199 protein-coding genes and 2 pseudogenes (1 of these 201 cut by a window edge) are annotated in these 230,686 nt (G+C 32.9%); 109 read left to right on the forward strand and 92 right to left on the reverse strand.

The window, feature by feature from the left end:
- Positions 1 to 306: 306 nt before the first annotated feature.
- Complete coding sequence (locus tag GSY47_RS12365; protein WP_179003979.1) at positions 307 to 1,035, reverse strand: biotin--[acetyl-CoA-carboxylase] ligase; 729 nt, start codon at positions 1,033 to 1,035, stop codon at positions 307 to 309.
- A 95-nt stretch (positions 1,036 to 1,130) separates the two neighbouring features.
- Here GSY47_RS12365 and rsfS point away from each other — a divergent pair, with 95 nt between their 5' ends.
- From rsfS to GSY47_RS12405, 8 genes are all read left to right on the forward strand, one after another.
- Positions 1,131 to 1,502 (forward strand): ribosome silencing factor, encoded by a 372-nt coding sequence (gene rsfS, locus GSY47_RS12370; RefSeq protein ID WP_007809313.1) that lies wholly within the window; start codon positions 1,131 to 1,133, stop codon positions 1,500 to 1,502.
- A gap of 15 nt (positions 1,503 to 1,517) precedes the next feature.
- Positions 1,518 to 3,443: an ATP-dependent zinc metalloprotease FtsH gene (gene ftsH, locus GSY47_RS12375; RefSeq protein ID WP_179003980.1), complete on the forward strand. Its 1,926-nt coding sequence runs from the start codon at positions 1,518 to 1,520 to the stop codon at positions 3,441 to 3,443.
- A 116-nt stretch (positions 3,444 to 3,559) separates the two neighbouring features.
- Positions 3,560 to 4,165, forward strand: coding sequence for a lactate utilization protein B/C (locus GSY47_RS12380; protein ID WP_091491085.1), 606 nt, complete (start codon positions 3,560 to 3,562; stop codon positions 4,163 to 4,165).
- A 1-nt stretch (position 4,166) separates the two neighbouring features.
- Complete coding sequence (locus GSY47_RS12385; RefSeq protein WP_179003981.1) at positions 4,167 to 5,057, forward strand: phosphatidate cytidylyltransferase; 891 nt, start codon at positions 4,167 to 4,169, stop codon at positions 5,055 to 5,057.
- Positions 5,047 to 5,700, forward strand: coding sequence for a phosphatidylserine decarboxylase family protein (locus GSY47_RS12390; protein WP_179003982.1), 654 nt, complete (start codon positions 5,047 to 5,049; stop codon positions 5,698 to 5,700). The genes GSY47_RS12385 and GSY47_RS12390 overlap by 11 nt, the downstream gene beginning before the upstream one ends.
- The gene (locus GSY47_RS12395) at positions 5,701 to 5,970 is read left to right on the forward strand and encodes an acyl-CoA-binding protein (protein WP_179003983.1); all 270 of its coding nucleotides are present in this window, start codon (positions 5,701 to 5,703) and stop codon (positions 5,968 to 5,970) included.
- Between the two features lie 7 nt (positions 5,971 to 5,977).
- The gene (locus tag GSY47_RS12400) at positions 5,978 to 6,757 is read left to right on the forward strand and encodes a superoxide dismutase (RefSeq protein WP_179003984.1); all 780 of its coding nucleotides are present in this window, start codon (positions 5,978 to 5,980) and stop codon (positions 6,755 to 6,757) included.
- Positions 6,758 to 6,829: 72 nt separating this feature from the next.
- Entirely contained in the window at positions 6,830 to 7,888 is a 1,059-nt protein-coding gene (locus GSY47_RS12405) for a glycoside hydrolase family 130 protein (protein WP_179003985.1), read from the forward strand.
- 68 nt (positions 7,889 to 7,956) lie between these two features.
- On the opposite strand, the gene GSY47_RS12410 is transcribed toward GSY47_RS12405, so the two are convergent.
- Positions 7,957 to 9,825: an alpha-amylase family protein gene (locus GSY47_RS12410; protein ID WP_179003986.1), complete on the reverse strand. Its 1,869-nt coding sequence runs from the start codon at positions 9,823 to 9,825 to the stop codon at positions 7,957 to 7,959.
- Positions 9,826 to 10,113: 288 nt separating this feature from the next.
- On the opposite strand from GSY47_RS12410, the gene GSY47_RS12415 reads away from it, so the two are divergent.
- From GSY47_RS12415 to GSY47_RS12445, 7 genes are all read left to right on the forward strand, one after another.
- Complete coding sequence (locus GSY47_RS12415; RefSeq protein ID WP_179003987.1) at positions 10,114 to 11,796, forward strand: OstA-like protein; 1,683 nt, start codon at positions 10,114 to 10,116, stop codon at positions 11,794 to 11,796.
- Between the two features lie 111 nt (positions 11,797 to 11,907).
- Positions 11,908 to 13,101, forward strand: coding sequence for an aspartate aminotransferase family protein (locus GSY47_RS12420; protein ID WP_179003988.1), 1,194 nt, complete (start codon positions 11,908 to 11,910; stop codon positions 13,099 to 13,101).
- Positions 13,102 to 13,352: 251 nt separating this feature from the next.
- Positions 13,353 to 14,747: a tetratricopeptide repeat protein gene (locus GSY47_RS12425; RefSeq protein ID WP_091491100.1), complete on the forward strand. Its 1,395-nt coding sequence runs from the start codon at positions 13,353 to 13,355 to the stop codon at positions 14,745 to 14,747.
- Positions 14,748 to 14,749: 2 nt separating this feature from the next.
- The gene (locus GSY47_RS12430; RefSeq protein WP_179003989.1) at positions 14,750 to 15,502 is read left to right on the forward strand and encodes a shikimate dehydrogenase family protein; all 753 of its coding nucleotides are present in this window, start codon (positions 14,750 to 14,752) and stop codon (positions 15,500 to 15,502) included.
- Positions 15,503 to 15,568: 66 nt separating this feature from the next.
- Positions 15,569 to 16,315 (forward strand): lipid A phosphoethanolamine transferase, encoded by a 747-nt coding sequence (locus GSY47_RS12435; RefSeq protein ID WP_179003990.1) that lies wholly within the window; start codon positions 15,569 to 15,571, stop codon positions 16,313 to 16,315.
- A gap of 250 nt (positions 16,316 to 16,565) precedes the next feature.
- Complete coding sequence (locus tag GSY47_RS12440) at positions 16,566 to 18,545, forward strand: DUF349 domain-containing protein (RefSeq protein WP_179003991.1); 1,980 nt, start codon at positions 16,566 to 16,568, stop codon at positions 18,543 to 18,545.
- Positions 18,546 to 18,929: 384 nt separating this feature from the next.
- Positions 18,930 to 19,349: an OsmC family protein gene (locus GSY47_RS12445; RefSeq protein WP_179003992.1), complete on the forward strand. Its 420-nt coding sequence runs from the start codon at positions 18,930 to 18,932 to the stop codon at positions 19,347 to 19,349.
- Between the two features lie 69 nt (positions 19,350 to 19,418).
- On the opposite strand, the gene GSY47_RS12450 is transcribed toward GSY47_RS12445, so the two are convergent.
- Together GSY47_RS12450 and gyrA are read right to left on the reverse strand one after the other, a co-directional pair.
- Positions 19,419 to 20,687, reverse strand: coding sequence for a tetratricopeptide repeat protein (locus GSY47_RS12450; RefSeq protein ID WP_179003993.1), 1,269 nt, complete (start codon positions 20,685 to 20,687; stop codon positions 19,419 to 19,421).
- Between the two features lie 38 nt (positions 20,688 to 20,725).
- The gene (gene gyrA, locus GSY47_RS12455) at positions 20,726 to 23,374 is read right to left on the reverse strand and encodes a DNA gyrase subunit A (RefSeq protein ID WP_179003994.1); all 2,649 of its coding nucleotides are present in this window, start codon (positions 23,372 to 23,374) and stop codon (positions 20,726 to 20,728) included.
- Between the two features lie 257 nt (positions 23,375 to 23,631).
- Here gyrA and GSY47_RS12460 point away from each other — a divergent pair, with 257 nt between their 5' ends.
- From GSY47_RS12460 to GSY47_RS12470, 3 genes are all read left to right on the forward strand, one after another.
- On the forward strand, positions 23,632 to 26,178 hold the full coding sequence (locus tag GSY47_RS12460; protein WP_179003995.1) for an ATP-dependent Clp protease ATP-binding subunit: 2,547 nt from the start codon (positions 23,632 to 23,634) through the stop codon (positions 26,176 to 26,178).
- Between the two features lie 349 nt (positions 26,179 to 26,527).
- On the forward strand, positions 26,528 to 27,895 hold the full coding sequence (gene rimK, locus GSY47_RS12465) for a 30S ribosomal protein S6--L-glutamate ligase (protein WP_179003996.1): 1,368 nt from the start codon (positions 26,528 to 26,530) through the stop codon (positions 27,893 to 27,895).
- A 106-nt stretch (positions 27,896 to 28,001) separates the two neighbouring features.
- On the forward strand, positions 28,002 to 28,523 hold the full coding sequence (locus GSY47_RS12470; protein ID WP_179003997.1) for a DUF421 domain-containing protein: 522 nt from the start codon (positions 28,002 to 28,004) through the stop codon (positions 28,521 to 28,523).
- Between the two features lie 98 nt (positions 28,524 to 28,621).
- On the opposite strand, the gene GSY47_RS12475 is transcribed toward GSY47_RS12470, so the two are convergent.
- Genes GSY47_RS12475 through hutH form a run of 3 tightly spaced genes read right to left on the reverse strand, consistent with a single transcriptional unit; the run spans position 28,622 to position 32,200 of the window.
- Positions 28,622 to 29,962 carry an inorganic phosphate transporter gene (locus GSY47_RS12475; protein WP_179003998.1) on the reverse strand — a complete coding sequence of 447 codons (1,341 nt, stop codon included), beginning with the start codon at positions 29,960 to 29,962 and terminating at the stop codon, positions 28,622 to 28,624.
- Positions 29,963 to 29,992: 30 nt separating this feature from the next.
- Entirely contained in the window at positions 29,993 to 30,637 is a 645-nt protein-coding gene (locus GSY47_RS12480) for a DUF47 domain-containing protein (protein ID WP_008462731.1), read from the reverse strand.
- Between the two features lie 48 nt (positions 30,638 to 30,685).
- Positions 30,686 to 32,200 carry a histidine ammonia-lyase gene (gene hutH / locus GSY47_RS12485; RefSeq protein ID WP_179003999.1) on the reverse strand — a complete coding sequence of 505 codons (1,515 nt, stop codon included), beginning with the start codon at positions 32,198 to 32,200 and terminating at the stop codon, positions 30,686 to 30,688.
- A gap of 562 nt (positions 32,201 to 32,762) precedes the next feature.
- Here hutH and thrA point away from each other — a divergent pair.
- The 5 genes from thrA (at position 32,763) to GSY47_RS12510 (ending at position 39,836) form a co-directional block, all read left to right on the forward strand.
- Positions 32,763 to 35,210, forward strand: a complete 2,448-nt coding sequence (thrA, locus tag GSY47_RS12490; RefSeq protein ID WP_219071400.1) for a bifunctional aspartate kinase/homoserine dehydrogenase I — start codon at positions 32,763 to 32,765, stop codon at positions 35,208 to 35,210.
- 127 nt (positions 35,211 to 35,337) lie between these two features.
- On the forward strand, positions 35,338 to 36,261 hold the full coding sequence (locus tag GSY47_RS12495) for a homoserine kinase (RefSeq protein ID WP_179004001.1): 924 nt from the start codon (positions 35,338 to 35,340) through the stop codon (positions 36,259 to 36,261).
- Between the two features lie 95 nt (positions 36,262 to 36,356).
- Complete coding sequence (gene thrC / locus GSY47_RS12500) at positions 36,357 to 37,646, forward strand: threonine synthase (protein WP_179004002.1); 1,290 nt, start codon at positions 36,357 to 36,359, stop codon at positions 37,644 to 37,646.
- Positions 37,647 to 37,822: 176 nt separating this feature from the next.
- On the forward strand, positions 37,823 to 39,028 hold the full coding sequence (locus GSY47_RS12505; protein ID WP_179004003.1) for a hypothetical protein: 1,206 nt from the start codon (positions 37,823 to 37,825) through the stop codon (positions 39,026 to 39,028).
- Positions 39,018 to 39,836 carry a hypothetical protein gene (locus tag GSY47_RS12510; RefSeq protein WP_179004004.1) on the forward strand — a complete coding sequence of 273 codons (819 nt, stop codon included), beginning with the start codon at positions 39,018 to 39,020 and terminating at the stop codon, positions 39,834 to 39,836. The genes GSY47_RS12505 and GSY47_RS12510 overlap by 11 nt, the downstream gene beginning before the upstream one ends.
- A gap of 50 nt (positions 39,837 to 39,886) precedes the next feature.
- Here GSY47_RS12510 and GSY47_RS12515 read toward each other — a convergent pair whose 3' ends face one another.
- Positions 39,887 to 40,279, reverse strand: coding sequence for a helix-turn-helix domain-containing protein (locus GSY47_RS12515; RefSeq protein WP_179004005.1), 393 nt, complete (start codon positions 40,277 to 40,279; stop codon positions 39,887 to 39,889).
- 425 nt (positions 40,280 to 40,704) lie between these two features.
- Between GSY47_RS12515 and GSY47_RS12520 the strand changes: the two genes are divergently transcribed.
- Positions 40,705 to 41,184 carry a hypothetical protein gene (locus GSY47_RS12520; RefSeq protein WP_179004006.1) on the forward strand — a complete coding sequence of 160 codons (480 nt, stop codon included), beginning with the start codon at positions 40,705 to 40,707 and terminating at the stop codon, positions 41,182 to 41,184.
- A gap of 590 nt (positions 41,185 to 41,774) precedes the next feature.
- The gene (locus GSY47_RS12525) at positions 41,775 to 42,281 is read left to right on the forward strand and encodes a GNAT family N-acetyltransferase (RefSeq protein WP_179004007.1); all 507 of its coding nucleotides are present in this window, start codon (positions 41,775 to 41,777) and stop codon (positions 42,279 to 42,281) included.
- A 154-nt stretch (positions 42,282 to 42,435) separates the two neighbouring features.
- On the opposite strand, the gene GSY47_RS12530 is transcribed toward GSY47_RS12525, so the two are convergent.
- Positions 42,436 to 43,005, reverse strand: coding sequence for a Crp/Fnr family transcriptional regulator (locus GSY47_RS12530; RefSeq protein WP_179004008.1), 570 nt, complete (start codon positions 43,003 to 43,005; stop codon positions 42,436 to 42,438).
- Between the two features lie 236 nt (positions 43,006 to 43,241).
- On the opposite strand from GSY47_RS12530, the gene GSY47_RS12535 reads away from it, so the two are divergent.
- A complete protein-coding gene (locus tag GSY47_RS12535; RefSeq protein WP_179004009.1) occupies positions 43,242 to 44,360 on the forward strand; it encodes a pectate lyase family protein in 1,119 nt (372 codons plus the stop codon).
- A 361-nt stretch (positions 44,361 to 44,721) separates the two neighbouring features.
- Here the strand turns inward: GSY47_RS12535 and GSY47_RS12540 are convergent, their stop codons facing one another.
- The 3 genes from GSY47_RS12540 to GSY47_RS12550 all read right to left on the reverse strand — a co-directional run bounded on the left by GSY47_RS12540 (position 44,722) and on the right by GSY47_RS12550 (position 47,091).
- Entirely contained in the window at positions 44,722 to 45,105 is a 384-nt protein-coding gene (locus tag GSY47_RS12540; RefSeq protein WP_179004010.1) for a DUF3037 domain-containing protein, read from the reverse strand.
- Complete coding sequence (locus tag GSY47_RS12545; protein WP_179004011.1) at positions 45,095 to 45,877, reverse strand: HipA family kinase; 783 nt, start codon at positions 45,875 to 45,877, stop codon at positions 45,095 to 45,097. Before GSY47_RS12545 ends, GSY47_RS12540 begins: the two co-directional genes overlap by 11 nt.
- Positions 45,878 to 46,233: 356 nt before the next feature.
- Entirely contained in the window at positions 46,234 to 47,091 is an 858-nt protein-coding gene (locus GSY47_RS12550) for an NAD(P)H-hydrate dehydratase (protein WP_179004012.1), read from the reverse strand.
- A 455-nt stretch (positions 47,092 to 47,546) separates the two neighbouring features.
- Here GSY47_RS12550 and gcvT point away from each other — a divergent pair, with 455 nt between their 5' ends.
- The 16 genes from gcvT (at position 47,547) to GSY47_RS12630 (ending at position 82,557) form a co-directional block, all read left to right on the forward strand.
- Positions 47,547 to 48,629 (forward strand): glycine cleavage system aminomethyltransferase GcvT, encoded by a 1,083-nt coding sequence (gcvT, locus tag GSY47_RS12555; protein ID WP_179004013.1) that lies wholly within the window; start codon positions 47,547 to 47,549, stop codon positions 48,627 to 48,629.
- Between the two features lie 195 nt (positions 48,630 to 48,824).
- On the forward strand, positions 48,825 to 50,861 hold the full coding sequence (locus tag GSY47_RS12560; RefSeq protein WP_179004014.1) for a S41 family peptidase: 2,037 nt from the start codon (positions 48,825 to 48,827) through the stop codon (positions 50,859 to 50,861).
- 271 nt (positions 50,862 to 51,132) lie between these two features.
- Complete coding sequence (locus GSY47_RS12565) at positions 51,133 to 51,846, forward strand: YebC/PmpR family DNA-binding transcriptional regulator (RefSeq protein WP_026729302.1); 714 nt, start codon at positions 51,133 to 51,135, stop codon at positions 51,844 to 51,846.
- A 304-nt stretch (positions 51,847 to 52,150) separates the two neighbouring features.
- On the forward strand, positions 52,151 to 56,974 hold the full coding sequence (locus tag GSY47_RS12570) for a hypothetical protein (RefSeq protein ID WP_179004015.1): 4,824 nt from the start codon (positions 52,151 to 52,153) through the stop codon (positions 56,972 to 56,974).
- 1 nt (position 56,975) lies between these two features.
- Positions 56,976 to 59,054, forward strand: a complete 2,079-nt coding sequence (locus GSY47_RS12575) for a fibronectin type III domain-containing protein (RefSeq protein ID WP_179004016.1) — start codon at positions 56,976 to 56,978, stop codon at positions 59,052 to 59,054.
- A 267-nt stretch (positions 59,055 to 59,321) separates the two neighbouring features.
- Positions 59,322 to 60,260, forward strand: a complete 939-nt coding sequence (locus GSY47_RS12580; RefSeq protein ID WP_219071401.1) for a hypothetical protein — start codon at positions 59,322 to 59,324, stop codon at positions 60,258 to 60,260.
- Between the two features lie 5 nt (positions 60,261 to 60,265).
- Complete coding sequence (locus GSY47_RS12585) at positions 60,266 to 61,513, forward strand: hypothetical protein (RefSeq protein ID WP_179004018.1); 1,248 nt, start codon at positions 60,266 to 60,268, stop codon at positions 61,511 to 61,513.
- Between the two features lie 77 nt (positions 61,514 to 61,590).
- The gene (locus GSY47_RS12590; protein ID WP_179004019.1) at positions 61,591 to 62,766 is read left to right on the forward strand and encodes a hypothetical protein; all 1,176 of its coding nucleotides are present in this window, start codon (positions 61,591 to 61,593) and stop codon (positions 62,764 to 62,766) included.
- Positions 62,767 to 62,772: 6 nt separating this feature from the next.
- Positions 62,773 to 63,951 carry a hypothetical protein gene (locus tag GSY47_RS12595; protein ID WP_179004020.1) on the forward strand — a complete coding sequence of 393 codons (1,179 nt, stop codon included), beginning with the start codon at positions 62,773 to 62,775 and terminating at the stop codon, positions 63,949 to 63,951.
- Positions 63,948 to 65,153 (forward strand): SprB repeat-containing protein, encoded by a 1,206-nt coding sequence (locus GSY47_RS12600; RefSeq protein ID WP_179004021.1) that lies wholly within the window; start codon positions 63,948 to 63,950, stop codon positions 65,151 to 65,153. Before GSY47_RS12595 ends, GSY47_RS12600 begins: the two co-directional genes overlap by 4 nt.
- A 26-nt stretch (positions 65,154 to 65,179) precedes the next feature.
- The gene (locus GSY47_RS12605) at positions 65,180 to 71,668 is read left to right on the forward strand and encodes a T9SS type A sorting domain-containing protein (protein WP_179004022.1); all 6,489 of its coding nucleotides are present in this window, start codon (positions 65,180 to 65,182) and stop codon (positions 71,666 to 71,668) included.
- Positions 71,669 to 71,761: 93 nt separating this feature from the next.
- Complete coding sequence (locus tag GSY47_RS12610; RefSeq protein WP_219071402.1) at positions 71,762 to 74,206, forward strand: hypothetical protein; 2,445 nt, start codon at positions 71,762 to 71,764, stop codon at positions 74,204 to 74,206.
- A 42-nt stretch (positions 74,207 to 74,248) separates the two neighbouring features.
- Positions 74,249 to 80,347 carry a fibronectin type III domain-containing protein gene (locus GSY47_RS12615; RefSeq protein WP_179004024.1) on the forward strand — a complete coding sequence of 2,033 codons (6,099 nt, stop codon included), beginning with the start codon at positions 74,249 to 74,251 and terminating at the stop codon, positions 80,345 to 80,347.
- Between the two features lies 1 nt (position 80,348).
- Entirely contained in the window at positions 80,349 to 81,281 is a 933-nt protein-coding gene (locus GSY47_RS12620; RefSeq protein ID WP_179004025.1) for a hypothetical protein, read from the forward strand.
- 165 nt (positions 81,282 to 81,446) lie between these two features.
- On the forward strand, positions 81,447 to 82,139 hold the full coding sequence (locus tag GSY47_RS12625; protein ID WP_179004026.1) for a hypothetical protein: 693 nt from the start codon (positions 81,447 to 81,449) through the stop codon (positions 82,137 to 82,139).
- A 175-nt stretch (positions 82,140 to 82,314) separates the two neighbouring features.
- Entirely contained in the window at positions 82,315 to 82,557 is a 243-nt protein-coding gene (locus tag GSY47_RS12630) for a hypothetical protein (RefSeq protein WP_179004027.1), read from the forward strand.
- A 112-nt stretch (positions 82,558 to 82,669) separates the two neighbouring features.
- Here GSY47_RS12630 and GSY47_RS12635 read toward each other — a convergent pair whose 3' ends face one another.
- Positions 82,670 to 83,578, reverse strand: coding sequence for a LamG domain-containing protein (locus tag GSY47_RS12635; protein ID WP_179004028.1), 909 nt, complete (start codon positions 83,576 to 83,578; stop codon positions 82,670 to 82,672).
- 282 nt (positions 83,579 to 83,860) lie between these two features.
- On the opposite strand from GSY47_RS12635, the gene GSY47_RS12640 reads away from it, so the two are divergent.
- A complete protein-coding gene (locus GSY47_RS12640) occupies positions 83,861 to 84,064 on the forward strand; it encodes a hypothetical protein (RefSeq protein ID WP_179004029.1) in 204 nt (67 codons plus the stop codon).
- A gap of 108 nt (positions 84,065 to 84,172) precedes the next feature.
- Here the strand turns inward: GSY47_RS12640 and GSY47_RS12645 are convergent, their stop codons facing one another.
- From GSY47_RS12645 to GSY47_RS12655, 3 genes are all read right to left on the reverse strand, one after another.
- A complete protein-coding gene (locus GSY47_RS12645; protein WP_179004030.1) occupies positions 84,173 to 85,090 on the reverse strand; it encodes a LamG-like jellyroll fold domain-containing protein in 918 nt (305 codons plus the stop codon).
- Between the two features lie 329 nt (positions 85,091 to 85,419).
- Complete coding sequence (locus GSY47_RS12650) at positions 85,420 to 86,460, reverse strand: PLP-dependent cysteine synthase family protein (protein ID WP_179004031.1); 1,041 nt, start codon at positions 86,458 to 86,460, stop codon at positions 85,420 to 85,422.
- 70 nt (positions 86,461 to 86,530) lie between these two features.
- Positions 86,531 to 88,591 carry a S9 family peptidase gene (locus GSY47_RS12655; RefSeq protein ID WP_179004032.1) on the reverse strand — a complete coding sequence of 687 codons (2,061 nt, stop codon included), beginning with the start codon at positions 88,589 to 88,591 and terminating at the stop codon, positions 86,531 to 86,533.
- Positions 88,592 to 88,708: 117 nt separating this feature from the next.
- On the opposite strand from GSY47_RS12655, the gene GSY47_RS12660 reads away from it, so the two are divergent.
- Entirely contained in the window at positions 88,709 to 89,056 is a 348-nt protein-coding gene (locus tag GSY47_RS12660; protein WP_256871116.1) for a YbaB/EbfC family nucleoid-associated protein, read from the forward strand.
- A 122-nt stretch (positions 89,057 to 89,178) separates the two neighbouring features.
- On the opposite strand, the gene GSY47_RS12665 is transcribed toward GSY47_RS12660, so the two are convergent.
- Entirely contained in the window at positions 89,179 to 90,198 is a 1,020-nt protein-coding gene (locus GSY47_RS12665; RefSeq protein WP_179004034.1) for a threonine aldolase family protein, read from the reverse strand.
- Between the two features lie 151 nt (positions 90,199 to 90,349).
- On the opposite strand from GSY47_RS12665, the gene prfB reads away from it, so the two are divergent.
- The 4 genes from prfB (at position 90,350) to lpxD (ending at position 94,107) form a co-directional block, all read left to right on the forward strand.
- A protein-coding gene (gene prfB, locus GSY47_RS12670) for a peptide chain release factor 2 (RefSeq protein ID WP_179004035.1) occupies positions 90,350 to 91,448 on the forward strand; the annotation gives its coding sequence in 2 pieces (ribosomal slippage) (positions 90,350 to 90,412 and positions 90,414 to 91,448; 1,098 coding nt in all).
- Positions 91,449 to 92,303, forward strand: coding sequence for a hypothetical protein (locus tag GSY47_RS12675; protein ID WP_179004036.1), 855 nt, complete (start codon positions 91,449 to 91,451; stop codon positions 92,301 to 92,303).
- A 29-nt stretch (positions 92,304 to 92,332) separates the two neighbouring features.
- Positions 92,333 to 92,779, forward strand: coding sequence for a peptide-methionine (R)-S-oxide reductase MsrB (msrB, locus tag GSY47_RS12680; RefSeq protein WP_109192736.1), 447 nt, complete (start codon positions 92,333 to 92,335; stop codon positions 92,777 to 92,779).
- Between the two features lie 329 nt (positions 92,780 to 93,108).
- On the forward strand, positions 93,109 to 94,107 hold the full coding sequence (gene lpxD / locus GSY47_RS12685) for a UDP-3-O-(3-hydroxymyristoyl)glucosamine N-acyltransferase (protein ID WP_179004037.1): 999 nt from the start codon (positions 93,109 to 93,111) through the stop codon (positions 94,105 to 94,107).
- A gap of 53 nt (positions 94,108 to 94,160) precedes the next feature.
- Here lpxD and GSY47_RS12690 read toward each other — a convergent pair whose 3' ends face one another.
- The 4 genes from GSY47_RS12690 to GSY47_RS12705 form a co-directional block, all read right to left on the reverse strand.
- On the reverse strand, positions 94,161 to 94,367 hold the full coding sequence (locus tag GSY47_RS12690) for a hypothetical protein (RefSeq protein ID WP_179004038.1): 207 nt from the start codon (positions 94,365 to 94,367) through the stop codon (positions 94,161 to 94,163).
- 7 nt (positions 94,368 to 94,374) lie between these two features.
- Positions 94,375 to 94,683 carry a DUF3817 domain-containing protein gene (locus GSY47_RS12695; protein WP_179004039.1) on the reverse strand — a complete coding sequence of 103 codons (309 nt, stop codon included), beginning with the start codon at positions 94,681 to 94,683 and terminating at the stop codon, positions 94,375 to 94,377.
- 2 nt (positions 94,684 to 94,685) lie between these two features.
- Complete coding sequence (locus GSY47_RS12700) at positions 94,686 to 95,144, reverse strand: hypothetical protein (RefSeq protein ID WP_179004040.1); 459 nt, start codon at positions 95,142 to 95,144, stop codon at positions 94,686 to 94,688.
- 71 nt (positions 95,145 to 95,215) lie between these two features.
- The gene (locus GSY47_RS12705) at positions 95,216 to 95,806 is read right to left on the reverse strand and encodes a TetR/AcrR family transcriptional regulator (RefSeq protein ID WP_179004041.1); all 591 of its coding nucleotides are present in this window, start codon (positions 95,804 to 95,806) and stop codon (positions 95,216 to 95,218) included.
- 186 nt (positions 95,807 to 95,992) lie between these two features.
- On the opposite strand from GSY47_RS12705, the gene GSY47_RS12710 reads away from it, so the two are divergent.
- From GSY47_RS12710 to hemN, 5 genes are all read left to right on the forward strand, one after another.
- Complete coding sequence (locus tag GSY47_RS12710) at positions 95,993 to 97,621, forward strand: acyl-CoA carboxylase subunit beta (RefSeq protein ID WP_179004042.1); 1,629 nt, start codon at positions 95,993 to 95,995, stop codon at positions 97,619 to 97,621.
- A gap of 122 nt (positions 97,622 to 97,743) precedes the next feature.
- Entirely contained in the window at positions 97,744 to 98,166 is a 423-nt protein-coding gene (locus tag GSY47_RS12715) for a DoxX family protein (protein WP_179004043.1), read from the forward strand.
- A 108-nt stretch (positions 98,167 to 98,274) separates the two neighbouring features.
- Entirely contained in the window at positions 98,275 to 98,622 is a 348-nt protein-coding gene (locus tag GSY47_RS12720; RefSeq protein WP_179004044.1) for a hypothetical protein, read from the forward strand.
- A gap of 100 nt (positions 98,623 to 98,722) precedes the next feature.
- A complete protein-coding gene (locus tag GSY47_RS12725) occupies positions 98,723 to 99,199 on the forward strand; it encodes a hypothetical protein (protein WP_179004045.1) in 477 nt (158 codons plus the stop codon).
- Positions 99,200 to 99,319: 120 nt separating this feature from the next.
- Positions 99,320 to 100,684 (forward strand): oxygen-independent coproporphyrinogen III oxidase, encoded by a 1,365-nt coding sequence (gene hemN, locus GSY47_RS12730; RefSeq protein ID WP_179004046.1) that lies wholly within the window; start codon positions 99,320 to 99,322, stop codon positions 100,682 to 100,684.
- A gap of 187 nt (positions 100,685 to 100,871) precedes the next feature.
- Here hemN and GSY47_RS12735 read toward each other — a convergent pair whose 3' ends face one another.
- The 8 genes from GSY47_RS12735 to GSY47_RS12770 all read right to left on the reverse strand — a co-directional run bounded on the left by GSY47_RS12735 (position 100,872) and on the right by GSY47_RS12770 (position 109,506).
- Positions 100,872 to 101,573, reverse strand: coding sequence for a sulfite exporter TauE/SafE family protein (locus GSY47_RS12735; RefSeq protein ID WP_179004047.1), 702 nt, complete (start codon positions 101,571 to 101,573; stop codon positions 100,872 to 100,874).
- A 7-nt stretch (positions 101,574 to 101,580) separates the two neighbouring features.
- Positions 101,581 to 102,030 carry a FixH family protein gene (locus GSY47_RS12740; RefSeq protein ID WP_179004048.1) on the reverse strand — a complete coding sequence of 150 codons (450 nt, stop codon included), beginning with the start codon at positions 102,028 to 102,030 and terminating at the stop codon, positions 101,581 to 101,583.
- A gap of 13 nt (positions 102,031 to 102,043) precedes the next feature.
- The gene (gene ccoG, locus GSY47_RS12745; RefSeq protein ID WP_179004049.1) at positions 102,044 to 103,462 is read right to left on the reverse strand and encodes a cytochrome c oxidase accessory protein CcoG; all 1,419 of its coding nucleotides are present in this window, start codon (positions 103,460 to 103,462) and stop codon (positions 102,044 to 102,046) included.
- Positions 103,463 to 103,477: 15 nt separating this feature from the next.
- A complete protein-coding gene (locus GSY47_RS12750) occupies positions 103,478 to 104,419 on the reverse strand; it encodes a cbb3-type cytochrome c oxidase N-terminal domain-containing protein (protein ID WP_179004050.1) in 942 nt (313 codons plus the stop codon).
- Between the two features lie 2 nt (positions 104,420 to 104,421).
- Complete coding sequence (locus GSY47_RS12755; RefSeq protein WP_091491191.1) at positions 104,422 to 104,616, reverse strand: CcoQ/FixQ family Cbb3-type cytochrome c oxidase assembly chaperone; 195 nt, start codon at positions 104,614 to 104,616, stop codon at positions 104,422 to 104,424.
- A gap of 7 nt (positions 104,617 to 104,623) precedes the next feature.
- A complete protein-coding gene (ccoN, locus tag GSY47_RS12760) occupies positions 104,624 to 106,810 on the reverse strand; it encodes a cytochrome-c oxidase, cbb3-type subunit I (RefSeq protein ID WP_179004051.1) in 2,187 nt (728 codons plus the stop codon).
- Positions 106,811 to 106,812: 2 nt separating this feature from the next.
- Positions 106,813 to 107,004, reverse strand: coding sequence for a cbb3-type cytochrome oxidase assembly protein CcoS (gene ccoS, locus GSY47_RS12765; protein WP_091491194.1), 192 nt, complete (start codon positions 107,002 to 107,004; stop codon positions 106,813 to 106,815).
- Positions 107,005 to 107,118: 114 nt separating this feature from the next.
- A complete protein-coding gene (locus GSY47_RS12770; RefSeq protein ID WP_219071403.1) occupies positions 107,119 to 109,506 on the reverse strand; it encodes a heavy metal translocating P-type ATPase in 2,388 nt (795 codons plus the stop codon).
- A gap of 203 nt (positions 109,507 to 109,709) precedes the next feature.
- Between GSY47_RS12770 and GSY47_RS12775 the strand changes: the two genes are divergently transcribed.
- Positions 109,710 to 110,393: a Crp/Fnr family transcriptional regulator gene (locus GSY47_RS12775; protein ID WP_091491198.1), complete on the forward strand. Its 684-nt coding sequence runs from the start codon at positions 109,710 to 109,712 to the stop codon at positions 110,391 to 110,393.
- Here GSY47_RS12775 and mazG read toward each other — a convergent pair.
- The 3 genes from mazG to def form a co-directional block, all read right to left on the reverse strand.
- Complete coding sequence (gene mazG, locus GSY47_RS12780; RefSeq protein ID WP_179004053.1) at positions 110,390 to 111,160, reverse strand: nucleoside triphosphate pyrophosphohydrolase; 771 nt, start codon at positions 111,158 to 111,160, stop codon at positions 110,390 to 110,392. The two genes, GSY47_RS12775 and mazG, sit on opposite strands and share 4 nt — an antisense overlap.
- Positions 111,161 to 111,256: 96 nt before the next feature.
- Positions 111,257 to 111,742, reverse strand: a complete 486-nt coding sequence (locus tag GSY47_RS12785) for a DUF5606 family protein (protein WP_179004054.1) — start codon at positions 111,740 to 111,742, stop codon at positions 111,257 to 111,259.
- 59 nt (positions 111,743 to 111,801) lie between these two features.
- Positions 111,802 to 112,392, reverse strand: a complete 591-nt coding sequence (def, locus tag GSY47_RS12790) for a peptide deformylase (RefSeq protein WP_109192716.1) — start codon at positions 112,390 to 112,392, stop codon at positions 111,802 to 111,804.
- Positions 112,393 to 112,593: 201 nt separating this feature from the next.
- On the opposite strand from def, the gene GSY47_RS12795 reads away from it, so the two are divergent.
- Positions 112,594 to 114,816 carry an FUSC family protein gene (locus GSY47_RS12795; RefSeq protein ID WP_179004055.1) on the forward strand — a complete coding sequence of 741 codons (2,223 nt, stop codon included), beginning with the start codon at positions 112,594 to 112,596 and terminating at the stop codon, positions 114,814 to 114,816.
- Between the two features lie 37 nt (positions 114,817 to 114,853).
- Here GSY47_RS12795 and GSY47_RS12800 read toward each other — a convergent pair whose 3' ends face one another.
- From GSY47_RS12800 to GSY47_RS12820, 5 genes are all read right to left on the reverse strand, one after another.
- On the reverse strand, positions 114,854 to 116,347 hold the full coding sequence (locus GSY47_RS12800; RefSeq protein ID WP_179004056.1) for a malate:quinone oxidoreductase: 1,494 nt from the start codon (positions 116,345 to 116,347) through the stop codon (positions 114,854 to 114,856).
- Between the two features lie 126 nt (positions 116,348 to 116,473).
- Positions 116,474 to 116,887, reverse strand: a complete 414-nt coding sequence (ruvX, locus tag GSY47_RS12805; RefSeq protein ID WP_179004057.1) for a Holliday junction resolvase RuvX — start codon at positions 116,885 to 116,887, stop codon at positions 116,474 to 116,476.
- A 44-nt stretch (positions 116,888 to 116,931) separates the two neighbouring features.
- Entirely contained in the window at positions 116,932 to 117,213 is a 282-nt protein-coding gene (locus tag GSY47_RS12810) for a type II toxin-antitoxin system RelE/ParE family toxin (RefSeq protein ID WP_179004058.1), read from the reverse strand.
- Positions 117,203 to 117,436, reverse strand: a complete 234-nt coding sequence (locus tag GSY47_RS12815) for a hypothetical protein (RefSeq protein ID WP_179004059.1) — start codon at positions 117,434 to 117,436, stop codon at positions 117,203 to 117,205. Before GSY47_RS12815 ends, GSY47_RS12810 begins: the two co-directional genes overlap by 11 nt.
- 138 nt (positions 117,437 to 117,574) lie before the next feature.
- The gene (locus tag GSY47_RS12820) at positions 117,575 to 118,204 is read right to left on the reverse strand and encodes a PAS domain-containing protein (protein WP_091491209.1); all 630 of its coding nucleotides are present in this window, start codon (positions 118,202 to 118,204) and stop codon (positions 117,575 to 117,577) included.
- Between the two features lie 282 nt (positions 118,205 to 118,486).
- On the opposite strand from GSY47_RS12820, the gene GSY47_RS12825 reads away from it, so the two are divergent.
- The 3 genes from GSY47_RS12825 (at position 118,487) to GSY47_RS12835 (ending at position 122,243) form a co-directional block, all read left to right on the forward strand.
- Positions 118,487 to 119,302, forward strand: a complete 816-nt coding sequence (locus tag GSY47_RS12825) for a 2,3,4,5-tetrahydropyridine-2,6-dicarboxylate N-succinyltransferase (RefSeq protein ID WP_091491210.1) — start codon at positions 118,487 to 118,489, stop codon at positions 119,300 to 119,302.
- Between the two features lie 171 nt (positions 119,303 to 119,473).
- Entirely contained in the window at positions 119,474 to 121,342 is a 1,869-nt protein-coding gene (locus tag GSY47_RS12830) for an LTA synthase family protein (protein WP_179004060.1), read from the forward strand.
- Positions 121,343 to 121,484: 142 nt separating this feature from the next.
- On the forward strand, positions 121,485 to 122,243 hold the full coding sequence (locus GSY47_RS12835) for a glycosyltransferase family 32 protein (RefSeq protein WP_179004061.1): 759 nt from the start codon (positions 121,485 to 121,487) through the stop codon (positions 122,241 to 122,243).
- A 131-nt stretch (positions 122,244 to 122,374) separates the two neighbouring features.
- Here the strand turns inward: GSY47_RS12835 and GSY47_RS12840 are convergent, their stop codons facing one another.
- Entirely contained in the window at positions 122,375 to 123,124 is a 750-nt protein-coding gene (locus tag GSY47_RS12840; RefSeq protein ID WP_179004062.1) for a glycosyltransferase family 2 protein, read from the reverse strand.
- A 131-nt stretch (positions 123,125 to 123,255) separates the two neighbouring features.
- Between GSY47_RS12840 and GSY47_RS12845 the strand changes: the two genes are divergently transcribed.
- Entirely contained in the window at positions 123,256 to 124,320 is a 1,065-nt protein-coding gene (locus GSY47_RS12845) for a glycosyltransferase family 9 protein (protein WP_179004063.1), read from the forward strand.
- Positions 124,321 to 124,338: 18 nt separating this feature from the next.
- Positions 124,339 to 125,112, forward strand: a complete 774-nt coding sequence (locus GSY47_RS12850) for a glycosyltransferase family 2 protein (protein WP_179004064.1) — start codon at positions 124,339 to 124,341, stop codon at positions 125,110 to 125,112.
- Here GSY47_RS12850 and GSY47_RS12855 read toward each other — a convergent pair.
- A complete protein-coding gene (locus GSY47_RS12855) occupies positions 125,093 to 125,857 on the reverse strand; it encodes a lipopolysaccharide kinase InaA family protein (protein WP_179004065.1) in 765 nt (254 codons plus the stop codon). The two genes, GSY47_RS12850 and GSY47_RS12855, sit on opposite strands and share 20 nt — an antisense overlap.
- Positions 125,858 to 125,917: 60 nt before the next feature.
- Between GSY47_RS12855 and GSY47_RS12860 the strand changes: the two genes are divergently transcribed.
- The gene (locus GSY47_RS12860; protein WP_179004066.1) at positions 125,918 to 126,871 is read left to right on the forward strand and encodes a CgeB family protein; all 954 of its coding nucleotides are present in this window, start codon (positions 125,918 to 125,920) and stop codon (positions 126,869 to 126,871) included.
- Between the two features lie 24 nt (positions 126,872 to 126,895).
- Here GSY47_RS12860 and GSY47_RS12865 read toward each other — a convergent pair whose 3' ends face one another.
- Positions 126,896 to 127,540 (reverse strand): class I SAM-dependent methyltransferase, encoded by a 645-nt coding sequence (locus tag GSY47_RS12865; protein ID WP_179004067.1) that lies wholly within the window; start codon positions 127,538 to 127,540, stop codon positions 126,896 to 126,898.
- Between the two features lie 724 nt (positions 127,541 to 128,264).
- Between GSY47_RS12865 and GSY47_RS12870 the strand changes: the two genes are divergently transcribed.
- The gene (locus GSY47_RS12870; protein ID WP_179004068.1) at positions 128,265 to 128,825 is read left to right on the forward strand and encodes an L-threonylcarbamoyladenylate synthase; all 561 of its coding nucleotides are present in this window, start codon (positions 128,265 to 128,267) and stop codon (positions 128,823 to 128,825) included.
- Positions 128,826 to 128,879: 54 nt separating this feature from the next.
- Here the strand turns inward: GSY47_RS12870 and GSY47_RS12875 are convergent, their stop codons facing one another.
- A complete protein-coding gene (locus GSY47_RS12875; protein ID WP_179004069.1) occupies positions 128,880 to 130,004 on the reverse strand; it encodes a cysteine desulfurase family protein in 1,125 nt (374 codons plus the stop codon).
- An 87-nt stretch (positions 130,005 to 130,091) separates the two neighbouring features.
- Here GSY47_RS12875 and GSY47_RS12880 point away from each other — a divergent pair, with 87 nt between their 5' ends.
- On the forward strand, positions 130,092 to 131,084 hold the full coding sequence (locus tag GSY47_RS12880; protein ID WP_179004070.1) for a hypothetical protein: 993 nt from the start codon (positions 130,092 to 130,094) through the stop codon (positions 131,082 to 131,084).
- 146 nt (positions 131,085 to 131,230) lie between these two features.
- On the opposite strand, the gene GSY47_RS12885 is transcribed toward GSY47_RS12880, so the two are convergent.
- Positions 131,231 to 131,782, reverse strand: coding sequence for a Smr/MutS family protein (locus tag GSY47_RS12885; protein ID WP_179004071.1), 552 nt, complete (start codon positions 131,780 to 131,782; stop codon positions 131,231 to 131,233).
- A 1-nt stretch (position 131,783) separates the two neighbouring features.
- Positions 131,784 to 131,933: a hypothetical protein gene (locus tag GSY47_RS12890; RefSeq protein WP_167365378.1), complete on the reverse strand. Its 150-nt coding sequence runs from the start codon at positions 131,931 to 131,933 to the stop codon at positions 131,784 to 131,786.
- A gap of 130 nt (positions 131,934 to 132,063) precedes the next feature.
- Here GSY47_RS12890 and GSY47_RS12895 point away from each other — a divergent pair, with 130 nt between their 5' ends.
- Positions 132,064 to 132,342, forward strand: coding sequence for a DUF2752 domain-containing protein (locus GSY47_RS12895; RefSeq protein ID WP_179004072.1), 279 nt, complete (start codon positions 132,064 to 132,066; stop codon positions 132,340 to 132,342).
- A 191-nt stretch (positions 132,343 to 132,533) separates the two neighbouring features.
- Here GSY47_RS12895 and GSY47_RS12900 read toward each other — a convergent pair whose 3' ends face one another.
- Positions 132,534 to 133,235 carry a DUF1003 domain-containing protein gene (locus tag GSY47_RS12900; RefSeq protein WP_179007707.1) on the reverse strand — a complete coding sequence of 234 codons (702 nt, stop codon included), beginning with the start codon at positions 133,233 to 133,235 and terminating at the stop codon, positions 132,534 to 132,536.
- A 190-nt stretch (positions 133,236 to 133,425) separates the two neighbouring features.
- Here GSY47_RS12900 and epsC point away from each other — a divergent pair, with 190 nt between their 5' ends.
- From epsC to GSY47_RS12920, 4 genes are all read left to right on the forward strand, one after another.
- A complete protein-coding gene (epsC, locus tag GSY47_RS12905; RefSeq protein ID WP_179007705.1) occupies positions 133,426 to 134,217 on the forward strand; it encodes a serine O-acetyltransferase EpsC in 792 nt (263 codons plus the stop codon).
- Between the two features lies 1 nt (position 134,218).
- Complete coding sequence (cysM, locus tag GSY47_RS12910) at positions 134,219 to 135,106, forward strand: cysteine synthase CysM (RefSeq protein ID WP_179007703.1); 888 nt, start codon at positions 134,219 to 134,221, stop codon at positions 135,104 to 135,106.
- Between the two features lie 125 nt (positions 135,107 to 135,231).
- Positions 135,232 to 136,218, forward strand: coding sequence for an aldo/keto reductase (locus GSY47_RS12915; protein ID WP_179007701.1), 987 nt, complete (start codon positions 135,232 to 135,234; stop codon positions 136,216 to 136,218).
- A gap of 87 nt (positions 136,219 to 136,305) precedes the next feature.
- Complete coding sequence (locus tag GSY47_RS12920) at positions 136,306 to 136,707, forward strand: hypothetical protein (RefSeq protein ID WP_179007699.1); 402 nt, start codon at positions 136,306 to 136,308, stop codon at positions 136,705 to 136,707.
- Positions 136,708 to 136,749: 42 nt separating this feature from the next.
- Here the strand turns inward: GSY47_RS12920 and GSY47_RS12925 are convergent, their stop codons facing one another.
- Positions 136,750 to 137,625 carry a sensor histidine kinase gene (locus GSY47_RS12925; RefSeq protein ID WP_246611328.1) on the reverse strand — a complete coding sequence of 292 codons (876 nt, stop codon included), beginning with the start codon at positions 137,623 to 137,625 and terminating at the stop codon, positions 136,750 to 136,752.
- A 334-nt stretch (positions 137,626 to 137,959) separates the two neighbouring features.
- Between GSY47_RS12925 and rlmD the strand changes: the two genes are divergently transcribed.
- From rlmD to GSY47_RS12940, 3 genes are read left to right on the forward strand one after another with little or no spacing between them, the layout of a single operon-like run.
- Positions 137,960 to 139,372: a 23S rRNA (uracil(1939)-C(5))-methyltransferase RlmD gene (gene rlmD / locus GSY47_RS12930; RefSeq protein ID WP_179007695.1), complete on the forward strand. Its 1,413-nt coding sequence runs from the start codon at positions 137,960 to 137,962 to the stop codon at positions 139,370 to 139,372.
- A gap of 9 nt (positions 139,373 to 139,381) precedes the next feature.
- Positions 139,382 to 139,906, forward strand: coding sequence for a DUF6452 family protein (locus GSY47_RS12935; RefSeq protein ID WP_179007693.1), 525 nt, complete (start codon positions 139,382 to 139,384; stop codon positions 139,904 to 139,906).
- Entirely contained in the window at positions 139,878 to 140,666 is a 789-nt protein-coding gene (locus GSY47_RS12940) for a DUF6048 family protein (protein ID WP_179007691.1), read from the forward strand. The genes GSY47_RS12935 and GSY47_RS12940 overlap by 29 nt, the downstream gene beginning before the upstream one ends.
- A gap of 164 nt (positions 140,667 to 140,830) precedes the next feature.
- On the opposite strand, the gene GSY47_RS12945 is transcribed toward GSY47_RS12940, so the two are convergent.
- From GSY47_RS12945 to GSY47_RS12955, 3 genes are all read right to left on the reverse strand, one after another.
- Positions 140,831 to 141,523, reverse strand: coding sequence for an aspartate/glutamate racemase family protein (locus tag GSY47_RS12945; protein WP_179007689.1), 693 nt, complete (start codon positions 141,521 to 141,523; stop codon positions 140,831 to 140,833).
- 19 nt (positions 141,524 to 141,542) lie between these two features.
- On the reverse strand, positions 141,543 to 141,779 hold the full coding sequence (locus GSY47_RS12950; RefSeq protein WP_091491243.1) for a hypothetical protein: 237 nt from the start codon (positions 141,777 to 141,779) through the stop codon (positions 141,543 to 141,545).
- Between the two features lie 171 nt (positions 141,780 to 141,950).
- Positions 141,951 to 143,108, reverse strand: a complete 1,158-nt coding sequence (locus GSY47_RS12955; protein WP_179007687.1) for a THUMP domain-containing class I SAM-dependent RNA methyltransferase — start codon at positions 143,106 to 143,108, stop codon at positions 141,951 to 141,953.
- A 148-nt stretch (positions 143,109 to 143,256) separates the two neighbouring features.
- Here GSY47_RS12955 and GSY47_RS12960 point away from each other — a divergent pair, with 148 nt between their 5' ends.
- Together GSY47_RS12960 and GSY47_RS12965 are read left to right on the forward strand one after the other, a co-directional pair.
- A complete protein-coding gene (locus GSY47_RS12960) occupies positions 143,257 to 144,021 on the forward strand; it encodes a class I SAM-dependent methyltransferase (RefSeq protein ID WP_179007685.1) in 765 nt (254 codons plus the stop codon).
- A 63-nt stretch (positions 144,022 to 144,084) separates the two neighbouring features.
- Positions 144,085 to 144,753, forward strand: a complete 669-nt coding sequence (locus tag GSY47_RS12965; protein WP_179007683.1) for a ZIP family metal transporter — start codon at positions 144,085 to 144,087, stop codon at positions 144,751 to 144,753.
- Between the two features lie 181 nt (positions 144,754 to 144,934).
- Here GSY47_RS12965 and GSY47_RS12970 read toward each other — a convergent pair whose 3' ends face one another.
- The 3 genes from GSY47_RS12970 to GSY47_RS12980 form a co-directional block, all read right to left on the reverse strand.
- Complete coding sequence (locus tag GSY47_RS12970) at positions 144,935 to 147,319, reverse strand: TonB-dependent receptor domain-containing protein (protein ID WP_219071405.1); 2,385 nt, start codon at positions 147,317 to 147,319, stop codon at positions 144,935 to 144,937.
- Positions 147,320 to 147,478: 159 nt separating this feature from the next.
- A complete protein-coding gene (locus GSY47_RS12975) occupies positions 147,479 to 148,624 on the reverse strand; it encodes a helix-turn-helix domain-containing protein (RefSeq protein ID WP_179007679.1) in 1,146 nt (381 codons plus the stop codon).
- Between the two features lie 72 nt (positions 148,625 to 148,696).
- Positions 148,697 to 149,833, reverse strand: coding sequence for a helix-turn-helix domain-containing protein (locus GSY47_RS12980; RefSeq protein WP_179007677.1), 1,137 nt, complete (start codon positions 149,831 to 149,833; stop codon positions 148,697 to 148,699).
- Between the two features lie 169 nt (positions 149,834 to 150,002).
- On the opposite strand from GSY47_RS12980, the gene murQ reads away from it, so the two are divergent.
- The 3 genes from murQ (at position 150,003) to GSY47_RS12995 (ending at position 151,852) form a co-directional block, all read left to right on the forward strand.
- Positions 150,003 to 150,815 (forward strand): N-acetylmuramic acid 6-phosphate etherase, encoded by an 813-nt coding sequence (murQ, locus tag GSY47_RS12985; RefSeq protein WP_179007675.1) that lies wholly within the window; start codon positions 150,003 to 150,005, stop codon positions 150,813 to 150,815.
- 168 nt (positions 150,816 to 150,983) lie between these two features.
- Positions 150,984 to 151,205 carry a DUF6095 family protein gene (locus tag GSY47_RS12990; RefSeq protein WP_109192685.1) on the forward strand — a complete coding sequence of 74 codons (222 nt, stop codon included), beginning with the start codon at positions 150,984 to 150,986 and terminating at the stop codon, positions 151,203 to 151,205.
- Between the two features lie 74 nt (positions 151,206 to 151,279).
- Positions 151,280 to 151,852: a pentapeptide repeat-containing protein gene (locus GSY47_RS12995; RefSeq protein WP_179007673.1), complete on the forward strand. Its 573-nt coding sequence runs from the start codon at positions 151,280 to 151,282 to the stop codon at positions 151,850 to 151,852.
- Positions 151,853 to 151,919: 67 nt separating this feature from the next.
- Here the strand turns inward: GSY47_RS12995 and GSY47_RS13000 are convergent, their stop codons facing one another.
- Complete coding sequence (locus GSY47_RS13000) at positions 151,920 to 152,723, reverse strand: DNA alkylation repair protein (protein ID WP_179007671.1); 804 nt, start codon at positions 152,721 to 152,723, stop codon at positions 151,920 to 151,922.
- A gap of 130 nt (positions 152,724 to 152,853) precedes the next feature.
- On the opposite strand from GSY47_RS13000, the gene GSY47_RS13005 reads away from it, so the two are divergent.
- The 7 genes from GSY47_RS13005 (at position 152,854) to GSY47_RS13035 (ending at position 158,816) form a co-directional block, all read left to right on the forward strand.
- Positions 152,854 to 153,198, forward strand: a complete 345-nt coding sequence (locus GSY47_RS13005; RefSeq protein ID WP_179007669.1) for a winged helix-turn-helix transcriptional regulator — start codon at positions 152,854 to 152,856, stop codon at positions 153,196 to 153,198.
- A gap of 17 nt (positions 153,199 to 153,215) precedes the next feature.
- Positions 153,216 to 153,791, forward strand: a complete 576-nt coding sequence (locus GSY47_RS13010) for a DUF1572 family protein (RefSeq protein WP_179007667.1) — start codon at positions 153,216 to 153,218, stop codon at positions 153,789 to 153,791.
- 9 nt (positions 153,792 to 153,800) lie between these two features.
- Positions 153,801 to 154,265: a hypothetical protein gene (locus tag GSY47_RS13015; protein ID WP_179007665.1), complete on the forward strand. Its 465-nt coding sequence runs from the start codon at positions 153,801 to 153,803 to the stop codon at positions 154,263 to 154,265.
- A gap of 135 nt (positions 154,266 to 154,400) precedes the next feature.
- Positions 154,401 to 154,772 (forward strand): DNA topoisomerase IV, encoded by a 372-nt coding sequence (locus GSY47_RS13020; protein ID WP_179007663.1) that lies wholly within the window; start codon positions 154,401 to 154,403, stop codon positions 154,770 to 154,772.
- Positions 154,773 to 154,999: 227 nt separating this feature from the next.
- Complete coding sequence (locus GSY47_RS13025; protein WP_179007661.1) at positions 155,000 to 156,919, forward strand: DUF294 nucleotidyltransferase-like domain-containing protein; 1,920 nt, start codon at positions 155,000 to 155,002, stop codon at positions 156,917 to 156,919.
- Positions 156,920 to 156,921: 2 nt separating this feature from the next.
- Positions 156,922 to 157,557 (forward strand): 3'-5' exonuclease, encoded by a 636-nt coding sequence (locus tag GSY47_RS13030; RefSeq protein WP_179007650.1) that lies wholly within the window; start codon positions 156,922 to 156,924, stop codon positions 157,555 to 157,557.
- Between the two features lie 158 nt (positions 157,558 to 157,715).
- On the forward strand, positions 157,716 to 158,816 hold the full coding sequence (locus GSY47_RS13035; RefSeq protein WP_179007648.1) for a M57 family metalloprotease: 1,101 nt from the start codon (positions 157,716 to 157,718) through the stop codon (positions 158,814 to 158,816).
- A 61-nt stretch (positions 158,817 to 158,877) separates the two neighbouring features.
- Here GSY47_RS13035 and GSY47_RS13040 read toward each other — a convergent pair whose 3' ends face one another.
- On the reverse strand, positions 158,878 to 159,375 hold the full coding sequence (locus GSY47_RS13040) for a hypothetical protein (protein WP_246611329.1): 498 nt from the start codon (positions 159,373 to 159,375) through the stop codon (positions 158,878 to 158,880).
- A gap of 42 nt (positions 159,376 to 159,417) precedes the next feature.
- On the opposite strand from GSY47_RS13040, the gene GSY47_RS13045 reads away from it, so the two are divergent.
- Positions 159,418 to 159,891, forward strand: coding sequence for a hypothetical protein (locus GSY47_RS13045; protein WP_246611330.1), 474 nt, complete (start codon positions 159,418 to 159,420; stop codon positions 159,889 to 159,891).
- Positions 159,892 to 159,944: 53 nt separating this feature from the next.
- Here GSY47_RS13045 and GSY47_RS13050 read toward each other — a convergent pair whose 3' ends face one another.
- The 11 genes from GSY47_RS13050 to ychF all read right to left on the reverse strand — a co-directional run bounded on the left by GSY47_RS13050 (position 159,945) and on the right by ychF (position 173,022).
- Positions 159,945 to 162,659: a DNA gyrase/topoisomerase IV subunit A gene (locus GSY47_RS13050; protein ID WP_179007646.1), complete on the reverse strand. Its 2,715-nt coding sequence runs from the start codon at positions 162,657 to 162,659 to the stop codon at positions 159,945 to 159,947.
- Between the two features lie 36 nt (positions 162,660 to 162,695).
- Positions 162,696 to 163,259 (reverse strand): hypothetical protein, encoded by a 564-nt coding sequence (locus GSY47_RS13055; RefSeq protein WP_179007644.1) that lies wholly within the window; start codon positions 163,257 to 163,259, stop codon positions 162,696 to 162,698.
- Positions 163,260 to 163,262: 3 nt separating this feature from the next.
- Positions 163,263 to 164,336, reverse strand: a complete 1,074-nt coding sequence (locus tag GSY47_RS13060; protein ID WP_179007642.1) for a PDDEXK nuclease domain-containing protein — start codon at positions 164,334 to 164,336, stop codon at positions 163,263 to 163,265.
- Between the two features lie 18 nt (positions 164,337 to 164,354).
- A complete protein-coding gene (locus GSY47_RS13065; RefSeq protein WP_179007640.1) occupies positions 164,355 to 166,223 on the reverse strand; it encodes a DNA topoisomerase IV subunit B in 1,869 nt (622 codons plus the stop codon).
- A gap of 163 nt (positions 166,224 to 166,386) precedes the next feature.
- A complete protein-coding gene (gene pncB, locus GSY47_RS13070) occupies positions 166,387 to 167,562 on the reverse strand; it encodes a nicotinate phosphoribosyltransferase (RefSeq protein WP_179007638.1) in 1,176 nt (391 codons plus the stop codon).
- Positions 167,563 to 167,637: 75 nt separating this feature from the next.
- Positions 167,638 to 168,618 (reverse strand): transglutaminase domain-containing protein, encoded by a 981-nt coding sequence (locus GSY47_RS13075; RefSeq protein WP_179007636.1) that lies wholly within the window; start codon positions 168,616 to 168,618, stop codon positions 167,638 to 167,640.
- A complete protein-coding gene (locus GSY47_RS13080) occupies positions 168,619 to 169,143 on the reverse strand; it encodes an NADPH-dependent FMN reductase (RefSeq protein WP_179007634.1) in 525 nt (174 codons plus the stop codon).
- A complete protein-coding gene (locus tag GSY47_RS13085) occupies positions 169,140 to 170,099 on the reverse strand; it encodes a YihY/virulence factor BrkB family protein (protein ID WP_179007632.1) in 960 nt (319 codons plus the stop codon). The genes GSY47_RS13080 and GSY47_RS13085 overlap by 4 nt, the downstream gene beginning before the upstream one ends.
- A gap of 156 nt (positions 170,100 to 170,255) precedes the next feature.
- Entirely contained in the window at positions 170,256 to 170,930 is a 675-nt protein-coding gene (locus GSY47_RS13090; protein WP_179007630.1) for a hypothetical protein, read from the reverse strand.
- A gap of 7 nt (positions 170,931 to 170,937) precedes the next feature.
- The gene (locus GSY47_RS13095; protein WP_179007628.1) at positions 170,938 to 171,615 is read right to left on the reverse strand and encodes a TIGR02117 family protein; all 678 of its coding nucleotides are present in this window, start codon (positions 171,613 to 171,615) and stop codon (positions 170,938 to 170,940) included.
- 312 nt (positions 171,616 to 171,927) lie between these two features.
- Positions 171,928 to 173,022 (reverse strand): redox-regulated ATPase YchF, encoded by a 1,095-nt coding sequence (gene ychF, locus GSY47_RS13100; protein ID WP_179007626.1) that lies wholly within the window; start codon positions 173,020 to 173,022, stop codon positions 171,928 to 171,930.
- Positions 173,023 to 173,319: 297 nt separating this feature from the next.
- Here ychF and GSY47_RS13105 point away from each other — a divergent pair, with 297 nt between their 5' ends.
- Entirely contained in the window at positions 173,320 to 175,986 is a 2,667-nt protein-coding gene (locus tag GSY47_RS13105) for a TonB-dependent receptor (RefSeq protein ID WP_179007624.1), read from the forward strand.
- 101 nt (positions 175,987 to 176,087) lie between these two features.
- On the opposite strand, the gene GSY47_RS13110 is transcribed toward GSY47_RS13105, so the two are convergent.
- Positions 176,088 to 177,245 (reverse strand): carboxypeptidase-like regulatory domain-containing protein, encoded by a 1,158-nt coding sequence (locus tag GSY47_RS13110; RefSeq protein ID WP_179007622.1) that lies wholly within the window; start codon positions 177,243 to 177,245, stop codon positions 176,088 to 176,090.
- A gap of 168 nt (positions 177,246 to 177,413) precedes the next feature.
- The gene (locus GSY47_RS13115; RefSeq protein WP_179007620.1) at positions 177,414 to 177,764 is read right to left on the reverse strand and encodes a 4Fe-4S dicluster domain-containing protein; all 351 of its coding nucleotides are present in this window, start codon (positions 177,762 to 177,764) and stop codon (positions 177,414 to 177,416) included.
- Positions 177,765 to 177,914: 150 nt separating this feature from the next.
- Here GSY47_RS13115 and GSY47_RS13120 point away from each other — a divergent pair, with 150 nt between their 5' ends.
- The 7 genes from GSY47_RS13120 to GSY47_RS13150 all read left to right on the forward strand — a co-directional run bounded on the left by GSY47_RS13120 (position 177,915) and on the right by GSY47_RS13150 (position 185,989).
- Positions 177,915 to 178,988 carry an acyl-CoA reductase gene (locus GSY47_RS13120; protein WP_179007618.1) on the forward strand — a complete coding sequence of 358 codons (1,074 nt, stop codon included), beginning with the start codon at positions 177,915 to 177,917 and terminating at the stop codon, positions 178,986 to 178,988.
- 93 nt (positions 178,989 to 179,081) lie between these two features.
- Positions 179,082 to 180,152 (forward strand): 3-phosphoserine/phosphohydroxythreonine transaminase, encoded by a 1,071-nt coding sequence (serC, locus tag GSY47_RS13125; RefSeq protein ID WP_179007616.1) that lies wholly within the window; start codon positions 179,082 to 179,084, stop codon positions 180,150 to 180,152.
- Positions 180,153 to 180,250: 98 nt separating this feature from the next.
- The gene (locus GSY47_RS13130) at positions 180,251 to 181,201 is read left to right on the forward strand and encodes a D-2-hydroxyacid dehydrogenase (protein WP_091491293.1); all 951 of its coding nucleotides are present in this window, start codon (positions 180,251 to 180,253) and stop codon (positions 181,199 to 181,201) included.
- Positions 181,202 to 181,303: 102 nt separating this feature from the next.
- On the forward strand, positions 181,304 to 181,867 hold the full coding sequence (locus GSY47_RS13135; protein WP_179007614.1) for a DUF937 domain-containing protein: 564 nt from the start codon (positions 181,304 to 181,306) through the stop codon (positions 181,865 to 181,867).
- Positions 181,868 to 182,067: 200 nt separating this feature from the next.
- Positions 182,068 to 182,502, forward strand: a complete 435-nt coding sequence (locus GSY47_RS13140) for a DUF6146 family protein (protein ID WP_179007612.1) — start codon at positions 182,068 to 182,070, stop codon at positions 182,500 to 182,502.
- A gap of 31 nt (positions 182,503 to 182,533) precedes the next feature.
- Complete coding sequence (locus tag GSY47_RS13145; RefSeq protein ID WP_091491298.1) at positions 182,534 to 182,839, forward strand: DUF6787 family protein; 306 nt, start codon at positions 182,534 to 182,536, stop codon at positions 182,837 to 182,839.
- A gap of 372 nt (positions 182,840 to 183,211) precedes the next feature.
- Positions 183,212 to 185,989: a T9SS type A sorting domain-containing protein gene (locus tag GSY47_RS13150; RefSeq protein WP_246611331.1), complete on the forward strand. Its 2,778-nt coding sequence runs from the start codon at positions 183,212 to 183,214 to the stop codon at positions 185,987 to 185,989.
- Between the two features lie 42 nt (positions 185,990 to 186,031).
- Here the strand turns inward: GSY47_RS13150 and GSY47_RS13155 are convergent, their stop codons facing one another.
- Complete coding sequence (locus GSY47_RS13155) at positions 186,032 to 186,316, reverse strand: hypothetical protein (RefSeq protein WP_179007610.1); 285 nt, start codon at positions 186,314 to 186,316, stop codon at positions 186,032 to 186,034.
- Positions 186,317 to 186,585: 269 nt separating this feature from the next.
- Between GSY47_RS13155 and GSY47_RS26380 the strand changes: the two are divergent.
- From GSY47_RS26380 to GSY47_RS13170, 4 genes and pseudogenes are all read left to right on the forward strand, one after another.
- Positions 186,586 to 186,810 (forward strand): annotated as a pseudogene (locus GSY47_RS26380) (ATP-binding cassette domain-containing protein); the annotation flags it as partial.
- 207 nt (positions 186,811 to 187,017) lie between these two features.
- A pseudogene (locus tag GSY47_RS26385) lies at positions 187,018 to 187,464 on the forward strand (ABC transporter ATP-binding protein); the annotation flags it as partial.
- A 2-nt stretch (positions 187,465 to 187,466) separates the two neighbouring features.
- The gene (locus GSY47_RS13165) at positions 187,467 to 189,167 is read left to right on the forward strand and encodes an LIC_10190 family membrane protein (RefSeq protein ID WP_179007606.1); all 1,701 of its coding nucleotides are present in this window, start codon (positions 187,467 to 187,469) and stop codon (positions 189,165 to 189,167) included.
- Positions 189,160 to 189,924 (forward strand): TIGR02757 family protein, encoded by a 765-nt coding sequence (locus tag GSY47_RS13170; protein ID WP_179007604.1) that lies wholly within the window; start codon positions 189,160 to 189,162, stop codon positions 189,922 to 189,924. Before GSY47_RS13165 ends, GSY47_RS13170 begins: the two co-directional genes overlap by 8 nt.
- A gap of 16 nt (positions 189,925 to 189,940) precedes the next feature.
- On the opposite strand, the gene GSY47_RS13175 is transcribed toward GSY47_RS13170, so the two are convergent.
- Entirely contained in the window at positions 189,941 to 190,561 is a 621-nt protein-coding gene (locus tag GSY47_RS13175; protein WP_179007602.1) for a hypothetical protein, read from the reverse strand.
- A 224-nt stretch (positions 190,562 to 190,785) separates the two neighbouring features.
- On the opposite strand from GSY47_RS13175, the gene GSY47_RS13180 reads away from it, so the two are divergent.
- Positions 190,786 to 192,135: a DEAD/DEAH box helicase gene (locus tag GSY47_RS13180; protein ID WP_179007600.1), complete on the forward strand. Its 1,350-nt coding sequence runs from the start codon at positions 190,786 to 190,788 to the stop codon at positions 192,133 to 192,135.
- A gap of 146 nt (positions 192,136 to 192,281) precedes the next feature.
- Here GSY47_RS13180 and GSY47_RS13185 read toward each other — a convergent pair whose 3' ends face one another.
- On the reverse strand, positions 192,282 to 193,394 hold the full coding sequence (locus GSY47_RS13185; protein ID WP_179007598.1) for a lactonase family protein: 1,113 nt from the start codon (positions 193,392 to 193,394) through the stop codon (positions 192,282 to 192,284).
- Positions 193,395 to 193,706: 312 nt separating this feature from the next.
- On the opposite strand from GSY47_RS13185, the gene GSY47_RS13190 reads away from it, so the two are divergent.
- The 4 genes from GSY47_RS13190 to GSY47_RS13205 all read left to right on the forward strand — a co-directional run bounded on the left by GSY47_RS13190 (position 193,707) and on the right by GSY47_RS13205 (position 198,118).
- Positions 193,707 to 195,635, forward strand: coding sequence for a BatA domain-containing protein (locus GSY47_RS13190; RefSeq protein ID WP_179007596.1), 1,929 nt, complete (start codon positions 193,707 to 193,709; stop codon positions 195,633 to 195,635).
- 146 nt (positions 195,636 to 195,781) lie between these two features.
- Complete coding sequence (locus tag GSY47_RS13195; protein WP_179007595.1) at positions 195,782 to 197,032, forward strand: dihydroorotase; 1,251 nt, start codon at positions 195,782 to 195,784, stop codon at positions 197,030 to 197,032.
- 4 nt (positions 197,033 to 197,036) lie between these two features.
- Complete coding sequence (locus GSY47_RS13200; RefSeq protein ID WP_179007593.1) at positions 197,037 to 197,363, forward strand: hypothetical protein; 327 nt, start codon at positions 197,037 to 197,039, stop codon at positions 197,361 to 197,363.
- 110 nt (positions 197,364 to 197,473) lie between these two features.
- A complete protein-coding gene (locus tag GSY47_RS13205) occupies positions 197,474 to 198,118 on the forward strand; it encodes an alpha/beta hydrolase (protein ID WP_179007591.1) in 645 nt (214 codons plus the stop codon).
- A gap of 143 nt (positions 198,119 to 198,261) precedes the next feature.
- On the opposite strand, the gene GSY47_RS13210 is transcribed toward GSY47_RS13205, so the two are convergent.
- Genes GSY47_RS13210 through GSY47_RS13220 form a run of 3 tightly spaced genes read right to left on the reverse strand, consistent with a single transcriptional unit; the run spans position 198,262 to position 200,024 of the window.
- On the reverse strand, positions 198,262 to 198,696 hold the full coding sequence (locus GSY47_RS13210; RefSeq protein ID WP_246611332.1) for a hypothetical protein: 435 nt from the start codon (positions 198,694 to 198,696) through the stop codon (positions 198,262 to 198,264).
- A 47-nt stretch (positions 198,697 to 198,743) separates the two neighbouring features.
- Entirely contained in the window at positions 198,744 to 199,247 is a 504-nt protein-coding gene (locus GSY47_RS13215) for a hypothetical protein (protein WP_179007589.1), read from the reverse strand.
- A gap of 12 nt (positions 199,248 to 199,259) precedes the next feature.
- Positions 199,260 to 200,024 carry an MBL fold metallo-hydrolase gene (locus GSY47_RS13220; protein WP_179007587.1) on the reverse strand — a complete coding sequence of 255 codons (765 nt, stop codon included), beginning with the start codon at positions 200,022 to 200,024 and terminating at the stop codon, positions 199,260 to 199,262.
- Positions 200,025 to 200,113: 89 nt separating this feature from the next.
- Here GSY47_RS13220 and GSY47_RS13225 point away from each other — a divergent pair, with 89 nt between their 5' ends.
- Positions 200,114 to 201,574, forward strand: coding sequence for a TonB-dependent receptor (locus tag GSY47_RS13225; protein WP_179007585.1), 1,461 nt, complete (start codon positions 200,114 to 200,116; stop codon positions 201,572 to 201,574).
- Positions 201,575 to 201,674: 100 nt separating this feature from the next.
- Here the strand turns inward: GSY47_RS13225 and bcp are convergent, their stop codons facing one another.
- A complete protein-coding gene (bcp, locus tag GSY47_RS13230) occupies positions 201,675 to 202,127 on the reverse strand; it encodes a thioredoxin-dependent thiol peroxidase (RefSeq protein ID WP_179007583.1) in 453 nt (150 codons plus the stop codon).
- Between the two features lie 309 nt (positions 202,128 to 202,436).
- Here bcp and GSY47_RS13235 point away from each other — a divergent pair, with 309 nt between their 5' ends.
- Complete coding sequence (locus GSY47_RS13235) at positions 202,437 to 203,096, forward strand: endonuclease III domain-containing protein (protein ID WP_179007581.1); 660 nt, start codon at positions 202,437 to 202,439, stop codon at positions 203,094 to 203,096.
- A 50-nt stretch (positions 203,097 to 203,146) separates the two neighbouring features.
- Here GSY47_RS13235 and GSY47_RS13240 read toward each other — a convergent pair whose 3' ends face one another.
- The 3 genes from GSY47_RS13240 to GSY47_RS13250 form a co-directional block, all read right to left on the reverse strand.
- Positions 203,147 to 204,211: a tetratricopeptide repeat protein gene (locus tag GSY47_RS13240; RefSeq protein ID WP_179007578.1), complete on the reverse strand. Its 1,065-nt coding sequence runs from the start codon at positions 204,209 to 204,211 to the stop codon at positions 203,147 to 203,149.
- A gap of 601 nt (positions 204,212 to 204,812) precedes the next feature.
- Positions 204,813 to 204,956, reverse strand: a complete 144-nt coding sequence (locus GSY47_RS13245) for a hypothetical protein (protein ID WP_179007577.1) — start codon at positions 204,954 to 204,956, stop codon at positions 204,813 to 204,815.
- A 49-nt stretch (positions 204,957 to 205,005) separates the two neighbouring features.
- Positions 205,006 to 205,590 (reverse strand): RNA polymerase sigma factor, encoded by a 585-nt coding sequence (locus tag GSY47_RS13250; RefSeq protein ID WP_179007575.1) that lies wholly within the window; start codon positions 205,588 to 205,590, stop codon positions 205,006 to 205,008.
- Positions 205,591 to 206,130: 540 nt separating this feature from the next.
- Between GSY47_RS13250 and uvrA the strand changes: the two genes are divergently transcribed.
- A complete protein-coding gene (gene uvrA, locus GSY47_RS13255) occupies positions 206,131 to 208,926 on the forward strand; it encodes an excinuclease ABC subunit UvrA (protein ID WP_219071406.1) in 2,796 nt (931 codons plus the stop codon).
- An 82-nt stretch (positions 208,927 to 209,008) separates the two neighbouring features.
- On the opposite strand, the gene GSY47_RS13260 is transcribed toward uvrA, so the two are convergent.
- From GSY47_RS13260 to GSY47_RS13285, 6 genes are all read right to left on the reverse strand, one after another.
- Positions 209,009 to 209,308: a hypothetical protein gene (locus tag GSY47_RS13260; RefSeq protein WP_167365388.1), complete on the reverse strand. Its 300-nt coding sequence runs from the start codon at positions 209,306 to 209,308 to the stop codon at positions 209,009 to 209,011.
- 229 nt (positions 209,309 to 209,537) lie between these two features.
- Positions 209,538 to 211,187, reverse strand: a complete 1,650-nt coding sequence (locus tag GSY47_RS13265; protein ID WP_179007569.1) for a mechanosensitive ion channel family protein — start codon at positions 211,185 to 211,187, stop codon at positions 209,538 to 209,540.
- Between the two features lie 95 nt (positions 211,188 to 211,282).
- Positions 211,283 to 212,752 carry an oligosaccharide flippase family protein gene (locus tag GSY47_RS13270; protein ID WP_179007566.1) on the reverse strand — a complete coding sequence of 490 codons (1,470 nt, stop codon included), beginning with the start codon at positions 212,750 to 212,752 and terminating at the stop codon, positions 211,283 to 211,285.
- A gap of 39 nt (positions 212,753 to 212,791) precedes the next feature.
- On the reverse strand, positions 212,792 to 214,078 hold the full coding sequence (locus GSY47_RS13275) for a glycosyltransferase family 4 protein (protein ID WP_179007563.1): 1,287 nt from the start codon (positions 214,076 to 214,078) through the stop codon (positions 212,792 to 212,794).
- Positions 214,079 to 214,143: 65 nt separating this feature from the next.
- Positions 214,144 to 216,582, reverse strand: a complete 2,439-nt coding sequence (locus GSY47_RS13280; RefSeq protein WP_179007560.1) for a YfhO family protein — start codon at positions 216,580 to 216,582, stop codon at positions 214,144 to 214,146.
- A 49-nt stretch (positions 216,583 to 216,631) separates the two neighbouring features.
- A complete protein-coding gene (locus GSY47_RS13285; RefSeq protein WP_179007557.1) occupies positions 216,632 to 216,928 on the reverse strand; it encodes a DUF4834 family protein in 297 nt (98 codons plus the stop codon).
- A 122-nt stretch (positions 216,929 to 217,050) separates the two neighbouring features.
- Between GSY47_RS13285 and GSY47_RS13290 the strand changes: the two genes are divergently transcribed.
- Complete coding sequence (locus tag GSY47_RS13290) at positions 217,051 to 218,019, forward strand: transporter (protein ID WP_179007553.1); 969 nt, start codon at positions 217,051 to 217,053, stop codon at positions 218,017 to 218,019.
- Between the two features lie 48 nt (positions 218,020 to 218,067).
- Positions 218,068 to 219,186 (forward strand): GTP cyclohydrolase, encoded by a 1,119-nt coding sequence (locus GSY47_RS13295; protein WP_179007550.1) that lies wholly within the window; start codon positions 218,068 to 218,070, stop codon positions 219,184 to 219,186.
- A 338-nt stretch (positions 219,187 to 219,524) separates the two neighbouring features.
- On the opposite strand, the gene GSY47_RS13300 is transcribed toward GSY47_RS13295, so the two are convergent.
- The 5 genes from GSY47_RS13300 to GSY47_RS13320 form a co-directional block, all read right to left on the reverse strand.
- Positions 219,525 to 220,010, reverse strand: a complete 486-nt coding sequence (locus GSY47_RS13300) for a hypothetical protein (RefSeq protein ID WP_179007547.1) — start codon at positions 220,008 to 220,010, stop codon at positions 219,525 to 219,527.
- A gap of 121 nt (positions 220,011 to 220,131) precedes the next feature.
- Positions 220,132 to 221,391, reverse strand: a complete 1,260-nt coding sequence (locus GSY47_RS13305) for an aminotransferase class I/II-fold pyridoxal phosphate-dependent enzyme (protein ID WP_179007544.1) — start codon at positions 221,389 to 221,391, stop codon at positions 220,132 to 220,134.
- A 370-nt stretch (positions 221,392 to 221,761) separates the two neighbouring features.
- Positions 221,762 to 222,493 carry an iron-sulfur cluster repair di-iron protein gene (gene ric / locus GSY47_RS13310; RefSeq protein WP_179007541.1) on the reverse strand — a complete coding sequence of 244 codons (732 nt, stop codon included), beginning with the start codon at positions 222,491 to 222,493 and terminating at the stop codon, positions 221,762 to 221,764.
- A gap of 118 nt (positions 222,494 to 222,611) precedes the next feature.
- On the reverse strand, positions 222,612 to 223,136 hold the full coding sequence (locus GSY47_RS13315; RefSeq protein ID WP_179007538.1) for a plastocyanin/azurin family copper-binding protein: 525 nt from the start codon (positions 223,134 to 223,136) through the stop codon (positions 222,612 to 222,614).
- A 25-nt stretch (positions 223,137 to 223,161) separates the two neighbouring features.
- Complete coding sequence (locus GSY47_RS13320) at positions 223,162 to 223,611, reverse strand: RrF2 family transcriptional regulator (RefSeq protein WP_179007535.1); 450 nt, start codon at positions 223,609 to 223,611, stop codon at positions 223,162 to 223,164.
- Between the two features lie 201 nt (positions 223,612 to 223,812).
- Between GSY47_RS13320 and GSY47_RS13325 the strand changes: the two genes are divergently transcribed.
- The gene (locus GSY47_RS13325; RefSeq protein WP_179007532.1) at positions 223,813 to 224,592 is read left to right on the forward strand and encodes an NYN domain-containing protein; all 780 of its coding nucleotides are present in this window, start codon (positions 223,813 to 223,815) and stop codon (positions 224,590 to 224,592) included.
- Positions 224,593 to 224,628: 36 nt separating this feature from the next.
- On the forward strand, positions 224,629 to 226,143 hold the full coding sequence (locus GSY47_RS13330; RefSeq protein ID WP_219071407.1) for an FMN-binding glutamate synthase family protein: 1,515 nt from the start codon (positions 224,629 to 224,631) through the stop codon (positions 226,141 to 226,143).
- 53 nt (positions 226,144 to 226,196) lie between these two features.
- Here the strand turns inward: GSY47_RS13330 and GSY47_RS13335 are convergent, their stop codons facing one another.
- The 4 genes from GSY47_RS13335 to GSY47_RS13350 all read right to left on the reverse strand — a co-directional run bounded on the left by GSY47_RS13335 (position 226,197) and on the right by GSY47_RS13350 (position 229,233).
- Positions 226,197 to 226,628: a hypothetical protein gene (locus GSY47_RS13335; protein WP_179007525.1), complete on the reverse strand. Its 432-nt coding sequence runs from the start codon at positions 226,626 to 226,628 to the stop codon at positions 226,197 to 226,199.
- A gap of 253 nt (positions 226,629 to 226,881) precedes the next feature.
- Positions 226,882 to 227,286 carry a hypothetical protein gene (locus GSY47_RS13340; protein ID WP_179007522.1) on the reverse strand — a complete coding sequence of 135 codons (405 nt, stop codon included), beginning with the start codon at positions 227,284 to 227,286 and terminating at the stop codon, positions 226,882 to 226,884.
- A 40-nt stretch (positions 227,287 to 227,326) separates the two neighbouring features.
- The gene (locus GSY47_RS13345) at positions 227,327 to 228,052 is read right to left on the reverse strand and encodes a hypothetical protein (RefSeq protein ID WP_179007520.1); all 726 of its coding nucleotides are present in this window, start codon (positions 228,050 to 228,052) and stop codon (positions 227,327 to 227,329) included.
- Complete coding sequence (locus GSY47_RS13350) at positions 228,049 to 229,233, reverse strand: glycoside hydrolase family 88 protein (protein ID WP_179007517.1); 1,185 nt, start codon at positions 229,231 to 229,233, stop codon at positions 228,049 to 228,051. Before GSY47_RS13350 ends, GSY47_RS13345 begins: the two co-directional genes overlap by 4 nt.
- Before the next feature lie 223 nt (positions 229,234 to 229,456).
- Here GSY47_RS13350 and GSY47_RS13355 point away from each other — a divergent pair, with 223 nt between their 5' ends.
- Entirely contained in the window at positions 229,457 to 229,837 is a 381-nt protein-coding gene (locus GSY47_RS13355) for a ribosomal maturation YjgA family protein (RefSeq protein ID WP_218651452.1), read from the forward strand.
- On the opposite strand, the gene GSY47_RS13360 is transcribed toward GSY47_RS13355, so the two are convergent.
- On the reverse strand, positions 229,818 to 230,686 hold the 3' portion of the coding sequence (locus tag GSY47_RS13360) for an ABC transporter ATP-binding protein (RefSeq protein WP_179007514.1). Its footprint extends 910 nt past the window's final position; only the last 869 of its 1,779 coding nucleotides appear in the window; its start codon lies beyond the right edge, outside the window — the gene reads right to left on this strand; the stop codon is at positions 229,818 to 229,820. The two genes, GSY47_RS13355 and GSY47_RS13360, sit on opposite strands and share 20 nt — an antisense overlap.

The raw sequence follows: 230,686 nt of genomic DNA on the forward strand, positions 1-230,686 counted from the left end.
TAAATTCTGGATTATTCATAAATAAGTCAATTTTATGTCAACTTATTTCAGGACGAGACAGTCATTATAAATGAAAAGCCTGATTTAACGATCAGGCTTTTTTTATTGTCGTCATTGCCATAAAGGCGCTAAGGCATAAAGTTTTTTTATTTCGCACAGATTTGGATGATTGAGCAGATTTATTTCCCATAAACACGCAGAATTTTTTCACGCAGATTTAAAAAGATTTAAGCAGATTAATTCATAAAACTTTGCGACTTAGCGTCTTTGTGGCAAAAAATCTTAGCATCTCAGAACCTTAGTAACTTAGTAAAGCATTTTAACTTCTTTAATCTCAAATTCTGCAACAGAATCATCTTCTAATAAAACCTGCAGTTTTCCTGTCGGAGAAACACCCTGAATGATTCCCATAAAATTTTGGTCTTCTAGGTTCTTAAAAGGCATCGGAACTCCTTTTTTAAATAAAGAATTAAAATACTTCTTCCATAAAACTTGAGAGGAAGTCTGCCACAATTCAATATTTTCTTTTATTTTTTCTACAATTAAAAAAGCGATTTCTTCTTTATTAAAAGATTTACCTGAAATTACTGCTAAAGAAGATGCGCTAGGAAATTCGGTATAATCAGTTTGATTGACATTGATTCCTATTCCAACAACTGACACAATTCTGCCATCGCTTTTTATGGTGTTTTCGATTAATATGCCAACCAATTTCTTATTGTATGACAGAATGTCGTTTGGCCATTTTATACAGATATCAGGAATATTTAAAAAATTTAAGACTTCACTGACAGCCAAAGAAACCACGACACTCAAATTAAAAACCTGTTCGTTATCAAACAAGAAATCCTTTACCAATACACTCATAATTAAGTTTTTACCAGCTTCAGACTTCCACTTTCCTCCCATTTGGCCTTTTCCTTTTGTCTGATTTTCAGCTGTTACCGTTGTGAAATTCTCCTGTTCATCCTGACTTGATAAGGCTTTCAGGAAATCATTTGTTGAATCTATGGCATCGAGTTTGATTAGTTTCATTAAAATAATTTGAATAACTTAATTTAATATTTTGTTAAGGATCAAAAATAATCACAAAATTTGGTAACTTTACAAATTCACATATAAAATAATTCATGGCGAAAAAGACGATTAATAATGATGTTCTACTGGCGAACATAATAAAAGGGATTGAGGAAGTAAAAGGGAATGATATCGATATTCTTGACTTAAGAGAAATAGATACTGCTGTGTGCGACTATTTTGTAATTTGCAATGGTAGCTCAAATACCCAAGTTAACGCCATCGTAAACTCAATTCAAAAAACAGTATCAAAAGACTTAAAAGATAAACCTTGGCACGTAGAAGGAACAGATAACGCAGAATGGGTTTTAATGGATTATGTACACATTGTGGTACATGTTTTCCAAAAGCATATTCGCGAATATTACAACATCGAAAGCCTTTGGGGCGATGCTAAGATCACTACAATCGAAAACAAATACTAAAGAAACTTTCACTAAATGGCTAAAGATAATAATCCAAATCCGAATAAATTTAAAATAAGTCCTTGGTTAATATACACCGCAATACTTTTAGTTTTTTTATTCATAAGTTTTGCCACAGGAGGATCTAGCTTAAGCGAACCTGCTCAATTAACTTCTTCTAAATTCAACACCTTACTAGAAAAAGGTCAGATTGAAAAAGTTATTGTTTACAACAAAGCAGAAGCTGAAGTATATTTAAACGCAGCTGCTCTTAAAGACCCAGCAAATAAAAAAGTAGCTGAAGATATTTTCAAACAACCAAACAAAGGTCCACATTACACTTTGGAAATTGGTAATGATCAAATCTTTCAAACGAAACTAGAAAAAGCAGTTAGCGAAGGCAAACTAAAAGATTTTAATTTCCTTCAAAAAAATAACTGGAGCGATATTTTAATCAGCTTACTTCCTATCATCATCATTGTGGGTGTATGGATTTTCATCATGCGTAAAATGTCTGGCGGAGGCGCTGGCGGAGGCGGACAGATTTTCAACATTGGAAAATCTAAAGCTAAATTATTCGATGAGAAAACAGATATCAAAACAACATTCAAAGATGTTGCTGGTTTAGAAGGAGCTAAAGAAGAAATTCAGGAAATCGTTGAATTCCTTAAAAATCCAGAAAAATATACCAATCTTGGAGGTAAAATTCCAAAAGGAGCATTATTAGTAGGCCCTCCAGGAACGGGTAAAACTTTATTAGCAAAAGCTGTTGCTGGTGAAGCTCAGGTACCATTCTTCTCTTTGTCAGGTTCTGATTTCGTAGAGATGTTCGTTGGAGTTGGTGCTTCACGTGTTCGTGATTTATTCAAACAAGCAAAAGAGAAATCTCCTGCTATCATTTTCATCGACGAAATCGATGCTGTTGGTAGAGCGAGAGGAAAAAGCAACATGTCTGGCGGAAACGACGAAAGAGAAAACACTTTGAACCAATTACTAACAGAAATGGATGGTTTTGGCACAAATTCTAATGTGATCGTTTTGGCTGCAACAAACAGAGCTGATGTATTGGACAAAGCTTTAATGCGTGCAGGACGTTTTGACAGACAAATTTTTGTTGACTTACCAGACATTAGAGAAAGAGCTGAAATCTTCAAAGTACACTTGGCTCCTATCAAAAAGGTGGAAGGTCTTGATTTAGATTTCTTAGCAAAACAAACTCCAGGTTTCTCTGGCGCAGATATTGCTAATGTTTGTAACGAAGCTGCACTTATTGCTGCTCGTAATAACAAACCAGCTGTAGACAGACAAGATTTCCTTGATGCTGTAGACAGAATTATTGGTGGTCTTGAAAAGAAAAATAAAATCATCACTCCAGAAGAGAAAAGAGCAATTGCAATTCACGAAGCTGGTCACGCTACTGTAAGTTGGATGTTAGAACACGCTGCGCCACTTATTAAAGTAACCATTGTTCCTCGTGGGCAAAGTTTAGGAGCTGCATGGTATTTACCAGAAGAAAGACAAATTGTTAGAACAGATCAAATGTTAGACGAAATGTGTGCTACTATGGGTGGTAGAGCTGCTGAAAAAGTAACTTTCGACAGAATTTCTACCGGTGCTTTGAGTGATTTAGAAAAAGTAACACGTCAGGCTCGTGCCATGGTAACGATTTATGGATTAAACGATAAAATCGGAAATGTTACTTATTACGATTCAACTGGACAAAGTGAGTATAACTTCTCTAAACCATATTCTGATGAAACTGCAAAAATCATTGATGCTGAAATTTCAGAATTAATCGAAGGTCAATACCAAAGAGCAATTCAGATATTAGAAGAAAATAAAGACAAGTTAAACCAACTTGCTGATATTCTGATTGAAAAAGAAGTAATTTTCAAAGATGACTTAGAAAATATATTTGGAAAACGAACTTTTGACAAAAATCTTGAGGAAGTAGTTTCATAAATAATTACGAAATACGTAATAATTTTTCAAAATCTTAATTCAAAACACCCTTTTGAATTAAGATTTTTTTATCTTTGAACGTTTTCAATTAACATGTAAAGTATTTCATATAAAAAATGAATTTTTTCAAAAAAATATTTGGCTCGAGTGAAGCCCCTTCTGATGAAGAGAACGAAAGCGAATATGCAGGGACCTCTGCGCAAAACAGTCATTTATCTTTAGACGAACAGTTTATTTTCAATTTTAAAAAAAATGGTGGTAAATTCTTGTACTGTGAAAACAAAAGTGAGGTTACTGAACAATTTGAAAACATTTTAGAAGAAAATGACTGGTTCGAACAAGAAGTTTTATGCTATGAACCTGCCTTATTTGGTTTATTAGACGAAAACAAATTATTTTACATTGCTCCTTCAAATCCTAAGTTTTTATTAGCAAGCTGTGAAAATCTTATAGCAGACGAAGGTTCTATCTTATTTTCATCTAAACAAATTCGACAAAATAAACCAAACGAATTACCTGCAAATATTGTCATTATAGCTACAACAAGCCAGATTCTTCCAATGAAGAGTGATGGACTTAGCGCTATAAAACGCAAGTACGATAGAGACATACCTACTAACATCACTACAATAAAATATTTCGAAAAAGCTAAAGAAGAAGACTTTACGCAATACGGAAGTGTTGCCAAAAATCTTTATTTATTGCTTTTAGAAGACCTTTAAGATGAACGAAACGCTGAAGAGAACCATTTCTGGTGCTGTTTATATCGCTCTATTATTAAGTTCGATACTGTTTTCAACTGAAAGCTTCATTATCCTTTTTGGTGTTTTCTTAATTATCACAATTTACGAATTTTCGAATATTGTAAATCTAAATAAGGTATTTTCTATTCTTTTCGGTTTACTCATTTACACATCAACAATTCTCGTTAGTCATTACAATAAACAAACGAGCAAATACCTTAATGATTCGTTTAACTCAAATATAAGTCTAGAAACCAATATTAAACAACTGGATTTAATCCTGTTAGCTATCACTATTGTAGTTTCTATTAAATGTATCATATTCTTGTTTTATGACTCTGTTCAAAAGATAAGCACTTCTTCTAAATACCTTTATTTATTAGGCTACATTACACTTCCATTTATATTTATTGTTAAAATTTCTTTTGGAACAAACGATTACAATCCTAAAATCATCATTGGCTTATTTGTTTTAATTTGGACCAATGATACTTTTGCGTATTTAGTCGGAAAATCTATAGGAAAACATAAATTGTTTGAACGTGTTTCTCCTAAAAAAACAATTGAAGGTTTTCTTGGCGGTGTAGTTTTTGCTGCTTTAGCAGGATTTTTAATCTCTAAATTTTACATTCAGCCTAAACCTGAGTTTAGCAATATGTCTATTTTAATTTGGACAATCATCGCTTTAATTGTTAGTGTTTTTGGCACTATTGGAGATTTGATTGAATCTAAATTTAAAAGAATTGCCGGCGTAAAAGACAGCGGTTCGATAATGCCCGGCCATGGAGGTATTTTAGATCGATTAGATAGTGTTATATTTGTAGCACCCATTATATTTTTATTTTATCAAATTTTATATTATGTTTCATAAAGAAGGAGGCCCGTCCATTTTACTAGGTACTGTATTTACTGTAGCTGTACTTTTAATTGCTGATAAATTCATTGATATTGCATGGCTTAGAATGCTTGTTCAATTTGCGGCGGTTTTGATTTTGATCATTATTTTACAATTTTTTAGAAATCCTAAAAGAATTGCAATCAGAAACATCGATCACATCCTAGCTCCCGTTGATGGAAAAGTTGTGGTTATCGAGGAAGTTTATGAAGGAGAATATTTTAAAGATAAACGTTTGCAGGTTTCAATTTTTATGTCGCCAATCAATGTACACGTAACGCGTTACGCAATGGATGGTATCATTAAATTCAGCAAATACCACCCTGGAAAATTCCTTGTAGCTTGGCATCCAAAAGCTAGTGAAGAAAATGAAAGAACTACAGTGGTTATTGAAAATGAAACTTTTGGTGCTATTTTATACAGACAAATTGCTGGTGCACTAGCCCGCAGAATTGTAAATTATGCTAAAGAAGGAATGCAGGTTGTTCAAGGAACAGATGCTGGTTTTATTAAATTTGGATCAAGAGTAGATTTATTTTTACCTTTAGGTACACCAATCAACGTTGAATTAAACCAAAAAGCGATTGGCGGAAAAACAATTATTGCTACAAAGGCATAAATGGCTGATAAAGATTTAGATATTCGTTTTGCTGAAGCTGTAGAAATTGCTATGACAATGACTCAGGCTTCACTGCCACAAGATGTGCAGTTAAGGCTTTACGCGTTTTATAAACAGGCTACTTTTGGAACTGCGGTCTACAATCAATCTGAAAATTTTGATTTGAGAGATGCTTTCAAAACCAATGCTTGGATGCAGATTAGTCATATATCTGTAGACGAAGCGAAAGAAAATTACATTGAGATCATTAATTCATTAACATCAAAATAAAAACATTATGAAGAAAAACGTTGTTCTTTTTACTGCTTTAGCTTCATTTTTACTATTATTTTCCTGTAAAGAAGACAAGCTGACAGAAGTAGTTGAGGTTCCGCTTCCAACAAAAGAAGAGAAAATCACCATAGGTTCACCTAATGAAGTTAAAGCTGATCCCGGTTCTTTTGAAATGACCAAACTGCCTTTTGCTTATGATGGTCTTTCTCCCGCAATAAGATCACTGACCATGGAAACGCATTATTCTAAACACTATCTTTCGTACACAAACAATTTCAATAAAGAAATTGTTTCTACAGAATTTGAAAATATGCCAATTGAGGATATTTTAAAAAAGATGGATTTAAATAACGCTAAACTTCGTCAAAACGCTGGAGGCTATTACAATCACACACTTTATTTTAATATTTTAACTCCAAAAGAGCAAACTCCAAAAGATACGCTTTCGGGGTCTATTAATAAAGAGTTTGGTTCTTTTAACAACCTAACCAATCAATTTAAAGCACAATCTGAGAAACAATTCGGTTCGGGATGGGTTTGGTTAGTAGTAGATCGTTATGGAAAATTACAGATTACCACGACACAAGACCAAGATAATCCTTTAATGAAAAATGCTCTGATTCCAGGAACACCAATTTTAGGAATTGATCTTTGGGAACACGCGTATTATCTGGATTATCAAAACAGAAAGGGAAGTTATATTGACGCTTTTTATGACCATATTAATTGGGAAAAAGTGAACGAATATTATGTCGAAGCGCTTAAAAAGGTCAAAAAAGTATAAAACAAAAAGCTGATACCAAACAAAGTATCAGCTTTTTTTTATACCTTAAGGGTAACTCTAAACACGAATAACATGAAAGATATTGCCAATCGTTTTTTAGAAAATCCTTTATTATCACCATCAGATTTACCTCCAAGCAGAGAAGGATTAGAAATCACCTGTCTTTTAAATCCCGGTGTATTTCAATTTGAAAACAAAATCTGGCTGGCCGTAAGAGTTGCTGAGAGACCAAAACAAGCTGAAAATAGTATTTCATTCCCTATACTTACCGAAACGGGTTCAATTCAAATCATTGAAATTCCAAAAAATCATCCCGAACTTATAGCAACTGATGCCCGCGTTATTAATTATCAGCGAACCGATTACTTAACTACTTTATCTCATATTAGATTGTTATGCAGTGAAGATGGAAAACGTTTCTACGAGCCTGAAAACCATCCTCTTTTAGTTGGCGAAGGCATACTAGAAACTTTCGGAATTGAAGATTGCCGTGTTTCTTTAATTGAAGGGAAATATTATCTGACTTTTACTTCGGTCTCCAATAATGGCGTTGGTGTAGGTTTACGCACGACAACTGACTGGAAAAACTTCGAAAAACAAGGAATGATATTTCCTCCTCACAATAAAGACTGCGCTATTTTTGAAGAGAAAATAAACGGTTTATTTTATGCCTTACACCGTCCAAGCAGTGTTGATATTGGCGGAAATTACATTTGGATTGCTTCATCTCCTGATGGTCTTCATTGGGGAAACCATCAATGTATTATCAAAACCAGAAAAGGAAATTGGGACAGCAAAAGAGTTGGTGCCGGTGCAGCACCTATTAAAACAGAAAAAGGCTGGCTCGAGATTTATCATGGAGCAAATGAAGCACATCAATATTGTCTGGGTGCTTTTCTCTTAGATTTAGAAAATCCTGCCAAAGTCATTTCAAGAACCGAAGCTCCTATTATGTTTCCCTCAACAGATTATGAATTGAGTGGCTTTTTCGGAAATGTGGTATTTACAAATGGTCATATTATAGAACCTGACGGTGATACCCTGACCGTTTATTATGGCGCTTCTGACGAATTTGTCTGCGGAGCGCAGTTTTCAATCAAAGAAATTCTCACATTTTTAAAAGAGGTTTAAAACAAAAAACTTGCTTAGATCTAACAATAAGTCTCCAAGCAAGTTTTAGTTTAAAAAAATATATTGATTTAATTTACTTCATAAATAAACGATTCAGAAGGTTTGATTTTAAATCTTGCCGAACCTTCACCATTTTTCACGGTAAGATAGGTTTTGCTAACTGAATATAATTTATCTATAAGCACATAAGAACCATCTTTTAGATTCCATTTTGAAATCACAGAAGAAGGAATTATTAAATCAAACTCACTTTCTTTTTCTGAAGAGAAATTAGCAATTACAATTAGTTTTTGTTTTTCTGACCAGCGAACATAAGAATATAGTAATGCATCATAATTCGGATTTTGACGGTTTACAGATTGAATTTCTTCAAAACTTCCCATCAAAGCACTGCTGTTGATTGTAAAATTCAATAAACGTTTGTAAAAATCACGAAGGCTTTTTTCTGAATCAGATAATTGCCCGCCATCAAACTTTCCTTCATTCATCCAGCGCTGATGATTCGGAACTCCGATATAATCAAAAATAGAGGTTCTGGAGCGTTTACCAAAACCGGCATCTTCATTTCCAGCCTCCCCTACTTCTTGTCCAAAATAAATCATAGTTGGCGAAGTGCTCAATGTCGCAGAAACGACCATTAAAGGTTTTCCTCTTTCTGGACTCCCTGCAAATTCTGGTGAAGCCAAGCGTTGTTCATCATGATTGTCTAAAAAATGAAGCATATGATGTTCAATATCTGTCATTCTTTTCTGAATATCATTTAACTCATCTGGAAAAGATTTTCCGCGAATAATATCTTTCAGTTTATCGTAGGTTTCTACTTTATCATATAGATAATCCATTTTTCCGAAACGGATGTAATTCCGATATTCATTCGGATTATAAACTTCTGCCAATAAAAAAGCATTTGGATTCTTCATTTTAATTGAAGAGTTCATATAACTCCAAAATTCATACGGAACCATTTCGGCCATATCATAGCGAAACCCATCCACTCCTTTTGCTGTCCAGTACAAAGCGATATCTCTGAACTTTTTCCAAGAATCTGGCACGTCTTTATCCTGCCAAAAAGCAAAATGATCTTTATAACTTTTCTGATCAAATCCAACTGGAAGTTCCGGAAAGTCTTTACTGCCATCAGGACGAACGCCATAATTCACTTTAACAGTTTCATACCAATCGTTTTGATCTGGTTTTACTTTACGTGAACCATTTCCTGTCCATTTCGCAGGATTTTCATCAAATTTACCATCAATAAGAGGATTTTTTTCTCCGTTTAACGGAATATCGCCATCAGGAATTTCAAAATGTTCTCTTGGAATATAATAGAAATTATTATCTCGTTTGTATTCAACTGAAACATCATCATCCGCACCAAAGTCTTTTACGCCAACAGGATTGGATTTACCTTTATATTTTCTCGCAATATGATTTGGAACAATGTCAATAAGCACTTTTAAACCCGCATTATGAGTACGTTTTATTAAGGCTTCAAATTCTTCAAGACGTTTTGACGGATCAACAGCCAAATCAGGATTTACATTGTAATAATCTTTTACGGCGTAAGGAGAACCTGCTCTTCCTTTTACGACTTCAGGATCATCATTTGAGATTCCGTAAACTGTATAATCTCGTACCAAAGCATGATGAGGTACGCCAGTATACCAAATATAGGTAACACCTAAATCTTTAATTTCGTGAAGTGCTTTATCTGTAAAATCATTAAATTTTCCAACTCCATTTTCTTCGATGGTTCCCCAAGGTTTATTGGTTTGATTTTTATTTCCAAAAAGGCGTGTAAAAACTTGATAAACTACAACTTTCTTTTCTGCTGCAGTCTCTTCTTTTGCTGTACTCATTTTTAAATCTTGTGTTTTACATGCTGAAAACAGTACAGTTAATGTAATTCCAGCTGTAATTAATCTTTTGCTTATCATATATTGGGTTAATCTAAATATAGTGTTTTAAATTCTAAACACCTCAATAAAGGCGTCAGAACAAGTCTCTAAAAATAACTCATTTTTTAAAAATCAAAGCATTTCTTTTTCATTTACATCGTTTTCGAACTAAATTAAAACAACTACAACGTGAGAGTTCAATGTTTTGTTGAAAAATAAAATAATGACTCTCACTCCAATTTTCTTGTTAATGACTTATTATAAATTAATGCTAATATCCACCACAGGTTCTAACCTTTTTCATAAATTTGACAAAAATTTAATCAGTTGAAGAAATCACTCTTTTTCATATTTATTTGTCTGTCTTTTTTAAGCGTTCAATTCACTTTCGCGCAAGCAAAAAAAAAACCTGCACAAACACCTAAAACAATTGTCATCGAGAATGCTGATTATTCTGATGTAGATCAGGTTAATGCACCAGATGCTCTGTTGCTAACTGGAAACGTAAAAATAAATCATGACGGTGTTGTACTTACCTGCAACAAAGCTTATTTTTTTCAAAAAGAGAATTATTTAAAAGCATTTGGAAATGTACAATTAGTACAGGGAGATACTTTATTCTTAAACAGTAAATATGCAGAGTATAGCGGTAATGCAAAAAAAGCTTTTGCAACAGGAGATGCCGTTTTAACTTCACCAGATGCTACATTGAGAACTGACACGATTAATTTTGACAGAAATGTTCAGGAAGCTTTCTATAACACCAAAGGAACTATTGTAAACAAGGATAATACTTTGGTAAGCAAATCCGGAAGATATTATGCCGAACAAAAGAAGTTTCAGTTTCTCACAGAAGTAGTTATTACCAATCCTAAATATGTAATCAAGTCCAATCATTTGGATTATTACAGCAATTCAGGTCATACTTATCTGCTTGGACCTTCTACTATTACAAGTAAAGAAAATTACATTTATACCGAAAAAGGTTTTTACGACACAAAGAAAAACTTAGCCCATTTTCTCCGAAAATCGTATATTAAATATGACGATCGGCGTATAGAAGGAGACAGTTTATTTTATAACCGAAATACCGAATTTGCATCGGCGACACGAAATGTCAAAATTACGGATTCTATTAACAAAGGAATTGTAAAAGGACATTACGCAGAGCTTTTCAAGTTAAAAGATTCCATGTTTGTCACTAAAAGAGCCGTTGCCATTAACTTAGTTGAAAATGACTCGGTTTATATTCATGGCCAAAAATTAATGGTTACTGGAAAAGAAGGCGAAAGAATTTTAAGAGCCTATAAAAATGTTCGTTTCTTTAAAATTGATATGAGCGGAAAATGTGATTCCATACATTCTGATTCCAAAATAGCCTTAACTAAATTAATTGGAAATCCGATTATTTGGAATGGAGAAAATCAGATTACTGGTGATGTTATGCATCTAATTGGTGATAATAATACCCGAAAATTAGATTCTTTAAAAGTTTTAAATAATACTTTTCTCATCTCAAAAGATACACTCGGAGCCGGATATAATCAAGTCAAGGGACTCAATTTGTTTGGAAAATTTCGGGATGGAAAACTACATGATGTCGATATAATTAAAAATACAGAGGTTATTTATTACAGCCGGAATGATCAAAACGAACTTGTTGGAATTGATAAAAGCGTAAGCAGTAAAATCAATTTGATTTTGGAAAACAATAAAATTGAAACTCTTACACTCTTCAATAATGTCGACGGCGATATGTTTCCTGAAGATGAGCTTCCAGAAAATGCACGAAAGCTTCGAGGAATGGTCTGGCGCGGTAATGAACGTATTAAGTCCAAAGACGACATTTTCACCGCAGAAGAAAATGAAATGAATGAAAAACTGATCAAAGAAGGGAAAGACGAGGAAGAAAAAGGTAAGAATGTCCCAATGAAAGTCAGGAAGGAAACTTTAGATTACGACAAGAAGAAACCCGCTGTAAAACCTGCAATAACACCTAAGAAAAAATAGTTTTCGGTCGCAGTCACAGTTTTCAGTCCCTAAACAACTGAATACTGGGACCGAAAACCGAAACTTGGCTTAGCATCTCAGCATCTTAGTAACTTAGAAGCTTAAAAAAAAATGAATCCAGATTTTATAAAATACCAGGCACAAACTTCTCCCTATCCTTTAGGAATGGAAGTTTCGCATGCTATTGGCTCTTACATATACGACACAAATGATAAAAAATACTTAGATTTTGTTGCAGGGGTTTCAGCCTGTACACTCGGGCACCAGCATCCGCGTGTAAATCAAGCTATAAAAGATCAATTGGACAAATATTCTCATGTAATGGTTTATGGAGAATATTCGCAGAGTCCAGCCGTTCAATATTGCAAAATGATGGCTTCGCTTCTGCCTGAATCACTTAATAAAACTTATTTAGTTAATTCGGGGACAGAAGCTATTGAAGGAGCCCTAAAATTAGCCAAAAGAACCACTGGAAGAAGTCAGCTAATTTCATGTCATAACGCATATCATGGAAATACCATGGGTTCCATGAGTGTTATGGGGTTTGAAGAACGAAAACAAGCATTTAGACCTTTGCTTCCCGATGTTGATTTTATCACTTTTAACAACGAAGAAGATTTACAAAAAATAACTAAACGAACCGCCGCTATTCTTTTAGAAACCATTCAAGGCGGTGCTGGCTTTATTCAACCCGAAAATAACTTCCTTCAAAAAGTCAAAAAACGCTGCGAAGAAGTTGGTGCTTTAATGATTGTCGACGAAATCCAGCCAGGCTTTGGAAGAACAGGAAAACTTTTTGGTTTTCAGAATTATGATGTTATTCCCGATATCGTGGTAATGGGCAAAGGAATGGGAGGCGGAATGCCTGTTGGAGCTTTCACCGCATCTGCAGAAAGAATGGATCTTTTAACCGAAAATCCAAAACTAGGTCATATTACCACTTTTGGTGGTCACCCTGTCATTGCGTCAGCCTGTTTAGCTACTTTGCAGGAATTAACTGAAACAAATTTAATGGCAGAAACTCTGGAGAAGGAAAAACTCTTCAGATCGCTTTTGGTACATCCTTTGATAACAGAAGTTAGAGGAAAAGGATTAATGCTGGCTGCGATGACAGAATCTGCTGAAATTACCAACGAAGTCATTCTAAATTGTCAAGACAAAGGATTGATATTATTCTGGCTTTTATTTGAAGGATGTGCGATACGAATTACACCTCCACTTACTATTTCAGAAGATGAAATTCGCGAAGGCTGTTCTATCATTTTAGGAGTAATGGATGAAATAATGAAAAAGAATACTAAATAAAACTTCAGATTTTTTCAAAAGAATAATATTGTTTTATCTGGAATTTAATTTCATTAAGACATTTTCAGCATTAAAAGAAAATAGACAAAATCGAAGCTAATCTCTTGACAACAAGAGAGATTTCTTCCCAAAATCGAATAAAAAACGCCATATATTGTTAATTAAATTGTTCAAAACAATTAATTTCTTATCCTTACAGCAATTATATGGTTGCCTAAATTTATATCAGGCTAATTTCAAATATACGAAGTATGCAATTAAGCAACGAAGAAGAAGATTATAACCTATCCCTATCCAAATTTGAGTCGATGTTAAAAACGAACAAAGTACTCTTTTTTGATTCTGAAGAATTCGAAGAAATCATTCTTCATTATTTAGACATAGGCAAGGCTAATTTAGCAAAAAAGGCCTTAAAACTTGCATTAGACCAACATCCAAAATCTACAGGCTTAAAATTAGTACAAGTAGAAATGTTGGTTTATGATGACAAACTCGATCTGGCTGAAAAGCTTTTGAATGAGTTGTACGCAATTGAACCTAACAACGAGGAAATCTACATCCAAAAAGCCAATATCTGTTCCAAGAGAGATCAACACGAGAAAGCAGTCGAACTGTTAAAAATCGCGTTGCAGTACACTGACGACTATGCTGATGTATATAACTTAATTGGAATGGAATATCTTTTTATGGATAATCTCGAGCTGGCAAAAGAGAATTTTATCAAATGTCTTGAAGAAGACCTAGAAGATCAATCTGCGCTTTATAACGTAGTGTATTGTTTTGAATTTTTAGATCAAAATCAGGAAGCTATTGTATATCTTAACGAATATATCAACAGAAATCCGTACAGTGAAATTGCATGGCATCAGCTTGGACGTCTTCATTATGGCGTAAAAGAATACGAAAATGCAATTCGAGCATTTGATTATGCAACGTTGATTGATGACGAATTCTTAGGTGCTTTTATGGAAAAAGCAAAAGCGTACGAACGTCTGAAAAAATACAACGAAGCAATTGAAAGCTACAACAGAACAATAGAACTAGACGACGCAACATCTTACGCTCTTCTTCGAATTGGAAAATGTTACGAAAAACTAGGAAATTTAGCTAAAGCAATTCAATACTATAACCAGACTGTTCATGAAGATCCTCTTTTAGATAAAGGATGGATTGCGATAACAGATTTTCACCTTCGTCAGAAAAACTATCAAAAAGCATTATTCTTTGTCAATAAAGCTTTGGCAATTGACAATCAGAATCGTTTATACTGGAAAAGATATGCGACAATCAACAAACACATGAATTTCTTTGAAGAAGCCGAATTCGGTTTTAGAAAAGCGGTTGAGTTTGGAGATTATGCATTAGATACTTGGTTATACTGGGTTGATATTCTACAGTTTTTAGGAGAATTCGAAAGTGCTATTCAGACTTTGTTACAAGCGTCGGAATATTTTCCTGAGGAAAACGAAATTGAATATCGTTTGGCTGGATTGTACTTTATGATTCAAGATACCACAAAAGCTAAATTCCACTTAAGCAATGGCTTACGTCTTAATTTTGATAACTATATCTTAATTGAAGATTTATTTCCTGTGGTTTGGTCAAAAAAAACAGTAAAAAATTACATAGAAAAACATCGTAAATAAGAATGGTTGATATTTTATTAAGAAGACGTTTTGGATTATTAGGGCGTAACATTAGTTATTCTTTTTCAAAAGGTTATTTTACAGAAAAATTTAAAAATGAAGTTTTTGCTGGTAACAGCTATGAGAATTTTGACATTTCGGAAATTAATTATTTCACTGAATTAATTAAAAACAATCCAGATTTAAAAGGGTTAAATGTTACCATTCCTTACAAAGAACAAGTTATTCCTTTCTTAGATAAATTATCAAGAAAAGCTACTTTAATTGGTGCTGTTAATACCATAAAATTCACTAAAAGTGGCAAATTAAAAGGCTACAATACCGATTATTACGGATTTAAAAAGTCTTTAGAACCGCTTTTAGAACCACATCATAAAAAAGCGCTTATTCTGGGAACAGGCGGTGCTTCTAAAGGTGTTGCTTTTGCTCTAGATGAATTGGGTATTCCGTATACTTTTGTTTCCAGAGAAGCGAAAGAAAATATTATCGATTACGATTTGATCAATGCCACTACTTTTGATAATTTCCAAATTATAATCAACTGTACGCCAGTGGGAACAAGTCCAAACATTGATGCCTGTCCAAGCTTGCCTTATGAGTTTTTTACAGAGAAGCATATTGCTTACGACTTAATTTATAATCCCGCAGAAACTACATTTCTAAAATTATCAAAAGAAAAAGGTGCTGTAATCAAAAACGGTCACGACATGCTGATTTTTCAGGCAGAAAAAGCTTGGAAAATTTGGAACAAATAAAAAGAAGTAAAAAATAAAATGTTAACGTATTTTTTGTATTTTTAAATCACTTATTAACAGGTGGTTATGAGAAAAATACAAGTATTTAGCATTTTATTTTTTTTATTTCACAATCTTCTTTCAGCTCAGAAAAACGATACCTTACAAAGTCCTTTCTCTGAGCCTCGTTATCACTATTTTCTTAAGACAATTATATTTTTTGATGAGTATTTAGATACCAATAATGGATCATTTAACACTACTCAATTGCGTGTTCTGCTTCCAATTGGAAACAAAGCTTGGAATTTACGTTTTGATCTTCCATTAATTTCTGCAAATACCAACTCTATAAACAAAACAGCAATTGGAGACGTCGGTATGGGAATAAGTTATATTCCTTACATGAAAAATACAAACGGAATTGCAGTAAGAGCAAGAGTGTATGCCAATACTGCCGCAGATCCCAATTTTGGGACAGGAAAATGGGTTGCAATGCCTGCAGTAATTTATGGAAAATATTTATTTGAGAAAAAAATTCTATGGCTGTCAACTCTAGAATATCAAGGAAGTTTTGCTGGTCAAAATGATCGAAACGATATAAGTGTTACCATTTTTGAAAATGTAGTCCTTCATTTTTTTGGAAAAAATTGGGTCGCAGGAGATGTTGCTTTTAGATACAATGCTATCATAGATGGTTTTCAAAACAATGCTTTTTTAGAATTTGGGCGGAAAATTACACCTACAAATCTAGTATATGTGCATCCCAGCGCAGGATTTGGCGCAAACAGAACCTATAATTTTGGAATTGAAATGGGGGTTTTGATTCTTTTCTAGTCAAAGAAAAAAATCAATAGAACCTTACTAATTTACATTTTTACAGTAATAATCAAAAAAAGAATGCAGATTTTGAATTTATGGATACCTCAGTTATTCAATCAAAAGAAATTCAACATAATAGTGAATAAGCTTAAAGAATAAGAATTTCGTCGTAAAATACAGCATAATCAAGCGATTTATTTTGTATTTAGAAACACCTTTACTATCTTTCGCTCTGTTTAAAATAAAAACCTTATACATTTTAAAGATGTTAGAAGAAAAGAATGATAACCTGCATGATGCAGACGGAAAATCAGGAATCGAAAGCAATGATGCTACAGCAAATGATGCAATTGAAATATCTGATCCTGAAACTTTAGTTGAGAATTCAACTTCAGAAACTCAAAATAACGATGATACTACTGAAAATGCGAATCAAGAAGCATTGGATGTGATCACCAATTCAAATGCTGCTGAGAGTGAAGACGAGACTTTAAAAGAACGTCATGATATTCCAATGCAGGATTATAACACATTTTCTTTAGATGCACTTGTAGATGAATTAAAGAAATTGGTTAATACAGACAAAGTAATGTCTGTAAAAGATCATATTGAAGAAATTAAAAAAGCTTTCTTACTACAGTATCATCATCTTTTGGAGGAAAAGAAAGAAGAGTTTCTGGCTTCTAACACAGATCCAAATGAAGAATTTGAATATCATTTACCTTTAAAATCAAAATTTGACGAATATTATAATGTTTTTAGAGATAAAAGGAATATTCATTTCAAGCATTTACAAACTAATCTAAAAACAAATTTAGAAACTCGTCTGGCAATAGTTGAGGAATTAAAAGAACTAATCAATCCGCAGGAAAACATAAAAGACACTCTTAAACATTTTAATGAGTTAAGAGAAAGATGGAAAAATGCTGGTGCAATTCCAAAAGACAAATACAATCACGTTTGGAACAATTACCATTTTCATGTGGAGAATTTCTATGATTATCTTCATTTAGACCGTGAAGCGAGAGATTTAGATTTTAAACACAACTTAGAATTAAAACAAAAAATTATCGCTCGTGTCGAAGAATTAGTAAACGATACAGATGTAAACAAATCTTTCCGTGAGTTACAGGATTTACACCGAATTTGGAAAGAAGATATCGGACCAGTTTCTAAAGAACACCGTGACGAAATTTGGAATCAATTTAGCGAGCTAACTAAAAAGATACACGACAGGAGAGAAGTTTTGTTTGAAAACCAAAGAGCTAACGAACAGCAAAATCTTGAGATTAAGAAAGAAATCATTTCTAAAATTGAGGTTTTAGGCACCGAAAAAGTAAATTCTCACTCGCAATGGCTTGTACAAATTCAAAAAGTAGAAGAATTAAGAAATGAGTTTTTTGCAGCTGGAAAAGTTCCTTCTGAGGTAAACGAAGAAACTTGGGCTGCTTTTAAAACGGCTGTTAGAAACTTTAATGCTTTTAAAAATTCTTTCTATAAAGATATTAAGAAAGATCAAACTGATAATTTAAATAAAAAACTTGCTCTTGTAGCTAAAGCAAAAGAATTACAAGAAAGCACCGATTTTCAAGCCACAACTCCTGTAATGAAACAAATCCAGGAAGAATGGAAACAAATTGGTCACGTTCCTAAAAAATATTCAGACAAAATCTGGAAAGAATTTAAAGATGCCTGCAATCATTATTTCGACAAATTAAAAGAACACAAATCTGAAGAAAACAGTGAAGAAGTAGCCGCTTTTGACAACAAAAAAGCTTACTTGGAAACCTTGAGAGCTTTTCAGTTAACCGGAGACCACAAAACAGATTTAGACGCTATAAAAGCACACATTGAAACTTGGAAAGGCTTTGGAAAAGTACCTTTTTCAAGACGTCATATCGAAGGAAAATTCAATAAAATCCTAGATGCTCTTTTTGAAAAATTAAGTTTAAGCAAAAAAGAATCTGAAATGATGCGTTTTGCTAATCGTATTGATTCTCTTTCTGACAGCAATGATACTCGTAAATTAGATAATGAAAAAATCTTTATTATGCGTAAAATTGAAGAAGTTCAAAATGAAATTTTCCAGTTAGAAAACAATATTCAGTTTTTTGCCAATACTAAAAATTCTAAAAAAGAAAACTCAATTGTTACTGAAGTACGCAAAAACATTGCTATTCATAAGGAAAGCCTTGAAGTTTGGAAAGATAAACTGAAACAACTAAGAAACTTAGGTCAGGAATAAGAACTGAGTTAAAGCAAATCATAGAAGGTGTAGTGAAATTTTTCATTGCACCTTTTTTTTATATCTTAAATGTTTCTTTTACTGCAAAGCACGCAAATATTTTTTTATGTTTCTGATTGTTAAAAAAAGTAAAGTTCACAAAGCTTTATCTATATAAAGCTTTGTGAACTTTTTATTTACGAACACAACCTAATAAAAAAATCTTTGCTCCCGATAGCTATGGGGATTGCGGTAAAAACCTAATCCAACCAAAAATCCAAAACTTAACATTCTAATTAAATTCTATAAAACAATTCTGTAAAATATTGATTATATTTGATTTACCACATTATCTTTTGATAATCAAACAAATAACAACATTTTATTAATTTTAATACCACACAGATGAAATTTACAAGAAAAGCACACGCCAACTGGAAAGGAACTGGTATGGAAGGAACAGGAACTATCAGTACTCAAAGTACCACTTTAGACAATGCTCAACTATCTTTTAAAACAAGATTTGCTGATGGTGTTGGCACAAACCCAGAAGAACTAATTGCGGCGGCACATTCTGGCTGTTTTACGATGCAATTAAGCTTTTTACTGAATGAAGGAGGATTTACCGCTGATGATTTAACCACAGAAGCAACAGTAACTTTTGAAGACGGTTCAATCACTTTAATTCACTTAGATTTAAAAGGAAAAGTCCCTTCAATTTCTGCTGAGGAGTTTACAGCTACAGCTAACAAAGCAAAAGAAATCTGTCCAATTTCTAAACTGTTAAATACTACGATTACATTATCAGCTGAATTAGTTAACTAAAAAAAATAAACATAAAAAAAAGCCATTCGATTTCGAATGGCTTTTTTTATGTTTAAAACGAATGCCTTATTACATTTTAGCTTTTAATGCTTTAGCTTCAGCAGTCATTTCAAGAGCACTGTAAACTCCTAATAATGTTTTAGAAACATCCTCATTCTTAGGATCTAATTCATTTGCTTTTTTAAGGTAAGGAATTACACCTTTGAAAACACTTTCTCTCTGAGCTTTTAAAACATCGTAACGTTTCATATCTTTAGCAGAAGTACCTAATTTATTCATTTCATCAATGATTGGTTTTTCAGCTTCTAACTTTAACGCTGCAAGATTTAAATAAGCATTAGCATAATTAGGATTGATTTCAATTGCTTTTAAGTAATATTTCTCAGCATCTGCATTATTATTTGCACCTGCACTAAGTACTCCTAAGTTAAATACTAAATCAGCATTATTTGGATCTTTCTCCAAAGCTTCATTAACTAACTTTTTGTAAGTATCAAAATCTTTAGTCTCTAAATATAAGTTAGCTTCTGTCAAGATTAAAGAAGTATCTTCTGGATTTGCTTTTCTAGCATCTGCAATTGCTTTTTTAGCATCTTCAGTACGTCCTTTTTGAACTAAGATTAACGCTAAGTTTTTGTAGATCTCACCTCTTTTTGAAGGAATAGCTTCTGTTTTAGGTTTTTCGTGTGTACCTAATTTTACAGCCATATCTCTTTCTTTAGCATTGGCAAAGTTATCCTCATTATTATTAGCTTTATTTTCAGCTAAATATAAAGTACCTTTTCCAGAATAGTTCACTTTTTTCAACTCTTCATACATTGGCAATGCTAAATCGAAATCTTGTGCATTTACAGCGGTTGAAGCAGCATAATACAAGTTAATTGTATCTTTTTTATCTAAAGCATAAGCCTCATACAATTTTTTCGCTCCTTCAGCATGTTTATTCGCTTGAGTATCGGCAATAGCAGAGTTAATCAACTGACCTTTAATATTAGTAATTGAAGTCGCTGCTTGAGTAGAAAATTTTTGTTTTCCTGAAGTTTTTTCAACTTCAATTAATTTTTTATAACTCTCAGCTGCAGCAGACAAATTTTTGCTTTCCTCAACTTTTTTGTTTGCTAACTCTAAATAAGCATTTCCTTGAACGAAATAAAATTGAGCCTGCTCAGTATCTTTAGCATTTGCTACTAAATTTTCAGCATCTTTTAAGATTGTAATTGCACCTTGTGCGTCACCACCTTTTAATGCTTTTTCAGCGTTTTTAATTTGATCTTTTTGAGCAAACGTAGCTACAGAGATCAGTAATGCTGATGCTAGTATTACATATTTACTTTTCATAGTGATTTATTTGTATTTAAATTTTTTATTTAATTTGATTATTCTTCTGACTCTTCTTCCTCAGAATCTGCGTCATCTTCATCATCAATTACTTCATCATCAGAATCGTCGTCATCTTCAACAGTTCCATCATCTTCAAGAACTTCATCAAGATCAGGCTTAACTCTTTCGATTACAGACTCAATTACATTTCCATCCTCATCTACAACTACTTCTTCAGCATCATCCTTCATTACTTTAGTTACTGCAGCGATAGAATCTTTACCTTTAAGGTTAATCAACCTAACCCCTTGAGTAGCACGTCCCATAACACGTAAATCTTCAATTGCCATTCTGATAGTCAATCCAGATTTATTGATAATCATCAAGTCATCTGCATCAGTAACCGCGTTGATAGAAATTAATTTACCTGTTTTCTCCGTAATATTAAGTGTTTTAACACCTTTACCTCCACGGTTTGTAATTCTATACACATCTTCTCCATCTTCGTCAACTAATTTGGTACGTTTTCCGTATCCGTTTTCAGTTACCACTAAGATCTGAGATTCTGTAATATCATTTTTATCAACAGTTACCATTCCGATTACTTCATCAGACTCATCTTTTAAAGTAATTCCACGAACTCCAGAAGCAGTTCTTCCCATCGGACGCGTTTTAGTCTCCTCAAAACGAACCAATTTACCAGACTTCACAGCCATAATAATTTGGCTTTCTCCGTTCGTTAACTGTGCTCCGATTAATTCATCACCTTCTTTAATTGTAATCGCCGCAACTCCATTAGCTCTTGGTTTAGAATATTTCTCTAAAGAAGTTTTCTTCACCTGACCTTTTTTCGTTACCATTACAAGGTTATGTGTATTGATATAATCTTTATCTTTTAAGTCTTGTGTACAAATGAAAGCTTTTACTTTATCATCGCTTTCAATATTTACCAAGTTCTGAATTGCTCTACCTTTTGCTGTTTTACTTCCTTCTGGAATTTCATAAACACGCATCCAGAAACATTTTCCTTTTTGCGTAAAGAACATCATATATTGGTGGTTTGTTGCTACGAACATGTGCTCTAAGAAATCTTGATCTCTTGTTCCCGCACTTTTCTGTCCAACTCCACCTCTATTCTGTGTTTTATACTCAGATAAATTCGTACGTTTGATATAACCAGCATGCGAAATTGTAATAACTACACTTTCATCAGCAATTAAATCTTCAATACTTACATCACCTCCAGAATATTCGATTTGAGAACGACGATCATCCCCATATTTATCACGAATTTCAGTAAGTTCTTCTTTAATTAAGTCAGTTCTTAAATTAACATCTGCTAATAAAGCTTTCAAATGCTCAATTAATTTCATTAATTCATCAAACTCAGCTCTTAATTTATCCTGCTCCAGACCTGTTAACTGACGTAAACGCATCTCAACAATTGCACGAGCCTGAATATCTGACAATTTAAATCTCTCGATTAATTTTTCTCTTGCCTCATCAGTATTTTTAGACCCTCTAATTAACGCAATTACTTCATCAATATTATCCGAAGCAATAATTAATCCTTCTAAAATATGCGCTCTTTCTTCTGCTTTACGTAATTCAAACTGTGTTCTTCTTACTACTACATCGTGACGGTGCTCAATAAAATAATGAATCATATCTTTCAGATTCAATAATTGAGGACGTCCTTTTACTAATGCAATATTATTTACACTAAAAGAAGACTGTAATTGAGTATACTTATATAAGGTATTTAAAACTACATTTGGAGTAGCATCACGTTTTAAGATATAAACGATACGCATACCTGTCCTATCTGACTCATCACGGATATTCGCAATACCTTCAATTTTTTTCTCGTTAACTAAATCAGCCGTACGTTTAATCATTTCGGCTTTGTTAACTTGATAAGGAATTTCAGTAACAATAATACATTCTCTTCCATCTACTTCTTCAAAACCAACTTTCGCACGCATTACAATACGTCCTCGACCCGTTTTAAAAGCTTCACGAACACCTTCATAACCATATATTACACCACCAGTTGGAAAATCTGGTGCTTTAATATGTGTCATTAATTCATCAACTTCAATATCGTTATTATCTAAGTACGCTAAAGTACCATTGATAACTTCAGTTAAATTGTGTGGTGGCATATTAGTTGCCATACCAACTGCAATACCTGTTGCTCCATTTACTAATAAAGTAGGAACTTTTGTAGGCATTACTTTTGGTTCATATAAGGTATCGTCAAAGTTTAGCTGAAAATCAACAGTTTCTTTTTCGATATCTGCCATAATTTCCTCAGAAATTTTGCGCATTCTAGCCTCAGTATAACGCATTGCTGCTGGACTATCTCCATCGACAGATCCAAAGTTACCTTGACCATCAACTAATAAATATCGCATACTCCACTCTTGAGCCATACGAACCATTGCGTCGTAAACAGAGGTATCTCCGTGCGGGTGGTACTTACCCAGAACCTCTCCCACGATTCTTGCAGATTTTTTATGGGCAGATCTTGAAGTTACTCCCAAATCATACATTCCATAAAGAACTCTTCGATGCACTGGTTTCAAGCCATCTCTAACATCCGGAAGTGCTCTTGATACAATTACTGACATCGAATAATCGATGTAAGCTGATTTCATTTCATCTTCAATGTTAATAGGAATTAACTTTTCTCCTTCAGACATAAGTTGTTATATTAAATAATTATAATAGTTTCAAAGCGTGCCAAGATACGTTTTTTTAAAATTTTTTCAGCTATTTCCTTACACTTATTTAAATGATTTATTAACAACTTTATTTTGGCTTTTAGTTAATAAATTAAGCGTTTTTTAACGCTTTTATTGTCTTTTTTTTCGTCTATTAGCTGACAAGACTTTTCGAAGGGTACGGTTTTTGTTTTTAAAACAGTAATTCACTAAATTTACAATACCAATTATATATTATGGATGATAATTTTTCACCAAGAGTAAAAGATGTTATTACGTATAGTAAGGAAGAGGCACTACGTTTGGGCCACGACTTTATTGGTACTGAACATCTAATGCTGGGCATTTTAAGAGATGGTAACGGAAAAGCTATTCATATACTTAATAACCTAGCAGTCGATTTAGATCATTTACGCAGAAAGGTAGAAATACTGAGCCCTGCTAACCTGAGCGTTGAAGTAAATGCAGAAAAGAAGAATCTTCATCTTACCCGACAGGCCGAAAGAGCCCTGAAGACCACTTTTCTTGAAGCAAAAGTATTTCAAAGTTCATCAATAAGCACGGCACACCTGCTGTTATGTATCTTGCGCAACGAAAACGATCCAACAACCAAGTTACTGAATAAACTAAAAATAGATTATGATGTAGCTAAAGAACAGTATTTAAATATGACTCCAAACGAAGAAGAATTCTTAGAAAACTTGCCAAGAAACGAATCGTACAATGACGATTCAGGACAAGATGACAGTCTAAAAGAAAGTAGTTTTAATAATCCCGCCAATAAGTCAAACAAAAAATCTAAGACTCCAGTTTTAGATAATTTTGGGAGAGATTTAACAGAAATGGCCGAAGAAGGAAAACTAGATCCAGTTGTAGGACGCGAAAAAGAAATTGAACGTGTTTCACAAATTCTAAGCCGTAGAAAAAAGAACAATCCACTTCTTATTGGAGAACCTGGGGTTGGTAAATCTGCTATCGCAGAAGGACTTGCCTTACGTATTATTCAAAAGAAAGTATCTCGTATTCTTTTCAACAAACGTGTTGTGACTCTTGATTTAGCAAGTTTAGTTGCTGGAACAAAATACAGAGGACAGTTTGAAGAAAGAATGAAAGCCGTAATGAACGAGCTGGAGAAAAACGATGATATTATTCTTTTTATTGATGAAATCCACACTATTGTAGGCGCTGGAGGAGCAACAGGTTCGCTTGATGCTTCAAACATGTTCAAACCTGCTTTAGCGAGAGGCGAAATCCAATGTATTGGTGCTACTACTCTTGATGAGTACAGACAATATATTGAAAAAGACGGTGCATTAGAAAGACGTTTCCAAAAAGTTATTGTTGAACCAACATCTGTTGAAGAAACAATCGCTATTTTGAATAACGTAAAAGACAAATACGAAGATCACCACAATGTGACTTATACTCCAGAAGCTATTGAGGCTTGTGTTAAGTTAACGAACAGATATATGTCTGAGCGTTTCTTACCAGACAAAGCTATTGATGCAATGGACGAGGCCGGATCACGTGTTCATATCACCAACATTGATGTTCCGAAACAAATTTTGGATTTAGAGCGTCAATTGGAAGAAGTTCGCGAGCTTAAAAATATGGTTGTTAAAAAACAAAAATATGAAGAGGCTGCAAAACTTCGCGACGATGAAAAACGTATCGAAAAAGATTTAGCTATCGCACAAGAACAATGGGAAGAAGATTCTAAAAACAACCGAATTGAAGTTACAGAAGATAATGTAGCCGATGTTGTTTCGATGATGACTGGAATTCCGGTTAATAGAATTGCGCAAACAGAAAGCAATAAATTAGCTCAATTACCTGAATTAATTCAGAACAAAGTAATTGGTCAAAACGAAGCAGTTCTTAAAATTGCACGTTCTATTCAACGTAACAGAGCTGGACTTAAAGACCCTAATAAACCAATTGGTTCATTCATATTCCTAGGTCAGACTGGTGTTGGTAAAACACAACTAGCTAAAGTATTAGCAAAAGAATTATTTGATTCTGAAGATGCTTTAGTTCGTATTGACATGAGTGAATACATGGAGAAATTTGCGATTTCTCGTTTAGTTGGAGCGCCTCCGGGATATGTCGGGTACGAAGAAGGTGGTCAATTAACTGAAAAAGTTCGCAGAAAACCATATTGTGTTGTACTTTTAGATGAGATCGAAAAAGCACACCCAGATGTATTCAATATGATGCTTCAGGTTTTAGATGACGGATATCTGACTGATAGTTTAGGTCGTAAAATTGACTTTAAAAACACGATCATCATCATGACATCTAACGTTGGTGCTCGTCAGTTAAAAGATTTCGGACAAGGAGTTGGATTTGGTACTGCAGCAAGAACAGCTCAGGCCGATGAGAATTCAAAAAGCATTATCGAAAATGCATTGAAAAAAACTTTTGCTCCTGAATTCTTAAACAGAATTGATGACGTAATTGTATTCAACGCACTAGAAAAAGCTGATATTGATTTAATTATCGAAATCGAATTAAAAAAACTATATTCTCGTATTGCAGAGTTAGGATACAAACTAAGCTTGACAGAAAAAGCAAAAGCATTTATTGCTGAAAAAGGTTTTGATAAGCAGTTTGGAGCTCGACCGCTGAAAAGAGCAATCCAGAAATATGTTGAAGATTTGTTAGCGGAAGAAATCATCACTTCTAAAATACATTCAGGCGATGAAATCTTGATGGACTTAAAAGATGATTCACAAGAATTATCAGTTGAAATTCACAAAGCCGAAGAGCCGACAAATCAGTAAATTAGTTAAAATTTATAACAGAAATAACTTACCCGTTACGTTTTCATAACATAACGGGTATTTTTTTTGCAAAAATCACTATCTTTAATAAAAGCAAATAGCTATTTTTGGATTTAAATTCTATAACAAAACCTGTTGGGTAGTGAAATTAAAAAAAACATTTAAACACATAGAAACATAGATTTTTTACTTTACTAAAGAAAGGAAAATCAAAAGAAACTAGTTTCTAACACATAGCAAACTATGTGAATTTATGCAAGTGAAACGCCTTTTATGCAGTTTCAAATACTATGCTTCTATGTGTTTAAAACAATTACAACCAACAGATCATAAAACTAAATAAAAACATATGCTTCAAAACAAAGTCATTTTAGGCAGTGAAGAATGGTGCTCATTTCCAGAACTTGGAATCCCGACAATCAAGGCTCGTGTTGATTCTGGCGCTAAAACTTCGGCAATGCACGCTCTAAACATAGCTCCTTTTATAAAAAATGATGCCAATTGGGTTAAATTTGATATTAATCCAATTCAGAATAATATTAAAACTATTATTCATTGTGAAGCACCTTTGGTTGACAAGCGAATCGTTAAAAGCTCAAGCGGTTTTAGAGAACATCGTTATGTGATTCAAACCAGTTTAAAAATTGGCGATACTAAATGGCCAATCGAAATGACTTTGACTAACCGCGATTCTATGGGATTTAGAATGCTTTTAGGACGCGAAGCTATGAGCGGAAGAGTTTTAGTCGATCCAGAGCAAAAATATCTTTTAGGACAGCCTACTCCAGAATCATTAAAAGAATTATATCAAAACTCAGAAAAAGCAAGTTCCGGTTTACGAATTGGGCTTCTAGCTAGTAATCCTGAATTGTACAGCAACAAAAGAATTATGGAAGCGGGCGAAATGCGTGGCCATGAAATGCACTTTTTGAACATCAAGGAATGTTACATGAAATTGGATGCTAAGACTCCTGAAATTCACTACCGAGGCGGAAAAATCTTAAATCAATTTGATGCTATTATTCCGAGAATTCGACCAAGTATTACTTTTTACGGATGTGCCTTGACACGTCAGTTTGAAGCTTTAAAGGTTTTCTGTTTAAACTCGGCTACAGCCATAACTCAATCACGAGACAAATTATATTCTTTACAACTGCTTTTAAACAGTGGCATTGATATTCCAACAACTGGATTTGCCAATTCTCCGCTTGATACAGACAATTTGATTAAGATGGTGGGCGGTTCACCTTTAATTGTAAAATTATTAGAAGGAACACAAGGAAAAGGCGTTGTTTTAGCCGAAACCAAAAAAGCTGCAGAAAGTGTTATTAATGCTTTCAAAAGTTTAAATGCTAATATCTTAGTTCAAGAATTTATAAAAGAAGCTAACGGAAAAGATATCCGCTGTTTTGTAATTGACGGAAAAGTCGTTGCAGCCATTCAACGCGAAGCTATGCCAGGCGAATTTAGAGCCAATATTCACCTTGGCGGAACTGCATCTGTAATAAAAGTAACTGCCGAAGAGAAAAAGATCGCCATTAAAGCAGCAAAAGCAATGGATTTAAAAGTGGCTGGCGTTGATATTATCCGTTCTTCTAAAGGTCCATTATTACTGGAAGTAAATTCTTCTCCAGGTCTTGAAGGAATTGAAGGTGCAACCAATAAAGATGTTGCTGGAGAAATGATTAGAGCGATTGAAAAGAATTTCAAATTATAATTAAGTTCACTTAAACTTAATTATCGATTAATAATTTAGAAGCTTTGTCGAAGTTTAAAACTTTGGCAAAGCTTTTTTATTTAACTTTAATAAAAAAAATAGTAAAATGATTCAATTTCCTTATTTAGATATAATCATCAGAAGTGTAGCTGTCTATTTTTTCATGACGATTGCCTTACGAATATTCGGCAAAAAAGAACTTTCACAATTAAACACGGCCGATATTATTTTGATTTTGCTAATTAGCAACTCAGTTCAAAATGCAATGGTTGGCCCAGATACTAGCCTTCTTGGCGGATTGGTTGCAGCACTGGTTTTATTCGTAATCAATTTTGCAATTAAAAAATTAACCCGCAACTCTAAAACTTTAAGCAATTTATTACTTGACAAACCTGAAGTATTAATTCATGATGGAAAGCTAGATTTTAAAACTCTAAGCAAATTAGATATTTCACATGACGAACTAAAAGAAGCAGCACGCGAACATGGTTTAGAACATCTTACCGATGTCAAACTTGCCATGTTAGAAATTGACGGGACAATAAGCATCATTTCTACAGATCAAAAACATCTTAAACAGACGCATTACAAAAGAAAACACAACCGTAAAAATCTACAGAAGTTTTAATTTCACAAAACAAAAAAGCCGATTTCAAAAAGAAATCGGCTTTTAAATATCTAGAGAAAAATGCGATTCAGATCTCACATTTTACCATAATCATTTTACTAAATAAATACACTTAGAATAAAATAAACCAAACCTGCCAACAAAGCTGAAATTGGAATAGTCAAAATCCAAGCCCAGATTAAACTTACTGTAACTCCCCATCTTACGGCAGAAACACGTTTTGTTAATCCAACTCCAATAATAGATCCTGTAATGGTATGCGTTGTACTTACTGGAATTTTTAAGTGTTCTGTAAAGTAAAGTGTCAAAGCACCAGCTGTTTCAGCGGCTACACCTTCAAACGAACTTACTTTTGTGATTTTAGAACCCATTGTTTTTACAATTTTCCATCCACCACTTAAAGTTCCTGCTGCAATGGCAGAATAACACGCTAACGGAATCCAGCTTGGCATTACACCTTTAATGCCTGCATCATCGTTTGGCAATACAACATCTAACCAAGCATCCATATGAACACCAGGATTTGTATTAATATATACGGCAACCGCAGCCGCAATAATACCCATTACTTTTTGAGAATCATTACCTCCGTGACCTAAACTAAAAGCTGCAGAAGATAATAATTGCATTTTCTTTAAAGCAGCATCAGCCTGATGTAGATTTAAGCTACTGAATATTAAACAAAATGCACTTACTGTTAAAACAATAAAAGCAACTAAAAACCATTTAATATTATGAGAATCAAATACTACACTCCAAAAGTGAGATTCAAAACGAGGTTTTCCGTGCTCTACAATTTCTTCATAAGAAACCATTTGAACGTAAACAAACCAAATAGTAGCAAGCATTAAAGCTACAGTAAAGATTTTTGGACCGATACTTTTCCGAGAAGCATTAAGTAACCAAATTGAAATTAAATAGGAAGCCAAAGCTCCTAATAAAGGCGCTAAAACAATAAATGCAATAATAATAATAACTCCCGAGGGCATTCCCCCATCTTTACCAGCCTTATACCAGCTTACAATTTCATACCAGTAGTGAGTTGCTCCGTCTTCTCCAACATAACCAGAGAAACCATGAACTGCAATAGCATGCGCAACGGCTGCTCCGGCAAAACCACCAATTAATGTATGTGAAGAACTGGAAGGAATTCCCAACCACCAAGTCAATAAGTTCCAGCAAATTGCCGCAATAACTCCGGCTAGGATCACGACAAGGTTAATTTCCATTGTGTGCGCTGTTTTGGCAACAGTATCCGCAACACCAAATCCAAAAACCCAATACGCCAGAAAGTTAAAAAATGCTGCCCAGACAACCGCCTGAAAAGGTGTCAAAACCTTTGTTGCAACAACAGTCGCTATAGCATTTGCCGCATCATGAAAACCATTGATGTAATCAAAAATTAAGGCTAGTACTATAATTAATATAAGTAGCGTCATAAAATTATAACTTCAGAATGAAAAATTGAATTAAGAATGTTTTACAGAAATAGATTCCAGTATGTTCGCAACACTCTTACATTTGTCTGTTGCTGATTCTAAAACAGATAACACTTCTTTATATTTAATAATATTTTTAGCATCTGTTTCGTTTTCAAAAATTTCAAAAACTGCTTTGTTATAAACGTTATCCGATTTGTTTTCTAGTTTGTTAATTCTAGCACACGCATCTTTAATAACTTTAAAATTTTGTAAGTTTCTCAACTCTTTTACTGCACTGTCAATGTTTTGACAAGCTTCAAGGTTGATTTCTGTCATCTTTCTGATAGATTTTGTAATCTTATCAACTTGATACAATCTCATACGGCTAGATGCACCGTGAAGATAATCTGCAACGTTGTCAATTGAAGTAATTAACGTGTGAATATCTTCTCTATCAAATGGAGTAATAAAGTTTCTGCTTAACTCAAGGTTAGTCTGACGGGTAATGTCTTCTCCTTTTTGTTCTAATTCGTCAATTTTTTGAAAAAGAATTTCTCTTTCTTTTAATGGTAAATTTACAGCTTCGTGTAAGTTAGAAGCTAATTCAATTAAATTGCTTGAAGCCTCTTCAAAAAGTGGAAAGAATTTTTTGTCTTTCGGCACTAAAAATTGGAAAATACTGTTTATTGACATTGTTTTATTTTTGATAGTGCAAAATTACTTCAATAATATTTTGCAATGTTAAGCCATTGTTAACAAATCGTTTTCTATTTGGAAACTCTCTAGGAATAACACTGTGTTTTCTATATCATTATGTAAGATTCTGTCTTCTTTTACCAGAGGTACCACTTCGCGGTAACTGCTTAAGAACATTTCGACAAAATCGCTTGATTTTAGCGGTTCTCTGTACGCAATTGCCTGTGATGCATTCAACAATTCTATCGCCAAAATACGCTCTAAATTATCTAAAATTCGTAAGGCTTTTGTCGCTCCGTTTGCTCCCATGCTCACATGGTCTTCCTGACCGTTACTTGAAACAATACTATCTATACTTGCTGGAGTAGCCAATTGTTTATTTTGACTCGCAATACTGGCTGCTGTATATTGCGGAATCATTAAACCAGAATTTAGCCCTGGATTATCGACCAAAAATGCCGGAAGGTTACGCAATCCAGAAATCAACTGATAGGTTCTTCTTTCTGAAATGCTTCCTAATTCTGCCAAAGCAATAGCCATAAAATCCAAAGCTAAAGCTAATGGCTGTCCATGGAAATTTCCTCCAGAAATAATCTGATCGGCTTCTATGAATATATTTGGATTATCAGTAACCGAATTGATTTCGGTTTTGAATACTTTTCGAACATAATCAATAGCATCTTTTGAAGCACCGTGAACCTGAGGCATACAGCGGAAAGAATACGGATCCTGAACATGTTTCTTTTCTTGAGCGATAATTTCGCTTCCGTCTAAGAATTCGGTAATTCTTTGTGCTGTTATAATTTGACCTTTGTGCGGACGTATATAATGAATCAATTCGTTGAATGGTTCGATTCTTCCATCAAAACCTTCTAAAGAAATAGTTCCAATTAAATCTGCTAAATACGAATATTTATAAGCTTTAATCAAAATATGAGCTCCATAGGCACTCATAAACTGCGTTCCATTCAATAAAGCCAAACCTTCTTTGGACTGTAAAACAATTGGTTCCCAGTTAAAATGTTTTAAAACTTCAGCAGAGGCTGTTTTCTTCCCTTCAAAAAGCACCACTCCTTCTCCAATTAAAGGTAATGACATATGAGCTAAAGGCGCTAAATCTCCCGAAGCTCCAAGTGAACCTTGAGTATAAATGATTGGCAGAATATCATTATTATAAAAATCAACCAAACGCTCTAAAGTCTTCAATTGCACTCCAGAATGTCCGTAACTTAAAGACTGGATTTTAAGCAAAAGCATCATCTTTACAATTTCAGACGGAACTTCTTCTCCAGTTCCACAAGCGTGAGATTTTACTAAGTTTTCTTGAAGCTTAGATAAATTCTCATTTGAGATTTTCACACTATACAACGAACCAAAACCAGTATTGATACCGTAAATTGGCGCTGTATGCGACTCCATTTTTTTATCTAAATAATCACGGCATTTCTGCACATTTACTTTAGCTTCTTCTGATAATTCAAGCATTTTATTATTAGATAAAATCTCGTGCAGTGTTTCTAAAGTAATCGTTTCAGTACTTATATAATGGATTTCTCTCATGATGTTTTTCAATTTAAGACGTCAAAATTCAACAAATCAATATTAAAAAGCAACAATTTATCACAATAATTAAAATTTCAACAAAAGCCATTCTATGCTTTTAATTTATTCTCAAAGCTAAACTTCTCTTTTCTCATGGCTTTTTCATCATTTTTTAATTAGAATTCAACTCTTTATAAAAGCAAAACAATAAAAAATAGAATACCAAATATGCCAAAACCTCAATTTAGCTTGTTGAATTTTAACAAATACTCAATATTGAATTATTGAGATTTGAATTATTAAAATATTCGCAAAAAGGCTTTTTAGGTTTTTAGCTTCTATAAAAAACTGTACTTTTGGAAAATCAAAAATGAAAAGTAACAGCACAAAATATCAATCTACAATGACAACTCCAACTAGAGTTGCAATTGCTGCTACCATTATTTCTACTACAACAACTACTACCCCTTAGGGGTATACATTTTCACATATAATCCTAGGTTACCTATACTTTTTTCATGAAAGAAGAAAGTTATTGGATACATAAAAATATTTGCATAAAAAGAAAAAATATCACAAAATGAAAGTATTAAAATTTGGCGGAACTTCGGTTGCCAATGCTCAAAATATAAAACTCGTTCTCGAAATTGTTAACAAGAAAGCAAAACAGGATCAATTAGTTGTAGTCGTATCCGCTTTAAGCAAAGTAACCGATTTATTGCAGTCTGCAGCAGCAAAAGCGGCGGCAAACGATGAAAGCTTTAGAGAAGTTGTTGCTGAAATCGAGAAAAAACACCTTGAAACACTTAAAGAATTAATTCCGGTAAGTGAGCAAAGCAGTCTTTTAAGTCATGTAAAAAGAATCATTAATCATTTAGAAACTTTATTAGACGGCTGTTTCCTTTTGGGCGAATTATCTCCAAGAACTGCTGATACTATATTAAGTTTTGGAGAATTGCTTTCGTCATTTATTATCGCTCAGGCGTATCAGCAAATTGACAAAGATGCCGTTTACAAAGACAGCCGTGAATTGATTAAAACAGATAATAACTTTGGAAAAGCAGCAGTTAATTTTGAAGTTTCGAATAAACTAATTCAAGAATATTTTGCCGAAAACAAATCTAGAATCAACATTTTACCTGGATTTATTGCGCAGACTTTAGACGGAATCACTTCGACTTTAGGACGCGGAGGATCAGATTATACTGCAGCAATTATTGCAGGAGCTTTAGATGCAGCACAATTGGAAATCTGGACTGATGTAAACGGAATGTTTACTGCAAATCCAAAAATTGTAAAACAGGCACAGCCAATTGCTAATATTTCATATCAAGAAGCGATGGAGTTGTCGCATTTTGGTGCCAAGGTTTTGTATCCGCCGACAATTCAGCCGGTTTTAAGAAAAAACATTCCAATTTTAATCAAAAATACTTTTGAACCTGAAGCGGTAGGAACTTTAATTTCTGATACTGTTCTTTCAAAAGATACTGTTGTAAAAGGAATCAGCCATATTGATCATATTTCGCTTTTAACACTTGAAGGCCCAGGAATGATTGGTGTTGCAGGTTCGTCAAGACGTTTGTTCGAAGTATTGTCTCAGGAAAAAATCAATGTTATTTTTATTACTCAGGCTTCTTCTGAGCATTCAATTTGTATCGGAATCTTGAATTCGGATGCTGATAATGCCGAAGCTGCGATCAATAGAGCATTCGAAATCGAAATTGCGCAAAACAAAATAGATCCGTGTTATGTAGAAAAAGACCTTTGCATTATTGCTTTGGTGGGCGAAAACATGAAAAACCACCAAGGTTTAAGCGGTAGAATGTTCAGCACTTTAGGAAAAAACAACGTAAACATTCGTGCGATTGCACAAGGTGCTTCTGAAAGAAATATTTCCACTGTAATCAACGAAAGAGATGTTAAAAAAGCGTTGAATACACTGCATGAAAATTTCTTCGAAGAAAACACAAAACAGCTGAATTTATTCGTAATGGGAGTTGGAAATGTGGGAGAAAAATTCATCGAACAGATTCACAGCCAAAAGAAATTCTTAAAGGATAATTTGAAGATTAATGTCCGTGTTATCGCTTTATCTAATTCAAGAAAAATGTATTTTGATGAAGACGGAATTTCATTAAAAGATTGGCATTCGGCTTTAGATAAAGGTGAACCAGCAAACATTGAAGAATTCATCAAACGTGCCAAAGAACTGAATTTACGTAACAGCATTTTTGTGGATATTACAGCAAATGCAACGGTTTCTGAAGCTTACGAAAAATTCTTAAAAGAAAGTATTGCCGTTGTAACTTGCAACAAAATTGCTTGTTCATCTGCTTACGACAATTATAAAAAACTAAAAAGCTTATCTCGTCAATATAACGCTCCGTTTTTATTTGAAACGAATGTTGGTGCGGGATTGCCAATTATTGATACGGTAAAAAATCTGATTGCATCTGGCGATAAAGTGCATAAAATTCAAGCGGTTTTATCTGGAAGTTTGAACTTTATTTTCAACAATTTTGATAAAGACAATTCTTTCCACGATGTGGTAAAAGAAGCCGGCGTTCAAGGTTTCACAGAACCAGATCCAAAAATCGACTTAAGCGGTATCGACGTAGCTCGTAAAATCCTAATCTTGATTCGCGAAAGCGGTTACGAAATGGATATCGACGCCATTGCAAATGAATCGTTTTTGCCTGCAGACTGTTTAGCAACAACAAATAACGAAGACTTTTTTGCTTCGTTAATCAAACACGCTTCTCATTTTGAAGGTATTTACAACGAAGCTTTAGCCAAAGATTCGAGATTGAAATACGTAGCGCAATTCGAAAACGGAAAAGCAAGCGTTGGCCTGCAATTCATTCCGAAAGATCATCCTTTCTACAATTTAGAAGGAAAAGATAATATCGTTTTGTTCTACACAGATCGCTACGTAGATCAGCCTTTATTGATCAAAGGAGCCGGAGCCGGAGCTGCTGTAACAGCTTCAGGAATTTTTGCCGACGTTATTCGAATTGGTAATGTATAGCCGCTAAGGCACTAAGACGCTAAGTTTCTAAGTTTTTTTTATACTTAGTATCTTAGAAACTTAGCATCTCAGAAACTATAAAAATAAACTTTGTGACTTTGTGCCTTCGTGGCAAAACCAACCAAAAATGAAAGAAATAAAATTATTCTGTCCCGCTACTATCGCCAACCTCTCCTGCGGATTTGACGTATTGGGACTTTGCTTAGACAATGCGGGCGATGAAATGATTGTTCGAAAAGTCGATCAAAAAGGAGTTCGTATCACTAAAATTGTCGGTGCCGATTTGCCTTTGGAAACCGAGAAAAACGTTTCTGGAGTTGCGGCGCTAGCAATGTTGGAAACTTTAGATGAATTGGATTTCGGATTTGAAATCGAAATTTATAAAAACATCAAAGCCGGAAGCGGAATTGGAAGCAGTGCTGCAAGTTCTGCCGGAGCGGTTTTCGGAATTAATGAATTATTAGGAAGACCATATTCTCGTAAAGATTTGGTTCAGTTTGCGATGCAGGGCGAGAAATTAGCCAGCGGCAACGCACATGCCGACAACGTTGCTCCTGCCCTTTTAGGAGCCTTTACTTTGGTAAGAAGTTATTCGCCTTTGGATATCATTAGAATTGACAGCCCAGAAGAATTATACGCAACGGTTGTTCATCCTCAAATTGAGTTAAAAACGTCTGATGCCCGTTCGGTTTTAAAACAGAACGTTTCCCTAAAAAGCGCGATCATGCAATGGGGTAATGTAGGCGGACTGGTCGCTGGTCTTTACACCAAAGATTATGATTTAATCGGAAGATCACTTCACGACGAAATCGTAGAACCAGTTAGAAGCGTTTTAATTCCAGGTTTCGACCAAATCAAACAAACAGCTTATGAAAACGGTGCTTTAGGTTCCGGAATTTCAGGTTCCGGCCCATCGATTTTTGCTTTAAGCAGAGGAAAAGAAACCGCTGAAAAAATTGCCAAAGCCATGAGCGACGTTTACGAAAAAATGAATTTACCGTATGAAATTCACGTTTCGAAGATTAATCCTGATGGTGTAAGAATTATTTAAAATGAGTCCCTAGTCCTTAGTAATTAGTCCTTAGTTGCAAAAGATAAAGACTAGAAACTAAGGACTAAGGACTAACCACTAAGAACTAAAAAAAAATGAAATACTACAGTTTAAACCATAATGCCCCAAAAGTTTCTTTTCAGGAAGCTGTTATACAAGGATTAGCCACTGACAAAGGATTATATTTCCCGGAAAGTATTACACCGCTTGATCCTTCTTTTTTTGATAAAATCGAAAGTTTAAGCCACGAAGAAATTGCCTTTGAAGCGATCAAACAATTCGTTGGCGATGAAATACCTGCAGAAAAACTAAAAGAAATCATTGCCGAAACTTTAGTTTTTGATTTTCCGGTTGTGAAAGTTGAAAACGGAATCTATTCATTAGAATTATTTCACGGACCGACAATGGCTTTTAAAGACGTTGGAGCACGTTTTATGTCACGTTGTCTGGGTTATTTCAATAAAGACAAAAAAGACGCTAAAAACACCGTTTTAGTAGCTACTTCCGGAGATACAGGCGGAGCTGTTGCAAGCGGATTTCTTGGCGTTGACGGCGTTGATGTTGTCATTTTATATCCATCTGGAAAAGTGAGCGATATTCAGGAAAAACAATTGACTACTTTAGGGCAAAACATTAAAGCGCTTGAAGTTGATGGTGTTTTTGACGATTGTCAGGATATGGTAAAAAAAGCGTTTTTAGATGAAACTTTAGCGCACAAAAACCTGACTTCGGCCAACTCTATTAATATTGCGCGCTGGTTACCACAGATGTTTTATTTCTTCTTTGCTTACAAAGCATTGAAAAGCCAAAACAAACCTTTAGTTTTCTCTTGCCCAAGCGGCAACTTCGGAAATATCTGCGCCGGAATTATGGCAAAGAAATTAGGTTTGCCAATTGAGCATTTCGTAGCGTCTACAAACGTAAACGACACCGTGCCAAGATTCTTAGAAAACGGAAAATACGACCCAAAACCTTCTAAAGCAACAATCTCTAACGCAATGGACGTTGGAAATCCAAGCAACTTTATTAGAATTCAGGAATTGTACAACAATGACTTAAAAGCTTTCGAAAAAGATTTCTCTTCTTATAGTTATACTGACGAAGAAACGCTTGAAGCGATGAAGAAAATATACAACACAGACGGTTACATTGCAGAACCGCACGGTGCTGTGGGTTATTTAGGTTTGAAAAAAGAACTTGAAAAACATCCTAATGCCATTGGTATTTTCTTAGAAACAGCACATCCTATTAAATTCTTAGATGTTGTTGAACCTGCTTTGGGAATTACGCTTCCTATCCCTGCTCAGATTGATAGTGTTATTAATGAGGAGAAAGTTAGTGTGAAGATTGGGACTTATAAGGAGTTGAAGAGTTTCTTGGGGTAAAAAAACACATGATAAATTATTAAAGCGAGTGAAAAAATTTTACTCGCTTTTTTATTTGCACTACCCTAAAAATATATCGACTACGGAAATCCGTAAAAATTAGCAATGAAAAACACTTATATTTGAAGAACAAGAGAACTTAATTATCAACACCTTATTGTATTAAATTTAAAAGAATGAAATCATTTTCAGGTATTTCTTGGTTGGATTTCCCAAGTCAACATTTTGGCAGAATAAGGGAAGAAATATTATCTAAGGGAAAAGATTATATCCTTAAAATCGATGAGGATGAATTTATTGAATATTTAATCGAAAAATATAGACTTGAACCATTAAAGATTTATCTTGAAACTGAATCAGTTTCAGAACCGAAAAAAGAAATAGAGAAAGTAAGAGATGATTGGGGGAGATATTTCGATGCTGAAGTGTATTACTTTAACGTGAGTTATCAATTTACTGGAAGTGAAGAATTATTTTTTGTTCAACCAAATCCAACAACTTATACAAGCTATGACATAAATGTGAAAAATAATCTAGTATCATTTTCATTTTCAATTTATAAACAAGACGTTAGAGAATTTAATAGAGTAAAATTCGAAGCCTACTCTTATGCATTTGATAATTTAGAGAGAATTAATAATAATGTCCAATCTATAAAAGGTAGTTTTGAAAATGCTGTAAAATCAGCATTTCAAAATGAAAAAAATAAATTCAAACAGGAAAATGATTTTTTTACAGCTATAAATGTTAAAATTAATAAAGATACTGAATCCGTTTTTACAATTCCAACTATTACAAAAAGAGACATTCCGCAACCTACAGTGTCCAAAAACAAGGAATTTTCTAGCGAACCGACCATGGCAATGGAGATGTATAACGATGTTTTGAAAGTAATATATGATTTAGGCAAAAGCATAGAGAAAAAACCTTCAACATATCAAGGTAAAGATGAAGAAGCTTTAAGAGATCAAATATTGCTATTTCTAGAAACAAGATATGAAGGAACAACTGCCACAGGAGAAACATTTAATCGTGGAGGAAAAACAGATATTATACTTAAATATGCTAATGACAGTAGTAATTTATTTGTTGCAGAATGCAAATTTTGGCACGGTACTTCTGAGTTTTTAAAAGCAATTTCTCAATTATTTGATAGGTATTTAACTTGGCGAGATTCAAAAGTTGCTTTAATCCTATTTGTTACGAACAAGGACTTTAGTAATGTATTAAACACAATTAAAGAGGAAGTTATTAATCATGAATACTATGTTAGCTCTAATGGAGAAAAAGGAGAATCCTCTTTTAGTTATGTATTTAGACTTCCCCAAGATGAAAATAAAAAAGTTTTACTAGAAATAATAGCATTTCATTATGACAAATAGCAAAGAAACGATGCAAAATTGTAAGCTCTGTAAAACTCAAATTGCCGACAAACGTAATTCGCACATTATTCCTAAATTTATGTGCAAACGACTTTTCGAAAACGCAAATCCAAGACATAGTATTCAGGTTTCAAAAGATGGAATCCAAACTAAACTTCAAGACATTCCGAAGGAAAATCATATTTTTTGTAGCCGGTGCGAAAACCGACTAGGAAAAATTGAATCCTATTTTTCTAAAGTTTTTACGGACGTAAATTCATTACAAAATGCACGCAGAAAATATAAGTTGGAAAATATTCAAAATCAAGAGATCTTACATTGTGAAGATATCAATCCCTCAATGTTCTATTTATTTTTATACTCTCTTATTTGGAGATGTTCAATTTCTAAAGACTTACTATTCGACACATTTTCAATTGAATCCAATATAGAAGAAGAAATTAGAGTTTTTCTCAATAATAATCTACAAGAATTACATAGTGATTTATTAGAGCATTCTAGAAAAATAGAAAATATTCCAAATTATTATTTATGTTTAATTAAACCTAAATACAAAACTCGCGGAATATTTAGTGCATACAATTTTGGCCCAAACTCTTATGCTATTTATACAGTTGATTATGCCTTGTTCTTTTATACAAAGGAAAAAGATTGCCCTGCTGAACATAAGCTTTTTGGAAACTCCATGAATGAAACTTTCAAAATTATTATTGGAAATGATGAAAGTTGGAAAGAACTAAATAATTTGGTAGTGCAAAATATGTTAGATTACAAAAAACCGCTCGTACCAGCAATAGAGCATAAATAAAAAAGAGATCTTAAGATCTCTTTTTTTGTTTTAATATATTTTAAAAACAATTATTTTCCCTTCAATAACTTCTCCAAATACTCCACTTTATCCTTTTCAGCTTGCACCAAACGTTCGTAAAGTTCTACAACTTTATCTAAAGGATTAAAAGTACAATGGTAATTAAGTCCAGCATTTACAATACCATTATCGTGATAAGTATTTCCAATAACATTTAAAACCGCTTCTTCCGAAAAGTTCTTAATGGCTTCAACAGAAACGTCAAGAGCTTTTGCAATCTCAATTAGTTTTTTCTCATCTACAGTTTCGCTGTTTTCAATAGCCGAAATCGCCTGCTGGTTTGTACCTAAAGCCTGCGCCAGTGCTTCCTGTTTCATATCTTTAAGCTCTCTGATACGGCTTATATTTCTGCCGATATGTTTTGGTTTTATTGCTGTACTCATAATTCAAAGATATTTAAAATTCTTAAACGAAAATTAATTTCGGTAAAAAACAGCGTTGTTTTTGTAAGATACGCTTTTCATAATTTTTATAAAATATTATTTATCAGTCTTCCCATTAAACAAACCAATATTTATTTACAATATTAAAATAAGTTGCCTCCAGCTTTAGCTGGAGGTTTGCTATTCTCATACTAAATTCGGCTTTAGCCAAAGACCGCAATAGTTTTGGCTAAAGCCATTTTCTAATACAACTTTACTCCTACAGCTAAAGCTGTAGGCAATTCATTTTTTAGTTCCCAACAAATACATAATTTTTACAAAACTGTGTTTCATTTTTTTAGTCAGAATTTGTGTTTTTGCCTTTATAAACCTAAATAGTTTCATTATGTTTGATTCGAAATTTCACTATCCAATTTATCTTTTACATGAACATTAAAATCATTGTTGTCTTATCCCTGCTTGTCTTGGCAGTTTTAAATTACAAAAGAATCTTGTCTTTTATAGATCATATACAAGAAAAAAGAGCAATCGAATTTAAAAAAAGAACAAATCTGGATCTTAATACATTAACAAGAATATCGGCTCGTCCAGTTATGATTTTATATGGTTTAGAATATTTTTTCCTAAACCGTTCTGTTTTTTATTTTGACGAAAACTATTTGTATAAAATAACGAGAAAAGATCCCGTAGTAAAACATTCGTTGTCTAAGATTACTGAAGTCAGAAGAACAGCTGTTAAAATAAACGAAAGAAGAGTTTGGAAAATAATTATAAATGATGCCGGCAAATTAATTGTTTATAAAATGAGAAGCAATTATGGAAGCTTTGATCTTTTTTCAGAAAGAATAAAAGAGAATCCAAATGCGATTGTTGACGACAAACGTATTTGGGGAATATTTGAATAGTATTAAATTGTTAATAACTTAGAGAATTAAAATTCAAAAAACATCTAATGAATGAGCAAAACATAGCATTTTAAAAAATTATAAATAATCAGAATTTCAATTCGATATTCTTCAATATTTTTTATTTAAATATTTGCTTACATTTAATAAATTTTTGAAAGTAAGAAAAATATAAATCGTATATAAAAGCTTAAATAAAGAATCATGGAAGGATTTTTTCTAATTATATTAGTGATGCAAATGCTATCTTACGGCGTAGTGGACTATTATAAAATAAAATATGGACGTCTTACTGTTCTATCTATTTTTCTGATGCTTTTTTTATTTGTTTTTCCTCTTCATTTTCAAATTGTAGATGAGGTTAAAAATTCTATTTTTTGTTTGTATAATGCTTTTGCCTACTTTGAAATTTATTGGAACATTGGCTTAGCATTAGTTTTATCCTCTCACCTTACCTATTGTTATTTGATAAATCGAAAACCAAAGAATATTAAACGATAATTCTGCCGAAAGCCATTTTTCTAATGTAATTTTGTTTCTCCAATTAAAACTGGAAACAATTCGAATTAAAAATTACAGCATAGCATACCATGATTACAAAAGCATCACTTGAAGACATTCCTGCATTAACAATCTTAATCAACTCAGCTTACAGAGGAGAATCTTCTAAAAAAGGCTGGACAACTGAAGCTCATTTACTGGAAGGAAAAAGAACTGACGAACAGGAAATGACCCAAATTTTTCTGGATCCTAAAAATACTATTCTGAAATTTACAGAAAACGACAAAATCATTGGTTCGGTTTTATTGGTTGAAAAAGAAAACCAATTGTATTTAGGAATGCTGACGGTTTCGCCGGAACTTCAGAACAGCGGAATCGGGAAAAAGCTTTTGGCTGAAGCCGAAAATCATGCAAAATCTTTAGGATTATCGAGTATTATTATGACCGTTATTTCGGTTCGGGAAGAACTTATTTCCTGGTACAAACGCCATGGTTATGTTGATACAGGCAAAAGAGAAGCTTTTCCTGAAAGCGGTATTCATATTACGGTTTCTGAAGAACCTTTGGAGTTTATTTTCTTGGAGAAAGTGTTGTAGCTTTTTATCGCGAAGATTCACAAAGAATTACGCAGAGATTCGCTGAGTTTTTTTAATCTCGCAAAGTCGCTAAGACGCAAAGTTTTATTTTCTTTGCGACTCTGCGCCTTTGCGAGATTTTTGCTTCAGAGAAAAATATCAGCGACTTAGAATCTCAGCATCTTCTTTTAATCTTCGAAAGAAACTCGTGTGAAACTCCTAAATAAGAAGACAGATTCTTGTTATTTATCGAACTTACTTTTTGAGGATATCGTTCTATAAAATCCAGATAACGCTGTTTGGAGGTTTTGTTCAACACATCTAAAAGTCTTTGCTGAATGGCAACATTTGCGCGTTCGATCATGAGCACATGAAATTGCATAATCTTAGGAATTTCTGCAAACAATTGCGCTTTTCTCATTTTACTGATAACCAAAATCTCGCTGTCTTCAATAGCTTTGATGTTGTAAGTCGTTGGTTTTTGATGGTAAAAACTTTCCAGGTCACACATCCATTCATCTTCAAACGAAAAGAAAATTACGGTTTCTGTTCCGTTTTCGTTTACGATGTAAGTTTTGAATGATCCTTTTAAAATGAATCCCTCATAACTGTTATGAGAATCCTGAATCTGCAGAAACTGATTTTTCTTTAGTTTTACAAGTTCTGCTTTAGAAGCAATGATGTTCCACTCTTCATCGGTGAGTGGCACTTTCCTTTCAATGTTTTTTCGTAGTAGGTCGTACATTTTGTGGTTTTTTGTTTAAGGAATAAAGTGGTTATTCAATCCATTATTAATTAGGGGCTTAAATAATGTAATCGATTACGTAAAAATACACTATTTATGCATTTTTGTAAATTTACAACTGTTAAAAAAACACATTTCATACATTTTTTTACAAAAGTTTGAACTTGTTCAATTTTTTTCCTACAGATAATTCTGAGTTTTGCGTTGTTAACTTTTTAAATAACCAAACTTTAATTATGAACTTAAAATCAAAACTTTCAATGTTAATACTAACATTGGCTTTCGGATTTACGGCATGTAACTCTGAAGAAATTGCTTCCAATACAGAAGCTAAAATCGAAACCACAAATGAAGTAATTGCCGAAACTGCTTCAACCAATTCAACTGCTAAAATCGGAAACTGTGCAGAGGTTCCAGGCTGGGCTTCGCAAAACGGAGGAACAACCGGAGGAGGTTCTTCGGCAGAAACGACTGTGACCACTTATGCACAATTGAAATCGGCTGTTGAGAATACTGCCGTAAAAGTGATCAAAGTTTCGGGAACAATTACCATTACAGCAAGATTATCTTTCCAGGATCAGACTGGAAAAACGATTTACGGAGCAAGTGGCGCTAAACTGGTTTCGACAAACCAGACCAAAGATGGCTCTGGAATTTTCAACATTAAAAGATGTAAAAACATCATCATCAGAAATCTAATTTTTGAAGGACCAGGCGCTTATGACACTGATGGCTGGGATAATGCGGTTTTGGACGAATGTACCAATGTATGGATAGACCATTGCGAATTTAGAGATGGTGTTGACGGAAACTTTGACATCAAAAACAAATCAGATTATATTTCGGTTACGTACACTAAGTTCCATTATCTAAAAGCTCCAAAAGCGGGCGGTTCCGGCGGAACTGATGATCACAGATTTTCTAACTTAATTGGTTCAAGCGACGGCGCAACTGCTGATCGTGGTAAATTGAGAATCACTTTTGCAAGATGCTGGTGGGCTCCGGGATGTAGAGAAAGAATGCCTAGAGTTCGTTTTGGAAAAGTACATATTGTAAACAGTTTCTTTAACAGCACTGTAAGCAATAAATGTATTGCGGCAGGTTTTGAAGCCGACATCCGTGTAGAAAGCAACGTTTTTGAAGGTGTAAAAAATCCAATTGATTTAATGACCGGTTTCACAGCCGTTACATCCACTGACAATGTATTTACAAGTGTAACAGGAACTCAAGCTGGAAGCGGAACAGCTTTTACTCCCCCTTACTCTATCGTAAAACTGAATAAGACCGCTGTTAAAGCAGATATCACTGCTAATGCAGGACCTACCTTAGGTGGTAATGTTTGCGGTTCTTTTTAATTGACTCTGGATAGCAAATAATGAGTTAGTTTAGTTTCTAAAACCACGGATTGCAGTGATGTAGTTCGTGGTTTTTTATTTTATTTTTTTGCTACAATCCCGATAGCTATCGGGAGCGAAGGCACAAAGTTTTTATTTAATCGTTATCGGCAGTCAAAGCACAAAGATTTTTCACGCAGATTTTAAAAGATTGAAGCAGATTTTAAAATTAGATTATTAATTAAATCTGCTAGAATCTGCAAAATCTGCGTGAAACAAAAATCATTTTAATCTTATTAATCTGTGGCTAAAAATCTTATGTTACACGCACTTCGGTGCGTCTCTACAGAAAACCTTTGTCTCTTTGAACCTTTGTCCCTTTTTAAAGCACCAACTCTTCAAACAAACGCTGAACGGTTTTCTCTAAATCCTGAGTCAATCCTGGGTGAGGTCTCGAAGTTTGAATTGCTGAACTTCTAATTGCGGTTAACCAGCGAAAACGTTCTGGAATCTCAAACTCCGCAATTGGACCGCCGTCTTTGGCTCCGCTAGCTATTTTTACTAAAGAAGTTAAATTACACTCTAATTGTTCAATATCAAAATCCGCAGAAAGAGCTTGGATTTTTTCTTTATTTAAATGAAAAAGAACCTTTATAAACTTGGCTTTTTTGCAGAATAAAATGATTCCGATATTCAGGAATTCTTCGCGTTCTACTCTTGGTACAACACGAATCACAGCATATTCGTATAAGTGATTATCTTGCATTTTGAGCCTGATTTACAAATATTTCTGAATTCTCTAATCTTGTCTTTAAAAACTGCAGATATACATTTCGTAATGCTTCTGGCGTTTCGTCTGCATCTTCCCATTGCAACCAATCAACTGGAATTGTATTGACAATTTCTTCTAAAATTTCTGGCTTTAAAATGGCTTTAAATTCGGCATCGACTTCTTTCAAAAGTGAAGCCTGAGGCAGTAAAACGTGATCTTTTATCAACGCAAACGGACTTTTGGCATGCTGTTCCCAATTGTTCCAGGAATGATGGAAATACAAACACGCGCCGTGATCAATCAGCCATAATTCTTTATGCCAAATCAACATATTGGTATTTTTGAAAGTTCTGTCAACGTTTGTAATATAAGCATCTAACCAAACAATCTGTGAAGCTAATTTAGCATCAACCGTTGTTACTGCAGGATCAAAAGTAATCGCACCAGATAAAAAATGAAGCGCCAGATTTAATCCTTGACTTCCTTGCAGTAAATCCTGAATTTCTTCATCGGCTTCGGTTCTTCCAAAAGCTTCATCGAGATTGGCGAAAACCAATTCTGGCAATTGTAATTTTAGGGCTTTTGCAATTTGTCCACCAACTAATTCGGCTATAAGGGCTTTTACGCCATGTCCGGCTCCCCTGAATTTTAATACGTATTTAAAGTCGTCATCGGCTTCTGCTAAAGCGGGTAAAGAACCGCCTTCGCGCAGCGGCGTTATATAACGTATGACGTTTACCGTTCTGAGATCGAAGTTGTTTATCATTTTTTTAAAGATTCTAAGATGCTAAGAAACTGAGTTGCTAAGTTTCTAATCTTTGATGTTACAAACTTACAATTTTTGATTTTAGATTGTAGAGTGTAGATTTTAGATTTTTTTATTGTAAGAAGTTTTTTAACGCAAAGAGCGCAAAGTTTTTAACGCAAAGTTCACGAAGGTTTTTTTTTGAGTTTGCTTTGCTTTTTTAAGTTCACAAAGAATTATTCACATTTTTGTCATCCTCAGAAACGAAGAATCTCACTAGGAGCTCGATAAAGATTGAAGAATTACTTTATGGTTACTGTGTGGAGTTTCTAGTGTGATCCTTCGTTCCTCAGGATGACAAACTGCACGTGTAATTATCAAATTGGCACATTTCCTAATTCAAGAAAAGCTTTTCCTAAATATTTAATAATTGTTGAAGCTGTAAAAGATTCGTAACCTGTTTTGGTTAATGCAAGATCTGCCGTTAATCCATGAAGATAAACTCCCAATTTTGATGCATATTTCGATTCGTAACCTTGTGCGAGCAAACTTGTCAGGATTCCCGTTAAAGTATCGCCGCTTCCTGCTGTTGCTAGCGCTGCATTTCCTGTGGTGTTTTCGTAAACTGAAGTTCTGTTGATAATGAATGTTGGTGCGCCTTTCATGACCACAATAACTTTATATTTTTCTGAAAATACGATTGTTTTTTGAAATTTTTCCGACTCCGAATTCCATTTACCAATTAGGCGCTCTAATTCTTTTGGATGAGGTGTTAAAATCGTGTCTTCGGGAATTAATTCTAACCAAGATAAATTTTCGGAAATAATGTTTAAAGCATCGGCATCGAGGACTAACGGAACTTTATTGATTCTTAAAAATTCGAATAATGCTTTTTGTGTTCCGAGTTCCTTCCCTATTCCTGGGCCAATCCCTATGGCTTGAGGTGTTAAAGGTAAATGAATGTTGGTAATAAAATTGGTATTTTCATCGGTTACGGTCATTACTTCTGGAATCGAAATTTGAAGAATCTGATAACCGCATTTTGGAATAAAAGTCGTTACGAGTCCGCAACCTGATTTTAGGCATGATTTTGAAGCTAAAACGGCTGCTCCTACTTTTCCGTAGCTTCCGGCAATAATCACGGCATGACCTTGTGTTCCTTTATGTGCCTGTGGATTTACAGGTTTATATATCTTTAAGATTTCTTCTTTTGTGATTAAATATGGAGACTTCATTTAGCTTCTTTTAGTTGTTGCGGTTAATTTTTAAACACATAGAATCATAGTTTTATTTTGCGTATAAAGGCGTTTCACTTGTTTAAACAAACATAGTTAAACTTGATTTTATACTAAAATTACATAAAAAATTGAAATCATGAATCTATCTTTTGAACGGTGAGTTTCTAGCCCAGATTACTTCACTATGTTTTTATTTTTAATAGGAGTTCAGTGAACTTCGTTTGAAGTGGAAAGCCCGGAGTAAAAAAAGCAAAAGTTTCTTGTTCTAAAAAAGCGACCAACAGAAGCTCTTTTTAGAACTTTAGAAACTTTGCTTTTTTTATGTCCCGATAGCTATCGGGATGTAACGAAAAGCTGGAATTGCTCCTAATTATTGCGAAATTTATAATTTAAGCCATTTAAATTAGATATTTTTTGAATAGATTTGCAAAACAATTTTATAAAACAACACAATGAAAAATACTGCGCTTACGCACATACATGAAGGTTTAGGAGCAAAAATGCTTCCTTTTGCTGGTTATAACATGCCTATTACTTATGAAGGGGTTAATGCTGAACATGAAACGGTTCGTAATAGTGTGGGCGTTTTTGACGTTTCGCATATGGGTGAATTTTTGCTGACGGGTCCAAATGCATTGGCTTTGATTCAGAAAGTAACTTCAAATGATGCTTCGACTTTGACAATTGGAAGAGCGCAATATTCTTGTCTTCCTAATAACGAAGGCGGCATTGTTGATGATTTGATTATTTATAAAATGAAAGAAGAGCAGTATTTACTGGTTGTAAATGCTTCGAATATTGAAAAAGACTGGAACTGGATTTCGTCTCACAATGATTTGGGTGTTGAAATGAAAAACCTTTCTGATGATTATTCTCTTTTAGCAATTCAGGGGCCAAAAGCAGTTGAGGCTATGCAGGCTTTAACTTCTGTAAATTTAGCTGCAATTCCTTACTACCATTTTGAAGTGGGTGATTTTGCCGGAATTGAGCATGTAATTATTTCTGCTACAGGTTACACAGGTTCTGGCGGATTTGAAATTTACTGCAAAAATGATGAGGTAGAACAGGTTTGGAATAAAGTTTTTGAGGCTGGTGAGGCATTCGGTATTAAACCAATTGGTCTTGCAGCTCGTGATACTTTACGTTTGGAAATGGGATTCTGCCTATACGGAAATGATATTAACGATACTACTTCTCCTCTTGAAGCTGGTTTAGGATGGATTACTAAATTCACTAAAGATTTTACTAATTCTGAAGCGCTTAAAAAACAAAAAGAGGCTGGAGTTACCAGAAAATTAGTTGCTTTTGAAATGCAGGAACGTGCGGTGCCAAGACACGATTACGAAATTGTAGATGGTTCTGGAGCTGTTATCGGAATTGTAACTTCTGGAACGATGTCGCCTTCTATGAACAAGGGGATTGGTTTAGGTTACGTTACTGTAGCAAACAGTGCTGTTGACAGTGATATTTTTATTAGAATCAGAAAAAATGATGTTCCTGCTAAAGTGGTAAAACTGCCTTTTTACAAGAAATAATTTTTTAAATTATACAATAAGAATGCATTACGTTTGTAATGCATTTTTTTTTGCTCTACACTCAAAATATAGTAATAAAACTACTGATAGATGCATTTCAAAGAGAAAAACTTTTTATCATCGATATTTCGATAAAATACTATTATTTGTAAAAAAATTAGTGTAACTTTAATCAAGAACACTGAATTTCCGTTTATGAAAAAGATTTCACTACTCCTTTTTTTGCTGACATCAACTATCTTCTTTGGACAGAACAGCGCAGAAACTTGTGAAATAATAAACAAAATAAATGCGCTCATTCAAGCGGAACATCTTAAACCTAAACCTGTTGATGACAGTCTTTCTGTGTTTGTTTTTGACAACCTGATTAACGAATTGGATCCTTCCCGCAATATTTTCTATAAAAGTGAATATGATGAATTGGCAAAAAGATACCGCTATAATTTAGATGACTTAATCTTAAAGAATGACTGTAGTTTTTTGACTGATATTAAAGCATCATACATTAATGGGCTTTTAAGAACTAAAAAAGTTTTAGAAAAAATTCAGACACTCCCAATTGATTATGCAAAAAAAGATACGATTCGTTTTTACAAAAAATCTTTTGATTTCTACTTAAAAAAAGAGGATTTAGAGAAAGTATGGATTAAAAAACTGCGCTATCAAATCCTAGACGATATTGCTGAAACAAGCGATAATTTAGATTCTATTAAGGCTAATTTTAAATCGATAGAACAGGTTTCTAAAAATAAGATTTTAGCTAATGAAATCTGTCGTTTTACCACTTTGCTAGATACTAATACCAAGCAGGAAGAGAAATTATACAATTTCTTCTGTACTTATTTTGATCCGCATACGGCTTATTTTAGTGATGATTCTAAAAATAGTTTTATGGCATCTTTATCTAAAGAGCATTTATCACTTGGCATGACGGTTAATCTCAATGAAAAAAATGAAATTATTATAGCTGAAGTTGATCCGAAAGGCCCAGCTTATCAAACTGGGCAAGTAAAAAAGGGTGATCAGATTATTTCTATTTCGAATCAAAAAGAGACCCTTCAGGTTTCTTGTGCTTCGTTGGAATCCATTTCGACTATGATTTTGTCTGAAGCCAATAAGCATATTACACTAACTTTGAAACGCAATTCAGGTAAAAGCTTTGATGTTTATATCGAAAAACAAGTCATGAAAGACGAAGAAAATTCGGTATTCAGTTTTATAATCGGTAAAGACAGTAAAATTGGTTACATCAAGATTCCAAGTTTCTATGCTGATTTAGATGGCAACAACCGAAAAGGATGCGCAGATGATGTTGCAAGAGAAGTTATAAAACTAGAAAGAGACGATATAAAAGGACTTGTTATTGATTTAATTGATAATGGTGGTGGTTCTATGGAAGAAGCAATAAAACTTGCCGGCATGTTTGTTGATTACGGTCCGCTTTCGATTGTGGTTGATAATCATCAGGAAAAATCGGTTATCACTGATCCTTTTAAAGGAGTTATTTACCGAGGTCCAATTGTAGTTTTAATTAATAGCAATACAGCATCTGCAAGCGAATTTTTCTCCTCGATTATGCAGGATTACAACCGTGCTTTGTTACTGGGAAGCAGTACGCTAGGAAAAGCCACAATGCAAACTATTTTGCCACTTGATGAAGAAAAAAATACCGATTTCTTAAAAATCACCATTAATAAGTTTTACAGAATTACGGGAAAAAGTCATCAATATATTGGTGTGAAACCTGATGTTGTACTGCCTGAATTTTATGAAGATGTTTATCAGAAGGAAAGTGATTTTCCAACTGCTATTAAAAATGATAGTCTTCAGCCGTTTTTAAAATATAAAACTTATGTTAAACGAAATTTAATAGACAAAATTGCTAAAAACAGTTCTGCTAGACTTTCAGATAACTATTTCTTTAATAATATAAAAAAGATTAATCTAAAAATTGATCAGATTGTGAATACTCCTAAAGCAGAAGTTCCTATGACTTTAGATGTTGTCTTTAAACAGCAAAAGGCTCTAAATGCACTTTGGACAGAAATTAACACTTTTAATGATGAAAATAATCCGTTGGATGTTTACAACTCTAGTGTAAATCAGCTTTTGCTTGGTGCTTATCCGAATGATAAAACAATTAATCAAGACCAGATGGATAATCTTAAAACGAATCCGTATCTAAATGAAGCTGTAAACATTATTAATGAATTTAATGGAATGAGTAAATAAAGGTTTTGTTTCAAGTTTCAAGTTTCAAGTTTAACAGTAAGAGATTTTTTTTAACCGCAAAGTTCGCAAAGCTTTATCCATATAGCTTTGCGAACTTTGTGTTCATAAGCGCAACCTTAAATAAAAACCTTTGCTCCCGATAGCTATCGGGATTGCGGTTAAATTCAGCGCAAGCCGTTCAACCTGAAACCTGAAACAAAAAAAGAACAATTTTGTTTTTGGAAAAATAAGGAATAACCGTATTTTTGCATCACAAAACTAAAAATTAGAAATGGGAAGAGCATTCGAATTTAGAAAAGGAAGAAAAATGAAACGTTGGTCAGCAATGGCCAAAACATTTACCAGAATTGGTAAAGATATCGTAATGGCTGTTAAAGAAGGTGGTCCAAACCCAGACGCTAATTCTAGATTAAGAGCTGTTATACAAAACGCGAAAGCGGCCAACATGCCTAAGGACAATGTGGAGCGCGCGATTAAAAATGCAAGTAATAAAGATACTGCTAACTATAAAGAAATTTTGTTTGAAGGATACGCTCCTCACGGAATTGCAATCTTAATTGAAACTGCTTCTGACAACAATAACAGAACAGTTGCAAACATTAGAAGCTACTTTAACAAATGTAATGGAACAATGGGAACTCAAGGTTCTGTTGAGTTTATGTTTGACCACACTTGTAACTTCAGAATTGCTAATAATGGCCTTGATGCTGAAGAATTAGAGTTAGAATTAATCGATTTTGGTGCTGAAGAGGTTTTTGAAGATGAAGATGGAATTTTAATCTACGCTCCTTTTGGAAGCTTTGGTGCTTTACAGAAAGAATTAGAAAACAGAGGTCTTGAAATTTTATCTTCTGGTTTTGAACGTATTCCGCAAATTACAAAAGAATTAACTGAAGCTCAAATCGCTGACGTTGAAAAATTAATCGAAAAAATCGAAGAAGATGATGATGTTATGAACGTTTATCATACTATGAAAGAAGAATAATACATATAATATACTAAAAATATTTTAAGCTCCAGAATTATCTGGAGCTTTTTTTATTCAAAATGTGGAAAACCGTAAGGTTTTATTTAATTTAATTTCTACTTTTGGCAAAATTTTAATAGTCTATTACGTTTTAAACTAACCCAAATCTTAAAGTATGAATAGAAACTTTACTCTTTAAATAGCTTGATTTTTAACAAATTAGAATCCCAATTTGTGTATAAAAAAGCAAATCTTTTCTGTTAAAAATCACATCTATACCTGATCCCCTTTTCTCCAAAAACATAACCAAACCTACTATAAATTGAAAAAAATTACTTCAAAGTATACTTCTTTTGTATTAAGTATCGTTTTATTTCTTTTAAGTTTTAATAGTTTTTCTCATACTTATCTTGATACAATAAGTAATAAGAAGAAACCTCTTCCTGCAAATAACATTATTTCAAGTAATGTTCTACTCAATTCAACAACTAAATCTTTTCAGTATTATCAAACTTCTGAAAGCGAGTTTACCAACAGCTATTTAAAGAAAAACTTCCCAATAGCACAGGAAACTAATGATGATTTAAATAAAGCAAAAGCAACTTTCCAAGAAATCGATAAAAACAGTAATGTTACTGATTTTCTTGAACCAAAAAAATTAGCAATGCTTCCTCTTGGTATCAAGAAGACAATTGGAGGTATTCAATATATGTTAGGAATCAGTAATGCTAAGTTTACACCTAAATATACTGAATTAACCGCTTTTGTTAGAATAATTATACCTCAGGCAGATTCTACTGGTTTACAAAAAGAATTATTTTTTGGTGCCAATAATATTAAGCTATCCCACAAAGGAGGATTAACTGGTGATACTAATTTAATCTTACTAGGTGATGTTCCTATTCCCATTTTAGGTGATAAATCTATACTTGTCTTAAAAGGAGGCATGAATATGACAACTGGAAAAGTTGAAAACAAAACTTATGTAACTATTGATTGTAATGGTTTTAAAGAGTTGGGAATTACAGCTGATGTTCAGTTTTCACAGAAAATAATTTTACCTGTTGATTCGAATAATAATATAATAGAAAAAAAATCTGTAGTTGGAACATTTTCTACAAAAGCATCAAATTGGAATGATATTTTAATAGAGTTGTCACTTCCAAAATTTCAAATTACAAATTTTTCAGGTTTATGTTTTGAAGTCAAGCAAGCGAAAATTGACCTTAGCGACCTTAAAAATCCCGAAAATGTTAATTGGCCTCCAAATTATAAAGAGGAATATTTAATTCCTGGAAATGAAACCCTTTGGAGAGGCTTATATGCCAAAAGCGTAGAAATTACACTGCCTAAAGAATTCAAATTAAGGAAAGAAGGAAAAAGAATTGCATTTGAAGCAAAAGATTTAATTATTGACGGAATGGGTGTTTCTGGCACTTTTTCTGCCAATAATATTATTAATCTTACCGAAGGTAGTGCTAATGGCTGGTCTTTTTCTGTAAACGGAATAAGTTTAGGCTTTAAAGCAAATAATTTAGTTGCAGGAGGGTTTAATGGAGACATTGTTCTTCCTATTTCTGGAAAAAACGGAAGCTGTAAAGATGGCTCAGCCGTTAACTTAGCTTATAATGCCTTAATTAACCCCGTAGATCATGAATATCTTTTAAAGGCAGAAATAAGTAAAAACCTTTGCTTTTCAGCATTCAAAGGAACAGCCCAAATTGATACAGGTTCCTATGTAGAACTAAAGGTAAAAGAAGGAAAGTTTTTACCAAAAGCACTGCTAAACGGTAGACTTACCATAAAATCAGCATTAGTAGAAAAGAGCGAGGTAGAAGATGATAAGGATGAAATTTCTCCTGACCGAATTCCTAAAACTTATCTCCTGACTGATGTTGAAGACAACAAAGACACCAAAGGGGGAGAATTTGCAGATGTTGAAACTATAAAGCCTAAAGAATCTGAAACTGAAGATGAATCAAAAAAGATTCTTCTCTTTCAAGGTATAGAATTTCAAAATTTACAGCTGCAGACTGTAACTCCAATAATTAAAACTGATTATTTCGGTTACAAAAACACCTTCGAAGATGCTCCAGGCGCTTCAAAAGTAGCTAATTTCCCTATAACGATTCATGAAATTGCATTAATTGCCGATGATAATTCGGCTAGATTAAGACTTGATTTATCTATAAATCTGATGAAAAATCAGTTTAATGGGCGCACTAAGTTTGATCTTGTCGGCAAATTCAATGAAAATGACGGGATTCAAAAATGGAAATTTGATTATGTCAAATTTGAACGAATAGATTTAAGTGCCGATATAGGGGGAGCAAAATTTGCTGGAAGCATTATCATAATGGATAATGATCCTGTTTACGGAAAAGGTTTTAAAGGAAATCTAAAAGCAGAATTTAAAGGCGGTATTAAAGTTGAGGCAAATGCCATTTTTGGTAAAAAAGACAACTTCAGATATTGGTACGTAGATGCTATGGCCGATAATTTAAATATTCCCTGCAGCGCATTTGTTATTAAAGGTTTCGGCGGAGGCGCATATTATAATATGAAAAAAGAAGGTTTCAGCTCTTCTTTTACAGCATCTGGAGCACAATATGTTCCAGACGAACCTTCTTCTTTAGGAATAAAAGCAATGATTCATTTTGCCAATGCAGCTAAACCAGATGCTTTCTGGGGAGGTGCCGGGTTTGAAATTGCATTTAATGACAATGGAGGGATTAATAGGATCAGTATCTACGGAGAAGGTCACGTAATGCAAGAGTTTGGATTTAAAGTGCCTATCAACTCTTTAAAAAAGAACTTAGAACAAATTGTTACATCAGAAAATAAATTAGTAAAAGGAGCTCTAGATAAAATTAAGGAGTCCAATCTTATTGAGGCTTCGAAACAAGTATATCCAGATGCAGTATCTGGTCAGGCTGGATTAAATGCTTACGCTGCTATAGAATATGATTTTACTTCTCACACGCTTCATGGAACTTTCGATTTGTATGTAGAAGTTGCTGGTGGAATTATAAAAGGAAGAGCGTCTAAAAATAGAGCTGGATGGGCAGTACTGCATTTTGCTCCAGATAAATGGTACATACACATGGGAACCCCAACAGACAGACTGGGACTCAAAATGGGTATTGGATCTATAGAAGTTGAAACTGGAGGTTACTTTATGATTGGTGATGATATTCCAGGAAGCCCACCTCCGCCAGATATCGTTGCTGAAATATTAGGTCTCGACGTTGCCAAGTTAGATTATATGCGTGATGAAAACAACATTGCGTCAGGAAAAGGTTTTGCTTTTGGAGCAGACTTTAGTATTAAAACTGGTGATTTAACTTTCTTAATATTTTATGCCAACTTCCAAGCTGGTTTTGGTTTCGACATTATGGTAAAAGACTATGGCGAAGCACAATGTAAAGGTTCTGGACAAATTGGTATAAACGGCTGGTATGCAAATGGTCAATCATACGCTTACCTTCAAGGTGAACTTGGTATAAAAATCAAACTATTTACCATACGAAAAAAAATCTCGATTATAAAAGGTGGTGGTGCAGTACTACTGCAGGCCAAATTACCTAATCCCGTATGGCTGAGAGGATATCTAGGAGGATACTTTAACCTCTTAGGGGGAGCTGTTAAAGGTAGTTTTAGATTTAAACTAGAATTTGGAAAAGAATGTGAATTTATAACCGATAGTCCATTAGGTGGATTAAAATCTATTGCAGATATCAACCCATCTGAGGGAGCAAAAGATGTGGATGTATTTACAGTTCCTCAAGTTGGATTTAATATGCCGATCGATAAAATATTTAACATTGAAGAAGATTCAGGCGTGAAAACATATATGCTTAAACTTGAAGAATACACTATCAAAAAAGATGGGACTCCAATTGTTGGAGATTTAAGCTGGAATGAAAATAGAGATTTAGTGAGCTTTAACTCTTTTGATATTTTACCTCCAAATACCAATTTAACTTTAACTGTAAAAGTAAGTTTTCAAGAAAGAGTAAACGGACTTTGGAAAACAGTATATGATGAAGGACAGATTGCCGTTGAAACAGAAACAAGGAATTTTACAACTGGCACAGCTCCTAATAATATTCCTGTGAATAACATTGTATACTCGTACCCTGTTTTTGATCAAAAGTATGTATATCAAAATGAATCGAAACAAGCTTATGTTGTCTTAAAACAAGGACAACCTTATTTATTTGAATTAAAAGACGGACAATCACAAAAAGCGTTTTACAAAACTGGAGACAAAACAGGTACAGGCGCTATTTCGTATGATAGCAATCAAAGAAAAGTTATTGTAGATATACCAGCGTTGCAAACGTCTAAAGCATATAATTTATCTTTAAAAACATTACAGAAAAAGACTGATGGAAACTCAAATTTATCTGAATCTTATACAACACAAAATTTAGATCAAGATGTAAGTGTTGATACAAAAAGCAATCAATTAAACGGAACTGTTACAGCTGGTGATGATATTGAATTATTACAATATAATTTCAGTACAAGTCAGTACAATACATTCCAAGAAAAAATGACTGCTAAAAAAGCAAAAAACACTTATATAGAAATCATTTATTCTGATGTTCATGCTTTACACGCAGAAAATGCAACGACAGAACCATTTGATGAAATCGAAATTGTGGGTAATGCAAAAAGTCAAAATATACCATTGATAAAAGCAGAGGCACTTTTGGATGATGATTATTATAAAAACAACATCTACCCTTTAATTTATAAAATTTATCCAGTTGAAGCAGGAATAACATTCAATAGAGACACAAACATTTTAGGGCTTCCTCCAACAAAAGGAGTTGAACTTTTAACCTGGTATCAATCTTACTTGTCAAATGATCCATCAAATGCTTATTTAAAAGAAAGACTGCCATATCGTTACAATCAGCCATATTATTATAAAACTGACTTCCTGGCGATACAGTACAAAGTTGTCAATAAATATCTGAATAGTCAAAACCAGACTATGATCGATAAATACAGTTACCTCATAAATGGAACTTTCCCAATGATAAGAGACGGAAAATATAATATTAAATTAAACTATACTCTTCCAGGCGGACAAGCAGGAACTAGTTCAATTTTTACATTCAATAAAACAAATTAGCATGAAGCTTAAATTTTTAATTGTACTTGTTTTTACAATAATTCACACCAATTACGCACAACAAAATACAGCAAAAGATTCTATTCCAGTTGATAAAAAAATTGGAATAGAGGTAATTGCACGAGTACAAAAAGATAGAATCTTATTGCGATGGGCAGTAAATGATCCTATTGCTTGGAAAAAGCTGAATACTTATGGCTATTTAGTTGAAAGATATACGGTAACCCGCGATAATAAAACACTCCAAAAACCTGAAAAAATGATTTTGGCACAAGTTTCTAAACCTGAAGCTGTAGAATTATGGGAAAAACTAATTGATGAAAATGATAATGCTGCAATTGTTGCGCAAGCCATTTATGGAGAAAGTTTTGAGGTTGGCGGTACTACTAATTTAGAATCAATAGTAAACCTTTCTCAAGAAAATGAGCAGAGATTCACGTTTGCATTATTTTCTGCTGACAAAGACTTTGAAATTGCCAAAAAAGCAGGGTTAGGTTTTGAAGATAAAACTGTAAAACCAAATGAAAAATATGCTTACAGAATTTCTTCAAATGTTCCTGAAGAACAAATGCATATTGATTATGGCGGAATATTTATTGGTTTAAAAGATTATGAACCCTTACCAAAACCAATGGATTTCACTGCTCATTTTATGGATAAAAATGCTATGCTGAGCTGGAATTACAAAATACTCTCTCATATTTACGGCAGTTATTATGTAGAACGTTCAACAGATAAAAAGAACTTTAAAAGAGTTACAGACAAACCCTATACAAGTTTAAACCAGCAAAATGAGAATAACAGCAAATTCTTCTATGTAGATTCTATTGTCAACAGTGCGCAATACAGTTATAGAATTCAAGGTATTACTTCTTTTGGAGAATTAGGTCCCTATTCTGAAGTAATTTCAGGAAAAGGCAAATCAATATTACAATATGTACCTCATCTTACCGTAAAAGAATTTAAGAATGAAACTACTGTAAATTTAATCTGGGAATTTCCTGAAGAAGGAGACAATGAAATTACTGGTTTCGAACTTAAACGTTCTGATCGAGATGATGACAAATACACGACGGTTATTAAAAATATCCCTGCTAAAGCTAGGAATGTTGTTTACAACAAACTAAATCCTACGAATTATTTCATATTAACTGCAATAGGAAAAAACGGAAGTAATAGAGCTTCTTTTCCAATGCTTGTACAACCCGTAGATTCAATTCCGCCTGCTAAACCTATAGGATTAAAAGGAGTGATTGATAGTTTAGGAGTGGTAAAAATTACTTGGACTCCAAACAAAGAGAAAGATTTAATGGGATATCGAATTTATAAGGCACATAATCCTGATGAAGAATACAGCCAGTTAACAATAAGCCCTAGCGAACCTAACAATTTTGAAGACAAAGTAGTCATCAAAAGTTTGAATAGCAAAGTATATTATAAAGTTATCGCTGTGGATACACATTATAATATGTCTCCATTTTCTGAACCATTAATTCTAAAAAAACCAGATGTAGTTCCTCCTACTTCTCCTATTTTTTCAAATTATGAAATCAGAAACGGATCAATTTTTCTTGAATGGATAAACAGCCAAAGTGAAGATGTGGCAATACATCAGTTATACAGAAAAGAAAACGATCAAACAGATTGGTCACTATTGTATGAAACCAAAAATAAAGAAGAAAAATATCAGGACAAAACTGTAGTGGAAGGCAATACTTATCGTTATGCCATTTTTGCAAAAGATGAGAGTAACTTAGTTTCTAATCCCTCACCAGAAGTAGCCTTGTTTGTTCCTAAGTCTTCACTTTTAAATGCTGTAAAAGGTTTCTTTGCCCAACCTAATAAAATGAACAACACTATTGATTTATCTTGGGAATACACTGGGACAAATGCTGATAAATTTGAAATCTACAAAGGTTCAGATAAAGAACCTTTGCAGTTAATTCAAGTTGTTACTGGAAATGTTAAACGTCTTTCTGATCCAACAATTACCATTAATACAAATTACAAGTATGGAATTAGAGCTGTCTCAAAAGACGGAAGAATGTCTAAAATGGATTTTTATAGTGTAAAGTTCTAGTATATGAATAGATTTTTACTTTTTAACGTATTAAAAATTAGGAATAAGTATATCCTTATTCTTACTATACTTTTATTATGTTCTAAAAGTCATTCACAAGAATTATTTTTACTTCGATACAACGGTCCGAGTATTTGTCTTACTTCAGATTGTGTAATCGTGCAATCTTACTATTACCTTTCGGGAAATACAGTCATAAACCCAATAGCTGAATATAATAACTTTTTTGTTTTCGATAAATTTCCAACTTACATAGAGCTGGTGACCATGGCCGAAACTGGCTTCAATTGTGATTGGCGCTCTCCTCCCACTTGTGGAGATAGAATTTCTTTAAAACCAACTGATTGTAATTGGGTTATCAGTAATAAAGTATTAACCGAACCAACAGCAGTTACAAATTCTTTTTGTGACAAAGTTTCTCTGGCTGCAGTTGGCTGTACTGGTACACAGAAATTTTATTGGGAATATAGTACTGACGGAGTCAATTTTACACGTACAAATGCAGTTACAGGCTTTAACCAAAACTATGAATTTATTAAGGCTAATTTTCCTGCTTTAAACAATTATTTCGGAAATATTTTTTTCCGTGTATTAATCGATTGGGATCCAACTATTACTGATGAAAACATCTATTCGAATATTGTTACTTACAAAATAAATTCTTGCTCACCAACAGTAAATATTTCATCTCCTAACTACACAACGTGTAATTACAGTAATGGTGATGTTGTATTTACATTTAGCAGAGCTTTGGATTCAAATAATAATGAAAAACTACTATTCAGTCGCAATATAGCAGGAAGTGATTTATTTGTCTCTTCAACATCTCTAAGTCCAGATGTTGAAAAAGTAACTGATAAAATATATAAATGGAAAAATATCCCAGCCGGTACATATAATTTTAGTTATCAAACACAATTAGGAAATAATTTACCTTCTGAGGCTGTAAGCAATCTAACATTTACAATTACTCCTAAGCAAAAACTAGAATTTGAAGTAACTATCTCACAACCTGCATGTAATAACAATTTCGGTCAGATAAAAATTGCTGCAAAAGGAGGTAATCCGCCTTATTTCTATTACATGGGAGATGAAACTATAGACAATAAACATGCATTTACAAGTCCTTATACACTACCAACTCAATTTGAAGATGGGAACTATAAAATCACAGTAATTGATAGTAAAGACTGTATTGAAAAATAATAATTATGATAAAAAAATTACTTCTTACTTTCTTTTTAGTACTCACCAATCTCTTGTATTGCCAGACAAGCCAAATCTTGGTGGAGACTACTTTGACTAAATATAGTAATGATGTAAAAACAAATACTTATAATTTGACTTTGTCTCCTACCGGTTCTACTTCACGTAGTTTTTCTTATGATATCGCAAATAATGATGATAATGAGAAATATTTTTATGATTTAGTAACATTAAACAAAACCAATTATCCAGTAAGTTTTTCTGCCAGCGCCTTTAACAGGGTCAAACCCACTATTATTGGAGGACCTGAATGCAATGAAACTACTCACGGGAGTTTTACTTTTCAACAAAGTCCGGTTTTCTATTTATGTCATGCAGCTTCAAGCTTTTTAGTTTTAGATTTACCTATCCCTGAAGCTACTATTGGAAACTGCCAGAGAATTTCAATTGACAAATATGTAAACATTACAAATGCAGATTACTCATGGCAGTATATGAAGAGTACTGATACTCAATGGAGCTTTTTTAATTATGGCACACATTATACGATTAATGGATTAAGTTTTATTCCAAAAGAATTACCCGGTTTCAATAACTATACTGGAAATATCTTGATACGATTTGTTGTGAGTTATGAAAACTTAAAAACTGGAAAAATAGTAAGTTATCCTTCTAATATAACAACTTATACTGTTACAGAATGTTCTCCGCAATATGTTGGCGGAGCTCCACCTACAACTAATCCAAAATGTTATAATCAATCTACCGGAACTGTAACTTTAAAGTTTCAATCTGAACTTGTTGATGGTGATGTTTTTCTTTTCAATATCTTTAAGAATACATCTCCTCCAGAATTTATTAAAAGTCTAAAAGTTCCTAAAAGTTCCATCTCAAACAATACTTATGTTTGGGAGAATTTAGCACCGGGAAATTATATTATTAAATATCAAGCACAAAGAAGTACTGATCCTAATGAGAAAATAGACGGCCTAAGCACCGTTGATATTCCTTCATTCAAAATAGAAAATCCAGAACCTTTAAAATTTGAAGCAAAGGCAATACAAACAGGATGTGGTGAAATAAAAATCCAAGTGTCTGCTTCAGGAGGCACACATTCCTATTACTACTATCTAGGTAATGAAACTGTTAAAGATAAGCACCCTTTCGAAAGTCCTTATATCATTCCGACTAGTATGCCTGATGGAGATTATAAAGTAACCGTAGTGGACGATAATGACTGTATCGAAAAATAATAATTATGATAAAAAAAATACTATATATTTTCTTTACTATTTGTTTTTGCCAACAGATATATTCACAAACCTATATTATGAAAAGTAATATGGGTGGTTATAATAATTATTCACTGCCTCCAATTTATTCTGGAGGAGCCGTAAATGAATTGAATTATGAAATTTTAGGAGCAGATGGCAAATGGCTTAAACCTGTTAAGGAAACTGGCACATATGGTGAATATCTAATATTTAATCAAAAACCAACTGATTATCACTATTATTTTATAGTATACCTTGATTACACAGAGCAACAATCTCAAGAACATGTCATTTTATGGGTATCAAATATGAGCAACTGCGAAAAAGGTAAAGGGCAAAGTACTTTTACTACTATGAATGTTAATATTCCTGAATTTGAATTAATTAGCAGCGAGGTTATACCTAAACCCAGTGCCACTAATAACTCGTTTTGTGACAAAGTTTCACTTATAGCCACAGGATGTACAGGTCCTCAGAAGTTTTATTGGGAATATAGTATTGATGGAATCAATTTTACCCGTACAAATGTAGTTACAAGTTTCAACCAAAACTATGAATTTGTCAAAGCTAATTTTCCTGCTTTAAACAATTACTTCGGAAATATTTTTTTCCGTGCATTAATCGATTGGGATCCTAGTATAACTGATGAAAATATCTATTCAAATATTGTTACTTACAAGATAGATCCTTGTTCTCCGACTGTGAGTATTTCGTCTCCTAATATTACAACCTGCAATTACAGTAATGGTGAAGTTCTATTAACATTTAGCAGAAAATTAGTTTCAGAAAATAATGAAAAATTTCTATTCAGCCGAAATCAGTTGGGAACCGATTTATATACCTCTTCAACATCTCTAGACGCTGACGTTGAAAAAGTAACAGATTATGTATACAAATGGAAAAATATTCCTCCAGGGACATATAATTTCAGTTATCAAACACAATTGGGAAACAATGTTCCATCAGAAGCCGTTAAAAATTTGACGTTCACAATTACTCCTAAACAAAAACTGGAATTTGAAATTGACATAGTACAACCCGCATGTAATGATGATTTTGGTCGGATACAAATTACTGCTAAAGGAGGAAGAACGCCTTATTCTTATTACATGGGACATGAAAGTTTCGATGATAGACATGAATTTACTAGCCCATATACAATACCAACTCAATTTATAGATGGAAACTATAAAATCACAGTAGTTGATAAAGATGGATGTATTGAAAAATAAATAGTTATGAAGAAAATTTTACTCCTTTTTATATTCTTATTATTAAACGGCGCGAGTATCCACGCCCAAAATGATTATGGGGTATTAGTTAAAACAATATTGTATCCTAAAAAACCTTATGCCGTTAATACAGTTTTTACAATTGAAGGAAAAAAAGACAATGAAACTCGTTTCACTACAGGTAATATGTTGCCCCTTAATGAGGAGCGAGAAATTTACAATTTCTATTACGTGACAGATATTAATAAAATATCTTTTTTTTCATACGAACAGTATAATACTGGCATGACATGTTCAATGCAGTCTACTAATCAATATGACATTAGAATTGCTACAGAAGATTATTTTGACGGATGTTTAGGATATTCAAATGTATACACAATACATCTTAATCAACCGGAAAATAATAATGTTTGTGCAGATGAAATTATAACCCTTTATAATGGATGGAATTACGAATACAGATACAGCACTGGAAACTGGACTCCACTGCCGGCGCAATATCAGGCGCAAACAGCTGTTCATTTTAAATTAACCGATTTAACTGGATATGAAGGAAAATCGCAAATATTTTTTAGAGCTGGATACCAAAACAATTTTACAAATGTAATTACATACAACATTATTGGATGTTCTCCTGAACTTAATGGTGACCCAGTAGCTGTTGACACAAAATGTATATATCAATCAAATGGCGGAGTAGAACTAAAGTTTAAATCGGAACTTAAAGATAATAATCGTTTTTTGTTTAATATTTTCTATGATAATACTCCACCAGAATTTATTAAAAGTTTATTTGTATCTAAAGGTCAAATTACCAATAATACCTTTTTCTGGGATAATCTAGCAACTGGTACTTACATTATAAAATACCAAGCACAAAGTCTTAATGATACAAATGAAAATGTTGGGTTAAGTGCTATTACAACTAAATCCTTTACAATTGGAAATCCCACTCCATTAAAATTCGAAACAAAAGCTATAAATACAGGATGTGATGAAATTAAAATTCAAATTTCTGCATCGGGAGGAACAAAGCCTTATTACTATTACCTAGGTAATGAAACTATTGAAAATAAGCATCGTTTTGAAAGCCCTTATATAATCCCAAATAATATGCCTGATGGAGATTATAAAATCACAGTAATTGACAGTAAAGAATGCATTGAAAAACCAGAATTATGATAAAAAAACTACTCCTTTTTATTTTCCTTATCATTTGTTTCAATTCAAATGCTCAAGAACATGGTGTCTTAATAAAGACTGTCTTTACTCCTTCGCAAGGATGGAACGGAAGTCATGCTGGAAATCATACCGTTATAATAGGAAGCAAGCAAATTTCAAAAAGCAGCAACACCAGTAGCAGTGTTGTTATAGAATATGATTTTTTCTATGTTACAGACAATCCAACGCAAATAAGATTCAGATCATCCACGGCTGGTAATAAAGACGGACAGGATTGTAGAATACCTTATGATGTAAATACATCTTATGAAACAAGACCTTATAATAAAGACAATTTTTTGATTGCCTATTTGGGCGGATGCTTTGCCGATTCTGAAGTTATGGGAATCCACATACAAGACCCTGAAGCTGGAGGAACCACAGAAACTTGTGCTTCAGATAATCTAACCTTGAAAGGAGGCTGGAATTGGCGCTATAGATTTAGTGATGGAATTTGGAGAAACTTCCCTGCTAATTATCAAGCAAAAACGACAATAACTTTTAAAGTTAAAGATTTAGAAGGCTATACTAATCAGAAAGATATTTATTTCCAGGCTGGTTATCAAACAAACTTTACAAATATAATGCCTTATAAAATTATTGGATGTTCGCCTGAATTAGCCGTAAATCCTCCTGCTACAGATATGGTAAAATGCTTTGGACAATCAACAGGCAGCGTTACTCTTAGTTTTAAGTCAGAACCAGCACTTAAGGACACTGATAAATTTCTAATCACCATTTATAAAAAAATTGGCGAGAATTTACAATTTTCAAAAAGCATCTTTGTAAAGAAAAATGAACTTGCTAATAATTCTTACACATGGAGTAATCATGCTGCTGGAGAATATGTAATAAGATATCAAAATCAAAGCCTTTCAGACGATAATGTCGAAATAGGTGCTAGTGCTATTTCTTCGCTACCTTTTACAATTAATACTTCAAGTAAGTTTTCGTATAAAGCTACTCCAGTACAGCCAAAATGCTATAAAGATAACGGAGGAATTTTAATTACTCCAGCAGGAGGAACACCTCCCTATTACTATTATTTGGACGATGGTCCTATTAGTGAACGTTTTACAAATTCCATTACAATTCCAATTACAACCGAAGGAAATCATAAAGTTATAGTTATTGACAGTTATAGCTGCATAGAAACAAAATAACCCAATTTAAAATGAAAAATATATTTATGAAAAAACATTACATATTACTACTATTCTTTTTTGGGTTATTGGGATATTCTCAAACAAATCCTTCTGAAGTTGATGCTAATGGTGCACGAACGATAAAAATCGAAAGACCTGCTGTTCTAACAGTTTCAGGTACCGCCAATCCAGCTACTATTAATAATTTCGCTAATGGTGAAATCGTGAATTTTAAAATTACTGGAGGTACAAAAGACTACAAAGAAACTTGGTATAAAGACAATTCTAAAATTGCTACTCCAACTTCTTATACACAATTCTTAGCAGGACTTTACAGAGTCGATGTTATTGATGCTAATGGATGTGATGCAACAGCAGAATTTACTATTCAACAGCCCAAACCTCTTGTAGCAACTATCGCAGAACCTTTACCTATAACTTGTTATGGAGATAACAAAGGAACATTGACTGCTTCTGCGGAAGGAGGCTTCCCTTTTCTTCCTCAAAATGTTGTTCCAAAATATACCTATGAATGGTTTGGAACAAGTCAAAATGGAGTAGGTGAAATAGAAACAAAACAATATACTAAGACTGCTACAGGTTTAGCTGCCGGCTATTATAAAGTTAAAGTTACTGACGAAGGCGGTCATTACGTTTACTCAGCTCCTCAAGAATTAAAACCAAACCCACAGATAAAAGCTACGGGAGTAGTCTCTAATCCAAAGTGTTCTGGAAATAATGGAAACATTCTATTAACAATAATTGGAGGTAAACCTGGTTATACTATTCAGTGGATAAATGCTTCGAATGTAAAAGTTGCCGAGACAACAGCAGTTGAAAACAGTGGTATCTACACCTCTAATGTTAATCTTGCTTCTGGTTCTTATACCTATATAATTAAAGATAACGCTCAATGTACTGTATCAGGTCCTAAAAAAGGAAATGACGACGATCCTTTTGTTATTGATCCTGCTCCAAGTAAATTAGAAATTATAAAAACGGAGAGAACCCAACCATCAAGTCAGACAGCTGCGGATGGAGTGATCAAAATAACGGTAAACGGAGGAACTCCTTCTAATGGAAAATATACTTATACATGGACAAAAGAAGGTGATCCTTTTACTGCCAACACAAACGCTTCTGGATTAACCACTGGATTAAAAAATGGAAAATATATTGTAACAATAACTGATGCGAATAATTGTCCTGTAATTTCTGATGAAATTGTTTTAGATGCTTTAAATGTAAAAATCAAAAGCTTCAAAAATATTTTATGTCATGGAGGAAATACAGGAACTATTACAGCTCAAGCTAATGGTGGAAGCGGATCAATATATAATTACAGTTGGTATGAAGTAGTCGAAGATCTAAATGGAGATGGAATTCCTGACGAAATTAATCTCAATTTAACAAGTGAAACAATTACTGGACTTTTATCTGGTACTTATAGAGTAAAAGTGACCGATGATACCAATCGTGCCGTATCTGTAGATCAGTTTCTTGATCAACCTGCTAAAGTTCTTCAAGTAAAATATACTTCTAAAGATATTTCTTGTAATGATGTTAATGATGGAAAAGCTACAATAACTGTTGAAGGCGGAACACCAAATTACACTTATATTTGGCAAAAAAACGGCACACCTTTTAATCTCACTACAAACACCAGTTCTACTCTTGAAGCTGGAAATTATACTGTAACTGTTAAAGATGCAAACAGCTGTTCAGCAGATGTATCATTTAAAATAATCAATCCTCCAGCAATTGAAATTCAAACTCCTTCAATAACAAAAGTCCTAATAAATAAGCAAAGTACTGGAGCAATCAATATGCCTGTTGCAATTGGAGGTACTGGAACACTTCATTACAAATGGACGTCAAGTAGACCTATCCCATCTCCTTCTGATGTAAAAGATATCAGCAGCCTTGAAGCAGGTGATTATACATTGACAGTAACCGATGATAATTCATGTTCAAAAAGCAAAACTTTTACAGTAGAGGAAAATCCAGCATTAACTGTAGAATTAAAAGAAACCGCATTTATTAAATGTTCTGGATATTCTGATGGAGAAATAACAGCAACTGCTGGCGGAGGAGATACAAAATATACTTACCAATGGTTTAAGTATAGTGGAACTGATTTAGTAGACATTCATAATACAACCAACAAAATTTCTGGTAAGGATGCAGGAAAATATAAAGTAATTGTAAAAGATGGAGTTGGTGCAGAAAAAAGTGCAGAAATAACACTTTCAGAACCAAATCCGTTAAAAGTCACTTTAGCCTCGAATGTTGTAAATGTTTTATGTTTTGGAGAGAAAACTGGAGCAATTGAAATTAAGGTTGAAGGAGGAACGGCAGATTACACTTATGTATGGACGAAAGATGAAGATAAAGATTATAAAGCCTCTTCAAAAGATTTACCTGCTATTTACGCAGGAACTTATAATGTTTTAGTTAAAGATAAAAACGATTGTCCATTCGAACTAAAAGGTATTAAAATTAGTCAGCCAGATGCTAAATTGGCTATAAAAACTATTACAGAAAAGCACTTAACTGGTTACAAAACCCAAAATGGTATCCTTGAAGTTGAAGGTGTCGATGGAGCCGGCGACTATACTTACGCTTGGAAAATAAAAAATTCTGACGATGTATTTGCAACTACAAAAAAGATAGAAAAACTGGAAATTGGTACTTATGTAGTTACAGTTACGGACAAAAATAAATGTCCTGTCAGCCAAGAATTCACCTTATCACAGCCAGATCCGCTAGATATTGAAAGTATAGTGATGACGCCAAATACTGAGATAAAATGTTATGGTGACAAAACTGCTATACTAACCGTTACAGTAAAAGGTGGTGTACCTGGCTATATTTACAAATGGTATAATGAATTGGATAAAGACCAAATTATATCGACAACTAATGTAGCATCTGGTTTAGGTGCTGGAAAATACATTGTTGAAGTGACAGACCAGGAAAGCAATATTTTTTATGGAATAAATGAATATACAATCACACAACCAGATCCACTAGCTGCCAGTTTTACTAAAACGGAAGTTTCTTGTAAAGGCGGAAATGACGGAACCATAAATTTAAACATAATAGGAGGTTCTTCCGACTATAGTATTGTATGGACCGAATCTTCTGTTAATAATGGAAAATCATCAATTTCTGGACTTTCCTATGGTATTTATAATGTAACCATATCAGACAATAATGCTGTAAACTGTAAAATCACTAAAACTATAGAAATTACAGAACCTACAGACAGCTTAGAATTTAAAGACGAAAATGTAAAAAATGCTTCTGGTTTTGGTTTAAATAACGGAAAAATTACTGTTGAAATATCAGGAGGAACTCCAAACTATTCATACAAATGGTTTAAAAATAATGTAGAAATTATTGGTCAAACTGCAGCTGTTTTAGACAATCAGTTGGCTGGATCGTACCACTTAATCGTTACTGACAGCAAAAATTGTAATCTAGAAAAGACTTTTGAAATTACACAGCCAAAAAAACTAGAAGTTACTATTACTATTGCCAAATCTATTGACTGTTTTGATGGAACTGGTATTTTAAGAGCTAAAGCTGAAACAGGAACTGGTGTTCCTGATGCACAAGGTTTCTATACTTACGAATGGTATAAAGAAAACGGCACATTAATCAGCACTACTAAAAATATCGAAGCAGCAACAGGAAATATAGTAACGGGTAAATATTATGTAACCGTAATTGATTCAAATAACAATAAAACTACTTCTCCTTTATTTGAATTGATACAGCCAACTCAAATTATTGTAACAATGGCTAATAAACAAGATGTTACATGTTATGAAGGATTTGATGGAATTGCAGAAATCAATGTTATAGGAGGAACTCCAGATATTGTTGCGGGATCACCTGTTTACACTTATTTATGGAGTAACGGAAGTACAGACAAAAATCAATACAGTTTAAGAAAAGGTACTTATTCTGTTACTGTTTATGATGGAAATTTATGTATTGGGACTTTAAATAACATTATCATAGAGCAACCACAAGATTTTGGATTTGACTTAGATAAAATTGTGCCTACTATTCCAACCGCAGGAAATAATGACGGTGCACTTCACATCGAAATTGTCGGCGGTGTTGCTCCGTACAGATATGTCTGTAGAGACAGTAACGGAACAATTATAAAAGACGTTCCAAATTCAAACTTAAAACAAGTTGACTTTACCAATCTAGCTTCAAGTATTTTTACCGTTTCTGCTACCGATGCAACTGGCTGTACTAAATCAGCAGAATTTGATTTTAATAATAATGTACTTGAAATCAGCATCAGTCAATCGGCAGAAATCACTTGTAATAATGGTAAAAATGGTTCTATAACTGCTGTTGTAAAAGGAGGCTTTGGTATCAGAACTATTTCTTGGTATAAAAACGGAATCAAAATTCCAAATGAATCAAATGCCATATTAAGTAATCTTGAAATTGGAACGTATTACGCAGTAGTAAAAGACTTCAATAAAGTAGAAGTTACAAGTAAACCAATTGTAATCACACAACCAGATCCTATCGTAGTTACATACGTTCAAAAAAATGTAAACTGTCTAGGTTACAGCGATGGTACTATAACGTTAACAGCTTCTGGTGGAAGCAATAGTTTTCAATACCGTTACAAATCACAAGATTCTGGTTATGGCAATTGGATTCCTTTTGATAATCTAAGTGCTTTAATTCCAAATTTAAAAGCCAACATTTATGACATACAAGTTCAAGACAGTAAAGGCTGTAATTACACTTCAATTGTAAATGTTGAAATTACAGAACCAAAACAATTACTTATAAGCCAAAAAACAATTACGCCAGCAACTGGTTTCGGACTTTCTAATGGAAGCATCAATATTGTTGTTCAAGGCGGAACTGCAAATTACAATTACAAATGGTTCACGAGTGCAAATGCTCCTGTTACTGGAACTACAGCAACAGCAGTAAATCTTGCCGCTGGTAAATATTATGCAATTGTAACAGATGCTAAAGGCTGTGCTGTTACCTCTGAGCTTTATGAAATTACACAACCAGATTTATTGGTGGCAACTATTACTTCTGTAAGCGGTGTTTTATGTAATGGAGACAAAAATGCAACTCTTAGAGCAAACGTAACAGGAGGTATAGCAGGTTACACTTACAAATGGTATTCTGTTTTAAACCAAAACGTTTTAGGGACAAACGTAACTCAAGGCGGTTTAGGAATTGGTACTTATTATGTTGAGGTAACAGATACTAAAAATAATGTTGCAAAAAGCGATTCATTTATAATTGATCAACCTGAAAAAGTAGATAATACCCTTGCTGCTGATTATACTCTTTGTGGCGATGGAAATGATTGGACAATTACACCTGCTCCAACTGGTGGAACAAAACCTTATCGTTATTTATGGAATACTGGAGCCACTACAGAAATATTAAAGAATGTAGCGCCGGGAACTTACTCAGTTACTGTTACCGATTTTAATGGCTGTAATGTTACGAAATCTATCACATTTGTCGCACCGCCGCACTTAGATGCTTCTGAAACAATAAAAATGCCAACATGTTATCTAGGTTCTGATGCCAAAATTGTGGTAACTCCTATTGCAGGCACAGCTCCATACACATATCTATGGAACACAGGCGAGAAAACAAATACATTAAGTAATGCATCAGAAGGAGAATATTCGTTAGAAATAACAGATGCAAGAGGCTGTAAAATTTTAAGAACCTACAATATTGTAGATCCTCCAAAAGATGTTATTTACTTAGGTGAAGATGTGACATTATGTTACAAACAAAGTCTTACTATAAATGGTACTATAGACGATGATAAAGCAACTTATGCTTGGAGTTCTGACAAAGGTTTCAAAAGCACGAATCCAATTATTACAGTTTCTGAACCTGCAAATTATACTCTTGTAGTAACCAATAAATTGGGTTGTCAGGCAACAGATACAATTAATATTTCTAGTCAGGAATCTGATATTAGTGCTGAGTTTGCCATGTCATCTCAAGTGTTTGTAAATGAGAAATTTATTATTGTGGATATCAGTAATCCTAAAGCAGATAAAATTGAATGGAAACTACCGTCAGAAGCTATTGTAACGACTAATAATGGTGATTATGCCGAAATGACTTTTACAAAACCAGGCGAATATGATATTACATTAAATACAGTAAAAGGAAGATGCACCGCTTACCAAACCAAAACAGTTTTGGTTACCGAAGGCGAATATGAAGATCCAGATGAAACTGATTTACAGAAAAAATTCGATATGAAACTTTATCCAAACCCTTCTAATGGAATATTTACGGTTGATGTGACATTAGATAAAGTAATGCCTGCTAGTATTAAAGTGTATAATCTGAATAATAATGTAGTAATAGATTCTAAAAATGGAAATGGACAAGATGCCTACTCGTTCAATTTTAGTTTAAGCGGGCTTTCATCGGGGATTTATTTTGTATTGTTTGAATCACAGCAAGGAACAAAACTGAGAAAACTAATTATACAATAAGTCTAGAATCAGATCAAAAGTCAATTTTTTAAATAAAACAGTTAGAAATAAAAGGTTACTCCTTCCCTATTTCATTGCCCTGAATTTATCATAATGAATTTAAAAAGAATATTATTTTTCAGCATATTATTGTATAATTCTCTCACTTTTGCGCAGAGTTTCAATGTTGAAGAATTAGGAAAAGCCAAATTAGTGAACGTTTCTGGAGGTGCTTCAGCCAATGGAGTATTCTATTCCGGAAACGCCGCGAGAGAACCTTTTACCTATTTCTTAAAAGGAAATATCAATGTAAATGTCGCAGGTTTATATAATATCCCGATTTCATTTTCATACACCAATCAAAAGTTTGGTTATAACAGACCCGTACTCATGAATCGTCTAAGTATTCACCCATCTTATAAATGGATTACTGGACACATTGGAGATGTGAGCATGACTTTTTCGCCTTACACTTTAGCTGGACATCAATTCACTGGATTAGGAGTTGATTTAACACCGCAGGGGAAATTCAAAATCAGTGCAATGTACGGTCGTTTAGTACGAAGCAGTGAATATGATGCCATCAATACAGAGCTTGTTCCAACCTATAAAAGAATGGGATACGGATTTAAAACACAATATGCGCTGGAAAAAATAAATCTAGGACTTACCATTTTTAAAGCAAAAGATGAGGTAAATTCTCTAGCTATTCCTGTTCCATTTGAATTGGGTGTTTCGCCAAAAGAAAATGCTGCAATTAGTTTTGAAACATCTTTTAAGTTATTTCAAAAATTACAAGTTCAAACTGAATTTGCAAACAGTAGTATTACAGAAGATACAAGAGATACTGGAAACACTAAAGATCAGAATATTTCTTCTTTACTTTTAAAATCAAATCCAACAACTACGAGTTACAAAGCATTGAAAGGACAACTGGTTTATCCTGCAGGGAAAGGAACTTTAGGTTTAGGTTACGAACGTATTGATCCAAACTATAGAACACTTGGTGGTTATTATTTTAATAATGATTTAGAAAATGTAACCGTAAATGCATCTCAGACTTTATACCAAGACAAATTGAGCTTAAATCTGAATTTAGGTTTACAAAAAGACAATTTAGACAAACAAAAACAAAGTCAGATGAAAAGACTTGTTTCCTCTATCAGTGCCGATTTTAGAGCCAATCAAAAATTAAACTTTAATCTTAATTATTCTAATTTTCAATCGTATACCAATAGCCGAAATCAATTTGATTATATCAATCAAACCAATCAATACGAGTTCTTAGATACCTTAAATTTCAGACAGGTCAATCAGAATGCCGCTCTTACCGTTAATTATCTTCTAAAAAATGATAAAACACGAAAGCAGGCTTTCAATGCCAACTTCAGCATGCAGGATGCTGTAAATCAGCAACAGGGTAAAACTATTGCTGGCGGTGCTAGTACTTATTACAACACAGGACTTTCCTATATTTTAGGTTATCCGCAGCAAGACCTAAATCTTACCGCTTCTTTTAATAGTACTATCGGAAAATTGGATGTTGGAGATAATTTAATTTTAGGGCCAACAATTGGTGCCACAAAACTATTTTATGAAAAGAAACTGAATACTTCATTTTCTACCAGTTATAACACCAGTTTCAATAATGGGGATAAAGTAAATGATGTTTTTAATATTCGTTTAAATGGTTCTTACATCTACATGCAGAAACATAATTTCGGGTTAAACTGCATTACACTTTTCAGCAGTTCTCAAACTGTTCGAAACAATGATTTAACAGCTACATTATCTTATACGTATTCTTTCGACAAAATAAAACTTCGTCCAAAACGTGTTGAAGAAAAACCAATAACTCAAGAAGAAACTCCAGAAACCAAGCTCAAAATATCTTCAAATGATGTTGTTTTAGAAGGAACAAAAAGCGAAATTATTAATAAACTCGAACAGCTTCAAAATGCTTTAAGACCTTTACCTGAAACTGAATTGCAAAAACTGGACAAACGTTTGGATGTAGCCAGAATGACTTTAGAGGATAAAGAATTCAAAGAAAAAGTATTGGATTATCTTGGTGATTATAATACCAATAAGAAAATGGTTTCTCAATACAACAATGCACTTTACGACATTGTTCAGAAATTAAATCGTGAAATCGCCGCAAAAGACCAGCATATCGAGCAAGTTTACACAGCTGCAATCGGTCGTGTTAATACAGATAAAATGCATGGTTTAAACAGTGAAGAGGCCAAAGACAAAGCGACTAACGACAGATATCAAAAATTGGTAGAAAGAAGTAAGACAGCAGAAAAACAATTAATCAACCATAGATGGATGATGAAAGAATTTGCTCTGTTGGCCAAATTACCACAAAACGAATTGCAAAATAACGAATCAATGGCTGCTTTCAGTAAACAGGAAGTCAACAATTTCTTTGAATTAAATAAGGATAAAAAAGAAGACAAAGAAATCAGCAGACAATTAGAAGAAAAAATAATTCCGTTTTATCACCAGCTGGCAATAGAAAAAGCTGTAAACGATTCAATCGAATTAAAATATTAAGAGAAAAAGATTTTAAAGTATAATAGTTATAAATACACCCAAATGCTAAAAAAACTACAATTTCAACTATTCTTAACCCTTGGGTTTTGGCTTTCGGCAATAGTTTCTGGTATAGCGCAAACCTATCCAGTTACCATTAGTACGCAGATTACACAGCCTTCACCAATTTACTTAAGCAATTATGCCGATGCGTCTACCATAAATAGCCCCATCAAAGTGCAGATTGCTTTAAACGATTTAACTATTTCCAATCGTCAAATCCGACTGAAATGTTATTTCCAAGGGCAGTCTATTTCGTTAATGACCAACGATTTTGTAGTTGGAGCACACGATCTTTTTCTTGAAGGAGGAGTGCCGCTTCAGCTAACCAATGTAGATTTAGCACCTTACTTTCAATATCAAAACCTTCTTGGAATAAATCCGAATCAATATGCACAGGCACTTCCAGAAGGTATTTATACGTTTTCTGTTGAGGTTTATGACTTTGCAACGAATAAAAAGCTTTCTAGGAAAACCAGCGTAACGACTATTATTTTCCAGAATGATCCTCCGTTTCTGAATCTGCCTTTGAACAATGCCTCGATAATGCAGCAAAATATTCAGAACATTATCTTCAGCTGGACTCCAAGACAGATTAACGTGAGCAATGTGGAATATGAATTTTCGTTAGTAGAAATTTGGGACAAATACACGCCTATACAAAATGCATTTGCCTACTCACCTCCTCTATTTACTACCACTACACGATCAACTACGCTGCAATACGGCGTATCAGAGCCACAATTAATTCCAGGTAAAAGATATGCTTGGAGAGTAAAAGCAAAAGCACTTTTGGGTGCAGAAGAAGTTGGTGTATTTAAAAATAATGGATTCAGCGAAATTTACTCTTTCGATTACGAAGTATTCTGTACCGCTCCGCTGGCAATAAATGTAGAAGGAATAAGTGAAAACCAAGCAAAAGTAACTTGGTCTGGAAATATTGATAATTTTGATTATCAGGTAAATTACCGAGAAAAAAATGCAGATTCTGAATGGTATAAAGTAGTTACTCCAAGAGAAAATATAGTTATAACGAATCTTAAACCAAATACAACTTACGAATATACTGTAGGATCATCTTGTGATGTTGGAAAATATACCCACAGTACAGTTAAAGAATTTAAAACTCTGGTTAGAGACGAAATCGCTTTTCAGGGCTGTGGTATAAAACCAGATCCTGCCGATTTAGCCAACACTACTCCATTGCCAGCACTTTTTCCTAATGATGTAATTTCAGCAGGAGATTTCCCTCTAGTAGTATTACATGCAACAGGAAGCAATGGAACTTTTTCTGGAGACGGATATGTAACATTTCCTTTCATAGAGAAATTTAGATTGTTAATTGCTGCTGCTGATGCCATTGCAGAACAAAATGCTGATGAAGATGGAAAAGCTAAATTTAATTTAAGCGAAAATACCCGTATCCGAATCACATTTAACAACATTGGCTTAAACACTGATTTTAAATTGATTTCGGGAGAGATTATTGCTGCTTATGATCCTAATTGGAACAGCATGATTGATGGTGATAAAATTATCACTGATATATTCGGAAATGATGGAAAACCAATTGAAGGCACATTAGATTATGTAGTAAAATCTGCAACATTAAATCCTGATGGGAGTGTGACCATCAAAGGAGAAAACGGAGCTGTTACCACTCTGCCTAAATCTCCTTACGAACGCATTTACACTGATAAAAACGGAAATACTGTTACCATTCCAGCTAATGGAAAAGGAGAACCTACTTTTACCAAAGCTGCTGATGGCGGAAAAGCGATTGCTTCAAATACAAATGGCGTATCTAGCAATGGTGAAGTTACTCAAATATCATCTCCTGATGTCAAAATTACTTTTGCACAAAGCATCCAAAATGGCAGCAAAAACAGTAAATATGCTTATGACCGAATGCCTTCAAATGGTGCACCAAAGATTTTACAGACTTACGAAACAATTCCTATGGCAACGGGAGGCAATTATAATGTTGATTATAAAGCCGTATCTGACTTATTAGAAAATCAGGATGTTGTTTATGCCGAAGCCAATTTTAAAAATGGAAAAACAAAAGATGATATTATTTTTAAAACCAGCGCCGGGGAGGAAGTTGATTTTGAATGGATAAACGATACACAGGCTGCAATAAAACTGACCAAAAAATTTGAGTTTGGTAAGTACAGCATCATTGCAACAGTAAAAGGCAAAGAAGAAAAAGATCCGCAAGATGCAACTAAAACAATTAAAGGTAAATCTGAGATTGCTGGTAAAGTAAATATTTGGGATTTAACTCAAAAACCAGCAATAAACGTAACTGTATTAAGCATTAATGGAGCCAACGCACCAAGTAGTGATAAGATGCAAAGTTATCTTAACGAGGTTTACAACAAAGTTGGTATCAAATTTAATGTTACCTCACAAAAAGTCGAAAGTATTACAATGCCCGACGTAATTAAGTGTGGAGATAGCGACATCTTTAATTTTTACACAGATGATCAAAAAAGTATCATAAATCAGATAGAAACGACTAAAGGTTTTACATACAATGATCAAACTTATTATGTTATATACACCGGAAAATCTGGTCAAGACAATTACAAAGGTTTTATGCCTTTGGGAAGTCAATATGCATTTGTATTTAAGAACAATGATAATGACGAAATCTTAAGAACCGCTGCACACGAACTAGGTCACGGAATCTTCGGTCTAAAACACCCTTTCTCGAATTCAGGAGAATCAGGAAATACAGATCTTTTAATGGATTATGGAAAAGGTACTGTATTATCACATAACGATTGGGATGTTATTCATAGTGGTGGATGGAGATTTTATGGGTTTCAGAAGAGTTCTTCTGGGGCAGCAACAGAGTCTTTGTTTTTAACTTTAGATTTCAAGCTTGACCAAGATTTAAATCAAACTGTATTCAAATTTTTTGATGAAGAAAAAAGTACCTTTTATTATAAAGGGTATAAAATAACTTTTAATCAAAAAAATGTTCGTTTTGATGAAGCTAATAGACAATTTACTATAGTAGAGAATAATAAAGAAAAAAAGCTTAATATATTATATAAAAAAAATGTTACCGCTGATAAAGTAGCATTGGTTTTATGTTATGCAGACGAATTAGAAAAAGTATCTAAAAATACTGAAGGTAATTATATCTATGATGAATTAGCTAAAAAGAATATTATTTATTCTTGCACGATAGAAATATATAAAAATTTACTTCCTGTAGCCGATTTAGCTTTGTTAAATGAAAAAATTAAAAGTCTTGAAGCTTCAAAAATTAAGAAAATTCAAAACTTACTTCAATCCCTACCACTTAATGAAATTGCAGAAATCTGTGGAAACACTGGTAAATGTTATGATATATTTAATAAGCAATATACATCATCAGAATGGGATGAAATAATTAAATTTTTAGAAAACCAAAAGAATCAATCTGTAATTGATCTAGAAAGACTTAGTGTAAATGAACAATTACTTGCAATAAAATCAGTATTATCAAGCGCAAAAAATGTTGACAAAATTAGTCGTTTAAATATTAATGCAGCAGATAACAAAACTGCTTTTGAGTATCCAGATTATTTTAGAATAGAACATTTAGGTAACAGATCAGGAACTAATTATATTAGAGTTGAGCTTTTAGAAAATCTTAAACTTGAAAAAGTAGAGCGTAAGTTTTTATTAACTTATCCTGCCAATGCTGATATAGTAAACAATGATCAACTTGAATTTTCTATTATTTTAGAAACCGATTCTTCACAAAGCATAGCGACAAGAATAAGTAAGGGTACTTCTGTACAAGTCAAAGCGGCAAATGCGATTACAAATACAGTAATTATCGCAGTAGGCGCTTTAGGTACGGCTGAATTAGTGGCTGGAATAACATTGACTGAAGAACAAATAGCAGGCTGCGCTAAAAGCATGGCTTTAGATGCTGGTATACAAGCTATTGCAGACGTTTTAATCAGAAACTTTAGTGATAATGAAGAAGGACTTCCTCTATCTTATACCAGCCTTGCCGTTAGCTGTGCTATGGGAACTATGACAGATATAACCAAGCTAGATGCTTGTATGGCAGGTGCTATAACACCAATAGGTGATGCCATAATTCATAACCTTACTAAGAAGACACCTCCTAGAGAAATTAGTACAGTTGCACTGCAGGCATTAACTGGATGTGTTTTAGCGACTACATTACATATGGCATTTACTAATCCAACAGTTCAAGCAAAAGTTCGTCAAGCTATTAAATGGGTTTTAATAAAAAATGCAATAAGAAAGGCAAAAATACCATATCCACAAAGACAAGCTATTACCAGCTTTTTGATAAAAGGAGAAAAATTTGCTAATAAAACAGACGATTTCATAACTGCCGAACTATTAGCTGATATTTTAAACAACTCATCTGATGATATAGCTATAATTATCCAAAAACTTGAAGGTTTTATGGTCTCAGGAAACAGAGTAATAAAACAAGGTGAAGAGATTCTAGTTGTTGATGCTTCTAATGAAATTATATCTAAATTTAAAAATGGTTTTTGGTATTCTGTAGAAAATGCTGTTGTTAAAGAGGCTACACGAGAAATCATTGATAAATCTACAAGAAAGATTTTTAAAGAAGCGATTAGCAATATTACATCTACACATAATAATAGTGGAGCCAGTATAGCATCAAAGGATGGTGCATATACAATGATAAATAACTTCAACTCTCAAGGTAATGTTTCTGCAGTAGCAGATGTTCCAAATTTTAACGCTTTAATTGATGGTAATAATGCGTTAAATACTGAAATAGCTACATTTCTTAGAATTGTTAAAGATGTGGAAGAAGAAGTCATACTCCTCCCAAAAGCTAACATAGAAACTGGCTTAATTACTAAAGCAGATAATATTCCTGTTATAAATTTAATTCCATATAAAGCTTCTTATTATACAATTAATGGACAAATAGAATTAATTGTAGCATCTACTAAACAATCCAATAGTCAAGCACAAGTTATATTCGCCACAGCAAATGTCCTTAGCAAATTAAAAGAAAAGGAAAAAGAGGAAGAGGAAAAATGTAAAGCTTGTACCAAACAGGATCAAGCTACATGTAAAAAATTTGAACAGCTAATTACCAAGGTAGGTCAACATGCTGGTATAACTAAATTATGTACAGGATTAACAGCCGTAAATGCAAATCCAGTAATAACTGAATTATTAACTTGGGATAAAGCTCAAATTTTATTGTTTTTAGATGATATTGCTGGCATTAGTAAAAGTTGTAATAATAACCAGGTTGATGAATATATTAAAGATAATATTCAAAATATAACCAAATCAATACTTGAAGCATGGAGTGTTTATAAAGATGCTTCTCGTCCTTGTTTATGTCAAAGTAATGGCCATTTGCGCAAATTAGCTGCGGCAATCAACAGCAATAAATTAAGAAATCCTCCTTATGGATTTACAAAAAATGATTTTAAAGAAATAGCAATAGGAATAGGAACATCAGGAAGTAGTTTAATAGCAAACCTTGATAAAACGGTATTTACCAATTTAGTTTCATTTGCACAAATAGATGCAAGTTATGCTAACATGGATAAATTAAAGGCAAAATTAAGCCAGAGAAATAGTGCCGCCGAAGTAGAAGGGGTAAATTTCATTGTTCGTCATATGGGTGATAATAAAACTATTTTTGATGATGGAAATTATGTCTTTGAAAGCTATCAAACTGAATGGGCTCGATACGTAGATGTTCAAGATAACCGAAATTTACAAAATATTATTTTTTATGAATTTAAAAGTTTAATTCCTGGAAGTTTTAATCCTGAATCATTTGTAATACAATTTGTTAAAGATTTATCCAACAATAATGTTACAGATTTATCACAAATACAATGGATTTTCGACCATGATAAAATGACTCAAACACAAGTAAAAACAAAAGTTTTAGCTGCTTTGAATAAATACTCTGAAATGTTGGATCATGAGAATATAAGAACTAAGTTTGAAAATTATAGACTTACTGTTGGCTATAATAAATCATTAACAAATAATGAAAGGCTTATAGAATTTCTAAATTCAAATAATGATTGGTTTAATTTAATTTTTAAATAATATGAATGTAATCAAATCACTAGAAAAAATATTAAAATATAATTTTTATAATGATAATTTAGTTCTTTTAAACTCCAGTTTTGATTTATCTATAGAGGATAAAACAATCATTAAAAATGTAAAAAATTTTGCAATATTTAACAATAGCTTATATGTAGAACTAAAAGACCAATTAGTTATCTATAATGAATATTTTTCACAGCAACATTTATTTGGGAAATACTTTTTATCTAATTCTCAATCAATTGAAAATGGAATAATTATCTTGAAAGAGGATATAAATGATGATGAATATTATATTATTAAAAACAACTTTGAAACCAGTCAAGTTTCATGGCATAATTCATTCGTAAAATATTTTTCGAAGAATAATTTCATTAGTATTTTTAAGAGCAGTTTATCTTATCATAATATAATAAATGGAGATGTTCTCTGGGAAAAAGTTTATTCTGAAAATATTAAATCTTTAGAAATTTGGAATGAGGAAATAGTGCTATTAGAATTAACAGGGAAATCTACAAATCAAATTAATGCTTTAAATGCTCGAAGTGGCTCTTTAATTTGGGAGAAAGATGGAGGAGGTATGATTCTGAAAAGTGATAAATTATATTTTTTAGAATACAGTTCAACTAGCCAGATATTAAAACAGTATAATCTTAAAGAAAATACAGAACAACAATATGATCTTACAAAGATAATTATTGATCAATTTAATAAAATCCCTTATTTTCTATATGAAATAAAAGATAACCATATGTATATTTCATTTACAAATGAAAAAACAATAGTCATGATAGATCTGAAAACAATGTTAACTGAATGGGTATATAAAATAGAAACCTCTGCATGGCAAATAGATAAGCCACAAATTCAAGGTGGAAATTTATATGTTTTAGATTCGGATAAGGTTTTACATATCTTTGAAAAAGAATAATTAAAAATAAAATCAAAAAATGCAAACCTCAAAAATCACAAGATACGCCATAATAGCACTAGTAGTTCTATTCATAGTAATCAGCGTGTTAAGCTAAAAAACAAAAAGCCTTCTGAAATCCAGAAGGCTTTACTTTTTCTGGATAAAAATCTTATAAGTAACATTATGCAACTCACAAAAATTGAAAAATTAAACGACCTCAAAAGAGAAAACAAGAAAATTGAGTTTATCTACAAAGGATGGGAAGAACCTAATCGAGGTCAAGAGATTGTATACTACGGCATATTGATAAATGGAATAGATAAAACACAAGAAATGTTTTCTGAAGAAAAAATCCAGCTATTTATCAATGAAAAAATTGAAACGGAACATCCAGAAAAAGATTTTGTGTTTATTCCTTCTTTAGGTTTTCCTTTAGTCCATATTTTAAACTTCAATAAAACAACTTTAGCCGTTTATTTTAGGGAAAACGGCAGTACAATTCAGGATGGCTTGGTCGGAAGTTTTTTCTATGAAGAAAAACATCTTTTAATCAATACGAGAAGTTTAACCATTACAGACCTTACAACTTTACAAAAGACAACAGTAAAGTTTGAAAAAGAGATGGATATTGAATGGGCATTTTTTATTAATCCAAAACAAATACAAGTTATTCAAGGTTTTTCGAACAGCTGTTTTATTTATGATTTAGAAGAACAGAAAATCATTGATCGAAAAAATATAATTAGTGAATCACTTTACCCCAATATATTCCGATGGATTTACAGAGGACAGCAGTATCAAACAAATGAATTGCAAATGGAATTACTTCAAAAGAAAGATAATCAATTTATAAGTACTTATTTTAAAATTAACTAACTTTTGTATTCGGGAATAAGATGGTAATATTGATATTATTTAGAATAGATTCTTAAGAATATTTTTGGTTCGAATGAGATTATGATTTTAGCTGTGAAGATATAATAAAGTTGGAAAAACTTTCCTTTCAGTAAAAATTGGTATTTTACAAATACTAAAAATCTTTAGTACAATTATGGAAGAACGTAAACTTTGGCTAGAAGCTGAAAAAAAATTCAGATACGATAGTAACTCTTTGGTTACTTGTCCTAACTGTAAAAAAGGAAACTTGTTTATCACAGACATAGCATTTAATGAAAAAGATATTTCTTGCGGTGGTGAACGTTGCATTAAATGTACAAATTGCGAAAAATTTGAAATAGTTTTATATCGCAATTCTGTACCTGAAAATTGGTATTCTAAAAACTTAGGCTTATAACTCAAACCCAAAACAGCATTTCTTTTTCAAAAAAATTTAAAAAAGTTAATGTATAAATAATGAAAAAGCCTTCTGAATTATCCAGAAGGCTTTTCAGTATAGAAATCGTTAGCTATTTTTGAGGAGCTCCATTAGTAACTTTAATCAAATAAGTTCCTTCTGGTAAATCGGAAATATTAGAAGCATCTGTTCCTATTAGCTTTTTACCCTGCGAGAAAACCTCGATATTTTTACCGCCTTTATTAGCTTCATTTGAAGAAGCTGCAACAGGTGCTGCGGGAGCTGGCGTTGGAGCTTTTGCAGGTGTGGCAGCAGTCTTTTTTAGCGGCGCTGCAACTTGACTTACTGTTACCGCTGAAGAAGCTGGTTTTGAACTATTATAAGCCTCTCTTACCTGTTCGTCTGTCATAGCAACAGTATATAATCTTAAATCATCAATATCAGCATTAATACTGGTTGCCGTATTCAGTTTTCCAATATTTAAAATATATCCTTTTGCCGAACGCTGCATACCTTCTACAGATTTTAGCAGTTCTCCATTACGATATATTTTTGATACATTTCCATCATAGGTAACACTATAAAAATACCAAGTCTCTTTTACAAGAGGCACAGACACTACTACATTGTTTGTATCGCCCCAGCCCACCAAACTTAAATCGGAATTACCCGAAACAGCTGGCTGTTGTATCAGTCCAAAATATTGTCCATTTACAGCTGTTCCATATCCAAAAATATAATTGGCCGCAGTAACTGCATTAAACTTTACCCAAACAGAAAAAGTCTTTGGTTTGTTATCCTGCGGAAGATCTCCGACTACCGCTTGATACGCTTTATTCGTGAGACGTAAAGCACTTTTAGGAGTTCCCATTCTATCATTTACAAAAACAGGAGTTCCTAAAAACGAAATGGTGTTATCAGCACTATTCATATTCCCATTAAAAGTAAATTCCTGCACCGGATTTTGTGCATTCGTATTCAAAAAACTTACAAACATTAAAGAGAGTAATAATTTTTTCATATATAAAAAGATATTAAAAGTATATTTTTCAATGTATTTGAATGAAAATCTTCTTTTTTAAAAGAATTTAAACTACAATACTTCAGCCCATTAAAACTCTAATTGAATTTTTACAAATTTTGTTAAAACTATAATTTTAATTCAGCATTACCAAGAAATTCCTACATATAAATACATAATTCTCACAAATTTCAAAAATCAGAGTTTATGGACTGTTATTTCATTAATTCTACTTTAAAATATATATTTGCGGTCAAGAGAATTAATGATTAATTACCCCAAATGCAGACATCAAAAATCACTAGAATCGCAGTTATCGTTTTAGTACTTTTATTTTTAGTATTAAGCGTTATCAGTTGCAGCACGCACACCCATACTGCAGCACCAGCAAGCACAGGAAAAAAAATCCCGCCGGGACAGGCTAAAAAAGCTTCAGGAAGCAAAAGCGCAAAAGCATATGCTCCAGGCCAGCAGAAAAAAAGATAATCAATAAAAAACCTTCTGAACTCCAGAAGGTTTTTTTACTATTTCAAAAAATTACATTGCTTTCGCAACAATACAAACTAACTAAAATTAAAAACTAAGTAAAGACTATTATTTTGAAGTAATCTTTTTGGCTGGAGAACTAGTAATTTTTAGCAAATAAGTTCCCTCAGGCAGATCATTAATATTCAATGCATTACTTCCTTCTATTTTTTGACCTTGTGAGTAGATTTCAATATTTTTTACAGCACCACTAACATCACTTGTAGTTATTATTTTTCCGTTTGCTGGTTTAGCCGCCGTTTTTCCGTTTGCAGCGACAGTTTTAGACGTTTTCAATTCTACAGTCGGCGCTGCTGCTATAGCAACAACTGGTTTTCCGCTTTCATAAAGATCTTTTACCTGTTCTGGAGTTAAAGCTACATTATAGATTTTTAAATCGTCTATATCCGCATTAATACCAATAGTAGTATTAATTTCGCCTAATCTAAAAATAGTACCATTAGTTGCTCTTGTCATGCCTTCAAGATATTTCAACAGCTTTCCGTCACGATAGATTTTGGAAGTTGCTCCTTCATAAGTAATTGTATAATTGTACCAAACATATTTTTCTAACGGAGTAGAAACAATTACATCATTTGAAGCGCCCCAAGCAGCCAAACTCAAATCGGAGTTAGACGAAGAAGTTCCTTGCTGTAATAAACCGCAGTATTGCGCATTATAAGCATTTCCATATCCCCAAATATAATTGGCACTTGAAATATCATTGAATTTGACCCAGATACTAACTGTTCTAGCGCTTTTACCTTGTGGCAGATTGTCTATAACTGCTTCTAGCGCTTTATTATTTAATCTTTGGGCACCTCTGGCTTCCCCTGCTCTGTCGGCAACGAAATTATCGATTCCCATAAATGAAGTGGTGTTGGCGGTATTATTTAAAGTACCATTAAAGTTAAATTCCTGAATCGGTGTTTGAGCAGTAACATTCAAATAACTTACAAACAAAACTGTGAGTAGTAATTTTTTCATAATAATAGATTTTAGGGATTAAACAACTAAGGTTATTTTAACACTGCTAAACTAGATTATTATGAATTGGAGCGGAAATATTTCCGACAACCTACAGAAATACTCGTTAAAATAAACAATTTCGGACATTTTATATCGTCAAATTACATTTTTACACTTTTAACGATATTACTAAAATACAAGTCAAAATTTAATCAACTTACTAATTTCTTACGTATAAATACGCTCTTTTCATAAAAATACCTAATATCTTATTTTAAATTTTTGGTCATAAAAAAAACTCCATTCGCAAATACGAATGGAGTTTGATATTTAAAAAAGTAACGTAGTTACTTTACGAATTCAATTTTTTGTGCTTCTTCTTCGTTAACACTATCAAAGAAACCTTGTTCGTTCATCCAGTCATCGCTGAATACTTTACTCATGTAACGAGAACCGTGATCTGGGAAAATGGCGATAATATTACTCTCTTTTGTAAATTCGCCTTCTTCAGCATATTGCTTAATAGCCTGCATTACTGCTCCAGAAGTATATCCAACAAACAACCCTTCTTTACGAGTGATTTCTCTTGCCGAGTGAGCACTCTCTTCGTCGGTTACTTTCATGAATTTATCAATAATATCAAAATCTGTAGCAGACGGAATTAAGTTTTTACCAAGACCTTCTATACGGTAAGGGTAAATTTCTTTGCTGTCAAACTCTTTTGTCTCGTGGTATTTTTTCAACACAGATCCAAAAGCGTCAACTCCTAAGATTCTAATATTTGGATTTTTTTCTTTTAAGAATTTTGCAGTTCCTGAGATCGTTCCTCCTGTTCCGCTGCAAGCAACTAAGTGCGTGATTTGTCCTTTTGTCTGTTCCCAGATTTCTGGACCTGTAGTGTTGTAGTGAGCATCAATATTCAATTGGTTAAAATATTGATTAATGTAAACTGAACCTTTTGTTTCTTCGTGTAAACGTTTTGCTACATTATAGTATGATCTTTCATCATCTGCAGAAACGTGAGCGGGACAGACATATACTTTAGCTCCTAAACTGCGCAGCATGTCAATTTTATCTTTGGATGATTTTGAACTTACTGCTAAAATACAATTGTAACCTTTAATAATGCTTACCATTGCTAAACTAAATCCTGTATTTCCAGATGTGGTTTCAATAATGGTATCTCCTGGTGATAGAATTCCTCTTTTTTCGGCCTCTTCAATAATATACAATGCTATTCTATCTTTTGAGGAATGACCTGGATTGAAAGCTTCTACCTTTGCGTAGAAATTTCCTTCTAACTCTTCGGTGATTTTATTTAGTTTAATAAGCGGGGTGTTACCTATTAACTCTAAAACATTATTATAAGCGGTTATTTCTTCTTTCATAAAAAAATAGTTAATCAAGGGCATTTTTAATTAACCTTGATAGGTTGCAAATTTAACAAAAAAAATCTAATTAGCTTTTAATTTTTTCTAAATCTAACAAAAAACTAAATTCTTTTGCTAAGTCTTTCAAAGCCTCAAAACGTCCCGAAGCCCCACCATGACCTGCATCCATGTTTGTATCTAAAAATAAAAGTTTATTATTTGTTTTTAGATCTCGCAATTTTGCAACCCATTTAGCTGGCTCCCAATATTGTACCTGCGAATCGTGTAATCCTGTAGACACATACATATTAGGATATTCCTGCGCTTTTACATTATCGTAAGGTGAATACGACAACATATAATCATAATATTCTTTTTTGTTTGGGTTTCCCCATTCATCATACTCTCCAGTTGTAAGCGGAATGCTGTCATCCAGCATTGTGGTAATTACGTCTACAAAAGGCACCTGAGCTATGACTCCGTTATACAATTCAGGAGCTTCATTTACAATCACTCCCATTAAAAGACCTCCTGCCGATCCTCCTTCTGCATACAAATGATCGGAAGAAGTATACTTTTGGTCTATTACAAATTTAGAGCAATCAATGAAATCTGTAAAGGTATTTTTCTTTTTTAACAGTTTTCCATCTTCATACCATTGTCTTCCCAAATCTTCTCCTCCACGAATATGCGCAATAGCGTAAACAAATCCGCGGTCTAGAAGCGATAATCTTGTCGAAGAGAAATAAGTATCCATCGTGATTCCGTACGAACCGTAGGCATAAAGCAATAACGGATTTTTACCATTTTTCTCTAGTCCTTTTCTATAAACCATCGAAATTGGCACTTTCACACCATCTCTGGCTGTTACCCAAACTCTTTCTTCGATATAATTATTTTTATCAAACTTCCCACCTAAAACCTCTTGTTCTTTCAAGATTTCTTTGGTTTTAGTTTTCATATTAAAATCAATTACAGAAGATGGTGTTGCCAATGACTGATAGCTGTAACGCAAAATATCGGTATCAAAATCAACATTAGTTGTCGTGTAAGCATTATACGTTTCACTGCCAAAAGGAAGATAATAATCCGGTTCGTCATTCCAAGGCATAATTCGGATATGATTTAGCCCGTTGGAACGTTCTTCTACAACTAAATAATTTTTGAATATTTCAATATCTTCCAATAAAACATCTTCTCTGTGCGGAATAAGATCTACCCAGTTTTTCTTTCCTGTTTTATCTTCAGGCGTTTTCATTAATTTAAAATTGGTCGCCTTATCTTTATTCGTCAAAATATAAAACGAATCTTCATAATGCGAAATACTATATTCTAATCCGCGAACTCGTGGTTGAAAGACAACAAATTCTCCGTCCGGATTATTTGAATTTAATATTCTGTATTCTGTTGTTAAAGTACTTCCAGAACCAATAACGATATATTTTCTTGATTTTTCTTTGCTGATTGATACATTAAAAGTATCATCAACTTCATCAAAAACCAAAACATCTTTTTCAGATGCTGTATTCAATTTATGTTTAAAAACTTTATCAGCTCTTAGAGTCACCTGATCTTGTCTTACATAAAAAATAGTATTGTTGTCATTTGCCCAAACTGAAGCTCCTGTAACATTTTCTATTTTATCAGCTAAAATTTCACCTGTTTCTAAATTTTTAATTTGAATGGTATAAATTCTTCTTCCGACGATATCTACTCCAAAACTGGCAAATTTATTATCTGGACTAATACTCAAACCTCCTAATTTGAAATAAGCATGTCCTTTTGCCATTTCGTTGCAGTTAAAAAGAATTTCTTCTTCTGCAGCAAGACTTCCTTTTTTTCTAGCAAAAATTGGATAATCCTGCCCTGTTTCAAAACGGGTAATGTAGAAATATCCATTATAAAAATAAGGAACCGAAGAATCATCTTCTTTGATTCTCCCTTTCATTTCTTCAAACAAATTATCTTTTAAAGATTTTGTATGAGAAGTCATATTTTCATAGTAAGCATTCTCCTGATTTAGGTAATCAATTACTTCTGAATTTTCTCTATCGTTCAGCCAGAAGTAGTTGTCAATTCTGGATTCTTTATGTTTTTTTAATGTTTTTGGAATCATTTTGGCCTTTGGAGCCGATATATCATTTTGCATTGAATGAGCATTAATTTTTAAAAATAAAGACGCAAAAATAGTACAAACACAATAGAACCAAATTAATTTTTTCTTAAAATATTCTATTGAAATAATACAGCAATATACTAATTTTGTCTGAAACAATTTAAAAAATCAACAAAAATGGATTTAATGGGAATGATGGGTAAACTTAAAGAAACCCAACAAAAAATTGAAGATACAAAAAAGCGTTTGGATACAGTTTTGATTGATGAACAAAGCGCTGACGGATTATTAAAAGTTACTATAACTGCAAGCAGAAAAATAAAATCAATTTCTATCGACGATTCTATTTTAGAAGATAAAGAGCAATTAGAAGATTATTTAATTGTTACTCTAAACAAAGCAATTGAAAAAGCAACAAATGTTAATGAAAGAGAATTAGACGCTGTTGCAAGAATGGATATGCCTTCTATTCCTGGAATGGATAATTTGTTTAAATAAGAAGCAAAGATACAGAGTTACAAAGGAACAAAGGTTTCTTCTCTCTTACTCAAAAAACAAAAAAGACGCAATATGCGTCTTTTTTTTGTAAGCTTTGTTACTTTGAACCTTTGTCACTTTGTCTAAAACTTCGAAAGTGTTTCTAAAACATAAGTATGCATTACTTCTTTGTAATCTAAATGCGTCACAATACGAAGTTTATTATGTCCTAAAGAACTTATAAGTATATTTTTCTGTTTTAATTTTTCAATCAATAGTTGGTCGCTGTAACCTTCAGCTAATGAAAAAATCAAAATATTGGTTTCAACAGGTTCAATGGATGCAATCCATTGTTTTGTACTTAATATTTTTGCAATTTCTTTTGCTCGACGATGATCTTCAGCTAGTCTTTCAATATTGTGAGCCAAAGCATATAATCCAGCAGCAGCCAAATACCCAACCTGACGCATTCCTCCCCCTAATATCTTCCTGATTCTCAACGCCCTGTGAATATCAGCTTTGCTTCCAAGCAATACAGAACCTATTGGAGCACCTAATCCTTTAGATAAACAAACCGAAATGGTATCGAAAATAGCTCCAAATTCTCTTGGATTCTGTCTTTTTGCCACCAAAGCATTCCAGATTCTAGCGCCATCCATGTGGAATTTCAGGTTATTGGCGTCACAAACTTTTTTTATTTCTCTTAAATCTTCTAATTCATAACAAGCACCACCACCTTTATTGGTTGTATTTTCAACACAAACCAAACTGGTTAACGGACTATGATAAAATTCTGGATCGTTTATTGCCGCTGCAACTTGTGCCGCTGTTATCATCCCGCGATTCCCATCAACTAAACAACAGGAAACCCCGCTGTTAAAAGAGACTCCTCCTCCTTCATAATGATAAACATGAGCATATTTATCTGCAATTAATTGCTCTCCAGGCTGCGTATGCAGTTTAATCGCAGTTTGATTAGCCATAGTTCCAGACGGAAAAAAAAGGCCAGCTTCCATACCAAAAAATTCAGCCGTTCTGTTTTCTAATTCAATCACCGTTGGGTCTTGTTTGTATACATCGTCGCCAACATGGGCGTTAAACATATACTGCAGCATCTCATAAGTAGGCTTGGTTATGGTATCGCTGATTAAATTTATTTCCATATTCTAAAAACTATATCTTATTTTTGTATGCAAAATTACGTATTACTTATAGTTATTCTCAGCAAGTTTTAGTAAAATTTAACTCGCTCGTTTCTATAGACCAAATTAACGTAATTTTGATAAAAAACATATAAAACCTATTAATTAATTTATGACAACAGCCGAACAAGTAAAAGGTATTGTGGAGCGCCTTGGTGCGTTGAGGAGGTATCTTTGACGTCGATGCCAAGCTAATCGAAATTGCCAACGAAGAAGAAAAAACGTTTGCACCCGACTTCTGGAACAATCCTAAAGAAGCCGAAAACATTGTAAAAAATCTTCGAAACAAGAAAAAATGGATCGAAGATTATGACAAAGCCGTTTCTTTAACAGAAGAATTACAGCTGGCTTATGATTTCTACAAAGAAGGAGAACTTACTGTTGATGAACTAGATGAACAATACAATGCCGCACAATCGCACATTGAAAACATTGAATTCAAAAACATGCTTTCTGACGAAGGAGACAGCTTAAGCGCTGTAGTTCAAATCACTGCTGGAGCCGGTGGAACTGAAAGTTGCGACTGGGCTGGAATGCTGATGCGCATGTACATGATGTGGGGAGAAAGTTATGGCTACAAAATTAAAGAACTGAACTTTCAAGAAGGTGACGTTGCGGGAATTAAAACCGTAACTCTAGAATTTGAAGGCGATTATTCTTTTGGATATTTAAAAGGAGAAAACGGGGTACACCGTTTGGTGCGTATTTCGCCTTTTGATAGTAATGCCAAACGTCATACTTCGTTCGTTTCTGTTTATGTTTATCCGCTTGTTGATGATAGTATCGAAATCGACATTAATCCTGCCGATATCGAAATTACAACTTCTCGTTCGAGTGGAGCTGGTGGACAGAATGTAAACAAAGTGGAAACAAAAGTACAATTGGTTCACAAACCAACTGGAATCCAGATTCAATGTTCTGAAACACGTTCTCAGCAAGATAACAGACAACGTGCTATGCAAATGCTTCGTTCTCAATTGTATGAAATTGAATTAAAGAAACAACAAGCCCAACGTGCTGATATTGAAGCTGGAAAAATGAAAATCGAATGGGGATCTCAGATTCGTAATTACGTAATGCAGCCTTACAAATTGGTAAAAGACGTTCGTACAGGTTACGAAACCAGCGATGTCGATGGCGTAATGAACGGAAATATTGACGCTTTCCTTAAAGCCTATTTAATGATGATGGGACAGAAAGAAGAGGAATAAATGAACAAATACATCAAAGGTTGTTTAGTAGTTATAGGCACAGTATTTATATTATTAGCAATAATAATTGTATGGTTCTTTTGGTCATCAAATAGCCGTAAAAAACAAGCCGAAATTGATGGAATCACATTTTCAAAAGAATGTGATTCCATCAAATTTATTACTGAACAGCCTGAGATTCAATTTGCAAAATTCAAGAAAAACGAAATCAGTATTCTTAAATTCCAGATCATAAGAGAAGGGAAATTCATCCATGACACAATAATTAAAAATGGGTTTAATAAAAAAACTTCTTCCAGCGAATACCAATCAATTAATATTCCTTACAAAGCATTTTTAAAAACTGATACGATTGTAGTTACTACACAAAACAAATTACATTATTACATTTCGGGATACCATCATTACGCTTACTTACATTATGGAATGACAGGATATGTCGGAAGCCATGACTGCCGATTTTCTGATAATCCTACAATTAACAATGAGCTTCTGCTAAGTCCAATACTTTTCAGGGAAAACGGCTGGATAAACCCTGAAATATCCAAACATATTAAAAAGATAAGTGTATCTGATAGTGCTGGATATTATGGTTTTGCAAAAAAGAGCAATATAAAAATAGAAGATGCCGAACGGATCCTAAAAGAAAAAAGGAAAAATCAGGTTTTTAGATCTACTACAATTAATGGAATTGAAGTTGGCCCAAAAGATAGTTATTATGTATTTGGCGAAGAAACTGAATCAGGAACGCTTCCTAATGATTTAGTTCCTAGAAATCTAAAACAGTATGTAGTTAAAATAAATTGCGAAACCGGAGAATATAAGCGTTATAAAAATTACCCTTTTGACAATTAAACTTTTCATATTTACTAAAAAAAATAGTTATGATAAAATGGGCAGATGTAATTCATTTTACAAATAAAGGAAATCCAGCTCCTGAAAAAAGAGTGGAAAAAACGGAGGAAGAATGGAAACAAATCTTAACTCCAGAAGAATTTCAGGTAACACGTCTAAAAGGCACCGAAAGATCTTTTAGCTCTGAATTATGCAGTTTATTTGATCCTGGCATTTACGAATGCAAGTGCTGCGGAACTGTTCTTTTTGATGCAAGTGAAAAATTTGAATCAGGAACAGGATGGCCTTCTTTCACACAGCCAATCAAAGAAAATGCTATCGCATATCATGCCGACAGGTCATACGGAATGGTTCGTGTTGAAGTGGTATGTAATGTGTGTGATGCACATTTGGGACATATTTTTCCAGATGGACCTCCACCAAGTGGTTTACGTTATTGCATCAACGCAGTTTCTTTATCAAAAATTAAAGAATAATTTACAGAAAGCGATTCCTTAAAAGTGAATCGCTTTTTTTATAACTATCAACAATTAAGTGATTTAACAAAACAAATGTAATCCATCACTTAACAATTAAATAATTTATTTTTTCTTCTAAATTTCGAATTGATTTTACTCAAAATCTAAGTCACAGCCATTCAACACCTTAAAAAACTCTCATTAAATTAATATTTTAAATGTTAATTTTTCAAAAATTACATTATTATTTTATTTTTTTATTAAGAAACCGAAAAAATTAATTAGGTAATTAGAATGTAATTCATTTTATTTGGCAAAAAATAACCCACAATCTATTAAATTTGTCAATGAGATTCTATTCAATTCAAGAAATTAATGAAGTTATTAATGGCGTAATTTGCGGCAGTACTTCACAAACCATAAACGCCACAGAACAATTAGAAAAAGCAACGACTTCAGAAATCTCATTTATTGGAAATAAAAAATATGAAAAATACTGGTCGACTTCTAATGCATCCATTGCTGTAGTCAACGAAGATATTTCGATTGAACCTGGAGAAAATCGTGCTTTTATAAAAGTAAAAAATGCCGATTTGGCAATGTCCCAAATTCTTGCTCTTTTTGCTCCGCCGACTCCAATTTTTCATAACAATATCCACAGAACAGCTACTATAGATGAAACCGCTGTAATTGGCGAAGGTGCCAAAATAGGTGCTGGTTGCTATATTGGGCCAAAAGTCGAAATTGGTGCCAATGCAGTAATCTACCCAAATGTCACTATTTTAGACGAATCCACAGTTGGCAAAAACACTATTATCTGGTCTGGAACAGTGATTCGAGAGCGTTGTCATGTTGGAAGTGATTGTATCATTCATCCAAACGCAACCATTGGAGCAGATGGTTTCGGATTTCGTCCTTGCAGTGAAAAAGGACTAGTAAAGATACCGCAAATTGGAAATGTAATCATTGGAAACGGAGTTGAAATTGGCGCAAATTCATGTGTTGACCGCGGAAAATTCAGTTCTACAATTTTAGGAGATGGCTGTAAAATAGATAATTTAGTTCAAATTGGACATAACAGCAAACTTGGAAAGTTCTGTATTATGGCTGGAAACAGTGGTTTAGCAGGTTCTGTAACTTTAGGAAACGGTGTTATTATTGGCGGAAGCGCTTCTATAAAAGATCACACCACTATTGGAGACGGAGCTGTCATTGGCGCAGGATCTGGTGTAACTGGAGACGTTCCTGCTGGAAAAACAATGCTGGGTTATCCTGCAGTTGAAGCTCGTGATGCCCTAAAACAATGGGCAATGTTAAAACGAATGGTTTGTGCACCTAAAAAATAATTCAATTATAATTTATATAAAAAACATCCGCTTCTACGGATGTTTTTTTGTTTTTATAATACTTCACATTCAAAGCCAATTACTTTCATTAAGAAAATTACCTTCTCGATAATATCATCTTTACACTCAAATCGTAGAATATTATCACAATCTTCTAGATCAAAATTCCATTTTGAATTGGGAAATAACTGATTTAGTTTTGGCGTAACTTTTTTCACTTTAGAAATGCTGTCAACGTTTGTTTTGAATACAAAAATCATAACTTCACTAATTCTGAATTTTACTTAGAATTCTAGAATCAATGTAAAAAGTGCCAAATGGAATTACACAAGCCAAAAGCACTTTCCAAGTTGTATCCCTAAATTTCCAGTTCTGCTCTACTCCAACACTTAAAGCATTAAATATAAAAAGCAAAAACAGAGCGCCGTGAATGGTTCCTACAGGCCTCGTTAAAAATGGCATTTCAAAAATATATTTCATTGGCATTGCTATAAAAAGTAAAATCAAAAGAGATGTTCCTTCAAGGAATCCAATAATTCGTAAACGTCCAGTATTGGTTTGAAATAAATTTTTCATAATTATCTAAAATAAGGTCGATTGGCAAAAGGTGAAAACGGCCATGGAATGGCAATAAAAATGATGATTAAGGCAACAGAAAACCAAACTAGCATCGTTTTGAATTTCTGTTGATCTGAAAGTTTCCTTTTCGCTAAAGCGGAACCAATTGTGATGATGATTATAGCAACTAACATCAAAACAATGTGAATTAGTCCGAAAAATGAAGCATCCAGATTTTGAAATTCTTCTTTATAATTTCTCCAGAAATATTTCACAATCGGACTCTGCAGATAAACCAATATTCCTAAAAGAAGCTGGATATGAGCAATTGTAGCTGTCCAGTGACGCAGCAAATTATCTTTCTTAGTAAAAGAAAGTTTTTGAGAATAACCTTTGTAAGCAATAAAAATAGCATATAATAAGCTTAACAATACGAGCCATCGCATAAAAGAATGGCCAACTAAAAGTGTTTGATACATTGTTTTTTGATTTTGACAATGCAAATATATCTAAAAAAACATACCAACTAGTATGTTTTTGAAAAATAATTTTACTTCAAGCCATTCAAATAGCTCTTAAGTTCTTTTAAATAAATGAGATACGACGAATTATCATTTTGGAGTTTTCCAAAATTTCGTATTCCCCAATAGCCTGATAAGATAAAAAATGCCACTTGTTCACCAACAACATCTTTACGGATTAAACCCGACTCTTTTCCTCTTTCGATTGAATCTATGATCGTCTTTTTCCATAGATCAACCAATTCCGCTAAAGCTTCACTAAACCTGTTATTCCATGGCGTCATTTCCTGCGTAAGATTGCCAACTGGACAACCATATTTTACCTGCAGAAAAGGATCTTCGAGCAGTAAATACGAAATCATATTATAAAAATCTTCAATTGGATTTTGAGAAGCTTCTGTTGGTTTTATGAAATATTCCTGCATAGTTGGCTTAAGAATTTCTTCAATAATAGCAACTCCCATTTCGTCTTTTGTTTTAAAATGGTAATAAAAAGCTCCTTTCGTAACCTGCGTAGTTGCAATTATTTCATCAATACTTGTAGTTTGATAGCCATTGGTATAAATCAACTCAAAGGCTTTATGAAGAATGTTCAGTCTCGTATTTGCCGCTTTTGACATAAAAAATACTAATTAGTATGAAATGGCAAAATAAAGAAAAATAATTGATTTATGCTTCTACTGCCTATTTTGAAAAATACATCAAAAAAACATTTACAAACTATTTCTTAATTCCTAAAGCCACTCATTTATTTCAATTGATTTTGTAAATTAGCCAACATTATTTTGTAAAATCAATACTATATCATGGATTTAAACTTCAATAAAAACGAAGATCACAATAAACTGCTCCTTTCTGAATTAAAACAAAAATTTGCTAAAGTAAAATTAGGCGGAGGCGAAAAACGTATCGAAAAACTGCATGCTGAAGGTAAAATGACGGCTCGTGAAAGAATCGCTTATTTATTGGACGAAAATTCTAAAAGTATTGAAATTGGCGGTTTTGCTGGAGAAGGAATGTATCCAGAACACGGCGGATGTCCATCTGGCGGTGTGGTGGTGAAAATTGGTTACATCAAAGGGAAACAATGTATTGTTGTTGCTAATGATGCTACCGTAAAAGCCGGCGCATGGTTTCCAATAACAGGAAAGAAAAACCTTCGTGCACAGGAAATTGCTATGGAAAACCGACTTCCTATTATTTATCTTGTAGACAGCGCAGGAGTTTATCTTCCAATGCAGGATGAAATTTTCCCAGATAAAGAACATTTCGGACGTATCTTTAGAAACAACGCTCAAATGAGCAGTATGGGAATTACACAGATTGCTGCCGTTATGGGAAGCTGTGTGGCCGGCGGTGCTTATCTGCCGATTATGAGTGACGAAGCTTTAATTGTCGATAAAACCGGAAGTATTTTCCTTGCGGGAAGTTATTTGGTAAAAGCAGCAATTGGCGAAACGATTGATAATGAAACTTTAGGCGGTGCCACAACTCATTGTGAAATTTCTGGTGTTACCGATTATAAAGCGAAAGATGATAAAGATGCTTTAGACAAAATCAAAAATATTGTAGATAAAATTGGAGATTTTGATAAAGCAGGCTACAGCCGAATCAAAGCGGAAAAACCAGCTTTAGAACCAAACGATATTTACGGAATTCTTCCAAAAGCCAGAACGGAACAATATGATATGATGGAAATCATCAAACGTTTGGTTGATAATTCAGAATTTGAAGCTTACAAAGACGGTTATGGACAATCTCTTATAACTGGTTATGCCAGAATTGATGGTTGGGCAGTAGGAATTGTAGCCAATCAGCGTAAAGTGGTAAAAACTAAAAAAGGTGAAATGCAGTTTGGTGGCGTCATTTATTCTGACAGTGCTGATAAAGCGACTCGTTTTATTGCCAATTGTAATCAGAAAAAAATTCCGTTGGTGTTTTTACAAGACGTTACCGGATTTATGGTTGGTTCAAAATCGGAACATGGCGGTATTATTAAAGACGGTGCTAAAATGGTAAATGCCGTAAGTAATTCTGTTGTACCAAAATTTACTGTTATTGTCGGAAATTCATACGGAGCTGGAAATTATGCGATGTGTGGCAAAGCGTATGACCCAAGATTAATTTTTGCATGGCCAAGTGCAGAATTAGCCGTAATGGGTGGTACTCAAGCCGCAAAAGTTTTAGCACAAATTGAAGCTTCTTCGCTTAAAGCGAAAGGAGAAATCATTGATGAAGCTAAAGAAACAGAACTTTTCAATAAAATAAAAGCACGCTACGACGAGCAGACTTCTCCCTATTATGCAGCATCAAGACTTTGGACAGATGCTATCATAGATCCATTAGATACTAGAACCTGGATCTCAATGGGAATCGAAGCTGCAAACCATGCTCCTATTCAAAAACCATTTAACCTGGGTGTAATTCAGGTTTAACGATTCAATAATTCACAACGATACGTTAAATAAAAAGCGAAAAACTTATTTTTAGACTATTTAAAATACATATATGATCAAAAATTAGTAACTTTATATACAATTTTTAATCACACAACATCATGGAAAATGTAAAAAGTTTGAATAAATGGGCGAACTCGCACACTTATTTACCAGTTGATCTAGTACGTATTGTTTTGGGTGGATTTTTATTTATGAAAGGTGTCTCGTTTGTCACCAATATTCAGTACCTGCATGATTTAATTTCCCCTATTGATAAATTTGGAGGAGGAATGTTTATGCTGCATTACATTGCTCCTGCTCATATGATTGGTGGTATAATGATTATTTTTGGACTATTAACTCGTTGGGCAATTGCGGCTCAACTGCCTATTTTATTTGGTGCTGTTCTCATAAACTTTATGGGAAAAATGCACTCCGAAAGCTTACTTCTAGCTATAGTCGTCCTGCTTGTCTGCATCTTCTTCTTGTTTTATGGAAGCGGTAAACATTCTGCAGATTATTACTTTAAAATGCAACAATAAACTCATAAATCCTCAGTTTTTTAATCAAAAAGACTGGGGATAATTTTTGTTTGTTAATTAATTCTATAAAATTTCATTAATTGTGTTTTATGACTTAAATTCGCCGACATGAATTGGATTCGTAAAACCGTTATTTTTATTGCACTTCTGATTGCAGGTTTGTTTGCTTATCAAGCAGACACCGCTTCTATGCAAATAACTGAAACGCAAAAAACGGATACCAATTTCTGTAAAGAGACTGGAGATTCGTCTGCATTTATTCAGCCGCAAGGCAGTTATCAATTTGCAGCAAACATCAAAAGCTATTCGTCTGGGATACTAAAATGCTTGGATTCATTTTTACCGCTTATCCCACAGCATCAAACTGTTACTACTGTCACAGCATACACTAAACTATTTACAACCCAAAGTAAAAAGGTTTTAGTCATACTCTATGCTTTCCATTTTTTCTGGTAAATAAAACTTGATTTTAGCCGAAGATTAATTCTTCAAACTGCAACCATTTTCTAATTGAAAGCTGGTTTACATCATTTTATTTATTTCATTAAAAAACATCATGGAAACTACAACTACCATTATGGGTATTGTGATTTTAATTATTGTCGCAATTCCAGTATATTTTTCTGCTCGCTCAAGCGCTGCCAGTAAATCGAGAATCTTAAATATTAAGAAGAGATTCAATCCTTCTAATCCAGAGAGTTTTGATTTAACAGAATCAATTAATAATAAAACTTTGACATTGGATCAAAAAAACAACAAGTTTATATTGATGAATTTCAATCCAAATCAGCAGGAATCTATGTTTGTCGATTTAAACACAATTGCTTCTTGCAAATTGATTCCGACCACAGACGCGAATTCGGATACGATTATTAAAATTGATTTCGAATTTCAGGACAAAGAAACATCTAAAAAGATTATAATTCCATTCTATGATTTTGATGATGACCGCATTAAACAAATAAGCGTTTATCAAGATCATCAGTTTGCGAAAAAATGGCATAAAATCATCCAAGATTCTATTTCACGTTAGTTATTTAATTCAGCTAAAGAGGTTCAACATTGAGCCTCTTTTTTTTGTCTTTTATATGATATTTGTCATTTTATGTCGGTCATCGAAGTTTTAATTTTGAGGTAAACTAAATCCGTCATTATGAAAATCTCTTTGACACAAAAATACAATGTCCCTGGTCCAAGATATACAAGTTATCCGACAGTTCCGTATTGGAACGAAGCTGATTTCACAACTGAAAAATGGATCACTTCTTTACAAAAATCATTTTCTGAAAGCAATTCAAAAAACGGGATTAGTTTATATATTCATCTGCCTTTCTGCGAAAGCATGTGTACTTTCTGCGGATGCAACAAACGAATTACCAAAAATCATTCTGTTGAAGAAACTTACATTAAAGCACTTTTAAAAGAGTGGTATTTGTACTGTAAAATACTTCCCGCAAAACCTGTTATTAAAGAAATTCATTTAGGAGGTGGAACACCAACATTCTTTTCTAAAGAAAACCTAGAATTGCTGATTAATGGAATATTCAGTTATGCTGTAAAAGCTGAAAACCATGAATTTAGTTTTGAAGGCCATCCCAATAATACTACTCACGAACAATTAAAAAAATTATATGATTTAGGCTTTCGCCGAGTGAGTTTTGGAGTTCAGGATTATGCTGCAAAAGTACAGCAAGCCATTAACCGAATTCAGCCGTTTCATAATGTTGCTAAAGTGACATTTTGGGCCAAAGAAATTGGTTATACTTCTATAGGTCACGATATAATTTTTGGACTTCCATTTCAAACTATCGAAGATGTTATTGATACGGTTGAAAAAACAAATTCTTTAAAACCAGATCGTTTGGCTTTTTACAGTTATGCTCATGTGCCGTGGATAAAAGGAAACGGACAACGTGGCTTTAACGACGAAAACCTGCCAAAAGATGCCGAAAAAAGACAGCTTTATGAAACAGGAAAAAAATTGCTTTCGCAAAACGGTTATCATGAAATAGGAATGGATCATTTTGCTTTAGAAGCGGACAGCTTATACAAAGCAGCACACAATGGTAATTTACACCGAAACTTTATGGGGTACAGTGCTTCAAAAACACAAGTTATGATAGGTTTAGGTGTTTCTTCAATCAGTGATAGCTGGTACAGTTTTGCCCAGAACACCAAAAATCTAGAAGATTATTACCAATTATTAGAATGGGATAAACTGCCAGTTGTAAAAGGTCATATTTTAAACGAAGAAGATTTAATTGTTAGAAAACACATTCTGAATTTAACCTGTGAGCTTCAAACTTCCTGGACAGAAGAATCTTTAAATTTCACTGAACTTCCTGAAGTTTTAATTGCTTTACAAGAAATAGAAAATGATGGTTTAATTGTTATTGAAGAAAATTCAATTAAAATCACAGAAAAAGGAAGGCCTTTTGTACGTAATATTTGTATGGCTTTCGATTTACATCTAAAAAGAAAGTCACCGGAAACCAACTTGTTTTCGATGACTGTATAATTAATTTTTAATCAACTATAATTCAAAAAAATATTAAACACATAGAAATATAGTTTTTTAGTGTGAATAAAGAATAATACAGAGAAATATATTTCTCACACATAGCTATTGTTTTTTCAATAAGGGAAATACCTTTTTATCGATAATGAAACCTATGTTTCTATGTGTTAAAAATTATACTCAATGTTTAATGGCAGTTTGGAGTCTGCTGTACAAATAAACTCATATTAGAAGGAGAAATATATGGAATTCCAAGTCCTAATCCTCTAAGAATAAACAAGACTCCAATAATAACAGCAACATACGGAATTGCCTTTTGGATTTTATTTCTGAAAGGCAATTTTAGTAATGAATTTACATACACTACAATGGTCATTAACGGGATCGTTCCGATTCCAAATAAGAGCATATAAAGAATCCCAAAACCAGCGCTTTGCATTGCAATTGCTCCAAACAGCGCAACATAAACCATCCCGCAAGGCAGAAATCCGTTTAAGAGACCAATTGTAAAAAGAGATTTATAACTCTTATTTTTAAATTGAGCTCCAAGGTTTGATTTAATCTTAGATATGATTTTATAAACTGGTTTTGAAAAATTATAATTCGCAAATTTTTTCTCTGGAATCAAAACCACGATAATCATGATTACGCCAATAATAATGGACATTTTCTGCTGTAATCCGGCAAGAAAAAAACCTCTGCCTAATAATCCAAAAATTAATCCAATTGTAGCATAAGCAGTCAATCTTCCGAAATGATAAGTCAAAATCTGCATTACTTTTTTGGCTTCATTTTGTCTGTCTACAGGAAGCATCATAGCAATTGGCCCGCACATTCCAACGCAGTGCAGGCTACTGATAAGACCTAAAAAGAAAGCTGAAAATAACATTATGCAATTAGTTTACGTAAATTACTTCTTTAGTTAAATATTTTTTGCCTTCATATTGCCATTCCATATTAACATCCCAGCGTCCTTTTATTAATTTTTTCTGTGGAATAAGTATAGAAGAGTTCGTTAAAGCAATTTTGGTATTGAAATCGAATTTTTTATTTGAAGGTCGGTACAACAAGATATTTCCATGTACTTTATCACTTTCAAATCCAGCAGGAAAAGTTACAGCTACACCATTATCTGTGTATTTGATTGATGGTTTATGCTGTAAATCGTGAGCGTTTTGAATTCTCGCCATTTCTTCCTGAAAATGCGTGTCATGTTTGTAGTATTCTTCGACAACCAAATCATTATCATATTTAGAATTTGACTGTACTTCGAAAACAAAATATAATATAAATGTCATAAACAATCCGAATGCAATGACAATTGCGGTACCCCAATTAATTTTCATGATACTATAATTTTTAATTAAAACTGCGTGGTCCTAAGAAATTTGTTGTGGTTGTTTCTATGAGTTCAGAACCATTGTAAACTCCTATTTTTACTTTTGTTTTATCACTTTCTAATAAAACTTCTTTTATTTCTATAAATAATGTTCCCTGAGAAATTCCTTCTTTAGCAACTTTAAAATGTCTTTTTCCAACATTCTTAATTTCGCCTTTCTGGTCAATTAACTCAAAATGAATATCATTGTAATCTTTCATCGTTTTGTTTACAATTTTATAAGTGTAAACATTACTGATTTTATCTCCATTATGCTGGAATAACTGTCCTGGCAAACGCAGAACAACTGCCTGAACATCAGTTCTTAAAAACAGCATTCCCACAAAAATACTTAATAAAATAAAGAGAACTGCTGTATATCCTTTCATTCTTGTTGTAAACTTGAAAGGTTCTTTTTTAGCAATTTCATCTTCAGAAGCATAACGAATAAGACCTTTTGGTAATCCAACCGATTCCATGATATGATCACACTCATCGATACAGGCTGTACAATTGGTACATTCCAGCTGTGTTCCGTTTCGAATATCAATTCCCATTGGGCAAACATGAACGCATTGCAAACAATCTATACAATCTCCTTTTCCTGTTAATGCCCGATCTTCATTTTTTTTGAATTTTGCACGTCCTTCTTCTTTTTCTCCACGTACAAAATCATAAGCAACATTAATTGATTTATTATCTAAAAGAACTCCTTGTAACCTTCCGTAGGGACAAGCAATGATACAAACCTGTTCACGAAACCAGACAAATACAAAGTAAAAAACACCTGTAAAAATAAGAAGCGCAATAAAGTTACTTGCCTGTTCAATTGGACCTTGTTCTATCATTAAAAACAATTTGTCGCTTCCAACTAAATAAGCTAGAAATACATTGGCAATAAGAAAAGAAATCACAAAGAAAATAGTCCATTTAAGAAGTCTTTTTCTAATTTTCTCCGCGTTCCATTCTTGCCTTGCCAAACGGGATTGCGCACCACGATCTCCATCAATCCAATATTCTATTCGGCGGAAAACCAATTCGAGGAAAATAGTCTGCGGACAAATCCAGCCACAAAAAATCCTTCCAAAAACAACTGTAAACAAGAGTACAAATACAACTCCGATAAGCATTGAAATTACAAAGAGGTAAAAATCCTGAGGCCAGAAAGGAAATCCAAAAATATTAAAACGACGTTCTAAAACGTTGAACATCATAAATTGGTTTCCATTTACTTTAATAAACGGATTTATGAAGAGAATTGCCAATAAAACATAGCTGACAATTTTTCTATAATCGTAAAATTTACCAGACGGTTTTTTAGGGAAAATAAATTTCCGTTTACCACCTTCATCTATAGTTCCAATGGTATCTCTAAACGCTTCGTCTGGTAAATTTGACATGATATTGTATTCTAATTATTTTTTAACTGCTGTGGTATCTATTTTGGGTGCAACGGCTGTTGCATCGTTGATTGGGGCACTTTCATCTACCCAAACCTCTCCTTCCGGTTCTTTCGGATCTTTTGGATTACTGCCTTGTAAAGACAAAATGTAACTCGCAACTTTCTGGATTTCTTTTGGTTTTAAGGTTCCTTTCCATGAAATCATCCCTTTACCATCTCGGCCTCCGTTTGTAATGGTGTGGAATAAATTCTTAATTCCACCTCCTAAAATCCATTTATCATCTGTCAAGTTTGGCCCAATCTGCCCTCCTGCATCTGCTCTATGACAAGCTGCACAGTTTGTGGTAAAGATTTCTTTTCCTGCTGCTAAACTTGCTTCATCAGTAAGCAAAACAACCGTTTTTTCATCCATTAAATCTGGAGCAGTTTTCAGGTATTCTTCAACATCAATTTTCGCCTGAGCCATTTCTTTTTTCAGCTCCATTTCTTGATTGTCAGCTCCTAAAACATCATAACGAATTACATAAATAACTCCGAAAATGATACAGATGTAGAACAAATACACCCACCAAGGCGGTAAATTATTGTCAAGCTCTTTGATTCCGTCATAATCATGATCCATTAACAACTCGCCTTCTTTTTCAATTGGAGATGTTTTAGTTAATTTCTGCATTAAATCTTTAAACCAAGTGCTCTCTTTGAAACTAAGGCTTTCTTCATATTCTTTTTGCGCTTTTTCTTCTGGTGTCATTAATTGATACATGACACGATTTACAGCACTAAGCGTAATCTCAATTGCAATTAAAATGAACAAGAAGACAAATAAAAACAGCGACACCATTGGGTATTTTATAAATGCTGCTCTGTCACCTGAGTCTACGAAATACTCCATCAAACCAAAGACGATGAAGAAAATCAACGGTACTCTAACATATACTGGGAAAAACTTTTTCATTTTTATATCTCTTTTGTAATTACAACAAGCCCTTCATCTAAAGGAATACTACTCATTTCCTGAATTTTATCTTTTCTATAAGAGAATACCCAAAAGCCTAATCCTACAAAAAAGAAGAAGAAAATCAAGAGGGAAATAATCGGGTATAATTCTACACCCGATATTGTTTCCATATTGTGTTTTATTTGTTCGAACATAATGCTGTTATTTAGTAGTTTCTTTTACTTTAATATCAGTACCAAGTCTTTGAATGTAAGCAATCAAAGCAACAATTTCTCTTTCGTTCATTGGAACGAATTGCTCTCCTTTTGCAGCCGCTTTTTTCTTGCTGTCTTCATAACTTTTTACAAAGTCAGGATCGCTTTCTAAGCTCTTTTCAATTTTAACTGCTTGATCTCTCAACGCTTTTTGAGCATTTGCAACTTCTTCTGCACTGTAAGGCACACCTAAAGAAATCATGGCTTGCATTTTCTTTTGTGTTAAAGAAATATCTAGAGGTTTGTTGTCAAATAACCATTTGTATCCTGGCATAATTGATCCAGCAGATGTACTTTGCGGATTCCACATGTGGTTAAAGTGCCAGTTATCATTGTATTTACCTCCAACTCTTAATAAATCAGGCCCCGTACGTTTTGATCCCCATAAGAATGGATGATCGTAAACAAATTCTCCAGCTTTTGATTGTACTCCATAACGTTCTACTTCACTTCTAAATGGACGAACTGACTGTGAGTGACAACCCACACAACCTTCTCTGATGTATAAATCACGTCCTTCCAATTCTAACGGCGTATATGGTTTTACACTTGAAATTGTCGGGATATTTGATTTTACCATAATCGTTGGTACAATCTGAATGATACCTCCAATTAAAATGGCGATTGTAGCCAGAATTGTCAATTGGATTGGTTTTCTTTCTAACCAAGAGTGGAATTTCTCTCCTCTTACTCTTCCGCTGCTGATTCTTTGTAAAGCAGGAGCCTGAGCTAATTCGTCTTCCACTGGCGAACCTTGTCTAACTGTCATTATGATGTTATAAACCAATGTCAGCATACCTACTAAGTACAAAGTACCACCAATGGCTCTCATCCAATACATTGGCATAATAGCCGTTACGGTTTCAAGGAAGTTACCATAAGTTAAAGTTCCATCTGGATTAAATTGTTTCCACATAGAAGCTTGTTGAAAACCAGCTACATATAACGGAATTGTATAAACGATAATCCCTAAAGTACCAATCCAGAAATGAAAGTTTGCCAATTTCTTAGAGAACAAATCTGTTTTTGTCATTCGTGGAATCAACCAATATATAATCGCAAATGACATAAAACCATTCCAAGCTAAAGCTCCAACGTGTACGTGGGCAACGATCCAATCTGTATAGTGCGCAATAGCATTTACATTTTTAAGAGAAAGCATCGGCCCTTCAAACGTTGCCATTCCGTATCCTGTAATTGCTACTACAAAGAATTTTAAAACTGGTTCTTCACGAACTTTATCCCAAGCACCTCTTAGCGTTAAAAGTCCATTAATCATACCTCCCCAAGATGGAGCAATTAACATTACTGAGAAAGCTACTCCTAAATTCTGAGCCCAGTTTGGCAATGCAGAATATAATAAGTGGTGAGGCCCCGCCCAGATATAAATAAAGATTAAAGACCAAAAGTGAATAATTGATAATCTATAAGAATAAACAGGTCTGTTGGCAATCTTTGGCACAAAATAGTACATCAATCCTAAAAACGGAGTAGTCAAGAAGAAAGCTACCGCATTGTGTCCATACCACCACTGCACTAATGCATCCTGAACTCCAGCATAAACAGAATAACTTTTTAAAGCTGAAACCGGAATTTCAATATTGTTAAAAATGTGTAATACCGCTACTGTTACAAATGTTGCTAGATAAAACCAGATTGCTACATACAAGTGGCGCTCTCTACGGCGCAACATGGTACCAATCATGTTGATTCCCATTACCACCCAGATTAACGCGATTGCAATATCAATTGGCCATTCTAATTCTGCATATTCTTTAGAAGAAGTATAACCTAAAGGAAGTGTAATCGCTGCAGCAACAATAATTAACTGCCAGCCCCAGAAATGCAGATTACTTAAAAAATCACTAAACATTCTGGCTTTTAGCAATCTCTGCATAGAATAATACATTCCGGCAAAGAAGGCATTACCCACAAAGGCAAAAATAACAGCGTTGGTGTGTAATGGTCTTAAACGGCCGTAGCTAAGCCACGAGATCCCATCTGTGATGTTGGGAAAAAGGTACATTACCGCAAGGGTAAGCCCCACTAACATACCCACAACTCCAAAGAGTATTGTGGCGTAAATGAATTTTTTTACAATTTTGTTGTCGTAATAAAACTGTTCCATTTCCATAATTATACTTGTTTTTCTTCGATTGGTGAATTATTATTTTGGGAAATAATTTTGGTCTCATCGTCAAAAAGAATTCTGACTGAAGGTGTATAATCGTCGTCGTACTGGCCAGATTTGACAGCAATAATGAAAGCAATAAAGAAACAAATTGCTACGAAAATACTTACTGAAATTAAAAGATAAATAACACTCATACCGTAAATTTATGTTAACAAAATTACTAGGCAATCGGCGTTTAAAATATGATAATTATCATGCTCAGAGAAGAATAATAAAAATAAAAAAAATATCTTTTGAATTATTTAAAACTATTCTAAATTACTCTTACTGAAATAGTTAGACATAAAAGTAACAAAACTGACAATGGTAATTGTACTCAACGGCATAATGATTGCTGCAACTATCGGAAGCAGGTTTCCAGTAACCGCAAAAGTCAGTCCGACAACGTTGTAGAGCAATGATAAGCCAAAACTCATCTTGATGATAAAAATCGCCTTATGAGAAAGCTTTAAAAAGTAATTTAACCGTGAGAATTCTGAAGCGTCTAAAATGGCATCGCAAGCGGGTGAAAAGACATTTACATTCTCTGAAATCGAAATTCCGACATTACTTTGTGCCAATGCTCCAGCATCATTCAAACCATCTCCTACCATCATAACATTCCTGCCGTTTTCCTGAAGTTTTTTTATAAATTCGAGTTTCTGATCTGGTTTTTGATTGAATACTAATTCGGTATTTTTGGGCAGAATAGCTTCAAGATTGGCTCTTTCTCCATCATTATCTCCAGAAAGTACTTTGATTTCGTAGTCTTTATTCAGTTTTGAAAAAAGTATTTCCAATCCTTCTCTATACTGGTTTTGAAAAACAAATCTTCCGAAATAAATTCCATCAATTTTAATATGCAAAGCCGTTTTTTCAATTTCGGAACCATCAGAAACCAAATTATCCACAAATTGCCCTGAACCAATTTTAATTTCTTTATTTTCGGCAACAGCCAAAATCCCTTTTCCAGTAATCTCCTGAAATTCAAAAACATTAATCCTTTTTGTTTCGGGCAAAAAGTCATACAGCATTCTGCTTAAAGGGTGATTTGAAGCACGTAAAACATTCTTAATCAGAACACTATTTTCATCTGAAATAACATTTCCCTCATATAAAATATTGGATTTTTTATTGGTTGTAATGGTTCCTGTTTTATCGAAAACAATCGTGTCAACTTTAGCCAATTGTTCAATCACAACAGCATTTTTGAGATAGAATTTCTTCTTTCCTAAAATCCTCAAAATATTACCAAAAGTAAAAGGAGCCGTTAATGCCAATGCACAAGGACAAGCCACAATCAAAACCGCTGTAAAAACATTAAAAGCGATATTGGCATCTATAGAAATCCAATAACCAAAACCAGCAAATGCAATCAGCAATAAAATAGGGGTAAAATAACGGCTTATTGCATCTGTAATGGTCTTGTGTTTTTGATCTACTTTTTTCTGAAAAATTTCGTTACTCCACAGTTGGGTTAAATAACTTTGAGAAACCGAATGCAAAACTTCCATTTCGATTACTTTTCCAATCTGCTTCCCTCCTGCAAAAACTTTATCTCCCGATTTTTTAGTAATCGGAACGGCTTCTCCTGTCACGAAACTATAATCAATATCGGCGTTTTCGCTGATTAAAATTCCATCAACCGGAATCAATTCCTGATTACGAATCAATAAACGATCACCTTTAACAACATCATAAATCGCAACATTATCTTCTGAAGCATCTTTATTGATTTTGGTTACAGCAATGGGAAAATAAGATTTAAAATCCCTTTCAAAACTTAAAAAACTATACGTTTTAATCTGGAACATTTTACCAAGCAGCATAAAAAATACCAAACTTGCTAAACTATCGAAGAAACCAGGCCCGTGATCCATAAGCATATCGTAAGTACTACGAATAAACATCACGATAATTCCCAGCGCAATAGGAATATCAATATTGAGCATTCGAGTTCTGATACTGTGATACGCCGAAACATAATATCCGCTTGCAGAATATAAAAAACTTGGCAATGCCAATAAGAAAATCAATAATCGGAAGAACGGTTTGTAGCTATCCAACCAGAATTCTTTCATTTCGAAATATTCGGGAAATGAAAGCAGCATGATATTACCAAAACAGAAAAAAGCGACACCCAATTTATAGGTTAAACTTCTGTCTACTTTTGTTTTTCCTGTTTCGTAATTTTCTAAACTGATGTAAGGCTCGTAACCAATTGAACTCAACATATACACGATTTCTTTTAAAGAAACAGTATCTGAATTGAACGTGATTCGAACTCTTTTTTCATGGAAATTAACCTGAGAAATACTAATTCCAGGCTGTAATCGGTTTAAATTTTCTAAAATCCAAATACAAGAACTGCAATGGATATGCGGAATATTTAAAGAAACAATAGCCGTGTTTCCTTCTTGAAATTCCAATACTTTTGAAAGTATGGCTTCATTATCTAAAAAATCGTATTTTCCTGCAATGTCCTGTGGTGTGGCACCAGGCGATTTTTCGAAATCATAATAAGAGGTTAAATCGTTGCTGCTGAAAATTTCATACACTGTTTTACAGCCAGCACAACAAAACTTTTTATCATCAAAATCAATTTCTTCATTTTGTTCAATAGTTAAACCACAATGAAAACAACTTTGCTCCCTCATAAACTTGTTTTTATTTGCGACAAATTTCCAATTAAAGCACAATTATTAAGATGATAATTGTCATGTTATACCTAAATTGAATTCTAATTAAACCTGATTAAGAGCATTCAAAATAGCAACAATTCTAATTTATAATAATTTTACGATATAATAATGGCTAAAACTCTTAAATATTTTTAATTTTGTCCCAAACAACTATTGTCATGAATAAATGTGATCAATGCATTGTACGCCAGCTTAGCTCTTTAAAAGCCCTTAACAAAGAAGAAGTTATAAAATTAGCCAGCAGTAAAACCACTTACAAAATTAAAAAAGGGGAAGCCATTTTTGAAGAAGGCGAAGTCACTAATGGAGTATTTTGTGTAAAAGATGGTGTTGGTAAACTTTCAAAATTGAGCGCAAACGGAAAAGACCAAATCGTAAAATTGGTTAAATCTGGAGAACTTCTTGGACAACGTTCAATGATTAGCAATGAGCCAGCAAACTTAACGGCAAAAGCAATCGCAGACATGGAAGTTTGTTTTATTCCGAAAGCCGAAATCATCAATTTCTTTAACAGCAACAATCAGTTTTCTTTAAATATGATGCAGTCTGTCTGCGAAGATTTAAAAGAATCTGAAAATGAAAAAATTGCGTTAGTTCAGAAAACAGTAAAACAAAGATTAGCTGAAACTTTACTTCAATTACACGAAGCTTTTGGAGAAGATACAGATAAAACCCTGAAAGTTCAACTAACCAGAGAAGAACTTGCAGGAATTATTGGTACTGCAACTGAAAGCTGTATTCGTTTATTATCTGATTTTAACAAATCAGAATTGATTGAATTGGTTGGTAAAAAGATTATGCTTAAAAATGTTCGTGCTTTAAAGAAACTAGCTGAAAATTAAAGCTTTTTCGCTTCATTCCAAAAAACATCCATTTCGCTAAGCGTCATATCTGATAAAGATTTTCCTAATTCGCCTGCTTTACTTTCTAAGTATTGAAAGCGTTTAATGAATTTTTTATTGGTTCTTTCCAATGCATCTTCTGGATTTACCTTTAAAAATCGAGCGTAATTAATCATCGAAAACAAAACATCTCCAAATTCGTCTTCAATTTTATCTTGATTTCCAGAATTTACTTCATCTTGCAATTCTTGTAATTCTTCCTGTACTTTATCCCAAACTTGATGCGGTTCCTCCCAGTCAAAACCTACTCCTTTTACTTTATCCTGAATTCTACTTGCTTTAACCAAAGCGGGAAGGCTTCTCGGAACTCCTTCTAAAACTGATTTTTTACCTTCTTTCAATTTTAGTTTTTCCCAGTTTTGTTTGACTTCTTCTTCATTTTCCACTTTGACATCTCCATAAATATGAGGATGACGGTGAATCAACTTTTCGCAGATTTCGTTACAGACATCGGCAATATCAAAATCATTAGTTTCACTGCCTATTTTAGCATAAAAAACAATATGAAGAAGTAGATCGCCTAATTCTTTTTTAACTTCATTCAAATCATTGTCCAGAATAGCATCTCCCAGTTCGTAGGTCTCTTCGATTGTTAAATGTCTTAAGGTCTGCAGCGTTTGTTTTTTATCCCATGGACATTGTTCACGAAGTTCATCCATAATGTTTAATAATCTTTCAAACGCTTTTAACTGGTTTTCTCTATTCATTTTGAAGTCTTTTAAATTTAAAGCTTATTTGGTAAAATTAAAAAATCCTGTCAAGAAACATCTCAACAGGATTGATTTATATTGAAAGAAAAACTACTATTCTTCTTTTTTAGCTTTTGCTTTTTTAGCAGCTGGAGCTTTTTTAGATTTTTCTTCAGCAACTGGAGCTTCTTCTTTAGCCTCTTCAACAGCTGGAGCTAAATCTGTTACTAATCCTTTCGCTTGAAGCGTATTATACCAGTTTAATACTTTTTTAATATCTGAAGGATATACTCTTTCTTCGTCGTAAGTTGGAAGAATTTCTTTAAAATAAGCAGCCAAAGTAGCATTGTCTTCTTTATGAGAAATCGCTTGTCCTTTGTTCTCTTTAACGGCAATTTGCTGCATTACTTCAGTTAACGGTTTTTCACCTTCATAAGTATAAATCGAAATCTCAGACAATAAACTTACATTGCTTTTTAGATTTACAGTAATCTTCTTCCCATCAATTAATGATTCCGCCACAAAACCTGTACGAGTTTGAACTTTCAATTCATATAAACCTGGTTTTCCTGAAATGGCTAAAATTTTCGTTAAATTCATTTTATTAAAATTTGTATTAAGAATTTGATTTATTTTTTGTTTCTAAGTAGTTAGAAAACTTATCTTCCTTTTTTGGCCGCAAAAAACTTCATCCTATATTCCTGAAACGTTTTTCCTTCAGTAATATTTTTAAGCTTCTTTTGGATCAAACGTTTTTTAAGAGACGAAATTTTATCTGTAAATAAAATTCCCTCAATATGATCGTATTCGTGCTGGATTACTCTAGCAATTAAACCATCGAATACTTCAGTCTTCATTACAAAATCCTCTTCACAATATTCAATTGTAACCGTTGGCTTTCTGTAAACATCTTCGCGCACATCTGGAATACTCAAACATCCTTCATTAAAACCCCACTCTTCTCCTTCTTCTTTAACAATTTTAGCATTGATAAAAGTCTTTTTAAAACCTTTCAAATCTTTTTGTTCTTCTGAAGGTAAATCCTCATCATCACTAAAAGGTGTTGTATCAATAACAAACAAACGAATCGGTAGTCCAACCTGCGGCGCCGCAAGCCCAACTCCGTACGCATTATACATAGTCTCGTACATATTTGCGATCGTTTCTTTTAGGTTTGGATATTCTGGCGTAATGTCCTGCCCTACTTTTCTTAAAACAGGATCACCGTATCCTACAATTGGTAAAATCATTTGTTTTTATTTTTGTTTTTAGGTGCTGCAAAAACAGAATTAAAGTTCTGATATTTCAGCTGGCAAAAATAGTAAAAAATAGTCAATGAATAATTCTATTAGTCTATTATGTTATATTTTTTCCTAACTGCCGAAAATCTCAGCTATAATTGTGCCAAAATCACTCTTACAATTCTTACCTTTGCTAGTAAACCGCTTTCTATGATTGATAAAATTTCAAAATTTACAAACAGCACATCCTTTTTGAATGCCTCTAAAGTAACTATTGCTTCTGTTGTTCCTGTTTTAGTTTTAAATTTTTTAGGTCATTTTGAAATTGGTTTTACAATTGCTTTGGGCGCTTTTTATACTTACCCTAGTGATATTCCGAGTTCTTTAATTCATAAAATAAAAGGATTAATTGCTGCTTCCTTTATCGTATCAGGAGTAAATCTTTTAGTCAATTTAGCCTATCCTTATCCCGTATTATTTTATCCTTTTTTAGGGTTTTTATTATTTGCTTGTTCCATGATTTCCGTTTACGGACAGCGTGCGACTTTAATTTCATTCTCGGCTCTATTGTCCATTTCACTTTCATTTGGACATTTGCATGAAGGCATTGAAGCTTTTGAATATTCTGGTTTTATATTTATTGGAGGGATTTTATACTTAATTGTATCATTGGTATTTCATTTTGTACAGCCTTATAAATATGTTGAATTGCAAATTGCAGAAGGAATCAAACTTACTGCCAAGTATTTAAAACTAAGAGGTGATTTATGGAGTCCGGAAGCTAATAGACAAGCGATTATCGAAAAACAATTGGCTGTGCAGGTCGAATTGAATCTTATTCATGAAGATCTACGAAAAATGCTCATTGGAAATCAAAATGCATCTGGAACCACAAGTCAAAACAGGAAAATGCTTTTGGTCTTTATTACTTTGGTTGAAATTCAGGAACTGGCGCTTTACACTTCTTTTGACCACAGTAAACTTCATGAAAAATTTGCGAAACATCCTGATGTTTTAAGAACCTATCAAAATGTCGCTTACAAACTGGCTTCTACCTTAAAAAAGCTATCCAAAAATGTGAATCATATTAGTGTTTACGTGGACAAACAAGATTTAAAAAACGAATTGGATGCTTTGGAATTTGCCATTTTTGATTATGAAAAAACATTAGGAAAAGAAGAAGCTGCCGAAGGTGTTTTGATGCTGACCAATATGCTGAAATATGCCAAAAATCAAGTTGGTAAAATAAAAATTATTCAGCGTGCACTTTCTTTGGCCATGCAGTCTTACAAACTAAAAGATAAAGACAAAGAACTGGAGAAATTCTTAACGCCTCAATATTATCCGCTTCGAACTTTAATCGAAAATTTATCTTATTCTTCTTCGATTTTCAGACATTCATTACGATTAACCATCACCATTTTAATTGGTTTTTTCCTTGGACAGCTACTTCCTTTTCAAAATGTTTATTGGATTCTGCTCACGATAGTGGTCATCATGCGTCCAGGTTACGGATTGACAAAAGAGCGATCGTATCATAGAATGTTCGGAACTGTTTTAGGAGGGATTTTAGCTTTCGGAATTGTATCTTTCATTCAGAACCATGTTGCGCTCAGCATTTTCTCTATTATTTGTATGCTTTTAGGGATTTCGTTTACCCAGATTAATTATAAAATCAGTGCCACTTTTGTGACAATGTATGTGGTTTTTATTTACGGAATTCTAACGCCAGACATCAACGAAGTAATACAATTCAGAATATTGGATTCTCTTGCTGGAGCGATTTTAGCCTTTATTGCCAATCAGTTTTTATGGCCTGCTTGGGAATTTATCAATACGCCGATTCATATCGAAAACTCCATTCGAGCCAATCGAAATTATCTCAAAGAAATTGCCGATTTTTACAATAAAAAAGGAGAAGTTCCAACGGCTTACAGATTGGCTAGGAAAAATGCTTTTGTGGAAATTGGAAATTTAATGACTTCTTTCCAGCGTATGATGCAGGAGCCAAAATCAAAACAGAAAACGATGCCTTTGGTTAATAAATTAGTGGTTTTAAATCACTCACTATTATCCGCTTTGGCTTCGCTATCCACTTATATTCAATCACATCAGACTACATCGGCTTCAGATTCTTTTAATTATATCATCAAAACCATTTTAGCCAATTTAGACCATTCTATTGCCGTTTTAAGAAACGAAACGATTTTGACGGATACTTTTTTTGAGAAAGAAGATGTAACACTGCAATTTGAAGAATTAAAGCGAAAAAACTTTACCCGATTAGCCGAAGATGACGAATTGGATAAAGAAACCCGTCAGGCCAAAATGCAGGAAGCTTCAATGGTTATTGAGCAGTTAATCTGGATGAGTAATCTAGCAGAAAAAATCCTAAAAAACACAACCGACCTAAAAGCAACAAATCCAGATTAATTCATCTGGATTTGCTTTTTATTCTAATTTGAGAAACTTATTTTATTTTTAAAACTTCTGCTGTATGTTTTCTAAGCTCTGCTAAAAGCTCTGGCTTATCATTCAAAGTCTGACCATAAGAAGGAATCATTGTTTTCAATTTCGCTTCCCATTCTGGTGTTTTAATTTGATTAGTAAAACATCTGCTGATCAAATCCACCATAATTCCTACTGCTGTAGAAGCTCCTGGCGAAGCACCTAATAAAACAGCTAAAGTTCCATCGTGCGTATTGATTACTTCTGTACCGAATTCTAAAACACCGCCTTCTTTTTCATCTTTTTTGATTACTTGAACACGCTGTCCTGCTTTTTCCAGTTTCCAATCTTTGGAACGCGCTGTTGGTAAATATTCACGTAAAGCTTTCATTCTGTCTTTTGGAGACTGACGAACCTGCTCAATCAAATATTTAGTCAAAGGAATATTATGGTATCCAGCAGCTAACATCGGAATTAAATTATTACGTTTAATTGACATTGGCAGATCCATGTAAGAGCCGTTTTTTAAGAAACGAGTTGAAAACCCTGCAAACGGACCAAAAAGAAGCGCTTTCTCACCATCAATTACGCGGGTATCAATATGAGGAACAGACATTGGAGGCGCTCCAACACTTGCTTTTCCATAAACTTTTGCTTGATGTTTTGCGATTACTTCTGGATTAGTGCATTTCAGCCATTGTCCGCTTACCGGGAAACCTCCATAACCATTTCCTTCCGGCACATTTGCTTTTTCTAATAATGGTAAAGAACCACCACCAGCACCAATAAATACAAATTTAGTATAAGCTTTACGAGTTTTTCCTGTTGATAAATCTTTAATTTTGATTCTCCAAGATTTATCTTCACGTTGTCTCAATTTTTTAACTTCATGATTGAAGAATAAAGAAACGCCGTCCAATTTTTCCAAGTAGTTAAACATACTTCTTGTTAAAGCACCAAAATTTACATCGGTACCAATTTCCATATGAGTTGCAGCTAATTTTTCCTCAGCTTCACGTCCTTCCATTACTAACGGCATCCATTCTTGAAGTTGCTTAAAATCGGTACTGAAAGTCATATCAGAAAAGATTGGATTGCTCTGAAGAGCTTCGAATCTCTTTTTTAAATAATCAACATTTTTATCTCCCCACACAAAACTCATATGAGGAACACTTCTAATAAAATTTTCAGGAGAAGGCACTTTGTTCTGCTGCACTAAGTAAGACCAAAATTGGCGCGAAATCTCGAATGATTCTGCAATACTTATTGCTTTTTTAGGATCGATACTGCCGTCTGCCTTTTCTGGAGTATAATTTAATTCACAAAAAGCGGAGTGTCCTGTTCCTGCATTATTCCAAGCATCTGAGCTTTCTGCTGCGGCAACATCTAATCTTTCGTAAATTTCAATTTTTATATCCGGTTGTAATTCTTTCAAAATTACTCCAAGAGTGGCACTCATTATTCCAGCGCCAATGAGTACTACATCACTATTTGAACGTATGGTTTCGTCAGGCATAACAGTATTTTTATTTAAAGTGCAAAGGTACTTTTTTAATTGCAAAAAAAAACTAATTTTTACAAGATAAAAGTTAGGATTTTCTAAAAACCATTAAATTATAAACAAAAAATCCGACGAAGAGTGTTATTTTTTTGAGGAAAGATAATCTTGAAGCAAAATTGTAGCCGAAATTTCGTCTATCAAACCTTTGTTCTGACGTTGCTTTTTACTTAACCCGCTGTCGATCATGGTTTGGAATGCCATTTTGGATGTAAAACGTTCATCTACCCTAATTACTTTCATATCGGGAAAAATGTTCGAAAAATGTTTTGCAAATCCATTAATTACAGAAGCACTTTCTGAAGGCTGACCGTTCATTTGTTTAGGTTCGCCAATTAGAACAGCCTCTACTTTTTCTTTTGCAAAATAATCTTTTAAAAAATCAGTCAAAGTATGTGTTGGAATTGTAGTTAAACCTGATGCAATAATCTGCATTTCGTCTGTAACAGCAATTCCTGTTCGTTTTTGTCCGTAATCTATGGAGAGAATTCTTGGCATGTTTTGAAATTTTTGTAAAAGATAGAAAGTAAAATTATAATCCTTTAAAGAGTGTCTTTATATTTTATAAAACCGAAAACGACGACAATATTATTCTCGACATCAACCTCATAAACAGAAACGTAACCTTTAAAAACATAATCTCTAATATTTTCATCATCAAAGTATCTAGATTTTTTAAAGAGAAAAGGATGCTTTAAATCTTTTTTAATATTTCTAAGCAAATCTTTCCTAAACTTTAGAGCTGCTCTGGGTTTATCTTTATAAATATAATGAACTTGTTCTTTTAATAATTTTAAAAATTCATTCGAAATTTTAATTATCATATTCCGAAAATGTATCATCTAAAATTGAATCAACTTCATCTATTGAATACAACTTTTCATTACCACTTTTTAATTTAGTATAAGCTGCATGCACTTTTTCTTTATCATTTTCGAAATCATAATCTTCTTCAATAATTGTCAATTCATTAGGCGAAAATCTACTTAATAACTTAAACACTTTCTCTCTAATCTCTGGCTGAAACTCTAATCTTATCGCTTCCATAATACTTCCATTTTACATACAAATATAAACCTTTTTAAATTCATGTTTTTTAAATTGGACTTAAAAGCAAAAAATCCGCCCCGAAAAAATTCAAGACGGACTCTATCCAAATATTCAAACCTAAAAAATAACTCAAATTTATCTTCCGAATAATCGGCCGAAAAAACCTCTATGCTCTTCCTCTTCTCCATCCTCTTCTGCATTGTAATTCGCAAATTTAGACTGTGCTTTTTCGTTTTCAAAAATCAACTCCTTAATATATTCAACGTAACTTCTCTTCTTTTCTTCCAAAAATCCGATTAAGTATTTTTCGCTGAATTCAACACCACTCGCCGCTTCGATTTGCAATAGTTTTTTGTATAAGGGCTCAATATGCATTGCAATTACTTCTTGTGGCACAGATTGTCTTCTGGCAAAATAATTTACAATCACATCATTTTCGTCTCGGGCAATTTCAAAATCCGTAATAACCCAGTAATATCTTCCAGACTTTGCTAAATTCTTTACAATAGCATGAAAGTTTTTCCCTTGTTTTAGATTTTCCCAAAGCACTTTAAAAATAACTTTTGGCATATCTGGGTGACGAATAATGTTATGGGGCTGTCCCATTAATTCGTAATCTTCATAACCGCAAACGTCTACAAACACTTCGTTGGCATACTCGATAATACCAAATGCATTTGTTTTACTCATAATAACTTGTGTTTTATCCCAAGTTACCTCTTTGTCAATTATGACTCTGTTCTGAAGGTGATTTTCTTGATTCATATTTTACTGCTTATATGATTAATGTTATTGAATGGAATGTTTTTCAATGATGCGAAATTAGAGAGAAGAAAAAATAGAAAATCTGACTTTTGTCATATTTTGACATAAAAAAAACTTTTAGTGGTAGTTTTAAAAAATGAAAATCTATATTCTAAAAGCCAAATTCCAAAACTCCATAGAATGTACAAATAAGAAACAAAAAGTTAAATCTGTAACATTTTCGAATCGTTTTGCTTTTTTGCATTTGTACAAATACGTTATCTTTGCCAAAAATTTAAACGTATGAATTCTTTACAGACTATAATCGAACAAGCTTGGGAAAACAGAGCTTTATTACAAGAAACTACAACTACAGATGCCATTAGAGAAGTTATCGAATTGGTAGACGCAGGGAAATTACGTGTTGCTGAACCAGTTGGTGACAAATGGCAGGTAAACGAATGGGTTAAGAAAGCTGTTGTGATGTATTTCCCAATCCAAAAAATGGAAACATGGGAATCTGGTATCTTCGAATATCACGATAAAATGTTACTTAAGAGAGATTATGCAGCAAAAGGAATTCGTGTAGTACCAAATGCTGTTGCTCGTTATGGTGCTTATATTTCTAGTGGTGTTATCTTAATGCCAAGTTATGTAAACATTGGTGCTTATGTTGACGAAGGAACTATGGTCGACACTTGGGCAACTGTTGGAAGCTGTGCGCAAATTGGTAAAAACGTTCACTTAAGCGGTGGTGTTGGTATTGGTGGTGTTCTTGAGCCATTGCAAGCTGCTCCAGTAATTATCGAAGACGGTGCATTTATTGGATCTCGTTGTATCGTTGTTGAAGGAGTGCACGTTGGAAAAGAAGCTGTTCTAGGTGCTAACGTATGTTTAACTGCTTCTACTAAAATTATTGATGTTACAGGTGACGAACCGGTTGAGATGAAAGGTTTTGTTCCTGCTCGTTCTGTAGTTATTCCTGGAAGCTATACTAAAAAATTCGCTGCTGGAGAATACCAAGTTCCTTGTGCTTTAATCATTGGAACCCGTAAACCATCTACAGATTTAAAAACATCTTTAAACAATGCGCTTCGTGAATACGATGTTGCGGTATAGATTCTAAAATTAGCAATATATCAGGGCGGTAAATACCGCCCTTTTTAATACAAATACAACATTAAAACAAATAAAAATCTTACATATATTAAAAAGTAAGAAAATTATACTAAGTTTGCATTTTTAAAAATCTTCTGAAAAAAGATGATTTTATTAATATGCAGCTTTAAAATGAAAAATTACGCATCCAGTTTAAAACTATTTCTTTATAGATATTTCTTAATTTTTTTAATTTATCAAATTTGCAATATCTTCTTCTATGTTTTAAATACCAACTACTTTGATCATATAACACTTCAAAATATTATAGGAAGTATTTTATTTGACTTCTCCTCTATTTCATATATAACTTTCATTTTCTTAATAGCACACGCAATTCCAGGAAATTTTAAGTATCGCCAAAGCTACCAAACTACATTAAAAATTTCTTTCTTTTTCATCAACCTTTTATTTGTTACAACAAATCTTATTGACATTATATACTTTCGATTTACAGGTAGAAGAAGTACATTCAACATGATTACTGCAAAAGGAATGGAAAAAGAAGCTGTAGGTTTATTTTTTTCCTTTATCATAGAATTTTGGTATATCCCGTTATTGCTTATTATTCTTAGCATTCTTTTTTGGAAATCAATACCAAATTTTAAAAACAAAAGCGAAATAAAACATTTCACAAAAGAAAAATTCTTAAAACAATCTTTTTATTTTCTAACCTCTGCTTTTTTACTGCTAATTATTTGTCGCGGAGGATTTCAAAAAAAACCACTTCGGATTGTAGATGCAGCCAAATATAGTTCTATTAGAAATACGCCTCTTATTCTAAATACGTCTTTTTGCATATTAAAAACAATATTTCAAAAAGAAGACATTGAGAAAGTCAATTATTTTGATAAAAAAAAACTTGACTCTATTTATAAACCAATCTTATCTTTTAAAACAGCTGGAACGGTAAATAAAAAAAATGTTGTGATCATCATACTGGAAAGTTTTGGTCATGAAAATATCAGCAAAAAACAAACTCCTTTTTTGGATTCATTGATAACAAAATCTTATTATTTTAAAAATGGTTTTGCCAACGGAAAAGTATCTATCGATGCCGTTCCATCAATTATTTCAAGTATACCTAGTTTAATGAACAACTCTTTTATCATTTCTAGTTATTCTTTGAACAAAACAAACAGTTTGCCTAAAATCCTTAAGAAAGAAGGATATACCACTTCTTTTTTTCATGGAGCTTTTAATGGCAGTCAGAATTTTGATCAATATGCAAAAGCTTCGGGATTTGAAAAATATTATGGCAAAGATGAATATATAGGTCCCGAAGCTTTTGATGGAAAATGGGGAATTTTTGATGAAGAATTTTTACAATTTTTCGCCACCAAATTATCTAGTTTTAAAGAACCTTTCTTTAGTTCCATTTTTACCATCTCTTCTCATAATCCTTATAAAATACCAGAACGATATAAAAATAAATTTCCTAAAGGGACAACAGTCGTGCAGGAGAGTATTGCTTATACTGATTACTCTCTAAAACTTTTTTTTGAAAAAGCCAAAGCACAAAAATGGTATAACAATACATTGTTTGTAATTTCTGCTGACCATACATCATCTAGCGGAGAATCAGAAATAGACAAAACTATAATTGGTAAATTTCATATCCCAATTTTATTCTTCGACCCAGGTAATCCAAACTTTTCCGGCGTAAACGAAAAGAATTTTCAGCAAATCGACATTATGCCAAGCATCGTGGATTATTTAAACCTAAAAACAGATTTAATTTGTTTCGGAAAAAGCTTTAAAAGTACCCAAAACTTTGCTGTATTCTATTTACAAGGAATTTATCATTGCGTCCAAGATGACTATTATCTAGCCTTTGCAAACAATCAGGTTATTGGATTATATAACTGGAAAAAAGATCCTTTATTAAAGAATGATTTACAAACAAAAAACAAATTTAAAACATTACAAATTTCAAATTTTTTAAAAGCATACATTCAAAACTTTAACGAACGAGTAATAGATAATAAACTTAGTATCTAATACTCATTCGTTAAGTTCAAAAGCATTACAATCTCCCTCCAAATGTTTTACAATTCAAATTCTTTTTGATTTTATTTTTCTTGTAAAACAAAAAAATACCACGCTTTAGAGTAAAAAAATATTACTAATTAAATTACAAAAAATGATTCCAAAAAAGATACATTTTTGTTGGTATGGACGTGGTGCATATAATGATGTCATAGAAAAATGCATTAAATCATGGAGCGATAAACTTCCAGATTATGAAATAAAAAAATGGGATGAGTCTAATACTCCTTTTGATAAACTCCCTTTTTTAAGAATACTATACAAACAAAAAAAATGGTCATTTATCTCTGACTATATGAGATTATATTCCATTTATACAGAAGGTGGTATTTATTTAGATACCGACATCGAGATTCTGAAAAATTTTAAAGAATTACTTTCCGAAGATTCCTTTGTTGGATTTCAAACAAATTTAGACAATAAATATCCTTTGAATTCAGCAGTAATTGGAGCAGTAAAAAACAGCAATTTTATATTAGAATGCATTAAAGCTACTGAGCGTAAACAAAGATTACACTTTAATGCAATGGGAGGTCCTCCGATTGTGACAAACATTTTGTACAAATACGGTTTAAATAGCTACAAAAAACAGCATCTTAAAAAAGTACTTCTGCTTCCTACTGAATATTTTTATCCATTTTCATGGTTAGAAAAATTCACTTCAGATTGTGTTACTGAAAACACTATATGTATTCATTGGTGGGAAGATTCATGGGTTAACAAGAAGAAAGATTTAGCTTATTTTATAGATAGCGCTAAACGAAAAATAGAAAAAGCTCCTCTGATTTTTCTTAATCGAATAAAATATTATTTAAATAAAGAGAAATTCTATCATATAAATAATGATATTTAATTCTTAAGAAATTCCTTTATACAAAGAACACATGAAACTTTTGATATACCATACAGCTTCATGTGTTCTAAAATTGCTTTTCTTAAACTTTAAGAAAGGCCTAACAAGTAACAGCCTTGCTACCTTAATTTTTATTTATTTTCTTTTTGAATCTTAAGTAATTTAACATATTTCATATAAGAAAAAAATGCTTGAATCACTGCCATTGCTAATCCGTCGGTACCATTAAAAACACCTTTCTTGAAAAAATAACAACGTATAAAAGCAACTGTCCCGTTTAAAACTGGCTTAAAAGCATTTATTCTTTTTCCTTTTTCATAAAGCTGCTGTGCATGCCATCCAGAATATTGATTCTTTTTAGCAATAATCTGATCATAAGAATCCCAGCCGTAGTGCAAAATATGTACAGATACTTTCTTCTCATTCTTAGTTATAACTTTCTGATGTATTACAGCATCAGAGAAATGTGCAGATTGTTTGTTGAAAAAACGTACTTTCTGATCTGGATACCAACCCGAAAAATCAATAAGCTTATCTCTTAAAAAGTTCTTAACCCTAAAACTAAAAGCATCGTAATTTCCTTCTAGATACTTTTTACTTAAAATAAAATCTTCTGCATCTTTATCAAGAAATTCATCAGCATCAAGGTTTAAAACCCAGTCGTTCTTACAGAAAGGGAGCCCATACGCACGTTGAGGACCATCTCCTAAATAGGCTTGTTCTACCACTTTTGCTCCTTTTTCTTTAGCTATTTCAACTGTACGGTCTTTACTAAAGGAATCAACTATAACTACTTCGTCGCAGACTTTAAGCAAAGCATCAATACATTTTCCAATGTTTTTCTCTTCGTTGAAAGTAATAATCAAACCACTAATTTCCATTCTTAATTTAAATTTATTTAGGCGCAAAAATATAACTTTTTAATTTACTTTAATCTAATTAATCCCATCTCTTGTACACTTCATAAAATAGTTTGTAATTTAGCGATTCCAAAGCGAATTCATAATACCACATGAGAATACTTATTATCCAGCAAAAAAGAATTGGAGATGTTTTAACGAGCACCATAATCTGTAACAATTTAAAATCTAAATTTCCTGATTCAGTAATTGACTACATGTGTTATCCAAATTCTGTAGATGTACTAAAAGAAAATCCAAATATTGATAATATTGTTGTGCTGACAAACAAAGTCAGAAAATCAATACCTTCTCTATTTAAATTTATTTTTCAGATTCGCAGCAAAAAATACGACGCTGTAATAGATGTCTATTCTAAACTTGAAAGCAACCTAATTACTTTGTTTTCAGGAGCTAAATATAAAGTTTCTTACCATAAATCATATACAAAACTAATCTACAATTACACTTATGAGCGTTTTGATGCCGTTGAATCTGAACATGGATTAGCAATTGAGAATAGATTATTACTTTTGAAACCTTTTATATCTGAAAAAATTACCAATGTAAAACCAAAGATATTTTTAAAAGATTCTGAAATTGAAAGTGCTAAAAATCTTTTGAAAAACCATAATATAGATACCACAAAACCGTTGATTATGTTTGGCATTTTAGGAAGCGAACCTTTTAAAACATATCCTCTGGAAGGAATGGCAAAAATTATAGATTTCACAGTTGCAAAAACCAACGCAACAATAATTTTTAACTACGTTCCATTTCAAAAAGATTTGGCACTAGAAGTTTATAATTATTGTTCTGAAGAAACTAAAAAACATATTGTTTTTGATTTATATGCCTCAGATTTGCGACAATTTTTAGCATTGCTTTCTCAATGCGAAATGCTCATAGGAAATGAAGGCGGATCAGTGAACATGGCAAAAGCACTTGAAATACCAACGTTTTCAATCTTTACGCCTTCTGTTAGAAAAGAAACTTGGCAGTTATTTGAAAATGAAGCTAAAAATGCTTCTATTCACTTAAAAGACTTAAAACCGGAAATATACGAACAACATACAGAGCAATATATTAAAGATCATACTTTTGAATATTATGCTGAATATCCTTTACCTTTAATGCTGGAAAAATTAGACGCTTATTTTCAAGAATACAAAAATTGAAAAAACAAAAGCATTTAGATGAATCGTATTGAAGAACAAAAATTATCTGTTTTAATTATTACTTTTAATGAAGAGCGATATATAAAATCCCTGATTGAAAGTATTGACTTTGCTGACGAAATCATAATAGTAGATTCGTACAGTACAGATTCTACAACTGAAATACTGAAATCATTCCCCAATATTAAATTGATTCAAAAGCAGTTCATTGACTATACTTCACAAAGAAATTTTGCAATAGATCAAGCAAAAAACGATTGGATATTGTTTATTGATGCCGACGAATATTTTACTCCTAAACTTAAGGCAGAAATTATTTCGACAATAAACAGCAAAGATGCCGTAAGCGCCTATTTTATTTATAGGGTTTTTATGTTCAAAAATCGTAAACTGCGTTTTAGCGGCTGGCAGAGCGATAAGATTTTCAGACTTTTTAGTAAAGCTCACTGCAGATACACCGAAGATAGATTGGTACATGAAAAACTAATTGTAAATGGAAAAACTGCTGTTCTAAAAAACAAGCTTATACACTACTCTTTCGCTTCATACTCAGAATATAAAATGAAAATGTATAAGTATGGAATTTTAAAAGCAAATGAAAAGATAAAAAAAGGACAAAAACCAGTTCGGCTTTTACAGTTTTTGCATCCCGTTTATACTTTTTTATACCAATATTTGATACGATTTGGCTTTTTAGATGGCTTAAAAGGAATTACAATTTGTTACTTAAACGCTTACAGCATTTTTATACGTTACAAAGAGTTTTTCAGAATTACTTCTTCCAAAATTTAAGCTTCTTTTTTAAACGTTTTTTTCTATAATATCTTTCCTGAAACTCAGAAGTATATTTCCACAAAGTATCAAAAATCTTTTGCTCAGATTCGCCGTAAAGTTTAGCATATTCATTACTCATAACGGCCACCATTTCTTTTAGAGGTGTTAGACGACATAAGTTTTTCATACGCATATCAAAACTCATAGATTTATGAAATTCCATTCTGTTTAAGTCAACCAAAAAGAATTCATAATTTCCGTTTTCTCTTTTTTTAATCAAAGTATTTCCAGGAGAATGATCTAAGAATTCGATTCCTTTTTCGTGAAGATCAAAACTAAATTTGGTAAACTGTCTTAGTATGTTCTCATGATCAGGATAATTTGAATCTTCTACAAGTTCTCTATAGGTAAGTTCGCATTCTAACTGTTCACTCACATAAAAACTTTTTTCCAAACCTAATATCGATGAAAATTCAGCAAACGCGATAGGCTTTGGAGTTCCTACACCTAATTCAAGCAATCTATTTGCAAACTCAAAAGAACGTTTTGCTTTTGATTTCCTGAAGTATTTATAAGCGATTTTATTTATAAAATGCGGAACTTTAAACGATTTTATGTTTATTTTTTTATCCTCTAAATCAAAAAGTTTTATCTGATTGCGCTGACCAATTACGAAGTCCTGTCCTTTTGTACTAAAAAAACGAATATATTCAAGAAGAATATTTTCAAATTTTTCATATCCGCGATTTAATCTTAAAATCATAAAAATTGTTTCAGCAAATTTAGCTAGTTTTACCAACTAATAAAAACTATTTCCAAGATAATGCATATTACTCTAATAAGTTTTGATAACTGGGGACTTAACAAACATATAGCAACAGACTTACAAAAACAAGGTCACACTGTTCAGCATATCGATTTTAATACTTTCAAATATAAATATCCTTCGGTATTACATAAAGCGTATAATGTTATATTAAAAGCGTTCTTTAAAACCAATCTAAAACATCAGCATTACGGAAAAGAAATCATAAAAGAATTAAAGAAAAACGACCAGATTCAAGATGTAATTTTAACTATAAAAGGAGACTTTATAACTCCTAAAAGTATTTTAGAGTTCAAAAAATATACTAAAAAGTCAATTGGCTTTTTTAATGATAATATCTATCGATGCCCAAAAATAAAAAGAGTGCTTCACTGCTTTGATGAAGTTTTTTCATTTGAGAAAGAAGACTGCGAAAAATTCAATCTAAACTTTGCCTCTAACTGGATTTACAATTCAGAAAACACCTTCAATAGGAATGAATTTGAATATGACGTTTTCAATATCAGTTCAATAGACAAAAGACTTCCTATTTTGAAGAGAATAGCAAATAATTTGGCTTCTCAAAAAATAAAATTCAAATTCATTGTCTATGATAAAAAGCAAAAAGATGATGATAAAAACATTCAGTACATACAAAAACACATGCCTTTAACAGAGGTAAATGATTATATCAGTCATTCGAAAGTTTTATTGGATATTAACCGTATCGGACAAGCAGGACTCACTTTTAGAGTTTTTGAAAGTATCGGATTAAACAAAAAACTCATCACAACAAACTCAGATATCAAAAATTACGATTTTTATAATCCCAATAACATTTTAATTATTGACGAAATAAATCCAGTTATTCCTACTGCATTTTTTGAAAATGAATATGAAAAAATCCCTCACTCAATATATCAAAAATATACTTTGGAGGGATGGTGTAATAATGTAATTTTTTCAGTTTAAATAGCCAAACTTAACAGTTGCTTCTTAGTTTTTTGAGGCAACTGTAGCATATTGCAGATAGAAAATATCCATTTGGGTAAACAAAAATAGAATATTGTATAAATACGGTTTTATTGACTTGGTTCTATTTATGCCCTCATTTATTTTTACTTTGTAACCTGCCTCTACATACATTCTTTTAATGCTTTTACCAGTAAAAAAACGCATGTGGGTAAAATCCATAATACCATATTGTGCATACTTCCAATCTTTCTTGAACAGCAACATTTTCATTTCATTATGATATCTCATGTTAGGAATTGAACTAATAACTACTCCGTTAGCAGAAAGTTTACTTTTAATTTTTTCTAATAACGAATAAGGATCAAAAATGTGTTCTAAAACATCATTAAAATAAATAGCATCAAAATAATTATCTGGCAAGTCGTCTATAAAAGTTTCACACATACCTGTAAAAACTTTATCTAATACTTTTTCCGCTTTTTGAGCTTCATCAGGCATCATTTCTATCCCCCAAAACTCGAGATCTCGATTCTTTTTTAATATTTCACCAAAACAGCCATTTCCACAGCCAACCTCTAAAACTTTTACTGCATTTTCTGGCAAGTATTTAATCATTTCATAACGAACTTTACTATAGTAAATCTCGGGCTTATTATCGTAATTCATATTGCGGGGTTTAAAATAAATTTTATCTTGTTAATTTGATGGCATCATATTTAGTCTTAAAAGTATTACTTTTGCACTTCTGTCTTTGTTTAGAATAATTTATTATAAATATATTTTTTTTAATACAATAAACAACTTCTATTGTAATAAAAATTTAATTTATTAAATAAATAGTATTCAAATCTCAAACTGAAAACTTATTATAATAACAGCTATCATAACCACTTTTACCCAAATTACTGATTTCCAAAACTTTACTTTTTTACCTTTAGTAGTTTTCGTTTTAATCTTCTCTATTCTAACCGTTAACAAAATAATTAACATCGAAGTTCCAGAAATAAAATATCCTCAAATTGATGGACTACGAGGTTATCTCGCATTTTTTGTTTTTTTACATCATTGTTATATATGGCATTTTTTTATTCCTAATTTTTTATTTTGTTGCTGGCTTTGAAAAAGCACAAAACTTAACAGATGTAGAGTTTTGGTCCATCATCACACTATCTATTTTTCCATTAATTTTCATTAGCTAATTAACATTCAAGTATATTGAATATCCATTAATGCAATTAGCGAAGGTAAAACTAAGACCATCTGCAAAAAATTTGTAGACCAGAAAATTGTCTTAAAAATTTTAAAACGACTCAATTTTAAAACCTCTAAAAAACTTTTACAATTAAAATCTCTAACTTTGCGATCTTAATCGAGTATATATATTTGTAAAATGAATGAGGAAATAATCAATGCTTACGAAGTTATAAAAGAGGGAGGCATTATTCTTTATCCAACAGATACTGTTTGGGGAATTGGATGCGACGCTACCAATGCAGATGCTGTTGCTAAAATCTATAAGCTAAAACAACGTGCAGAAACTCAAAGCATGATTGTTTTGATGAACAGCGAAAAAATGATGTACAACGTTTTTAAAAACATTCCAGAAGTTGCCTGGCAGATAATTGATTTATCTGAGAAACCAACAACTTTAATTTTGGATGACGCCAGAAATGTAGCTCAAAATATCATTGCTGCTGATAAATCGTTAGGAGTTCGTTTGGTAAAAGAACCTTTCTGTTACAAATTGATGGAAAGAATGAAAAAGCCTTTAGTTTCAACTTCTGCTAATATATCAGGACAGCCAACACCACAAAGTTTTAAAGACATAAGTCAAGAAATTATAAATGGAGTGGATTATGTCGTAAAGTTAAACCAAGATAAAATCAACGGAAAATCTTCCACTATTATTAAACTTACAAACGATTCGCAGGTAAAAGTGATTCGTAAATAGTTTTTTTGTTTCAGGTTTCAGGTTCTGCATAAAACCTGAAACTTGTAACAACATTTAAACAACCTTTAGGCTCTCAATAAGCCAATCGATATCTTCTTTAGTGTTATAATGACTGAACGAAATTCGAAGATTAGGTAGTTTTAAATCGGCTTCAGAAAGCATTTCATTTAAAACATGAGAAGGCTTGATGCTTCCCGACTGGCAAGCACTTCCTCTAGAAACCGCAATTCCTTTCATATCCAAACTAAACAACAGCATTGAAGTTTTATCTGATGAAAAAGGCAATATGATATTGATTATATTATAGAAATCGTCTTTTTTTCCGTTAATTCTAAAGCCAGTAAAATGAATTTCCAATTGTTCAATAAGATACTTTTTAAGCTCTAAAATATAAGCTCTTTCTTCATTCAAATTTTCATAAGAAATAGACAAAGCCTTTGCCATTCCAGCAATTTGATGTACTGGTTCGGTACCTGCACGAAGACCTTTTTCTTGTTCTCCTCCAAAAAACAATGGCTGTAAACCCGAATTTTTTCGTACAAAAGCAAATCCGATTCCTTTTGGTCCGTGAAATTTATGCGCACTAGCCAAAATAAAGTCAACAGGTGTTTTTTGCAGGTCGATTTCAGTTTTCCCAATAGATTGAACAGTATCTGAATGAAATAAAGCATTATACTGTTTGCAGATAAGTCCAACACGGTCCCAATCTAAAATTGTTCCGGTTTCGTTGTTAACATGCATTAAACTGACCAAGGTTTTTTTCTCCTCTGCTAATAAATTAGACAAGTGGGTTAAGTCTAAACTTCCGTCAGGATTTACATTCACATAATCTACCTGAATTTTGTATTCTTCCTTAAGTGCCCAAACAGTATGCAGAACGGCGTGATGTTCTATTTTTGAAGTAATAATTCGTTCTACTTTTAAATCTTCAACAGCAGAACGTAGTATCCAGTTATCAGCTTCAGTTCCTCCAGAAGTAAAAATAATTTCTTGAGCAGTGCAATTTAAATGTTTGGCAATACTCTTTCTTGAAAGTTCTAATATTGTTTTACCATTTCGCCCAAAACTATGTGTAGACGATGGATTACCAAAATCCTCCAGCATTACTTTGGTCATTTCCTGAATTACTTCGGGACGCATTGCCGTTGTTGAGGCATTATCTAGATATACTTTTTTCATTGCTGCAAAGTTAAGAAATATCAATTGTCAAATCTTAAATATCATTTGCCATTTTTTTCACTATTTTTGACGCAAATAAATTTTACGATGAAAAAATACCTTTCCCTTATATTATTTGCTTTTTTGCTGAATGGATGTGATGATGGAGATTTAACTGTTCAAGAAATAAACTTTGACAATGTAACCCCAGTTAGCTGTTCTGAAGACAACACCTTAATGTATAAATTAAAATCTCGGGAGGCTTTTTTACTTCAAATGCCTAAGACTGGAGGTTTAGTAAATGACCCAGGTACCTATGTATATGATATTCCTACTGGAGGAAATGGAACTTATCGTGCCATCTACAGAGCATACGATGGTGCATTGGTAGCCGATAATATTTGTGGACTTATACCGCCAAGCACTCCTAAAGTAGTAGAAGAATGGATTGCTACATCTGGAAAAATCAATATTACTACAACACAAAAAACATCAGAACGTGCTGATGATGGAAGTACAAAACTTATAGGATACAACTATAGTATTAACTTTACAAATATTACTTTCGCTATTTCAAATTCAAAACCGCAAACATATCCAACTTATCCATTTGGTACATTTAGCTCTACAGTAAGCGTTCCTGCAAGTTTATCATTTGATAGCGAAAATGCAAGCACATGTTCTGGAACAAATCTAAATCGAGTATACAATTACAGCGCTGCATTTTTTGTTATGATTGACAATATTGATCCAGATTTATTAAAAAATGAAGTTACTCCTCCATCGCAACCTAGAACTCAATTAGTAGGTTCAACTAAAAACAAAGTATACTATAAAAGTGTACAAAAGGAAACAGGATCTTTTAGTAAAGACTATTTTTGTAATGCAAGTTTCCCAACAAGTCCGTCAATTGCAGAAGATTGGATCGGACAAAATGGTGACGATACTAAAAAAACTGGTATGATAGAGGTAACCACAACATTAGTCGGAGATACCTATTATCATTCAATCATTTTAAAAAGGGTAACAATGTTAAAAGGAAATAGCACTTTTGATCTTCCTACTGATTTCTCTCTAGGAAGATTAGAAGTTAAACCATAATAAAAGAGTCATATTAAAAAAAAGATCTTTTAAAAATTCTTACAAAAAAACGTCTGTTTTTCTACTTGATTTAACTTTAAAATCAGCTTAGAAAAACGGACGTTTTTTTATTGAAAAAGAACCGATTTAAACGGTTTAGTTTTATTTTATTTATTGTTTTGTCTGAAATAAACTTCAGTCGCGCCTAGACCATATTTTTGATAATTGGCATCTTGAAAATCTATTCCGTCATAACGGCCCAACAAAAAATCCAATTCAGCTTTTAAAATTCCTTCGCCCACACCATGAATAAAAACGATTTTTGGAATGCGATTTCGAATCGCAAATTCAATATGTCTTCTTGCTGTTTCTGTCTGTAATGTCAAGATATCATAATTGGACATACCTCGTTTATTTGGCACCAGTTTTTCGATATGAAGATCAAACTCAGGAACGCCAACATCACGTTTATCTTTCTTTTCCTTTACGAAACTTCTTGGTTTTGGTTCAATTTTATCTTTTGAAGCTTCATCTAAATCAATTCTTTTAATAGAATTCATTAAATCACTGGATTCTTGAATCTTAAGCAACTCGTTGACTAAAAATGTCATCAAAAATCCATCTTCAGTTTCAATCAAAACCTCATTATTTTTAACAGAAACTACTGTTCCGTTTATCGCTTCATCTAATACAGAAACCCTATCTCCTTTTACCAGCATCTTACTCTTCTTTATCGTTATTTTTACTTGGTGTTTTCGCGCTCAGCTGCATCATTCCAAACATGAAAACTACAATTGCAATAATCGTTATATAGATGTTTTTTTCTTCTGAAGCCTGCTCATAGAATGCCACAGAAATCGCAAGAATCATTATTATTATTTTAAAAGCTTTCATCAATTCAATTTTTAAGATTTCAAAAATATAAAACTTTATAGTAGTACCTCTATTCTACTTCTAACCTTTCTCATATTTTTTTAGTAAAATTGCAAAAAGATCCGGTATGACAATAGAAAAATATATGATTCCTTGCCTCTTCAAAACCTTCTTCGGATTTGAATGTTTGGGCTGTGGTTTTCAGCGGTCTTTATTCTTACTTTTTCAGGGAGAATTTTTAGCCGCTTTTAAAATGTATCCGGCAATATACTCTTGTCTTTTGCTCTTTGCTTTTGCAGCATTTCATTATTTTGATAAATCAAAAAAACACAAAAAATTAGTTTGGGGAATGGCTGGCGTAAATCTCATTTTTATGCTTGGAGGTTATTACTTCAAGCACTTTTAGATTTTAGATTTTAGATTTTAGATTTTAGATTTTAGATTTTAGATTTTAGATTTTAGATTTTAGATTTTAGATTTTAGATTTTAGATTTTAGATTTTAGATTTTAGATTTTAGATTTTATCCCAAAAAAAAGCTGATGCTTTTTTTTGGGATTTGGGATTTGAGAATTGGAATTTAAAAATTCAAATAACATTTATTTCTTAATCTGATTTAAAATATCATTCATCATCTCGATTTGCACTTTTTGGATTTCAATTAATTCCTGTTGCTGATGCATAATCAAATGATCGATTTTATCATGAATCAACCTAATCTCTAATTCTGATTTTAGATTAATCATATAATCTTTTTTGGCGCGGTTTCTATCTTTTTCTTCCTGACGATTTTGGCTCATCATAATTACGGGAGCCTGCAAAGCTGCAACACAGGAAAGAATTAAATTCAAAAGAATAAATGGATAAGGATCGAAACCTTTATCCAAAAAAACATAAACATTTGAGGCTATCCAAATTGTAATAAAAACAACAAACGAAATAATAAAAGTCCAGCTTCCGCCAAAATCGGCTACTTTATCAGCAACTCGCTGTCCTAAATTTCGATTTTCTTCTTCATCTTCGACCAAACTTACAATTGACTTATCTTCTTTCAATGAGTCTATTACATTTCTCTCCATTGCAGAAAGTGCCCCAATTTCTGTAGAAAGATAATTTGAAATATATTTTTGGCGGTACAAGTTTAATTCGTTTACAGCAATACAATCTTCTTCTTTAAAATCAGGATATTCTTTTTTTATCAAACCCAAAATAGGATCATGAATTGATTTTCCATAAATTTTCTCGCTTTCTGCGAAAGAAAGTCCTGAAATTGCGCTTTTAAATGTCTGCCCGTTTTTCATTTTAATTTGTTTTGAAAGCTAATTTACGTAATTAACTTCTTAAGAGTTGCATAAAAAAGAACTGTTTTGCATTCCTTTTTTATCACAAATGAGGCTGTCGAAAGAAAATTTCTTTAGTTAAATCGTGGCTTTATTTCCAAAAAACGCCTTACTTTTAACGTTCCAAAATTATTCATTCATTTTTACCACTGTGACAAAAGACACTATCATACAAAACATAAGGGCTTTAAAAAGTCATTCACATATCAATTACGGCATCAAAACCAAGACAGAAGACTTTACAGAAAAGCTTTTTTACACTCTTTTTGATTCTAACGCTGCCTTAGATGACAGTATTGATGAGCTGGAATTTCGTTTTAAAGAAATTGCAGTTTTGGCCTGTAAAAAACCCGAAAATCTATGCGAATCGATTTGGGATCGTTTTCTTGAAAAACTTCCCGGAGTTTTAGAAAAGTTAAATCAGGATGCAGAGTATATTTTAGAAAATGATCCCGCATCAAATAGCATAGATGAAGTTTATTTAGCATATCCTGGTTTTTATGCCATCGCCATTTACAGATTAAGCCACGAATTATATCAACTGGATTTACTTCTTTTCTCCCGTTTAATGAGTGAATATGCACATAGAATCACGGGAACAGATATTCATGCTGGTGCCAATATTGCCTCACCATTTTTTATAGATCACGCTACAGGAATTGTTATTGGTGAAACTACTGTAATTAAAAAAAATGTAAAAATCTATCAAGGTGTCACACTGGGTGCATTAAGCGTAAGCAAAGAAATGAAAAATGCAAAAAGACACCCGACAGTTGAGGCTAATGTCTGTATTTATGCTAATGCCACAATTTTAGGAGGAGAAACTGTAATTGGAAAAAATAGTATTGTGGGTGGAAATGCATGGGTTACTAAATCTATTCCTGAAGATTCAATCGTCTTAAACACCACTACCACAGAAGTTAAAATAAAAGAAAAAAAATAAAATGGGTCCACAGAAATTGTTAAACCTAATTGGAAATACTCCTTTGATGGAAACTGTCAATTTGGTTCAAAATAAAAATGTAAAACTTTTACTTAAACTCGAAGGAAACAATCCTGGGGGAAGCGTAAAAGACAGAGCTGCATACAATATGATTGCTGCCGCTTTAGAAAGAGGCGAAATCAAAAAAGGAGATAAATTAATTGAAGCAACCAGCGGTAATACTGGAATTGCACTTGCCATGATTGCCCAATTATTTGGCATTGAAATCGAACTGGTTTTGCCAGAAGATTCAACAAAAGAACGTACACAAACTATGCGTGCTTATGGTGCAACCGTAATTTTAACGCCTGCAAGCGAAGGAATTATCGGTTCACGTGACTATGCAGATAAAAAAGTAGCTCAAGGCGGTTATTTAATGCTAAATCAGTTTGCCAATGATGACAACTGGAAAGCACATTATAAAACAACAGGGCCAGAAATATGGAACGATACTGAAGGAACTGTAACTCACTTCGTATCTGCAATGGGAACAACAGGAACCATCATAGGAACTTCGACTTATTTAAAGGAAAAAAATCCAAATGTTCAAATCATTGGCGCACAGCCAAGCGATGGTTCTCAAATTCCTGGAATCCGTAAATGGCCACAAGAATATCTTCCGAAAATTTTTGATGCTTCTAAAGTAGATACGGTTGTCGATGTAAGCGAAGAAGAAGCACGCGCGATGACTAAAAGATTAGCTCTTGAAGAAGGCGTATTTGCTGGGATGAGCAGTGGTGGTTCTGTAGCAGTAGCACTAAAAATTGCCGAAAAATTAGAATCTGGAGTTGTGGTTGCCGTTATCTGTGATAGAGGCGATCGTTACTTGTCTTCGGATTTATTTGATTAACAAAGAGGCTAAGTTACTAAGACTCTAAGCTTCTAAGTAAAAAAACTTAGTCACTTAGAGTCTTAGTAGCTTAAGAGAGAAAACTTAGCATCTTAGCAACTTAGAACCTTAGAATCTTAAAAAAAATGAACTACAGAAAACTAGGAAAAACAAATTTTAATATCTCTGAAATCTCACTTGGCACTTGGCAGGTCGGAGGAAAATGGGGATCAGGTTTTGATAATAAAACAGCTGACGAACTTTTGAATACAGCCATAGACAATGGTGTAAACTTTATTGATACTGCTGATGTTTACGAAAATGGGTTAAGCGAAACTGCTGTTGGCCGTGTGGTACGCTCTCGCTCTGAACGCATTTTTGTAGCTACAAAATGCGGACGTCAGATCAATCCGCATGTAAATGAAGGTTATACTCCAAAAGTGCTTCAAAAATTTGTTGAGGACAGTTTAAAAAGAACTGGCTTAGAAACATTAGATTTAATTCAGCTGCACTGTCCGCCGACAGAAGTATATTATCGTCCGGAAATCTTTGAACTTTTTGACCGATTAAAAGAACAGGGAAAAATACTTAATCTTGGTGTAAGCGTTGAAAAAGTTGAAGAAGCTTTAAAAGCAATCGAATATTCAAATGTAACAACGGTTCAAATCATCTTCAATCTTTTTCGCCAGCGTCCTTCTGAATTGTTCTTCTCTGAAGCTAAAAAGAAAGATATTGGAATTATTGCCAGAGTTCCATTAGCCAGCGGACTTCTAACAGGAACATTCAGCGAAAAAACTACTTTTGAACCTCAAGATCATCGTAATTTTAACCGCAATGGAGAAGCTTTTGATAAAGGCGAAACGTTCTCTGGAATTGATTACAACTTAGGTCTTAAAGCTGTTGAAGCCTTAAAAACGATATTTCCAGAATCCGAAAATCTTGCTCCAATTGCATTACAGTGGATTTTAAGTTTTAATGAAGTAAGCTGTATTATTCCAGGTGCTTCAAAAGTAAATCATGTTTTATCGAATTTATCGGTTTATGATGTTCCTAAATTGACTACGGAACAGATTTCGGAAATGAATAAAATTTATAATGATCTTATAAAACCTACTGTTCATCAGCTCTGGTAGTATTTTTAAGTTTTTTCTTTCATAAACACGCAACCATTTATGGTTTATTGCATCTAGTTATAAAATACTAACCAATAAACCATAATTATGAAAAAATTATCCTTTTTTCTGCTTGCGATTTGCATTACGACGATCTCTTGCAGTAAAGACGAAAGTACACGTGAAGAAGAGCAAGCCAGACTTGACAAAATGTATCAGGAAATTATTGATTATTCTCAAATTAATTCAAAATCCTGCACAAATCCAGAAGAATGGACGTTTATGAAATACTCTCCATCAAACTGCTCAGGATATATTATCTATAACAAAGCAGTTGATGCAGACATTTTTCGAAAAAAAATTGACCAATATCGTGAAGCTCAAGGTAAGTTTGACGCAAAATGGGGAGTTTATTATACATCCGTCTGCCCTGTAAGACCTGCACCAACCAGCATTGAATGTATAGATGGAAAACCATCTTTAATATACAGTTTTGTTACGCATCAATAAAAAAAAGGTTACTGAGATCTAAATTCTTAGTAACCTTTTTTCTTAAATATCGAATTCAATTCTGAATTCGGCACCTCTATTTTTACCGTCGCTTGTGGCACTCAATCGGCCTTTGTTACGTTCTATGATTTTCTTGCACAAATACAGACCAATTCCTGTTGAACCTTCATTCGCTGTACCAAGTCGGCTCATTTTTGTGAATTTCTTAAATAGTTCTTCAATTTGATGTTTATCAAAACCAATTCCGTTGTCTTTTACTGTCAATATCAATTTCGAATCTTCAGAATAAATTCTGACTTTAATTTCACTGTCAAAATAAGAGAATTTAACCGCATTGCTGATTAAATTAACCAAAACTTGAATTAAAAGACCTTCGTCGATCTTAAGTTTGGCTTCAACACATTCTAAAACCAAATTCAACTTTATGTTTTTATCAAATAAACGCTGTTCGACTTGTTCATTGATAAACGGAAGAATATTAGGAAACAGAATCGTTTTTATTTCTGGATTGATTTTTACAACTTCATCCTGTTCTTTAAGCAGTTTAATAAAGTTTTCAATGTATCTGAATTGAAGATCAGTCGATTCGCAGATTAATTCGGCTAGATTAACAACAGATTCGGAAGGATTTTCGCTTATAATCAATTTTGCTAATCCTTGAGGGTTTCCTGCAAAGTTTTTCAAATCATGCGAAAGCATATAAACCAAATCTTGTTTTTCATTAATAAAACTTTCTGCTTCATATATAGATTCTTGAATATTACACAATAATAATCCCGCTTCATCTGTGTATTCTGTTGGCAGAACAGATAATTTTCTTGAACTGCGGTATTCGTCCAATGCTTTTGAAGCTTTTTTTATTGGAGTTATTAATTTATTTAAAACCAAAAGCGTTACTCCTGTGGCTAGCAATGTCATAATTAGCGAAAACACTAAAATCGAAGTAGGCGATATACTGTGCTTAAAATATAATACAAAAAACAAAATCCCTATGAGAGGAATATGAATACCTATAAAAGCAACAAAAAGGAACTTGAAAGCATAACTTTTTTTAAGGAAACTGATTTGTGAGAGTTTGTGGTACAACTTCATAAAAAGGCGACAATAACAGTAGGTTAAACTTTTGTTTTTAGTGGGGTTTCTTACAAAACAAAATTAGCTTTTATACTCTATTAAACTAATTTTTTGATGAATTTCTAAAAAATTTTTAAAATTAAATTTGTAAAAGTTTTCAAAGGCTTATTTTTGCGCTATGGGAAGAAAAAATACAGACAAAGTTGTCTTTCATCAGATTCAAGTTCTTGATGCTGGTGCAAAAGGAGTTTCGGTAGCCAAAGCACCTGACGGAAAAGTAATCTTTATTCCGAATGTAGTGCCTGGAGATGTGGTTGACGTACAAACAATGAAAAAAAGAAAGGCTTACTACGAAGGAAAAGCCGTAAAATTTCACGAATTATCAGAGTACAGAGTAGAGCCAATTTGTGAGCATTTTGGAGTTTGCGGCGGTTGTAAATGGCAGAATATGAAATACAGCCAGCAGCTTGCATTCAAACAAAACGAAGTTAAAAATCACTTACAAAGAATCGGAAAAATTGAACTTCCGGAATTCGAAGCTATTTTGGGTTCTGAGAAACAGTTTTTCTACAGAAATAAAATGGAATTTTCTTTTTCAAACAGCCGCTGGTTAACAGAAAAAGAAATTGGAAGCACTGAAGATTTAGGAAATAGAAATGCTTTAGGGTTTCATATTCCAAAAATGTGGGATAAAATTCTGGACATTAATAAATGTCATTTACAGGAAGATCCCTCAAATGCCATTCGTAATGAAATACGAGCTTTTGCAAACGAGCATAATTTAGCTTTTTTCAATCCGAGAGAACATTCTGGATTATTGAGAACTGTAATGATTCGTACTGTTTCTACAGGAGAAATTATGATTTTAATTCAGTTTTTTGAAGAAGACAAAGAAAACCGAGAATTAATCTTAGATCATTTATACGAAAAATTTCCACAGATTACTTCATTGCAGTATGTTGTAAACGGAAAACCAAATGATACCATTTACGATCAGAATGTTATTCTTTATAAAGGAAGAGATTACATTTTGGAAGAAATGGAAGGCTTGAAATTTAGTATTAATGCTAAATCTTTTTACCAAACCAACTCAGATCAGGCATACGAATTATACAAAATCACAAGAGATTTTGCTGACCTTACAGGAAATGAAACAGTATATGATTTATATACCGGTACTGGTACAATTGCGCAGTTCGTTTCTAAAAAAGCAAAAAAAGTAATTGGTGTTGAAAGTGTTCCCGAAGCAATTATTGATGCAAAAGCGAATGCTGAACGCAATAATATTACCAATTGTGAGTTTTTTGTTGGAGACATGAAAGTCGTTTTCAACGAAGCTTTTATTGCGCAGCACGGTAAACCTGATGTCATTATTACAGATCCTCCCCGCGACGGAATGCATAAAGATGTAGTTGAACAAATTTTAAAAATTGCTCCAAAAAGAGTTGTTTATGTAAGCTGTAATTCTGCAACTCAGGCTCGTGATTTGGCTTTAATGGATGAAAAATACAAAGTTACTCGCGTGCGACCTGTAGATATGTTTCCGCAGACACATCACGTTGAAAATGTTGTACTTTTAGAACTTCGATAAAAAACATAGATGAAAAAACTCGTTTCAATTTTACTGCTCTTTACTTTTGGCTTATCCAGCTGCGAGAAAGATGATATATGCGATGCCAATACACCAACGACACCTAGAGTGGTTATTACATTTTATAAAGACATAGATCCTACCACCCCTGCTCCTGTTATTAATATGACAGTAAAAGGTCAAGACGAGGAAAACCCAATCATTTTTAATGAAAACGGAACAGACGGAACCGAATATCTAACCAGCGCTAGTACTGTTTCAGTTCCGTTAAGAACAGATTCTGATACCACGGTGTATGAGTTTACCTTTAACGCTAATGGCACAAATAGAAACACTGACATTTTAACATTTAAATATACTCGTAACAATATTTATGTTTCGAGAGCGTGTGGTTTCAAAACAAACTTCACTTTAGATCCTACAGGCGCGGTAGTTCGCACTGACTCTGATGGCCTTAACTGGATCCAAAATATTACTGTATTAAATCGAAACATTGTATCTGAAGATGAAACACACATTAACATCGTTTATTAGTTTTTGCTTTTTGCTCTCAATGTTTGGGGTACAGGCTCAAGAAAAACCTGCTATTAAACCAAAAACTGAAGGTACAAAACCAGAGATTCAGGAAATCAAAAAAGACAGCGTCATTAAAACTGACCGCTATGGACTTCGTGTTGGAGTTGACTTATATAAGCTAACCCGAGGTCTTTATGACAAAGATTATAAAGGTGTAGAATTTGTTGGAGACTGGAGACTAACTAAAAAATATTATTTAGCCGCAGAATTAGGTTATGAGAACAAAACAACAGATGATGACCGATTAAATACTTCTGCTGCTGGAAGTTATCTAAAAGCTGGATTCGATTATAATTTTTATGAAAACTGGCTTGACATGGAAAACCTTATCACGATTGGAATGCGTGGCGGTTTTAGTGCCTTCAGCCAAGATTTAAACAGTTATAAAATTTACAATCCTAATCCATATTGGGGTGAACAGCCTTCTGTAGTCGTAAATCAAAAATATAACGGACTTACCGCAAGCTGGCTGGAAGTAGTTATGGGATTAAAAGCTGAGGTTTTCGATAATGTATTTGTTGGTTTTGGCGTACAGTTAAAACTTTTGGCTACAAACAAAAAACCAAGTGGATTTGATAATCTTTATATACCTGGATTCAACAGAACTTATGATGGAAGTTTTGGAGTAGGATTCAATTACACCGTTTCTTATTTCATTCCGATTTACAAGAAAAAAATAATGGCTCCTGAAAAGAAAGCTGCTCCTAAAAAGAAATAGTTTTTTTTAGATACTGAGATTCTAAGATACTAAGGTTCTAAGATAAAAAAAAAAGCGAAAAATTCAACTTGAATTTTTCGCTTTTTTTTTATTGTTAAGGCATCATTACTTCTAAAAACTGTAAACTTAGAAACTTAGTATCTTAGAATCTTAGCAACTTAGAATTATGATAATTGAAAATCAATTGCTGCTTTTGTATGTATCAAAGTAGTATCAAAAATCGGGACTGCTAAATCTCCTTCTTTTATTACTAACGGAATCTCTGTACAACCTAGAATGATTCCTTCTGCGCCATTTTGAATCAATTTATTGGCAATTTTAAGATAACGCTTCTTTGTTTCTTCGGTTACAATTCCTCTACCTAATTCTTCAAAAATAGTCCAATGAACAAAATCTTTATCTTCTTCAGATTCTGGAATTAGGGCTTCAATTCCTTTTTGAGTCAATTTATTTTTAAAGAAATCTAATTCCATGGTGAATTTTGTTCCCAACAAACCAACTTTTTTGACTTCTTTTTTCTGAATAGCTTTGGCTGTTTCTTCAGCAATATGAATAACCGGAAGATCAATCGCTTTCTGAAGTTTATCGGCTATTAAATGCATCGTATTTGCACATAAAACAATCGCTTCTGCCCCACCCGATTTTAGAAATTCACAGCCTTTGAAAAGCATATTAAAAGTCGAATCCCAATCATTGGCGTCGTTATTCTTTTTGATATCGGCATAATTAAACGAGTAAATCAAACATTCGGAGAAATTCAATCCGCCGAGTTTTTCATTTATTCCTTTATTAATTAAAGTGTAATAATCTGATGTCGAAACCCAGCTGATCCCGCCGATAAGTCCAATTTTCCTCATAAATTATATTAGGTTTTAATTATCCTATTTCTTTGATTCCTTTTATAAAAATCCATTTCATAAACAGTTTCTCTCCGTCTTTAGTTCTTGCTGCTTGAAATTTCGGCCCAATTATAGTTCCAATTACAAAAGCAGTCAACGGAATCCAGATTCCAGTTAAACCAGTATAAGCGGCGATTAAAAATCGGAACGCTAAAAATAGGACTGCAAAACATCCTAATTGATATAAAAAAGCTCTTACTTGTAGTTTTGACATTTTTTTTAGAGTTGCTAAGATTCTGAGATACTAAGATGCTAAGTTTTTCTCCTTGCAACTTATATTCTTAGAAGCTTAATTGTTATTTTTTTTTAGAGATACTAAGATTTCTCAGCTTTCTACTAAAATTCTTAGCATCTTAGAATCTTAGAGACTTCGTATCTTAGAAACTTAGACTTGAAATTTCGTTCTCTTGCTTCCTTCGTACATTTCATATTTAACCAAACGTGCTTCTAAACTTGCGTTAAAAAGTTTGATTTTTCTTGAAGGTTTTAATCCCACAAATTTCAAGGCTTCAAGGTTTGCCGTAATAAACCAGGCATTTGTACCAGGATAATTTTTCTTTAAGGTATCGCCAATACTTGCGTAAAAACGTTCCATATGAATATCTAAACGCTCATCATACGGCGGATTGAAAACAATATGAAGTTTTCCTTCCGTTTCTTTTTCGCTATCAAAAAAATTATCTTCACGAATAGTCACATAATCTTCCAAATTGGCATTTCTAATATTATCTTTTGCTTTGCTTACTGCACTTGGTGCTTTATCAAAACCTTTTATAGTATAATGAAACTCTCTTGTTTTTTTCATTAAACTGTCAATGATTTTATCAAACAAATCATTGTCCCAGTCTTTCCATTTTTCAAAAGCAAATTCTTTTCTGTTGATGTTTGCCGGAATATTACACGCAATCATCGCAGCTTCTGCCAAGAAAGTTCCGGAACCGCACATTGGATCTAGAAAATGACTTTGTCCGTCCCATCCTGACAACAAAAGAATTCCTGCTGCCAAAACTTCATTAATTGGAGCAATATTGGTTGCCGTTCTGTAACCACGCTGATGAAGTGAAGCTCCAGAAGTATCTAAAGCTACAGAAACCTGATCTTTATCGATATGAATATTAATTCGTAAATCCGGATATTGTTTATCAATGCTTGGGCGTTGACCTGTTCTTTCTCTAAACTGATCTACAATAGCATCTTTACATTTTTGAGAAACAAATTCAGAATGATTGAAATAAGTAGAATGTACAGTGGTATCAATTACAAAAGTCTGATTGGCATTTAAATATTTAGACCAGTTTAAACCCGAAATTCCTTTGTATAAGGCCTGCTCATTGTTTGCTCTAAAAGAGTAAATGGGTTTTAAGATTTTAAGAGCCGTACGCAAAGATAAATTGGTTTTATACATAAAACCTTTATCTCCTTTAAAACTCACCATTCTCACACCTTTTTCAACATCCTGAGCTCCAAGTGTACGCAGTTCTTTTTCTAATATTTCTTCAAAGCCAAAAAAACATTTGGCAATCATTTTAAAATTTTCTTCCATCTTTTCTTTTAAATTAAAAAAAACTAAAATTTAAAAGATGCCAATCCAGCATCTTCACATAATGCAACAATGTATCGTCGCTAAATAGTTATTTTTCGGCAAAAATACACTAAATTTGCCGGACTTTAAATTAATTGAAATAGAATAAATGTCTGTAACGCATAACGAATCAATTCCGAATCAGGAAGGTGACAATCAAAACTGGTATTCTTCATGGTTTGATACGCCTTATTACCATATTCTTTACAAGGATCGTAATTATCGTGAAGCTCAGGTTTTCATGGACAATTTAACGCATTATCTAAACTTGCCTGAAAAAGCAAAAGTATTGGATTTGGCTTGCGGAAAAGGCCGTCATTCTATTTATTTAAATCAATTAGGTTTTGATGTTTTAGGTGCCGATTTGTCTGAAAACAGCATTGCCGAAGCCAGCAAAAACAGCAACGAAACCCTGCATTTTAAAGTGCACGACATGCGCCAGCCTTTTGAAGAAAAATTCGATGCCATTTTCAATTTGTTTACCAGCTTTGGTTATTTTGAAAACGACGATGACAACCTGACCACTTTAAAAGCAATTAAAGAAAGCCTTTCAGAATATGGTTTTGCCGTTATCGATTTTATGAACGTAGCAAACGTTATTGAAAATCTAGTTCCCGAAGAAACTAAAACAGTTGACGAAATTGATTTTCACATTAAAAGATATGTCGAAGACGGTCACATTTTTAAGCAAATTGATTTTGAAGACAAAGGCAGAAAATATCATTTTACAGAAAAAGTAAAAGCCTTAACTTTAAAAGATTTTCAGGATTTAATGGACGAAGCGGGAATTTATCTTCTCGACATTTTTGGAGATTACAAACTCAAAAAATTCCATAAAACTGAAAGCGAAAGATTAATCATGATTTTTAAGTAAATTAGTATCGCTTTTATATCATTAAAAAACAACCATTTACTTTTTAGATAGCAACTTAACTAAATGAATTATCTACTACCCTTACTTTCTGTACTTTTAGGATATAGTGTGGCTTTGTTTATTAAACCCAAAAGCAAAACCAATTTAAAATTACTGCTGGCTTTCAGTGGTTCTTTTTTATTGTCTTTAACTGTGATGCATTTACTTCCGGAAGTTTATGCTTCTCACAATCATAAAATAGGGATTTTTATCATGATCGGAATCTTATTTCAGATCATTTTAGAATTTTTCTCCAAAGGAGCAGAACACGGACACGTTCACGGGCATGCAAAAATGTCTCAGATTCCGTGGCTTCTTTTTATTAGTTTGTGTATTCATGCCTTTTTAGAAGGATTTCCGGTAAGTCATCATCATGATTTAGCCATCGGAATTGCGATTCATCATTTACCGATTGCGGTTATTTTAACGACATTTTTCATCAATGCCGATTTAAACAAAAAAGCCATTTTTGCATTCATGCTGGTTTTTGCCATCATGACACCTCTTGGTACAATTGCCTCCGAATATTTATCTTTTTTAAACGATTATTACACCGAAATCACAGCCATTGTAATTGGTATTTTATTCCATATATCCTCTACAATTATCTTTGAAAGCAGCGAAGGTCACAAATTCAATATTGCCAAAGTATCCATGATTGTTCTCGGAATTTTATTGGCTTACTTTTTATAATCTGGGCGTGCCCAAATTTACAAAAGGCGCTATTTAACAAACCGCTTATGTGCGCCTTTCGCAAATTCGGTCGGGCTATCCGCGCTACTTCGGTAGCTAGCTCCTATCCCTCACGCGAAAAAACGGATAAAAAAATACCTAACAGTCCCGAATCTTCAGGACTGTTAGGATAAATCATTATCTAATTCCCCGTTCTCTTCTTCTCATCCTGGTTTCCAAAAGCGCGTTCTTTCACGTTGATTTTAGTATTTCCAAAATTGTAAACTACAGTTAAACGAGCAAATCGGTTGCTTTCTTTTTGAGTGTAAACTTGTTTTACGCCATTTACAATCGAAACATCATTTTTCAAATAAGAAGTATAGAAAATATCATTTATCAAAAAGGAAATCTGCATTGCTTTATTCAACAAATCTTGTTTAAATCCAATGTTCAAACTCGACGTATAACCTGTATCATACAAGCCACTTTTATAAGGCGATGTATAATTAAAATCAAGCTGCAGTTTTGTTGTTTTACCTAATGAAAAGGAATTATTCGTTGAAAAATCCAGCTGAAGACCGTTTACAGGCGTTGCATTGATCTCTTTTATAAATTTAATGTCTGAACCTAAAAGATACAACGAATTTTCACTTTCCCACCAATCTGCGAAACTTACCGAATAAGTCTCTCCAATTCCGTAATTAAGACCTTTAAAATAATTCTCTCTCGAAATAATCTGTGTCATCGTTTCTGGATTTGAGGTAAATATTACGCCATAACCATCTGTAATTGCATTTAGGAAAATACTGGTTCTCAAGATTTTTTTATAGGAATGTGCTAATTCAAAATTATCACTAAAAGATGGTTTCAAGAACGGATTTCCCTCTGAATAACTATTACTGCTAATATAAACTCGAAACGGATTCAGCATAGAGAAACCAGGTCTGCGAATTCTCTTTCCATAATTGAAACTAAAACTATTGTTTTCATTTTTCTCATAAGAAGCAAAAAAGGTCGGAAACAACTTGAAATAATTATTGATAGTTTCTTGATTCAACGTTTCAGAAAAACCTTTTGTCTGTGTATTTTCTAAACGTAATCCCAATTGAAAATTCCATTTCTCATTGATTTTTTTATCTCCATTTATATAAACGGCCTGATTATTTTCTGTGTATCTAAATTGATTGGTTTGATTAGGATCTAATTCCGGAGTTCCTGTAATGGTATTGTAAAAAGCAACATCACTATTACTTTTTGTAAAACTCACTTTTGCTCCATAAGATAAATTCAATGCTTTAAGCGGATGTTCCATATCTGCCTTAAAACTCACGTTATCAATATTCTGACTCGAAAGATTTCTACCTGACTGATTTACATCAACAAAAGTTCCGTCTGCTTCATAATTATCGGCAATAAAATCTCTGTCAAATTTTGAATTATAACTAAAATAATCAGCATCAAAAGATAGTTTACGGTTTAAAGAATCGAGTTTTGTAATTAAATGCAAATTATAAGTCTGATTACCAGATTTCCTGTCTAAAAAGCTTTCATTAAGAATATAATTACTTAGTTCATTTTGAGCATTATAGTTATTAATTCGAATATTTGAATCGAAATCTGGATTGTTTTTATCTTTTAAAACCTGAAAACCAATTGTCGTTTTCTCTGAAAAATCATAATCTAAAGCCAATTTTCCAGATAGGTTTTCTTCATTAAATTTTGTTACAGCTTTCATTTTCGAAGGCCCTTCATCAAAATACATATCAAGCGTTTCTTCTAGATTTCTATAGCCTACTTTTCCATTAATGCTGGCCGATAATCGAAACTTATCTTTATTATAAAAGAAATTATTTCTTAAAGCATAAATTCCGTACTTATTTTGATCATATGAAGCCGTAGTGGTGTTTTTCCATGAATTGCGAGCTCCTTTTTTCATCACCACATTAATCAATCCTCCATCTCCTTCAGCTTCATATTTTGCAGATGGATTACTTATAATTTCAATATTTTTAATATCGCTTGCCGAAATAGATTTTAGGTAATTATTCAGTTCTTCACCCGTTAATTCCACCATTCTTCCATCAATCATAACTCTCGAAACTCCTTTTCCCAATATGTTGATGGCATTATTCTTTACTACAACTCCAGGCGCCGTATTTATCGCGCTTAAAGCATCGCCTCCAGCAGTTGTTGCATTATTTTCTGGATTATAAACCAATCGATCTATTTTTTGTTCGATTGTCTTTTTTCTAGACTGAATTACAACTTCTCCTAAATTTGTTGCCGTTTCAATCATAATAATTGTGCCTAAATCTATGTCTTTCTCAACAGTGATTTCTTTTCTGTAATCGGTAAATCCTAAAAGGGTTATTTCTATCAGGTACGAACCTTTTTTAAGATTCATTTCGAAAATCCCTTCTTTTTGAGTTGTCGTTCCATCAATAATTTTCCCTTCTGAATTTAAGATTGAGACATCTGCCCATTCTAAAGGAGTTTTTTCGCTGGCTATTTTTCCTTTTAACTTAAATGACTGTGCCAAACAAAATAAAGGCAATACTAAAAAGATTAAAAGAGTTACTTTTTTCATGATTTCTAATTTTTAAACTTGTTTCGATTAATTTGAAGCAAAGTTGCCTTAGAAATTTTCGGATTTCGACCGAGAAAAAAAAGTCGAACCATTTTCTGCTAAAGAAATTGGTTCGACTTTATTAGGTCTGAAGTTCGACTTTTTACAAAACCTTTATTTTCAAGTATTTCTATAAGCTGTCGGTGTTAAATTGGTATATTTTTTAAAATAAGTATTAAAAGACGATTTTGAATTAAAACCCACTTCGTATAAAATTTCTAAAATGGTCAAATCATTTTTTAAAGGATTTTTTAAGATACTCATGGCTTTTTGAATGCGATATTCATTCACAAAATCAAAAAAATGCTGATCAATATGATGATTAATCAAAATGGATAAATCCCGAACCGGAATATCAATTTGATTAGAAAGTTCCTGAATGGTAAGTGACGGATCGAGAAATGGCTCTTTCTCTATCATATATTTTTTTAGTAATGCTATTTGCCCATCAATAGCATCGCTATTATTATCTTTTATTTCGACAACATTTTCGTTATGCTTATGCAAAATATCTCTAGTCAACTGCAGTTTTGAATTGATACCTCTAAAAAGCTCTGGATGATTCAACGCATTTAAGACGAACCAGCAGGTCACTACTAAAGCCAAAAACTGCATAACAACATTAGCCCAAACCCATAATAAATTGAAATCTGTATATCGCAGACTATTTTTTGCCATTGATAAATAATACAAAGCAAAAACTACGGCTGCCAACTGAAACAACCATTTGAAAATAGAAGTTTTAGGATTCGCATAATTTTCCTGATAGAGTTCTCTATATTTCTTTAAAACAAAAAAAACCGCAATACTATAAATTACAATCTGAACACCTAACATTAACTGAAAACCGTACAATTCTGGCATTTGATTGCGATGTTCATAAAACTGTCCTTTTTCTACATCACTCAAAAGGTAGAGTCTTGTAGTAAATGCCACATTTGTAATAATAAATGGAATTGCATGAAGTAAATGTCTGGTTTTTAAGCGAAAATCCGTAAAACAAACTGATACGATATACAAATAGAAAACTGGAAGTGTCAAAGCGCAAGTAGTCCATCTGAAAAATTCCAAATTAAAATGAGATTTCACAAAATCATCACTAATAAAAATCCCAATATTATCAATTGCAAAAAACAGCAAATACAAAGCGAAAAGCCTGTTTGCCAACTTATTTTTGGTCGTTACAGTGAGTAAAAAGAATGCCAGTAATAACGAAACAAAAACTGAAATCCAGCTCATAACATTCAAAAGGCCGTCTATATTCATTATTCTTTCTATAGGTTATTCAACAAATATACTATTTTAGTCTTTCTTCGTATTTACAGAGACAAGACTTTATTAGGAAGCATTTCTGTAAGCTGTCGGAGTTAGATTGGTGTATTTTTTGAAAGAAGTATTAAAAGAAGATTTGGAGTTAAAGCCTACTTCGTATAGAATTTCCAAAACTGTAAACTCATTTTTAGACGGATCTTTTAAAATAGACATCGCTTTCTGAATACGATATTCATTCACAAAATCAAAAAAATGCTGCTTCATGTGATGGTTAATCAAAATAGACAAATCACGAACTGGTATATTAATTTGATTTCCTAATTCTTGTATCGTCAGTGAGGGATCCAGAAAAGGTTCTTTTTCGCTCATATATTTTTTCAATGAAACAATTTGAGTATTAATCAAATCATTCTGCACAATTACTGATTCTGATTTTTCCTCAACATCAGGCAGGATCTCTTTCGTCAATTTCAACTTAGAATTAACACCTCTAAAAAGTTCAGGATGATTTAACGCCTTCATGATAAACCAACAGGTTACAAATAAAGCAATACTGCCTACCAAGATATTAGCCCAAAGAAATATGTCTCTGAAACCGCTGTAGCGTATTATATTTTTTAGAGCCACAATAGAATGCGCTACCAGAAAAACACAAGTCATCTGAAAAAGCCATTTATAGGTTGCTATACTTGCATTGGTATAATTTTCCAGATAGATTTCTTTATATTTTTTTAAAATCAAAAATACACTTAGAATATAAAAGGCATATTGAAATTCAATTAAAACCTGAATAAAATAAATCTCAGACATTTGATTTAGAACACCCATAAAACTTCCATCGTTAATGCGCATGTAAATTCTCGGAATAAAAATTAAATTGACAACAACAAAAGGAAGTGCATGTAGTAAGTGTTTCCATTTTAACCTAAAATCAGAATAACAGACAGCCAATACATATAGATAAAATAAAGGCATCCCCAGCAAACAGAAAGTGGATCTGAAAATCTCTAGATTTCTGTGATCTTCGGTATACAAATACATAAAAAAACCACTGAGATCAATCGCCGAAGAGATAAAAAAGAAAGCAAAAAGTCTATTCGCTAACTTATTTTCGGTTTTTACAGTGAGTAAAAAAAAGGCAAGTAATAAAGAAACGAAAACCGAAATTCGAGCTATTCCCTGTAATAAATCTAATTTGTCCATTTATTTAGTTAAAATAATAAACAAATATAATATTTTAGTTGGTGTAACAATGATGCTTGAAAAGCGTCTTTAATAACAAAAAAACAAATAAAATGAAGATTATAAATCTTTGAACTTTGCGAGATTGAGATAAAATATATTAATTTTGGCGAGTCTAAATAATGATAAAATGACATTTACGAAAACTACGGAACAATCTTCAAAATATGAACATTTAGAAAAAATGTCTGTTCATGAATTGTTATCAAACATTAATCAAGAAGATAAAACTGTTCCTTATGCGGTGGAAAAAGCTTTGCCACAAATAGAAGCTTTAATTCCGCAGATCGTCTCTAAATTAAAATTAGGAGGCCGATTATTCTATATAGGTGCGGGAACTTCGGGCCGACTTGGTGTTGTTGACGCATCCGAATGTCCACCTACATTTGGTGTACCGTTTGATTTGGTAAATGGAATTATTGCTGGCGGTGATACAGCCATAAGACGTGCAGTAGAAAATGCAGAAGACAGTACAACAAATGCCTGGATTGATCTTCAAAATCATAATATTGACTCAAATGATGTCGTAATTGGAATTGCTGCTTCGGGAACAACTCCATATGTAATCAGCGGTTTAGAAGCTTGTAATCAAAATAATATTATTACGGGTTGTATTACTTGTAATGCTGGAAGTCCGTTGGCTTTAACGGCTCAATTTCCTATTGAAGTAGTCGTAGGTCCAGAATTCATTACAGGAAGTTCCCGAATGAAAGCTGGAACAGCTCAAAAATTAGTTTTGAATATGATTTCAACTGCAGCAATGATTCAGCTTGGAAAAGTAAGAGGAAACAAAATGGTCGATATGCAATTAAGCAATATTAAACTGGTCGATCGTGGCGTTAAAATGATTATGGATGAAATTCCCGTTTCTTACGAAGAAGCTTCTGAATTATTAAAAAAATACGGCAGTGTGAGAAATGCTGTTGATAATTATAAAAAATAATAGTTTTTTATCCATAAAGTTTGTCATTTCGAGGAACGAAAAATCACACTAGAAATTCTGCAAAGGATGTCTCCAATCTTTGTCGATTTACGAGTGTGATTTTTCGTTCCTCGAAATGACAAGATTGTGATAAACTTGAAACTAAAAAAACTTGAAACAAAATTCAAAATGGCAACAAATAAAGAATTACTACGAAAAGGAGTTAAATATCTAACGGGCGCTCTGCCTTTGATGTTTTTGGGGCCCTCAATGATTTATAATGCTTTTATGAATCAGCATACGAATTGGCATTATCTTGTTTTAGGAATTGGAATTGTGGCTTGCCTTGCTTCTATGTTTTTGATTTTTTTAGGATTGAAAATCATTATGAAAGGTATATTTAATGACTAAATAAGTCTTCTAAGTAAACCCGACAGGTTTTAAAAACCTGTCGGGTTTACTTAGAACTTTTAAACTAAAATAAAATGGAAAGTCTAATTCACATTCAGAAAACATTTGAGAAAGTCGTTTACATCGACAAAAAAATAAACAATCGGGAGTTTGAAGATTGTGTGTTTAAAAACTGTGATTTTTCCAACAGTAATTTTAGCTCTAATACTTTTTTAGACTGTGAGTTTATTGACTGTAATCTTTCAATGACAAGTTTAGCAGGAACGAGTTTAAAGAATGTAACTTTTAAAAACTGTAAGCTTCTGGGAATCGCTTTTAACGAATGTGACGATTTTTTATTTCAGGTTTATTTTGAAGACTGCACATTGGATTATGCCTTGTTTTCGAATAAAAAAATGCCCAAAACCAAGTTTATCAATTCATCAGTTAGAGAAGTTACTTTTATCGGAACAAACTTAACGAGTTCTGTTTTTGAGAATTGCAATCTTGATGGTGCTATTTTTAACGAAACACAATTGGCCGGAGTCAATTTCAAAACGGCTTACAATTATAAAATCGATCCCGAATTTAACCCGATGAAAAAAGCACAATTTTCTACAGAGGGAATTGTTGGGCTTTTGGATAAATATGATATTAAAATTGTATAGTTTTTCTTTAAGCCACGAATTCACGAATTATTTTTAGATAAAATTCGTGAATTCGTGGCTTAAAAACTTATTTCTCAATTGTTCGCAATGCTTTTTTAATAATATAAAGCGTTTCTTTTCTAGGACTTTCTTTTTTCCATTTTTCACATAGATCTTTTACAAAATCCGGTCTAGTTTTACTGGCATCATTAAGCCAGTTCCCTACACTATCCTGAACATATTTAGAAGGATCCGATTTTAAAGCATTTAAAATCTTTAAACCTAATTCCGGTTCTTTTTTCAATTGTCCAATATGTTCGCACCAAACTCCTCTTGGTCTTATTGATTCAGTTGCAAAACGTCTGATATTTTCATCTTCACTGGAAGTCCAACTTAATAATATTTCAAGGCTTTTCTCTAAATTCTTTATAATACTGGAGCGAATTGCCAGCCATGAAATTTCTCTGACACCAAAATGTTTGTCAGCTGACAGGAATTGAATTTGTTCTAAAATCTCTTCAATTGTTAGCGTATCTTTCTTCCCAATTGTATAAGCAGACCAGGATCTTACCAAATCCGATTTATGTCCTGAAATTATCGAAAGTATATCTGTATCCTTATTAAGGATTGATTCCGTTAATAATCCTGTTCCTATTGCTTCATTTATAGTATTTACTGTTTGCTTTTTCAAATTTCTTATATCTGTTAAAATAGGTTCCAGATATTCCATTCGATCAGACTCTTTCAAGACATTTTCCAGAAGCATAGCTTGATTTACCGCAAGCCATTCCACGAGATTTGCTGTCTCAATTTCGCCTTTATTGAGTTGTTCCAAAATAACTGCGGGAATATCTTTTATCGATCTTGCTCCTTTTCGTTTTTCTTCTTTCATTCTCTTTCAATTTGATTGGCCAAATCATTTATTCGACTCAAATTTTGATTATTTTTGTAAATATCGGAAAGCCTGATAACACTGGCAATACCGCATATTTTTATCCCATAGGGATATAAAAGTCAATTTTATGCAAACAAAGGCACGAAGTACTGAAAATAAAATTTGTCCATTAGAAATTGCTGTAAACACCATTAGCGGAAAATGGAAAATTCCTATTGTATGGCAGATTAATGAAGGTAAAAAAAGACCAAGCGAATTTTTAAAAGGCATTGCAAAAGTCGATCGACGGGTTTTAAACCAGCAATTAAGCGAAATGGTCGAAGATGGCATATTGATAAAACAATCTTATAATGAACTTCCGCCACGAGTTGAATATTCTCTCACCGAAACAGGAAAACAATTAGTAGAAATTCTTTGGAAACTAAATGATTGGGGGAAAATATTGATTTCTGAAAATAAAGTTGAGCTATAATCTAAAATCTTTGTACCATGAAAACGGATGAATCTTATTTAGAAAGTGTCAAAAAGCAATTTTTGTATTATAAAATGCTTGGAGAAAAAGCGATTGATCAGCTTGAGCCTTCACAGCTTTTTGTTTCGTTTAATGATGATACCAACAGCATTGCAACCATTATAAAACACATTTCTGGCAATATGCTATCGCGATGGACGAATTTCTTAACTTCTGACGGTGAAAAAGAATGGCGAAACCGCGATGCTGAATTCGAAAATTATTTACAATCTAAAGAAGAAGTTTTGGAAGTCTGGAACAAAGGCTGGGATTGCCTCGAAAATGCTTTAGAAAGTTTAAAACCCGAACAGCTTTCGGATATTATTTATATTCGAAATGAAGGTCATACGGTTATTGAAGCCATCAATCGACAATTGGCGCATTATCCTTATCATATCGGGCAGATTGTTTTTTATGCCAAACAATTAAAAAACAGCGAGTGGAACAGTTTATCGATTCCAAAGAATAAATCCGGAAATTATAATGCTGAAAAGTTTGCCAAAGAAAAAGAAATCAAGAACTTTACCGATGAGGAAATAAAAAGATTGAAATAATCCCCAAACATGAAATCAAAAGACAACGAAACGCATCATTTTCTGCCTAGTGGCGAATGGGAAGGATTTTATTGTTACTCTAATTCACCTTCACAACATAAAATGTCTATTGAATTAAGTTTTGCGAATTCAATTATTACGGGTTCCGGAATTGACGATGTGGACTCATTTCAATGGAACGGTTCTTATAATTTGGACCATTTTAAACTTAAAATGGTCAAAACCTATCCAACACATATCATTAATTATGCTGGAGACATAGACGAAAACGGTATTTGGGGGCTTTGGGATAATCCTGAAGACTTGAGTTTTTTTGCTGATTTTTCGCCAAACATTTTTCGACAAGCTCAAGCGATGACAAAAGGAGGTTTTCATATCTGGCCAAAAGCTTCAAAAAGCGAATCTAAAGAGGAAATGAGAGAAGAAGTGAAAGAATCCAAAAAACTCAAAGAATTTTATATTCAAAAAGTCTAAATTATAATACAAGTGTTTCTTGTTATCCTAATGCCCTAGCCCCGATTGCAATGGAAATCCTTTTTATTTTTTCTTTAAAAATAAAAAGATTGAAATGGAAAGCGGGATTAGCTCCTAAAAAACAACTTAATTAAAATGAAAAAAATACTATTCTTATTTCCTGTTCTAACTTTAGTTTCATGCTATAATACAGAACACAACTGCAAAGATTTTAAAACCGGAAAATTCAAATTTGAAACGGAAGTAAACGGCGTTAAAAAAACGACTTATTTTGAACGCAAAGACGATATCGAAATCGAAACTTTTGAAGGAAAAACAGACACAGCAACCATTCGTTGGGTAAGTGACTGCGAATATGTGCTACAGAAAATGCATCCAAAAAATATGGCAGAGGAAAAAGCCATCAGCATGAAGATTTTAAACACTTCTAAAGATTCTTATACTTTTGAATTTGGCTTGGTTGGTTCTGAAGAAAAGCAACGCGGCACTGTTCATAGAGTTGACTAATTCTTGATTTTATAAAAATTTAAAGCTCCATTTTACGGAGCTTTAAATTTTTAATGATTGAAACACTTTATGGAGTTACTTGCGGAGATCCCTCGTTCCTTGGGATGACAAACTGTAAGATTAAACCTTTGTCACTTTGTATCTCTGTCCCTTTGCCACTCAAAAAACAAACGTGTTTCTTTTACATTTCTATTTTAAATAGTACTTTAGGACTTTAATCTAGCCACATGAAAAATACCATTTCGCAGAGAGTTGCTGACTTTTTAAAAGGATATCCGCCGTTTAATTTTTTGCATCAGAAAGATTTAGAAAAACTGTCTGAACAGATTTCAATTATATATAAAGAAAAAGATTCGGTAATTTTTGCTGAAAACGACAAAACCCACGATTCGTTTTATGTGGTACATAAAGGTGCTGTTGCCCTGAAAAAAAGTACTAAAAATACCGTTCTGGATATGTGTGATGAAGGCGATATTTTTGGGCTTCGTCCGCTTTTGGCGCAGGAAAATTATATTATGGAAGCGGTAGCGCATGAAGAAAGTATTTTGTATGCGATTCCGATTGCCGTTTTTAAACCTTACGCTCTTGAAAACCGAAATGTTGGCAATTTCCTGATTGAAAGTTATGCTTCTAATACGCGAAATCCGTATTCAGATATTCATAAAGACAAATTATATGGTGATGATCTGTTGAATGAAAATCTGCATTCTAACAATCATTCCTTTGATTTAACGCCGATAAAATATTCTAAAAAAATCGTAACCTGCAGTCCTTCAACAACAGTTAAGGAAATTGCTAAGATTATGAGTAAAAAGAAAGTCGGAGCGATTTTAATTGTAGATGAAATGCTTCCAATTGGTATTTTAACCGATAAAGATCTTCGAAACAAAATTGTTACCGGAGATTTTCCAATTACAACAACTGCCGAAACGATAATGACAAAACCTGTTATTACGTATCCTAAAAAAATGACGGTTACCGAGGCTCAAATGGCGATGATGAAAAGTAATATCAGTCATTTATGTTTAACGAAAGATGGAACGGTAAATACCAAAGCAGTCGGAATTTTATCGAAACATGACGTTATGGTGGCGCTTGGAAATAATCCTGCTGTTTTGATAAAGGCCCTAAAACGCACTAAAAAAATCAAGGAAATAAAACCGATTCGCAATCAAATCATGCAGTTGCTTCAGGGGTATCTGGATCAGAATATTCCAATGACTTTGATTACCAAAATCATTACCGAATTGAATGAAGCCTGTACAACTCGTGTTATCGAAATTTGTATCGAAAAAATGAGCAGTCCGCCTCCTGTAAAATTTGCCTGGCTGGCACTTGGAAGTCAGGGACGTGGTGAACAAATGCTTCACACCGATCAGGATAATGCTATTGTATACGAAAATGTAAACGAAGTTTTTAGGGATGAAACCAGAATCTATTTCCTAAAATTTGCCGGACTTGTGAATAAAGGTCTTTTCGAAATTGGCTACGATTACTGCCCTGCCGATATGATGGCATCAAGTCCTAAATGGTGTATGAGCCTTGACGACTGGAAAGCTCAGGTACATCATTGGATCACCAATCCTGGTAAAAATGAAGTTTTACTTTCGTTCATTTTCTTTGATTACAGCAAAACGTATGGTGATGCTGAAATCGTTAACGAATTATCTGATTCTATTTTTGAAAACGTAAAAGCGAATCCTATTTTTTATATGCATTTGGTGAGCGGTGCTTTGCAAAGCCCATCGCCTACTGGTTTCTTCAGACAATTTTTGGTGGAACAAGACGGTGCTAACAAAGACAACTTTGACATTAAACGAAGAGCTTTAATGCCTTTAACCGACGCCGCACGTCTTTTAATTTTATCTCATTCGGTAAAAGGAATAAGTAATACGGCAGAACGTTTTGAAAAATTGGCTGAACTGGAACCTAATAACAGAGAATTGTATTTATCCTGCTCATATTCGTTTAAAGCTTTATTGAAATTTAGAACCAAACAAGGATTATTACATCATGATTCCGGACAATTCATCGAATTGGAATCTTTGACGAAAATGGAAAAAATTAAACTGAAACGTACTTTTAAAACCATTAAAGAGCTTCAGGAATTAATCTCGGTACGCTTTAATATCTCAAATCTGGTATAATAATGAGTTTATTCAATTTTTGGAAAAAGGAAGAAAACAATCTGTTTGATGAAAACATCACGATTGAAGAAACTCGTTTTGTGGTTTTAGATACCGAAACGACAGGATTTGATTATGATAATGACCGAATGTTATGCATTGGCGCATTAGTTCTTCAAAACGGAATTATTAATGTTCAGAATAGCTTTGAAGTCTATCTTGAACAAGAACATTATGACAAAACTACAGCACAAATTCATGGTATTTTAAAAGATCTGCTGGTAAAACGTCCCACAGAACTCGAAGCTTTACAACAGTTTTTAGAGTTTCTGGGAGATTCGATAATTATTGCACATCATACTATCTTTGATGTTACCATGATTAATAAAGCTTTGGAAAGAAACGGACTTCCTCAATTAACCAATAAAACTTTAGACACCGCTTATTTATATAAAAAGACTTTAATTCAGTCACATTTATTTGAACGTAAAGATCATTACACTTTAGATGATTTAGCTGATAAATTTGATATTTCAAAAAAAGACAGACATACTGCTCTGGGCGATGCTTACATTACAGCGATTGCTTTTCTTAAGATTGTTAAAAAACTGAAAGAGAAGAAAGCAACTAATCTAAATCAGCTGTTTAAACCACTTTAAGATTTTTTTAGGAATCTTAACTTTACATTCACAACCTTATTTTAATAACTTAATAATACAAAACTTACAGTTTAATATCAATTATAAAAAGTTTACATAAAACACATGTCGTATTTGTCGTATAAATTTGATTAAATAAATCACAAAAAAAAAACAATATGAAAGTAAACTTTTTAAAATCGATTACAATTCTTAGTCTTACCTCAGTAATGTTTATTAGCTGTCAGGAAGATGATTCTAATTTATCAGGTAAAACAGCTACAGAAAACTATAATTCTGTAAACGAAAATGATCCTTATGTGCAAAAAATACTTGCTATGGGGTTCAATATAAAGAATATTAAAGAATTGAAAGATTTCTATCTTGTAGAAAGTGACATCATGTTTCCAAAGGATGGCAATATTTCGGGAACCGCAGAAAAATCAGCTCAGGCACATGCGAATTCTTTAGTATCAATGGAAAATATAACTACAATAAAAGTTGCCTTTCACAATTCTCTGCCAATTTCAGGAAATGATAATTGGAGAGATGCTATAGCTGCAGCAATGAATGACTGGAATTCCATAACCGGCAGCAGGGTAAATTTCATCATGTCCGATATTAATAATTATGATATTATAATTGGAGCGGATCAGGATATTTTGTCAAATGGTGTGCCTGCATCTGCATATCTTCCTGCACTTGGAAAACCAGGGTATCAAATTATCATTAATCTTGACGCTGCTGATAATAGAGTATTCTCTGAAAGTGAAAAGAAACATATCATAAAACATGAACTTGGTCATACTATTGGTTTCTGTCATACTAATGGTCCTTTAAGAGGAGAACATACAGATGCCGGCGGTTTTAATACAATACTTTATACACCTAATGGCTTTGGATCTAATCAGGATCCAGACTCTGTTATGAATACTGCTACACCTTTGTCTTTTATTTTTTCAAATTATGATTTATATGCAGTAAGATATCTATATCCTGAAATATACTCTATGAATGAAATGATTTCTTATCCTTTAGAAAATGCATCAATTTATGGTTCAGGTGGTTTCGATATATTCTGGAGAGCGTCATTTATTTTAAACCAAGACATTAAAATGGAAGTCTTTTTAGAAAATGTTCTGGTTCATAGCAGCATCCAAAAAAATGATGGCAATGCTTATATTGGAAATTATGGAGACGGACAATACAAAATTAAAATATCTTCCCCTTCAAACTCAAGTAGTTTTGATATAGTAACGTTTTATTATGTAAATGATTAACAAACATCCTGTATTAAAAGAAAAAACGCCGAAAAGTATATTTTTCGGCGTTTTTCTATTTCTAATCTATAAACATACGATATGGATATACATTTGAGGATTTGCTTTTAAGGTTTTTCAAAAAGCTTTCACATAAATAATTCCACTCGGAATCCGAAAGTAGTTTTCTTTCTTCTGGATTAGTTTTTATGTAAACATCGACTGTGCGACTGAAACCAGCTTTTACTGAAATCTCTTTTCGGGTTCCCTTTTCTATTTTAATATCTTCTATCGTTGTTTTAAAATGGTTAAATCCAAAGGCTTTGATATCGGCAAAGGTTACAATTCTGCCGCGGGTTAATAAGGCATTTCTATACGCGAGGATTCTGTCTTTATTTGTCTGTTTATTTACACCGCCAACTGTGTTGGTCATTAGGGTTACGTCTTTACTTATAAAAAAGGTGTCTTTGCATTCTAACATTGTACCTGCCTTTATATCATTTCCTTCTTCGGCACAGGTCGACCAATAGTTTATGGCAAAGTTTTTTCCATCAGATCCATCATTTTTGGGTTTAATCATTAAATAAGGATCATTAGTTTTAGAAAAATCCTTTTCCTTGGCTTGTTGCTGAACAGAAGCCAGCAGTTGGTTGATTTCGTTGGAGCTGATTATGTTGTAAACGCTTTTAATAATAACGAAATTCCAACTTCAAATTCCCTAGCGGAAATCATGGGAAATTATTTTAGGCCTGAATTTCTAGGACGTTTAACAGAAATTGTTCCTTTTGCTCCTATCAATAAAGAGAATGCCTTAAAAATCTTCGAAATACATCTTAAAAAAGAGTTTACCGATTTATTGAAAAACATCAATATTTCGGTCACTATACCGATAGAAGCTAAACTTTATCTTGCCGAAAATGGGTTTAATTCAAAATATGGAGCCAGGCCAATAAAAAGCATTATAAGAAGCCATTTGAGAAGACCTCTTGCTAAAAAAATAATTTCTGGAGAAGTGCAAAACGGTGATTCCATTTCTGTTCTTATTGAAAATAATGAGGTAAAATGGATTAAGGAAGAAACAATTTTCTCCACTTAATTATATTAAGCATAAAAAAACGCTAAGAACCTAATCTTAGCGTTTTTCATTTATTATTCTAAAACCAAACCAATCTGGCCATCATCATCTAATTCTGTTTCTACAGGATCATCTTCTGATATTTCAGGTCTTTCTGGAACTTCTTCTACCGGTTCTTCATAAGGAAGCGGATCTAATAAGTTTACTTGTTTTAGCTTATCTGTTGTTAATTGATTTCCTAACGCTTTGAAACCTTTTACCGCTATAAAATCTTCAACATCTATATGTAAATCATCTTTTTGGACGCCTTTTACTTTAGCAAAAACCAATTGCGCAACTGGACGATAATCTGTTGAAACAATCTCCAACTGCGAATTTGGATGATCTGTAATAAAACTTTCTTCTTTTCCTTCATTTTCTACAAGGAAACGTTTCAGAAAATAACGCTCTTTTTCTCCATCGTAGTAAATCGCAGAAATTGGTTTTTTAGGTTTCCATTTTTCCAGTACAATCATATCTTCTTCAAAGTGAGTTGATAACTCTGGAATAATAACCTTTAATTTTCCTGACTGACTAATAATTAAGATTTTGTCTGTTGGTTTAAATTCGCCCAATAATTCTCCTCTTGCATCAACATTTAAACGTTTTACAGTATCATCAAACCAAACTTTTCTTGGCAATAACGTTGAAATACCTTTCTCCTTTAATTCAATTTTCTTGATTGGATATTTGGTAACTAAGTTTCCTTTAGAACCACGACCTTTAATAGCCAGTTTAGCAAAATCAATATCAAATTTCAATTTCTTGATCGTTCCAACCTGACGCAGTAAAATAGTTACTACCTCAGCTTCTCCATTTGGATTATGCGAGAAATAAACCACTTGCGAACCATTTGTTCCGTTCGTCAAATCATAAGCTTTATCACGTGTTACACCAGTAACATTGAAACGTTTGATGTATGAAGGCCCTGATTTTCCATCACGATACATCATATTATAAATGGTGCGTTTATCGTTTTTATCAAAAACGGCGGCGTGTATAATATCTTTTCCAATAAATGTTTTGGCATCTACTTTTGTAATCATTAATGTTCCGTCTCGTAAAAACACGATAACATCATCAATATCAGAACAATCGCCTACGTATTCGTCTTTCTTTAAACTTGTTCCTACGAAACCTTCTTCGCGGTTTACATATAGTTTTGTGTTTCTTAAAACTACTTTTGTAGCCTCAACGTTATCAAAAACACGAAGTTCTGTTTGACGTTCACGTCCTTTTCCGTATTTCTCTTTTAATTTGGTAAAGTAAGCAATTGCAAAATCTGTTAAATGCTCCAGATTATGCTCTACCTCTTTCATTTCGTCTTCCAATTTCGCAATTAAATCATCAGCTTTATCAGAGTCGAAACGTGTAATACGAATCATTGGGATTTGAGTCAAACGCTGTAAATCGTCATCATTGATTTCTCTAACGAATGATTTTTTGAAAGGCTCAAAACGATCGTATAAATATTTGTAAAGTGATTCTCTGTCTCCGTATAATTTGAAGTCAATATACATTTCTTCACGAATGAATATTTTCTCCAAAGTAGAAAAGTGCCACTTATTTTTTAATTCTTCTAATTGAATTTCTAATTCCTGACGAAGTAAATCAACGGTTCTGTGTGTTGAAATTTTCAACATTTCAGAAACTCCTATAAACAGCGGTTTATTGTCTTCAATAACACACCCTAAAGGCGCAACAGAGGTTTCACAAGCTGTAAAGGCAAACAAAGCATCAATAGTTTTGTCTGGCGAAACGCCTGGGAAAAGATGAATTAAAATCTCAACATCGGCAGCAGTATTGTCCTCAATTTTTTTGATTTTGATTTTACCTTTTTCATTGGCTTTCAAAATACTATCAATTAAACTCGAAGTATTGGTCGAAAACGGAATTTGTGTAATCACCAATGTATTTTTGTCTAATTGCGAAATCTTAGCACGCACACGCACACGTCCGCCACGCATTCCATCATGATAATTCGAAACGTCGGCAATACCGGCAGTCATAAAGTCTGGGTAAAGCGTAAACGGTTTTCCTTTTAAAATCTTGATCGAAGCATCAATTAACTCATTAAAGTTATGAGGAAGTACTTTTGTAGAAAGTCCAACCGCAATACCTTCTGCTCCTTGTGCCAAAAGCAATGGGAATTTTACAGGAAGATTGTTTGGTTCTGCACGACGTCCATCATACGAAACACCCCAATCTGTAATTTTTGGAGAATACAAAACCTCCAAAGCAAATTTAGATAAACGTGCTTCAATATAACGCGACGCTGCAGCTCCATCGCCTGTTAAGATATTACCCCAGTTTCCTTGGCAATCAATCAATAAATCTTTTTGACCAATTTGAACCATGGCGTCACCAATACTCGCATCTCCGTGTGGGTGATACTGCATAGTGTGACCAACAACATTGGCAACTTTGTTATAACGACCGTCATCCAGCTCTTTTAAAGAGTGCATAATACGACGCTGAACCGGTTTGAATCCGTCCTCGATTGCAGGAACTGCACGTTCTAGAATTACATACGAAGCATAATCCAAGAACCAGTCTTTGTACATTCCAGTTACTTTGGTAATAACGTCCTCGCCTTCTTCTTCCTGGTTTTCGTAAAAATGCGCTCCTTCAAAATGTTTTCCTTCACCATCAATCACATCATCATCGCCATCCTGAATGTTATCCAGATTGTCATCTGAATTATTCTCGTCGTCGTTTGGAATTATGTTATCGTCTTCTTCGTCTTTCATTTTATATGCTGAATTTATTTCAGTAAACTATTTCTTTTATTCATAATCTTCGTCAAAATATTTGATTCCAGCTTTTTTAAAAAGCTCTTCCATTTGACTAAAGCAAAATCCATTATAATTTTCTAGGTTTTTTGATTCTCTAAAACCTCTGCATCCTAAACATAGTTCTTTGTAACCAATTATTCTATTTTTTTGATCTCTAAAAAGTATCATATGCCGAGGCATATAACAATCTGCAGGCAACTCTTGTACTTTACAGCTATCTTGAGACATTAATTCCAGTAATTCTGTTTTCAATACTGAATTTAATACTACTCTTTCTTTAACCTTCGTGCTGTCGAAATTCAGTTTATAACCAACAACCAGATCTTTTGAATATTTATTATCTTTTTTCGTAATTTTTCTATCCCATCGCATTCGGTCTTCATAAGACAAAACCTCAACTTTGGATAAATTCTTCAACGGAAAATCTCTTATTTTGGCTATTTCACTTTTTGATTTACTCTCTTTTGTTTTTTCATTTACAATTGGAGATTCTGTATTTTCTTTTTTACAAGAAATTAGACCTAAAATAATGAATAAAAATAAAACTCTCTTCATTCGTTAAATTATATTACTTTCTAATAGTTCTTTTAAAGCTTCAACACTTGGTAAGACAGTTTTGTATTTACTAGCAAAAATCTGTTCATTATTTTCTGGCAATGTATATTTTACTACGGCTTCACTTTTATTTTGGCAAAGAACAATTCCAATGGTTTTATTTTCATCTTCCAAACGCATTTCTCTGTCGTAATAATTCACATACATTTGCATTTGCCCTAAATCCTGGTGTTTCAATTCTCCTATTTTAAGATCAATAAGAACAAAACATTTCAATATTCTATTATAAAAAACCAAATCAATTCTAAAATGTTTATCATCAAAAGTAATTCTTTGCTGTCTTCCAACAAAAGTAAAACCGTGACCTAATTCTAATAAGAAATGTTCCAGTTTATTAATGATTTCTTCCTCTAATTGCGATTCTGAATATTGGTGCGATTCAGGCAATCCTAAAAACTCAAGAATATAAGGATCTTTGATAATATCTTTTGGTTTTTCAATAATCTGACCTTCTTCTGAAAGTTTTAAAACACCTTCTTTATCTCTGCTTAAAGCTAATCTTGTATAAAGTGCCGTATCGTATTGACGTTTTAGCTCCCGAACACTCCAATTATGTTTTTCGGATTCTATTTTATAAAACCGTCTTTCTTTTTCATTTTCAATTCGCATTAAAAAAATATAATGACTAAAAGTCAATGTGAAAAATGAAGACAAAGTTTGATAATCTGGTCTCTTGAATTCCGCAGACACTGTCTGCGTTTTTTGAATTTCCAAAATCCGAGACAGTGTCTCGGATTTTGAGAAAGTCAAAAAGAGCTTCCTCATATTTTCTAAATTATCAATAGAAAAGCCTTTTCCAAACTCTTTAGTCAAATGTTCAGAAAGTCCCTTTAGTAGTTGCTTTCCATATCCTGCCCTATATTTTCCATTTTGTTCTTCTTCAACAATTATTCTTCCAATTTCAAAATAAGTAATGGTCATTGTTGAATTTACGGTACGCAAAACCTGCTGTCGGGCATTTTGCAATAACTCGGCAACTTGCTGAAAAATGACTTTATTTTGAAGACCGTCTGACACTCTATTTTATTTTATCTCTTAAGCCTCCTCCAGCTCATCAATCTCCACCTTTAAATTCTTGATAATAAAGTCTTGTCTGTCTGGCGTGTTTTTCCCCATATAGAAAGATAGTAACTGTTCAATCGAAGTATGCTTATCCATCATAACTGGATCAAGACGGATAGTATCACCAATAAAGTTTTTAAACTCATCCGGCGAAATCTCTCCCAAACCTTTAAATCGGGTGATTTCTGGTTTTGGTTTTAATTTTTCAATCGCGTCTTTTCTTTCTTCTTCTGAATAACAATAAATCGTTTCTTTCTTGTTACGAACCCTGAAAAGTGGTGTTTGCAAAATATACAAATGACCTTCCTTGATTAATTCAGGAAAAAACTGAAGGAAAAACGTAATTAAAAGCAAGCGAATGTGCATTCCATCGACATCGGCATCGGTTGCAATTACGATATTGTTGTAACGTAATTTTTCTAATCCGTCTTCGATATCAAGCGCTGCCTGCAATAAATTGAATTCTTCGTTTTCATACACAATTTTCTTTGTCATTCCGTATGAATTCAAAGGTTTACCACGCAAACTGAAAACTGCTTGTGTATTCACATCACGCGACTTTGTAATCGATCCGGAAGCCGAATCTCCCTCGGTAATAAAAAGCGTGCTTTCTAAGTTTCTTGGGTTTTTGGTATCAGGAAGATGCGCTCGGCAGTCTCTTAATTTTTTATTGTGAAGATTTGCTTTTTTTGCGCGATCAGTCGCCAGTTTTCTAATTCCTGACAATTCTTTACGCTCGCGTTCTGCCTGAAGAATTTTACGTAATAATGCTTCAGCAGTTGTTGGATTTTTATGCAGATAATTATCCAGTTTTGTTTTGATAAAATCATTTACGAACGTACGAACAGAAACTGCTGGTGTTCCATCATCAGAACCCATATCGGTAGAACCTAATTTGGTTTTGGTCTGAGACTCAAAAACCGGCTCCATCACTTTAATACTAATCGCACTCACAATCGATTTACGAACGTCTGATGCTTCGAAATTCTTATTGTAAAACTCACGAATCGTTTTTACAACCGCTTCACGATAGGCCGCTAAGTGTGTTCCTCCTTGTGTGGTGTTCTGACCGTTTACGAAAGAGTGATATTCTTCGCTGTACTGCGTTTTACTGTGTGTTAACGCAACCTCAATATCATGATCTTTTAAATGGATAATTGGATATTCTAAATCTTCTTCACTGATTGTTTCTTCTAATAAATCACGAAGTCCGTTTTCTGAATAGTATTTTTCGCCATTGAAAATAATAGTCAAACCATTGTTTAAGTAACAATAGTTTTTGACCATTTTGATTACATACTCTAAACGGAATTTATAATTTTTAAAGATTGTTTCGTCTGGCGTAAAAACTACTTTCGTTCCTTTACGTTTGGTTGTATCAATTACATCTTCTTCTAAAACTAAATTTCCAGCAGAGAACTCCGCTCCTTTTTGTTTGTCATCACGAACCGATTCTACACGAAAATAATTCGAAAGCGCATTTACTGCTTTTGTTCCGACACCGTTTAGACCAACTGATTTTTGGAAAGCTTTAGAGTCATATTTTCCTCCGGTATTCATTTTCGAAACTACGTCGACTACTTTTCCTAACGGAATTCCACGCCCATAATCACGAACAGAAACTGTTTTATCTTTTATGGATACTTCGATGGTTTTTCCGGCCCCCATAACGAACTCGTCGATACAGTTGTCCAAAACCTCTTTTAAAAGAATGTAAATACCATCATCCGGTGATGATCCGTCCCCTAATTTCCCGATGTACATACCCGGACGCATACGAATATGTTCCTTCCAATCGAGTGAACGAATATTATCTTCGTTGTATTGATTTTGCTCTAGCATAAATGAATTTAGGATTTTTTGCTAATGTACCATTTCTCAGCAAAAAATGAAAGCGTATTTCTTTTTTGTTATGAATAATAACAGTTTAAAATCTATTTAAATTGATTTTAAAATAAATAAGGCGCCAAAATTATGGAAAAACTGCTTTTTCAGCAAAAAAATACTATTTGATTCCCAGTACTTCTTTCGCCAAAGCAATCATTTCGGGCGTTCCCGTGTTTTTGTTTTTTTCATCAGAAAGTTTTACCACTCCCTGCCAATGTATATTATCCGGTTTAGTATCCGTTAATTTGATTACCATATTCATAGCTGGAAGACCGACATCATTAGTAAAATTTGTTCCAATTCCAAAAGACATTTTTATTTTGTCCTGACAAAAATCGGCAATCTTTTTTACTTTATCATAATTGAGAGAATCCGAAAAAACAATGACTTTTGATTTTGGATCGATTCCCATTTTGGTATAATGCGAAATCACTTTTTGAGCAAATTCAATTGGATCGCCGCTATCGTGTCGAACACCGTCAAAAAGTTTTGAATATTTTTTATCAAACTGATTGAAAAATATTTCTGTAGTATAAGTATCTGTTAAAGCGATTCCAAGATCACCGCCGTAAACTTTTGTCCAATTTTCTAGACTTATAAAATTCGCCACCTGAAAACCATATTGTGCTGCATGAAACATAAACCATTCGTGTGCATGTGTACCTAAAGGTCTTCGGTTATTGACCATTGCAAAATGCACATTACTTGTACCAATAAAACTATGCCCTCCGTTTGTTCGCAGTGTTTCATTTATTAAATCATGTACTTCGTAAGAATGACGGCGTCTTGTGCCAAACTCTAAAATAGAAACCCCAAGTTTGTTGTAGTTATCAATTTTCTCTTTAGTAAGATTTTTTATTGCTTCATCATTCAGGCGAATTAAATGATTTGATTTATAAAAAAGCTCCGAGATCAAAGCCATCAAAGGAACTTCCCATAAAATGGTTCTGTACCAAAATCCTTCGACAGTAACTTTTATTTCTGAACCTTCCTGACTAATCTGAACTTCTGATGGATCAAAACTGTAACCTTGCAGAAAGTCTAAATAAGTAGGATCCAAATAAGGACAATAGTGTGCTAAATAATGCTTTTCTTCTTTTGTTAAACGAAGATCAGCCAAAGCATCAACAGAATTTCGAAGTAATGCTGCAAATCCCTCAGGAAAAATATGTTTGCCTCGGTTTATAAATCCGTATCGAACTTTTGCTTTTGGAAAAAGTTTAATTACAGCATGCTGCATCGTAAATTTATAGAAATCATTATCTAAGATTGATTTCAGAAAAGTTGTCTCCATAACGCTCAAATTCGGATCATTCTTGCTAAGGTACGGCAATTTTAACAAAAGAAGAAAAATCTAAATTCTAATCTTTTATTTCGAAACTATTTTAAAAGAAACAACACTATTACCATCTACAAAAACAGTAATATATTCACCAACATTACTATCAACTGTAATTTGAAATTCCAAACCACCTCGTTTCTCTTTCGGATTTTGCACTTTAACAGCCTGATTTCTTTTATTCACATAAAAAACCTGATTTGATTTCGAAAGATTTTTGATTTCAAATGTAATTTTATCTCCATTTCTGGCTTCAATTATACCCGAATCTGGTGATTTGATTTTGTAATCATTCTCAATTGTAGTATTATAAATTAAAGGTCCATTTAAAAAATCATCTTTACTTAACCTTTTTCCTAAATAAGTACCTGAATCTGGAAAATGTTTTGCAAAAAAGTAATCTGGATCGGTATCAAAATAAATCGGGTTGAAATCGTTTACCATTCTGCCTTTACTGCTGTCATAATAACCTTGTCCCCAAGTCACATCAATCAATCTCCATTTTTTATCAATCAAAACCATATTCCATGCATGATTGGATGATGTATTTTTACGACCAATATCTCTCGGTGAAATTTTAGAATCACCGCGGATTATCTCACATTTAATATCCATCATGGTAGCCAAATGTTGATACAAAGCCGTAAATCCTTCGCAAACTGCTTTTTTAGATTTAAAAGCTTTTTGAATTAAATTATCGTTGAGCTGTTTGATTTTTTGTTGTTTTTCAGCTTCTGAAGAATAGCTGAAACCCTGCACTTTCGGCGGATTTAAATACATATTGTAATCGTATTTTATATTGAAAGCAATCCAGCTGTAAATAGCACGTGCGCGTTCAGCATCCGAATCAAAATCTTTTTCAATTCTCTCGGCTAGCTTTTCAGTGCTGTCAAAACTTTTAGGGTATTTTGCTACTATTTTATCAACTTCGCTAATCTTTTGAGCGAAAGTGAAATTGATGAAAAAGCAGTTTAGTAAAAGGAAAATAAGGGCAATCTTTTTTTGTGGCATTTAAAAATTTGATTTAATAATATCTTTCAGTTCTTGATCTAACTCAACATTAGAAATTTTATTTTCCTGTAAATCAAAATTCGAGCCAAACGCTGGTAATGAGAAACTTCCTCTAATTTCTGCCCCATAACGCGGGAAAAGATTTTGAGCAATTCCTAAAACAGATGCACCGCCTCTTCCACCTGGCGAAGTCGCTAATAATAACATTGGTTTGTGTTGAAAAACATCTTTTTCGATTCGGGAACTCCAATCGAAAACATTTTTGAAAGCAACAGAATAATTTCCGTTATTTTCTGCCATTGACACTACTAAAATATCCGCTTCTTTAAGTTTATTCAAAAAGGCTTTCGCCACTTCATGCTGTCCGATTTCTTTCTCCAAATCAACACTGAATACTGGCATTGCAAAATCGTTCAAATCTAAAACTTCGACATCTGCATTTTCAAACAAACTTGATGCATAAGTAGCTAAACGTTTGTTGATTGACTGTGTACTGTTACTTCCTCCAAAGGCGATAATTTTCATGGCTTCTCTTTTTGTAGTGTTTCTTCTATTGGTTCTTTTTTTGGTCCGTCGATTTCGTAAATCTCTTTTGCTATTTCTACAGAGTATTCATTTGGATAAATTTTCCCTCCATATGATTTAGCATAAACCTTCGTAAATTCAGCTCCAAAATACAGAATTATTGCCGAATAATAAACCCAAACCAAAATTATTATCACAGAACCAGCCGCACCGTAAACCGAAGCTACTGTTGAACTGCCTAAATAAAAACCAATGGCAAATTTACCAATCATAAAAAGTACTGCGGTAACTCCTGAACCAATAAAAGCATCTTTCCATCTTATTTTCCCGTCTGGCAATGTTCTAAAAATAATAGCAAAAAGAGTACTGATACTTGCCAGTACAATAATCATATTAACTACATAAAATAAATAAACCGTACTCTCAGGGAAATAAACTTTTAATCGCGTACTAAGCAAGTCTAAAGTTGTACTTATAAAAAGGCTGACCAACATTAAAAAACCAACAGAAGCAATCATAGAAAATGACATCAAACGGTTTTGAATAAATTTCTTAATTCCTTTATCCGGTTTTGCACGGAGTCCCCAAATAAAATTAATAGAACTTTGTATCTCGGCAAAAACTCCCGACGCTCCGATTAACAACATTACAACTCCAAATACAGTTGCAAAAACATTATCTCCGGATAATTGCACATTTTTGATAGCTTCCTGAATTTGTGTCGCTGCGCCATTACCTACCAAACCGTTTATTTGTCCGTACAATTCGCCAGTTACCGCTTCTTCTCCAAAAAAGACACCACAGATTGTGATAACAATAATTAACAAAGGTGGCAATGCAAATATGGTATAGTACGCTAGTGCAGCACTAAGTTTAATTGCATTATCATCATTAAACTCTAAAAAGGTATTCTTTAAAAGAAACCATGTTTTGGAGAATATATTTTTGATTTTCATTTGATGATTTTTTGATATTCACTCAAATTTACGCAATAATGAAAATTCGTTAATTCTTGATTTTTATTGGAATTTTATATTTTTCCCATATATCCGAGGTCTACCGATGAGATATTCCTAACAGAATATTTTTTCTTATTCCTGGCGGAATATTATTTATTTCAGGACTTTTGTAAATTCCCGATCGTAACCTAGCTTTTTAATTTTTAATATTTTTTTGAACTCACTTCTACTTGGCTTGATTAAATATGAAATCGAATCGAGCATTTTCCCTTTTATCTTAGTGACAGAATCAAGTTTTTTCAAATCCTGTCCTTCATAAAATCTTTTAAATTTTATGGTATTATTTTGAAGTGACAAAATTTGAATATCCCAAAATATAGAATCTTTTCTACTCAGAATTAATTGACCATCCATTCGTTTTGCTTTTTGATAAAGTGAAAACCTAAACAAAGTATCTATGTGCTTTTGTATTAATTCTATTGAATCGCCTTTTGAAAGCATATCATATTTTTCTTTTGTATCTTTTGATATTAATTTGCCATCAACAATATCATATTCTGTCTTTAACGAATCCAATGCAAGTCTATGAAGTTTAAATTTGCGGAAGTATTCTTCCCAAATTCTATCTTCTTCAATTCTAATAAAAGTTGAATCATTATTTGCATATAGTCCTTTAAATCTATTTGGAAAACGATCTAATTCGGAATCTTTTTCAGGCTGTGGATTTTCAAAATAAAAAGACATACAATTTACACAAGCTGGAGCATCTGCTTTTTTGCAGGAAATAATTACTACCGCTATAATTATAATCAAAAATGTTCTTTTCATGATAAGATCATTTATAATGACAAAAAATACCCTTATCATAAACTGTCCATAAACTTGCTTTTTGATTCGCTGCTTTTAGTGCATTATTTGCCCATGTATTACAAGTATAAAAAAGACTATAACTTCCTTTGGCTTCATAAAAAGCATCTTTTTTTCCATAGCTGTGGCCTTGAATCCATTCTGGATGAACTGGATTATTAAAACTATTAGAAATATAATGGACTAATTTTTGGTAATTTTCTTTTGAAACCAGAATTCGTTTGCAGTCTTCACCTTCTCTTAGCTGTTTAAAAAATGTAGTATGCATAGCGGAAGAACTCATGCCAAACGCCGCTTTTAGAGCTGTGCTCGCTTTTAAGTCTGACCATTCTGGCGTATCTAGGTAAAAACCTTTATCGCCCCAGCCAAAGCCGATAAAATTCATCAACGAATCTTTGGATTGGGTTTGATTGAACTGAATTTCATTTCGCCAATCCTTTATTTCATTTTTTACTGGAACTACAATATCAGTATGAACGCCGTTGGAAAGAATGTAAATTGGAATTGCATTTTGTTCTTCGACTTGAGCGACATCTGAGTTTACTGTGATTTTCGAAATAATAAGAACTGCTGTAACATATAAAGCAAGAAAACTAAAGATTCCGAAAAGTGTCCAGCCGAAAATTTTGAATGATTTTTTTAGCATTTTAATTGGTTGATTTTAGATTAGTAATTGGTTATTTTTTCTGTAACCAATTTTTGAGCCAAAAATTTTCAATCTGAAATTTATCTCTCGCAGATTTTACAGATCAAGCAGATTTATTCTCATTTTTTTGTCACTCTGAGCGGAGTCGAAGGACACGCAAGTAGCTCCACAATGTAAATCACCAATCTTTGAGGGGCTTCAACTACTCTCAGCCTGACAATACGAAACCTTATGTTTTGAACATAAAAAAAACTGCTGAATCTCTCCAGCAGTTTTAGTCTTTATTCTTTATTCTTATTCTCTAAAAAAAGATTAAACGTTAAAACGGAAGTGCATTACATCACCATCTTTTACAACATACTCTTTTCCTTCCACTTTAAATTTTCCAGCTTCTTTTGCTTTTGCTTCAGAACCGTATTGAACGTAATCATCATATGAAATTACCTCAGCACGGATAAATCCTTTTTCGAAATCAGTGTGGATAACTCCCGCTGCTTGTGGCGCCGTCGCTCCAATATTGATTGTCCAAGCACGAACTTCTTTTACACCAGCCGTAAAGTAAGTTTGTTGTTTTAATAATTTATAAGCTGCACGAATTAAAACTGATGCTCCCGGCTCTTCTAATCCCATATCTTCAAGAAAAACCTGACGCTCTTCGTAGCTTTCTAATTCAGTGATATCCGCTTCTGCTCCTACTGAAAGTACAATTACTTCAGCATCTTCATCTTTAACTAATTCACGAACTTGATCAACATATTTGTTTCCGTTTACAGCAGAACTTTCGTCAACATTACAAACGTATAAAACTGGTTTTGCTGTAATTAATTGAAAACCTTCCATTAGAACTTCTTCATCATTGCTTTGAGGAATAATTGTTCTAGCAGATTTAGCCTGCAAAAGAGCTTCTCTAATTCTGTTTAATAAAGCTTCTTCTGTCTGAGCTTCTTTATTTCCAGTTTTTGCAGCACGTTTTACTTTTTCTAAACGTTTTTCGATTGTTTCTAAATCTTTTAACTGCAATTCGATGTCAATAGTTTCTTTGTCACGAATTGGGTTTACGTTTCCGTCAACGTGAACGATATTATCATTGTCAAAACAACGTAAAACGTGAATAATAGCATTACATTCTCTAATGTTTCCTAAGAACTGGTTTCCAAGACCTTCACCTTTACTCGCTCCTTTTACCAAACCTGCAATATCTACGATATCTACAGTTGCCATTTGAACGCGCTCTGGTTTTACCAATTCTTCCAATTTATTGATTCTTGGATCCGGAACGTTTACAACACCAATATTTGGTTCGATTGTACAAAACGGAAAGTTTGCACTCTGCGCTTTTGCATTAGATAAACAATTAAACAATGTTGATTTTCCAACATTTGGTAATCCTACAATTCCTGCTTTCATCTGTTAGTTTTCTATTTATTTATTTGGTCTTACTACTTTCAGACCTCAAACACTAAACATTTTGTCTGTTAGTGTGTTATGAATTATCGATTTTTCTGATTTATGCCAAAATGATATTTTTTGGCTTTAAAATTTTGCAAATATAAGATTTAATAGCTCTTGCACGAAGTAAAAATGTTCAATAATATAATTTTCGACATACACAATGAAATTTTTAAACATTTAATTAAAATTTTGTTAAAAAATATTAATTTTATAAAACTGATTAACAAAAAACAAATCAATAAACCAATAACCATGAAAAAGATTGCATTATTACTATTTCTGCTGAGTTCAGCATTTCTCTTTGCTCAAAAAGAGGTCTCGGGTCTTGTAAAGGACAAATCTGGAAATCCACTTCCTGGTGTTAATATTGTCGAAAAAGGAACTTCTAACGGCGTCTCAACCGATTTTGAAGGTAGTTTTAGAATAAAAGTAAAAGAAGGCGCCACATTAGTTTTTAGCTATATGGGATTTTCAACAGTTGAAAAAGCACTTTCTGGAGATAAAATAGATATTACATTAAGCGAGAGTGATGGTCAAATATTGAATGATGTTGTGGTCGTTGGTTCTAGAAATGCCAAAAGAACAGTCGTAAACTCAGCTGTTCCTATCGATGTAATCAACGTAAAAGATGTAACGACTCAAAGCGGTAAAATTGAAATAAATCAATTATTACAATATGTGGCACCTTCATTTAACGCCAACAAGCAATCTGGTTCTGATGGCGCTGATCACGTTGATCCAGCTTCTTTAAGAGGTATGGGACCCGATCAGACTTTGGTTTTGATTAATGGAAAAAGAAGGCACCAATCTTCTTTAATCAACCTGTTTGGAACACGTGGGCGTGGTAATACAGGAACAGACTTAAATGCCATTCCAGCTGCTTCTATTAAAAGAATAGAGATTCTACGTGACGGTGCTTCTGCTCAATATGGTTCTGATGCAATTGCTGGTGTTATCAATATTGTTACTAATGATAATGTAGACGAACTTACAGGCTCTGTAACTTACGGCGCTTTTAATACACATGCAAAAGGCGATTTCCTTCCAGGAACTCCAAACACTAAAGGATATAGATTAGACCAGGATGGAAATGGAAATTCATACGGAAAAAATCAAGACTTTGATGGAGGTTCTGTAAGAGTAGCCGCGAATTACGGAACTGCAATTGGAAGTAAGGGCGGTTTTATAAATGTTACTGGAGAATTTTTAAACAAAAACAAAACACTTCGCCCTGCTTATGATTTCAGAAAAGGTTTTGGAGATGCCAGCATGCACGGCGTAAACTTATTCGCTAATCTTGCTATTCCAATTGCTGATAAAACAGAATTCTATGCTTTTGGAGGAAGCAACTTTAGAGATACTGATGCTTATGCATTTACCAGAAATGATGGTGAAAGAGTTGTAGAATCAGTTTATCCCGGAGGTTATACTCCAAGGATTACCTCTAAAATCAATGATAATTCCGTTGCCGCTGGAATTAGAACTGAAACTTCTGGCGGATGGAAATTCGACTTAAGTAATACCTTTGGTAAAAATAAATTTCAATACGATATTAAAGGAACGATAAATGCTTCTCTTGAAGAAAACTCACCGCACCAATTTGATGCTGGAGGACACAGTCTGCTCCAAAACACCACTAATTTTGATATTTCTAAAAACTACGGAGATATTTTAAGTGGCCTGAATATTGCTTTTGGGACCGAATTCAGAGTAGAGAAATTTGAAATTTTTGCTGGCGAAGAAGGCTCCTATGCCACATATGATACAAATGGACAGCCTATCACTGATCCATCAACACAAAGTCCGCCCACAATTCCTAATCCTGATTACGACCCTACAGATCCCGATTCTTCTCCAACAATTCCAAGACCAGGAGGTTCACAAGGTTTTCCGGGTTACAGCCCTGCCAACGTAGTGAATAAAAGCCGTACCAATTTCTCTCTTTATGCCGATGGCGAATTAGATATTACAGAAGCTTTAATGGTGAGCGGTGCCGTGCGTTTTGAAAATTACAGTGATTTTGGTAGCACTGTTAACGGAAAACTAGCCTCGAGACTTAAAATTACTGATCATATTAATGCAAGGGGTTCTATAAGCACAGGGTTCCGCGCTCCTTCGTTGGCCCAAATTTATTACAATCTAAGATTTACAAACTTCAATGCCAGCGGTGCAACTGAAGTATTATTGGCACCAAACGACAGCGAAGTTACGAGAGCTTTCGGAATTAGCAAACTAAATGAAGAAAAAGCAGTTAATGCCTCTTTGGGTTTTACCGCTTCGTTTGGAGATTTTACAGCAACTGTTGACGGTTATTATATTAAAGTAAAAGATCGTATTGTTCTTACCGGATATTTTGATGCTAGTTCTTTAAATCTTGGCGTTTCTGAAGCACAATTTTTTGCCAACGGGGTTGACACAAGCACTCATGGTCTGGATATCGTTTTCTCTTGGAAGAAAAAATACGATTTTGGTCAATTTGGAGCTACTTTGGTTGGAAACATTAACGATATGAAAATTGACAAAGTTAAAAATGGCACACTTGACGAAGGCACTTTTTTTGGTAAACGTGAAAAAGCCTTTTTATTAGCTTCTGCTCCAGACAATAAATTTGGATTGAATCTTACTTATGCCAAAAACAAGTTTGATGCAGGATTAGCCTTCACTCGTTTCAGCAAAGTTGTTTTAGTGGATTATAATGACGAAGACGATGTTTACAATCCGCGATTAATTACAGATTTAACTGTTGGATATCAATTTACCAAAAGTTTAAAATTAACTCTGGGAAGCAACAACTTGTTTAATGTCTATCCAACTAAACAAGATGAACAAGGAAATACAGAAGCTGGTGGTTACTGGGATGCTGTACAAATGGGTTTCAGCGGTGCTTATTACTATGCCAGACTTGGATTCAATTTTTAATTTATTGAAAGATTTTGAGTTCACTGAACCTATGAATTGAATATAAAACACAAAAAATCCTGAACTTTATATCGTTCAGGATTTTTTTTCTATTTATTTAATTACAATTTAAATTCTAGTGAAGCAATAATAGCTTTTTCTTCGTCGGTGGCTGTAAAACCAGATATATCCCAATAATTGGTTAAGATTTTATTCTTTTTATTAAAAAGCGATTTCTCCTTAAAAACATCACTTTCGTTATAAGTAAAATTCTGTTTATTAAATCCAGTCGTTACAAAGCTGTTTCTTACCTGAATATTTTTAGATTTCTCTTTCTGAATCAAGGTATAACCAATTTCTTCATTAGAACTCAACATATAATAATCGTTTCCATCCAAGCGGTAGCTCACATTCACAAAAGATTTGGTAATGTTTTTATCTCCCACATTTGTTTTTTCTTCTATTTTATCCAGATTTGCCAAAGTGACAGAAATAGTAAACTCTAGAATAATTTTCTTTTCCGGATCGTAAATGATTTCAAAATTATCGATCGCTTGCTTTGCTTTATCCAGCGGGGTAACAGACATTACATAATAATCCTTATTCTTCGAATGTCCTTTAACTGTAAAATCATATTCTTTCTTTGCCTTAGCATCCAGTAAAGGGTCAAAATATTTAAAATTTGAATAATTTTCCATTATATTATTCAAATTATACCCCATTAAATCAGCACTGATATCAGTTTCCAACAGTCCATAAGAACGATTCTGCTCTACCAATAAAGTTGTAGTATTGTTTTTATTGAATTGAAAATTAACCAAACCATCGTTATAATAAGAATATTGATTATCTAGCATAAAAAACTCTCGCACATACACTTTCAAACGATGCGAAACACTTATTTTCTTTTTCGAATTTAAAACTATTCTTTGAAGCGTTTTTTGAAGATTTTCTTGAGAGACTACAACTTCATCTAAGTTTTCTTTTTTATTTTTAAGATAAACGACAAATTCACTTTCTTTTAGTGAAGCCCAGCGAATGGTCAAGTCCTCATAATTCATTTCTGAAACCTGAATATTAGAGCCACCGCTTAGAACAAAAGTGACTTTTCCATCTTCATTCGTCATTAAAACCTGCTTAGTTTTTAAAACAACCACAGTCGCATTTTCTATGGGCTGTAAGGTTTCAATATCTTTTACAAGAATAGAATACTCTTCACTTTGTGCCAAAACACTTACGGAACTGAGTAAAACGACAAATAAAAGTAGTAATCTCTTCATAGGCATTGTTAAATTTTCATCTAAAATATTAATTTTTTAACAATAAAGCAATAGTCAAAAAATAAAACATTCGTTATCAAGAAACTAACTTTAGCAATTACCTGATATCAGGGTAAAAAAAATCCTGAGTTTTTAGCTCAGGATTCTATTTTTATTTACAAGAAATTCTTATTCCCCATGTAGGAAAGCTTGTCTTTCTAATAAAGTTTCTTCGTCTTCAACGTGATTATCGTCTGGCACACAGCAATCAACTGGACAAACTGCCGCACATTGAGGTTCATCATGGAAACCTTTACATTCTGTACATTTTCCAGGTACAATATAATAAACCTCATCAGAAATTGGAGTTTGCGCATCATCTGCATCCACTTCAGTTCCGTCAGGTAAAACTATTTTCCCAGAAAGACTTGTTCCGTCTTTATATCTCCAATCATCTGCTCCTTCATATATTGCTGTATTTGGGCACTCCGGTTCGCAAGCCCCACAATTGATGCATTCGTCAGTTATAATAATTGCCATCGTTTTTTAGTCTTAAGGTTAAAAGTCTGAAAGTTCTTAAAGTCAAAATAAAGACAAGCATAGCTTTTGACTTTATGGCTTTTGTCTTTCGACTTAATTATGCTTATTTTTGTGCAAAATTACAATCAAAACAATTCATAAACAAACATTATGACATTAGAAACAAAAAAAAGTGTTTTTGTTGAATTAGGAAATTTTTTAAGTCAATTCTCCGAAACAGGATCCATACAAAAATCTAGCGTTTTACATAACGATATCTTTTTTGACGATTTTGAAAAACTAATTCATTTATCACAATCTCATAATGGATGGTATACGCCAGAACAAGTTTATTTTTCAATACAATCTTGGGTAGAGGCTTTAACGGAAGAAAACCTTGAAAAATGGCTTTCTAAATATAAAGAAGAATTTACTCAGGCAGATAAGAAAGAAAAAACGGTCGCTTTAATATTAGCAGGAAATATTCCGCTTGTAGGCTTCCATGATTTTTTATCTGTTATTATAACAGGCAATAAAGCTTTAATTAAAACTTCATCAAACGATCAGCATTTACTTCCTTTTTTGGCAAAATATTTAATTTCTGTTGATGAAAATTTAAAAGACAAAATCATCTTTGTAGAAGGAAAATTGGAAAATTTTGATGCTGTAATTGCAACTGGAAACAACAATACCGCCCGTTATTTTGAATATTATTTTAAAGACAAACCTTCTATTATTCGCAAAAACCGAAATTCTGCCGCTATTTTAACCGGAAAGGAAACCAATGAGGAATTAGAGAATTTAGGTGAAGATATTTTTAGGTATTTTGGTTTAGGATGCCGTAATGTTTCGAAACTTTTTGTTCCAAAAGGCTATTCATTTGATGCTTTTTTTCAGGCAATGTTCAAATATCAGGATGTTATTCATTATGAAAAATACGCAAATAATTACGATTATAATAAAGCAGTGTTTTTAATGAGTAATTTTAAACTATTAGACAACGGATTTTTAACTATAAAAGAAGACGCAAGCTACGCCTCTCCTATTTCGAGCGTTTTTTATGAATACTATCAAAACCTTGAAGAATTAGAGAAACGTCTTGAAAATGATTCAGAACAAATTCAGTGTATCGTAAGTAGTAATTTGACACCAAATAGCATCAAATTTGGAGAAACACAAAAACCGCAATTGTGGGATTACGCAGATAATGTCGATACTATAACGTTTTTGTTAACAACAAAGTAATAAATTGTTTAATTATTTCGAATATTTTAACGCTTTTTCGGCTCTTATTGACGAAATTTGCGTTTTTAAAATTTTCGACTATTAACAACAACCATGAAAAAACACAACTACAGCGCAGGACCAAGTATTTTACCTCAGGAAGTTTTTGAGAAGGCATCAAAAGCAATTTTAAATTTTAATGATTCAGGTTTATCTATCCTTGAAATCTCGCACCGAAGTAAAGATTTCGTTGCAGTTATGGAGGAAGCTCGTTCCCTTGCTTTAGAATTATTAGGACTTCAGGGAAAAGGTTATCAGGCTTTATTTTTACAAGGTGGTGCTAGTACAGCATTCTTAATGGCACCTTATAATTTATTAAAAGAAAACGGAAAAGCGGCTTATTTAGATTCAGGAACGTGGGCAACCGCAGCGATAAAAGAAGCTAAACTTTTCGGTGAAACTATTGTTGTTGCTTCTTCAAAAGACGACAATTACACACATATTCCAAAAGGTTACGAAATTCCAGCTGATGCTGATTATTTCCACTGCACAAGTAACAATACCATTTTTGGAACTCAAATGAAAGAATTCCCAGCAACTAACATTCCTGTTGTTTGCGATATGAGTTCTGATATTTTTTCACGTGAATTAGATTTTTCTAAATTCGACTTAATCTATGCAGGTGCTCAAAAAAATATGGGACCAGCTGGAACAACTTTAGTTGTGGTTAAAGAAGAAATCCTAGGCAAAAACGGAAGAACAATTCCAAGCATGTTAGATTACGCTAAACATATCAAAGCAGAAAGTATGTACAATACTCCATCTGTATTTGCTGTGTATGTTTCTTTACTGACTTTACAATGGATTAAAGAAAAAGGCGGAATCGCTGCTGTTGAAAAATTAAACAACGCTAAAGCGGAATTACTTTACGCTGAAATCGACAGAAACCCATTATTTAAAGGTGCAGCTAATGTAGAAGATCGTTCTAACATGAACGTAACTTTCTTATTAACAAACCCTGACCATACTGCTACATTTGATGCTTTATGGAAAGAAGCTGGAATTTCAGGATTACCAGGACACCGTTCAGTAGGTGGTTACAGAGCTTCTATCTACAACGCTATGCCAATTGAAAGCGTTCAGGTTTTGGTTGATGTAATGAAAGCATTAGAAACTAAAGTTTAGTTTTTAGTCGCAATCACAGTTTTCAGTACAAAAAAAAGGAAAAAATTAAAATTGGTTTAATCAATTAAATGATTAACCAAACAAACAAAATAAATACAATGAAAGTATTAGCAAATGACGGAATTTCTAAAAGTGGAATTCTAGCCTTAGAAAAAGGTGGATTTGAAGTGATCACTACAAAAGTAGCTCAAGAACAAGTAGCTAACTATATAAACGAAAACAACATTGACGTAATTTTAGTTCGCAGTGCAACTAAAGTTCGTAAAGATATTATCGATGCTTGTCCTGGAATTAAAATCATTGGACGTGGCGGTGTTGGTATGGATAATATCGATGTAGACTACGCAAAAAGTAAAGGAATTCACGTAATCAACACTCCTGCTTCATCTTCAGAATCTGTTGCTGAATTGGTGTTTGGACACTTATTTAATGGTGTGCGTTTTTTACATGATTCTAACAGAAACATGCCTCTTGAAGGAGATACTAATTTTGACGGTTTGAAAAAAGCTTACGCTAATGGAACTGAATTAAGAGGTAAAACTTTAGGTATTGTTGGTATCGGACGTATTGGTCAAGCTACGGCAAAAATGGCTCTTGGTTTAGGAATGAAAGTTATTGCCGCTGATAGTTTTATCCCTGAGGTTGATGTAAAAGTTGAATTTTTCGACGGACAATCTATTACAACTAAAATTGTTTCTCAATCTTTAGAGTCTTTATTTAAAGAAGCAGATTTCATTACATTACACGTTCCTGCTCAAAATGGATACATCATTGGAGAGAAAGAATTTGAGATCTTAAAAGATGGTGTTGGAATTGTAAACTGTGCTCGTGGAGGTGTTATTGACGAAGTAGCTTTAGTAAAAGCTTTGGACTCTGGAAAAGTTGCTTTTGCAGGTTTAGACGTTTTCGAAAACGAACCAAAACCAGAAATGGCAATTTTAATGCACTCTAAAATCTCTTTGACGCCGCACATTGGAGCTGCAACAGGAGAAGCACAAGACAGAATTGGTACTGAATTAGCATCACAAATCATTACTTTGTTAAGCTAATTAACTATAATTAAATTACTTGCGAGGGATTTATTAACATTGTTTAATAAATCCCTTTCTTTTTTTGTTTAAATTTGAGTTCTAATCTAAATCCTAAAAATCATGTTTGAACAATTAACCCAATTAGTACAACAATATGGAGGCGATGCAGTGGTAAATAATAACGCTGTTCCTAACGAACATAACGAAGCCGTAATCAGCGAGACAAGTAATTCTATCTTTGAAGGATTAAAAAAAATTGTTTCTGAAGGCGGAACCGATCAAATTGCTGGATTATTTAATGGAAATTCTTCTATCGACAGTTCCAATCCTGTCGTACAGCAGATTCAACAGCAATTAAGTGGCAGTCTGGGTCAAAAATTTGGACTTAGCAGTGCAGATTCAAACGGAGTGGCGTCTAATTTAATTCCGCAGATTTTAGGTTCCTTGGTTAATAAAGCAAAAGATCCAAATGACAATAGTTTTCAGATCACCGATATCATCAATTCCATTTCTGGAAATAGCGGACAAGCTTCAGGAATTATGGACACTATTTCTAAATATGGAGTGCAGTTTGGACTAGACCAAAACAACGACGGAAAAGTAGATGTAGCCGATGTTTTAGTAGTTACTAAAAGTAAAGGCGGAATCGCTGGATTTATCGGAAAATTGTTTGGAAGCAAATAAAAGATGCTAAGATTTTCTTTCACTGCGCTCTTAGAAATCTAACCCCAAAAAAGCTGTTTAATTTATAAACGGCTTTTTTTGCTTAATAGAAAAACTTAGCTTCTTAGCATCTTAGAGCCTCAGTATCTTAAACAGAACCTCACTCTTAGCATCTTGTTAAAACCCTTCTCCTTTTCTCCATTTATTTGTAAATTTAAAACATGAAAAAATGTATCTCCATATTAATTGTTTTAGTAACGATAATTGCATGTTCAACAACTCAGCAAAATATTGCAAGCAATGACAGTGCATCAAACAAAAAACAGAGCGATACAATTAGAATTGCAAATGATTCTTTGGAATACGAAGTTATTATAATCGATAACGGATTTAACACCTGGCTTGCCTCTCGTGCTTTTCCCCGTAATTACCATTCTCTAGCTTTTCTTGAAAATAAAAATTATTTATATGTAACCGAATGGAACAATCGTGTTTTACAACCACAGCGTTACAATCCGAATTTATATGAAATGAGCATCGATTACCGCCCAGAAATTCATTACGGATACGAAGTAAACTACTTAATTTACAATTACATGATTTATTTTCAAAATACTTACAAACAAACGCTTTGGGGTAATGTTCCTTCAAGATAATATACTATATTTGTAATCATTACAAATAACAATGAATAGATTAAAACAACGTTGGGGAATTACTTCCAACCTACAAGCCATAATTATACTTATTGTTTTTGCCATCACCGGATCGGCATCTGCATGGATTTCTAGACCTTTTTGTGACTGGGTAGGAATTCATAAAGAAGATTTAGGAGCTGTTTGGTTTACTCTTATTCGTTTATTAATCATTCTTCCTGTTTATCAGGTTTTATTAGTTGCCATCGGGACTATTTTTGGACAATTCCGTTTCTTTTGGAATTTCGAAAAGAAAATGCTTAAAAGAATGGGACTTGGATTCCTATTCAAAGATTAATTCTTGATTATTATTTTCTTCTATCATTAAACAAACCGTTCTGCTTACAGATTTTTGTTTATACTTTTTTTTCAATTATTTCAAACTCTTTGAATTTTAGAAATTTTCTGTTTTTAAATAGTCGTCACTTTACGCAATCCCTTTATTCATCTAATGTCAATATTTTAAAATTTTGACATAAAAAAACACATTACGTTTTTTTACATTATTTTTCCCAAGAAATCATCATACAGAACAGGATGGTGCAGGATAGTTTTGTTTTAGGCAATAGCAAACTTTATGGTATAGTTAAAATTATTTAAACACTGAAATTCAACAGTTTAAGAAATTAAAAAACTAAAACTATTACTTACTAACCAAACCACCATTGAAATGCTGAAAAATTACTTAAAACTGTCCGTAATGGCGACAATGCTCTGTCTTATTACGCCAATGAGCAATATTTTTGCCCAAAATCCAATCGTTAAAATTGACTTTGACCAATCAGGAAGACCTAAAGCTGAAGTAAATGACCCCGATTATACCGTTTGGGTAATTGCTTCTGGAAACACCAGCACTTATACCGAAAACGGAATTACCTTTACCGTAACTAGAGTTGGAGATAAAGGAGATGCACTAGGAACTAATTGGTATAAAGCAGGAATTCAAGCTCCATATTATGCTAGATTAGTTTCGGATGGTGTCACAGTAAAAGGAACAACTGCAAACTTGGGTGCGCAAATAGAGCTTAAAATTAGCGGACTTCAGACTGGAGAACATACGCTATTAGCTTTTTTTAACAACGTAGATAGTCCAACGGGAAATAATTTTAGCCCAATTGATATTTCTGTTGACGGAAACTTGGTCGTAGACAATTTGATTCCATCAGTAAGAGCACTTAAGACTGCCGATGCAAAATCTACTTATTTAAAATTTCAAGCAACAGCTGGAAATGATGTCATAATCCTACTAGCTGCAGAAACCTCGGGTACAGAAAATGTAAAAAACTTTATATTTAATGGCTTTGAACTCAATACGCCTAATATTTTCTATCAAGCCACCAATCCAAATCCGAAACAGAATGACGAACATGTTGAATTGACTTCAGGAGGAAAATTATTGCAATGGACAGTCGCAGCAAATGCCGTTTCTCACAATATTTATTTTGGAACAGATCAGACTGCCGTTACGAATGCAACAACATCTTCATCAGAATACAAAGGCAATCAAGCTTTAGCCAATACTTCTTTCCAAGTCAACGGACTTTATACTGGGGAAACTTATTTTTGGCGTGTAGATGAAGTTTTAGCCAACGGAGTTGAAAAAGGAAATGTCTGGCGTTTTCGTCCTGCACAGCTTGCTTTCCCAGATGCTGAAGGATATGGACGTTTTGCCCGCGGAGGACGTGGCGGAAAAGTAGTAGCGGTTACCAATCTAAACGACAGTGGCCCGGGAAGTTTCCGCGAAGCTGTTACTAATGATATTGGCCCGCGAACAATTATTTTTAATACTTCAGGGATTATCCAGCTGCAATCGCGTTTGGTTTTAAGTCAGCCTTATGTCACAGTTGCAGGACAAACGGCTCCAGGAAAAGGAATCTGTATACGATCTGCTCCTTTTGGAGTTACTGGAAATGATGCTATTGTTCAAAATTTAAGAGTTCGTGTTGGAGCAGGACCGACTTATGATGGAATGGGACTTACTGGTGCTGATAACAGTATTATTGACCATTGCTCGATCAGCTGGACAATTGACGAGTCATTCAGTTCTAGATCAGGAAAAAATATTACCCTTCAAAGAACACTCATTTCTGAGGCATTAAACGCAGCAAATCATCAAAATTATCCTGCTGGAACAGAACATGGTTATGCAGCGACAATTGGCGGGGATATTGGAAGTTTTCATCATAATTTACTTGCACACTGTTATGGACGTAACTGGAGTCTTGGCGGTGGTTTAGATGGAAGCGGTGCCTATACGGGAAAAATGGATATTACTAATAACGTGGTTTACAACTGGGGAGGGAGAACCACTGACGGCGGAACAAAAGAAGTTAATTTCGTAAACAACTATTACAAACCAGGTGCAGGATCTAAAATATTTGTTGCTTTTAATCAACAAAATGAAGGAGTGGGAACAGGTATGCAGCAATGTTATTTTAATGGAAATGTAATGCCAGGATATTTCGATGAAAATAATCAGACTGCAGGAAGAAAAGCTTCAGGAAATACCGTTTCTTATGAAAACTTTGTAAACACACCATTTTTCCCTTCTTATGTTACCACACAATCTGCTAAAAATGCTTATAAAATTGTTCTTTCGGATGTTGGATGCACACAGCCTGAATTTGATGAGCATGATCAAAGAATTATAACGGAAACTTTAAACGGAACTTATTCTGCTGTTGGAAGTGTAACCGGCAAACCTGGATTCCCTGATAATGAAGCTGATGTTGGCGGATTTGAAACATATCCAACTGTAGTTCGAGATGCAAACTGGGATACTGATCAAGATGGACTTCCTAATTGGTGGGAAACTATAATTGGAACTAACGTAAATTCTGCAATTGGAGATTTTTCAGACGCAAATGCAGACACCGATCAAGACGGATACACGAATCTGGATAAATACCTTCAATGGATGTCATTACCGCATTACGAAACTACACAAGGTGCCAAAATTGACATTAATATTCAAAAATTATCCAGAGGATTTACCAGCGGTGTTTCTTATGCAATTTCAAATGTTGTAAATGGAAATGCTACACTTAATACAAACATAGTAGCTTTTACTCCAGCTTCAAACGGATTATCTTCTTTCGAATTTACTGTAACCGATTCCGAAGGAGGCACAATGAAACGCAAAGTAAATATTGTGAGCGGGCAAACCGTACATTTAGGCACCGAAGAAATAACCAAAACAACAAAAGATTCGTTTAATGTATGGCCAATTCCTAGCAACGGAACATTTTCTGTATATGTCGATAATGAAGAAACAGAAATTTCAGATCTTAAAATCTTTGATATTTCTGGAAAAGAATTATTAAAACAAAAAATTAGAGGAAATACTCAGGAGACTATTCAATTACATTCTAAAGGAGTTTTTATCATTAAATTGATGGATCCGCAAACTAAAAAAACAAAATATATAAAGAAGATAATTGTTCAATAAATCAAGAATAGCAAAGACGGTTTATTTAAAGCCGTCTTTTTTTCATTTCTTTTGAAAAAAATAGGTATAAATCCAAGTTAGTGTAAACGAAGGGATAATATCTGTAAAGGGAAGTATTTCTTCTACAAAAGTCAAAATTCCTGCAACCTTCCCTACTCTACCTTTATACATTCTAGTCATAATGATACCTGCGATTGGTGCCCAAACAACATCTGAAAATTCTCCCAAAAGTGGAATCGAAAAAGAAATCATACCAATTCCGTCCAAAATTAAACCTATGATCAATTTGGACATTCTGTTATCTTCTATAGCCTCTAAGTCTTGCATTTTAAGTCTTATTTGAAGTTTATTCGAAATTAAAAATAATTCAGAAAAGATATTTATCTCTTTATTAAATTTAATTTCTAAATTCCCATATCAAGAAACGTACCCATTTTAGATTTCTTAACCACAAAGCTTTGCGAACTTAAATACATCAAAGAAATTTAAAAAAGACCTTTACAAACTTTGTAGTTAAAAATTGGAATTTAGTATTTAGTATTTGGAATTTGATATTGACTATAAACTTCGTTTCTTTGTAAAAACAGTTTCACTAAATGATACAGGCACAAAACATACATAAATTCTACGATAAACTTGAAGTTTTAAAAGGAGTTGATTTACATATTAAAAAAGGCGAAATTGTTTCTATTGTTGGTGCATCAGGCGCTGGAAAAACTACATTACTGCAGATTTTAGGTACTCTAGACAAACCAGATTATGCTCCAGATTCTTCTTTAACTATAAATGGTAAAAATGTTCTTGAATTGCAAGACATCAAAAAAAGCAATTCGAAAGAAGAAAAAACATTCAAAATAATTACTTGGACTGGATCTATTTATATTGTACTTCTGGCTGTATATTTATTATTTTTTAGAACTAAAATTTTTGACGACACATTAAGAATAGTATTAAGCGTGGTTTTATTTCTGCCTATATTTTCAATGCTTTTTTACTACAACCGTTATTTCAAAAAGAAAAGCAAACAAGACAGGATATTATCTGATTTCCGAAATCTAAACTTAGGTTTTATTTTTCAGTTTCATCAGCTTTTACCTGAATTTACTGCTTTAGAAAACGCTTGTATTCCAGCTTATATTGCTGGCAAAAAAACTTCAGAAACCGAAGCTGAGGCAAAAAAACTGCTTACTTTTTTAGGGCTTTCACATCGTATCAATCATAAACCAAGCGAACTTTCGGGCGGAGAACAACAGCGCGTTGCAGTAGCAAGAGCTTTAATCAATAAACCTGATGTTATTTTTGCAGATGAACCTTCAGGAAATCTAGACACACATTCTGCAGAAAACCTACATCAATTATTCTTTCAGCTTAGAGACGAATTCGGACAGACTTTTGTAATTGTTACTCACAACGAAGAATTAGCCAATATGGCCGACAGAAAGTTAGTAATGTCAGATGGGCAAATTATTTCCTAAATATGGTTTTAATTGTAATCAGCTGGATCTATATTCTTTTTACAACAATAAACTTAGGTTTTCTAATCGATAAAATTTTTCAGTTAAAAAACAAAAACTTTGTCATTACTTCTATTCTCGGACTTTTCTTAGTTACGGTTTTAGCGAGTATTTGGGCTATTTTTGGGAGAATAAACATTGAATTTCATGTTTTCTTACTGCTAACTAACATTTTATTATGCATTGGATTTCAAAAATCAATCACCGAACATTATAAGGTATTTGCGATTGAATTGACACAATTAAATAAAGCTCTAAAAGCTTTTTTAATCATCATAACATTTTTGATTTTAGCTCAATGCGCTTCTATTCCTTTTGTCATTGACAATGAATCTTACTACATTCAAACCATAAAATGGATTAATGAATATGGTTTTGTAAAAGGACTCGCAAACCTTCATCTTTTTTTGGGACAAACCAGTGGATGGCACGTTACCCAAAGTGCTTTTAATTTCTCTTTTTTATATAAAAATTTTAATGATTTAAGCGGCTTTTGCCTGCTTTTAGGAAACCTTTTTGCTATTCAAAAACTGAATGACTTTTTCAGAAACAACAACTCAAATTATTTAATTATTGGATTGTTTCCTCTATTTAATATTTTGTTCTTTCAATTTATCAGTGCACCTTCTCCCGATATTCCAGTTTATGTTTTTTCGTTTATTTTCTTTTTTTACTTCTTAGAAAACTTTAAAAAATTAACTCCTGAAACTTTCAATCTGTTGGTTATTTTAGCACTTTTTTTGTTCTATATAAAAAATACCACTGTAACATTTTTTGTTTTCCCTATTATCTTATTATTATTTCATTTCAAATCAATATTCAAATACTTATTAAAACCTGCTTTACTTTCAATAATTATAATCTCTTTATTTATTGTAAAAAATTTGACTATATCTGGTACAGTAGCTTTTCCGTCAAATCTTTTTACCTCTCTTTCAATGGATTATGCTATACCAAATTCCATTCAGAGCTTTTACTATGAACAACTTAAATGTTATGGCTATTTCATAACTCCTGAAAAATATAATTTGATGTCTTCTTGGGATTTATTTATTAGATGGATCACAATGTCAAAACTTAATGGAGTATTTAATAAAATCAGTATTCTTCTGATTCTTATTGTGCCTTTTTTTATTTTGAAATTTAAAAATGAAAATGCACTTTGGAGTATTTATTTTGTCATGGTAATACAATTGATTCTGCTTTTGATAACCTCTCCGCAATACCGATTTTTCCTTAATTATATTTTATTTTTCTCTCTTTTCTGTTTGATATGCATCATAAAAAACAAAAGAGTGATTAATATCCTAATAATGTTTTCCTTAATTCCTGTTGTTATTGTTCTATTTTTCTCCATAAATCTGAGTAAATTTGCCAATAATAAGTCATTGATGGAAATCAGTAATTTTTCCAGCCAAAATATTATTTTTCCTTATTCCAATTCAAAAAACAGCACCGCATTTGAAACCATTCAAACAGGAAATTTAAAATACAATTCTCCTCAAAACAATGATTTTTTCTGGGGAAATGGGAATGGCGATTTACCTTGCGTTAATAAAGTGCAGATAGAATATTTTGAAAAATATTTTCATTATAGACCGCAAATGCGCACCAATAATTTAAAAGACGGATTTTATTCCAAAGAAGTTACTAAAAATGAATAGTACAGAACTAAAAGAATTCTTAGACGAAAAAGTCATCCAATATAATAATCAGGATTTTATCGAAAGTGATCCTGTTCAGATTCCGCATCTTTTTACTCAAAAAGAAGATATCGAAATTGCAGGTTTTTTAAGCGCTTCCATCGCTTGGGGAAACCGCAAAATGATTATCAAAAATTCGCATAAAATGATGGAATTAATGGGTAACACGCCTTACGATTTCGTGATGTCTCATAGTGAGGAAGATTTAGCCAAACTCGAAACTTTTGTACACAGAACGTTCAACGGAAATGATTTTGCTGGTTTTATAAAAGGTTTAAAAAACATCTATGAAAACCACAATGGATTGGAAAATGTATTTGCTAAAAATCAGGAAAAAGACAGTTTACAAAAGAGCATCAGCGAATTCAAAAAAATATTCTTCGAAACAGATCATCTGCCAAGAACTCAAAAACACATTTCAGATCCTTTAAACAATTCAGCAGCGAAAAGAATCAACATGTACCTGCGATGGATGGTTCGCCAAGATGCAAAAGGAGTCGATTTAGGAATTTGGAAAACTATTTCTCCTTCGGTACTGTCTTGTCCGCTGGATGTTCATTCCGGAAATGTAGCCCGTAAACTTGGCATTCTTTCGCGAAAGCAAAATGATGCCAAAGCTTTATTGGAATTAGACACTAAATTAAGAGAAATGGACGCCAATGATCCTGTAAAATATGATTTTGCCCTATTTGGATTAGGCGTTTTTGAAGGGTTTTAAATTTTTAAACTGGCAATTATTTTTTCAATTGTTCTAAATGCAAATAATTCCATTCAGTAAAAAAATCTTTCTCTGAATCACCTTTCCAGCCCTCAGATTTATTGAAATCATTTATCAAATCATAATCAATTATTAGAGATTCTTCTCCCAATTTTGTATTTTTAAGCAATTCGAAGCTTGAACCAGAAACTCCAAAATTGTCTGCTACAAAATTAGATTTTATTGTTTGCAAATCGTTTTCAATAACAATGTCATAACGATATTCTTCAATATAGGACAATTCCAATAGTCCATTTTTAAATTTTGCCAACCGACCTTCATCACTAGTAGATTGATAATAAGTCAACAAGATCTCAGTATTTAGATTTTTAGAAATCTGTTTCAAAATTTCATCAAAAAAATATAAACCAAACTGAAAATCAAATTCAACTTCGACCCAATCTTTACTTAGGTTTTTTGATACTACTATAGTTAGATTTTCGCCATCAAAAGAATTTTCCTCATGTGGTACATTATAAAACCATGGCTTTCTATCGTCAAACCATATTTCTCTGCCAATTCGCAAATATTTTTTTAGCTCTATTACTACAGTTTGAACATCATTACATTTAATATTGGTTTGCGAATGTGTTGCCATCTTATTGAATCTGTTAGCAGTTTTTTTCCCTTTTTTCCAAAAATAATAAAAATATACGCCAGATCATTTCAATACATTAGATCCTTTTAAATATAATTAAACGCAAATAAAACACTTTTAAAAACTGAAAATCAAACAATTACACAAACAAAATTTTAGATGATTCGAAAATTGTAGTGATCTAACCGTCATTTTAACGTACATTTGCACAAAATTTAAAGCAAATGAGCACTTTCGAAAAATTTAATCTTCCAAAATCAGTACAAAAAGCAATAGACGATTTAGGGTTTGTTACACCAACTCCTATTCAGGAAAAATCTTTTTCAGTGATTACTTCCGGACGAGATATGATGGGAATTGCACAAACCGGAACCGGTAAAACATTTGCCTATTTACTTCCTCTTTTAAAGCTTTACAAGTTTACTCATACTAATACACCAAAAATTGTAATTCTGGTTCCAACCCGCGAATTAGTTGTCCAGGTTGTAGAAGAAGTAGAAAAACTGACAAAATATATGTCAGTTAAAACTTTAGGGATTTTTGGTGGTGTAAACATTAATACACAAAAGAAAGCTGTTTATGAAGGAGTTGACATTTTAGTTGGAACTCCAGGTAGAACAATGGATTTAGCTTTAGACGCTGTTGTTCGTTTTGATGAAACTCAAAAACTGGTTATTGACGAATTTGACGAAATGCTTAATCTAGGTTTTAGACCACAACTTACAGCACTTTTGGCTATGATGAGAACCAAACGTCAAAATATTCTTTTCTCAGCAACAATGACGGATGAAGTGGATGCTATTTTAAATGATTATTTTGATTTTCCTGAAGAAGTTACTTTAGCCGCTTCTGGAACACCACTTGAAAAAATTACTCAGATTACTTATAATGTTCCAAACTTTAATACAAAAGTAAATCTGTTACAACATTTACTGGAAACAGATGAAAGCATGGAACGTGTGTTGATATTCGTAAACAATAAAAAGATTTCGGATATGCTTCACACCCGTATCGAAGAACTTTTTGAAGGACAGTTTGGAGTAATTCACTCTAATAAATCACAAAACTATCGTTTGAGTACGATGGCTGAATTTCAGGAAGGAAATCTTCGCGGACTTATTACTACTGATATTATGGCTAGAGGTTTGGATATTTCTAATATCTCACACGTAATAAATTTCGAGATTCCGGAATTACCAGAACAATACATGCACAGAATTGGTCGTACAGGTCGTGCCGACTCAACTGGAACGGCAATTAGTTTTGTAACACCTCGTGAAGAAGAATACAAAATTGAAGTCGAAGTTTTAATGAACCAAGAACTTAAAATCGCTGATTTCCCTGAAGAAGTTGAAATCTCAGATAAATTAATTGGTCCTGAAAAAGACAGACAGCCCATTAAGTTTCTAATGAAAAAACCAAAATTAGAAGGCGATGGTGCTTTTCACGAAAAATCTAAAAAGAACCAAAAAGTTAACCTTGGAGGTCCTTCGAAAACAAAAAAGAAAACTCACGGTTCTGTTAACAGAAATATGCTGAAAACCAGAGCGAAGAAGAAAAAAGACGGAAAATAATCTTTTTTAGATGCTAAGATTCTAAGATACTGAGGTTCTAAGTTTTTTCACATAAACACAAAATAAAAAGGGTAAAGATTCTTCTGAATCTTTACCCTTTTTTAAGCTTAATATCTTAGCAACTTAGAACCTTAGTATCTTTTTTACTAAATTTTCGTAAATACAAGTCCAACCGGCGAGCACAATTCAATTCTTTTTCCTGTATCCGTGATTTTTCCTGTGGTTTTATCTCTTTTAAAAATAATGATATCATTTGTGTATTGATGACCTATTAAAAGGTAATTTCCTGTTGGATCAATGGCAAAATCTCTTGGACCTTTTCCTAGAGTACTTTGTTGTTCTACTAGTTCTAAAACTCCATTTTTTTGGATTTTATAAACCGAAATAGAATTAGCATCTACACGATCAGAAACGTATAAAAAGTTTCCATCTGGCGAAATTTTAATTGCTGCAGCTCCAGTTCCTCCTGTAAATCCTTTTGGAAGAATACTCGTTTCCGCAACTACTTTTAAATTTCCTGTTTTGTCGTAGCTTAATGTTGTTAATGTTCCATCTAATTCCTGAACCAGATAAATAAATTTTCCGTCTTTACTAAAAGTCAAATGTCTTGGACCACTTCCTGGTTTTACGTCAACACTTCCTTTTAATGTCAGCATTTCGTTTTTAGAAGTTGGATTGTATTTATAAATGAATATTTTATCTAAACCTAAATCATTTGACAAAACGAACTTTTTGTCTGGAGAAAAAATTACCATGTGAACATGTGCTTTTTCCTGACGTCCTGCGTTTGGCCCTTTTCCTTCGTGCTGGATTAACTGCTGCACTTCCGTAATGCTTCCATCTGGATTTTTCTTAAAAACAACGATGTTTCCACCAGAATAATTGGCAACAATTACGTTTTTATCATCATTAATTAAATGACAAGGATCTGCTCCTAAAGAAGCATTAGAGTTTAAAAATTTCAATTTACCAGAAGCTGCATCATATCCAAATGCGCTAACCGCACTTTGAGTTCCGTTTTCGTTTACAGCGTATACAAATTTATTATCAGCAGAAACCGATAAATAACTCGGACTAATCACATTTTCAGAAGAATTTTTTACTTTAAAAGCCCCAGTTGCACTATCGAATTCATAAACATAAATTCCGTTGCTTTGACAGGTATTTGTATAAGTTCCAACTAGTAAGTTGAACTTATTTTGAGCTTTTACCGCGGTCAAGGATAAAGCTGAAAATAAGATTAAATATATTTTTTTCATAGTTTGTTTTTTTAATCAGCTAAAATAAGGAATAATATTGTTCTTAAACCGCTTGATTGTTACAAAAGAAATTACAAAAGTTACATTTTTATTATTAACCATATAAGTTATATAAGTTCATTTTAGCTTTTAGAACCCAACTTATAATCTCTTATATGAACTTATATGGTTTCAACTGTATTTTTTTCCGATTCATCTACAGTGCTTATAATTTCTTACATGAAGTTATATGGTTTAAAATAATTTTTAATTCGTATTTTTGACCTGCATCTTCACGAAAAACAAAACGTAGTGAAGTAAATCGAAGCCAGAATGCATTTTAAACATCCCGAAATTCTATACTTTCTGTTTTTATTGATCGTTCCAATTTTGGTTCACTTATTTCAATTAAGACGTTTTAAAACTTCCTATTTTACTAATGTTCGATTCTTAAAAGAACTTGCCATTCAGACTCGTAAAAGTTCTAAAATCAAAAAAAGACTTTTATTAGCCACTCGTTTATTATTGCTAACCTGCATCATATTAGCCTTTGCCCAACCTTTTTTTGAGGCAGTTGACAGTAAAAATGCTTCAAACGAAATGTATATTGTTCTGGACAATTCCTTCAGTATGCAAGCAAAAGGAAAAAAAGGAGAATTATTAAAAAGAGCGGTTCAGGAATTGCTTGAAAATACTCCCGAAAATACGCAGTTTTCACTTTTAACCAACACCGAAAATTTTTGGAATACCGATATTAAATCTTCTAAAAGTGCTTTACAAAACTTAAAATACAGCGCTTCTCCATTTGATCTTTCAGCCATTACCGCTAAAATCAAAGCGCATAAATCGGCACACAAAAAAGATATTGTCATTATCACTGATGCAGTTGGTTTAAAAGAAAAAGACATTCAAAATATAGATTTTGAAGAAAAACCATACTTCATAGTTCCTAAAGCTGAACAAAAAAACAACGTTTCAATTGACAGCGTTTATATCAATCAGACTTTAGAAAATTTCTATGAAATTGGTATAAACTTATCGGCTTATGGCGAAGATTTTAAACCTGTTTCGACTGCTTTATATAATCAAAACAAACTGATTGCCAAAACGATTGTCAACTTTGACACAAAGAAAAAGAAAATCAATTTCACGATTCCAAAAGAAGCTTTTCATGGCTATGTTACGATTGAAGACAATGGTTTGACTTATGACAATAAATTGTTTTTCAGTATTTCTAAAAACAAAAAAACAAACGTTATCAGCATCGGAGAACCTGAAAAAAGCAATTTCTTATCAAGAATCTATACTCCTGCTGAATTCAATTATCACAATTATTCCATTAGTACTTTAGATTACAACAGTTTAGAAAAGCAGAATACAATTATCTTAAATGAATTAACTGATATTCCACAAGCATTACAGACTACTTTGAAAGCTTTTGTTTCTAAAGGTGGAAATTTGGTTGTAATTCCTAATGAAAAAAGTTCGGTTTCTAATTTGAATACTTTCTTGGGGAATTTCGGAAAAATTCAATTCGGAAATTTGGAAACCAACAGCAAATTAATTACTAAAATCAACTTCGATCACCCTTTGTTTTCAGGTGTTTTTGAAAATAAAATTTCGAATTTCCAATATCCAAAAGCAAACAGTTCGTTTACTGTTTCTAGCTCTTATCCTGCTGTTCTTTCATTTGAAGATCAGACTCCATTTGTCACTGCTGTTCAGAATCAGGTTGCAGGAATAACAGTTTTTACAGCTCCTATAAATAGCACTAATTCTAATTTTCAACAATCGCCATTGATTGTTCCATTGTTTTATAAAATAGCACAGAACAATCAGAAAACAGGTGTAAATTCTTTAACCATTGGAAATAATCAGCCTTATTTTGTGGATGTTTTACTGACTAAAGATGCTATTTTGGAAGTTAAAGGAACAGAAGATTCATTTATTCCCGTTCAGCAGATTCTGAACAATAAGGTCAAATTAACATTCAATGACTTTCCTGAAACTGCTGGAAATTACGGAATTTTCGACAAAAAAGAATGGGTTGAAAACATTAGTTTTAATTACAACAGAACTGAAAGCGATTTGAGTCAGGTAAACAGCAATGTGGTTTCAGATTTCAAAACTGCCGATACCCTATCAACTATTTTTAACACCCTACAAACTGAGCGAACTGACAGCCAAATTTGGAAATGGTTTGTTATCTTTGCACTGTTATTTTTAGCATTAGAAATGGCAATTATAAAATTTGTGAAATAATTTTCAAATTATTCGTTTAGTATGTCATTTCGACGAAGAAGAAATCACACATGCTGAGAACATTTGGAACGGAATATCTAGTGAGATTTCTCCTTCGTCGAAATGACCAAGCGGAATCTTTTAATAAAAAATAAATTTCTCTACATATGAAAATAATCATCAAAAGCGCCAAAATTATCGACTCTAAAAGTCCGTTTCACAATCAGACCGTTGATCTTTTAATTGCAGATGGTTTAATAGAAAAAATAGGCGTTTCGCTTCCAAACGACGATGCTGAAGTTGTACGTTTTGAAGATCTTCACGTTTCTCAAGGCTGGTTTGACAGTAGTGTTTCTCTTGGAGAGCCAGGTTACGAAGACAGAGAAACCATTGCAAACGGATTAAATGTTGCGGCAAAAAGCGGATTTACGTCAATTGGTTTACAGCCTAATTCTTTACCAATTATTGACAATCAATCTCAGGTAAGTTTTGTAAAAAATAAAGCAAATGGTTTTGCAACAGAAATTTTTCCAATCGGCGCTTTAACAAAAGCAAGTGAAGGAAAAGATATGGCAGAGCTTTTTGACATGAAAAATGCTGGTGCAATCGCTTTTGGAGATTACAACAAAAGTATTGACAACGCCAATATCCTGAAAATCGCTTTACAATATGTACAGGATTTTGATGGTTTGGTAATCGCTTATTCGCAAGATCCAAATATCAAAGGAAACGGCGTGGCAAACGAAGGAATTGTTTCGACAAGATTAGGTTTAAAAGGAATTCCAAACTTAGCTGAAGAATTACAGATTTCAAGAAACTTATTTTTATTAGAATACACAGGCGGTAAACTTCATATTCCGACGATTTCTACAGCAAAATCGGTTGAATTGATTAGAGAAGCTAAAGCTAAAGGGCTAAATGTAACCTGCAGTGCTTCTGTTCATCACTTAGTTTTAACAGATGAAAAACTGGACGGATTTGATACGCGTTTTAAAGTAACGCCGCCATTACGCACTGAAGTGGATAGACAAGCTCTTCTAAACGGAGTTGCTGACGGAACTATTGACACGATTACTTCAGATCATAATCCGATTGATATTGAATTCAAGAAAATGGAGTTTGATACAGCTAAAAACGGAACGATTGGATTAGAAAGTGCTTTTGGAGCATTATTAACCGTTTTACCATTAGAAACTGTAATTGCAAAACTAACTTCAGCAAGAGCTATTTTCGGTCTTGAAAACAATACAATCGAAGAAGGTGCAAAAGCCAATTTGACACTTTTTACGCCTGAACACAAATCAGCTTTTACAAAAGAAAACATTCTTTCAAAATCTAAAAATTCTGCCTTTTTAGGAACAGAAATAAAAGGTTCTGTTTATGGAATTTTAAATCAAAATCAACTTGTTACAAAATAATACAATGAATAATTCAGTCGAAGAAGGAAAACCAATCGCCATTACCAGTTATATTCTGATTGTTGGTGTTTTGATTGCCATGAGCATGAATTCTGAAAACAAAAACAGTTTTGCTTCTTTTCATATCCGCCAGGCTTTAGGATTGTCTTTAACCTTTATTTCTTTTGGAGCAATCGTTAGTAATTTCGATAGCTTTTACATCACTTTCCCCATGTGGATCTGCATATCTATTCTGTGGACTTTTGGTATTTTTAATGCTATTCAAGGACAAATGAAACCGATTCCTTTAGTGGGAGAATTATTTCAAAAATGGTTTAAAAAAATTGGATAGATTTTTAGATTCCAATTAAAAAAATCCAAATTCCAAAACTTTGTCAAAGTTTCAAACTTTGACAAAGCCCAAACTGAACACTAAAAATCTGAACACTGAACACTAAAAAAATGAATCTATCTTTAGAATATAAAATACAAGAACCAAAAGTAATTTTAGACAAAAACCCGCTTTTATTGTTATTACACGGATACGGAAGCAACGAAGCCGATTTATTTTCTTTTGCCTCTGAACTTCCAGATAATTATTATATCATTTCTGCAAGAGCGCCTTATGATTTGCAATATGGAGCTTACGCTTGGTACGCAATCAACTTTGATGCCGATCAAAACAAATTTTCCGATAACGAACAAGCCAAAACTTCAAGAGACATCATCGCTAATTTTATCGACGAATTAGTAGCAAATTATCCGATTGATGCCAACAATGTAACTTTAATCGGATTCAGTCAGGGATCGATTTTAAGTTATGCAACAGCACTTTCTTATCCTGAAAAAATTCAGCGAGTTGTGGCAATGAGCGGTTATTTTAATGAAGAAATTATCAAAGAAGGTTTTGAAAATAATAACTTTAAAAACTTAAAAATATTTGCTTCTCACGGAACTGTAGATCAAGTTATTCCGATTGAATGGGCTAGAAAAACTCCTGCGATTTTAGAAAAACTAAACATTCCGGTTACTTATAAAGAATATCCAGTTGGACATGGTGTTGCTCCGCAGAATTTCTTTGATTTTAAGAATTGGCTGATTAACTAGTGTTCAGTGTTCACTTTTTTAGTATTCAGTATTGAACAGTAAATTGCAATCTAAAACTTTGTCAAAGTTTGAAACTTTGACAAAGTTCTAAACTGTAATTCGCGATTGAACACTCAAAAACTGAACACTGATTACTAAAAAAACTATTCCCCTGTATAAAGAATCTTCCCTCCTTTTTTCAAGACATAACCTTTCCACGGAATTAACTGCCAATCGCCGTTAACCCAGGAATCTCCTTCCGATTTTCTTTCCAGAATGATGGATTCTTTTTGAGTATCTAAAAATAGTTCTGCTTTATTTCCATCAAAAATCACATAAGAAACCGTAGAATACGTTTTTCCGTCATCGGCATGATTTAGTCTCGTGCTATTTTCAAAAACTCGGATACATTCTTTTTTCAACTCCGACCAAGTATAACCTGCAGAAGCTTTACAGCCATGAGAATCAGAATCTTCGCCTACGACAGTTTCTTTTTGAGGCTCTTTTGGAACGCTATTATTTTCTTTATTTTCCTGAGAAACTTTTTTTCCACAAGAAAATGCACTAGCAATAATCAAAAACAAAAACATCTTTTTCATAATCCTAATAGTTTTAAATTGAGCAAAAAAAATAGGATTATAAAATCCTATTTTTGATATAACCAAGTTTGATTTACTTCAAAGGTAATATTATCGTCGTTATCCACAAAGTATTTTAACAAGACTTCTCCCCACAACTCTCCATTACTGTAATCAGCAATAATCCATCTGTGGTTTAAAATTTTTACTTTATTGATGATAAATTTAGTCGGTCCAATCTGATCTTGTCCTGTGTAAGGGTTTCCTTTTGGATTTGCATTGAAATCTAACAACTTTTCAGTTACAACTGGAATCAGCTTTTCGTATAAAATCACTTTTCCGCCAGAAGCGCTGTTATCAAAGTAATTTTGAGCATTCTCGTTATGTTCTAAAGAAAAATAATCTGCTTCTGCTAATTGTGTTTTCACTAGATTAATACTATCTCTTAGCTTCTTAGTAGTTTTATCATATCTATTTTGCGCAAATTTTACCTCTCCACTGTAAAATGCATAAGTAAAAACATTCATTAGAATGGCAAGAATAAAAAGATAAAGCATTAAGGATTTTTTCATTGTGTGGTATAATTAAATGGTAATTTCTAAATTATCGTAAGCCAGAAAAACATTTTCAGGAAGTTGTTTCTGTACTTCTTCGTGAAAACCTAAAACATGGCTGATGTGTGTTAAATAAGCTTTTTCAGGCTTTACAAGATTTATAAAATCAAGCGCTTCCTGCAGGTTGAAATGAGTATCATGAGGTTCAACACGTAGAGCATTTACAACCAAAACTTTCAAACCTTTAAGCTTTTCTGTTTCAATTGGATCGATTGTTTTTACATCTGTTAGATAGGCAAAATCATCTATTCGGTAACCAAAAACCTGCAATTCGCCATGCATTACATTTATTGGAATAGCCGTTTTATCGCCAACAGCAAACGGAGCATTGTTTTCCACTTCAATTGTTTTAACCGATGGAGCTCCGGGATATTTATTTACGGTTTCAAAAACATAATCGAAACGACGTCTTAGATTATCCAAAACACGCTGATGTCCGTAAATCGGAATTTCGCCTTGTCTGAAATTAAATGGACGAATATCATCTAATCCTGCAGTATGATCTGCATGTTCGTGTGTAAATAGAATTGCATCCAGTTTTCGACATCCGCAGGAAAGCATCTGTTGTCTGAAATCAGGACCGCAATCTATTACATAAGAATGTTCGTCCCATGTAATCCAGATGGATACACGAAGCCTTTTATCCTTAGCATCAGTGCTTTTACAAACTGGATGATCGATCCCGATAATCGGAATGCCCTGAGAAGTACCTGTACCTAAAAAATAAACCTTCAATTGAACTTAATTTTTTTACAAAAATAGATTATTTCTCTTTCATTAGACTCCTAATTTACTAACTTTGTAACAAATCTATTTAAAACAAAATGGGTACAGAAATAAAACTCAAAGGTGACAAGGTCATCGAACAGATTCCTTCTATAAAAGACAAAGCTTTACGCATTAATTTAAACGAGAATATTTACGGAACATTTGCTGAAATTGGAGCTGGACAAGAGACAGTTAGACACTTTTTCAGATCCGGAGGTTCATCAGGAACGATAGCAAAAGCAATGTCTGCCTATGACAAAGATTTTAGTGACGCCGTTTATGGTGCTGAAAATGACGGGAGATATGTGACGGAAGAACGCTTGAAAAAAATGCTGACGCATGAAGGTCAGATTATCGAAGAGCGTTTGAGCAGAGAAAAACACCCAACAAAACTTTTCTTCAGTTACGCCAATACAGTAGCTACAATAGATTTTGCAAAACAATTTAAAGGTCACGGCTGGGTTGGAATTCGATACCAAATTGAACCAGACGAAGCTTATAACGAAATTATTCTTCACATTCGTTTTAAAGAGACCGATGCCAGATTACAACAAGAAACACTTGGAATTTTAGGGGTTAACTTAATTTACGGTGCTTTTTACAAATACAACGATCCAAAACGATTACTTCGTTACTTATATGATCACTTAGACAAAGATCAATTAGAGATCGACACCATTAACTTTTCCGGTCCGCGTTTTGCCGACGTTGACAACCGTTTAATGAGTTTGCAGTTGGTTAAAAACGGAATGACTGATGCCGTAATGTTTAATCCTGAAGGAAAAAACATTTTACCTGCAGCAATCTTATACAAAAAGAACCTTTTGGCTTTAAGAGGAAGTTTCCGTCCGGTTACAAAAGTAAACATGGACATGTATGAGAAGTCATTAGAAATGTTTCTTAAAGAAAATAAGGTTGAGAAAAACAATACACTAGTTGTTTTTGAAATTACACTTTCTAACTTACGTTCGGATGGTGAAATTGATGAACGTGACTTTATGGATAGAGCCGAATTACTTTGTTCGCTTGGACAAACCGTAATGATTTCGAATTTCCAGGAATATTACAAAGTGGTTGAATACTTTGCTAATTACACTAAAGCTCGTATGGGACTGGCAATGGGTGTAAATAACCTTGTTGATATTTTTGACGAGAAATATTATCGTCATTTAAGTGGTGGAATCTTAGAAGCTTTCGGAAAATTATTCTATCGCGATATGAAAGTTTTCTTGTATCCGATGCTGGATGAAAATGGTGAATTAATGAATTCAAACAACTTAAAAGTTCATCCGCGAATGAAAGAGTTGTACAAGTTCTTTAAATTCAACGGAAAAGTAGTTGATATTGAAGATTACGATCCGACTATTCTTGATGTTTTCTCTAGAGAAGTTCTTAAAATGATTAATCAGGGAAAAACGGGCTGGGAACCAATGCTTCCTCCTGGAATTCCAGAAATCATCAAAGAACATCATCTTTTTGGATATCATCCGCAGAAAGAATTAGAACAAAATATATAATACAAAAAGCCTCTTTATGGAGGCTTTTTTATTTTAGTTTTCAGTCTCAGCTCCCTGTCTCAGTTTTGTCAGACTGAGAACTAAAAACTGCCACTAAATACTATTTTAAGATCTGCGAAGCGTGTTCTTTTGTTTTTACGTTCTCAATTACTTCTTCAATAATTCCTTTTTCATCGATTACAAAAGAGGTTCTGTGAATTCCATCATATTCTTTTCCCATGAATTTCTTTGGTCCCCAAACTCCAAAAGCGTTTATAACCGATTTATCTTCGTCTGCGATTAATGGAAAAGGCAATTCATATTTATCTTTAAACTTAATTTGTGCTTTTGCACTGTCTGCACTTACTCCTAAAAGTTCGTAGTTATTAGCTTGAAAACGATGAAAATTATCTCTTAGATCGCAAGCTTCTGCAGTACAACCTGGCGTACTCGCCTTTGGATAAAAGAAAACTACTAGTTTTTTTCCAGTATAATCGGCCAGTTTATGTGTTTTTCCGTCCTGATCTGTTCCTGAAAAATTTGGCGCTTTATCTCCTGCTTTTAATGTTGTCATATGTTTTTAATTTTAGATTTTAGATTGTGGATTTTAGATTTTTTTTAAAGAATATAGAACATAGAATAAAGAGTATAGATTTTAGACTTTTTGACTCTTAACCTATAACTTATTAACTTTTTCATGCCCCGGATTGCAGTAAAAACCCCGGAATTGTGGTAGTTTACATTTTTTGTATTTAAAAAGCGACCAACGGAAGCTCTTTTAAATACTTAAAAATATTACTAACACAATGAGGAGTTGAAACGAAAAGCCGGATTAGGCACATCATCAAAATTATACTATTTTTACGGGATTAAAAAGACTAAAATGAATAAAGAAGCTCGTGTGCAATTTGTTATTGACAAATTAAAAGAACTCTACCCTACTATACCTGTTCCCCTTGACCACAAAGACCCTTATACGCTTTTAATTGCGGTTTTGTTGTCTGCTCAATGTACTGATGTTCGTGTCAATCAAATTACGCCATTGTTATTTGCAAAAGCTGATAATCCTTATGATATGGTTAAAATGTCGATAGAAGAAATTAAGGAAATTATTCGTCCATGTGGTTTATCGCCAATGAAATCTAAAGGGATCCATGGTTTATCTGAGATTTTGATCGAAAAACATAACGGAGAAGTTCCTCAGAGTTTTGAAGCTCTTGAAGCTTTGCCAGCAGTTGGCCACAAAACAGCAAGTGTTGTAATGTCCCAGGCTTTTGGAGTTCCTGCTTTTCCTGTTGACACACACATACATAGATTAATGTACCGATGGAATTTATCCAACGGAAAAAATGTAGCACAAACTGAAAAAGATGCTAAAAGATTATTCCCAAGAGATTTATGGAACGATTTACACTTGCAGATTATCTGGTACGGACGCGAATATTCACCTGCAAGGGGATGGAATCTAGAAAAAGATATTATTACCAAAACGGTTGGAAAAAAGTCTTTGATTGAAGAGCTGGAAAAAACTTCAAAAAAGTAAGGCACAAAGAAAAAACCTTTGTGCCTTTATATCTTTGTAACTTAAAAAAATTACATTCCAGCTTTCAAAGCATTATACTCAGCAGTCATATCAAGAGATCTGTAAACTCCTAATAATACTTTGGTCGCATCTTCATTTTTTGGTTCAATAGCCAATACTTTTTTTAGATACGGAATTGCACTTCTCGTTACATCATCTTTTGTTGCATTTAATTTATCGTATTTCTGCATCTCTGCCTTTGAAGTTCCTAATGATGAAATTTGATCCATTAAATCTTTTTTGATCTGTAATTTCAAATAAGCAAGATTAATGTAGGCGTCTATATAATTTGGATTTAGCTCTAAAACATAATTATATACTACCTCTGCTTTTGGATAATTTTTATTTTCAAGATAAGAATACGCTAAATTACTGTTGACTTCTATTTTCTTGGAAGGCACCGATTCTGTTCTTGGTTTTTCATAAGTTCCCTGCTGAATAGCATATTCTCGAGCTTTTGGAGAAAGGAAAGCGTCTTCTTCTTTTGTTTTCTTATTAGTCGCTAAATACAATACTCCCTTTCCTGAATAATTGATTTTTTTAAGCAATTCATAATAGGTAATCGCAGTATTATAATCTTTTCCGTTTAATGCCGAAGATGCTGCATTGTAAAGGTTTAAAGTATCTTTTTTATCAAACAAATACACCTTATAACTTTTCTCTGAGCTTTCTTTGAATTTACCGGCTTTAAAATCTGCCATTGCTCCATTTACAAGTCCAGCTTTCATGTCTTTTAAAGCCATATTCGCCTTAACAGTTGATTTAAATTTACCAGATTCATTTTCATATAAAAATACATCTTGGTAGGATTGTGCTGCTAACGTAAAATTATTTGCTGCATCAATATTTTTTAAGGCTAGGTCTTTTAAAACATTTCCTTTTAAAAAGTAATAATCGGATTTGTCTTCATCTGGGGCATTAAGGATGAGATATTCGGTTTTGGTCAAAATTGCTAAAGATTCTTCGCTTTTTCCTTTATCAAATAAAGATTGCGCTTCTTTAATTTTGTCTTTTTGGGCAAATACGCTTACGCTTATCACTAACAAACAGCATAGCATTTTAATGTTCTCTTTCATTTTGCGGTTAAGTTTTGGATTGGTTAAATGACTTTCTTTTTTATTCTATCATAACATAAACTGTAACTAATAATTAAAACTGGTTTAAAAATTATCTTCAGCAATATGCTCTTGCAAAAAATACTTTCTGGCACAAATATTTTCTGCTAAAATCAAATAGATAGTAAACTTAACAAAATAAAGCAGTGTAGTTTTTCTTCATAAATAATCTGATTTTGGGTTAAGTATTTAATTTTTAATTTATTATCATTTCTAATTAGAATTCAACACAAATACAACAATAACAAAAATTCGCGATAAAGCTATTTTTAATGAATAAAAAATTAGTTTTTAACTAAAATAGAATTAAAAATCAAATAAACACCTAAAATCAGGTCAAAATATTAAATTTTAACAAAACTCGAAAAAAAATGCTATAAAAAACTTATAAAAAATATATCTGACAAAAACACTCAAATTTAGTAACGAAAAAATAAAATTAAAGAATATTTTTACATAAAAAAGCTCCCTATTTGTATCTTCATACAAGTAGGGAGCTTTTCAACCAAAACGACCATTTGGTTTACTTTACTAAACATCCGACAATTAGTAGTGGGGCTGTTTAATTAGCTATAATCTCGAAACTTTTGTCCTCAATTTTAACAACAGTCAAAGCTTGAGAATAGTTTAAAATAAAAGAAACTACTTCTTTATTTGGTTTAAGATTTTTAGAAGCTAATGCTTTTTTTGAGTAAATTTTTGCCATACTATCAAATGTGTTATAACAGTATAACGAACTTATTACCAAAATAGTATTAGTTGGTTAAAATAATTTGATGTTTTTCAATTATTTTTCTCAAATTCATTAGTGCATAACGCATTCTTCCTAATGCTGTATTGATGCTAACACCTGTAATTTCTGAGATTTCTTTAAAACTCATATCTTGATACATACGCATTACCAAAACTTCTTTTTGATCCTCTGGAAGTTCCTCAATTAGCTTTTTTAAATCAAGTTCAACTTGATCTACTATCATCTTGCCTTCAATTGTCAAAGCATCGTCTGACATGATAGAGAAAATAGAAAACTCTTCAGTTTCTCTATACATTGGCATTTTTTTAGTTTTACGAAAATGATCCACAATCAGGTTGTGCGAAATACGCATTACCCAAGGCAGGAATTTACCTTCTTCGTTATAAGAATTGCTTTTTAAAGTTTTAATTACTTTAATAAATGTATCTTGAAAAATATCATTTGAAATATCTCTATCAGCAATCTTTGAATATATGAAACCATATATCTTAGATTCGTGCCTCTTTATTAATGTTGCAAGAGCAGCTTCACTACCTTCAACATAATTTTTCACTAATAGAGCATCTGGAGTATGCAGATCAGCCATAATTCTACCTTTTTAGTTTTAATTTTAAAATTTGGAGTAATTTTCTAAAAAGTAGTTTTTTTATATAGGCGAATCTTTTTTTTGAGTTGCGTTAATATTGTGACCAAATTTAACAAATAAATATTTTAAAAAGCAAATAAAAATGCTAATAATTCCAATAAAAACATTTATTAAAGTAAATTAAACTTAAATTTTACATAGAAAAAGCTAAAAATCTCTAAAATTAAAAATAGCCAAATCCCTTTAAAAATAAGCCTTCAAACGTTAAAATTAGTCGATGAATGGTTCAATAAATTCTTAAAATCTAGATTAAATTACAACTTTTTCTTCATTAATCAGACTTTTATTTATTATAATTTTTTCTTTCCTATTTCGATTTAAAGCTTAATCCTACAAAACAAGGACAAATTTTCATTATTTTTTTGTTTAAAAATTTATTCGAAACAGATTCAAATTATGATAAAATAGTTAAAATTTGGAACTATCTCCTTAACAAAATCCAATTCAAAATTGATTACTTTTGTAAAAATTGACTTTTTTATGCAAATTGATCTTTCTAAAATAGACCCAAAATCAAATATTATAATAAAAGGAGCACAAGTACATAATTTAAAAAATGTAGATGTGGTCATTCCAAGAAACAAACTGGTTGTCATTACAGGACTTTCTGGTTCTGGAAAATCTAGTTTAGCTTTTGATACTTTATATGCCGAAGGACAGAGACGCTACGTAGAGAGTTTATCTTCTTATGCTCGTCAGTTTTTAGGTCGTTTAGACAAACCTAAAGTAGAGTATATTAAAGGCATTGCTCCTGCAATTGCTATAGAACAAAAAGTAAATACAACTAATGCTCGTTCTACTGTAGGGACATCTACAGAAATTTACGATTATATCAAACTTTTGTTTGCCAGAATCGGTCGTACTTATTCGCCAATTTCTGGACAAGAGGTTAAAAAAAACACCGTAACTGACGTTATTTCAGACGTTAAAAACCTACCTATAGACAGTAGATGGCTTTTGCTTGCTCCTATTCATCTTGAGGAAGGAAGACAATTAGAAGACAAGCTTAAAATATTACTGCAACAAGGTTTTGCCCGTATCTTAGTTGATAACGAAATGGTTCGTCTGGATGAATTTTCGGCTTCAGATTTACATCAATTTGACAATAAAGATATTTTATTGATTATTGATCGTATTGTTGTTAAAGAGGAAGAAGAATTCTATAATCGACTGGCTGATGCTGTTCAGACTGCTTTTTTCGAGGGAAAAGGCATTTGTTATTTACAAGAGTTAAATGCAGATAAAAGATTTTCTTATTCGAATAACTTTGAATTGGACGGAATCACTTTTTTAGAACCAAACGTTCATTTATTCAGTTTCAATAATCCATACGGAGCTTGTCCAGCTTGTGAAGGTTATGGAAATATTATTGGAATTGATGCTGATCTGGTTGTTCCAAATACTTCTCTATCGGTTTTTGAAAACGCCATTTATCCTTGGCGTGGTGAAAGCATGAGCTGGTACAAAGATGAATTTGTAAAACATGCCTATAAATTCGATTTTCCTATACACAAACCTTATTTTCAATTAACCGAAGAACAAAAAGATTTAATCTGGACTGGAAATCAGTACTTTCAAGGGTTAAATGATTTCTTTAGAGAATTAGAAGAAAAAAACTATAAAATACAAAACCGTGTCATGTTATCACGTTACCGTGGTAAAACGAAATGTCATGTATGCAAAGGAAAGCGTTTACGTGAAGAAGCATCTTACGTAAAAATCAACGGTAAAACAGTTTCTGATTTAGTTGATTTACCTATTAAACATTTGGTCACTTTTTTTAAAAACATTGAATTAAACGTTTACGAGCAGCAGATTGCCAAACGTTTAATGATTGAAATCAATAACCGTTTATCCTTTTTAAGTGAAGTCGGATTAGATTATCTGACTTTAAATAGAAACTCGGCAACACTTTCTGGAGGAGAATCCCAGCGTATTAATCTTGCTACTTCTTTAGGAAGCAGTCTGGTTGGATCAATGTATATTTTGGATGAACCAAGTATTGGTCTTCACCCAAAAGATTCAGAAAGACTGATTAAAGTACTGCTTTCTCTTCGCGATTTAGGAAACACCGTAATTGTTGTGGAGCACGATGAAGATATTATGAAAGCCGCTGATATGATCATTGATATTGGCCCTGAAGCTGGAACTTTTGGAGGAAAACTGGTTGCACAAGGAACTTACGATGAAATTTTAAAATCAGATTCATTAACAGCAAAATATCTTAACGGAGATTTAGAAATTTCTGTTCCTAAAAAACGAAGAAAGTTTAAAAATCATATTGACATTGTCGGCGCACGCGAAAACAACTTAAAAAATATTGATGTTACTTTTCCTTTAGATGTTTTGACCGTTGTTACTGGAGTTTCTGGAAGTGGAAAAAGTACTTTAATTAAAAAAATCTTGTTTCCTGCAATGCAGAAAAAACTGGAAAGTGCTGCCGAAAAAGCAGGACAATTCAGTGAGCTGAAAGGTTCTTTTTCTCAAATCAAACATATCGAGTACGTAGATCAAAATCCGATTGGAAGAAGTTCTCGATCTAATCCTGTAACTTACATTAAAGCATACGATGATATTAGAGATTTGTACGCAAAAGAAAAATTATCTAAAATAAGAGGCTATCAAGCTAAGCATTTCTCTTTTAATGTTGATGGGGGAAGATGTGAAACTTGTAAAGGAGAAGGCTCTATAAACGTCGAAATGGTGTTTATGGCCGATGTTTCGCTTCCATGTGAAACTTGTGGAGGAAAACGATTTAAAAAAGAGATTTTGGAGGTTACTTTTGACAATCAAAATATCAACGATGTTTTGACCATGACCATTGATGATGCTATTGCTTTCTTCGAAAAAAATAAACAGTCTAAAATCACTCAGAAGTTACAGCCTCTTCAGGATGTTGGTTTAGGATACGTTCAGTTAGGACAGTCCTCTTCTACTCTTTCTGGAGGTGAAGCACAACGTATTAAACTGGCATCGTTCCTTGTTAAGGGAGCTACAAAAGATAAAGCGTTATTTGTTTTTGATGAACCAACCACCGGGCTTCATTTTCATGACATAAAAAAACTGTTGGCTTCTTTTGATGCTTTAATCGAAAAAGGGCATTCTATTATCGTAATCGAACATAATCTTGATTTAATAAAATGTGCCGACTGGATTTTAGATCTTGGTCCAGAAGGAGGAGAAAATGGAGGACATTTACTTGCTTCAGGAACACCAGAGGATATAGTTAAAGTCAAAGAATCTGTAACGGGAGTTTATTTAAAAGATAAATTATAAAAACATAAAAAATTTTAAAGCCATAAATACAATTGATTAATTTGTACTTATGGCTTTATTATTTTATTCCTCTTTTTAATCTTTACGCTACCAAACATCTTTCCTCAAAGGGAAGACCATCTTCATCGATAGCTACTAAAATCTTTTTTTGTTTTGATGCTTCAAAGGTTAAATACAGCCAAGCAAATGACCATAAACCGAGAGTTAAACAAAAAATCATGAAATTTAAACTATGATTCACTACTTTCCCACCTTTTGATAAGACAGCGAAAAGGAATTCATCATTTCTTTCTTCCAAAGTAAATCCATTATGAACTTTATTTGATATCATATTTGAAAATACTTGCATGCTTTGTTCCTGGCTCAGATGATTGTCTTTCATAATTATTCAATGCTACAATTAATCATAAACTTTTTCTTTCACATTTTATTGCAAAATTAACCAAAATAAAAAAATAATAAAATACCTACATTCAGTGATTTTGTTAAAAATAATTCCGCAATTTTATGTAAGTAGTACTAAATTTTCATACTAAAGTTAATTTTTATCTAATTAATTACAAAATATATAAGTGTTAAAATTTATAATTTAATAACTCATTTTCAATTTCTTAACTTTTGTTCTTCAAATTAAAGGACGGAGCTTCATAATCTTCTTTTAAGTAATTAGGCGGTATTGTTGTTGTATTACCATCTCTTAAAGCATTATAATGAGGCGACATAATCTCAATACCTGCTGCATTAAAAGAATCTTGTATATTTTGATGTAATGATGAATAAATTCTCGGTTGTTTGGTAGGTTCTTTCGTATAAACATTAATCTGATAAGAAACATAAAAATCATCTAAACTAGTTTGAAGCACAAACGGCTTAGGTTCTTTTTCGGTCAACTCAGTATTCAAAGCTGCTTCTATTAAAGCCGCATAAATGTCGGTCCAAGGAACATCATAACCAATTGTTACTGTTGTATGAATTAATAAACCATTATTAGAATGTTTTGCATTTGCAGAATAATTTGTAGAGGTACTGGACAAAACTGTTGCGTTAGGAATTGTGATATCTTCAAATTTTGGAGTTCTAATTCTCGTTACCAGAGCTGTCTTTTCAACTACTTCTCCGCTTACATCACCAATTTTGATATAGTCACCAATTTTAAACGGACGCATGTAGGTAATTACCAATCCCGCCACCATATTAGCAATAGCATTTGAAGAACCAAGAGAGAATAAAACTCCGACAAATACAGAAACTCCTTTAAAAATTGGAGAATCAGAACCTGGCAGATACGGAAAAATTATGACTAGCATAAAGGCGTACATCAATAATCTGATAACATTAAAAGTAGGTAAGGCCCAATCGCTATAAAAGCCGTCAATCTTAATATTTTCTGATTTTATTTCATCAAAGAAAAATTTTATCACTTTCAATGAATATTTAAAAATGATAATAATCACAATGATTGTAAATAAGCTTGGCAGGAAACCTACAAATCCCATTAAAGCAGATTTTGCTGGCGTTAAAATCCATCTGAGAAGCGTTGTAGTATATTCTTTTGTCGCAGGAAAAATGCTGAATAAAATTGGCAGCGAGAGGTAAACAATAAGGATCAGTGTTATCAATTTTACAAAAGCAAAAAATCTTAGAAATATAAACAACTGTTTATCTGGTGACAATATTTTGACGGTGTTGTAATTTACTCCTTTAAAATATTTCTCTTTATTCTTAACTATGTATTTTTTGATTATATTAAATACTTTCCCAACCAAAAACAAAATCAATCCAATAATTAAAACTAACAAAGCGGTATATCCAAATCGCTTAGGAAGCTGTGAATAATTTTCGTTCTGGTAAATTATAGCGCTTTTAATCATCTTTAAATTGCGGTTGGCAATAAAAGATACGGTTTGATTTTCGGCTTTAGCATCAGACTCTAAAACCGACATCAACACTAAATCGTTCTTATAAACGATATCCGAAGAAACGTCGGAAGGAATAACTTTGATAGAATCCTTTTCAAAAAAAGATTCATTATAAAGTCTTTTAATTTTAGAAGAAATATACTCTGCCCGTTCTTTAGCAGGAAATGATCCTATATTATTATACACATAAAAAAGCGTGTCTTTAAAAGGACTTACAGGATAACCTTTAAGTTTCACTGTCGATGAATCGGGAATCTTCAGATTTTTGTTTTGTCCCAACACTACCGAACAAGAAAACAAAACAAGAAACAAAGCCAATAACTTAAGTAATTTTATTTTCATATCCCATTAGAAATAAATTAGTTATCCTTTCTAACAAATATAAAAACAAAAAAGCTACCTTTTTAAATTACTTTCATTTTTCCTACAAAAATGATTTAAATTTTAATCCCTATTTTCTTAAAAATAGAATCAATTACACCATTGATATCTGGTGAAATTCTAAATTTATAATTCAGATACAGATATAAAATAGTAACTAAAATCGATTTTAAAGCAATACTAATTAACTGAAAAAATGGAAACTCCCAGAAATAAAATAGTAAAAACAATGCAAAAGTTAATAGCATCGAATGGATAGTCTGTTTTGTAAAAGGATATAAATGGAGCTTTTTAACCACAAAAAGCAATTTTGCCAAGCTATATAAAGTAATAGACAAAAGTGTCGCAAAGGCTGAACCAAAAATCCCAAAAATTGGAATAAAAATCATATTTAAAATAACGGTCAAAACCACTAACATCAAGCCTAAATACAATACCATTCGGTAATATTTTGTATTAAAGATAATGGCATTATTATTCCCTAAAATCAAATCAAAATATTTTGAAAGACCAATCATAAATACTACAGAAATACCGCCGCTGTACTCTTTTGGAACCAATTCGTACAATTGATTAATATTTACAAAAATACAAAGCATTACAAAACCACCAACAATCTGCAGATTGATAGAGGTTTTTTTGTACAATTGATTCAATTCGTCATGTTTGTTGTCATGCATCAATTTAGCTGTAATTGGATACACAATTTGATGCATGGCACGGCTTGGCACAGAAATTACCAAGGCAATATAAGTAGCAACAGAATAATAAGCGATATTTTCAATCTTCATGTACTGATTCAGCATCAATTTATCTCCATCCAAAAGCAAATTGGCTACACTTCCCGACAGAATAATATAAAAAGTATACTCCATTACACTTTTTACATTTTCAGGAATTGTAATCTGAAAATTCGGTTTTTTAATATAAAAAGCATAAAACATTGTTACTAAGAAAGCCAAAAAATAAATCGCAGCCGTAACATATACAAATTCAACTAAACTAATCCAGTTAAAATACAAACCAATTAAGGCAAATGTCGAAAGCAGTCTCAATCCGACTTCTTTAATGAAATTTCCAAAAACCGAATGCATGTGGACACGAGCCCAAGCATAAAAGATTTCGAAATACGCCATACAGATTCCTATAAACGGAATCAAAAGCATAAACTCACGAACAACAGGATTTTCTTTTGAAACAAAGTCTGTTATATCATCATAGAAAAAGATTCCGATAAGACCTAAAGGAATACACATCAGAATTGGAAATAAAGCTGTAAAAGAAAGGAACTGCTCTCTTTCTTCTTCAGTTTTATACTGTGAATAAAACTTTACTAATGTATTCTGCATTCCAATTGCAAACAAAGGCATGATAACGTTTGCTGCAGAAGTAATATAATTGGTTAAAGCGTAATAAGTTGCACCAAGAAAAACAGGATAAAGATATAATGTATTTATGGCTCCGATACCAAAACCAATATATGTAATTATAGTGTTTTTAAAAGACTGATTTAAGACAATACCCATTTCTTGAGTTTAGATTGTAGAATTTAAATTTTCAATTGATTATTTCTTAATCAGTTGTGCTAATTGCTTGGTTAGATTTTTCCTGGAATATTGCTGTAAACCAATTCCGTGCGCTTGCAAATTCCCTTCCAAAAACTGATTAAAAAAGTCCAAAATTACACTTTTTAACTTGGCTTTTTCAGAATAATCAAAAAATACTCCTGTATTGGTTTGCGTCACAATATCTGCAAAGTCAGAACCCTGCGGTCCAATCGCTATTATTGGGCGATTTGAAACCATATATTCAAATAATTTTCCAGGAATAATGCTTTTAGTATCTTCAGAATTAATTTCAATTAAAAGTAAAACCTGAGACTTTCTTTGGTGTGCAACCGCTTCTTTATGAGAAACGTATCCAACTAAATTCAAATAATCATTTAATTGATGCTCTTTTATTGCATCCAATACTTCCTGGCTTACAGCTCCAATTAATTTAATTTCTAAATGAGATTTAAATTCTGGAACTTCCTGAAGCAATTCAATCAAAACTTCCCACAAAAACGGAGGATTTCTGTCTGATAAAAAAGAACCAATATGCGCCAACGTAAATTTACTGTCTAAAGTTTGTTTTTCAACAGTCTCTACATCATAACCATTTGTGATAACCGTAATTGGTTTATTGGTAATAACTTCGAACTCAGCTTTTGTTGTTTTGCTAGTTACAATAATTTCGTCAGCAGCATTTAAAACTTTATGTTCTAGGTTTTTATGCTTCTTTTCGGCGTAAGAAGACAAACGAAGCGCTTTATGATAACCAATCGTTGTCCAAGGATCACGGAAATCGGCAAACCATTTTACGTTCAATTTCTTTTGCAATTCTAAACCAATTAAATGCAAGCTGTGCGGTGGACCAGAAGTTACAATAGTATCAATATTATTCTCTTGAATATATTTTTCCAAATAAGCAACCGATGGTTTTACCCAAAAAACACGGGCATCTGGAATAAAAAGATTTCCACGTACCCAAAGGAAAGTTTTATCTAAAAAAGTCTGTTTTTTCTTCTGAGGAAAAATCCCTGAACTGATTTTCTTGGTTTTATTTTTTGAAAATATTGAAGCCAACTGGTAAGGCTCCCAAATTTTATTTTTTAGAATAGTTACTTTATCTGATATTTCACTTACCAAACCTTCATCAACAATGGGATACGTTGGATTTTCTGGAACATAAACAATTGGCTGTACATCAAATTCCGGTAGATATTTTACAAATTTCAACCAACGCTGTACTCCTGGACCACCAGCTGGTGGAAAGTAATAGGTAATTATTAAGAGTTTTTTTTGTTCCATTTAGGATTTATATTCAATTTCACAGAGATTCACAAAGTGTTCGCGAAGTTTCGCAAAAGACTTAATTACTTTTGGGCATCTTTGCGAAAGAATTTTTCGAAATAAATTCCACCAATTAAAAGCAATACCATCCCAATTGAACTAATTAAAGTAATTGTTCCTCCAGTTTTAATAACCTGAGGCTCAAATTTGAATTCTATCGTATGTTTTCCGCCTGGAATTTCCATTGCTCTTAAAACATAATCAACAGGAAAATGATCTGTCAGTTTACCATCAATATAAGCGTTCCAGCCATTTTTATAATACATTTCAGAAAAAACCGCTAAACCATCTTTTTCATTCTCTGATTTATATTTGATATAATTTGGCTTATACTCCACTACATTAATTGTTCCTGTCGCATCCCAAGGTTTCTTCAAACGAGCATTTGGGAATTTGGCTTCATGTTCATGAACATTAAAAACAGCTACTTTTTTAGTATCTAATGTGTTCAATGCTTTCATTACATCATCTGCTTTATTTACCAATTTCACAGAACTAACAAACCAAGCATTACCATTAGCATCAGGATTAATGGTTGGAATTTCTTTTCCTTCTTTATCCGTTTGGATTACATACTTAACATTTAGCATATTAAGTATTTCTAAGTTATTTTTAGCAATTTGATAATCAAATAACTGCTGCATTCTTCTTGGTTTTGCAGCATGGTAGCCTCCGATAGAACTATGAAAGAAAGAAGCTCTAGCACTAGACATATTACCACTTATCTCAAAAACTCTATAATGTGTAGTATCTTGTAAAATTTGAGCATCGGCAGCTGTTTCCTGAAAAGGAGCCGCAATTTGAACTGGGCTTACAAAATCTTTTGCCGAAACATATTTTTTATCTACAAAAAACAAATCAAAAATCATTACAATTCCAACAATGATTAAAGTTGTGGTCTGCGAGAATTTATTTTTAATAAACAACCATAAAATTCCAAAAGTTAAGACAATAAGAAAACCAGAACGCAATAAATCTGCATAATACATGGTCATTCTGTCTTCTTTAAGAGCATCTACAAAATCTGGCCCGTAAGTTTCCATAAAATACTGATCGCTTGATCCTGAAAAATGGAAGAATCCTTTTGCAATAACCAAAATCAGGATTACTCCTAACCCAAAAACTCCTGTCTGTACTAATGCTTTCTGCTGTAATTTAGGTTCATCTTTAGCCTTAAAGAAAGACTGGATTCCCATAACAGCCAACACAGGAAAACACAATTCTAAAATTACCTGAATAGAAGATACCGCTCTAAACTTATCATACATCGGTACATAATCGATAAAGAAGTCTGTCAACAAAGAGAAATTTTTTCCCCAAGAAAGTATTAATGAAAATAATGCACCTGTTATAAATGCATATTTAATTTTTCTATCGTCTATAAACAATGCTAAAACAGCCAAGAAAAACACAACAGCCCCAATATAAGCTGGAGCGGCAACAATGGGCTGATCTCCCCAATACGTAGGCATAGTAGTAGCGTATTCTTTTGCTTGAGAAGGAGAAGCTCCTTTTTCTATAAAGAAAGAATACATACGGCTGTCTGGGCCTAGATTTTCATGATTTGAACCTCCAAAAAGTCTTGGAGCAATCAAGTTAAAACTCTCCGTAATTCCATAACTGTATTCCGTAATATATTCACGGCTTAAAGCATTTTCATTTGTCTTTTTAGTTCCGTCAGGATTAAAAGTTAATTCGCTATTGCTTCGGGTACTAAATTTAGCATATTCGCTTGTTGCCAATAGGTTTCCTGCATTAGCACCAATTGCAAAAATTCCCGCTACAGCAAGAGTTCCTAACGAAATTAAAAGCGGTTTATATTCTTTATTTTTAATAAATTCAAAAGCAAAATACCCCGAAAGTATCAACAAGAAAATCAATAAATAGTAGGTCATCTGGAAGTGATTGGCATTCACTTCCAATGCCACAGCAAACATAGTGAGCAGACCTCCCCAAACATATTTCTTCTGAAAGACGAGAACAAATCCAGCAATTACCAAAGGCATATAGGCAATAGCATGTGCTTTTGCATTATGCCCCACTCCTAAAATGATGATTAAATAAGTTGAAAAACCAAAGGCAATAGCCCCAATAAAAGCTTTTAATGGATCTGTTTTTAAAACCAGTAGTAAACCATAAAAACCAAGAAAATACAAAAATAAGTAATCTGCAGGACGAGGCAGAAAACGCAGTACATCATCTATTTTACCCACAAAATCATAAGGATAATTTGCTCCAAGCTGATAAGTTGGCATACCCCCAAAAGCAGAGTTTGTCCAATAAGGTTCTGCATTCTGAGCTGCTCTAAAATCATTTTGCTCTTTTGCCATTCCAGTGTATTGAGCAATATCAGACTGGAAAATTTGTTTTCCTTGAAGAACTGGATAAAAATAAATTAATGATACAAGAATAAAGCCCAGTACAACAAGGGCATGCGGATAGAACTTATTTACTATTTTCAATTTTGGCTGGTTTGGGTTAAAATGAATCCTAAATTTTCAGGATACAAATCTAATCTATTTCTTCGTAATCAACATACTCTCCCACTTTTTTGGTTTCGCGCGGGTGTTTAGCATTAGCAGTATTAATGATTATTTCATCATTATTATTTCTGTTTGTATTTTGCCAAGTATTGCTTTGATTAAACTGCTGATTATATTGTTGTTGTCTCTGAAAATTTTCGCTTGCGTTTTCAACAGCCTTTTTTACCAAAACCGGCAAAAAGATTCTAGCCAAAAATTTAAAAATATAATAAAAGGCAATAATCCCAATAATAAATCTTAAACCTGAAAATGATGCTTCTTGCATAACTATAATTTTTTTTCAAAATTAATAAATCCGTTGTTTAAAAATAAAATATGAATCTTAAATAAATAATAAAATATGTACATTTGATATGCGTTATTATATTTTAACCCAAAAAAAATTATATGTTTAAAATTAAAAACTTACTCGCCCCGGTACTTTTTTTTCTTCCACAACTGTTTTTTGCGCAATATACTGATGTCATTAATTCCAATCGCCCAGGCGAAACTATGTCAGCTTACAGCGTTGGAAAATCTGTAATTCAAGCTGAACTTGGCTTTTATGGCATCAAAGAAAAACACGATTTATTAGATTACGATGCCAGCGGTCTTGGTACTGATTTCACGCTTAGATACGGCGCTTTTTTAGAACAATTAGAATTTATATTTGATGTACAATATCAAATGGCAAATTATGACACTCCTTACACCAGTTATAAGAGAAACAACTTTAGACAAACTGTTTTAGGTGCAAAATATCTTATTTATGATCCTTATAAAAATTATAAAAGAGAGGTTAATATTTACAGTTATAAAGCCAATCGTAATTTCCAGTGGCGCGAATTGATTCCAGCAGTTTCTGTTTTTGCAGGAGCGAATTTCGTTGGAGCTGATAATCCGTATTATTTTTCTCCTGATGGCGCCATTTCTCCTAAAGTATCTTTGATTACGCAAAACATCCTAGGAGGAGGTTCTTGGGTTTTTGTAACTAATATTATTGCAGATTATATCGGTACAGACTATCCAAGTTACGGATATGTATTAACTTTGACCCACGGCTTTAACGACAAATGGTCTGGTTTTGTTGAAAACCAAGGATATAAAAGCGACTTTTACAGCGATTCTATTATTCGAGGCGGTGCTGCTTATCTCCTTTCTGCCAATATGCAGGTTGATGCTTCGATAAGCACCAACTTTAAAAATACCCCATCTATTTTGTATGGAGGAGTTGGCGTTTCATGGCGTTACGATGGATGGTATAAAGAAAAAGTGATAGAAGCTAAAAATAACGATAGAGCTAAAAAGAATCTTGACAACGAAAAAAGCGTTGATTATCAAGAAAAAGAAAGAAGACGTAAGGCTAAATATGAATAAATTTTAACAAACAATTGCTCTTAAAAAGAGACTTTCAATACCACATTAATGATTACAATTAAAGAAGCTAAAAGCAAAAAAGAACTAACCGAATACATTAAATTTCCTTTCTCTTTATATAAGGATAATCCGTATTGGGTTCCGCCAATCATTGCAGATGAATTGGAATCTTTTGACAAAACCAAAAATCCTGCTTTTGACAATGCTGAAGCATATTTTTATCTGGCATATAGAGACAATAAAATTGTTGGTCGTATTACAGCAATCATTAATTGGTCTGAAGTTAACAATCAGCACAAAAGAAAAGTGCGTTTTGGCTGGTTTGATGTAATTGATGATATTGAAGTCACAAAAGCTCTGTTGGACAAGGTTTATGAATTGGGTAGAAAACACAATTTAGAACACGCCGAAGGTCCAATGGGATTTTCGAATCTAGACAAAGTTGGTCTTTTAACAGAAGGTTACGATCAGGTTGGAACTATGATTACTTGGTACAATCATCCGTATTATGTAACGCATTTAGAGCAATTAGGATTTCAGGTAGAGAAACAATATATCGAAAGTATATTTCCATTTTCGAATGTAAAACCTGAATTCTTCCAAAAAGCACAGGAGTTAATCAAAAAACGTTATGGCTTAAAAGCACTTAATTTTACTAAAACAAAAGACATTATGCCACATGTAGACAAAATGTTCGATTTGTTTAATGAAACCTATGCAAAACTGGCTTCGTTTGTGGCCATTTCTGACGTACAAAAAGCTTATTTCAAAAAGAAATACATCAGTTTTATCAATCCAGAATATATCAAATTTGTACTGGACAAAGATGATAATTTAGTTGCTTTTAGTATTGTAATGCCAAGTTTTGTTGAGGCCTTACAAAAAATAAAAGGGAAATTATTTCCGTTTGGTTTTTTACAGCTATTAAAAGCTAAAAAACACAGTAAAGATGTTGTTTTTTACCTTATCGGAATTCATCCTGAATACCAAAACAAAGGGGTTACAGCTATCATCTTTGATGAATACTACAAAACATTTTCTGAAAAGGGAATTCAAAACTGTATTAGAACTCCTGAGTTATTAGAAAATAATGCAATTCATTTGCTTTGGAAAAACTTTGATCCGATTATTCACTGTCAGAGAAAGACTTATTTGAAGAATCTTTAATTTATTAGTGTCCAGTGAAGTTTTTAGTAGTCAGTCACAAAACATACTTAAAGTGAATTATAATAACTTTACAATAATTATCTGTGACGAATGTAAAAGCGAATTTTATGACGACTCTTCGCCAATGAAAAATCTATGTCCTGAATGTGCACATATCTTGTATGAATATGAAAATTGTAATCATAAATTTGAAAATCAAAGATGTATTAAGTGTTGTTGGAATGGAGTTTCAAGTGAGTATATAAGTAAACTTAAATCTGAAAAGAACCTCTAAATCATAAAACAAAAAAAACCATTCGCCCCCAAACGAATGGTTTTTAACTTCATAATCACTTTCATTATTCTACTTTACAATCGACTTTTGTCAATGTATTTTTTGCATCAAATTTTAATTTGGTTTTATCTTTAAAAGAAAATTTACCGTTGGCTTCAATTACATCTCCGAAGCCTTCAATAAAAGCACCGTCTTTTTGCAGAAAAGCAACTTCTCTAATAGAAGAAACTCCTTCAGACATAAACGTATAATCGGCAATTAAAGTATCTCCTTTCATATTTCCAATTAAGCTTCCTTCATTTTTATCTTTTCCTACGATATTATAGCTTAATTTTCCGTTTACCTCTTGATGAGAATTTACATTAAAACTCATTTCTATTACACTTCCGTTTGATCTCCAAGCATAACATTGATCTCCGGCAGGTTCTACAATTTCAGCTTCTTTTGGCGGACTTGGAGTAATTTGTACTGGCTCTGTGGTAGTCGTTTCTTTTTTACAGGAAGAAAGAACGATTAAAATCAGAGTCGTTATAGTGATAACTTTTTTCATACTTGTCTTTTTTTATTTTGTTGATTATAAAATAAAGTTAGTTCAAATAAAAAAAATCCATTCTTACAAAGAATGGATTTTTTTACATAATTCCCATGTGGGAAAATTTATTTTAAAATAATTACGAAACGTCTACTGTAGTACGTTCAGCAATTTCTTTATATGTTCCGTTTGTCAATTTCTCACGAATTGCTTCAAAAGCCGTTAAAGTCTCTTCAATATCTGCTAATGTATGAGAAGCTGTCGGAATCATTCTTAATAAAATAATTCCTTTTGGAATAACAGGATATACAACGATAGAAAGGAAAATACCATAGTTTTCTCTTAAATCATTCACCATTACCATTGCTTCAGGAATACTTCCTTCTAAGTAAACTGGTGTAATACAAGTATTAGTGTCTCCAATATTGAATCCTTTTTCTTTAAGACCGTTTTGTAATGCATTTACATTTTCCCAAAGTTTGTCTTTAATTGCAGAAGATTGACGTAATAATTCTAAACGTTTCAATGAACCAATTGTTTGAATCATTGGTAAAGCTTTTGCAAACATTTGAGAACGTAAATTGTATTTCAAATAATCAATAACCGATTTATCAGCTGCTACGAAAGCACCAATATTAGCCATAGATTTTGCAAAAGTAGAAAAGTAAACATCAATCTGATTTTGAACTCCCTGCTCTTCACCTGCTCCAGCACCTGTTTTTCCAAGTGTACCAAAACCGTGCGCATCATCTACTAATAATCTGAAATTATATTTTTTCTTTAGCTCAGCAATCTCTTTTAATTTTCCTTGCTGTCCGCGCATTCCGAAAACACCTTCTGTAATGAATAAAATTCCTCCTCCAGTTTCTTCAGCCATTTTAGTAGCACGCTGCAAGTTTTTCTCCATACTTTCCAAATCATTGTGTTTGTATGTGAAACGTTTACCCATGTGTAAACGAACACCATCAATGATACAAGCATGTGAGTCAACATCATAAACGATAATGTCATTTTTAGTAACCAAAGCATCAATGATAGAAACCATTCCTTGGTAACCAAAATTCAATAAATAAGCCGATTCTTTCATTACGAATTCAGCCAACTCATTTTCTAATTGTTCGTGGTACGTAGTGTGTCCAGACATCATACGTGCTCCCATTGGATAAGCTGCTCCAAACTGAATTGCTGCATCTGTATCTGCTTTACGAACTTCTGGATGATTTGCTAAACCTAAATAATCATTTAAACTCCAGTTCAGGATGTTTTTTCCATGAAACTGCATTCTTGGTCCTAGTTCACCTTCTAATTTTGGGAAAACATAATATCCCTCAGCTTGTGAAGCCCATTTTCCTAAAGGACCTTTATTTTCTTGAATTCTTTCGAATAAATCTTTTACCATAATATTATAGTGTAGTATTTTTTAACTTAATCAGCGAGCAAAAATAATCATTATTCTTCTAAAATTCAGACTGTCATTTATTTTTATTTAAAAATATTGAACATCCTCTTTTTAATACGATTTACCTCTTATCCAAATTGTAAAAATGCTTATAACTTAAACAGAGAATTATATTTTTCTTATGATTTTTATCACAATTCTTAAACAAATTGTGAATTATCTTTGCTAAAGATTTAAGTCATGAGTGCTTTATAAGCACAAAAGACTATCAGCTTTAAATATTTTGAATTAGTAAAAAAACAAGAGAAGATTTTTAGGAACGAATCGGCTCTTGTTTTTTGTTTTTAATAAAACCATGTTCAAATTTCATCTATTCTACCTCAACAAAATCTTTTTCTAAAACTTCTGCTTTTGGAAATAATATATTATTTTCTAAATGAATGTGTTTATGAAGATCTTGTTCGAATTCTTTAAGCATTGAAAAAGTCACTCTATAAGTTGTACAGGCATCGGCTGGAGGTGTATAATTATTGGTCAATGCTGCGATTTCTCTAAAGCGTTCGCCTTCATTATCATGTTCATGCATCATCATGGCAATCGGATTTGAAACCGTACCAAAAGAAGGCTGATGCAGAATCCCATCTGATTCTTTGGTTTTTACCATTCGTTTAACAAAAGGAAATAATACCAACTCTTCTTTTTTCATATGCTGTGCCAATTCTCCCGCACAGCCAATAAACAATTCATTTATTCTGAATAATTCGGGATGATTAGCACCGTGAACCTTGCACAATTTATCTAAAAACGGAATTAAAACATTCGTTTTTTCTTCCACATAACGATGATGCGTTTTTTCAATATAATCTACCAATAAATCTAAAGGCCAGGAATTAAAATCGATACTTCCATTATTCTCAGATTGTGCTACCTGAAGAATATTTTCCAATAAAGTATCTGCATCAATATTTTGTTTTTCGCAGACTTCATTTACTGTTCGGTTTCCTTTACAGCAAAAATCGATTCTGTATTTGGAGAAAACGGCAGCTGTTCTAAAATCTTCAGCTACGAATGATCCTATTGTTTTTTCTTTTAAATTTTCCATCTTTCAAAAAATTACTTTTAATATTTAATCAACTTACTTCAATAAAAGACAATTTTGTCTTTTATTATATTTAAAAAAAACTCCAACCTCAATTTAGATTGGAGTTTTTAGTATTTATCTATTCAACAATTAAAACACCTTTCATTAGAGCAACGTGACCAGGGAAAGAACACACGAAAGGATAACTTCCTTTTTTATCAATTGTAAATTCAATTGTATCTTCTTCTCCACCTCCTAATAACTTAGTATGTGCAATAATCGAAGCTTTTTCCGATTCAGGAATATAATCTGTTGCTTTGGCATCATTTGCTTTTACTGCAAAAGCCGCTTGATCGGTTCCTTCTTTAAGAATAACCAAATTATGTCCCATCACTTCTTTAGCAATTTGACCAACATGCTTCAAAGTTAATTTGATTGGCTTTCCTGCTACCGCTTTCAGCTCGTTTACATTAAACTGCATTTGGTCATTTCCTTCAATAACTAATACATTTTCTTCTGTTGAAGTTACTGGAGCTGCTTCACCTTCTGTAGAAATTTCATTAACTTCTGTAGATTCTGCCGGCGCTGTTTCTTTTTTACCGCAAGAAGTTACTGCTAAAAATCCCATTAGCATTACCATCGAAATTTTAATCGTCTTATTCATTATTAAGTATTTAAATTATAAAATTCTATTTGTTTTGACTGAAGATTTTTAAATGAAAATCTCCTGAGTTTACACCAAGCGCCAGTTCTTCCAATGTTGTTGTTGTAAGCATTGTTAAGAGTAGTTCTCGTATTTTTTTAAATTGATTGTGTACGGGACAAGGATGAACTTCTGAGCATTCTTTCAGACCAATTCCACAGCCTTTATAAATGGAGTCACCATCAATTGCATCTACAATCTGAATCAATTTTATGGAACGCAATGCCTGATTTGAGACTTCGAAACCTCCTCCTACTCCTTTTGCCGAATGGATGATTCCACTTTTGGTCAAGATCTGCATGATTTTCGCAGTAAATGGTTCCGGCGAATCAATTTCTTTTGCCACATCTTTTATTCCAACCCTAACTCCTTCAGAAGATTTGGTTGCAATAAAAATAGAAGCTCTAATTCCATATTCACACGCTTTTGAAAACATACAATCCTTATTTTTTTTTTTACAAATGTATTCAAATCCCATATAAAAGACAAATTTATCTTTAATTAGTTTTCATAGATAAAAACCTTATTTATAATGAAACTAATTAGTGGCAAAAAAATGACTTATTCCTCCCTTTACTTTTATAAAAACCAATTTTAATTCTAACTTTGAGAGTAATAATTCCCTAATTTTAAAATAATGGCTTTAAGCAACTCGAAAGATTTAAAACTAGCTGTTCTTATCGATGCCGATAATGTCCCGTATAGTAATGTAAAAGGCATGATGGAAGAAATTGCAAAGCTTGGAACTCCAACCACCAAAAGAATTTATGCCGATTGGACCAAACCAAATGCAAACGGCTGGAAAGGTGTTTTATTGGAGCATGCCATTACTCCTATTCAACAGTACAGTTACACAGTTGGAAAAAACTCTTCAGATTCTGCTTTGATTATTGATGCAATGGATTTGCTTTATTCGGGAAAACTAGATGGATTCTGCATTGTTTCGAGCGATAGTGATTTTACTCGTCTTGCTATTAGACTCCGCGAATCAGGGATGAAAGTAATCGGAATTGGAGAAAAGAAAACCCCAAATTCTTTTATTGTAGCCTGTGACCGATTTATTTACATTGAAGTTTTAGACGGAGCCACTCAAAAGAAAAAACCAAAAGCAGCGGCTGCGGATACCAAAAAACCTGTCGAAAAACCTGCTGAAAAAGCATTACACAAAATTGATAAACAAACTATTGAACTTATCGAAGCCACTATCGAAGATATTGAAGATGATGATGGCTGGGCTTTCTTAGGAGATGTTGGAAACTTAATCGTAAAGAAAAAACCTGAATTTGACCCCCGAAATTATGGTTTTTCTAAACTTACTCCAATGTTGAAATCTTTAACTGATATTCTGGAAATTGATGAAAGAGAATCGGACAAAAAAGGAATCAAACACGTTTATGTACGTTTAAGATTCAACTAATTATCGCATTTATTACCTATTTAATTTTTTAAAAACATGAGAAAGAAATTCTTTATTTACGGATTCTTATTGTTTCTAATTGTTCTTGCAATTTACTACTACACCGGGCGAGGTTATTTACTCGTATTTATTATTCCGCTTTTGCTAATTGTAGGCGCTTACAATGCCTCTCAGCAAAAACATGCTATTTTAAGAAACTTCCCCGTTCTGGGTTATTTCAGATATTTGTTTGAAATGATTGCGCCAGAAATTCAGCAATACTTTATCGAAAGATCTACAGATGGAAAACCTTTTTCTAGAAATCAGCGTTCATTGGTTTACCAAAGAGCTAAAAATATTGATTCAAGCACTCCTTTTGGAACGCAATTGAACTTAAATACTGAAAACTACGAAGGAATAAAACATTCTATTTTCCCAGCAAAAGTAAACGAAGAATTACCTCGTGTATTAGTTGGTGGAAAAGATTGCAAACAACCGTATTCTGCTTCTTTATTTAATGTTTCAGCAATGAGTTTTGGTTCGTTAAGCGAACATGCTGTTCGTGCCATCAATATTGGAGCTAAAAAAGGAAACTTTTACCAAAATACAGGAGAAGGTGGATTAACAGAATTTCACCTTGCCGGCGGGGGCGATATAACTTGGCAGATTGGTACAGGATATTTTGGATGCCGTGATGCAGAAGGAAATTTCAGTCCAGAAAATTTTGCAGAAAAAGCAAATCTTCCAAATGTAAAAATGATCGAAATTAAGCTTTCGCAAGGCGCAAAACCAGGTCATGGAGGTGTTTTACCTGCTGCTAAAAACACAGAACAAATTGCAAAAATTAGAGGTGTTCAGCCACATACCATGATTCTTTCTCCTCCTGGACATCATGCTTTTTCTGATGCCAAAGGATTAATTCATTTCATTAAACAACTGCGTGATTTGTCAAACGGAAAGCCAATTGGTTTTAAACTTTGTATTGGAAATACCGCTGAGTTTGAGGCCATCTGTCAAGAGATGATTAATGAAGATATTTACCCTGATTTCATCACAGTTGATGGCGCTGAAGGCGGAACAGGTGCTGCTCCTTTAGAATTTGCTGATGGTGTTGGAATGCCTTTTAAGCCGGCTTTAATCTTTGTAAACCAGACTTTGGTTCGTTTAGGGATTCGTGATAAAATGCGTATTATTGGAAGCGGAAAAATAATCTCAGGTTACTCTATTTTACATGCTGTAGCGCTTGGCGCAGATATGTGTAACAGCGCAAGAGGATTTATGTTTTCTTTAGGCTGTATCCAAGCACTTCGTTGCCATAACAACGAATGTCCAACAGGAGTTGCGACTCAAAATAAAATGCTGATGAAAGGTTTGGTTGTAACCGATAAGTCAGAACGTGTATATCATTTTCATAAAAACACATTGCATTCTGCCAATGAACTTTTGGCGGCCGCTGGAAAAAACAGTTTTGCTGATGTAGACATTAACATCTTCATGAGAGGTGATGAATTTGCTAATCTATCGGATATGTATTTCCCTGATAATTTGAAAAACGTTACTCAGTTCTCTTAAATAAAAAAGCCTCTTCAAATTCTTGAAGGGGCTTTTTTAAAATCTGTTTCTAATTACAATTTTGCTGTTTCTTTATTTGGTTCTGCAGTTCCTTCTAAAACCGCCAGTTCTTCTTTGTTTACCAACTGCTGTGCTAAAATAGCATTATTGTAAGCTAAAAAGTAAACATCAAAAGATACTCCTTCATTAATTAATTCTGTAGAGATTTGATCATTCTTAATCATTTCTCTTAATAGATCTGGAAATGAATCTTTGTAAGCTGTTCTGTTTTCATCCGTTTCCTCTAAGTTCGTTTCAATTCTAATTTCGATTTTGTTGTCGTTTAGAAAAGCTTTTGCTGCCGTACTGGTTATTCCATGGCCTTTAATCGAAGAAGAATTATTATAAGTGCTTACATGTTCTTGGATTTTTTGCTTGGTGTTTTTACAGCTGATTAAAAATAATGCGAAGGTTAGCGCGAATGCGATTTGGGTAATTTTTTTCATAAATTATTGGTTTTATAGTTATTTTTTAACTCAAACATAATTAAATTACAACATAAAAACAACATTTAATCGACAAAAACCAACTCTTAATCGTTTGAATACAAACAAATTATAACGACAAAAAACGTAAATTTGTAAGAATATAAAAACATACCTCCTTTTAGCATTAAACTATAAATACAAAAAAGTCTCTTCAAATTTGATTTAAAGAGACTTTCAATATGTAAGAATTAAAGTGGCTGAAAATTAGATTTTATTTCAAAAAATCTTTCAAAGATTCACCTTTTAAAATTTCTTTATCCAAGACAGTATTGTCATCTGCTAGAAAATAAACATCAAACTGAACTCCTTCTTCAATTAATTGTCTCGGAATCTGATCTTTATCAATCATTTGTTTTATCAATTTTGGAAAAGAAATTACAGCAGCCGACTTATTGGCTTCATTTTGCTCTAAATTGGTTTCAAATCGCAGTTCGATTTTATCATCATTTATATAACCTCTAGCAGTTGTAAGCGTTACATCATCTGCCCTAAAACTTGGCGCAATTGTTTTATTATAAGTTACAACATATTCCTGAAGTTTTTGCTTGGTATTTTTACAGCTTACAATTGACATTACAAGAATAATTGCAATCAAAATTTGTTTTATTTTATTCATTCTTTTTATTTGCTTTTTTGGTTCTGAAACATTTAAAATTCTATTTTTTGTGCTTTAAATTTTCTGCTAAAAATTCAAAAGCTTTTATTTTTAACTCTTTACCTGACAATTTATTACTCTCAAACTCAAAAAAAGTTAGAGATTCTTCTTTCTTATTTTGAAAATAAAAAACATAACCTCTAAACTGTTTATTCTTTTCAGACATTTTATATGAAATACCTTCGTCATTAATTACAATATCTTCTTGTCTGTAATTTTTTAAATCATTTTTGGTTTTCAAACTTTTAAAATTTCTTTCAACATTACCTTGAGCTTTAAAAGTATAAATAAAAACATTTAAATCTTCAACCGATTTAAATGCTGCACGCAAAGAATCATTGTAACTCTGTTTACTATAATAATCCTTAGGAATTTTTAATTGAGTATTAAAATCAATAAAAAGTATAGAATCATTTTTTACTTTATTCAGCCCGTAATTTCTCTTATCTACAAAGGACATTTTATCTAAGCTATTATAATCTAGATATAAAATAGTATTTGATATTGTATCTCGTGCCTTTTTTATATCTACTAGATGTTGTTGTGTTCTTCTTTCAGCTTCCTCAAGTGTCATTACATATGGACTAATATCTAAAAAAGGCTTCTTTATATCATTTTTATGAGAGTGATAATTAACAAATCTAATTATTCCGAAAGTAACCCTAAGAACAGCTAACGTAATTATAATAAAACCGAGAGCAAAACTAAGAACTCGCCTTTTTTTCATATTTTTTTTATTTTCTCAAGTCTCAAAAGTGCCTCAAGATAATAATAATCTGCGTAATTTATAGAACAATCTATCTCACTTCCTGCTGGTTTATGTCCCGTTGAATGTAATAAAAATGCCGAATTAACATCATGACTCTGATAATGGTCTGAAAGCGAAACAATCATTTTTTTAGCTTTTGCTAAATATTCATTTTTTAAATTCTTATCTTTTGTATAAGCACTTAACTCTAAAAGTGCCGAAGAAACAATAGCTGCGACCGAAGCGTCTCTAGGCTCGTTCGGAATGTTTGGCGCATTGAAATCCCAATACGGAACTAAATCTTCTGTTGTTAATTTATCTAAATAAACACGTGCCAATTTATGAGCAAAATCTAAAAACTTGACATCTTTTGTTTCTCTGTAAGTCATTGTAAAACCATAAATCGCCCAAGCTTGTCCTCTTGCCCACATACTGTCGTCACTATACCCTTGAGCAGTTCTTCCTTTTATTTTTTTACCAGTTTCAAAATCATAAATGATTACGTGATAAGAAGTATTATCCGGTCTAAAATGATTCGCCATTGTAGTTTCGGCATGTTTTACGGCAATATCATATAACTTTTTATTTCCGCCATTTTTTGAAGCCCAAAACAATAATTCCAAATTCATCATATTATCGATAATAGTATTATGACCGCCCATTTTATTATGAGGCCAAGATTGGATTGTTCCCACTTTCGGATTAAAAAGTTTTGCCAAAGTATCAGCAGTTTTTAGGATAATTTCTTTGTATTCCGGATTTTTAGTCAATCTGTATCCGTTTCCGAAACTATTAAAAACCTGAAAACCTAAATCGTGATCTCCGGCTTTGCTGACAGATAAAGGCGTTAAAAAACGACTGAATTTATCGGCTTCTTTTTCCCATTTTTTATCTTTGGTTGCTTCGTATAAAAACCATAATTCTCCAGGCCAGAAGCCGCTTGTCCAGTCCTTGTAGCCAACAAACTTCCAATCTTTGCTTCCGTTTGGAACTGTTCGTGGCGAAGTACCGTCATTTGGAATTACTTTTAATGTTTTAGAAGCTTGTTCTGCACAATATTCCAACTGCTTTTTAATATTAAACGTTTTGTCTTTTTGAGAATAACTTTGATTTCCTAAAAGAAACAAAGCGGTAATCAGGATAAAGAATTTTGTATTCATGTGGTTACTTTTGGTAAATAGTTATTTTAACTGATAAATGTATTAAATAAAGTAAATCGATTTGGGTTTTGTATTTTCTGCACCCTAAAAACGGATTATTGATGTACTACTTTATGTATGTTTTTTTTCTTTTCGCTTTCCTCTTTGTCAAAGTTTTGAACTTTGACAAAGAGAAATTACCATGTTTTAACCTAAATTCGCTTATAACAAAATATCTCTAAACTTGAAACCCCGAATCAGCTACTCTATAGTTTTTCTTAGTATCATTTTTCTTGGAATTCTTTCAAGAAAAATCTCTTTCATTCCATTATGTATAGGCGATTTTTTATATGCTGTAATGATTTATTTTTTAGTTCGAATATTTTTTCCGTTTAAAAATGCTTTCTTAATTGCATTACTTTCTCTGTTGATTTGTTATGGCATTGAATTTTTGCAATTATACCAGGGCGAATGGATGATAGAACTCCGAAAAACTCTTTTTGGAAGATATGTTTTAGGTCAAGGATTTTTATGGTCGGATATTGTGGCTTATACTTTTGGAATTTTTTCTGCTTTTATTGTAGAAAGATTTACTTTGAATTTTCTCAATCGAAAGTCTGTGTGATTTTATCAATATTTAAACTGTTGGCCATTGCCATAAAAATTTGATAATAGGTTCTTTTATTATCATACAATTCATCGTGAGTTCCTTTTTCGACGCAATGTCCTTTTTCTAAAACAATAATATTTGATGCATCTATTATTTGGGAAATACTGTGCGATATGATAATCACAGTTCTATCTTTTTTGATAGCATCTAAAGACTTTTTAATCTGCTCTGTCGCAATCGCATCTAAACTCGCCGTTGGTTCATCAAGGAAAATGATCGGCGGATTTTTTAAAAACAATCTGGCAATTGCAATTCGTTGTTGCTGTCCACCCGAAAGCAAATGGGCATCAGAATCATAACCTTTTGGCAATTGTATTACTTGTTCGTGAATATAAGCTTGTTTTGCAGCTTCAACGACCTCTTCATGCGAAGCTTCAGGATTTCCATATAAAATATTCTCGGCAACGGTTCCTTTAAAAATATGGTTTTTCTGAAGTACCAAACCTATATTTTTTCGAAGGAAATCGGTATCATAATCTATTAAATCCACTCCGTCTAAAAAGATTTGCCCTGACGATGGAAGATAAAACTTATCCAGTAAATTAATAATGGTACTTTTTCCTGCACCGCTCAATCCAACTAAAGCAGAAGTTTCATTCGGTTTAACCGTAAAATTAATATCAAACAAAGCTTGAGTTCCGTTTGGATAAATAAAATCAACATTTTTTACTTCTATTAATCCGACGATTTTTTCTGGAATATAAGTACCGCTGGTTTCTTTTTCTTTTTCGGCTTCCAAAATATCAAAGAAACCTTCAGAATAAATTAAAGCGTCATTGACTTCATCGTAAATTCGGTGCAATT

It is taken from the genome of Flavobacterium quisquiliarum, from assembly GCF_019308285.1.
Taxonomy (GTDB): Bacteria; Bacteroidota; Bacteroidia; order Flavobacteriales; family Flavobacteriaceae; genus Flavobacterium; species Flavobacterium quisquiliarum.

Coding starts and splice junctions, on each gene's coding strand:
- GSY47_RS12365 (WP_179003979.1), bottom strand. CDS start 1,035: ATGAAACTAATCAAACTCGATGCCATAGATTCAACAAATGATTTCCTG.
- rsfS (WP_007809313.1), top strand. CDS start 1,131: ATGGCGAAAAAGACGATTAATAATGATGTTCTACTGGCGAACATAATA.
- ftsH (WP_179003980.1), top strand. CDS start 1,518: ATGGCTAAAGATAATAATCCAAATCCGAATAAATTTAAAATAAGTCCT.
- GSY47_RS12380 (WP_091491085.1), top strand. CDS start 3,560: ATGAATTTTTTCAAAAAAATATTTGGCTCGAGTGAAGCCCCTTCTGAT.
- GSY47_RS12385 (WP_179003981.1), top strand. CDS start 4,167: ATGAACGAAACGCTGAAGAGAACCATTTCTGGTGCTGTTTATATCGCT.
- GSY47_RS12390 (WP_179003982.1), top strand. CDS start 5,047: ATGTTTCATAAAGAAGGAGGCCCGTCCATTTTACTAGGTACTGTATTT.
- GSY47_RS12395 (WP_179003983.1), top strand. CDS start 5,701: ATGGCTGATAAAGATTTAGATATTCGTTTTGCTGAAGCTGTAGAAATT.
- GSY47_RS12400 (WP_179003984.1), top strand. CDS start 5,978: ATGAAGAAAAACGTTGTTCTTTTTACTGCTTTAGCTTCATTTTTACTA.
- GSY47_RS12405 (WP_179003985.1), top strand. CDS start 6,830: ATGAAAGATATTGCCAATCGTTTTTTAGAAAATCCTTTATTATCACCA.
- GSY47_RS12410 (WP_179003986.1), bottom strand. CDS start 9,825: ATGATAAGCAAAAGATTAATTACAGCTGGAATTACATTAACTGTACTG.
- GSY47_RS12420 (WP_179003988.1), top strand. CDS start 11,908: ATGAATCCAGATTTTATAAAATACCAGGCACAAACTTCTCCCTATCCT.
- GSY47_RS12425 (WP_091491100.1), top strand. CDS start 13,353: ATGCAATTAAGCAACGAAGAAGAAGATTATAACCTATCCCTATCCAAA.
- GSY47_RS12430 (WP_179003989.1), top strand. CDS start 14,750: ATGGTTGATATTTTATTAAGAAGACGTTTTGGATTATTAGGGCGTAAC.
- GSY47_RS12435 (WP_179003990.1), top strand. CDS start 15,569: ATGAGAAAAATACAAGTATTTAGCATTTTATTTTTTTTATTTCACAAT.
- GSY47_RS12440 (WP_179003991.1), top strand. CDS start 16,566: ATGTTAGAAGAAAAGAATGATAACCTGCATGATGCAGACGGAAAATCA.
- GSY47_RS12445 (WP_179003992.1), top strand. CDS start 18,930: ATGAAATTTACAAGAAAAGCACACGCCAACTGGAAAGGAACTGGTATG.
- GSY47_RS12450 (WP_179003993.1), bottom strand. CDS start 20,687: ATGAAAAGTAAATATGTAATACTAGCATCAGCATTACTGATCTCTGTA.
- gyrA (WP_179003994.1), bottom strand. CDS start 23,374: ATGTCTGAAGGAGAAAAGTTAATTCCTATTAACATTGAAGATGAAATG.
- GSY47_RS12460 (WP_179003995.1), top strand. CDS start 23,632: ATGGATGATAATTTTTCACCAAGAGTAAAAGATGTTATTACGTATAGT.
- rimK (WP_179003996.1), top strand. CDS start 26,528: ATGCTTCAAAACAAAGTCATTTTAGGCAGTGAAGAATGGTGCTCATTT.
- GSY47_RS12470 (WP_179003997.1), top strand. CDS start 28,002: ATGATTCAATTTCCTTATTTAGATATAATCATCAGAAGTGTAGCTGTC.
- GSY47_RS12475 (WP_179003998.1), bottom strand. CDS start 29,962: ATGACGCTACTTATATTAATTATAGTACTAGCCTTAATTTTTGATTAC.
- GSY47_RS12480 (WP_008462731.1), bottom strand. CDS start 30,637: ATGTCAATAAACAGTATTTTCCAATTTTTAGTGCCGAAAGACAAAAAA.
- hutH (WP_179003999.1), bottom strand. CDS start 32,200: ATGAGAGAAATCCATTATATAAGTACTGAAACGATTACTTTAGAAACA.
- thrA (WP_219071400.1), top strand. CDS start 32,763: ATGAAAGTATTAAAATTTGGCGGAACTTCGGTTGCCAATGCTCAAAAT.
- GSY47_RS12495 (WP_179004001.1), top strand. CDS start 35,338: ATGAAAGAAATAAAATTATTCTGTCCCGCTACTATCGCCAACCTCTCC.
- thrC (WP_179004002.1), top strand. CDS start 36,357: ATGAAATACTACAGTTTAAACCATAATGCCCCAAAAGTTTCTTTTCAG.
- GSY47_RS12505 (WP_179004003.1), top strand. CDS start 37,823: ATGAAATCATTTTCAGGTATTTCTTGGTTGGATTTCCCAAGTCAACAT.
- GSY47_RS12510 (WP_179004004.1), top strand. CDS start 39,018: ATGACAAATAGCAAAGAAACGATGCAAAATTGTAAGCTCTGTAAAACT.
- GSY47_RS12515 (WP_179004005.1), bottom strand. CDS start 40,279: ATGAGTACAGCAATAAAACCAAAACATATCGGCAGAAATATAAGCCGT.
- GSY47_RS12520 (WP_179004006.1), top strand. CDS start 40,705: ATGAACATTAAAATCATTGTTGTCTTATCCCTGCTTGTCTTGGCAGTT.
- GSY47_RS12525 (WP_179004007.1), top strand. CDS start 41,775: ATGATTACAAAAGCATCACTTGAAGACATTCCTGCATTAACAATCTTA.
- GSY47_RS12530 (WP_179004008.1), bottom strand. CDS start 43,005: ATGTACGACCTACTACGAAAAAACATTGAAAGGAAAGTGCCACTCACC.
- GSY47_RS12535 (WP_179004009.1), top strand. CDS start 43,242: ATGAACTTAAAATCAAAACTTTCAATGTTAATACTAACATTGGCTTTC.
- GSY47_RS12540 (WP_179004010.1), bottom strand. CDS start 45,105: ATGCAAGATAATCACTTATACGAATATGCTGTGATTCGTGTTGTACCA.
- GSY47_RS12545 (WP_179004011.1), bottom strand. CDS start 45,877: ATGATAAACAACTTCGATCTCAGAACGGTAAACGTCATACGTTATATA.
- GSY47_RS12550 (WP_179004012.1), bottom strand. CDS start 47,091: ATGAAGTCTCCATATTTAATCACAAAAGAAGAAATCTTAAAGATATAT.
- gcvT (WP_179004013.1), top strand. CDS start 47,547: ATGAAAAATACTGCGCTTACGCACATACATGAAGGTTTAGGAGCAAAA.
- GSY47_RS12560 (WP_179004014.1), top strand. CDS start 48,825: ATGAAAAAGATTTCACTACTCCTTTTTTTGCTGACATCAACTATCTTC.
- GSY47_RS12565 (WP_026729302.1), top strand. CDS start 51,133: ATGGGAAGAGCATTCGAATTTAGAAAAGGAAGAAAAATGAAACGTTGG.
- GSY47_RS12575 (WP_179004016.1), top strand. CDS start 56,976: ATGAAGCTTAAATTTTTAATTGTACTTGTTTTTACAATAATTCACACC.
- GSY47_RS12580 (WP_219071401.1), top strand. CDS start 59,322: ATGGCCGAAACTGGCTTCAATTGTGATTGGCGCTCTCCTCCCACTTGT.
- GSY47_RS12585 (WP_179004018.1), top strand. CDS start 60,266: ATGATAAAAAAATTACTTCTTACTTTCTTTTTAGTACTCACCAATCTC.
- GSY47_RS12590 (WP_179004019.1), top strand. CDS start 61,591: ATGAAAAGTAATATGGGTGGTTATAATAATTATTCACTGCCTCCAATT.
- GSY47_RS12595 (WP_179004020.1), top strand. CDS start 62,773: ATGAAGAAAATTTTACTCCTTTTTATATTCTTATTATTAAACGGCGCG.
- GSY47_RS12600 (WP_179004021.1), top strand. CDS start 63,948: ATGATAAAAAAACTACTCCTTTTTATTTTCCTTATCATTTGTTTCAAT.
- GSY47_RS12605 (WP_179004022.1), top strand. CDS start 65,180: ATGAAAAAACATTACATATTACTACTATTCTTTTTTGGGTTATTGGGA.
- GSY47_RS12610 (WP_219071402.1), top strand. CDS start 71,762: ATGAATTTAAAAAGAATATTATTTTTCAGCATATTATTGTATAATTCT.
- GSY47_RS12615 (WP_179004024.1), top strand. CDS start 74,249: ATGCTAAAAAAACTACAATTTCAACTATTCTTAACCCTTGGGTTTTGG.
- GSY47_RS12620 (WP_179004025.1), top strand. CDS start 80,349: ATGAATGTAATCAAATCACTAGAAAAAATATTAAAATATAATTTTTAT.
- GSY47_RS12625 (WP_179004026.1), top strand. CDS start 81,447: ATGCAACTCACAAAAATTGAAAAATTAAACGACCTCAAAAGAGAAAAC.
- GSY47_RS12630 (WP_179004027.1), top strand. CDS start 82,315: ATGGAAGAACGTAAACTTTGGCTAGAAGCTGAAAAAAAATTCAGATAC.
- GSY47_RS12635 (WP_179004028.1), bottom strand. CDS start 83,578: ATGAAAAAATTATTACTCTCTTTAATGTTTGTAAGTTTTTTGAATACG.
- GSY47_RS12640 (WP_179004029.1), top strand. CDS start 83,861: ATGCAGACATCAAAAATCACTAGAATCGCAGTTATCGTTTTAGTACTT.
- GSY47_RS12645 (WP_179004030.1), bottom strand. CDS start 85,090: ATGAAAAAATTACTACTCACAGTTTTGTTTGTAAGTTATTTGAATGTT.
- GSY47_RS12650 (WP_179004031.1), bottom strand. CDS start 86,460: ATGAAAGAAGAAATAACCGCTTATAATAATGTTTTAGAGTTAATAGGT.
- GSY47_RS12655 (WP_179004032.1), bottom strand. CDS start 88,591: ATGCAAAATGATATATCGGCTCCAAAGGCCAAAATGATTCCAAAAACA.
- GSY47_RS12665 (WP_179004034.1), bottom strand. CDS start 90,198: ATGGAAATAAATTTAATCAGCGATACCATAACCAAGCCTACTTATGAG.
- GSY47_RS12675 (WP_179004036.1), top strand. CDS start 91,449: ATGAACAAATACATCAAAGGTTGTTTAGTAGTTATAGGCACAGTATTT.
- msrB (WP_109192736.1), top strand. CDS start 92,333: ATGATAAAATGGGCAGATGTAATTCATTTTACAAATAAAGGAAATCCA.
- lpxD (WP_179004037.1), top strand. CDS start 93,109: ATGAGATTCTATTCAATTCAAGAAATTAATGAAGTTATTAATGGCGTA.
- GSY47_RS12690 (WP_179004038.1), bottom strand. CDS start 94,367: ATGATTTTTGTATTCAAAACAAACGTTGACAGCATTTCTAAAGTGAAA.
- GSY47_RS12695 (WP_179004039.1), bottom strand. CDS start 94,683: ATGAAAAATTTATTTCAAACCAATACTGGACGTTTACGAATTATTGGA.
- GSY47_RS12700 (WP_179004040.1), bottom strand. CDS start 95,144: ATGTATCAAACACTTTTAGTTGGCCATTCTTTTATGCGATGGCTCGTA.
- GSY47_RS12705 (WP_179004041.1), bottom strand. CDS start 95,806: ATGTCAAAAGCGGCAAATACGAGACTGAACATTCTTCATAAAGCCTTT.
- GSY47_RS12710 (WP_179004042.1), top strand. CDS start 95,993: ATGGATTTAAACTTCAATAAAAACGAAGATCACAATAAACTGCTCCTT.
- GSY47_RS12715 (WP_179004043.1), top strand. CDS start 97,744: ATGGAAAATGTAAAAAGTTTGAATAAATGGGCGAACTCGCACACTTAT.
- GSY47_RS12720 (WP_179004044.1), top strand. CDS start 98,275: ATGAATTGGATTCGTAAAACCGTTATTTTTATTGCACTTCTGATTGCA.
- GSY47_RS12725 (WP_179004045.1), top strand. CDS start 98,723: ATGGAAACTACAACTACCATTATGGGTATTGTGATTTTAATTATTGTC.
- hemN (WP_179004046.1), top strand. CDS start 99,320: ATGAAAATCTCTTTGACACAAAAATACAATGTCCCTGGTCCAAGATAT.
- GSY47_RS12735 (WP_179004047.1), bottom strand. CDS start 101,573: ATGTTATTTTCAGCTTTCTTTTTAGGTCTTATCAGTAGCCTGCACTGC.
- GSY47_RS12740 (WP_179004048.1), bottom strand. CDS start 102,030: ATGAAAATTAATTGGGGTACCGCAATTGTCATTGCATTCGGATTGTTT.
- ccoG (WP_179004049.1), bottom strand. CDS start 103,462: ATGTCAAATTTACCAGACGAAGCGTTTAGAGATACCATTGGAACTATA.
- GSY47_RS12750 (WP_179004050.1), bottom strand. CDS start 104,419: ATGAAAAAGTTTTTCCCAGTATATGTTAGAGTACCGTTGATTTTCTTC.
- GSY47_RS12755 (WP_091491191.1), bottom strand. CDS start 104,616: ATGTTCGAACAAATAAAACACAATATGGAAACAATATCGGGTGTAGAA.
- ccoN (WP_179004051.1), bottom strand. CDS start 106,810: ATGGAAATGGAACAGTTTTATTACGACAACAAAATTGTAAAAAAATTC.
- ccoS (WP_091491194.1), bottom strand. CDS start 107,004: ATGAGTGTTATTTATCTTTTAATTTCAGTAAGTATTTTCGTAGCAATT.
- GSY47_RS12770 (WP_219071403.1), bottom strand. CDS start 109,506: ATGAGGGAGCAAAGTTGTTTTCATTGTGGTTTAACTATTGAACAAAAT.
- GSY47_RS12775 (WP_091491198.1), top strand. CDS start 109,710: ATGAATAAATGTGATCAATGCATTGTACGCCAGCTTAGCTCTTTAAAA.
- mazG (WP_179004053.1), bottom strand. CDS start 111,160: ATGAATAGAGAAAACCAGTTAAAAGCGTTTGAAAGATTATTAAACATT.
- GSY47_RS12785 (WP_179004054.1), bottom strand. CDS start 111,742: ATGAATTTAACGAAAATTTTAGCCATTTCAGGAAAACCAGGTTTATAT.
- def (WP_109192716.1), bottom strand. CDS start 112,392: ATGATTTTACCAATTGTAGGATACGGTGATCCTGTTTTAAGAAAAGTA.
- GSY47_RS12795 (WP_179004055.1), top strand. CDS start 112,594: ATGATTGATAAAATTTCAAAATTTACAAACAGCACATCCTTTTTGAAT.
- GSY47_RS12800 (WP_179004056.1), bottom strand. CDS start 116,347: ATGCCTGACGAAACCATACGTTCAAATAGTGATGTAGTACTCATTGGC.
- ruvX (WP_179004057.1), bottom strand. CDS start 116,887: ATGCCAAGAATTCTCTCCATAGATTACGGACAAAAACGAACAGGAATT.
- GSY47_RS12810 (WP_179004058.1), bottom strand. CDS start 117,213: ATGATAATTAAAATTTCGAATGAATTTTTAAAATTATTAAAAGAACAA.
- GSY47_RS12815 (WP_179004059.1), bottom strand. CDS start 117,436: ATGGAAGCGATAAGATTAGAGTTTCAGCCAGAGATTAGAGAGAAAGTG.
- GSY47_RS12820 (WP_091491209.1), bottom strand. CDS start 118,204: ATGAATCAAGAAAATCACCTTCAGAACAGAGTCATAATTGACAAAGAG.
- GSY47_RS12825 (WP_091491210.1), top strand. CDS start 118,487: ATGAATTCTTTACAGACTATAATCGAACAAGCTTGGGAAAACAGAGCT.
- GSY47_RS12830 (WP_179004060.1), top strand. CDS start 119,474: ATGAAAAATTACGCATCCAGTTTAAAACTATTTCTTTATAGATATTTC.
- GSY47_RS12835 (WP_179004061.1), top strand. CDS start 121,485: ATGATTCCAAAAAAGATACATTTTTGTTGGTATGGACGTGGTGCATAT.
- GSY47_RS12840 (WP_179004062.1), bottom strand. CDS start 123,124: ATGGAAATTAGTGGTTTGATTATTACTTTCAACGAAGAGAAAAACATT.
- GSY47_RS12845 (WP_179004063.1), top strand. CDS start 123,256: ATGAGAATACTTATTATCCAGCAAAAAAGAATTGGAGATGTTTTAACG.
- GSY47_RS12850 (WP_179004064.1), top strand. CDS start 124,339: ATGAATCGTATTGAAGAACAAAAATTATCTGTTTTAATTATTACTTTT.
- GSY47_RS12855 (WP_179004065.1), bottom strand. CDS start 125,857: ATGATTTTAAGATTAAATCGCGGATATGAAAAATTTGAAAATATTCTT.
- GSY47_RS12860 (WP_179004066.1), top strand. CDS start 125,918: ATGCATATTACTCTAATAAGTTTTGATAACTGGGGACTTAACAAACAT.
- GSY47_RS12865 (WP_179004067.1), bottom strand. CDS start 127,540: ATGAATTACGATAATAAGCCCGAGATTTACTATAGTAAAGTTCGTTAT.
- GSY47_RS12870 (WP_179004068.1), top strand. CDS start 128,265: ATGAATGAGGAAATAATCAATGCTTACGAAGTTATAAAAGAGGGAGGC.
- GSY47_RS12875 (WP_179004069.1), bottom strand. CDS start 130,004: ATGAAAAAAGTATATCTAGATAATGCCTCAACAACGGCAATGCGTCCC.
- GSY47_RS12880 (WP_179004070.1), top strand. CDS start 130,092: ATGAAAAAATACCTTTCCCTTATATTATTTGCTTTTTTGCTGAATGGA.
- GSY47_RS12885 (WP_179004071.1), bottom strand. CDS start 131,782: ATGCTGGTAAAAGGAGATAGGGTTTCTGTATTAGATGAAGCGATAAAC.
- GSY47_RS12890 (WP_167365378.1), bottom strand. CDS start 131,933: ATGATTCTTGCGATTTCTGTGGCATTCTATGAGCAGGCTTCAGAAGAA.
- GSY47_RS12895 (WP_179004072.1), top strand. CDS start 132,064: ATGACAATAGAAAAATATATGATTCCTTGCCTCTTCAAAACCTTCTTC.
- GSY47_RS12900 (WP_179007707.1), bottom strand. CDS start 133,235: ATGAAAAACGGGCAGACATTTAAAAGCGCAATTTCAGGACTTTCTTTC.
- cysM (WP_179007703.1), top strand. CDS start 134,219: ATGGGTCCACAGAAATTGTTAAACCTAATTGGAAATACTCCTTTGATG.
- GSY47_RS12915 (WP_179007701.1), top strand. CDS start 135,232: ATGAACTACAGAAAACTAGGAAAAACAAATTTTAATATCTCTGAAATC.
- GSY47_RS12920 (WP_179007699.1), top strand. CDS start 136,306: ATGAAAAAATTATCCTTTTTTCTGCTTGCGATTTGCATTACGACGATC.
- GSY47_RS12925 (WP_246611328.1), bottom strand. CDS start 137,625: ATGACATTGCTAGCCACAGGAGTAACGCTTTTGGTTTTAAATAAATTA.
- rlmD (WP_179007695.1), top strand. CDS start 137,960: ATGGGAAGAAAAAATACAGACAAAGTTGTCTTTCATCAGATTCAAGTT.
- GSY47_RS12935 (WP_179007693.1), top strand. CDS start 139,382: ATGAAAAAACTCGTTTCAATTTTACTGCTCTTTACTTTTGGCTTATCC.
- GSY47_RS12940 (WP_179007691.1), top strand. CDS start 139,878: ATGAAACACACATTAACATCGTTTATTAGTTTTTGCTTTTTGCTCTCA.
- GSY47_RS12945 (WP_179007689.1), bottom strand. CDS start 141,523: ATGAGGAAAATTGGACTTATCGGCGGGATCAGCTGGGTTTCGACATCA.
- GSY47_RS12950 (WP_091491243.1), bottom strand. CDS start 141,779: ATGTCAAAACTACAAGTAAGAGCTTTTTTATATCAATTAGGATGTTTT.
- GSY47_RS12955 (WP_179007687.1), bottom strand. CDS start 143,108: ATGGAAGAAAATTTTAAAATGATTGCCAAATGTTTTTTTGGCTTTGAA.
- GSY47_RS12960 (WP_179007685.1), top strand. CDS start 143,257: ATGTCTGTAACGCATAACGAATCAATTCCGAATCAGGAAGGTGACAAT.
- GSY47_RS12965 (WP_179007683.1), top strand. CDS start 144,085: ATGAATTATCTACTACCCTTACTTTCTGTACTTTTAGGATATAGTGTG.
- GSY47_RS12970 (WP_219071405.1), bottom strand. CDS start 147,319: ATGAAAAAAGTAACTCTTTTAATCTTTTTAGTATTGCCTTTATTTTGT.
- GSY47_RS12975 (WP_179007679.1), bottom strand. CDS start 148,624: ATGAATATAGACGGCCTTTTGAATGTTATGAGCTGGATTTCAGTTTTT.
- GSY47_RS12980 (WP_179007677.1), bottom strand. CDS start 149,833: ATGGACAAATTAGATTTATTACAGGGAATAGCTCGAATTTCGGTTTTC.
- murQ (WP_179007675.1), top strand. CDS start 150,003: ATGACATTTACGAAAACTACGGAACAATCTTCAAAATATGAACATTTA.
- GSY47_RS12990 (WP_109192685.1), top strand. CDS start 150,984: ATGGCAACAAATAAAGAATTACTACGAAAAGGAGTTAAATATCTAACG.
- GSY47_RS12995 (WP_179007673.1), top strand. CDS start 151,280: ATGGAAAGTCTAATTCACATTCAGAAAACATTTGAGAAAGTCGTTTAC.
- GSY47_RS13000 (WP_179007671.1), bottom strand. CDS start 152,723: ATGAAAGAAGAAAAACGAAAAGGAGCAAGATCGATAAAAGATATTCCC.
- GSY47_RS13005 (WP_179007669.1), top strand. CDS start 152,854: ATGCAAACAAAGGCACGAAGTACTGAAAATAAAATTTGTCCATTAGAA.
- GSY47_RS13010 (WP_179007667.1), top strand. CDS start 153,216: ATGAAAACGGATGAATCTTATTTAGAAAGTGTCAAAAAGCAATTTTTG.
- GSY47_RS13015 (WP_179007665.1), top strand. CDS start 153,801: ATGAAATCAAAAGACAACGAAACGCATCATTTTCTGCCTAGTGGCGAA.
- GSY47_RS13020 (WP_179007663.1), top strand. CDS start 154,401: ATGAAAAAAATACTATTCTTATTTCCTGTTCTAACTTTAGTTTCATGC.
- GSY47_RS13025 (WP_179007661.1), top strand. CDS start 155,000: ATGAAAAATACCATTTCGCAGAGAGTTGCTGACTTTTTAAAAGGATAT.
- GSY47_RS13030 (WP_179007650.1), top strand. CDS start 156,922: ATGAGTTTATTCAATTTTTGGAAAAAGGAAGAAAACAATCTGTTTGAT.
- GSY47_RS13035 (WP_179007648.1), top strand. CDS start 157,716: ATGAAAGTAAACTTTTTAAAATCGATTACAATTCTTAGTCTTACCTCA.
- GSY47_RS13040 (WP_246611329.1), bottom strand. CDS start 159,375: ATGATTAAACCCAAAAATGATGGATCTGATGGAAAAAACTTTGCCATA.
- GSY47_RS13050 (WP_179007646.1), bottom strand. CDS start 162,659: ATGAAAGACGAAGAAGACGATAACATAATTCCAAACGACGACGAGAAT.
- GSY47_RS13055 (WP_179007644.1), bottom strand. CDS start 163,259: ATGAAGAGAGTTTTATTTTTATTCATTATTTTAGGTCTAATTTCTTGT.
- GSY47_RS13065 (WP_179007640.1), bottom strand. CDS start 166,223: ATGCTAGAGCAAAATCAATACAACGAAGATAATATTCGTTCACTCGAT.
- pncB (WP_179007638.1), bottom strand. CDS start 167,562: ATGGAGACAACTTTTCTGAAATCAATCTTAGATAATGATTTCTATAAA.
- GSY47_RS13075 (WP_179007636.1), bottom strand. CDS start 168,618: ATGCCACAAAAAAAGATTGCCCTTATTTTCCTTTTACTAAACTGCTTT.
- GSY47_RS13080 (WP_179007634.1), bottom strand. CDS start 169,143: ATGAAAATTATCGCCTTTGGAGGAAGTAACAGTACACAGTCAATCAAC.
- GSY47_RS13085 (WP_179007632.1), bottom strand. CDS start 170,099: ATGAAAATCAAAAATATATTCTCCAAAACATGGTTTCTTTTAAAGAAT.
- GSY47_RS13090 (WP_179007630.1), bottom strand. CDS start 170,930: ATGAAAAGAACATTTTTGATTATAATTATAGCGGTAGTAATTATTTCC.
- GSY47_RS13095 (WP_179007628.1), bottom strand. CDS start 171,615: ATGCTAAAAAAATCATTCAAAATTTTCGGCTGGACACTTTTCGGAATC.
- ychF (WP_179007626.1), bottom strand. CDS start 173,022: ATGAAAGCAGGAATTGTAGGATTACCAAATGTTGGAAAATCAACATTG.
- GSY47_RS13105 (WP_179007624.1), top strand. CDS start 173,320: ATGAAAAAGATTGCATTATTACTATTTCTGCTGAGTTCAGCATTTCTC.
- GSY47_RS13110 (WP_179007622.1), bottom strand. CDS start 177,245: ATGAAGAGATTACTACTTTTATTTGTCGTTTTACTCAGTTCCGTAAGT.
- GSY47_RS13115 (WP_179007620.1), bottom strand. CDS start 177,764: ATGGCAATTATTATAACTGACGAATGCATCAATTGTGGGGCTTGCGAA.
- GSY47_RS13120 (WP_179007618.1), top strand. CDS start 177,915: ATGACATTAGAAACAAAAAAAAGTGTTTTTGTTGAATTAGGAAATTTT.
- serC (WP_179007616.1), top strand. CDS start 179,082: ATGAAAAAACACAACTACAGCGCAGGACCAAGTATTTTACCTCAGGAA.
- GSY47_RS13130 (WP_091491293.1), top strand. CDS start 180,251: ATGAAAGTATTAGCAAATGACGGAATTTCTAAAAGTGGAATTCTAGCC.
- GSY47_RS13135 (WP_179007614.1), top strand. CDS start 181,304: ATGTTTGAACAATTAACCCAATTAGTACAACAATATGGAGGCGATGCA.
- GSY47_RS13140 (WP_179007612.1), top strand. CDS start 182,068: ATGAAAAAATGTATCTCCATATTAATTGTTTTAGTAACGATAATTGCA.
- GSY47_RS13145 (WP_091491298.1), top strand. CDS start 182,534: ATGAATAGATTAAAACAACGTTGGGGAATTACTTCCAACCTACAAGCC.
- GSY47_RS13150 (WP_246611331.1), top strand. CDS start 183,212: ATGCTGAAAAATTACTTAAAACTGTCCGTAATGGCGACAATGCTCTGT.
- GSY47_RS13155 (WP_179007610.1), bottom strand. CDS start 186,316: ATGCAAGACTTAGAGGCTATAGAAGATAACAGAATGTCCAAATTGATC.
- GSY47_RS13165 (WP_179007606.1), top strand. CDS start 187,467: ATGGTTTTAATTGTAATCAGCTGGATCTATATTCTTTTTACAACAATA.
- GSY47_RS13170 (WP_179007604.1), top strand. CDS start 189,160: ATGAATAGTACAGAACTAAAAGAATTCTTAGACGAAAAAGTCATCCAA.
- GSY47_RS13175 (WP_179007602.1), bottom strand. CDS start 190,561: ATGGCAACACATTCGCAAACCAATATTAAATGTAATGATGTTCAAACT.
- GSY47_RS13180 (WP_179007600.1), top strand. CDS start 190,786: ATGAGCACTTTCGAAAAATTTAATCTTCCAAAATCAGTACAAAAAGCA.
- GSY47_RS13185 (WP_179007598.1), bottom strand. CDS start 193,394: ATGAAAAAAATATATTTAATCTTATTTTCAGCTTTATCCTTGACCGCG.
- GSY47_RS13190 (WP_179007596.1), top strand. CDS start 193,707: ATGCATTTTAAACATCCCGAAATTCTATACTTTCTGTTTTTATTGATC.
- GSY47_RS13195 (WP_179007595.1), top strand. CDS start 195,782: ATGAAAATAATCATCAAAAGCGCCAAAATTATCGACTCTAAAAGTCCG.
- GSY47_RS13200 (WP_179007593.1), top strand. CDS start 197,037: ATGAATAATTCAGTCGAAGAAGGAAAACCAATCGCCATTACCAGTTAT.
- GSY47_RS13205 (WP_179007591.1), top strand. CDS start 197,474: ATGAATCTATCTTTAGAATATAAAATACAAGAACCAAAAGTAATTTTA.
- GSY47_RS13210 (WP_246611332.1), bottom strand. CDS start 198,696: ATGAAAAAGATGTTTTTGTTTTTGATTATTGCTAGTGCATTTTCTTGT.
- GSY47_RS13215 (WP_179007589.1), bottom strand. CDS start 199,247: ATGAAAAAATCCTTAATGCTTTATCTTTTTATTCTTGCCATTCTAATG.
- GSY47_RS13225 (WP_179007585.1), top strand. CDS start 200,114: ATGGGTACAGAAATAAAACTCAAAGGTGACAAGGTCATCGAACAGATT.
- bcp (WP_179007583.1), bottom strand. CDS start 202,127: ATGACAACATTAAAAGCAGGAGATAAAGCGCCAAATTTTTCAGGAACA.
- GSY47_RS13235 (WP_179007581.1), top strand. CDS start 202,437: ATGAATAAAGAAGCTCGTGTGCAATTTGTTATTGACAAATTAAAAGAA.
- GSY47_RS13240 (WP_179007578.1), bottom strand. CDS start 204,211: ATGAAAGAGAACATTAAAATGCTATGCTGTTTGTTAGTGATAAGCGTA.
- GSY47_RS13245 (WP_179007577.1), bottom strand. CDS start 204,956: ATGGCAAAAATTTACTCAAAAAAAGCATTAGCTTCTAAAAATCTTAAA.
- GSY47_RS13250 (WP_179007575.1), bottom strand. CDS start 205,590: ATGGCTGATCTGCATACTCCAGATGCTCTATTAGTGAAAAATTATGTT.
- uvrA (WP_219071406.1), top strand. CDS start 206,131: ATGCAAATTGATCTTTCTAAAATAGACCCAAAATCAAATATTATAATA.
- GSY47_RS13260 (WP_167365388.1), bottom strand. CDS start 209,308: ATGAAAGACAATCATCTGAGCCAGGAACAAAGCATGCAAGTATTTTCA.
- GSY47_RS13265 (WP_179007569.1), bottom strand. CDS start 211,187: ATGAAAATAAAATTACTTAAGTTATTGGCTTTGTTTCTTGTTTTGTTT.
- GSY47_RS13270 (WP_179007566.1), bottom strand. CDS start 212,752: ATGGGTATTGTCTTAAATCAGTCTTTTAAAAACACTATAATTACATAT.
- GSY47_RS13275 (WP_179007563.1), bottom strand. CDS start 214,078: ATGGAACAAAAAAAACTCTTAATAATTACCTATTACTTTCCACCAGCT.
- GSY47_RS13285 (WP_179007557.1), bottom strand. CDS start 216,928: ATGCAAGAAGCATCATTTTCAGGTTTAAGATTTATTATTGGGATTATT.
- GSY47_RS13290 (WP_179007553.1), top strand. CDS start 217,051: ATGTTTAAAATTAAAAACTTACTCGCCCCGGTACTTTTTTTTCTTCCA.
- GSY47_RS13295 (WP_179007550.1), top strand. CDS start 218,068: ATGATTACAATTAAAGAAGCTAAAAGCAAAAAAGAACTAACCGAATAC.
- GSY47_RS13300 (WP_179007547.1), bottom strand. CDS start 220,010: ATGAAAAAAGTTATCACTATAACGACTCTGATTTTAATCGTTCTTTCT.
- GSY47_RS13305 (WP_179007544.1), bottom strand. CDS start 221,391: ATGGTAAAAGATTTATTCGAAAGAATTCAAGAAAATAAAGGTCCTTTA.
- ric (WP_179007541.1), bottom strand. CDS start 222,493: ATGGAAAATTTAAAAGAAAAAACAATAGGATCATTCGTAGCTGAAGAT.
- GSY47_RS13315 (WP_179007538.1), bottom strand. CDS start 223,136: ATGAATAAGACGATTAAAATTTCGATGGTAATGCTAATGGGATTTTTA.
- GSY47_RS13320 (WP_179007535.1), bottom strand. CDS start 223,611: ATGTTTTCAAAAGCGTGTGAATATGGAATTAGAGCTTCTATTTTTATT.
- GSY47_RS13325 (WP_179007532.1), top strand. CDS start 223,813: ATGGCTTTAAGCAACTCGAAAGATTTAAAACTAGCTGTTCTTATCGAT.
- GSY47_RS13330 (WP_219071407.1), top strand. CDS start 224,629: ATGAGAAAGAAATTCTTTATTTACGGATTCTTATTGTTTCTAATTGTT.
- GSY47_RS13335 (WP_179007525.1), bottom strand. CDS start 226,628: ATGAAAAAAATTACCCAAATCGCATTCGCGCTAACCTTCGCATTATTT.
- GSY47_RS13340 (WP_179007522.1), bottom strand. CDS start 227,286: ATGAATAAAATAAAACAAATTTTGATTGCAATTATTCTTGTAATGTCA.
- GSY47_RS13345 (WP_179007520.1), bottom strand. CDS start 228,052: ATGAAAAAAAGGCGAGTTCTTAGTTTTGCTCTCGGTTTTATTATAATT.
- GSY47_RS13350 (WP_179007517.1), bottom strand. CDS start 229,233: ATGAATACAAAATTCTTTATCCTGATTACCGCTTTGTTTCTTTTAGGA.